Genomic DNA, 230,686 nt, shown 5'->3' with positions numbered 1-230,686 from the left:
AGGACGGCGAGTGCTTCTTGGTAGGAATTCGACCACCCTCTGCCCAGCGCGAGTACGAGAGGGCCGAGCGCGGACGCGCCGATGACGACCGAATGCACCGCTCCACGCAGCGTGCCGAGATGCCCGAGTCCGAAGCCGTCACCGAAGGCCACTCCTTTCAACGTGCGAACGCCACCGGTGCAGGCGCCGAGCGCCAGGCCGTAAGCGACGGCCGTCCAGCCCGGACGTACCCATCCGGCGGTGAGTGTGGTGAGAGCGAGCGCCGCCATCATGGCGATGACGAGTGCACGGTCGCCGATGTGATCGGCCGACCAGCCCACAAGAAGACTGGCGAGCAGTCCGGCGACCAGTTGCGGGACGAAGTTCGCGGCCGCCTCGGTCACGCTCAGGCCACGTTCCCCCAGCAGGGAAACCTGATGAAACATCAGTGCCGTCGTGATCAGGCTGCATACGCCTCCACCGCTGACGACGACCCAGAACACGGGCGTCCGGCTCGCGTCCCGCAACGTCCAATCGGCAAGGGTCCCGTGCTCGCCTGCCGGCGTTCCGGAGCCGGCGTCGTCCCCCGACCCGGGGTCGGCCGGCCTCACGTTCGTTGCGGCCTCCCCGTCGGAGCGCACGCGCCGCGGAAGCACGAACAGCGCCACCGGCACGGTGATCGCGAGAACGGCCCACCCTTGCAGCTGCAGGACGGTGCGCCAGCCGAGGTCACCGACCAGTTGCTCGAGGGCCAACGGCGCCAGCGAGATCGCAGCGGTGCCGATCGCCGAGACGATGCCGGTCGCCAGCCCTTTGTGCCGCTGCATGTAGATGGCAACCACGGTGGTCGCCACGAGGCTCAGCGCTGCCTGCCCACCGATGCGAATGCCGACGAAGGCCGAGGTCAGGCCGATGAACTCGGTGACGGTACCGGCCGCGAGCAGAGTCGCACCGAAGCAGAGACCGATGGCCGCCATGACGCGGCGTGGTCCGAAGCGATCCAGCAGCTTGCCCAGCAGCGGAACCACCAGTGCACCGGCCAGCGAGCCGATCGAGTAGGCCAGGGCCACCGACGAGCGGGACACGTTGAGCGATGTGCTCAGCGGCTCGACGAACAGTGCGATGGCTGCGGTCTGCCCCGGAGCGGTCATGGCCAGCGCCATCGAGGCAGAGCCGACCACCCGTGTCCGGTAGCCGGCCGAACCCCGGAACCCGTTCCTCGCGTGCACCGATGGGGACGGATTGACGCCGATCGACACGAGACCTCCCGCGCGTGGTGGTGGGCGGTCAGGTCAGGGCTTGAAGAACGAGGAGTCGTGGGTCTCGCCGAGCGCTGCGCGTCCGATCGTGGCGAGCACGTGATCGTCGTTGTCGTGGCGTGCGTAGAAGGTGAGATCGCGCAGGATCCGTTCCACAGGGCTGGGACGAACCAGGCTGCGCGCCCCACAGGCGCGCACGCAGTGGTCGACCGTTTCCAGCGCGAGGTGTTCGACCAGGTGGCGGGCGCTGTTCCCGGCGCGCTGTGCTCCGGCGCGTTGACCGCTGTCCCAGAGCTGTGCGACGTGGGCAAGCCACAGGTGCGAGGTTTCGATGTTGACCTTCATGGAACCGGCGCGTTGCTGGACGTAGGGGTCTGCGGTCTTGTTCTGGCGGGCGAGATATTCGAGCGCGTAATCGAAGGCGCCTTCGGCCGCACCGAGGAAGCTGGCCGCGTAGTGCGGGGTGAAGGCGCTCTGCCAGCCCTGGTGCAGGTAGGCGCCGGGGGTTCCGATGAGGTTCTCCTCAGGCAGGAACGTCTGGCCGAACTCGACTACGTGACTTGCCGTGGCACGCATGCCGATCGGGTCCCACCACGACTCGTCGACGGTGACGGTGGGATCGGAGAGGTCACATGCCAGTAGGAGCAGCCCCTCGGGCGGAGCATCCGCGTGCCTGGCACCCCCGGGACCCGCGGTGTTGACCAGCAGGAGGGCCCAGTCCGCGCCGGTCGCGCTCGTCGCGAACGCCTTGGTCCCGTCCAGCACCCATCCGCCCTCGACGGCGGTGATGCTCGTGCCGAACCGTGTACCTTCACCGGGCTTTCGCGCTTGCGGTTCGCCGCTCCACGCCACCCACTTCTGGCCCCGGTGGACCACACCGTCGAACCAGCGTTCCTGCTGTTGTTCGGAAGCCAGTGCGTGGAGAAGCACGAGCGAATTGGTATGTCCCTCCCAGCATCGGCCCAGCGAGAGGTCGGCCTTGGCCAGCTCCTTGGTCATCAGCCACAACGTGAGCGTGTCACCGTTCAACGGGCCGAGCCCCAGGCCCCCGTGCTCGCCGGGGATGGTCGCGGCGTTCAGGCCGGCGGCTGCCAGGTCGTCGAAGTCCTTGGCGGGAAAGGTGCCCGTCCGGTCGTGTTCGTCCGCGCGCTTGGCACACTCTGTGGCGACGTCGCCGACCTGTTCGAGCAGTTCGTGGCTGTGCGGACCGAGGCTCTGCAGCCACGTCGCTTCCGAGATTGCGAGGTCCACGTGTGGTCCTTCCTTCTCCGGCTTCCAGGGAGTCACGTTCGGGGAGCCAGTGGTGTCGGGGAGGGCAGGTCGCGCCGCGCGATACGCGCTGCGCGCAGCAGCGCGCGGGTCTGTTCGGTGGGGAGGTGTTGACCGGTCATGAAGTGGAACTGGCAACCGGCGTCGGCGAGCAGCACGTCCCACCCGTCGACGACGGCCAGTCCGCGATCCCGGGCAGCGGCGACGACCGCCGTCTCCTCCGAGGTGTAGACCATGTCGACGACGACCGCGTCGTCGGGAAGTTCGAGCCGAAACGGCACGTCGTCGGTCACCGGTGTCGCGTGCACGAGCACCGAATACCTGTCCGCCCGGAACACGTCGAGCGGTGTGAAGTCGAAGCCGAGCGCTTCGGCGACGGCCCGGCCGCGGTGGGGATCACGGTTGACGAGAACCGGGTCGGCGCCGCACGCGGCGAGCGCGAGTGCGGCGGCGCGTCCGGCACCGCCGCAACCGACCACGGCGGCCTTGCGGCCGGATACGGGTATGTCGAAACCGTCCAACGCCCGGCTGATCGCGGGGCTGTTGGACGTGTCGGCACACCAGGCGTTTCCTCGCCGGACGAGCGAGTTCGCCGCCCCCGATCTCAGTGCCGTGTGACTGGTCGTTCGCGCCGTGGTGAGTGCTGCCTCCTTGTGCGGCGAAACAACGGTGGCGGCCCGCAGGGGAAAGCCGATCTCCGCGAGTCCTGATTCGGCGACGTCGCTCCAGAAAGAGGCGAAATCCTCGACCTGGAACGGTACGTACAGCGCCGGGATGTCGAGCGCGCGATAGCCGGCGTTGTGCACGCGTGGCGACACCGATCTCAGGACCGAACGACCGATAATGCCGTAGACGGCCTGCAGGGGAGGAAGGCACGGAAACCCGTAGTCCGCCACGAGCCGGTCAACGGTGGGTACGTCGGGACTGCTGTCGCTCAGGTTGCCGAAGGCGACGGGCGCGCCGAGTCGGGGAGCCAGCAGGCGACTCCAGACACCGGCGGATCCGGTCGCGAACGCTGTGACATCCGATCGCCCGATGTCGTGGAGAAAACGCAGCGGTGCCAACGCCTGTTCGGCCCGCGACACGTCGGTCGTGAGTAGATAGAGGCAGGCGCCGACGGTCGCCATACGGTCGAAGCGCTCGTGCAGCACGGAGTGTTCTGCGGTGGTTCCGTGCCAGGAGATGCGACGCTGTGGCCCCGGAATGCGGTTCAGGATGTCCGGGGCCAGGTCGTGCTCGGCTTCCAGGTCGACCACGTCGTAGTACTCGGCCGCGGCGAGCAGGCGGGCGTGCCGCTCCTCGGTCGAGCCGTCGAACTCGCCGCCGTGGTCCCGGCTGCGAAGGCAGTACACCAACCGACCGCCGGTACGGTCCCGCAGGCGGGCTGTGGCCACGTCACCGACGAGGTCGGCTCGAATCTCGACCAGATCGGCCCGGTGTCGTAGCGCGTCCGACTCGACGTCCTCCTGAGACAGCGGCTCGGTGACAACCGCGTTGACCGCAGCACTGGTCCATGGCGGTTCTGAACTTTCGGTGCGTAGCAACGTCGCCTCCCGTTTGCGAACAGCGGAATCGGTCAGGCGTGCCGGCCGGCACGATGCGGCGTCCCACGCGTTTCTGCGGAAAAGCGACCACCGAAATACGTGGAATCGTCGACGCCGGCCGTGTCGAATCGTGCGAGGGCTGTCGGTGTCAGGTTCTCGTTCGCCGTCGCTTCACAATGTTGATGAGGGCGTCGAGGACGATGAACCCGATCAGGGTGACGCCGAGGACGGGCATGGCCCAGGCCAGGATTGCGCTGGTGATCACCAATGCGAGCAGTTCCGCCTTCGAGAGACTGCGCCAGACCGGCGGTGGGTTGGGCGGCCACAACGCATGGCGTGGGCGTCGGTTCCACCACATCCGATAGGCGAGGACGATCAGCACCAGGGTGCCGAGGGCCAGCAGCGAGACGACGACCTGATTGACGATGCCGAACAGCGTGCCGTCGTGTGCTTGGACGCCGAAGACGTTGAGCTTGGCCAGAAGCGGGTAGTCGTCGAACGTGACGCGTTCGATCACCTGGCCGGTGTAGGGATCGACCGCGATGCTGTCCTTCTGGATCGGCCAGCCCGCACTGGTCTCCGCGACTTGCCACACTGCGCCCGGTTCGGCGGGCGCAGTGAACGTCAGCTCTCCGCGCATGCCTTCGGCATCGGCGGCCTCGACTACGTGATCGATGCCGATCTGCTCTTCGCCCGGCGATACGGGAACTTTCTCGGTTGTGAGTTCCGGTGCGGTGGAGTCGAAGGTCTCGAGCAGTTGGTCCACACGGTCGCCCACGTAGTTCGACTGCGAGAAACCTGTGACAGCGAGCGCGACGAGCCCGAGGCTGAGGAGCAGTCCCAGCGAGCCGTGCACGCTCCGCAGTCGGGCGTATTTCGACGCCGGCCGGCGCGACCGGGTGAACAGGCCGCGCGATCCGTGGGAACGTCGCTGTGCGACCCACAGCGCGAGCCCGCAGGCCACGATCACCGGGAGCCAGGTGGTCGCGAATTCGGAGTACAGCCGGCCCGGAGGGCCGAGGTGCAGATTGCCGTGGGAATGTCGTAACCACGCCTGTGCCGGCGGGCGATCCTTGACCGTGATGAGCTCGCCTTGCACGCGGTTGGTGTGTGGGTTCACGTAGACGGTGAGGTCTTCGTCAGCGAACTCGTCGACGTCCGGTAGTCCGGGCTTCGACAGGACGATCCCGGTGGTGCGGTCCTCGTCGGTAGGTGGGATGACCGCCTTGACCGTCCCCTCCGGATTGGCTGCCACGGCCGCGGCGACCTGGTCCGACACGGGCCGGGGCGATCCGGTGTCGGTGTCGACGAACAGTTCTTGCTCGTGCAGTGTGTCGACGATTTGCGGGGTGAACGCGTTGGCCAGTCCGGTAAGGCACATGATGGCCAGGAACGGCGCAACCGCGAAACCGGCCAGGAAATGTACCCGCCGCGCGAGGAGCCCCAGTCCTGAACGCGGCTTCGCGGTGTTCGGGACATCGTGGGAAACGGCGTCCGAGGCGAGCGACGGTTCCTCGCGCGACTCCGATGACCCGTCCGTGGTGGGCTTTTCCATGGGACTCCCAAGGCAAGTGACACAGGGCGGAACGACTCACAATGTGTCGGCTGTTCCTGGAACTGCGACATCAATTATGAGCCCGTATCTTCGTTGCTCATCTTCTACCGAGAATATGTTGATCCACTACTGCGGTGGTATCAATGTTCGGGTGACCAAAGGTTTTTCCGTTGTGACGGCCGGGAGGATTTGTTCAACGGGCGGGCTTTGTGCGGTGACCTGAAGGCCCGTGTGCTCGCTGGAACGGCAGATACAGGTAAATTGTAACCACGGTTAGTTATCATTTGCGCCGAGTCTTCTTTTTGCTGCTCGGACGTGATAATCGGGCGTGACACGGAGTGAAGCGGGGTGGCCGTCACCGTCGGGTGTGATGCGGCGGTCTTCGTGCTCGAGTGGGTCTCGCCCGGACGACGTGGAAATGGTCATCGATGACGGTTGCGGTCTTATCCGGCGCCCGGTGTGCCGTCCGCGATGCGGGCGAGGTAGTCCCGCAGGAAACCGTGACAGTGGTCCGCCGAGCCTGTAGTCAGACCTCGTTCGGCGGGGCCGGCAGGTCGATACCCAGGTGGGCGGGGAGCTCGTCCAGCCAGGCGAGGGCGGCGCGTTCGTAGCCGATGCCGAGTTCGAGGGTGGCGCGCCGCCCGCCGCCGTGCGGTGAATCGTCCGCGGCGAGCTCGCCGCGGAGGCGTTCGTACTGTTCGAGTCGTTCGGTGTGCCGGCGCCGCTGGTCCTCGATCAGCTCGGCGAAGCGGCCGGGTGGGATGTCCGCAGCGAAGGCGACCGTCAACAGGAACGGCACCCGCACGTTCTCGTCCTTGGGGGTGCTCGCGACCCATTCCAGGTATGCGTCCCGTCCCGCATCGGTGATGCGGTATCGCCGCCGCCCGCGCACCTCCTCCTTCGTCGACTCGGAGAGCCCCTCGCGTTCCAGCGCTGCGAGTTCCCGATAGGCCTGACTGTGCTGGATCGTCCAGAAATTGCCGACCCGATTCCGGGCCTCCTCCACGAGCTCCCAGCCCGTCATCGGTTTCTCCGAGAGGAGGCCGAGCAGGGCCCCCGCCGTCGCGCTCACTGCCACGTGCACTCCCTGATTGCGAACCGTGATCATCGTGGCATGTCCCGCAACCGGGAGGTCGGGAGCGCGGCGTGGCTGAACGGCACCGAGACCATCTCCACCGCGCCCGGCCCGGTTCCGTTCGCGTGCACGCGCACTCGCGAGGTGCCGGTCGCCACGAGGATCGAGAAGACGACGTCCGGCAGCTGCGCGGCAACGAACTGTCCGCCGAGCGAGAGCTCGGGACGGCCTGCCTTCGCGGCGAAGGCGGGGCCGAAGTGTCCGGTGAACATGCGCTCAGTCAGCGGGCGCGGGGTCCGCCGGGATGCGGCGCCGGATCAGGTGCAGCGCGACGCTGCCGGCGACCGGCACAACGATCGCGGTGGCGGTGATGGCGAGCGTGCCGAGCCCGGAGCGCATCACCGGGACGATCAAGAACCCGGTGACCAGTGCGATCAGGTTGAAGCCGATATGGGACAGCACGGCTCCGTGGTACCCGAGGCGCGCGGCTCTCTCGGCCAGGACGGCGCGGACGATCATGACGACCCCGAGCGCGGCGAGCGCGGAGAAGATCGCCGTGGTCGCGGGCGCGCGTTCGGTCCAGCGGAGGGCGATGGCGACGGGGAGCAGGGCCGTCATGATCACGATGCTCACGGTGTGCGCGCGCAGCAGCGGGGTGAGACGGAGGGCGGCGATGCCGAGGCCGAGGGCGGCGATCGCAGCGGCCGCGTGGATGAGGACGAGGACGGTGTGCCACATGGCGACCCCCATCGATGGAGTGTCTTCACCGTGGCACCAATCACTGTTACATGTCAATATGTCATGTTGCAGCTTGGTCGCCAACGGCCCTCGGTGGCGACCGGGCGGCTGATCGCGGCGTCGCCGGGCGCTGTGTCCGTTCCCATTGCGGCTCTTCAGCCAGGTCACGCCGCGGGTTGGAACAGTTCGACGAGGTTGCCGGACGGATCCTCGAGCAGGATCTGCCGGCCGCCAGGGCCGGTGACGATGTCGTTACGGAAGCTGAGGCCGACGGCGCGCAGCCGGTCGACCTCGGCCGTGATGTCGTCGACGATGAGGTGGATCCGGTTCCAGCCGCCGGGGCCCGGTACGGCACCGTCCGGCATCGCCCGGCCCGCCGAGCTGGTCGGGCCGCTGAGCAGGAGCCGCAGGTTGCCGCGGGTGACGTCGGCGAACGCCGGTGCGAATGTGCTCCGGACGGTGAAGCCGAGACGGCCGGTATAGAAGGCAACGGCGTTTTCGACGTCGTCGACCAGGTAGCGAACGCTGATCAGGTTGTGCGGGATCTCGGACATTGCTGTCGCTCCTCCGTCCTTTCCCATGTGCGGTCACGTTTCGCCCGTTGGCGGGTTCTTCCTTATGAGCCCGGGCAAGGGGAAGGTGTGACAGATGGAGCGCAGCGAGTGGCTCGCCGAGCGGTTCGAGGAGCATCGACCGCGGCTGCGCGCGGTGGCCTACCGGATGCTCGGATCCCTGGCCGAGGCCGAGGACGCCGTACAGGACGCCTGGCTGCGGCTCAGCCGCGCCGAGACCGATGACATCGACAACCTCGGCGGCTGGCTCACCACTGTCGTCGGCCGCGAATGCCTCCATGTACTGCGGTCACGTCGCCGCCGGCGCGAAGACCTCGTGGCCCCCGTGGGTACACCGCTGCCCGATCCCGTCGTCTTCGCCGCCGATGAGGACGCCGATCCGGAGCGGGAGGCGCTGATCGCCGACTCGGTGAGCCTCGCGTTACTGGTGGTGCTCGACTCGCTCGGTCCGGCGGAGCGGCTGGCGTTCGTGCTGCACGACATGTTCGACCTGCCTTTCGACGAGATCGCTCCGCTGGTGGGCCGCACTCCCGTGGCAGCCCGGCAGCTCGCGAGCCGCGCCCGTCGGCGGGTGCACGGCAGCGAGCCTCCCATCGCCGGCTCGGACCACATCCGACAGCGGGAGATCGTCGACGCCTTCTACGCCGCTGCGAACTCGGGGGACTTCTCGGCACTCGTGGCGGTTCTCGACCCCGACGTCGTGTTCCGCGCCGACTACGGATCCGGTAGGGCGCCTGCGGTGTATCGGGGAGCGGCGACCGTCGCCAAGCAGGCACGACGGGCCCGCGGCGCCGACCTGCACCGGGTGCTGGTCAACAGCCTTCCCGGCGTCGTCACCTCCCGCCGCGGCCGACCCGTGTCGATCATGGCGTTCACGGTCGTCGAGGGCAGGATCGTCGAGATAGACGGCATTCGTGACCCCGACCGGGTGCAGCGCTTGGCCGGCCACCTCGTCCGGCCGGGCCGATGACTCGGCCCGGCCGGTCCTCGTCACTGCACCTCAGGTCCAATGTGGTGGTTCCGGCTGCCCGGCCCCGACGGTGGTCACCGGTCAGACCGATGTCGGTTCCGGTGCCGTCGTCTCGGGTTTCGGCGAGGCCTGTTCGTCCGCACGGGCCTTGAAGGCCCGCAGGCGCAGGCTGTTGGACACGACGAACACCGAGGACAACGCCATCGCGGCCCCCGCCAGCATCGGGTTGAGCAGGCCGGTTGCGGCCACCGGGATCAGGGCGGTGTTGTAGGCGAAGGCCCAGAACAGGTTGCCCCTGATGGTGCCCAGCGTGCGCCGGGACAGGCGGATCGCGTCGGCGGCCGCTCGCAGATCGCCGCGGACGAGCGTCAGGTCGGAAGCCTCGATGGCGACGTCGGTGCCGGTGCCCATCGACAGGCCCAGGTCGGCCTGGGCCAGGGCGGCCGCGTCGTTGACGCCGTCGCCGACCATCGCGACCTTCTTGCCCTGCTGCTGCAGCCGCTTGACCTGGTCGACCTTGTCGGCCGGCATGACCTCGGCGATCACGTTCCCGGGGGCGATGCCCACCTCGGCTGCCACCGCCGCGGCGACCGTCGTGTTGTCGCCGGTGAGCAGGATCGGGGTGAGCCCCAGGTCCTGCAGTTGCCGGATCGCCCTGGCCGAGGACGGTTTGATCGCGTCGGCCACGACGAGTACGCCGCGGGCCTTGCCGTCCCAGCCCACGGCCACGGCGGTGCGGCCCTGGGCGGCGGCGTCGGCCATGGCCGTTTCGAGCGCAGGGGGCAGGTGCTGCGACCAGTCGGCCAACAGCTTCGGCCGTCCGACGAGGACGGTGCGGCTGCCGTTGTCGTCCACAATGCCCTGAACGCCGAGACCTTCCACGTTGGCGAAGTCCGCCACAGTGGGAAGATCGCCCATCCGCGCGGTGGCGCCCTTCGCGATGGCCTGGGCGATCGGGTGCTCGGAGGCCTCCTCCAACGCTCCTGCCAGCCGCAGCACCTCGTCGGGGTCCTCGCCCTCGGTCGTGATCACGTCGAGCAGCGTCATCTGCCCGGTGGTGACGGTGCCGGTCTTGTCCAGCACGACGGTGTCGACCGTGCGGGTGGTCTCCAGCACCTCCGGGCCCTTGATCAGGATGCCCAGCTGCGCACCGCGGCCGGTGCCGACCATCAGCGCGGTCGGGGTGGCCAGGCCGAGTGCGCAGGGGCACGCGACGATCAGCACGGCGACCGCTGCGGTGAACGCGGCGGCCAGGGCGCCGCCGGAACCCACCCAGAAGCCGAAGGTTGCGAACGCCACGGCGATGACGATGGGCACGAAGATGCCGGAGATGCGGTCGGCGAGGCGCTGCGCCTTGGCCTTGCCGGTCTGGGCGTCCTCGACCATCTTGGCCATCTGCGCCAGCTGCGTATCGCTGCCCACTCGGGTGGCCTCGACGACGAGCTTTCCACCGGCGTTGACGGTGGCGCCCACGACGGCGTCACCGGGGCCGACCTCGACGGGTACAGACTCGCCGGTGACCATCGAGGCATCCACCGCCGAGCTGCCCTCGACGACACGGCCGTCGGTGGCGATCTTCTCGCCGGGTCGCACCACGAAGTGCTCACCCACGGCAAGCCGGTCGATGCCGATCCGCTCCTCACGCCCGCCTCGCAGCACCGAGACCTCTTTGGCGCCCAGCTCCAGCAGTGCGCGCAGCGCGGCCCCGGACCGCCGCTTGGCGCGTGCCTCGAAGTACCGGCCGAGGAGGATGAAGGTGACCACTCCGGCGCCGACTTCGAGGTAGATGTTGCTCGCCCCGTCGGCGTGCCCCTGGGCGAGGGTCAACTCGAACGCGTGGGTCACGCCGCGATCGCCGGCGGTGCCGAAGAACAGGGCATACAGCGACCACAACAGGGCGGCGCTCGTGCCCATCGAGATGAGCGTGTCCATGGTCGCGGTGGCGTGTTTGAGGTTCTGCCAGGCCGCCCTGTGGAACGGGAATCCCGCCCACACGATCACCGGTGCGGCCAGGGTCAGCGAAGCGAAGCCCCAGAAGTCGAACTGCAGTGCCGGGAACATCGCCATCGCGACCACCGGGACGGTCAACACCGCTGCGATGATCACCCGGTTACGCAGCGCGCGGACCGGAGCGTCCTCGCTCGCGGCCACATCGCCGGTGCCGTCGCCGGTGTCGCCGGTGACCGGCTCGGGCAGTCGGGCGCTGTATCCGGCCTGCTCCACAGCGTCGACCAGCGCGGACTGCTCCACGCTGTCGTCGTAGGTGACCTTGGCCTTCTCGGTGGCGTAGTTGACGGTCGCGGTGACGCCGTCGAGCTTGTTGAGTTTGCGTTCGATCCGGTTCGCGCACGAGGCGCAGGTCATGCCGCTGATCGCCAGTTCGACACTGCTCGTGTCGGCCGGGGCCGCTGTTTCACTCGCCGTGGTCATGGCTGTTGCCCTCCTCGTTCCCGTTCGTGCCCGATCCGCCGCGGGCTTCGACGCCGAAACCGGCGGTGTGCACCCGCCCGTCGACCTCGAAGTCCGTCGGACCGGATGTCGCCGCGTGATCGCCACCGCGGCCCGAGTGCTTGTCGTTGCTCGTGTCGCGGCCGTCCTCGTGCCTGTTCGTTTCAACGGTCGTCGGCCCGACAGGTCCGACGAGTTGGCCGATGCCGAATGCGCCGAACAGTGCCGCGGCCAGGATCGCGACATATCCGAGCAGTCTTCCCGCGGTGTTCATCGTCTGCTCCGTCCTCGAGTCGGCACCGTCAGTCGCCGATCCGGTAGCCGGCTTCTTCGACCGCGGCACGGATGTCGGCCGGGTCCACCGGTCCGTCGCCGGTCACCGTCACCAGGCCGGATTCGAGTGCGACCTGGACGTCGGCCACCCCCGCGACCTCGCTGACTTCCTCGGTCACGCTCATGGCGCAGTGGTCGCAGGTCATGCCGGTCACGGTGTAGGTGCTGGTGGTCATGTTCGGGCTCCTTTGTTGATTACACCCTATACCCCTAGGGGGTATAGGAAGGACAGATGTCCGGGTTCGGCGTGTTCCAGGGGTGGAACGCACGTGGGTTGCTCTGCCGTCGATTTCACCGGCAGCGGGTGACCCTGGCGATTACCCTACGGGGGTATACCGCAGAGATGCAAGTACCTCATGGGGGTATCGTTTCCGGATGTCGGGCGCACGGATCGCTCGGCGGGCTGCACGGGTGTGGTTCTGGACACGTGTGCGCACCGGGCGTGATACTCCATGCGTGTCCGCTGTCGTCGATCGTCGCCGGTATGCCCGTCTCAGTACGGCTGAGGTGGGGCAGCGGGACGCGTTCGCCTACTGGCGGGAAATGATCTGCGCGACCTTCGTGCGGTTGGCCGCCGAGCCCGTCCAGAGCGGGCGGTTCAGCGGCTCGATCGAACACGTTCCGGTCGGGGACGTCGAGTTGTCGACCGTGGTGGCGGGTGGCCAGCACGTCTGCCGTACGCCCGGTCTCATCTCGGCCGACACCGAGGCGTACCTGCTGGCCAGCATCCAGGTCGAAGGGCGCGGAAGGGTCGAACAGGACGGGCGGATCGCGGAGCTGGCCGAGGGCGAGATGGCGTTCTACGACAGCACTCGGCCCTACACGCTGCACTTCGACGATCCGTTTCACCAGCTGGTCGTGCAGGTCCCGAAGCACGAGCTGTGGCTGCGCGACACGCGCGGGTTGACCGGACGGACTCTCAGCACTGGCACTCCCGGTGCGGTCGTGTCCGCCTTCTTTCGCTCGTTGTCCGAAACGGTGGCCACCTCGCCGGACGGGGGCACGGGGCTGGTGCCTCACGCGATCGGTCTGTTGTCGGCGGCGGCGACGTACGCGGGTGGATCGGCGCCGCCACGGGAAGCGGCCGAGGCGGTGACGCGCCAACGTGTGCTCGACGTCCTGCGGCGCAACCTGTTCGATCCGCAGCTCGACGCAGATGCCGTCGCGAAGGCCTGCAACGTGTCGCGCCGTACGCTGTACCGCATCCTCGACGACGAGGGCGTGGCCACACGACTCCGGCGGATGCGCATAGAGCGGGCACAGGAGCTGCTCGCGGCTGACCGGGACCGGCCGATCGGGTCGGTGGCGGCGGCTTGCGGTTTCGAAACGGAATCCGGGTTCTATCGGGCCTTCCGCGCCGCCACGGGGCAGACACCTGCCGAGTACCGACGCCGATGCGGCACAGCCGGTCAGTGACAGCGGCACGTTCGGTCAGCCACGCGACGCCCCCTCCGCGCATCGTGACAGCCAGCGCGCTGTCCGACGATGTTCAGGGAGGCAGACATGCAGGGCGAAGTTCGTGTTGCTGCGGTTCAGGCCGAGCCGGCCTGGCTCGATCTCGACGCAGGGGTCGATCAGGCGATCGATCTGATCGGCCGGGCCGCCGGTGGCGGGGCTCAACTCGTCGCGTTCGGCGAGACCTTCATTCCCGGCTACCCGTGGTGGATCTGGCTGGACTCCCCGGCCGCCGGCATGGCCTACGTTCCGCGGTACGCGCAGAACTCGATGACCCGCGACGGCGTGGAAATGCAGCGGATCGCCGACGCCGCCGCCCGCCACGGTGTACACGTCGTGCTCGGTTTCAGTGAACGTGCGGCCGGCAGCTTGTACATGGCACAGGCCTTCATCTCCGACACCGGCGAGCTGATCTCCGTGCGGCGCAAGCTCAAGCCCACCCACGTCGAGCGAACCGTATTCGGCGAGGGTGACGGCAGCGACCTGCAAGTGCACGACACACCGCTGGGGCGGCTCGGCGGACTCAACTGCTGGGAACATCTGCAGCCGCTCACGAAGTACGCGATGTACAGCATGGACGAGCAGATCCACGTGGGCGCCTGGCCGAGCTTCTCGATCTACCGCGGTGCGGCACGCGCCCTGTCACCCGAGGTGAACACCGCAGCGAGCCTGATGTACGCGGTCGAGGGGCAGACTTTCGTCGTCGCGCCGACCGCGGTCATCGGCGCGGCCGCCCACCGAGCTGTTCTGCGACACCGAAGCCAAGAGACAGTTGTTGCAGCTCGGCGGCGGGTTCGCACGCATTTACGGCCCGGAGGGATCTTCACTGGCCGAACCGCTCCGGGAGGACGAGGAAGGCATCCTGTACGCCGACCTCGACCCGGCACTGATCGCGATCGCCAAGTCGGCGGCGGACCCGGTCGGGCACTACTCGCGGCCGGACGTGCTGCGGCTGCTGGTGAATCGCAACCCGGCTCGGCGAGTGGTGGAGACTCCGGCGCCGATCGCACGTGAACCCGAGGTCGAGGAGTTCCCGCCGGTGACGGCGCCGGAATGACGTTGAATCATCCGTCCGGATTGCACCACGGTAATCCATATTGGACACAACTGTGTCAACGGTGCAGCGACCACCACGGTGCAGCGACCACCACGGGGCAGCGACCACACGGGGCAGTGGAACAGATCGAGCGGTCCGTTTCGGACGGTGCAGCCAAGTGATGCATCGATCTCGTATAGGTGCGTTGTTTCCTTTGCCTGCCCGGTGTCATCAGTGTTCCGGGAGCGGACGTTCGTAACGTTGTCGACGTCCGGGGGAGTGGCACCGGGAACTTCTCCGCGTGACAGCGCGGGACTCGGTTCGCGGCCACTCGTGCCTGAGCGGGTCCGGTTCCCGGGCAGCGCGCCGCCCGGGAACCGGTGTGTCAGCCGTGGGTGATCGTGTAGACGCCGAGTTGCGGGTCGCCCGTGGGTGTGAGGGTCAGTCCGTGGGCGGCGACCTCGGCGCGGAGACCGGTTTCGTCGACGAGATGCCACGCGTAGCTGACGGTCCGTTCGTCGATCGCGGTGTCGCCGTCGAGCGTGCGGTAGGTCATGAACCACGTGAGCGTGCCGTCCCCGGTGGGTTCGGCCTTCGCGCGTCCCTCGTAGGTCAGCCGCCCGACCTGTGCCGTCGCCGCGACGGACTCGGGCACCGGCATCGGCTCGGCGGGCGGCTGCAGGTTGACGATCGCGATCCCGCCGCGGTCGAGGCGCCCTGCCAGCAGTGACCACAGCCGGTCGCGCCCGGCCTCGTCGAAGTGGCCGAGCACGTTCATCGCGATGAGCACCGAGAACCCGGCCGGCAGTTCGACGTCGGGAAACGCGGCCGGCAACACGGTGACGCGCCGGCGCAGCCGCTCGTCACCGTGGACGCGTGCCAGCAGTGCGGAACGCAACCCCGCAGAGGGTTCGACGGCGACGACGTCAGCGCCGGGCAGGGTCTCGGCGAGCAGTAGCGTGCCGTGCCCGCTGCCCGCGCCCAGGTCGACCGCTGTCGGGGCGGTTCGGGATGAGAGTACGTCGGTGAGTACAGGTCGCAACGCCGTCCAGAACGGAGCGATGAGCAGGTCGATGAACTCGGCGGATTCGGAGTACTCGTCGGTCATGCGACTCCTTCGGGAGTGGCGGACTCCACCAGCGGATCGTGGTGGAGGGCTGGTCGGTCGGAGTCATGGTCGAAACCCCCATCTCCTCGGCGGCTCGCTCCGAACCTACCTAATAGTAATGATAATCATTTCCATAAGATCCGGACATATGTGCATTCGACGTTCGAGTCATTGCCCTCGGGCGGCGTGAGCCGGAGTTCCGGACTGTCTTCGGGTCGTGGACATGGTGGAGGGCGGACGTGTCCTGTTAGTCAAGGATGCGATTAGTCAGAAAATTGACTATGGTGCCTCGGACGGACCCGACCGGGGAGGACATGCGATGGCCTTGCGGCATGCGGTGCTGACGGCACTGCTGGACGGCGAACACAGTGGGTATCAGCTGGCCAAATCGTTCGACGTCGGTATGGCCAACTTCTGGCACGCGCTGCCGCAGCAGCTCTACGCGGAGCTGGCGAAGCTGGAAGCCGACGGCCTGGTGGCGGGCCGTGAGGTCGTCCAGGAAGCGCGGCCGAACAAGCGACTGTTCACGGTCACCGACGCGGGCCTGGCCGAACTGCGCCGGTTCGCCCGCACCCCGTCGAAACCGTCGTTCATCCGCGACGACCTGCTCGTCAAGGTCGCGGCCGCGGACGCGGTCGACGCCGCGGAGCTGATCGCCCAGCTCGACGAACGCGCCGCGATCGCCGGGGCGAAGGTCGAACTCTTCGACAAGCTCATGCGCAAGATGCGGGGCGAGCTCGGCGAAGCCGAATACCTGGCACACGGCGCGCAGGTCGGCCCCTACCTGACCTTGCTGCGGGGGCGGCGATTCGAGAGCGAGAACCGCGAGTGGTGCACCGAGGCGGCCTCGGTGTTGCGAGCGAGGGCAGGCGCCGATGTCACGCGGTGAGGGCAACCGGCAGGCAGTCGGCTACCGACGGTTCGTCGCCCTCGGTGACAGCCAGACCGAGGGCCTCAACGACGGCGACGAGCTGCACGGTTTCCGGGGCTGGGCCGATCTGCTCGCCGACCGGCTCGCCGCTTCCGACCCGGAGCTGCGCTACGCCAATCTGGCCGTGCGTGGCCGCCGCGCCCACGAGGTGCGCGCCGGCCAGCTGTCCGCCGCGCTGGCGTTGTCCCCCGACCTCGCCACCGTCATGGCCGGCGTCAACGATCTGATCCGCCCGCGGTTCGACGCCGAAGCGGTCTGCGGTCACATCGAGCACCTCATCGGAGCGCTCGCGGGCGCCGGGGCCACCGTCGTGACCTTCGCCTACCCCGACCCGGGGCGGCGGATGACCGCCGGGCGGCTGCTCACCGCCCGCACCCGGGAGTTCAACGCGCGCATCCGTGACACCGCCCTGCGACACGGCGCGGTGGTCGTCGACCTCTCCGCACATCCCGTCACATCGGATCCCCGGCTGTGGAGCAGCGATCGCCTGCACCTCAACACGCTCGGTCACACGCGGCTGGCCGCCGCGGTCGCCCACGCCCTCGCGCTCCCGGGCAGCGGCACCACATGGACCCGTCCCCTCGAACCCCGGCCCACACCGGCCGTATGGCGCCGCGCCGGAACCGAACTCCGGTGGGCGGCGGATTTCGTGGGGCCCTGGCTCGTGCGCCGCGTCCGCGGTCGCTCGTCCGGTGACGGCAGGCAGGCGAAACGTCCCGCGCTAACCCCGGTCGACCGCAGCGCGGACGTCGCGGGGAACGCCGGCACCGACACCGGCTGACGCCGCAGGCGAACCGGGAGCGCTCCCGGAACGGTGCCGTTCGCGTTTCCAGGGACGAACCGGCCCACGCGCCGGACCCGGCATCGGTCGAGGTGTCCACAACGAACCCGAAAGTGATCCCGCATGAACGCCTTTCCGAACCTGCTCGCACCGCTCGATCTCGGTTTCACCCGGCTGCCCAACCGGGTGATCATGGGGTCGATGCACGTCGGTCTCGAGGACCGGGCGAAGCACATCGACGAGCTCGCCGAGTTCTACGCCGAACGTGCCCGCGGCGGCGTCGGGCTGATCGTGACCGGCGGGTTCGCGCCGAACCGCACCGGATGGCTCTACCCGGCTGCGGCGAAGATGAGCACGCGGGCGGAGGCGCGGCGACACCAGGCTGTCACCGCCGGCGTGCACGAGGCGGGCGGCAAGATCGCGCTGCAGCTGCTGCACGCCGGGCGGTACGCGTACCACCCGCTGTCGGTCTCGGCGTCAGCGGTGAAGGCGCCGATCAACCCGTTCCGGCCGCGCGCCCTCACCGACCGCGGCGTGCACGCACAGATCGCCGCGTTCGCCCGCTCGGCCGCGCTGGCCCGCGAAGCCGGATACGACGGTGTCGAGATCATGGGCTCGGAGGGCTACCTCATCAACCAGTTCCTCGCCCCGCGCACCAACAGGCGCCGTGACCGCTGGGGCGGGTCGGCCGAGAACCGGCGCCGGCTCGCGGTCGAGATCGTGCGCCAGGCCCGCCGCGCCGCGGGCGACGACTTCGTGATCGTCTACCGACTGTCCATGATGGACCTGGTCGAGGACGGGCAGAGCTGGCAGGAGGTCGTCGACCTCGCGAAGGCCGTCGAGCAGGCGGGGGCCACGATCATCAACACCGGTATCGGATGGCACGAGGCGCGCGTTCCCACGATCGTGACGTCCGTGCCGCGTGCCGCCTTCACCGATGTCACCGGCAAGCTCCGGAAGCACGTGTCGATTCCGGTCGCCGCGTCCAACCGGATCAACATGCCGCAGGTCGCCGAGGAGGTGCTCACCCGAGGCGAGGCCGACATGGTCGCCATGGCGCGCCCCTTCCTGGCCGACCCGTCGTGGGTGGCCAAGGCGGAAGGCGACAGGAGCGACGAGATCAACACGTGCATCGGGTGCAACCAGGCCTGCCTCGATCACACGTTCTCCCTCAAGCGGGCGTCGTGCCTGGTGAACCCGCGTGCGGGGAACGAGACCACGCTCCGCCTGCTGCCGAGCAGGACGGCGAAGCGGATCGCCGTGGTCGGTGCGGGACCCGCCGGACTGTCCGCGGCCGTCGGGCTGGCCACCCGCGGCCACGAGGTCGACCTGTTCGAAGCCGAGGACGAGATCGGGGGCCAGTTCGCGATCGCCCGGCGCATTCCGGGCAAGGAGGAGTTCTCCGAGACCATCCGTTACTACCGGCGGCAGCTCGCACTCACCGGCGTCACGCTGCACCTCGGCACGAAGGCCGACGCCGCGGAGCTGCGCGACCGGGGTTTCGACGACGTCGTCATCGCCACCGGCGTGACACCGCGAATCCCGGACATTCCCGGGATCGACCACCCGTCGGTGCTGTCGTACGCCGACCTGGTTCGCCGAGGAGCCCCTGTGGGCGACCGCGTGGCCGTGATCGGAGCGGGCGGTATCGGCGTCGACGTCAGCGAGTTCCTGACCCACCGCGAATCCCCGACGCTCGACCTGGACGCGTGGCGGGCCGAATGGGGTGTGACCGACCCCGAGACCGGGCGAGGCGGCCTCGCCCCGCCCGCTCCGCACCCGGCGCCGCGGCACGTGGTTCTCATGCAGCGCAAGACCTCCCGCATCGGACGCGGACTCGGCAAGACCACCGGCTGGGTCCACCGGGCCTCGCTCAGGGCCAAGGACGTCGAGCAACTCACCGGAGTCAACTACGAGCGGATCGACGACGCCGGCGTGCACATCTCGTACGGGCCGAAGCGCGAACGGCCCACGGTCGTCGCCGTCGACAACGTGGTGATCTGCGCGGGCCAGGAACCCGTGCGGGACCTCGCCGACGAGCTGCGCGGGTGCGGGGTGAGCACGCACGTGATCGGCGGTGCCGACGTCGCGGCGGAACTCGACGCCAAACGCGCGATCGACCAGGGAACACGCCTCGCCGCGACACTCTGACCCCTGAGCCCCGACACTCTGCCTCCGAAACCCCGAGCTCGATACACCGAGCTCGACACTCCGGCTGTGCCACGCCGACCCCGACACTCCGGCTGTGTCGCGCCGGCTGTGTCGCGCCGAGCGCGGCGCGAGAACGGGCACGGGCCGCCGAGCGCGGTCGTGACCGTGGTGCCGGTGCCCGCCGGAGGCCGGCCTGATGTCACCGCCTGAGTGCCGGCCAGCGTGCTCGCCGACGTGCCGACAGCCGACCCGGCCCGTCGTGGAAGTCGACCGGGGCCGGCGTCGTCGTCGTTCCCGCGGCCCCGGTCGACGGCCTCATTCCTGGTGCGGAGCCTTGTACGCCTTCGCCTCCTCGGACTCGAACAGCTGCTTGATGTACGTCATGCCGCCGTCGACGGAGGCGTCCGGTTTCGCCACGTAGACCTCCCTGGTCGCGGGCGCGCCCGGGGTCGAGAAGTCGAGCTTCGCGACGAGGTCACCGGTGTCGGCCGAGGTCGTCTCCCGCAGCGCGTCGTGCACTCCGGAGCGGGTCAGATCCCCGTTCTCGCAGGCCCTCTCCAGCACGGCGCCCCACACCTCGGCGACCGCGTAGCCGTAGGGGACACCCGCGTTCGGTGGTTCGGTGTAGCCCGCGGCGTCGAACTTCTGCGCGACGTCCTTCATCTTCGGGATGTCCGCCGAGAACGGCACGCTGCTCGCGACGACGTGGAGATCGTCCAGTGCGTCGGCCGCGGGACTGTTGTGCAGCAGCGGATCGAACGTCGGGTTGTTGCCGAGGATCGGCACGTTCAGCCCGAGCGCCTTGTTCGCCGCGGCGACCGAACCGGTCTGCGTCGGCGTCGTGGTCAACGTGATGGCCTTGACGCCCTGGCCCCGCAGGCCGGTGACGACGTTGGTCAGGTCGTTGTCGCTGGAGGTGATCTTGACTTCCCGCAGGTTCAGGTCGTGCTGCTCGGCGTAGTACCGCGCGCCCCGCAGCCCGTTGGCGCCGTACTCGCCGTCGATGTAGATGTGACCGATGGTGTCGCCGTCGGAGAGCATTCCCTCCTCCTGCAGATACGACAGTCCGTTGATCATCTCGACGTCGTAGGTCGTACCCACGACCATCAGGTACGGATTGCTCAGCAGCTCCGACGACCACGACGTCGGCGTGGTCGTCATCTCGTCGGCCTCCAGGTCGTCACTCAGCGCGGCAGTGACCGGCGAACCGACGAGCTGCACCAGCCCGAGCACCTTCGGCTCGATCTGCGGGTACAGGGTCTTGGCGGTGTCGGCCTTGTATCCGTGGTCCACGATCTCCAGTTTCAGATCGCGCCCGCAGATGCCGCCGTCGGCGTTGACGTCCTCCACCCACAACTCGTTGCCGTGCGTGATGCCGGTCGACAGCGCCTTGAACGGGCCGGTCTGGTCCGTCATCACCCCGAGCGTGATCTCGGAGTCGGTGACGCCGACATCCGTCTGCACACCGCCCGCCCCTTCGGTGCCGCCGTCGGAACCACCGCCCTTGGTGCCGCACGCGGTCAGCACGAGCGCCGAAGCGCACGCGATCGCCAGTGTTCGTCTCATGTCGGATCCTTTCCACGGCGCGTGAGTCCCGTGATTCGGCGGCCGATCGCCGCCAGGCCCCCCGGCTCGAAGAGCACGACGAGGACGATCGCCGCGCCGTACACGAAAGAGCTGATCAGGATGGGTGTGAAGGCGTTCTCGCCGGTGCTCGTGAACCAGCCGAGATCCGTGGAGTACAGCGCCAGCACCTGGGGAAGGCCGTTGACCAGGACCGCTCCGACGAGCGCTCCCGAGACCGACCCGAGCCCGCCGATGATGATCATCGCCAGGTAGGCGATGGACACGTTGATGCCGTAGGTGCCGAACTCGCTCTCGTCGGGTTTGAGAATGTCGAACCACAGCACGGTCATCACGCCCGCCAGGCCGGCGTACGCCGACGACACCGCGAACACCCCGGCCTTCACTCCGGGAACGCTGATGCCCATGGCCGCCGCGGCCGCCTCGTTGTCGCGCACGGCTCGCCACGCCCTGCCGATGCGGCCGCTGACCGCGCCGCGGGCGAGGAGGAACGCCACCACGACGAGCGCCAGGAACAGGTACCAGACGCGTTCGGTCTCCCGGATGGGAACGCCCAGGATCTCCAGCTCGCCTTCGTTGGAGAACGGGAATCCGAACAGTTCGAACGCCGCGGGTGGCCGCCCGGTCGACGTGCCGCCGGTCAGCGACTCCGCCGACTGTCCCAGGTAGAGCCCGAGAAACACGAGCGCGAGCGAGGCGACGCCGAGATAGATACCGCGCAGCCGCGCCGCAACGGGCGCGAATGCCAGTCCCAGCACGGCGGTGACCGCGACGGCGCCGACGAGCGCGAGCAGCGGGTCGAGGCCGAAACCGACCAGTTCGGGATCATCGGCGGGCCCCGACAGCACGGTGTACGACGTGGCGCCGGCGAGGAGGAAGAAGGCGTGCGCCAGTGACAGCTGACCCGCCTGCCCGGTCAGCAGCGTCAGGCCCATCGCGCCGACGGCGCCGACCATCATGTACTGCCCGGCCTTGAGCCATTGCGCCTCCAGATACAACGGGAGGGCGAGCAGCACGACGAACAGGGCCAGCCACAGCGCGAGTCGGATCCACCAGCCGAGATCCCGGCGCGGCTTCGGTGACGGCGGGGTGACCGGGGTGTCGAGAGTGTCGGTGCGTTCAGACACGGGTCGTCTCCTTCGTCCCGAACAGCCCCGACGGCCGGACGACCAGGACCACCAGCATCACGAGGAACACCGCGCTCTTGGCGAAGGCGAACGAGACGTACTCGGTGGACAGTGCGTCGACCAGGCCGACGATGAGCCCGCCGACCACCGCTCCCGCCGTGGAGTCGAGTCCGCCGATGATCGCGGCGGGGAACGCGGCGAGGGCGATCGAATGCGTCCCCCTGGACAGTCCCGCACCCGAGAAGTCCTGAGTTGCGATGAACAGCACCGCTACGCCCGCCAACAGGCCCGCGACCAGCCACGCCGAGGAGGTGACGATCCAACTGCGGACCCCGGAGAGCGCCGCGGCCTCCTTGTTCTCCGCCTGTGCCCGCATCGCGATACCCCAGTTCGAGTACCGGAAGGCGAGGAAGAACAGGGTGATCAGCACCGTCGCCACGACGATCGCCACCAGGTGGGTGCGGAACATCGTGACGTCGCCGACCTGGATCGGCTGGGCGTCCCACGCGTCGCCGATGAACGGCAGCGAGACACCGAGCCTGCGCACGATCTCCTCGGTGATGATCACGTCCACGCCGATGGTCAACAACGCCAGGCTGAATGGAGAGGCCAGTTTGGACCGTGACAACAGCAGGCGTTCGACGAGCAACGCGAGCAGCCCGGCCGACAGGACCCCGACGACCGCTGCGCCGGCCCACCCGAGCGTCTCGCGGGTGGCGACGACGAGATAGCCGCCGAACAGCACGAGCGACCCGTGCGCGAAGTTGACGACCTCGGTGGCCTTGAAGATGATCACGAAGCCCAGCGCGAGCAGCGCGAAGACCGCACCCTTGCCGAGACCGTTGACGACCAGCTGTACGAACGTGTCCACTACCCGGCCTCCGTACCGTCGCTGCTGTCGGTGCCCAAGTACGCGCGCACGACCTCGGGGTCGGACTGCACGTCGGCGGGCGGCCCGTCGGCGATCACGCGCCCGAAGTCGAGGACCGTCACGCGGTCGGCGATACCCATCACCAGGCCCATGTCGTGCTCGACGAGCAGGATCGAGATGTCGAGTTCCTCGCGGATCTCGCGGATCGTGTCGGCCAGCTCGGCGGTCTCCGCGGCGTTCATGCCGGCCGCGGGTTCGTCGAGCAGGAGCAGCGCGGGCTCGACGGCCAGCGCCCTGGCGATGTCCACGCGTTTCACAGCGCCGTAGGGCAGGGCCGCCGCGGGCGTGTGCAGTGCCGCACCGAGGCCGAGGAAGTCGCAGATCTCGGCCGCCCGCTCGGTGTGCCTGCGCTCCTGCTTGCGCACCCACGGCAACTGCAGGCCGCACGCCAGGAAACCGCCGCGGGTCAGCGCGTACCTGCCGAGCATGACGTTGTCGAGCACCGTCGATTGTGGAGAGAGAGCGGCGTTCTGGAACGCTCTGCCGATGCCGCGTTTCGCCAGCCGGTTCGGCCGGATGCCGGTGATGTCGTGCTCCCCGAACCGCACCCGGCCCTGGCCCGCGCGGTACAGGCCGCTGATGACGTTGAAACAGCTCGACTTTCCCGCGCCGTTCGGCCCGATGAGCGCGTGCAGCGAGCCGGGGCGGACGGCGAACGAGACGGAGTCGAGGGCACGCAACCCGCCGAATCGCAACGTCACGTCCTCGACCGCGAGTTCGGCCCCGCTCATCCCGACCACCTCGACAGTCCGCGCTTGGCCGCACGCTGCTCGTGTGCCGCTTCCACCTGACGTTCGGCCTCGGCCTCGGATTCGGCGTGGCCCCCGAGATAGAGCCGCTGCACGTCCTCGCTCTCGGCCAGCTCACGGGCCGGTGCCGCGAGCGCGAGCGTGCCGACCTCGAGCACCGCCGCGTGGTCGGCCACCCCGAGCGCCATGACCGCGTTCTGCTCGACCAGCACCACCGCGGTGCCCTGCTCGTGGATATCCCGGATGATCGCCGAGATCCGCTCGACGATCTTGGGGGCCAGGCCCAGTGACGGTTCGTCGAGCAGCAGCAGTCGCGGACTCGACATGAGCGCTCTGCCGATGGCGAGCATCTGCTGCTCGCCGCCGGACAGCAGGCCCGCGCGCTGGCCGGCGCGGTCGGTGAGCACGGGGAAGAGCTCGTGCACGCGCCGGCTCGCCGCGGCGCGTTCCGTGGGCGAACGCGCGCCGATACCACCGGCGCGCAGGTTCTCCGCCACGCTCATCCGCGCGAAGATCTGGCGCCCCTCGGGGACACCGACGATGCCCTGTCGCACGATCGCGGCCGGATCGAGCTTGTCGAGCCGCTTGCCGTCGTAGTGGATCTCGCCCCCGACGACGGAACCGCGGTGCAGGCCCAGCGTGCCCGAGATGGCTCGCAGCAGTGTCGACTTTCCCGCACCGTTGCTGCCGAGCACCGCCAGCACGCCGTCGTCGGGAACGTCCAGGTCGATGCCGTGCAGCGCGGAGACGGAACGCCCGTAGCGCACCCGCAGGTTCCGTACGGTCAGCACGATCGCTCCCTGGTCCGGGGATTGCTGTGCACGCCACTCCTCTCGTCGAGTGACTGGCGTCACTACCAGTGACGCGTAATCCTGCGACCCCGGGAGGGAGGCGCATACCTCCACGTGGAGAGCCAGTGCACAACGAACCGGACACGAAGCCGGCAACGGCCGGTGTCAGAGCAGCCCGGCCTCGCTCGCCTTGCCGATCGCCTCGACCCGGTTGCGTGCGCCGAGCTTGTGCAGCGCCGACTGCAGATACGTCTTGACGGTGTTGCGAGTCAGCCCCGTCACGTTGGCGATCTCCGGATTGGTGCGCCCCTGGGCGGCGAGGCGCAGCACCTCGTACTCGCGGCGGGTCAGGCCGCTGCGGGCGAGAGCGTCGGAACGCTGTCCCGCGTCGGGCATGATCCGCGGATCGATGACCCGTTCGCCGCGCAGCACCCGGCGCAACGCGGCGACCAGGTCCGTACCCGCGACGTCCTTGAGCAGCCCGCCGTGTGCACCCGCCTCCAGTGCGGCGACGACGCCCTGGTGATCGCCGTGCGCGGTGAACACCACGACCCGCACTCCCGGATGGGCGGCGCGCAGTCCGGCCACGACCTCGGGCGCGAGCATGTCCGGCAGCCGCAGGTCGAGCAGCACCAGGTCCGGCCGCAGCTCGGCAACCCGCTCGATGGCGGCATGTCCCGATTCGGCGGCACCGGCGATCGTCAACGCCGGGTCGGTGCGCAACAGCAGCGTGACGCCGTCGCGCACCACCGGGTGGTCGTCGACGACGAGCACGGTGGCGGTCACGGCGCTGCGCCTTCGACGTCGGGGATCCAGGCGCGCAACGTGCAGCCGCCGTCGTCGTCGCGCACGAGGCTGACGTTGCCGCCGACCCGCACGGCCCGCTGCGCCAGCGACCGCACGCCGAGTCCCGTACTCACCTCCGGGCTCTCGTGGGTGCCGCCGTCGTCGTGGATGCTGACGCCGTCGTCGGCGACCACCACCTGGATGCCGCCGTCGCTCGGCCCGAGGCTCACCACCACCGAGTAGGCGCGCGCGTGCTTCTCGACGTTCAGCAGACCCTCCCGGACCACGTGGACGAGCAGCGACGTGCGCTCGGCGTCGATCGGCGGAACGGGCGCGAGCTGCACGAACCGCGCCGGCACCCCCGTGCGGGCCTCGAACGACCGTGCGTGCTCGGCCAGTTCCACCGGCAACGCCCGCTCCGGCGTGGTCTCGGCCAGCGCGAGCAGGGACTCGCGCAGGGCGCTCGAGGCCGCCGACACGTCCTCCTCCAGTCGCCGCAGCCGATGGTCCAGCACGGGATTGTCCCGGATGGCCTCGTGCAGATCACGCACCTGCGCACCGATGGAGAACAGCAGTGCGCCCACGGAGTCGTGCAGTGCACTGCGCATCCGCTGCCGTTCCCCTGCGATGGCGTCGGATCGGCACGCCTCGGCCGCGTCGGCGAGGCGCAGTGCGTTGGCGGCCCGCCCAGCGATGCCCTCCAGGGCCGTCACGGCGTCGTCCCCGAAATCGGCGGGCCTGCGCATGGCCGCGTAGGCGACGGCGACCGTCTGCTCGAGGCCGCCGCGCGAGCCGAGGACCGGCACGGCGACCATCGCGCCCAGGCCCTCGCCCCGCACCTGGGCGTCGAACTGGTGCGTGATCGTGGGCGACTGGACGTAATCGGTGACGCGGACGGGTTGGCCGAGCGCGAGGACCCGGCCGCCGATGCCCTGGCCGATCGGCACCGAGAGATTACGCAACTGGTCGGTGCGGTTTCCCGAAAGCCAGCGGATCACCGCCTCGTCCGGGCTTTCGAGATCGGCGACGAACCCGGAATCGGTGCCGAGGGTGTCCCGGATGAGCTGTGCCGTTCCGTTCAACGCCACCACTCGGTCCAACACCGTCAGCAGGTCATCGCGCTGGCGCAACAGTCCGCCGAGTAGTTCGCCGTGCTCGGCGGCCCGTTCGGTTGCGCGCCGTTTTTCGGCCGACATTCCGACACTATAAGCCCGAGGTGTCGGAATTCCTACGAAAACCTGAAGCGCGTGAGCGATTTCCGAAAATGATTAACCGCTTACGTGTGGTTGGAAGTATTATTCACCGAAATTGGTCGCTTGTGCTAAACAAAGAAATCGTCGGCGGTGTCGGGTATGCCGCTTCCGCTCGTCCGTCCACACGGGTCCCGCGCGACGGCGGGGGTCTCGTCCGGCGGGCGGCGTACTCACTCCGCGGCGAGTGCGGTGCCCGCGAGGGCGAGTGGGTGCGGGAGTGGTGGGCGCGGGACCCGGGTGTCCGTCGGCCGGTCCGGTACACGGGCAGGGCACCGTCGCCGACGGGCGTCCCGGTTCCGATCACGGTAACTTGCCGGGCATGCACGAGATGACACGCGACGAATGGTGGCACTTCGCGAGCGAAGGTACGCGCACGGGCAAGGTCGGTGTGGTGCGCGCCGACGGCTCGCCGCACGTCACCCCGGTCTGGTTCGTCCTCCACGAAGACGATGCCGGTGACGAGATCGTGTTCAACACCGGTGCCGACACGGTGAAGGGACGCGCGCTGCGCCGCGACCCGCGGTTGTCGGTGACGGTCGACGACCAGGCTCCGCCGTACTCGTACGTGCACGTCACCGCCGAGGCGAGGCTGTCCGACGACCTCGACGAGATGCTGCCGTGGGCGACGACGATCGGCGGTCGATACATGGGGGAGGAGAAGGCGGAGGCCTTCGGAAAGCGCAACGCTGTCCCCGGCGAACTGCTCGTCCGAGCCCGCATCACGAAGGTCGTCGCCCACGCCGACCTGGCCAGCTGACCACACCGTCCGAATCCGTCCGGGGGCGAGGCGCTGTGCCCTCGGCTCCACCGGCGTTCACTTCGACCGCGAGGACCGTGCCGGTTCGCGCCGAGCGGTGTCCCGATCGTGGTCATCGGAGCCGGCTTCCTCATCGGCGTCGCCGTCGTCGGGCTCGGCGTCGAACTCGTCCTCGTCCTGGGCCTCCGCGTCCCGGTGCTGCTCCTCGTCGAGTGCCTCTTCGTGGGTCCTGACGACCTCCTCGTCCCGGATCTCGCCGCGCCAGCCCTCGGCCTCGTCCTGGTCGAGGATGGTGCGCGTCATCATGTGGCGCTTGATGTGCTTGAAGTCCGAGCGCACACGTCGCCCCTGCGCGCGCCAGAGGTTCGCCGTCTTCTCGAAGAAACCCTGTGGGTGGTACTCGAGGACGAGCAGGATGCGCGTCATCGTCGGCGCGAGCTCGTGGAACGTCACGGCGCCGTCGACGTAGCCCTTCGCGCCGGTCGACTTCCACACGATCCGCTCGTCGGGAATCTGCTCCACGATGGTGGATTCCCAGTCCCGGTGGGAGAAGAAGATCTGGGTCCGCCACTGGATCTTCTCGTCGGACTCCTGCTCGACCTTCTCCACTTTCCTGGTGAAGCTGGGGTAGTCCTCGAACGTGGTCCACTGGTTGTAGGCGACGCGAAGCGGGAGCCCCACGTCGAACTCCTCCACGATGTTGACGACCTTCACGTTGCCGGTCCCTCCGCTGCCACCGCTTCCCACGGCTCGTTCGACCTTGTCCTTCGCCCCGCTGATCCCGCCGTTCAGCGCGGCCTTGAGCGGGGACTTTCCTTCTGCTAGATCTTTCGCACCGGTGAGTGCCGCGGTCAGCCCGGAACCCCCGTTGTCGGCGACCCGGGTCAATCGGTCGGTGAGGTCGGAGATGCGGCCGGTGATCGAGCCGACCGCCCGCGAGACCAGCGCTTCGAGCAGGTCCTGCCCGGCCTCCTTGAGCTGCTCCAGCGGCAGTTCATCCGCCAGCCCGCCGGCGGGTCCTCGCTCGTGCTGTTCGGTGTCACTCATCGCCGCCGCCAGAGCTGCGCCCACCGGACGACGAACTGCGGGACGACGAACTGCGGGACGGGGAGCTACGGGACGGGGACCCGCCGGACGAGGACCCGCCGGACGAGGACCCGCGGGACGACGAGCCGCGGGACGACGAGGAGGTGGTCTTCGGCTTCTTCGGGGACGCTCCGCGACCACCCGACGGCGCACGCGGAGCGTTCGGCTTGCTAGGTGTGCTGGCGCGTGCGGACGATTTCTTCGACTCGGCTAGAGCGTCGTCGTGCTGCCCGCTTCCGCCGTCGCTGTCTTCGCCACTGTCGTCGTCGGCGGCTTGTTCCTGATCGCCTTCCGCCTCGGCCGATCCGGCGTCGTCCGTTTCGCGCGACGAATCGGTTCGCGGGGAACGGATATCGGCGGCGCGCTCGGACAGATTGTCGCTCAGCGAATCCATCGTGTTGCTCGCGGCGGCGACGGCGGCCGTCCTCGCCGCGTCGACGAGACGGTCGCGCAGCGCACTGAACTCACCGGTCCCGGCCGGGGAAGCCATCGCGTTGCCCGCTTTGGTCAGCAGCTCCCCGCGGTCTCCCATGCGCCTGCCGGCAAGAACACCGCCCGCCATGAGTGCCAGTTTCATCCGGCGAGTCCGTCCGAGGGTGTAGCCGATCGCCATCGCGGCGGCGACCCGAGGTCCCTGCTTCATCTCGGCCTCCTGCTGGTGAAGGCGCCATTGCCCATCGAGACCCGAGGGCCGCGCCTGCGGGCGGTTTCCGCTCCGCCTCCCGGGTCAGACTTACCCCCGGGCACGGACTGTCACACCACGACACGGGGATCGGCCGAGCGCAGCCGGTGCCGAGCGGCCGCAGGCGTTTCAGGCGGGTGCGCGAAGCCGAACCTAGGAACGAGAAACCGGGAGCGCGGAGTCGAGGGTTTCCCGCTGGATGTCCCGGCGACCGGGCCGGACCGAAGCGTCGACGCTTCCGTCGGTGGTGGCAGTGAGGGGTGGACGATGGCCGACAGCGACGAGCGATCACAACAGGACCACGTCGACGCCGAGGAGACCGGCTCCGGCGCAGAGCAGCGGCAACCCGTCGCGGCACGGGCAGGAGGGACGGCACAGCCCGACGTCCACCTCGACGTCCCGGTGGTGAAGGTCGAAGAGATCAGCCTGGAGGTGGAGAACCTCCGTGCGAGGGTGTCGCTGCAGGCCGAGGTGCTCGATCTGCTCAAGCTCAACGTCGGCGTCGACGCCGAGCTCGGCCGGGTGGCGCTGCAGATCAAGGGGGTCGAGGCCCAGGCTCTGCTCGACGTCCGCCTGGACAACGTCGCGGGCATCCTCGACCGGGTTCTGACGACGATCGACCGCAACCCCCAGATCCTCGAGCAACTGACGAAGGGCCTCGGCAGGGCCGTGGAGGAGGTCGGCGAGGGCGCAGGTTCGGCGGTGGAGGAGATCGGCGAGGGCGCCGGAGGTGCGGTCGAGCAGGTCGGCGAGGGTGCCGGGTCAGCGGTCAAAGAGGTGGGCGCGGGCGCGGGCGGCGCCGTGGAGCGCGTCGACGAAGGCGCCGGTGAAGCCGCCGAGAAGGTGGGCGCGGGCGCGGGTGATGCGGCCCGAGCGGTCGGCGAAGGTGCCGGAGGTGCCGTCGAGAACGTCGGTGAAGGTGCCGGCGAGACCGTCGAACAGCTGGGGCGCGGTGCGCACGAGCTCGTCGACGACAACGACGGCGGCGGCGACGACGGCGAAGACGAAGACGACAACGGCGAAGACGGCGATCGAAACGTCGACGACGGGGACGACGGGGAGAAGGAGCGTGGTCGGGAGTCCCGTAAGCGACGTGACGAGGAGGAGCCCGGGCGACGCACCCGAGGTGGTGGTCGGGACTCGTCGTCGCGGTCCCGTCGGCAGCGCGATCGATCGGCAGGAAGGACATCGCGCCGGTGACGGCCGAGGGCGAGGCCGACGTGTCGATCAGGAGCACCGTGCGGGCCGAGGAGATCACTTTTCTCGAGGTGCCCGAAACTCGTGTCGAGTTCAGCGGCGACACCGACGACCGGACGTCGGCCTCCGGCAGCAGGCGGGTCCGTCTGCCGGATCCGGTGCGTGCGGGTGTGACCTACCGCGACATCGGGATCGACCACTGGATCACGGCGAACCCGGATGTCGATACGTTGGGCTGACCGCTCGTCGGGCGACGCCGTGGTGGCGCAACATGCTCTCCGACAGGGGTCATTGCCCACGCCGACCTGGCCGACTGAACGCCGCGCCCCGGCCCGGGTGTGATCCACGGGCCGGGGCGCGGGTCCGGAGCCGACCGGTCACGCCGAACGCTCGAGAGTCCTCGCGGCGCTGGTCCCCGGGGCGAGCTCGAGCCGGCGCAGCAGCTGGGCGTTGAGGGCCACGACGACGGTCGAGACGGACATCAGGATCGCACCGACACTCATCGGCAGCAGGAATCCGACGGGCGCGAGCACGCCCGCGGCCAGCGGGACCGACACCAGGTTGTACCCGGCGGCCCACCACAGGTTCTGCTTCATCTTCCGGAAGGTCGCCCGGGACAGTTCGATGACCGACAGCACCGAACGCGGATCGGAACTCGCGAGGATCACGCCCGCCGAGCCGATCGCGACATCGGTACCCGCGCCGATGGCGATGCCCACGTCCGCTTGGGCGAGGGCGGGAGCGTCGTTGACGCCGTCCCCGACCATGGCGACCCGGTAGTTCTCGTCCTGGAGCTGTGCGACCTTGGCGGCCTTGTCCTCGGGCCGGACGCCGGCGAACACCCGGTCGATGCCGAGTTCCGCCGCGACCGTGTCCGCCACGGCCTGTGCGTCACCGGTGATCATCACGACCTCGGCGCCCGCGGCGTGCAGGGCGTCGACGGCCTCGCGCGATTCGGGCCTGATCTCGTCGGCGAGCCGCAGCGCACCGATGACCTCGCCGTCGGAGAGGACGTGGAGGATGATCGCGCCTTCACCGCGCCACCGGTCGGCGACGCCCATTTCCTCGGCTCCGCGCTGGTCGAGCAGGTGCGGGCCGCCGACCTCGATCACGGAGCCGCCCACGGTCGCCTTCACGCCGACCGCCGGCGACGACGAGAAGTCCGACGCCGCGGGAATGCTCAGTTCCCGTGCGCGGGCGGCGCCCACCACGGCCCGGGCCAGCGGGTGCTCACTGTCGGCCTCGGCAGCGGCTGCCAGGGCCAGCACGTCGCCGGCGTCACGGTCGCCGGCCGGTTCGACGGCGGTGACGGCGGGCTCGCCCTTGGTCAGGGTTCCGGTCTTGTCGAACAGCACCGCGTCGACGGTGCGCATCGACTCGAGTGCCAGCCGGTCCTTGACCAGCACCCCGCCGCGGGCGGCACGTTCGGTCGCGATGGAGACGACCAGCGGGATCGCCAGCCCCAGGGCGTGCGGGCAGGCGATGACCAGCACGGTGATCGTGCGGACCACGGCGTCGTCGGGCAGTCCGGTCAGTGACCAGACGGTCGCCGTGATCGCGGCCGCGCCGAGGGCGAACCAGAACAGCCAGGCGGCGGCCGTGTCGGCGATGCGCTGCGCACGGGACGAGGAGGCCTGCGCGTCGGCGACGAGCTTCCGGATGCCCGCCAACGCCGTGTCGTCGCCGGTCGCCGTGACCTCGACGCGTACCCCGGAATCGGTGGCGACGGTGCCGGCCACGACCTGGTCGCCGGTTCCGCGCCGTACGGGCTTGGACTCGCCGGTGACCATCGATTCGTCCATCGAGGCGGAGCCGTCGACGATTGTGCCGTCCGCCGGGACCGACGATCCGGGGCGAACGACGACGACGTCCCCTACGGCCAGTTCGGCGGGAGCGACCGTCACCACCTGGTCGCCCTCGACCTTCTCGGCCTCGTCGGGCAGCAGTGCCGCCAGCGAGTCGAGCGCCGAGGTGGTCTGGGCCAGCGAGCGCATCTCGAGCCAGTGCCCCAGCAGCATGATGACCACCAGGAGCGCGAGCTCCCACCAGAAGTTCAGTTCGTGGTCGAGGATTCGCAGGCTGGCGCCCCAGGAGGCGATGAAGGCGACCGTGATGGCCAGGGCGATGAGCAGCATCATCCCGGGGCTGCGGGTGCGGATCTCGGACAGGCCGCCCGTGAGGAACGGCCGCCCACCCCACAAGTAGACGACGGTGCCCAGCACCGGCGATACCCACCAGACCCATGCGGCGCCGGGCAGCTGGTAGCCGATGAGCTCGGCGAACATGTCGTTGAACCCGACCACGGGGACGGCCAGCGCGAGCATGATCCAGAACAGCCGCCGGAACTGCCCCACATGGTCTCCGTGACCGGCGTGGCCGCCGTGCCCTTCGTGGCCGCCGTGATCGCCGTGGCCGCCGTGATCGGCGTTGTCGCCATGGCCGGAGTGGCCGGCGTGATCGCCGTGGTTCTGGACGGCCGGGCTCTCGTCGTGCGCTTCGTCGTGGGACCGATGGCCTGTGTGCGGGCCGGCTTCGTGGTGGTGCCCGTGACCGGGCGCCTCGGGCGACCGGGTCGAAGGATCGTGGCTCATGGTCATCGCTTTCGTTCGGCGTCCTCGTCGAGAGTGCGGCGAGGGCGGAGGTTTCGCAGTGCTCGCGTCCGGACTGTCGTCGCGGGACGTGGCTGCCGGTGCTCAACGGATACGGTATACCCCTAGGGGGTAGTTGTCCAGCGGTCGTGCAGGCTCGTCGATCACCGCAGCGTGACCGTGGGAGAATCGCGGCCGTCACGCCCGAATCCGCCGGCGAGGCTCGGTACCTCGCAACCGCGTCGCGACGCCGGCAGACCGTTCGTCGAGGATCACGCCATGGCTCACCCTGCGTCGCGGCGGCGGAACCCGGTCATCGCCGCCGTCTCGGTCCTGATCGCCGGACTCGCACTCGCCGGTTGTTCCGGCTCGGAGCCGGATTCCGCACCGCCGGCCGACACCCGCAGCGCGGCCGGCGGTGGTCTGCTTGCCGAACACGAGCTGGCCGGCCTCGACACCCCCGAGGTCATCGAACGGCTGGACCGGATGCACGTCGACGACCGCCCGTCCGACCTGCTCGCATCCGTGCAGCCCGACGCACTCGTCCTCAGCGACGAGCGGCAACGCGAGGTCGAGCTGCCCATGCCCGACGACGAGGTCTACGTCTCGGTCGCGCCCTACCGGACGCAGACCCACGACTGCCACTTCCACAGCCTGACCACGTGCGAGGGCGAGCTCGGTAACGCGCCGGTCCGGGTCGTGCTCACCGGTCCCGGTGGCGACGTCCTCGTCGACGAGAACCGGGAGACCTTCGACAACGGCTTCGTCGGCCTGTGGGTGCCACGGGACATCGAGGCGAAGCTGACGATCGAGCACGAGGGCCGGACCGGGACCGCACGCATCGCGACGCGCAGCGGCGACGACCCGACCTGCATCACGGACCTGCGGCTGACCTGAGCATGTCCGGGCCGTCCGAGGTCCGGGGCCGGCCGTCGGGGCTGCGGGGCGTCAGCTCGTCGCGAGCTCGGCCCCCACGGGGACGGTGAGCGTGTCGCCGAGATAGCCGTCGACGTCGCCCGCCCCGAGTGCGTGCACCGCCCAGCTGCGCCGCTCGTGGTCGATGACGTGCAGCTCCCACACGCACGCGAACAGTTGCGGGTCGGCAGGCACGAAACCGTCCTCGCCGTCGCGGAGGAGGCGCTGGCAGAGGATGTCGCCGTCCCACCAGTGCACCAGCAGCCAGACGGCGTCCTCGCCGCGGTGGACGATCACGAACCCGCAGTCGCCTGCGGCCGCGGTGGCGGGCAGGACGGTGCTCGCGGTGTCGACGGCCGACTTCAGGAGCTCGTCGTCGGTCGGGTTCCCGTCGGCGCTGATGGTGTAGACCTTGAGCTGCCGGCCGTCGACCTCCCGCAGGCCGTGGAAGTCGGTGCGGCGGAGTGGCAGCGACGGCACGTGGAGTTCCTTTCGTGTGACAGCCGGACGGGGCGAGCCTATCGGCCGATGGGGCGGGGTCGTTCACGTCGCGGTGGGACCGCGCGGAGCTGCTCCCTCCGGCGGGCTCGCGGATCCTGGGTGAGTACCGGGACCGCTGCCGTCCACCGGGCCGGCAGCGGGGGAGCGGAGCCGTAGCAGTGCGGTGGCTGCAGCGGCCGCGGCGGCGAGGACGGCCGCGACGAGCAGCGCAGGTCCGTAGCCCCGGGTCAGCAACGGTGCCACCCCCAGCGGTCCGAGTACCTGTCCGAGGCTGTAGCCCGCGGTCAGCAGCGCCGTGGCCCGCGGAACGCCCAGGTGGGCACCGGTCGCGAGCGTCAGAGTGGTGACGCCCATGAACGTGCCGCCGAACAACACCGCCGACACCAGTGCCGCCGCGATGCCGCCGAACAGTGCCGGCAGTGCCATCCCCACCGCCTGGAGCAGCAGGGCAGCGATCAGCAGGCTCGGGCGCGAGAAGCGGTGCGCCGCCGCGGCCCAGAGCACACACGACGGTGCGGCCGCCAGTCCGACCAGTACCCAGGCTCCGTTGCCCAGCCACGCAGGGCCGGTGCGGGACAACGCCGCGACCAGGAACGTGCCCGCGATGATGTAACCGGCGCCTTCGAGGGAGTAGCCGACCAGCAGCGCCGCGAACCGCCTGCGGCCGCTCCCGCCCCCGGCGCGGGTATCCGGTGACACCGCGGGCGCCTGAGGCGCGGGCAGCCGCCACGCCACCGCGGCGAGCGCCGTGGTCAACGTCGCCGCGACCCACCACGCCAGTTGCCAGCCGCCGACCGCGTCGACGGCGAGCACGCACAGGCCGGACACCGCGATTCCCGCGCCGACGCCGCAGTACACCCATCCCGTCAGGTGCTGCGCGTGACTGCGCAGCCGCTGCAGTGTGGCGTTCGACGCGATCACGAAGATCAGTGCGCTGGCGACGCCGGCCACCGCGCGCATCGCCAGCCAGGCCACCGTGTCGGTCGTGACCGCCATTCCGGCCAGCGTTGCCGCCAGTAGCACCAGGCACGTCCGCAAAGCCGGTATCGACCGCGCGAGCCGCGGCAATACGATGGCCGCGACCGCACCGGCCAGGTACCCCACGTAGTTCGCGGTGGCCAGCGCGTTGCCGGTCTGCGCGCTCATGCCGGCCTGCGCCTGCATCAGCGGCAGGATCGGAGTGAACACGAACCGGCCGATGCCCATCGCCGCCGCCAGCGCGAACGCACCCTGCACCACCATCTGCCAGGCCGGGCGGCACTGCTCGCCGCTGCGTTCCGGGCGGGTGTTCACCGCTCCCACCGATCCGTACCTCCGGTGTCGACGTGCCGCCGCGAGCCTGCGACGCGGCCTGCCGGGCAGCCCAGCCAGGCGCGGTCTCCACGCTAGGTACTCCGGGGTGCCGGAGTGAAATGCTCGTTGCGGTGGGTCTATGTTCCCCAGGCATGGATGTAGAGCTGCGGCATCTGCGGGCGTTCGTCGCCGTCGTCCACCACCGCTCGTACACCCGCGCTGCCGCCGAACTGAGCGTCACCCAACCTGTCCTGTCCCGTACCGTTCAGCAGCTGGAGGCGATCCTGCAGGTGCGGCTACTGGAGCGCAGTACCCGCCATGTCCGTGTGACGAGCGTGGGGCAGCAGTTCCTCGGTCACGCCGAACGGATTCTCGGTGAGCTCGGGCAGGCCCTCTCGGCGGTCGGGGCCCAGCGGACCCTGCGGCTCGGATTCAGCTGGCTGCTTCCCGATCCGTGGGCCCAGAACACCGCCGCCGCGTTCGAGAACGCGACCGGTGCCACCGTCACCGTGATGCGGCGCGACGATCCGGTGGCTGCGCTGCACCGGGCCGACGTCGACGTGGCGTTCGTGCGCGGCGATCCCGACCTCGGCGGGGCGGCGGAGGTGCACCTGTTCGACGAGGACCGCGTCGCCGTCGTGTCCACCCGGTCCAGCCTGGCGGATCGGCAGCGGCTCGACTGGGAGGAGATCCCGACGTGGCCGCTGGTCGTCAACACCGTGTCCGGCACCACCGGGGACTGGTCGTGGCCGGACGGCGAGCGCTCCGTCGAGATCGTGACCTGCACCAACTACGACGAATGGCTCGAAACCGTCGCCGCGGACCGCGGCATCGGCGTCGTTCCGGTCGTGGCGGCACGCCGCAGCAACCACTCCGGTGTCCGCTTCATCCCGCTGACCGGAGCGCCGCCGGTGCCGGTCCGCCTGGCGTACGTGCCCGCCACGGCCGGTGCGCTGATCCGCCACTTCGTCGACGCCGCCACCGGCGCCGCGTAGTGGCCACCCTCTCGGGCTCCGGTCAGCGCGGGGCGCGGGCCAGGTAGACGGTGCTGCTCGCCTCGCGGCGCAGCAGAGGATTGTCGAAGGTCACGACCTCGGCGGTGACGCCGGTGAACTGCTCACCGAGCGTCGCGGTGAACTCGTCGTCGGGCCGGTCGTCGGACCAGAGTGCGAACACGCCGCCTGGCCGCAGCCGATCGCGCAGCGCAGCGAGTCCCTCGGGAAGGTAGAAACCGGTATGGCTCTCGTGCAGCACGTGCCGCGGTGAGTGGTCGATGTCGACGACGACGGCGTCGAACCGGCGGCCCGGTTCCTGCGGATCGAGCCCCTGTTCGGAGGCGACCATCGCGAAGAAGTCGCCGTGGACGAACCGGCACCGTGGATCGGCGGCCAACGTCCCGCCTGCCGGGAGCAGTGCGCGTTCGTGCCAGTCGATCACCGGCGCCAGTGCTTCGACGACCACCAGCGAGCGCACCCGATCGTCGTCCAGCACCGCGGCGGCCGTGCAGCCGAGGCCGAGCCCGCCCACGGCCACGTCGAGATCCGTTCCGTCCAACCGGGACACGGCGCGTCGGCCCAGTTCCGTCTCCGACACGGTGAACAGGCTGGACATGAGGAACTCGTCGTTGAGCTTGATCTCGTGCACCTCGCGGTCGAGCGCGGGGTCCCGGCGCACCCGTAGCGACAGTTCGCCCATCGGCGTCTGCTGCCAGTCGAGTTCCTGAAAACGCATGGTCACGTGCTCACCTTCGGTTGCGGGGCGTCGGGTGCCATTCGCGCGTTCCCGACACGACCATGCTCGTTCACCCCGGCGGCCGGCGACTGCCGGGGTGAACGGACCCGGCTCAGTGCCCGCCGGTCAGACTGCCCGCCAGCGTGGCGTGGCGTTTCTCGCTGTCGTCGTTCATGCCGGTGATCGTGACGGTGGTGCCGCGCGCCTCGTACTTCGTCGTGATCGCGTCGAGCGAGGCGACGGTCGAGGCGTCCCAGACGTGGGCGTCCGAGAGGTCGATGACGACGTTCGACGGATCGTTCGCGTAGTCGAACTGGAACACCAGGTCGTTGCTGGAGGCGAAGAACAGCTGCCCCGTCACGTGGTAGATCTTGGTCGTGCCCTCGGGGTCGAGCACGCTGTCCACCGACACCAGGTGCGCGACCCGGCGGGCGAACAGCACCATCGCCACGAGCACCCCGACGACCACGCCGATGGCGAGGTTGTGGGTCGCGACGGTCACGGCGACGGTCGCCACCATGACCGTGGTCTCGCTCTTCGGCATCCGCACGAGCGTCTTCGGGTGGATGCTGTGCCAGTCGAACGTGCCGACCGACACCATGATCATGACCCCGACCAGGGCCGCCATCGGGATGAGCCCGACGATCTGGCCGAGCGCGACCACGAGGATCAGCAGGAACACGCCCGCCAGGAACGTCGAGGCGCGGGTGCGCGCACCCGACTTCACGTTGATCATCGTCTGGCCGATCATGGCGCAGCCGCCCATGCCGCCGAAGAAGCCGGTGACGATGTTGGCGATGCCCTGGCCCCACGACTCACGGGTCTTGTCGGAGTGTGTGTCGGTGATGTCGTCGACGAGCTTGGCCGTCATCAGCGACTCCATGAGCCCGACGAGAGCCATGGCGAAGGCGTAGGGCGCGATGATGGTGAGCGTCTCGAGTGTGAACGGCACCGCGGGGACGCCGAGGATCGGCAGGCTGTTCGGCAGCTCACCCTGATCGCCGACGGTGGGTACCGCGATGCCGGCGGTCACGGTGAACACCGTGAGCACGACGATCGCCACCAGTGGCGCGGGGACGGCCTTCGTGAGCTTGGGCAGGCCGACCATGATCGCCAGGCCGACGGCGAGTAGCGGGTAGACCAGCCACGGCACGTCGATGAGATACGGCAGCTGCGCGGTGAAGATGAGGATCGCGAGCGCGTTGACGAAACCGACCATGACGCTGCGCGGCAGGAACCGCATGAGCCGCGCGACCCCGGCTCCGGCCAGCAGCACCTGCAGCAGCCCGCCCAGGACGACGGCCGCGAACAGGTACTCGACGCCGTACTCGCGTGCCAGCGGTGCGACCACGAGCGCGATCGCGCCGGTGGCGGCCGAGATCATCGCGGGCCTGCCGCCGGTGAACGCGATCGCGACCGCCATGGTGAACGAGGCGAACAGGCCGACGCGGGGGTCGACTCCCGCGATGATCGAGAAGGACACGGCTTCGGGGATCAGGGCCAGGGCGACGACCAGACCGGAGAGTGCCTCGGTGCGCAGAATGCGCGGCGACAGCCAGGCCGGGCGACCGAGTTTCGGGCGCAGGGCAGCAGGAAGTGACATCAGCTTCTTTCGGGAAAGGCGTGCGGAGGCCGAGAGGAAAGAGGGGAGCCGCGTCGACGGGGCTCGCACCGAACACGCAAGACTCTACCGTTACGTAAGGGAAGTGTCGGGCGGGATGTGACCCAGGCCGCTGTGATCTGGGTCGGTACCCGTTGCCGGCCGCCCGGTGGCGTGTCTCGTGGGTTCGTCCGTGGTGGGGGACGCCGCTCTCGCGGTGACGTGGTCGCCTGCGCCGGCAGGGTGGCGGGCGGTTACGGTCGGGATCTGGTCGAGGAAAGGGATGCGTCGTGGCCGAGCACATGCAGATCGGCGAGGTGGCCGAGCGTACGGGGCTATCGCTGCGCACCATCCGTTACTACGAAGAGGTCGGCCTCGTCGTGCCCAGCGCACGCAGTCAGGGCGGTTTCCGGCTGTATCAGGAACCTGACGTGGACCGCCTGTTGCTGATCATGCGGATGAAGCCGCTCGGTTTCCAGCTGGACGAGATGCGCGAGCTGCTCGCCGTCCTCGACGCCGATGCTGGGGAGCAGGTGCCGGACCCGGAGTCGCGGCTGCGCGAGTTCGCCGGGATCGCCGAACGGCGGTGCGCCGAGCTGCGGTCCCGGCTCCGCAATGCCGAGGAGTTCGCCGGAATGCTCCGCGCGCGGCTGGACGAACTGGCCCGCCCCGGTTCGTAGTCTGCCGCCGTACCGCCGTGACGGAGAGGGTGGAGCCGGCTGTCGGGGCTCGGGCCGCCGGGCTCGCCCGGCGGGATTCAGTTCACCGGTGAGCGGCGTTCGAGGAAGACCGTGTCGTGCCACCGGCCGTCGCGCCGGGCGATGCGTTCACGCACGCCCACGGTGCGGTAGCCGGCCGCGTGGTGCAGGGCGATGCTCGCACGGTTCTGCGTGAAGATCGACGTCTGCAGGGTCCACAGTCCGGCCTCGTCGGCCTCCATGACCTGCTTGTACAGCAACGCCTTGCCGATTCCGCGGCCGCGGTGGTCCTCGCCGATGTAGACGGACGTCTCCGCCACACCGGCGTAGCACTCCCGCGCCGACACCGCCGTCGCGGCGGTCCAGCCGACGACCTCGCCGTCGAGTTCGGCGACCCACCGGTGGTCCGGCAGCCACGTGGCGTCGAGGTGTGCCACGTCCGGAACGGTCGTTTCGAACGTCGCGATGCCGGAGGCGATGCCTTCGCCGTAGATCCGCTGCACCGCCGGCCAGTCCTCGTCGCGCAGCGCTCGGACGGTGACGTCGGCGGGCAGGTCCTCGGGGCAGCACGGCCTCGGCCCGAGCGCGCCCATCACGGCGTCCGCGGCATGGGGCAGTCCGCTGCAGCAGGCCTCGTTGACGGTGACGACCGTGCTCGTGCCTTCTTTGTGTGTCTCGACGAAACCGACGTCGGCGAGTTTGCGCACGTGGAACGAGCACGTCGACTGGCTCGTCCCGAGCAGCTCGGTGAGCGCCCCGACGGTGATGCCCTTCGGGCTCGTGGCGACCGCGTGCAGGAGGCGCACCCGTACCGGTTCCGCGAGGCACGAGAACCACTCCGCGTACGTGCTGGCGTCCGCGGTGGGCAGGACCTGGGCTTGGCGCAGCGCGATCGGCATGCCGCCAGTGTATCGACGTCTGTCGATGGTTGCTTTCATCGACCGTCGTCGATACTCTCGCCACCAGTTGATCGATGTATATCGATGAAAAGTGGAACGGCGAGATGGAAGCCCGAAACGAGGAAAGGCGTCGGTGATGATGGGTTCGGCGAAGGACGAGGCTCCGGTTGTCGTGGTGGGCGCGGGCCCGGTCGGGCTGGCGGCCGCCGCGGAGCTGCTGCACCGGGGAATTGAGCCGCTCGTTCTCGAGCGTGGACGGCAGGCGGGCGCGGCCGTGGCCGAGTGGGGTCATGTGCGACTGTTCTCCCGGTGGGCCGAGGTCGTCGCACCGTCGGCGCGGCGACTGCTCGAGGCGCGCGGATGGCGCCGCCCGGACGACGACGCGTACCCGACCGGTGCGCAGTGGGCCGCCGACTACCTGCGTCCGCTGGCTGCGGCGCTGGGCGGCCGCGTGCGGTTCGGCGCCGAGGTCGCCGGTGTCGCACGGCGGGGCCGGGATCGCCTGGTGGACGCAGGCCGCGACACCGAGCCGCTCACCGTCCACGTCCGGACCTCCAGCGGCGAGGAGCGGATCACCGCCCGGGCGCTGATCGACGCGTCCGGAACCTGGCACACGCCCAATCCGCTGGGGGGTGACGGCCTGCCCGCGGCCGGTGAACGCGACGCGGCCGAGCGGATCACCCACCACCTGCCGGACCTGAGCGGCGCGGAGCTGCGGGCCCGTTATGCGGGGCGGCACGTGGTCGTGGCGGGCAGCGGCCACTCGGCACTCACCGCGCTGATCATGTTCGACGAGCTCGCGGCCGAACGGCCGGACACCCGCATCACGTGGCTGCTGCGCCGCGGGCGGCTCGGCGACACGTTCGGCGGCGGCGCCGCCGACCAGCTGCCCGCGCGAGGTGCCCTGGGCGACCGCGCGCGGGCGGCCGTGGATGCGGGGCGCATCGCCGTCGAGACGGGCTTTCGCACCGACGTCGTCGAACGCGACGGCCGCGGCAGGCTGAAGCTGGCCACTGTGGACGGACGTAGCGTCGCCGACGCCGACGAGGTGGTCGCGCTCACCGGGTTCCGGCCCGACCTGTCGTGGCTGTCCGAGATGCGACTCGAGCTGGACCCCGCGCTGCAGGCTCCCGTACGACTGGCACCGCTGATCGATCCGAACGTCCACTCGTGCGGCACCGTCTACCCGCACGGCGCGGCCGAACTCGCCCACCCGGAACCGGACGTGTACCTGGCCGGGATGAAGAGCTACGGCCGGGCGCCGACGTTCCTCGCCATGACGGGCTACGAACAGGTCCGCAGCATCGCCGCCGAATTGGCGGGCGACACCGAATCCGCCCGCCGCGTCGAGCTCACCCTTCCCGAAACCGGCGTGTGCGGCGGTTCGGGCCTCTTCGACCAGCAGGCCGCCGACGGGCACGCGGGGCGGCAGGAGACCGCCGAGGACTCCGGTTGCTGCGGCGCGCCCGCCGGAACCGCGGCCGACACCGCGCTGCCGGCACCGTCGGGCCCCGCGCCGCGGTGAGCTCCGAGTCACCGAACCGACCCGGACCGCGGCGGCCTGCCGACAGCGACCGTCACCGGCAGGCCGCCGCTCCGGCATCCACGCAGGAAAGGAACGTGTCGTGAACGACGTCGATGCTCTGGTGATCGGCGGCGGGCAGTCCGGACTGGCCGCCGCTCGGGCGCTGCGCCGCGCCGGTCGGGTCCCAGTGATCCTCGAATCCGGGCCGGAACCGGTAGGGTCGTGGCCGTCCTATTACGACAGTCTCGTGCTGTTCTCCCCGGCCCGCTACAGCGCGCTGCCGGAGGTCGCCTTCCCCGGCGACCCGGACCACTATCCGCACCGAGACGAGGTCGTCGACTACCTGCGTGGTTACGCCAAGGGCCTCGACGTCGACATCCGGGTCGGACACAGAGCCGAACAGGTGCATCGGCAGGGAACGCGGTTCCACGTCGACCTCCACAACGGCGAGTCGATGACCGCGCCCCTCGTGGTCGCCGCCACGGGCGCGTTCGGCCGTCCCCACCGCCCCGAACTGCCGGGCTTGGATTCCTTCACCGGGAGCGTCCTGCACGCCTCCGATTACCGTGAACCCACCGCGTTCGACGGCACTCGGGTCGTTGTCGTGGGAGCGGCGAACTCCGCCGTGCAGATCGCCGTGGAACTCGCCGGCCACGCCAGGGTGAGTCTCGCGACCCGGCGCCCGGTGACGTTCGCACCGCAGCTCATCGCAGGACGGGACGTGCACTTCTGGTCCGTGGCCAGCGGGTTCGACCACTTGCCGATCGGTCACCTCGTGCGCAATCCGCCGCCGATGCCGGTCAACGACGACGGCCACTACCGGCGCGTCATCGACGAAGGAAACCCGGATCGGCGGCCGATGTTCACTGCCGTCGACGGCCGTCGGATCACCTGGGCGGACGGCACGCGGGAACGCGTCGACACGATCATTCTGGCGACCGGGTACCGCCCCGAGCTGTCCTACCTGGAGCCGCTCGGTGCGCTCGACGGCGACGGAACGCCGAGACAGCGACGCGGGGTGTCGACGACACATCCGGGGCTGGGGTACGTCGGGCTGGAATGGCAGCGCAGTTTCGCGTCGGCGACGCTACGCGGGGTCGGCCGCGACGCCCGCTACGTCACCCGCAGACTGCTTCGTGGGTGACCGTTCCGGGCTGCCCCGCATGTCCCCGCCGCAGGACACGGCTGCACGGGGGTACGGCTGCGGGTCACGCCACGCGCAGGCGTTCGGTGATGTCGGCGACGGCCGGCTTCGCGGTGCGGCTCGCGCCGATCAGGGTCGCCGACGCCGGGCCTGTCCAGTCGCCGTAGCCGAGCAGGTACAGCCGCGGTTCGTCGACCGACCGGGTGCCGATCGTCTTCGGCACCCCGCCCGGCAGCGGCAGCTCCAATGGTTCGAGGTGATCGAGCGCGGGGCGGAACCCGGTGCACCAGACGATCACGTCGCACGGCTGCTCGGTGCCGTCATCCCAGGCCACGCCGTCCCAGGCCACGCCGTCGCGGGTGAGCCGGTCGAACATCGGCCGGGCACGGCACACACCGCGGTCGCGAGCCTCGAGGACAGGCGGAACCATCGCGATGTCACCGAGCGCCGAGACACTCTCGGCGTCCGTGCCGGCTCGGCGGGCGGCATCCCGACGGGTCGCGACGTCGAACAGCACGCGGCCGTCCACGTCGTCGGGCATGAACCGCGGCTCCCTGCGCGTGACCCAGGTCGTTGTCGCGACCGTCGAGACCTCAGCCAGGATCTGCGCCGCCGAATTGCCGCCTCCCACGACCACGACGCGGCGGCCGCGGAACCGCTCCGGTGAGCGGTAGTCGACGGTGTGCAGCTGCTCACCCACGAACTCGACGGCACCCGGGTAGTGGGGCAGTATCGGCGAGTCCCAGGTTCCGGTCGCACTGATGACGAATGAGGCGTGCCAGATGCCGTGGTCGGTGTCGACGGCCAGCCGCGCGCCCGCGTCATGGACGCCGCGCACCCGCACGGGGCGCCGAACGGGCAGGTCGTAGCGCCGCTCGTAGTCCTGCAGGTATCCGGCGACGTGAGTTGCGGTGGGGAAGGGCTCGCCTTCCTGGCGGGGCATCCACCAGCCGGGCAACGGGTTGTGCTCGGCAGGGGAGAACAGCCGCAGCGAGTCCCAGCCGCGGCGCCACGCGCCGCCGGGCTCGTCCTGCGCGTCGAGGACGACGAACCGCAGCCCGGCCCTGCGCAAGAAATACCCTGCCGCGAGCCCGGCCTGACCGCCGCCGACCACGACCACGTCCACGGTCCCGGTCACGCCTCACCCTCCCCGGTCGCCGTCCCTGTTCGCCGCGCAGCCCGGTTGCCCCGTCGCTTGGACGATGGGCCGCTCCGCCGTCGTGCTGTCGGCCTCCCGACGGTGCGGGGCGTCAAGCCGTCGGCACGAGCTCGGCCAGCAGCGCCCGCACCCGCCGGTCGATGTCGTCGCGAATCGGCCGCACGTCGTCGACTCCTCTGCCCGCGGGGTCGTCCAGCTGCCAGTCCAGGTAGCGCTTACCGGGGAACACCGGGCAGGCATCGCCGCAGCCCATCGTGATCACCACGTCGGCCGCCTGCACCGCCTCGGTGGTCAACGGTTTGGGGAAATCCTTGCTCAGATCCAGCCCGAGCTCACCCATCACCTCGCTCACGGCCGGGTTGATCGACTCGGCGGGTGCCGATCCCGCGGAACGGACGGTCACCCGGCCCGCGGCGTGGTGGTCGAGCAGCGCGGCGGCCATCTGCGAACGGCCCGCGTTGTGCACGCAGACGAACAGCACCTCGGGGATGTCGGACACGGGGTTCTCCTTCCGGTTGCGGCGGATCACCGCGGAGTGGATCGGTGCGGGTCGGACTGCTGCCGGTCGGGGGACGGGAAGAAGCGGCGCCGGAGTGCCAGTGAGACGTACACGAGCGCCACCAGCACCGGCACCTCGATGAGCGGGCCGACGACCCCGGCGAGCGCCTGGCCGCTGGCGGCGCCGAAGGTCGCGATGGCCACCGCGATCGCCAACTCGAAGTTGTTGCCCGCCGCGGTGAAGGCGAGTGTCGTCGTGCGTTCGTAATTCAGGCCGACGGCCTTGCCGAGCGCGTAGGAACCCGCCCACATCACGGCGAAGTAGATCAGCAGGGGCAGCGCGATGCGGACCACGTCGAGCGGGTTGCCGGTGATCCGCTCGCCCTGCAATGCGAACAGCAGCACGATGGTGAACAGCAGGCCGTAGAGCGCCAGCGGTCCGATACGCGGCAGGAACCGCGACTCGTACCAGGCGCGGCCCTTCGCGCGTTCGCCGAACCGCCGCGTGAGATAGCCGGCGAGCAGCGGAATGCCGAGGAATATCAGCACGTTCACCACGATCTGCCACGCCGACACGTCGAGGTCCGACGTGGGCAGGCCCAGCCAGCCCGGCAGCAGTTCGAGATAGAACCAGCCGAGCGCGCCGAACGCGAAGACCTGGAACACCGAGTTCAGCGCCACCAGGACCGCCGCGGCCTCGCGATCGCCGCAGGCCAGGTCGTTCCAGATGATCACCATGGCGATGCAGCGCGCCAGCCCTACGATGATCAGGCCGGTGCGGTACTCGGGCAGGTCCGGCAGCAGCAGCCACGCCAGCGCGAACATGACGGCAGGTCCGAGGACCCAGTTGAGCACCAGCGACGGCCACAGCAGCCGGTGGTCGCGCGTGACGGTGTCGAGCCGGTCGTAGCGGACCTTCGCGAGCACCGGGTACATCATCACCAGCAGGCCGAGCGCGATCGGCACCGAGATGCCGCCGACGGAGATCGCCTCGAGTGTCGTGTCCAGCCCGGGGATCCATCTGCCTGCGAGCAGCCCCACCACCATCGCCGCCGCGATCCACAGTGGCAGGAACCTGTCCAGTGTGGACAGCTTGCCGACGACGCCGCGGTCGTCGGCCGTTGCTTCGGTGTCGACGGTCATGCGGTGACCTCCGTCTCGGCCGACGTGTCGGCGGGGTTTCCAGCGGGCCGGAGCACGGCCGACAGCCGGGCGAGGACGTCCGGGGCCGCGCGGTAGTACACCCAGGTCGCGCGCCGTTCGCTCGTCACGAGCCCGGCCTCGCGCAGAACCTTGAGATGGTGCGAGATCGTCGGCCCGGTGAGGTCGAACGTCCCGGTCAGATCGCACACGCACGCCTCGCCGCCCGCGTGCGAGGCAATGAGCGAGAGCAGTCGGAGGCGCACCGGGTCGGCGAGGGCCTTGAAAGCCTGTGCCAGTTCGGTGGCCTGGTCCTGTGACAACGGGTCGCCGGCCAGCGACGTCTCGCAGGGCTCGGACGTCGCCGTCGCGGACATCGTGGGCGTCACGGACATTGCCGGAGTCGGGGACTGCGGCGGCGTCTCGGGATGCGGTCGCGCCCCGGCGTTCCGGTCGGACACCGGCGGCTGTTTCGACATTCGTCTATCTTGATGTCCGTCGATACAGTCGTCAACCGGCCGTGAGCGGCGCCTCATCCGGGGTTCGTGTCGTTCCCACCCGTCGCCCGGCCGCCGCCCCTCAAGGGCGCGCTACCGCGCGACTGTTCCCACCCGTCGCCCGGCCACCGCCCCCCAAGGACGCGCTACCGCGCGACTGTGCTCTCGGGGGTCGGCATGTGCAGGTTCTCAGGCCTGAAGGGTCAGGCTGTCGCCGAGGGCGGCGTAGGTCGCGTCGATGCTGTCGATCAGGTCGGCGCGCGTTGTGGCGGCCTGCCCGTGCTCCGGCTCGGCCGCGGGGCGGAACGCCGTTTCCCGGTTCGCGCGGACCCAGCGGCGTGCGGCGGTGCGCCACGCCGCCATGGCGATCTCCGACAGTAGCCGGATCCGAACGTCCGAGGTCGCGGTGCCGTCGAGGCGGTCGCCGAGCTGCTCGGCGATACGTTCCTGGGTTAGCAGCGAGGCCAGGTCGCTGTGGTCGCGCAGCTGTGGTGTGCGCGCGATCAGTCCCCGGGTGGCGAGGAACCGGCGCTCCCACTCGGTGTCCATGCTCCGGACGGCCGCCGTCAGGCACGCGTGCAGCACGTCCAGTACCGGCCCCGTCAGCGACGCGTTCGCGAGCTCGTCGAGGTAGGTGTCCCACAGCTCGTGCTCCGCGGCCGTCGCCACCGCTTCCTTCGACTCGAAGTAGCGGAAGAAGGTGCGCTTCGACACCTCGACCGTGTCGACGAGCTCGTCGAGTGTCACAGCGTCGAAGCCGCGTTCGAGGAACAGGTGCAGTGCCGCTTCGCTCAGGGCGTGCCGGGTGCGGCGCTTCTTGCGCTCCCGCAGCGGCAGCGGCCGGTCGTCGTGGGTGTTCGTCTCGCTCACGGTCCGCACGATATCGCCACTGGGGCACCTCTGACATCTCGTGTAGTCTGTCACCCATAAGCAAATGCCACTGAGTGGCGAATCTGAGTGGTAAATCTGGGGAGGGATGGTTGTGCCCGTTCGTCAGCGCAGTGCTTTGATCGTGCTGCTGCTCGCCTCGACCCTGACCGTGATGGCCGGTGCCGCGGTCATGCCGGTGCTGGAGCTGATCCGGTCGGACCTGGACATCGACGGCGTGCTGGCGGGATTCGTCATCACGGCGCACGGCGTCGTGATCGCCGCGGCGGGTCCGCTGGTCGGCCGGCTCATCGACCGCTACGGGGTGCGGCGCCCGCTCGTCGCCGGACTGATCGTCTACGGCATCGGCGGGAGCGCCGGCCTGATCACGACGGACTACCCGACGCTGCTCGCCAGCCGGGTCGTACTCGGACTGGGTGCCGCCGTGGTGTTCACCGGTACGACCGTCGCACTGTTGTCGCTCTACCGCGGGAGTGAACGTGACCGTGTGATGGGCTGGCGCTCCACTGCGACCACGATCGGCGGTCTGGTGTGGCCGTTGTTGGCCGGCGCATTGGGTGGGGTGTCGTGGCACGGAGCGTTCGCCGTGTACTTCGTCGGCGTGCCGCTCGGGATCGCCGCCATTCGATTCCTGCCCGACGACGCCGACCGGGACGGTGGCGCCGAGCGCGCCGGCGGCGCGGTGCGGCTGCTGCGCCGGTATCCGTCCCTGCTCGGGTGGTACGGGTTGATGCTGCTGATGGGGCTGGCGATGTATTCGACGGCGGTGTTCCTGCCGACGCGGCTTGCCGGAATCGGTGTGCACAGCCCGCTTCTGGTGTCGCTGTTCATGGTCGCCTCGTCGCTCGTGGCCGCGGTCTCCGGGTTGCTGTACGCCCGCATCCGGGGCCGTGCCGGGCTCGGCGCATTGCTGCGGTTCTCGCTCGCGTGCTGGACGGTGGGGTTCGTGCTGCTCGCCGTGACCGGCGTGTACCCGCTCGTGCTGGTTGCCGGTGCGGTGTTCGGTCTCGGCAACGGGCTCCTGTTGCCGGTCCTGACGGTGCTCATCGGTGACACGCCGAGTGTGCACGACCGTGGCACGGCCACATCGCTGTCGGGCACCGCGATGTTCGTGGGCCAGTTCGCCTCGCCACTGGTGTTCGGCCCGCTCATCGAGGCCACGAGCGTGGCCACCGGGTTCGCCGTGGCGGCGGTGTTGTGCGGAGCCGCCTTCGTCGTCCTCGCGGCGACGCCCATCCGAACCCCGCGCAACGAGTCCGATCCGGAATCCGAGGTCGATGGCGAACCCGGGTCCGATGCGGAGTCCGAGTCCGAGCCGGGATCTCGTCCGGAGCGAGCGGGCCGACCCGGGTGACACATCCGTGGTCTCGCCGTTGCCGCGGCCCGGCTCGGAAGGTCCAGAGCGGATCATCCGTGGCCGGGTCGTGCGACGACGGGGGCGTGCGTCAGTCGCCGCGGTGTTTCGGGAGGAACGCCGCGACGGCGAGTGCGGTGAGCGCCGCCAGTGCGCCGACGGCCAGCACGATCCGGAATCCGGCTTCGGAGGGCACTGACACGCCACCGACACTGATCGTCAGCCCGGCCAGCACCGCCCCGGTGATCGCGCTCGAGGAGGACGTGCCGACCGAACGCATCAGCGTGTTGAGGCTGTTCGCGGACGCCGTCTGCGACACCGGAACGGCCGCCATGATCAGAGCCGGCATGGCCCCGTAGGCCAGGCCGATGCCGGCACCGATGATGCTCGTGAAGAGCATGAGCTGCCAGATCTGGCCCATCAGTACGGTCCCGAGGCCGTAGCCGCATGCGACGACGACCGCGCCGGTCATCAGGGTGACCTTCGGTCCCGCGGCCGCGGAGATCCGGGCGGACACCGGCGACATCGCCATCATGATCAGGCCGTTCGGTGCCATGACCAGCCCCGTGACGAGAATCGTCTGCCCGAGGCCGTGCCCGGTGGCCGCCGGTGCCTGCAGCAGCTGCGGGACGACGAGCGACATCGCGAACATGGCGAATCCGAACACCGCCGAGGCGAGGTTGGTGAGCAGCACCTGGCGGCGCGCGTTCGTCCGCAGATCGACCAGTGGAGCCGGGGAACGCAGTTCCCATCTGCCCCAGATCACCAGGACGACGACTGCCGCGCAGGCCAGTCCGAGCGTCGGTCCGCTGGTCCAGCCCCAGTCGGCCCCCTTCGAGATCGCCAGCAGCAGGCACAGGAGCGCGACGGACAGTCCGATCGCGCCGGGCAGGTCGAAACGGCCGCCGGTCCGTACCGGCGACCCCGGTACCACGGTCGCGATCAGTACTCCGGACGCCAGGCCGAGTCCGGCGGTGACCCAGAACATCACGTGCCAGTCGGCCTGTTCGATGAGCAGGGCGGAGGCCGGCAGTCCCAGCGCACCGCCGACGCCGAGTGAGCCGCTCATCAGCGCCGTTCCGGAGCCGAGACGATCGCGGGGGAGGACGTCGCGCATGATGCTGATCCCCAGCGGGATCACACCGGCCGCGAAGCCCTGGAGTGCCCTGCCGATCACCATCATCGGCAGGTTTCCGGCGAGGGCGCAGCACACGGACCCCGTCACCTGGAGGCCGATGCTCAGCAGCAGCATGCGGCGTTTGCCGTACATGTCGCCGAGTCGGCCGACGGTCGGGGTCGCGACCGCGCCCGCGAGCAGTGTTGCGGTGACGGCCCACGCCGTGTCGGCCGCCGAGGCGCCCAGTAGTGCCGGAAGCGTCGGTACCAGCGGCACGACCACCGTCTGCATGAGCGAGACGATGATGCCGCTGAATGCCAGCACCATCACGACCGTGTGCGGCCGCGCGGGTGCGCGGCGCGTCTCGCCGGCTGGTGGTGGTGCCGTCACGGTCGTGGACATGGGGAACTCCTCGGTCGGTGCTGTGCCGTGCGTGGCGGCTGCGGCCACCGGATCACCGCGGTCGGCGTGTGCCGTTCCGGTGCTTACGGTACGCAAAATCAGTCGCGTGACTTAATTTAACATTCGGATGTTGTCGCGCCGGAAGGCCCGGACGTGTGACGCGTAAGCTGCGGCGAACCCGGCGGGAGGTGTTGAGTCGTGATGACCGGTAACGGAGTGGAACGCACGTCGCGGGCCGCCGCGACGCGGCAGCTGATCATCGAGGCGGCCGAGCGGTTGTTCGCCGAACGCGGCGTGACCGCCGTGTCGAACCGGCAGGTCAGCGAAGCGGCCGGGCAGGGCAACAACACGGCCGTCGGCTACCACTTCGGCGGCAAGGCCGACCTGGTTCGCGCAATCGTGCGCCACCGGTACGAACGGGTCGAGCACCTGCGTGAGGAGATGCTGGAGCAGGTCCGCGGGTCCCGGGAAGTCCGCGACTGGGTGTCCTGCCTGGTCCTGCCCATGACCCGGCACCTCGCGGCATCGGGGTCGCCGACCTGGTTCGCCCGGTTCGCGGCACAGGCAGCCACCGAGCCCGCGTTCGCCGCGATGATCACCGAGGAGGCGCTGAACTCACCGGTGCTGAACGAGGTCCGGGCCGGCTTGGACGCCTGTCTGCCCGAACTGCCGCGGAGCGTGCGGCAGCAGCGCGCGGAGATGGCGCGCACCCTCATGGTGCACACCGTCGCGGACCGTGAGCGTGCGCTCGCCGACGGCACGGAACCGTCGGCCGAGTCGTGGGACGAGGCCGCCCACGGGCTGATCGACGCGCTGACCGGGATGTGGACCGCTCCGGTGACACCGCTGCACTGAAGCCGCTGCGCTGACACCGCGCACCGACACCGCTGTGCTGGCGCCGCTGTGCTGGCGGCCGACCGACACCGCTGCGCTGACAGCGCGCACCGACACCGCTGTGCTGGCGGCCGACCGGTGGTCGCCGGGGTCTCCGCGTATCGACGCCGCGCGCGGCGGTCACAGCCAATCGCGATGGCGGGCGTACCTCGCCGCGTCGTGCCGGGTGCGCGTCTGGGTCTTCTGCATCGTCGTGGACAGATAGTTGCGGACGGTGCCTTCGGCGAGGTGCAGCTGCGCCGCGATGTCGGCCACCGAGTAGCCCTCGCTCGTCGCGCGCAGCACGTCGGCCTCCCTGTCGGTGAGTGGGCAGTCGTCGACGACGGCGAGCGCGGAGACGTCCGGGTCGATCCAGCGCTTTCCGCCGTGGAGCGTCGCGATCACCGACGCGATGTGCGCCGGTTCGGCCGATTTGCTGACGAACCCCTGTACACCGAGCTTGAGTGCCTTCCGCAGCACGCCGGGCCTCGCGTGCCGGGTGAGCATGAGGATCACCTGTTCCGGCAGCGCGTCGCGGATCCGGGTGACCGCGCCCAGGCCGTCGAGTCCGGGCATCTCCAGGTCGATGACGAGTACGTCCGGCCGGTGCCGCAGTGTCTCCCGCACGGCGGACTCGCCGTCCTCGGCCTCGGTGAGCACGGTGACGTCGCCCTCCATCGGCAGCAGCGCGGCCATGGCCTTCCGTAGCAGCGCCTCGTCGTCGGCCAGTACCACGGTGGTCACGCCGGTTCCTCCTCGCCGATCTCGGTTCCCGTCACGGGTGCGGCGGCACCGAACTCCGCCGCGGTGACGAACCGGCCGCCCTGCTGCTGCACAGTCAGTGCCCCGCCCGCGTCGGAGATGCGGTCGGTGAGCGTCGCGAGTCCACTCAGGACGGGCCGGGTGTCCTGCGCGCCGTCGTTGACGATGGTGATGCCCGATGCCGACAACGTGATGCGGACCCGTTCGGCCTGTGCGTGGCGGAGGATGTTCGTCGTGGTCTCGCGCAGTACCTGGCCGAGCAGTTCGCTCTGGCCCGGAGCGGGATCATCGCGGCGGTCGATGTCGATGCCGATTCCCGCCGCCTCGAACAGGTTCTTCGCGTTCTCCAGTTCCGCCCTCAGGTTCAGGCGGCGTTGGGCGTAGGCGAGTTCCTTGGTGCGGGTGATCGTCTCACCCACCAGATCGTGGATCTCCTGCAATTCGTCCTCCGCGCGCTTCGGGTCGGTGGCCACGAGCCTGCGTGCGAGCGCCGCCTTGAGCTTGACGACGTGCAGGGTGTGGCCCTGGATGTCGTGCAGGTCGCTGGCGAAGCGCATGCGTTCTCCGGCGACGGCGAGTTCCGCCTCCCGGTACCGCGCCCGTTCGAGGTCCGTCACGACGTCGTAGAAGCGCTTGTTGGGAAACTCGGCCAGGGAAGCCAGCAGCAGCAGGCCACCGGGGATGGCGACGTCGGCCAGGAGGGTTCCCGCCGCGCCGCCGGTGGTCACGAGCAGGCGCAGGGCCCCGATCGCCGCACCGCCGACGGTGAGAGCCACCGTCGCGGCGATACGCCGGCGCGGCAGCCGCGACACGACGAACGGCCCCACGACGAGGAGTGGGAAGAACGCTGTGCGCATGTCCGAGGCCAGCGCACCGTAGAGCCACACGCCCGCCGTCAGCGCGAGGCACGGCACGGCGACCCGGAGGATGCCCCCGTGGGCCCAGTGCACGAACGCGTACCCCGCCGTCGCGACACCCACGGCGAGTACGGTCCGGTCGAGCCACGTGTCGGTGTCGACGATGATGAGCAGGATGCCGATACCCAAGACCGGTGGCATCAACACGGTGAGGTTGATCTTGCGCAGCCGGGTCTGTGCGTCGGACTGGTCGTCGGTGGTCGTCACGGGTCCTCGTCGGCCGGGAGCGGGCAGATCCGTTCCCAGCATTCCGTGCCGGGCGTGCGGCCGCCAGTGACACCACGTCATGGGTGCGTACTGGGAAATGTCATGCCGAGGTCGTGACGCCGCGACACTGCCCTAGCGGCGCCCCACGGCGTGGAATCGACGTCATGAACAGCACAGACGACACACCGGTCATCGACGTCGAGAGGCTCAACCTCGTCTACGGCGAGTTCCACGCGGTCAAGGACCTCACCTTCCAGGTACGGCGCGGCGAGTTCTACGCGCTGCTCGGCACCAACGGTGCGGGCAAGACCTCGACGTTGGAGGTCATCGAGGGGCACCGGCCACCGGCCTCGGGCACCGTGCGCGTGTTCGGCGACAGCCCGCGCGACAGGGGTTCCGTGCGTCCGCGCATGGGCATCATGCTGCAGGAGAGCGGGTTCTCCCCGGATCTCACGGTCGCGGAGTCGGTCCGGATCATCGGCGCGCTGACCCGGCGCGCCGACGACGTCGACCGCGTCGTGGACCTGGTCGGGCTCACCTCGAAGGCACGCACCAAGGTCTCTCAGCTCTCCGGTGGTGAGAAGCGCAGGCTCGACTTCGCCACCGCCGTGTACGGCACGCCCGAGCTGATCGTGCTCGACGAGCCGACCACCGGTCTGGACATCCAGTCCCGCGACGAGCTCTGGGACGCCGTCGACCGGCTGCGCGAGGGCGGCACCACGGTCGTGCTCACCACGCATTACCTCGAGGAAGCGCAGCAGCGGGCCGACCGGATCGGCCTGATGCACCAGGGGGTGTTCCACAGGGAAGGCACGGTCGCCGAGCTGACGGGCGCGTTGCCGGGTGTGATCAGCTTCGGTCTGCCGTCCCGCCCACTCGCCGGGGTCCCGGCGTTGCCGCTGCACGTGGAGCGACAGGGCGACGGGACGTTCCGTGTCGAGACCCACCGCGTCCAGAAGGATCTGTACACGCTGCTCGGCTGGGCCGAGGACCACGGCGTCGATCTCATCGGACTCGAAGCGGGCCCCACCCGTCTCGACGACGTCTTCCGCGCCATCAACTGAGCCGACTTTCTCACCCGGCTCCGCCACCTGCTCGTCCGGCTTCGCGACCTTCTCATCGAGGGAGTACATCCATGCTCGCCATCGCCTACGGCGAACTCGTCCAGCTCTTCCGCAACCGGCTCGTACTGCTGACCAGCTTCATCATGCCGATCGCCATCAGCGCGTTCTTCGTCTACCGCCACGAGATCTTCGCCGACATGGGCAGTCTCGGCTACATCGCCGCGATCGTGGTGTTCACCGTAGGAGCGTTCGGCCTCTACACCAGTGCGGTGACGACGCTCGCCTCCCGCAGGCAGAACCTGTTCCTCAAGCGGCTCCGGTCGACGGCGATCGGGGACAGCGGAATCCTCGGCGGCCTGTTGCTGCCGGTGACCGCGCTCGCGGCCGTCCAGGTGACCGGGATCCTCATCGTCTTCGGCGTCGTCGCGGGCGGACCGGCGGACGTCGTCCTGCTCGCCGTGGGGGTCGTCGCGACACTCGCCATGCTGGTGGGATTCGCCCTGGCGACGGCGGGTCTGACGAACTCGCCCGAACACGCGCAGGTCACGACGTTGCCCGTGGCGATCGGCGTCATCGTCGTGGCGAGTTGGATCGGTCTCACCGGCACCGAGGACCTGGAGTTGGTGAAACGGTTGGTGCCCGGCGGCGCGGCCACCGAACTGGTACTGAACGCCTGGAACGGCGGGGTGGAGCTGTCGCAGTCGCTGATCCTGCTCGCCCCGACCTTCGCCTGGGTGTTCGTTGCGGCCAACCTGGCGGCGAAGCTGTTCCGCTGGGAACCGCGCCGCTGACGGCGATCCGTGTGGTCCCGCTGCGTACGCACCGCCGCCGACGTCGCATCCCCAACACCCGGACGTGCAACACGGGCTCGTGGGTGCGGTCGCGCGGCAGCGCGTCGATCAGGGGCGGTGGTCGGGCCCCAGGGGGCAACCCGGGCTCGTGGGTTCAGGAGCCGTCGCGCTCCGCATCGCGCAGCGTGTCCCGGAGGGCGGTGTGGGCCTTGAGCAGGGTTCCCGCTGTCGGCAGGGAACCCTGGTCCGGCCAGGCCTCGGGATCCCAGACCTTCGACCGGCCGAAAGCTCGTCCACAGTGGACGAAAAGTTCGGAGACCGTGACGACCACCGCCAGTTCCGGCGGCGATCCCTTCAGCGCGAGCCGGTCGAGCAGCTCGCCGTCACGGACGATCGTGGCCGTGCCGTTGATGCGCAGGGCGTGGTCGATGCCCGGGACGAGGAACAGCATCGCCACGCGCGGATTCCGGAGGATGTTGAGCATGCTGTCGACACGGCGGTTCCCCTGCCGATCGGCGAACGCGACGGTGCGCTCGTCCAGCACGATCACACTGCCGTCCTCGTCGCCGCGCGGGGACACGTCAACGCTGCCGTCGTCGGCCGCCGATGCCAGCATCAGCAGCGGGGCGGCTTCGAGGAACCTCCGGGACTCGTCGTCGATGGCCGGCGCCGCCTTGTCGGCGATCAGCGGCACCGGCTCGTCGACCACTTCGCGCAGCTCGGTCTCCGACCTCACGACCGCACCGGAAGCCACACCCGACACCGCCGCGGACCCGGCTCCGGTGGGAGGAATCGCCGCCGCGACATCGAGGGCGGCTTCGGCGGGGGTATCGGCAGGGGTATCGGCTGGGGCCGCAGCTACCGAGTCGGCCGCGGCGGTGCCGGCTGCAGTGCCTGCGAGGTTCGCGGAGCCGTGGTGTCTGCCGATCGGCACGATGAGCGGGGTGGCCGACACCGGATCGTCGATCACCCGGCTCGGCAGTGCGAAGACGTCCCGCACGAGCTCCTCGGTGACCACCTCCCGCGGCGCGCCTTCGGCGACCAGCCTGCCCTCGGACAGCACGACGAGGTGGTCGGCGTATCGGCACGCGAGGTTCAGGTCGTGCAGCACGGCCACGATCGTCGTGGCCTCGGTGCGGTTCAGGTCCGCGAGCAGGTCGAGCACCTCGACCTGGTGGGTGAGGTCGAGGAAGGTCGTCGGCTCGTCGAGCAGCAGCACACCGGTGCGCTGCGCGAGAGCCATGGCGATCCACACGCGCTGGCGCTGCCCGCCGGAGAGTTCGTCGACCGAACGGTCGGCGAGGTCGAGTGTGCCCGTCGCGCGCATCGCGTCGGCGACGGCCTGTTCGTCGGCATCGTTCCACCGGCCGAACCAGCCCTGGTGCGGCGAGCGGCCGCGGCCGACGAGGTCGGTGACGGTGATGCCCTCCGGCGCGGACGGCGACTGCGGCAGGATCCCCAGCTGCTGGGCGACCTCACGGCTCGACAGCGAGTGGATGCTCTTGCCGTCGAGACAGGCGGCGCCGGCGGTCGGCCGCAGCAGTCGTGCCATGCCGCGTAACAGGGTCGACTTGCCGCAGGCGTTGGGGCCCACGATGACCGTGATCCTTCCCGGCGGGATGTCCAGCGACAGCTCGTCGACGACTCTGCGGTCGCCGTAGCCGAGGCTGATCCGCTCGGTGTGCACGGCCGGCCGCCGGGATTCTCCGGGCGCGGGCGCGGGCGCGGGCGCGGGCGCCGGTGCCGGTGCCGCGGCGACGGTGTCTGCTGCTGCGGATTCGCCTGCCATGCTTCTCCTCCGTCACTCGCCGCGTCCGGCGCGATTGCTTTTCGCGAGCAGCCACAACAGGTACGGCGCGCCGACCGCGCCGGTCACGACGCCGACGGGGAACTGCTGATCGCCGAACAGGTGTTGGGCCACGAAGTCCGAGCTCAAGGTCACGAGTGCACCCACAAGGGCAGCGGGCACGGTGCCGGGGCGAGCTCCGCCGAGCAGGCGTGACGCGATCGGCCCCGACAGGAACGCCACGAACGCGACCGGTCCCGCCGCTGCGGTGCCGACCCCGATCAGTCCCGTCGCTACCAGCAGCAGCGCCAGTCGGGTGCGTTCGACGGGCAGGCCGAGTCCGCGCGCCGAGTCGTCGCCGAGTTGCAGTCGCGGCAGCGCCCGCGCGAGCAGCAGGGCCGTGGGCACGAGCACCACCAGGCAGCCCAGCAGCGCTGCGACCTCGTCCCACGAACTGTCGTACAGGCTGCCGGTGCGCCACAGCAGCGCCTGCTGCGCGTCGGTCATGTCGGCGCGTGTCATGAGGAACGACACCGCCGACAGCAGCGCCGCGTTGACGCCGATGCCGATCAGCACGAGCCGGTAACCGCTGATGCCGCGTTGCCAGGCGAGCGCGTAGATCAGCGCCGACGCGGCGACGGCGCCGGTGAACGCACCTGCGGACACGGCGAACCCGCTCGCGCCGAACGCGACGATGGCCAGTACGGCCGCGGCGCTGGCGCCGGCCGAGATGCCGAGTACGTCGGGACTGGCCAGCGGATTGCGGAGCAGTCGCTGGAACAGCGAGCCCGCCAGTCCGAACGCGACACCCACGAGAAGGCCGGTCACCGCACGCGGCAGGCGCAGGTCGAACAGCACGTAGTCGATCCGCGGCTGGAGCTCACCGACCTGCTGGCCGACGAGCCTGGCCAGCAGGTCCGGGATGCCGATGCGGAAGTCGCCGACGGCGAGTGCGGCCAGCAGCACCGCGGTGACGGCGACCGCGAGGCCTGCCGTCACGACGATCGCCCGCGAGCGTTCCCTGCGGCGGGCACGCGAGACGCGGGCCACGTCGCTGGACGTCGCCCTGTTGGCCGGCGGGGCCGGTGCGGTCGCGGGGGTCGAGGGGGTCACAGCCGGGCCAACTTCCGCCGTCGCACCAGCACCACGAGCACGGGTGCGCCGAGCAGTGCCGTCACGACCCCCGCCTGCACCTCGCCGGGCCGTGCGACGACCCGGCCGAGCACGTCGGCCAGCACCAGCAGGACCGGTCCGATCAGCATCGACAGCGGCAGGATCCGCCGGTAGTCGGGACCGGCCACCATGCGCGCGAGATGCGGCACCGCGAGCCCGAGGAACGTGATCGGGCCGGCGAGGGCGGTCGCGGCACCGGCGAGCACGACGACCGCGAGACCGCACCACACGCGGTCGGTCGTCGTGTTCTGCCCGAACGACCGCGCGACGTCGTCCCCGAGCGACAGTCCGTTGAGGACCTTGCCGAGCAGCAGCGCACCGACGATCCCGGCCGCGAGGAAGGGCAGCGCCTGCTCGACGATCTCCGGATCGCGGCCCGCGAGCGTGCCCACCTGCCAGAACCGGAACCGGTCGTGTGTCGCGGGATCGGTCAGCAGGACGGCACTCTGCAGCGAGCTCAGCGCCGCGGTCAGGGCCGCACCCGTGAGGGCCAGTTTCAACGGGGACGCGCCGCCCCGGCCGAGCGAGCCGATGACGTAGACCACCGCCGAGGCGGTTGCGGCACCCGCGAATCCGAACCACACGTATCCGGTCAGGCTGGTCACGCCGAACACCGCGATGCCCACGACCACGAACAGTGCGGCGCCCGCGTTGACGCCGAAGATGCCGGGGTCGGCCAGCGGATTGCGGGTGACGCCCTGGATGAGCGTGCCGGCCAGTCCGAGTGCCGCGCCGACGAGCAGACCCGTCAGTGTCCGGGGCACACGGCGTTCGGTGACGATCAGGTGGTCGACCTGGCCGGGATCGAACGCCGTGAGCGCGTCGAACACGGTGGTCACCGGGATGTCCTTCGTCCCGACCGCCAGGCTGAGGACAGCCGCCACCGCCAGGCAGGCGCCGATACCGAGTGGTTTCCGCACAGTCGCCGGCAGCGGTCAGCCGAGCGTGTCCGCGAGCAGCGGCACGACCTCGTCGAGGGCCCAGGACAGGCCGACCACCGAGTTGCTGGAGAACGCCAGCGAGATGTCCTGGTCGCTCAGTACGAGGTCGTTGCCCTTCTCGACCGACGGAATCGCCCGGTACAGCGGGTCGCCGGTGACGTCCTCGGGGTCGGCGCCGATGAGGAACACCGCGGTCAGGTCGGCGTCGAGCAGATCGAGGCGTTCGTCGGAGATGGGGACGCTGAACCCGCGGCCGCCGGGCTGGCGTTCGATACGCGGCGAGTTGACGAAGCCGAGCCGTTGCATGAACTCGACCCGGCCGTCGCCGTCGAGGTAGGCGCCCCACTCGTCGGGCAGCCGCGAGGCCAGCACCATCTCCGTGCCCTTGAACTCGGGGTGCTCGCCGGCGACGCGGTCGAACTTGGCGTTCAGGTCCTTCCGCAGCTGCTCGGCCTCGTCCTGCCTGCCGAGCGCCTTGCCGATCATGTCGAGCTGCTGCTGCCACGTCGTGAGGTAGTCGTCGGCTCCTTCGGGCAGGCTGACGACGGGCACGCCGATCTCGGTGAGCCGGTCGTGCCGTGCGCGTTCACCGCTGGAACGCGTGTCGAGGATGAGGTCGGGGTTCAGTCCTGCGACCTGCTCCATGTTCACTTCGAGCGTGCCCAGCTTCGCCGGTGGCCGGTCGTACTCCTGCTGCGACCACGGGCCGAGACCGTCGTCGCCGACCTCGAGCCAGTCCGCCGTGCCGACCGGTTGCACACCGAGTGCCATCGCGACCTCGGCATCGGTCCACCCGAGCGCCACGACGCGCTGCGGCGGCTCGTCGATGGTCACGTCACCGAACTTCGTGGGGATCGTGACGGGGAACTGCGAGTCGTCGGCCTCCGGATTGAGCTGCCCCTCGCCGCCGTCGGCACGGCCGTCGGCACCGGTCGTGGTGCAGCCGGTCAGGGCCACGAGCACACCCGCGAGGAACACGGCGAACAGGGTTCGCAGGGGCCGAGCGGCACGACTCATGGGTACGCCCTTTCGAGGGAGGCCGGTAAACTGTGCCTACCCTAACTACGAGCGTGTGCTCTCGGAACTCCTGGTGACGTGGGCCGGGTCACGCGGACTGCGTCCCGTGGCGCCGCTGCGCCCCAAGGGCACCTTCGGGGCGCAGCGGCGCCCCAATTGTTCCCTTCACGTCTCTTCCCACTGCTGGTCGCGAACTCGACCTCAGGAGTGGTCGTGCGGGGCGTCTCCCGGTGCAGTACATCGATAAGAGGGGAGGATTCGTGGCTCCCGCCCGTCTCCCACCGCCACCCAGACGGACGCGCTCCGCGCGGCAATGCTCGATCAATGCCCCGCAGGTGCCCCTGGGCAGCCCGACCGGGGCGGTGCCGGCTCGCTTCGGGGGTGAGCCGGCACCGCCCGCGATCACTCGGCCGGAGCCAGGTAATCGGCGACCGCCTTCGACGCGAGCAACGGCTCCGCGCTCCGCTTGCCCCGGTGGGCGACGTAGTTGGCGACCATCCCCCTCCCGCCGAACGGCGCGTTGCCGTTGTCGGTGTGCAGCAGGGTGGTGTTGACGCAGACCTCGTGCCGCTTCTGCAGGAGCTCAACGGTCTCCGGCAGATCGCCGTAGACCATCGCCCCCATGGCCCGTTCCTCGAAGAACGGCGACGCCAGGAACCCGTGCAGTTCGTCCTGTGTGGAGTAGCGCAACACGTTGAAGATCGGCGCGAACAGTTCCTCGCAGTTCGGTTTGCCGCCGATGTCGCGCAGCAGCACGGTCGGCTGCAGCTCACGGGTGGCGAGCTCGGCGTGCCCGCCGTGGACGATGTCGCCCGCGTGGCGGTGCAGGTGGTCGAGCGCGAATCCGAAAGCCTGCTCGTAGTGCATCGGGCCGTAGTCGGCGTGCGGATCGGCGTTGGTGCCGAAGACGAGGTCGTCGAGCCGCTTGGTGAGCAGCTCGAGGAACCGCTCGGAGACGGACTCGTGCACGAACAGCACGTCCGGCCCGAAGCAGTCCTGCCCCGAGTTCAGCAGGCGGATCTCGACGGCGTCGGTGACCGCCCTGTCGACGTCGGCGTTCTCACCGACGATGAACGGGTTGATGCCCTGGCCGAAGTAGACGAACAGCTGCTCGTCGCCGAGCTTCGAACGGATCTTCTCGGCGTTGGCGTAGGTACCCGTGAAGATCACCAGATCGGCCTCGGTGACGGGGCCCTCCACGAAGTCCCGCTGCGTGCTGGCCGACAGCTGGAGCGGGAGCCCGTGGTGGGGTTCGAGCAGCTCGTGCAGCCGGATCAGCTGCTTGTTGATGTGACTGGACGGGCGGAACACCACTCGCTCGCTGTAGAGCGCGGGCACCAGCAGGTACAGCACGTACGAGTAGAGCGGGATGTTCGACGGCATGAACACCGCGGTGGAGCCGATCCGCGGCGGCCGATATGTCGACACCTCCTCGAAGGCGCCGCTCAGCGTCTCGATCGCGGTGTCCAGTTCGCCTTCGGCGGTCTTGTGGTTGGACACCTCGGTCAGGATCGCGAGAATCTCCTCGCGGTGAGTCCTGAGGTAGTTCTCGACCGCGCGCAGCGCCGGTGCACGGTCGGCCAGCGGCACCCCGGTGTCGGTGCCGTCCTCACGGGCGAGCGCGACCGGGGAGTTCGACGCGGCGGTGTTGTCCGAGGCTTTCTCCACGGTCGTACGGAGCTGGTTCATGTCTACCTTTCCGTTTCTGTTGCGAGGGAAGGCGGGAACGACGACGACTTTGTTGGGGCGTTCGTGGACGGCGAGCCGGTCGTTGAAGAGTCGCCGCCACATCCGCGGGTCGCGGCGCGAGTCGTCGGCGACGGCGAACACGAGCTGGCAACCGCGCCGGGTGTCCTCGAAGGGGACGACCTCGACCGGCGCTCCGCAGGCTTCGGCCTTGCGTGCCAGCGCCTCGGGATACAGCGTGTGCCCGTGCCGGTGCACCGCACCTTTTCGGCCCAGCACGGCGACGTTGCCGCGCTCGTCGAGATAGCCGACGTCACCGGTGCGGTAGGCCGACCTGTCCACGTGGCGCAACGTGCCGTCGTCGGCCAGCAGCGCGGTCATGAAATCGGGGGTCCGCACCAGCAGCTCGCCGACCTCGCCGGGCGGCAACGACGTGCCGTCCTCGCCGAGGATGTCGATCTCGATGCCGTCCAACGGTTTGCCGAGCAGCGTCGGATCGTCCACACCGGCCAGCGCGATGTTGCCCGCCTCGCTGGATCCGTAGCCGTCCAGCAGCGGGGCGCCGATGACGTCGCGGAACTCGGTGGCGAGCGTGATCCCCAACGGCGCACCGCCGACACACCACATGCGCACCGAGGCCAGCGCCTCCGGTGCCACGGGTTTGCGTTCGAGCATGCGCAGGATGCTGTGGTAGGTCGACGGTGCTCCGTCCACGACCGTCACGTTCAGCCCTTCGACGGCTTCGAGCGCCCGGTCGAGCCGGGTGGGTGGAACGACGATCAGGCAGGCGTCGGCGAACCACCAGAGGAGAACCAGCGAGAGCCCGTACTGGTGCGAGAACGGCAGGAGCGGCAGCAGCACGTCGTCAGCGGTGTAGCCCATCCGCCGCTGCGAACGGTGGATGTTCGCCAGCACGCTGCCGCCCGACCTGACCACGCCGGTCGGACTGCCCGTCGTGCCCGACGACCAGACGATCAGCGCGTCCTGCCGGGCACTCCACGAGGCGAGGTCGATGTGCAGCGCGGATTCGGGGGCCGCGTCGTCCTCGGCTGTCAGTTCGCGCAGGCCGAACGTTCGGACCGGCTCGACCGGCCGGGCCGACGCCGCGTCGTCGCAGAGAAGCCACGTCGCCGAAGCTTTCGTGAGCGCACTGTTGCGGGCCTGGTCGGTCAACTGGTCGTCGAGCAGCATGATGCTGGCGTCGAGGTGCATCAGGGTGAGCAGCGCGATGACGAGGTCGGGGGAGTTGGCGCCGGAGAGCCCGACCCGGTCGCCTGCGCGGAATCCCTGTTCGCGCAGGCGCCGCGTCATCGCTGCGCCTCGCCGTTCGATGTCGGCCACGGTCAGCACGCCGGTGGGGGTGATGATTCTCGGTTTGGTGGAGTCCATGGTTGCTCCTGGGTGGAGGCGGCCGCTGCACTCGGGCATGCGGCTTGCGTCGGTGCGCCCGCCCGATGCCGGACGGGCGGCCGGGTCAGCGAGCCGGGGCGGCATCGGCGGAGTACTCCCGCAGCAGGTGGTCGATGAACTTCGGGTCGGTCCCGATCAGCGACAGGTGCTTGCGCAGGATGTTGACGCTCATTTCGCGGAAGTCGACGGCGATGCCCTCGAACTCGTTGTCCAGCCGGAGCGCCAGCGGCACGGCCTTCTCCAGCACCTCGTTGATCTGGTCGCCGTAGCCCTCGTTGACGCCCGTGCGCAGGGCGTGCAGGCCGAATCCGACGTGCCGGGACTCGTCGCGGCACATCGCCGTGAAGGCGGTCTTGATCCCGTTGAACAGGTCGATGTCGCGCAGCGCGTGGACGAGCACGCGCTGTCCCACGAGTGCCAGTACTCCCTCGGTGATGAGGTGGAACAGCGTCACGGCCTGCAGCCACTGGCCGTAGTTCATCGGACGTTCGTGCAGTCCCCGTACGATGTCCGATTCGAGCATGCTGAGCTCGGCGTGTGCGGGCGTGCTGAGGTTCCAGGCTTCGGTGAGCATGGCCCGCGGGTTCTCGCTCATGCCCATGACTTCCTCACCGAGGCGGAAAACCGCCCGGGTGTGGCGCGTCTCGTCGGCGATCTGTGTCCCGAGGAAGAGGGAGTACTCCTCGTCGGGCGAACCGGTGAGGATCGGGCCGAGCATGTCGAGGCCCGTGTACTCGCCGATGATGAACGTGGCGATGGCGTTCTCGATCATCGTGCGCACCCCTTGGGGTACGCGCGGGTCGGCGAGCATCTCGTGGTCCATACCGAGGGAGATGTCCTCGGCCGACCACTGCTGGCGTTCCCACCTTTGGTACAGCTCAACGGGTTTTGGCTTGCGGCCGGCCACCAGATCGGCGTGCCGCAGGACGTCCGAGGACGGCAGCGCGGCCAGGTCGCCGAGCCGTGCTTCGTCCACGAGCAGAGTGCTCCAGCGGTTCAAGTCAGTCCTCCAGTGTGGAAGGCGAGCGGTGTCGGACGTCGACGACGCGTGAGAACGGGCCGCCGGACGGACGAACGGGTCGTGGCCGGACGCGCTCGAAGAAGAACTGGAGACGATGCCGTGTCGCCTTCCATCGCGGGGAGCGCGACGAAAGGCCGATGTGAACCGAACGTGATTGAAGGTAGTACCGCTTTAACTCGGCCGTGTGAACGTTCGTCGAGAAGTTTGCAGTAGGGAATCCTCGGTGCTACCGACTGTGTCGGCGAGTGGATGTCGAGGCGCCGGGGCACCCGTCAGCTCGCGGCGCCCGTTAAGGCGCTGTGAGCTGAGCGTGCGACCGATCCGAGCGCAGCCATCCGAAAGTCGGTGGTGTCCTGCGATTCGGTTGACACCCGCGTGCGGTCGCGGCAACCTCGCCGGCATCGCACTGATTTGCGGGCAGCACAGGCTGCCTCGCGAGGGGGCTGCGTGCGGCCATCGCTCGAATTCGAACCGGGACCATTGCCCGATGTGGACCGAACGCGCACAGCTGGGGAGCTTCGAGGTGCGCGGCAGGGCGAACACCTCAGACAACGAGACAATTTGTCGTAGCAATCTTCGGCGAAGCCGGAGAAGAACCTCATAAGGCACGACCGTGAAGTGTGACCGGTGTTTTTCCGGCGCATTCCTCGTCGTGTCATCAGGTCGTGCAATCAGGTGGTCAGTCCTTGTAGAGACGACACAGCACCGGAAATGGTGTACGAAACGACGCGAGGTGACCGGCATGGGGGTTTTCCGATGGTAAGAAAAATGTGCGTTCTCCGGTTTCCCGGTGAGAACGACTATCAGCTGGTCGAGTCGTGGTTGCGGCCGCTCTCGCCGACCAGCGCGCTGACGGGCGACACCCACGAGGTGGTGACCGCGGAGGCGGTGCGCGAGCTCAACGAGAGCGGCAAGGTGCGGTATCTGATGGTCGTGACCGACGACGGGGCTCCGGTCGGCGTCGTGAACTACCGGACGTCGGGTACGGCGGGGTCCTATGTGATCGGGGGTGCCATCGGTGACCCCGAGAAATGGAACGGCGGGGCGGGTGCGGATGCACTGGGGCAACTCGTCGATTTCCTTTTTCACGAACTCAACGCGCACCGGGTGGAGTTCAGCACGGCCTCCTACAACAAGCACACCCTGGCGATCCTCACCAAAGGTGGCTTCGTCCTCGAAGGTGTGCTGCGCGACTACTACTTCATGGACGGCATGTACCACGACCGCACCGTGTGGTCGATCCTGCGCGACGAGTTCTACGAGGGCGCCGCAGCACACGCCGATCAGTTCCCGGTCGAGGACCTCGTGCCGGAGAAGGACAAGCGACAGGCGCAGGAGGCGCTCGCGAAGTACCTCGCCTCGGACCCGCCGACCTCGCTGACCAGCTTCGGCGACCGCATCGCCCGCGTGCGGCCGTACTGATTCCGGCAGGAGGACGTCCGATGAATCCGCTCGCGCAGCTCTACACGCTCGCAGATCCCGTGTTCTTCGAGGATCCGGCCCGATGGCGGCCGGACGACGCGGCTTTTCCGCTGGCCACGCAGGCCCCTCCGGAGGGGTGGAAGCGGGGTGGTTCCGACGGCTGGGTGTCGCTGCGACCGGAGTCCGTCCGGCTGCCGCCGCAGGGATGGAAGATCCACATCAGCGCGACGCCGGCCAACGCCGAGGAGGCGGTCCGGGTGGCCGCCGACTACTGCTTCCGCAACGGCATCACGTTCAAATTCCTCGGCGGCAGCAACCTGGTCAGGGCCTTCGGCCTCAAGTACGCGCCCAGAGCGGCGAGCGGCAAGGTCGTCACGCTCTACCCGGTCGACGATCACCAACTGACGACGTGTCTCGAAGACCTGGACGCCGAACTCGCAGGGAACACCGGCCCGTACATCCTCAGCGACCTGCGGTTCTGCAGTGGGCCGCTCTACGTCCGCTACGGCGGTTTCGCGAAACGCTTCTGCGTGACCGACGAGGGCGAGCGGGTACTGGCGATCGAGCGGCCGGACGGAACACTCGTACCCGACGAGCGGAAGCCGGTGTTCACGGTTCCGGACTGGGTGTCGGTGCCCGACGTGCTCCGGCCGAGTCTGGAACGGCGCAACGCGACCGGCGCCACCCTGGATTACCGCGTCGTCGAGGCGCTGCACTTCTCCAACGGCGGCGGGGTGTATGTGGCCAGGCGTAACACCGACGACACGGAGATCGTGCTCAAGGAGGCGCGCCCGCACGCGGGCCTGAGCGACGCCGACACCGATGCCGTCGGCCGGATGGACCACGAGATCTGGGCGTTGCGGCGGCTCGCCGGTATCGACGGCATTCCCGCGGTCCACGAGGTGACCACCGTGTGGGAGCACCAGTTCGTGGCGATGGACCGGGTGCCCGGCATGACGCTGCAGCAATGGCTCGCGCGGCACTATCCGTTGATCGGCGCGGCAGGCGGGGAGGCCGAACGTGCCGCCTACGTGCAGCGGGCCGAGCGCATTCACGCCAACGTGAAACGCCTGATCGAACGGATCCACGAACGCGGCGTCGTGTTCGCCGATCTCCATCCCGCCAACATCATCGTCGACGAGAACGACGAGGTGGGGCTCGTCGACTTCGAGGCGGCGTTCGAGGCGGGCGCGGGCCGGACGCAGCACATGGGGCACGCAGGCTTCACGTCGGCCACGGCCCTCGACGAGGACATCGACCGCAACGCGCTCGCGATCCTCCGGCTGTGGTTCTACCTGCCGCTGACGAGCGTGCTCGCGATCGCGCCCGACAAGCTGGACGCGCTGGTCGAGGTCGCCGCGGAGCTGTTCGACCTGCCGGCCGATTTCGCGACATCGATCACCGCCGCGGCGAAACGCGCCCCGGCGTCGCCGGCCTCGCCGGTGTCCGCGTTGCCGCGGGGCACGCCGGAGCCCGCCGACCGTCGTTGGCGCGACTCCGTCGCCGCCGCGATCACGGTCAGCGCGGAACCGGACCGGACCGACCGGCTCTTTCCCGGCGACACCGAGCAGTTCGTCACGGGCGGTGCCGGCTTCGCCCACGGTGCGGCCGGCGTCCTGTGGTCGCTGCAGGTGACGGGCTACGACGTCGACGAGGAACATCGGCGCTGGCTGCTCGAACGTGCCGACGAACCCGTGGCGGCGCCGGGGTTCCTGGACGGGGCGCACGGGATCGCGTACGTGCTCGACGAGTTCGGTCACCGGGACGCGGCGGCCGCGCTGATCGACCGTTCGGCCGAGGCAGTCGACCAGATGCGTGATGTGAGCTACATGAGCGGCCTGGCCGGGGTGGGGCTGCACTTGCTTCACCTGCACGGGAAGTATGGCTCGACCGGAAGCGGCCGCAGCGGCGACCGGCTGTCCGACGCCCTCCGCATCGCGCTGCGGCTGGAGGAGGCGGTGGCCGACGGGCGGGCACACGGCGTCGACAGGCCACCGGGCCGGCTCGGCCGTGCGGCGGATTCGGGAACCCACGGCGGTCTGATCCGAGGCTGGTCCGGACCCGCGCTGTTCTTTCTGCGGCTGTTCGAGGCGACCGGTGACAAAGGCTGGCTGGACACGGCGATCGCGGCGGTGCATCGGGATCTGCGGCTGTGCGTCGCCGACGAGGCCGGCAGCTGGCAGGTCGACGGCGGATTCCGGCGCCTGCCGTATCTGGACGTCGGTTCGGCGGGAATCGCCGTCGTAGTGGACGAGATTCTCCGGCACGTCGACGACGACGAACTCGAAGCTGCGGTGGCACCGCTCGTCTCGAGCTGTCACAGCGACTTCGTCATGGACGCAAATCTCTTTCACGGACGCGCCGGACTTATGGGCGTAAATGCTCGACTCGACCGCGGTCGTCCGGGTACAATTGATTCCAGGCAGACGGAAAGCCACCTCGAACGTTTGAGTTGGCACGCGCTTGCCTATCGTGGACATGTTTCTTTTCCCGGTGACGGATGTTCCCGCTTGTCCATGGATTTCGCAACTGGTAATGCGGGCGTCTTGGTTGCCGCGGCTTCCGTGGTGGATGAGAGTGTTCCGCTTCTTCCCTTCCTGTCCGTATGAGCATCGGGCCACCAGTGGGTTCGATGATTCGCGCGGCTGGGAAATATCAGAAAGGTGATTAGCATGGCTGTTCTGGACCTTCAGGCTCTGGAGACCTCGGCCGCGGAGGCGCAGCTTCCGGGTAGCACCGTCAGCAACAACTGCTGACGAATTTCTCCAGTAGATCCGCCCGCACTGGGCGGGAAACTTGTCGGAAATACTAGAAAGGTGATTAGCATGGCTGTTCTGGACCTTCAGGCTCTGGAGACCTCGGCTGCCGAGGCGCAGCTTCCGGGTAGCACCGTCAGCAACAACTGCTGACGAGCTTCTCCAGTGGTGCACTTCGACGCGAAGTGCTCTGTGGGAAGTAGGCATCGACACGGTGACCGGTGTTGCCGATCTGTGCTCGCACGGCCCGGAGAATCCACTGCCGCTTGCGCAGCCTCCGGCCGGACGCACAGCTCGGCCCGTATCGACCGTGACTGATGTCGCCGTTGCCGGGGAGGCCTCGACCTCCCCGGCAACGGGTCCTTTCCGGTGTGGACACCCGGCCGATGCGGGCGTCCACACCGGACCCTTGTGCCCGTGCGGGTGGTGGAAGTCGGAGGAGTGGCTTGACTCAGGCGACCTCGTCGTCGGGCGGCTCGGCTCGTACGGGCCGACACCGACCGGCGGACGGGCGACGGCCGGTCTCCCACATCCTCGCGGACTTCTCCGTCACCGGCCACCGTATCGACGCCAGGGGAGCGCGCAGGGGTGTCGAGTACGGCGGCCGGCACCGCACACCACATCGGCGCGGCGGGTACATCGCGATGCAGATCGCCTTCGCGATCAACCTGGCGGGCAACGCCATCGGCGCCGCCGGGTTCCCGATCTTCGTGCTCGACAGCACCGGCGACCTCGCGCTCACCGGATGGATCGTCACGGTGTCGATGGTCGGCTCGATCATCACGGGCGTCGTCGCCGGTCCGCTCATCGACCGCGCGGGGCTACGCGTCTCCTGGATCTTCTCCATCGTCGTCGGGACCACCCTGACCGCACTCACGTACGTGCTGTTCGTCTCAGGCGTGCTCGCTCCCTGGCTGCTGCTCGGTATCTCGTTCCTGCGCAACTCGGCCGACGAACCCGGGCGGGTCGCCACGTTCGGGCTGCTCCCGACCCTGGCCAAACAGGCCGGTCACTCGCTCGAGAGCGCCAACGCCACGCTACGGTCGATGAACGCCCTCGCGACGATCTTCGGTCCCATGGTCGCCGGTGGCATCGTCGCGGCGTTCGGCAGCCCGTGGGTGCTCGTCGTCGACGCGGCAGCGGGCGGCCTCGCGGCGGTGATCGTCATCGTCTTCCTGGCGGTTCCGGGAAGCGCGGCGGCGGAGAAGGGACGAACCGCCGCCGATCTGCGCACTTATCGGCAGCAGTTCGTCGTGGCCGTGCGGTTCTTCCGCTACGACAAACTGCTGTTGTCGCTGATCATCACGACCACGATCCTGGCGACCCTCGACAGCGCCGTGGGAACCATCGGGCTGACCGGCTACGCCTCGGACATCCTCGACGATGCGGCGTGGTACGGCGGTCTGGTCAGCGCCTTCGGCATCGGTTCGCTCATCGGGACGATCACCTACGGTGTCATCGGCGCACGGCTGCCGCGACGAGCCACGTATTTGGCGGCATATCTCGGTTTCGCGGCCATGCTGTTGCTGCTGACCGTCCAGGTTCACGTCGCGGCGGCGCTGGCCATCATGGTCGTCGGCGGTATTATGATCAGCCCGATCGACCTGTTGTACCTGCAAGTCCTGCAGGAACGCGTACCCGAGCGCATCTTCGGCTCGGTGACGAGCATCGTCACGACGATCGTGTCCGGTCCGGGCCCGGTCGGTGTCGCGATGCTCACCTGGCTTCTCGGAGCGGCGGGTACGCGAACCACGTTCGTGGTAATTGGATGTTGCTATCTGCTGATAGCCGTCGTGCTGTTCTTCGTCCGACCGTTGCACCGGCTGAAACGGCCACGGTTCGACGACGCACAGCCGACACAGCCGATCATGATCGGAACACTGACACGATAGATTGCCGCGTACAGGGCGGTCATCGAACGTTAATGGAGGATGTATGAGTGCCAACGTGAAGTCGTTGTTCATCGGTGCGGGAATGCTGATCGTGGGCCTGGTGCTCAGGTTCACCACCGAAGGCGTCGAGACGCCGGTGGTCACATTGACGAAGGTCGGCCTCGTGCTGGCCATTCTCGGCGCCGCCGAGCTGGTCATCACCGGTGCGTGGATGCTGTTCGGCTCCAAGGACAAAGACAAGGAGAAGGATCAGGTCGAGGGCCACTGACGCGGCCGGCCGCGGCCGTGCGAATCGGACACATCGAGCATCGGTAGGGCCGTAAGTATGGGACTCGACCCCGAATTGCCGGGCAGGAACGCCACTTGGGCGTTCCTGCCGGACCGCATCGAGATCGCCTATTCCAGCAGCAGCGGGATTCCGCGGTTGTTGCGGCGTATCGGACAGCGGTCGGTGCCGCTCGCGGCGATCGCGCGGGCCGCAGTCATGCATGGCGACGGTGCTCCGGTGTTGTCCCTGCGCCTGCATCCGGGAGCGGACCCGTACACCGAGGTCGCCGCGGGACAGCTCGCCGAGGACTCGGAGCTGTACCGCCTCGAACTCGACCGTGGCCAGTCCGACCTGGCGGAGTACTACGCCGAGCACATCCGGCTGCTGACCGAGCAGCACGCCACCACGTGGTCCGAATCGGACGGATTCCTGCTCGGTGCGGAGCCGCCGCCGCTGCATCTGCGGTGCTTCGACGCCGATGCCCATCTCGACGCCGACAACCTGCACCTGCGGTGGAACGCCGATGCGACACCGGAGAAGCGCGCCGGTGGCGACCGCACGTATCCGCTGGCGGATCTGCGGGATGTCGAGTGGGTGCGGCCGGGTGCGTTCAGCGGACAGCTGTCGGTACGGGTGAAGGGTGAATCCGGGGACCGGCCGCCCGCGGAGGAGGATCCCACGACCGTTCTTTTCGGTTTGGGTTGTGGCACCGTCGCCGACTCTCTACCATTCGGTGCATCACTTCTTGCCGGCATGCGGCGCCATGCGGCGCCCGCGTCGTCCGGAGCGTTGAGCGGCGGTCGGAGGACCGCTCTCGATGCCGGACCGCAGGAATCCCGCCTGGCGACATCGGTCGACGAGATCGCGAACGCCATTCGTGAGCTGGGATCGCTCAAGGAATCCGGTCTGCTCGACGACGCCGAGTTCCAGCGCAAGAAGCAGGAGTTACTGGACCGGTTGTGACCGGAGCGCGCCTCCGGAAACGACTATTACTGGAGGCTGTGTCGGTGTCCGACGCGATGTACTTTCCGGGACTCGTCCCGACGAAATTCTCGGCCGTCGAGACGTTTTTGCGTGAGAACGAGTTCGCGCAGAAACGCATCCGGGTAGCCGACGAGGTGGTCGGCTACTCGGTTCTCGAGGCCTACGAGAAGGCCGACGTCTACGACTGGGAAGTGTTCGAGGTCGGCTTCATGGCGCTGACCCTCGCGCTGGCGGACTGGACGACCGCCAATCTCGGACTCCGGCCGGTGGTGTCGGGCGGGCAGAGTTTCGGTGCGCTCGCCGCGGCCGTCCACACCGGCTCGTTGTCCTATGAGGACGTCCTCACGCTGGTCCAGCGGAGCACCAAGGTCGAGGTCGACTACTTCGAGTCGCAACCGGAACCGCTCGGGTGCTTCTTCTTCTACCGCATGGATTCGGCTGCGGTGGACGATCTCGTCGCCGAGTTCCGGGCAGCGGGCCGCGACGTGGAGGTGTCGATCTATCTGGACAACACGGTGCACGCCGTGTCCGGTCCGATCGCCGACCTGGAAGTGCTGCGCGAGCGCGTGCGCGAGGAAGGCGGGTTCCCGTTCTACCTCATGAACCGCTCGGAACACTGCTCGTCCGTCGGGCCGCTGCGAGCCCGGCTGGAGGAGGAGGTCTACCGCCACTACGCCTGGCAGGCGCCGACCGTGCCGATGCTCTCCGACGTCACCGGTGAGCTGCTTACCGACGGACACGCCGTCATGACCGATCTCCTCGACGGCTGGGTGACACCGGTCCGCTGGTCGACGGTGGTCGACGGGATGCGCTCCAGCGGTGCCCGCCGCGTCGTCATCGTCGGCCCCCGGAACATGTTCGCGCGGATCACCAACAACGTGATGCCGACCGCGGTGGTGACCCCCAAGGTCGCCGACGACTTCGCGACCGACGGCTTCACGATGCCGGCACCGCTGGAGGTGACGGCATGACCGGCCGGACGGGTTCGCGATCCGCGACGTACGACGGTGCCTGGCACGCGATCGTCGACTTCCTCCGCACCGCGGGAGTCGACGTGATGACCGGCCTGCCGTCCGACGATCTCGCACTCCTCGACGCGTTGGACTCGGATTCGCCGCGGCTGGTCGTGTGCCGGGACCAGCGCAACGCGGCGTTCATGGCGACCGGGTACGCGCTGCAGGCAGGGTCGCCGGGAGTGTGCGTGGTCGGCAAGGGTCCGGCCGCGACCAACGTGATGACCGGGGTGCTCGAGGCCAAGTTCAGTGGAGCGCCGCTGCTCGTGATCGGCACCGGCACCGCGACCGACCGGCGGAGCGGCACCGCGTTCCAGGAGCTGGACCAGATGTCGGTGCTCGATCCCGTGGTCGCCTGGTCGGAACGGGTCGACAGCGCGGCCCGCTTGGTGCCGGCCCTCGAGCAGGCGTGGCGCCGCGCGCAAGGCCCGCCGAGTGGCCCGGTGTACCTGGAACTGCCCGAACAGCTGCTGACCGAGCAGATCACCCGCGGCCGGCCGTGGCAGACCGACATCGAACCGGTCGGCGGGGTGCGATTCGACGACCGCAGCCCGGTGGTGGAGGCCGTGCGTCGCGCGCGGCGGCCGATCCTGCTGGTCGGTGGCGGAACGCGGCACCGCAATGCCGACGGTGTCGTGGAGCGGTTCGCCGCCGGTCTGGGCGCAGCGGTGTTCAGCACCGCGTCCGGGCGCGGATGCTTCGACGAGGACGACGAGCGTTTCCTCGGTCTGTCCGGCCTGTACCTGCGGCCGGCGGCGGCACAGTTGTGGCGGGACGCCGACCTCGTGGTGACGCTGGGCAGCAGGTTGGAGGAGACGGCGACCTTCGGCTGGCCGGACGTCGCGGACATGCCCCCGGTCGTCCAGGTCAATGTCGACGTCGCCGGCTTCTCGGCCGAATGGGACGGACATCGGGTGCTGGGCGACGTCGGCGACGTCCTGCGGGAGTGGATCCCCGTACTCGAGGGTGCCGAACGGGACGAGGCGTGGCAGGAGCGGATCGCCGAGGCCCGTCGCCGACTGCGCTCGGACGCGGTGGTCCCTGCCGACGGGGAGCCCGCGCCGGGAACGGTGCGGGTCGCTCGGCTGCTGTCGGCTGTGGACAGTGTCGTCCCGCGTGATCGCATTCTCGTGCAGGAGAACGGACTGCAGGACATGTGGTCCTACATCTATCCGTACTACGCGTGCGCGGCCGAGGGCGGCTCGATCGTGCCGTCCGAGCAGACGAGCCTCGGCTTCGGCGCCGCGGGCTCGGGCGGCGTGTTCCTGGCAGCGCAGGGAAAGCCGGTCGTCGCGTTCGTCGGTGACGGCGCTTTCGCGATGGTGCGAGGCGACCTGGCGACCTTCGCGAAGGAACGTCTGGGCGTGCTGTTCGTGGTAATCTGCAACGGCGGATACGGCTGGTTGCAGTCGCAATTGGGCGGGCACAGGCGCGCCGGTGAGCGGTTCTCGTTCATCGCACCCGGCGCTGCCGACGCACCCGGTGACGTCGCGCGGAACTTCGCAGAGGAACGCGACGTCCACCAGGTCGCCGTCACCGACGAGGCCGCGCTCGACGCGGCGTTGACGAAGGCATACGAACGAACCGCAGCCGGTACGGTTTCCGTTGTCCATGTCGCGGTGGATCTGAGCGACGCTCCTCCGGGCATCTCCGACATCGAAGGTGACTTCACAGCACCGGATCCCGCCTGAACCGGCACCGAGGAACGAAGGGCACCGCGATGCTTGAGGAAATTCGGAAACTTCGCCGGCGAGTGGTCGTCACCGGACACGGGGCGGTCACGCCGCTCGCACCGGACGTCGAAGGGACATGGTCGGCGATGCTCGCCGGCCGGTCGGGGGTGCGCCGGGTGCAGTCGCTGGAGGTCGACGACCTGCAGTCGCAGATCGCTGGCGAGGTGCGGGACTTCGATCCGGACGCCTACATCGCCCGTAACGTCAGCAGGCGGATGGACCTGTATGCGCAGTATGCGCTGTGCGCGGCGATCCAGGCTGTGGAGTCGTCGAAGCTGACGATCGACGCGCGGTTGGCGCCGCGTGCCGGGGTGCTGATGGGCAGTGGCTACGGTGCCAACCTGTACAACCAGAGTCTGCCGGACATTCTGCGGGAGAAGGGTCCTCGCCGTATCAGTCCGTTCGCGCAGGTGGCCGGTGCGATCGACAACCCGGTGGGCGAGATCAGCATGCAGTTCGGCGTGAAAGGGCCGACCCGGGCGCTGAGCACCGCGTGTGCGACCGGCAGCGACTCGGTGGGCGAGGCGGCGCGGTGGATCCAGCTCGGCGTCGTCGACGCGGCGATCGCGGGCGGTGCGGACAACTGCATCACGCGCATCGATCTCGCGGCCAGCGGCAACGCGAAGGCGCTGTCGACCCGTAACGACGCTCCGGAGCGGGCCTCCCGCCCGTTCGACGAGGAGCGCGACGGTTTCGTGATGAGTGCGGGTGCGGGCGCGGTCGTGCTGGAAGAGGCCGAACACGCGATGCGACGGGGCGCGCACATTCTGGGCGAGGTGGTCGGATACGCGTCGACGTCGGACGCCCACCACTGGACGGCTCCGCATCCCGAGGCGGAAGGCGCGAAGGCCGCGATGCGGGGCGCGCTCGAGGATGCCGGTATCGCACCGGCCGATGTGGACTACATCAACGCGCACGGCACGAGCACGCCGGTGGGAGACGAACGAGAGGTCGCCGCGATCCGCGAGGTCTACGGCGAGCACGCGCCGCGTATCCCGGTGAGCTCGACGAAATCCATGACCGGACACATGATCGGCGCGAGCGGTGCGGTCGAGCTGATCGCCTGCATGCTGGCGATGCGGGACGGCGTGGTGCCGCCGACGATCAACTGCGAGCATCCGCTGGACGAGGAGATGAACTTCGTGCCGACCACGCCGCAGCATCGCGACACACGGATCGCGATGAGCAACTCGTTCGGCTTCGGCGGCCGGAACGCGGTGCTCGTCGTGCGGCGCTGGGAGGCCGAGGGCGCATGAACGCGGACACGGGATTGCTGGCGGGCAAGCGGATTCTGATCACCGGTGTGATCACCGAGACCTCGATCGCGTATCAGGTCGCGCGGGTCGCGCAGGAGCAGGGCGCGCAGGTCGTGCTGACCGGCTACGGCCGGGTCTCGCTCGTGGAACGGATCGCCACGCGGCTGCCGCAGCCCGCGCCGGTCGTCGAGCTGGACGTCACGGACCCGGCCGATCTCGCCGCGTTGCCCGGCAGGGTGCGTGAGCACGTCGACGGCCTCGACGGAGTGGTCCACTCGGTCGCTTTCGCCCCGGAAGCCTGTTTCGGCGACTTCCTGGCGGCGGAATGGAGCGACGTCGCACCGAGCCTGCACGTCTCGGCCTATTCGATGAAGGCCCTCGCCGTGGCGGTGCTGCCGCTGCTGTCGCGGGGGAGTTCCGTCGTGGGAATGGACTTCGACGCCAGGGTGGCGTGGCCGGACTACGACTGGATGGGCGTGGCGAAGGCCGCGCTGGAGTCGGTGACCAGGTACCTGGCACGGGAACTCGGACCCTCGGGAGTGCGGGTCAACCTGGTGGCCTCGGGGCCGTTGCGGACCATGGCGGCGAAGTCGATCCCCGGGTTCGCCGAGCTCGACACCGACTGGGACCGTAAGGCCCCGCTCGGCTGGGACGCCGTCGACGGCACCGGCGTGGCGAAGTCGGTGTGTGCGGTCCTGTCCGATTGGCTGCCGACCACGACCGGCTCGATGGTGTGGGCCGACGGGGGCGTGCACGCGGTCGGCAGTTGAGACACGGTGCGGCGCGCCCGGCGCGCCGACTGTCACGCGCCGCTGACCAGGGCGGATGCCCGTCCGGGTGAGAGCGCGTAAGTCATTCTTGATTCATTCAAGATTTTGCGGCAGACTGGCCGCCGTGCCTACGACCACGGATCTCGAACAGCTGCTGCGCGGGGCCTCCCTGCGTGTCACCCGTCCGCGGGTCGCAGTGCTGTCCGTGGTGCACGAACATCCCCACGCCGACACCGATTCCATCATCGGCCACGTGCGTGAGGAACTCGGTGAGGTCTCCCATCAGGCTGTCTACGACGTGCTGCGCGCGTTGACGGCTTCCGGACTCGTCCGGCGTATTCAGCCCATGGGGTCCGTCGCGCGTTACGAGACGCGCGTCGGGGACAACCATCACCACGTCGTGTGCCGCTCCTGCGGCCAGATCGCCGACATCGACTGTGCTGTCGGCGAGGCTCCGTGCCTGGAGGCCTCTGACGACCACGGCTTCACCATCGACGAGGCCGAGATCATCTATTGGGGCGTGTGCCCCGGGTGTTCCGCAGTTAGTTCCTGATCAACGCAGATCCACCTGAAGGGATTTCCATTGTCCGAGAGCAACGAAGCGGCCGCGGGCGGCTGCCCGGTCGCGCACGGTGGCGGGCTGCCGCACCCGACGCAGGCCGCCAGCAACCCGGTGTGGTGGCCGAACCGGCTCAACCTGAAGATCCTGGCGAAGAACCAGCCGGCCTCCGACCCGATGGGCCAGGACTTCGACTACGCCGAGGAATTCGCCTCCCTCGACCTGTCGGCGGTCAAGAAGGACATCGCCGACGTCCTCACCGATTCGCAGGACTGGTGGCCGGCCGACTTCGGCAACTACGGACCGCTGATGATCCGCATGGCCTGGCACAGCGCCGGGACCTACCGGGTCAGCGACGGCCGTGGCGGTGCCGGTGGCGGTCAGCAGCGCTTCGCCCCGCTCAACAGCTGGCCGGACAACGTCAGCCTCGACAAGGCCCGCCGCCTGCTGTGGCCGGTCAAGAAGAAGTACGGCAAGCAGATCTCGTGGGCCGACCTGATGATCCTCACGGGTAACGTCGCGCTCGAGACGATGGGCCTGAAGACGTTCGGCTTCGCGGGTGGCCGCGAGGACACGTGGGAGCCGGAGGACGACGTCTACTGGGGCTCCGAGACCACGTGGCTCGGCAGCGACAAGCGCATCTCCGGTGGCGAGGAGAACCGCGAGCTGGAGCAGCCGCTCGGCGCCACGCACATGGGTCTGATCTACGTCAACCCGGAGGGCCCTGAGGGCAAGCCGGACCCGGTCGCCGCCGCCCGCGACATCCGCGAGACGTTCGGCCGCATGGCGATGAACGACGAGGAGACCGTCGCCCTCATCGCCGGTGGTCACACGTTCGGCAAGACCCACGGTGCCGCCCCCGACTCGAACAACGGCCCCGACCCCGAGGCCGCGCCGCTCGAGCTGCAGGGCCTCGGCTGGAAGAACAGCTACGGCACCGGCAAGGGCCGCGACGCCATCACCAGCGGTCTCGAGGTCACCTGGAGCCCGACGCCGACCCAGTGGAGCGGCTGGTTCTTCCACAACCTCTTCGCCTACGAGTGGGAGGTCTACGAAGGCCCGGGCGGCGGCTGGCAGTGGCGCCCCAAGAACGGCATGGCCAACAACACGGTGCCCGACCCGGAGAGCGGTGAGCTCAACCGCCAGCCGAGCATGCTCACCACGGACCTGGCGCTGAAGGTCGACCCGATCTACGAGCCGATCTCCCGCCGGTTCATGGAGGACCCGAACCAGTTCGCCGACGCCTTCGCCCGCGCGTGGTTCAAGCTGACCCACCGCGACATGGGCCCGAAGGACCGCTACGTCGGCCCGGAGGTCCCTGCGGAGGACCTGCTCTGGCAGGACCCGATCCCGAAGCCGGAGTACGTCCCGAGCGAGGCCGACGTCGCCGAGCTCAAGGGCAAGATCGCCGAAACCGGCCTTTCGGTGTCGGAACTGGTCTCCACCGCGTGGGCGGCCGCGTCGACGTTCCGCGGCAGCGACAAGCGCGGCGGTGCGAACGGTGGCCGGATCCGCCTCGAGCCGCAGGTCAACTTCGAGGCCAACGAGCCGGAGAAGCTCAAGCCGGTGCTGAAGAAGCTGGAGGAGGTCCAGACCTCGTTCGACAAGCCGGTGTCGCTGGCCGACGTCGTGGTGCTGGCCGGTGTCGTGGGCGTCGAGAAGGCCGCCAAGGCCGCGGGCGTCGACATCACCGTGCCGTTCACGCCGGGCCGCGGTGACGCCACGGCCGAGCAGACCGACGTCGAGTCGTTCTCGTACCTGGAGCCCCGCAACGACGGGTTCCGTAACTACTTCGGCAAGGGCAACGCCCTGCCCGCCGAGTACGCGCTGATCGACAGGGCGAACCTGCTCACGCTGACCGCGCCGGAGATGACGGTGCTGCTCGGCGGACTGCGGGTGCTGGGTGCCAACTACCAGGGCTCCAGCAACGGCGTGTTCACCTCGAAGCCGGAGGCGCTGACCAACGACTTCTTCGTGAACCTGCTCGACATGGACACCGAGTGGGAGCCGACCACCGACGCCTCCGAGGAGTTCGTCGGCAAGGACCGCGCCACCGGCGAGGCCAAGTGGACCGCCAGCCGTGTGGACCTCGTGTTCGGCTCGAACTCCGAGCTGCGCGCGGTGGCCGAGGTGTACGCCGCCGACGACGCGAAGGAGAAGTTCGTCAAGGACTTCGTCGCGGCGTGGGACAAGGTCATGAACCTCGACCGGTTCGACGTGGAGGCCTGATTCCGGCCTGAGTAACAGGAAACGGCCCGCCGCCGGGATTCCCGGTGGCGGGCCGTTTCGCGTCGTGGCTCGCTGTCGGGGTCAGCCGTCGCCGGTGCCCTGCTCGTGTTCCTGGTACTCGGCGCGCCGCCGGCTCTCCCGATAACCGTAGGCTGCTTGCCGCACGGCGTGATCGGTCTCCAGGCTCGACCCCAGCGCGCCCGCGATCCCGCCGAGCGTCGTGAACGCCCACGCCACGGCGAGATACGTACCGATATCGGTTTCGCTGCCGAGCATGCTCGTCAGCAGTGACGCCGGCAGGATCAGCCACGCCAGCACGAAATTGACGACGAACAGGATCGTCAGCAGCACGACCACGCCGATGATCAACGTCAGCAGTGTCGAGGCGTTGTACAACCGCGCCAGTTGCGGATCCGAGCGCGTGTCGCCGCGTTTCTCCCACAGGCTGTGCGCCGCGATCAGCCATGTCACGAGCGCCGCGATCGCCGTCGCCGTCGTCAGCACCTTGAACCCGATGTTCAGCTGATCGCCGACCATCCAGATCGTGCTCGACGACAGTCCGAACGCACTCGTCGCCACCGCGGCCGCCAGCGCCCGCGACAGGCCGAACACGAGGCGCCACGGCCGGTTGGTTCGCACCATGCCCGTCAGCAGCCGCAGCCTGCCGCGTCGGCCCGGCGTCACGTACCGCACGTCGAGGTGACTGCCCTCCGTTTCGACCGCTTTGCGGCGAATGGGTGCGAGCACCCCGATCGCCCGGCTGCTGAGGCCGTGCCGCCGCTGCTCCCGCACCTGTCCCGGTTCGTCCCGCCCGTGATCGTCGCGGAGCTCGTCGAGCACCTGTCGGATCACCTGGTGGACCCTCCTGCGGGTCTGCAGGCCGCCCATGCCCGGGACCGACACGACCGCGACCCCGCGATCGTGATCGATGTCCGCGACGACGGGGCCCTCCTCCGACCGCACCGGAAGGTCGGTGATGCAGATGGCGTAGGTCCATCCGCGCGAGTCGCATTTGTGTGCGGTTTGGTCGAGGATCTCCGCGGTGCCCTTGAGCGTGGCCGTCACCGGATCGGCGTCCACCTCGAAGCGCCATTCGCCGTCCAGTTCCTCCGGCAGCGACTCGGCCAGGTAAGCGGCGATCGTCTCCGGCATGTCCGGATCCGCGATCAGGCCGAGCACGGTGACCCGCTCCGGGGAGTGGTCGTCGGCCTCGGAGTGGGTGTCATCGCTGGATCGAGACGGCACTGGTTTTCCTGCTTTCACGGTCGGTGTCGAAGCGGCGCTGGGGCATACCACTCGCGCGGCCGATCGTAAACCGATGGGACCAGCCGGTCCGGCGATCGAGCGGCCTGCCGCGGCGGCCGATATCCACCATGACAGTTGATCATCGAGCCCGCGCGCCGGACCGGCGCAGGCGGGCGCCGACGAGGAGGAGTGAACGTGACGAGACGATCGGTGCGGGCGGCCGCGACCCTGGCGTGTGCGGTCGCGATGGGCGGCCTGACCGCGGGAACGGCAGCTGCCGCAGTACCCGGAGCCGCCTCACCCGGAGCAGGTACGGGCGAGGAACCCGCGCTCGTGCACGCGAACGCCGTCAACGAGTGTCGGCTCAACGTGCGCACCGGTCCGGACCTGAGCGCATCGGCGTTGACCACGCTGACCTGCGACAACTACACGACGTGCAGCAACGCGGGCGGGGCCGAACCCTGCGGGCCGTACGTGACCGGCGGCACCTACAGCTGCGTCGGAGCCGACGGCACCCAGGTCACGGACAACCGGTGGGCACAGGTGGCCTACCGCGCTCCCGAGGCGGCCTATGTGGCCGTGGCGTGCGCGGAGTTCCGAGAGGTGTAACCGCCGCAGGTGAGGACGGGCGAGCCTGAACCCGCGGTCGTGGCCGTGGGTTCAGGCGGCTGCGGCGAAATCGTCGTTGATCGACACGACCAGCCTGCCTGCCGCGGCGAGCAGCGACGCGGCGATGCCCGCCCGGTAGCCGGACTTGCAGTGCACCCACACCTCGCCCGCGGGGACCTCGTCCATCCGCTCCAGCAGCTCGTGCAGCGGAATGTGCACGGCATCGTCGATATGCCCTTCGTCCCATTCGGACCGGCGCCGCACGTCCAGCACGTTCACCCGCCGGTGGTGGCGGACCTGGGCCAGGTCGGCGAAGCACGCGGTCTCGAACGAACGCAGCTCATTGCCGAACGCCCATTCCCGCACGTTGCCGGTCGCGGCGGCCTCGAGCCGGTCGATCCCGATGCGGACGAGTTCCCGCTGGGCCTCGGCGATCTGCTCGGGCGTCTCGCCGAGCAGCGTCAGCGGCGTGCCCCACGGCAACAGCCAGCCCAGATAGGTCGCGAACGCGCCGTCGATGCCGAAGTTGAGGGTGCCCGCGACGTGCCCTGCGGCGAACGCCGTCCGCGTGCGGAGGTCGACGACCCACTCGCCGGCGTCGATGCGGCGCCGCAGCTCGGATGCGTCGGCGCGGTGCGGGGGAGTCAGGTCGGGTTCGGACGGGCCCGCCAGGTTGGCGGGCTCCATGTGCGCGTAGTAGGCCGGATACACGTCCAGTCCGGCGAGCAGTGTCTCCACGTAGGAGCGCTCGTCGACGGTGAGAGCCGGGTTGACGCGCTTCTCGTGCCCGATCGTCGATGCGTCGCCGGACGTCGGGGTGGCGGAGCAGAAACTGCCGAAACCGTGGGTCGGCAGGACCTGCGTGTCGTCGGGCAACTCGGCCGCCAGCCGGTGGGCCGAGGCGTGCTGGGCGTGTGCGAGGTCCTCGGTGTGCTCCGGTCCGAGCAGGTCCGGCCGCCCGGTCGAACCGAACAGCAGCGAGCCGCCCGTGAACACCACCGGACGGTCCCCGTCACGGGTCGCGGCGTAGGACAGGTGCGTGAACGTGTGCCCCGGCGTGGCCAGTGCCCGCACCCGCATCGAGCCGACCTCGACGACGTCGCCGTCCGAGATCGGCGTGCGCTCGAAGGACACCGGGTCGTCGGCGTTGACGTGGTAGGAGGCGCCGGTCAGTCGTGCCAGGGCCAGTCCACCCGTCACGTAGTCGTTGTGGATGTGGGTCTCGAACACGGCCGCCAGGCGGACACCGCGGTCCTCCAGCAACGCGAGCACCCGGTCGATGTCCCGCTGCGGATCGACCGCGAACGCCACCTGCCCGTCGTGCACGAGGTAACTGCGATCGCCCAGCGACGGCGTGTCGATGGTCAGAATCTCCATCTGCGGTGTGCCCTCCCGGTCACTTACTGACAGCGCGCCGGCGGTGCCGGGCCCCTGCCACGAACGGTAGCAGCGGACGACCGCGTTTTCCGTTGTGCCGCTGTGAAATAAGGGCGCTGTGAAATAAGGGCGCTGTGAAGTATGAGATGCCGTGAAATAAGGGCGCTGTGAAATAAGGGCGCCGTGAAGTAGGGATGCTGTGGAGTAGGGCCCTGCGAGGTAGGGGCGCCGTCGAACGGGGCACTCGAAGTAACGCTGCCGTCGAACAGGGGCGCCGTCGAGCAGGGGCGCCGTCGAACGGTGCGCGAGAACAGTCGCGCGGATGCGTTACGGCGCCAGCACGCAGGGCAGCCGCGGTGTAGAGGTTCGCCGCGGCCGTTGCGGCGCCCCGATGCCGGGGCGCCGCCGGCTGCGGCGAACGGGTTCCGGGTCGCTCAGGCGACCGGGGTGCGTGCGACGAGCAGGATCGACTGCCCGAACGGCACGCGCACGTTCTTCTCGATCGTCTTCGTGACGGGCACGACGTAGCGGTCGTACATCGACACCAGCTTCGGGTTCGGCGATCCCGTGCCGCCCTTGCGGACCGCGGCCCACCAGGCGAACGCACCCAGGAAGTTGACTGGCTTGGCCACCTCGGGCGACAGCCCGGCGCGCCGCGCGGCGGCGGTCAGCGTGCGCGGGGTGTAGCGGCGGTAGTGGCCGACCAGGCGGTCGAACTCGCCGTACAACTGCTGGTATCCGGGCACGAACATGATGACCTTGCCGCCCGGCGTCACCGACTTGGACAGGCTGCGCAGCGCCCCGGCGTCGTCCTCGATGTGTTCGAGCACGTTGATCGCCAGCAGCGTCTCGACCGGGTCGGTGAGACGGCCGTTGCCGTCGCCGTCGAACTGCTGCACCTCGACGTCGTTGCGGTCGGCGAAGCGTGACTTCATCTGCTGCACGGCTTCCGGGTCGACGTCGGTGACGACGTAGCGCTCGGCGTCGTGATAGCCCGAGACGAACTCGCCGTCGCCTGCGCCGATCTCGAGCACGGAGCGTCCGGCGTACGGCCGGATCAGTTCGCGCTGGTACTCGAGGTAATTGGGCTTGGCGTTGTCGCCTTCGAGGCTGCGGCCCGTCGCCGCGGCGAAGGCGCCGTGGCCCTCCTGGGCCGACCCATCCTGTTCAGCGGCCTGCAGTGTCACACGTTCCCCTTCCGGTTTGCCGGACCCCGGGGGTGGGTTTGTGCTGGTGTTGGAGGTGGAGCGCCGCCAGGAGCGGCGTGCTCGTGCACCCTCAGCGCAGCCGACCCCAGTGCCTGGGCTTGCTTGTCCGTTGCCACTTCGGGTTCCCCACGGTAGGGCATTTTAGTTATCGAACATCACCCAGGTTGATATGTATATGTTATGAATACCTTAACACTTCCCATTGTGGTCGATGACACAGCGCACAGCTTGTGCAGGAGGTGAAGGCGTGTGACTTATGCATGCAGTTATGCATAACGAGGCGGGCGGTCCTGGACATTCCGCACCGGTCGACGGAACGGCACGAAACCGTCACTCTTCGGGCTGCACATCGGGTGGTGTGGACAGGCACGGCGAACGGGCGCGGTGATGCGAACGGGCACTGCGACCGGGCACTGCGACCGGGCACTGCGAACGGGCACTGCGAACGGACTGTGAAGGGGGCGTGACCGGGCGCAGTGGACGGTGGTGCCGGGTCGAGGGGTTGGAACCGGCTTCGGCGCACGGTGAACGGGCCCGTCCTGCCGGAGTGCTGTGTCGGGTGGCGCTGTGTGGTCGGGTGGCGCTGTGTGCCGGGGTGTCGTGCTTGAGCGTTGTGGCGGAGTCCTGTGTCCGAGTCTTGTGACCGGGCGCCGTCTTGTGCCAGGGCTCAGTCTTGTGCCAGGGCGCAGTCTTGCGACCGCCACTGTGTTCCCGGACGCCGTTGTGTTCCCGGAGGCCGTTGTGTTCCCGGGGCGTGACTGCGTTCCCGGGACGTGGGTGTCGAGGCTGTCATGGGGCGGAGCGGGGCTTCCGTGAAGCCGGGCTCGTCTCACGGGTCGGGGGTGCCGGGACGCCGGTCACGGGGCGCAGGTCCGCGGTCGTGTGGCCGGGCCTGCGGGAGGTTCGGGTTCGGGGGTGCGGGGAGCGCGGGTCGATCGGGGCGAGTTGGGCGGGTGTCGGGCGATGCCGGGGGACCACCGCCCGACACCCGCCGGTGTCACGCCGCCTGTGGCGTGGAATCCGCACGCCGGCGACGTGCGAGCTCACGGCGTTCCTCCTGGGTGAGGCCGCCGAAGACGCCGTAGTCGAGACCGTTCTCCAGTGCGTAGGAGAGGCAGCGGTCACGGACGGGGCAGCGCGCGCAGACCGCCTTGGCCTGCGCGGCCTGCTGGGAGCCAGGGCCCATGTCGGATACGGGGAAGAACAGTTCCGGGTCCTCGTCGCGGCAGGCGGCGTTGTGCACCCACTCGAGGCCCTGCGGTCGGTCGAACGTTTCCATGGTGCGGGCGCCCTCCTTTCGCGGCGCGGTTCGGGGTAGGGGTCGAACTCGAATCGTGTGTTCGCCGATTCGTGTCGGCCACCGGTGCGTGTCCGTGACGGCCGCCGCCGGGGCCACCGGAGATTGCCGCGGTTCGCGATCGGGGCACGCGACTGCCCGCGGGCCGTTTTCCGGCGTGGTCGGGGATGAATGCACGAGAACGGGCGAACATCTCGTCCAACGGCTGCGGGGACGAACTTTGTTCCACGTTCAACGTCTTCTCCGGAGCGATGTCCGTCACGTGCCGCGTGCGCCACATTCGCTTCCTGCGTTCGTGCGCCGGGTGCATTTCCGGAACGGGCGCACTCGCGGCCCCGGCGGTGGCCGGTGGTGGCGCATACTGAGCGATGTGGACTGGGTACTGCACGTCGATCTCGATCAGTTCATTGCTGCTGTGGAGATCGCGCGTCATCCGGAGTTGCAGGGCGAACCCGTCGTCGTCGGCGGCAAGGGCGACCCTGCACAGCGCGGTGTCGTAGCGACGGCGTCGTACGAGGCGCGCGCGTTCGGCGTGCACTCCGGAATGCCGTTGCGCACGGCACAGCGGAAATGTCCCGATGCGATATTCCTGCCCTCCGACTCGCCGGCCTACGAAGAGGTCTCGGAACGCGTCATGGCGGCATTGCGGGAACTGCCGGTCGTCGTGGAGGTGGCCGGCTGGGACGAGGCGTTTCTCGGGGCCGACACCGATGATCCCGAAGGTCTCGCGCAGCGCGTCCGCGACATTGTGAGAGAGCGCTGCGGTTTGGAGTCGTCGGTCGGGATCGGCGACAACAAACTGCGCGCGAAGACCGCGACCGGATTCGCCAAGCCGGGCGGAATCCACCGCCTCACGCAGGAGGACTGGTTGCCCGTGATGGCCCACCGGCCCCCGGACGCGCTGTGGGGTATCGGCAGCCGCACGATGGGTAAGCTCGCCGAACTCGGCATCACGACGGTCGGCGAGCTGGCCGCCGCCGATCGCGACCGGCTGGCGGCCAGGTTCGGGCCGACCATGGGCCCGTTCTTCCGCGTGCTGGCCCACGGCTGGGGTGACCGTGAGGTCACCGCCACGCCCTACGTGGCGAAGTCGCGCAGCCGGGAGACGACGTTCCAGGAGAACCTCACCGACCGCGACGCCGCCGATGCGGCCGTGCGCGAGCTCGCGCGGCGTGTCGCCGACGACGTGACCGCCGAGGGACGGCCCGTCGCGCGCGTGGCCGTGAAGGTGCGGTTCGCGCCGTTCCTGACCCGGACCCGCAGCACGACGCTTCCCGAGCCGCTCGACCCGGCTACCGAGGGCGAACGGCCGGGCGAGGAGGAGCCGCGGCGATCGGAGGCGGAGTCACCCGAGCCGCGGGAGTCACCCAGGTCTCCGCAGCCGGAACAGCCTCCGGGACCGGAGTCGCTGGGGGAACCGGAGCCGCCGGGGGTGCCCGAGCTGCGTGCGAAGCCGGAGCGCACCACGGTCGGTGACGAGCTCGAACGCGCCGCGCTGGCCGTGCTGGACCGGTTCGAGTTCGACCGTCCGGTGCGGCTGCTGGGGGTCCGTGCCGAGTTCGTCGAGCCCCCTGCGGCCGGCCGCGAGGAATGAGCTGAGTCACATCTCGGCCGCCGTGACGGCTCTGGGCCCGGTGGGTTCCCCGGAATGTCCGACCGTGCGGATATCCTGCAGTACGGTGCCTTCCCGCCGGGTTCGGTGAACCGGCCCGGTGCCGACGACCCGCACGAGGCGGCCTGCCCGTGGGTGCGCGGAAGCCGCCATCGCATCACGAGACCGGGAGAGACGACCCTGTGACTGCTTCGGCCGAGACCCTGTACGGGGCCGACGATCTGACCCACCTCGAGGGACTGGAAGCGGTACGGAAGCGGCCCGGCATGTACATCGGGTCCACCGACAGCCGCGGCGTGAACCACCTGTTCGCCGAGATCGTCGACAACTGCACCGACGAAGGCGTGGCGGGCCATGCCGACCGCGTCGTCGTCACGCTGCACGCCGACGGCAGTGTCGAGGTGGACGACAACGGCCGCGGCATCCCCACCGACAACCACGCCAAGTCGGGGATCTCGGGCGTCGAGCTGGTGCTGACCCGGCTGCACGCCGGCGGCAAGTTCGGCGGCTCCGGTTACAAGGCTTCGGGTGGTCTCCACGGGGTGGGCGCCTCGGCGGTCAACGCCCTGTCGCTGCGGTTCGACGTCCAGGTGCGACGGGCGGGCAAGGTCCACGAGATGTCCTTCGCGCGCGGCGTCGCGGGCGTGTTCGACGGCGCGGGCCCGAAGGCGAAGTTCACGCCGCAGTCGGGGTTGCGCGTCGCGCGGAAGATGAAGCGCGGTGAGGCCACCGGCACGACGATCCGCTACTGGTACGACGCGCGGTACTTCGAACAGGGAGCCGCGCTCGACGTCGAGCACGTGCGCACCAAGCTGCAGCACACCGCGTTCCTCGTGCCCGGTGTCACCTACGTGCTGCGGACGGCCACCGACGGTGAGGTCGGCACGATCGAGGAAGAGACGTTCCACTACCCGAACGGTCTCGTCGACATGGTCGAGTACCTCGCGCCGACCGGCGACCGCGCGGTGTCCGGAACGATCACGATCGCCGGCGAGGGCACCTACAAGGAGAACGCCGCCGACGAGAACGGCGTCATGCAATCCAATGTGGAGCGCCACGCCGAGGTGGACGTGGCGCTGCGCTGGGGGACCGGCTACGAGCGAACCATCGAGTGCTTCACCAACACCATCCGCAACGTGCACGGCGGTACGCACCGGAAGGGCTTCGACCGGGCGCTGACGAAGTCGCTGCAGGAGGCGATCTCGCGTACCCGGGGGCTGCTCAAGCCGAAGGAGGACCCGCCCACCCTCGACGACATCACCGAGGGCATGACCGCCGTGGTCCACGTGCGCATCCCCGAGCCGCAGTTCACGTCGCAGACCAAGGACGAACTGTCGACCGCGGGCATCACCAAGGTGGTCCAGGGCATCGTGGACAAGGAGATCCGCGCCTGGACCGACAACCGCAGGACCAAGTCCGAGGCCAAGACGGTGCTGCAGAAGATCGTCGACGCCTCCCGGGTACGGATAGCCCAGAAGCAGCAGAAGGACGCCGCGCGGCGCAAGACGGCGCTCGAGGGTGCCGCCATGCCGCCCAAGCTGGTCGACTGCCGTGCGACGGGCATCGCGCGCAGCGAGCTGTTCCTCGTGGAGGGCGACAGCGCCCTCGGCAGTGCTCGCAGCGCCCGCGTGTCCGAATACCAGGCGTTGCTGCCGTTGCGAGGGAAGATCCTCAACGTGCAGAAGGCCGGTCTCGGCGATGCGCTGAAGAACGCCGAGATCTCGAACATCGTGCAGGTCCTCGGTGCGGGAACCGGGCGGACGTTCGACATGTCGGCGATGCGCTACGGCCGCGTGATCATCATGGCGGACGCGGATGTGGACGGTTCGCACATCCGCACCCTGCTGATCACGCTGTTCGCCCGCTACATGCGGCCCGTCGTCGACGAGGGCAGGCTCTACGCCGCGATGCCGCCGCTGCACAAGGTCGTCACCAAGGGCAAGAGCGAGGAGACGCACTACACCTTCACCGAGCGGGAGATGCAGGAGAAGGTGGCGGAACTCGAGGCGAAGGGCAAGACGATCAAGAAGCCCGTGCCCCGCTTCAAGGGCCTCGGGGAGATGGACGCCGACGAGCTGTGGGATACGACGATGAACCCCGCGACCCGCGCCGTCCGCCGCATCACCCTCGACGACGCCGAGGCCGCCGAGGCGGCGCTCGAACTGCTCATGGGCGAAAAGGTCGAACCGCGCCGCAACTGGCTCGTCTCGTCGTCCGAACGCGTCGACCAGGCCGCGATCGACATCTGACGGCGCCGCCGCGCCCGTACCCGCAGCCAGTATCCCAGCGCCCGATATCCCAGCACCGATATCCCAGCGCCAGCGCACGAACTAGGAGCCGGACACCACGATGGCACGCCGTAAGAATCCGACCACCCGCGTCGATCCGGCCGCGTTCGACCAGGCCGGCGCCCAGGTCTACGACAACTCGCTGACCGCCGAGATCGAGGATTCGTACCTGGAGTACGCCTACTCGGTCATCCATTCCAGGGCCCTGCCCGACGCACGCGACGGTCTGAAGCCGGTACACCGCCGGATCCTGTTCTCGATGAACGAGAACGGTTACCGGCCCAGCCACGCGTACGTGAAGTCCTCGCGTGTGGTCGGCGACGTGATGGGCCGGTACCACCCGCACGGCGACGTCGCGATCTACGACGCGATGGTGCGCCTGGCGCAGGACTTCTCGATGAACGTTCCGCTGGTCGACGGGCACGGTAACTTCGGAAGCCCGGACGACGGACCGGCCGCGTCGCGATACACCGAGGCCCGCATGTCGCCCGAGGCGATGCTGCTCGTCGGCGAGCTGGGCGAAGAGACGGTCGACATGCGGCCGAACTACGACGGCGAACTGCTCGAACCGTCCGTGCTGCCGGCGTCGTTCCCGAATCTGCTCGTCAACGGCACGTCCGGCATCGCGGTCGGCATGGCGACGAACATGATCCCGCACAATCTCAGCGAGGTCATCGACGCCGCCCGCTGGCTGATCAACCACCCGAACGCCTCGCTCGACAAGCTGATGGAGTTCGTGCCGGGGCCCGACCTGCCCACCGGCGGGCAGGTGCTCGGCCTGGACCAGGTGCGCAAGGCCTACGAGACGGGCCGCGGCGTCGTGCGGATGCGCGCGACCGTGGAGACCGGCCCGGTCGAGGGCAGCAGGCGGCAGGGCATCACCGTCACGGAGCTGCCGTACGGCGTCGGCCCGGAGAAGGTCATCGAGCGCATCACCGACGAGGTCAACAAGACCAAGCGGCTCACCGGAATCGCCGACGTCAAGGACCTCACCGATCGCGAGAACGGCACGCGGCTGGTCATCGAGTGCAAGGTCGGCGTCAACCCGCAGGCCCTGCTCGCCGACCTGTACCGGCTGACCCCGCTGGAGCAGTCGTTCGGCATCAACAACCTCGTGCTCGTCGACGGCAAGCCGCAGACGCTCGGCCTCAAACCGCTGCTCGAGGTGTTCCTGCAGCACCGCTACGACGTCGTCACACGCCGCACGCGCTACCGCAGGCGCAAGCGGGAAGAACGGCTGCATCTGGTCGAAGGTCTGCTGAAGGCGCTCGTCGACATCGACAAGGTGATCAGGCTCATCCGGCAGAGCGAGAACGCGCAGGCCGCCAAGGAGGGCCTGATGAAGCGGTTCGAGCTCACCGAGATCCAGGCCACGTACATTTTGGACACTCCGCTGCGGCGGCTCACCAAGTACGACAAGCTCGACCTGGAGCAGGAGGACGCGAAGCTGCGCGAGGAGATCGCGGAGCTGTCGAAGATCCTGGACGACGACAAGGAACTCAAGAAGGTCGTCTCGGCCGAGCTGGCGAAGATCGCCAAGGACTTCCCGACCGAACGGCGCAGCGCGCTGATCGACGGTGACCTCAAGGAGGTGCTGGCCGCGTCCAAGCCGGCCGGGCCGCTGGAGGTCGCCGACGACCCGTGTCACGTGGTGCTGTCGGCCACCGGGCTCGTCGCCCGTACCGCGGCCGAATCGGAGGAGGCGCAGGAAAGCCGTCGCCGCAACGGCCGCGTCAAACACGACGCGGTGCAGGCGGTCGCCGCCACCACCGCTCGTGGCCAGGTGATTCTGGTGACGAGCGCGGGGCGGGCGTTCAAGGTGGACGTGCTGCCGCTGCCCGTGCTGCCGGAGCAGAGCGGCACGGTGTCGCTGCGCGGCGGCATGTCGGCGAAGGAGCTCGTGCCGTTGGCGAAGGGGGAGCGGATCGTCGGGCTCGCGCCGGTCGGTGATCACGTCGGTGACTCGCCCGGGTTGGCGCTCGGCACGAAGGCGGGCGTGGTCAAGGTGTGCGCACCCGACTGGCCCGTGCGGTCGGAGGAGTTCGAGGTCATCAACCTCAAGGAAGACGACGAGGTCGTCGGCGCCGCGTGGCTGGCCGACGGCGAGGAGGAGCTGGCGTTCGTGACGTCGGCGGCGTCGCTGCTGCGGTACTCGGCCTCGCTGGTGCGGCCGCAGGGGTTGAAGAGCGGCGGCATGGCGGGCGTGAAGCTGTCCGGGGATGCCGAGGTGGTGTTCTTCGGCGCGGTGCGCACGGACGACGACGATCACGGCGAACCACTGGTCGTCACGACCACGGGCGAGACCGTCAAGGTGACACCCTTCGCCGAGTACCCGGCCAAGGGCCGGGCGACGGCGGGGGTGCGTGCGCACCGGCTGCTCAAGGGCGAGGACGCGGTCCGCGTGGCGTGGATCGGACCGAGGCCCGCGGGCAGCTCACGGAAGGGCGACGCGGTGGAACTGCCCGAGGTCGACGACCGCCGCGACGGTTCCGGCGCCGCGCACCCCGGACCGGAGGTCATCGGTCACCGCATCGAACGCGACTGACCCGGGGCCGCAGGAGGCGTCGTCGCGGGGAGGGATACGAGGTCGAGACACCGGCGTTGCGCCGGCTGCTGGACGAGCGTTCCGACGAGCGCATGGTCTCCAGCACGCTGCTGGCGGTCGAGACCAGGCGAGCGGCGATCCGTCAGGGTGGGGTGCCGTGCCTCGCGCAGATCTCGCCTTGGAGAGGGTGGGGCTTCCGGTCACATCGCCCGGCTGAGCGCCGAACACGCGCGGTCTCGAACTCAGCCGGGCCAGGCCGAGAGGGTGCGGTCGCTCTCGAATCGGCGGCGCTCGCCGGTGAGCGGGTCGGTGAACTCGAGGACCTTCGCGAGCAGCTGCAGCGGGTTGCGGAAGTCGTCGAGCGCGGTCTCGTAGGTCACGGGGTAGAACGAGTCGCCCACGATGGGCACGCCGAGTGAGGCCAGGTGCACCCGCAGCTGGTGCGTGCGGCCCGTTGCAGGCACGAGCCGGTAGCGTCCCAGGCCGTCGCGGGCCTCGACGAGTTCGACGTAGGTCTCCGCGTTCGGCTCGCCCGGCACCTCCTCGGCGGTGACGACCTCACGGCGCTTGACGATCCGGCTGCGCACCGTGCGCGGCAGCGCGAGCTGCGGGTCGTGCGGGGCGATCGCCTCGTACTCCTTGTGGACGGTGCGGTCGCGGAAAAGGTTCTGGTACGGGCCGCGCAGTTCGCGCCGCACGGTGAACATCAGCAGCCCGGCGGTCACCCGGTCGAGCCGGTGTACGGGGCTCAATTCGGGCAGGCCGAGCTCGTCGCGCAAGCGCACCAGCGCGGTCTGCATGACGTGTTTGCCGCGGGGGATCGTCGCGAGGAAGTGCGGCTTGTCGGCCACGACGAGGTCGTCGTCGCGGTGGACGATGCCGATGTCGAACGGCACCGGAACCTCGTCGGGCAGGTCGCGGTGGAACCACACGAAATCGCCGGGGACGTACGGGGTGTCCTCGGTGACCGGGCCGGCGGTCGTGACGAACCTGCCCGCGGCGAGCATGTCGTCGATGTAGGCGGGCTCCAGTCGGTGCAGGCGCTGCACCAGGTGGTCGCGCACGGTCGCCCACGTCCCGTCGACGGGCAGCCGCAGCCGCGCGGCGTCGAGTCCGTTGCGTTGCGGCAGCGGTGAGACGGGACGTTTCATGTCTCCAGGGTACCGGCGGCGTAGGGTGCCGATCGTGGAACGGATCAGCGATGCCGGGCCGCCCAGTGGTTGGCGGCGGGCACTGGCGCGGGCACCGATCGTGCTGTACCGGCGGGGATTCGGCGGGCTGTTGGGCCGACGGCTCATGTACCTGGTCCACACCGGCAGGCGGAGCGGGCGTCGGCGTGAGGTGGTGCTCGAGGTCGTGACCCGCGACGCCGGTTCGATCACGGCGTGCTCGGGATTCGGGACGAAAGCCGCCTGGTATCGCAACGTCCTCGAGAACCCGTCAGTAAAAATCCAAAATGGACGGTTGTACACCTCGGCTACGGCGGTTCCGCTGGACGTCCACACGGGCGTCGAGCTGATGTCCGAGTACGCGGGCAAGTATCCGAAGCTCGCTACCCGGCTGGCGCGCGTCATGGGCTATCGCGTCGACGGCGGCGACGACGACTTCCGCGCGCTCGGCCGCGAGGTCAGGTTCGTCCGCTTCGACCACACCGCCTGACGGGGCCGTCGCAGGCGGCTCGTCGAGCACCACCCGCGGTGGTCTCGGGTGAGCCTGCTCGTAGCGGCGGCCGCCACGCGTCGCCGGTCTGAAGGGCCACGTGGAACGCCCGGCACGTCCGCCGAGAGGCGGCGTGCCGGGCGTTCTCCTCGTCCGGGGTCCGCAGGCGAGGGGGAGGTGCGCGGTCCCCGGGGGCTGTCGGCCCTCGTTCCCTCGTCTGAGAGCACGATACGACCGCGAACCCCGCCGGGCCATCGGCTGTGCGGACGATGTCGTACCCGCGAGTGTCCGAGCCCGCCGTCCGCCCTCGTCGCCGCGGTTCCCGCCGTGGTTCCTGCCCCGACCCGGTGCGGGCGGAGGGATTAGCGCCGCCCGGCGACGGGTAGTCGGCGCAGGACGCGGACGAGACGACCGAGGGGGTTCGCCATGCTGAGTCGTCGTGAACGTGAGGAACTCGAGCGCATCGGCGGCAAGCTGCAAGACGACGATCCCGAGCTGGCGCGCGCGTTCGGCCGTGGCGGGCCGCCGCGCCGTTGGGCGGGTGGCCGGGTGCTGCGCCGCGGCCTCGACATGTTCGCGGGCGTGCTGATCGTGCTCGGCCTGGTGACGCTGAACTTCGGCCTGGTGCTGCTGGCGGCGATCGTGCTGGTCGTCGCGGCTTTCGCGCACGTGCAGGGCTGGGGCGGCGCGACGAACCCGGCGGACCAGGATGACGATGAGGCCTAGCCTCGCCCTGGTACCCGGCCGCGCCGGGCGTAGCCGGTGAATCCGGCTACGCCTGCCAGGTCTCGCCGGTGATGCGCTCGTAGGCCTCGACGTAACGGGCGCGGGTCGCGGCGACGACGTCGGCGGGAACCTCCGGCCCCGGCGGGGTCTTGTCCCAACCCGTCGAGGTCGCCCAGTCGCGCACGAACTGCTTGTCGAACGCGTGCTGCGGCTGCCCGGGCCGCCACTCGTCGGCGGGCCAGAATCGGGACGAATCCGACGTCAGGACCTCGTCGCCGAGCGTCAGCACACCGTCGGCGTCCCAGCCGAACTCGACCTTGGTGTCGGCGACGATGATGCCCTGTTCGGCCGCGTGCTCGGCACCCGCGCGGTACAGCCCCAGGGTCAGTTCGCGCAGCCGCTCCGCCGTGTCGCCGCCTTCCTGCGCGACGACGTCGTCGAACGTGATCGCCTCGTCGTGGCCCGCGTCGGCCTTCGTCGTCGGCGTGAAGATCGGCTCCGGCAGCTTGCTGCCCTCGACGAGCCCGTCCGGCAGCGACACCCCCGATACGGTGCCCCGCTCGCGGTACTCCTTCAGACCCGACCCGGACAGGTATCCGCGGGCGATGCACTCGACCTTGACCATCGTCAGCGGCTTGCACCGCAGCGCGCGGCCCGCGAACTCGTCCGGGACGGCCGTCGCCGACAGCACATGGTTCGGTACCAGATCCGCGAACCGCTCGAACCACCAGCGCGACAGCTGGGTCAGCAGCGCACCCTTGTCGGGGATCGGGGTCGGCAGCGTCACGTCGTAGACCGAGATCCGGTCGGAGGCGACCAGCAGGATGTCGCCGTCGTCGTCGTACAGATCCCTGACTTTGCCCGCGTGGATGTGCTTCACGCGCCTCATCGTACGGCCGGGTTGTTGCGGCGCCCCGTGGGTAGCCCCGTGACGGCCGACAGGAGTCGAAGACGGGAGACGTGATGGCGGAAACGGTCGGTGACCAGGTGTTGCGGCGGCTGCGGGAGTGGGACGTCGAGCAGGTGTTCGGCTACCCCGGTGACGGGATCAACGGCATCGTGGCCGCGTTCGGCGAGGCAGGCAACCGGCCGCGGTTCGTGCAGTCGCGCCACGAGGAGATGTCCGCCTTCGCGGCCGTCGGCTACGCCAAGTTCAGTGGCAACGTGGGCGTGTGCCTGGCCACGTCCGGGCCCGGTGCCATCCACCTGCTCAACGGGCTCTACGACGCCAAGCTCGACCACGTGCCGGTCGTCGCGATCGTCGGGCAGACGGCGCGGACCGCGATGGGTGGCAGCTACCAGCAGGAGGTGGATCTGCAGGCGCTGCTGGCGGACGTCGCGTCGGCCTACCTGGTGGAGGTCAACACCGCGGAACAGCTGCCGAACGCGCTCGACCGCGCCTTGCGCACCGCATGGGGCCAGCGCACCGTCACGGCTGTCATCATGCCGAACGACCTGCAGGAACAGACCTACAGCCCGCCGCAGCACGAGTTCAAACACGTGCCGTCGGCACCGCCGAGCACCCCGCGATCCGTCGTCCTGCCCCCGGAGGACGAGATCGCCCGCGCCGCCGAGGTCCTCAACTCCGGTGAGCGGGTGGCGATCCTCGTCGGCCAGGGCGCGCGCAACGCCGCGCACGAGGTGAGCCAGGTGGCCGAACTGACGGGCGCAGGCGTGGCGAAAGCGCTGCTCGGTAAGGACGTGCTCTCCGACGAACTGCCGTACGTCACCGGATCGATCGGACTGCTCGGGACGCGGCCGACCTACGAGCTGATGCGTGACTGCGACACGCTGCTGATCGTCGGTTCGAACATGCCCTACAGCCAGTTCCTGCCCGAGTTCGGCCAGGCAAGGGCCGTGCAGATCGACGTGGACGCCGGTGTGCTCGGGATGCGCTACCCGACCGAGGTGAACCTCGCAGGCGAGGCGAAGGCCACCCTGCGGGCGCTGCTGCCGCAGCTGCGGCGCAAGAACGCGGCGTCGTGGCGTTCCGGTATCGAATCGAGCGTGTCCGAGTGGTGGGACACCATGCGGCAGCAGGCCATGCTGAGCGCCGAACCGGTGAACCCGCAGCGCGTGGTGCACGAGCTGTCGGTGCGCCTGCCCGAGGACGCGATCATCACGGCCGACTCGGGATCGTCGACCAACTGGTTCGCGCGCAACCTGCGCATCCGCGGGCGGATGCGGGCGTCGCTGTCCGGCACGCTCGCCACGATGGGTGCGGGCGTGCCGTACGCGATCGGGGCGAAGTTCGCCCACCCGGACCGGCCCGTCGTCGCACTCGTCGGCGACGGCGCCATGCAGATGAACGGCCTCGCGGAACTGCTGACCATCGCGCGGTACCGCGAGCTGTGGGACGACCAGCGGCTCGTCGTCTGCGTGTTCCACAACGACGATCTGAACCAGGTCACGTGGGAACTGCGGGCGATGGGCGGAGCCCCGAAATTCGAGGAGTCGCAGACCCTGCCGGACATGTCGTACGCGGCGTTCGCGGCCGCGCTCGGGTTCGACACCGTCTCCGTGGACGATCCGGAGCAGCTCGGCCCGGCCTGGGAGCGGGTGCTCGGCGGCCGAGGCCCTGCGCTGCTCGACGTGCGGTGCGATCCCGAAGTGCCGCCGATCCCACCGCACGCCACGCTCGAACAGATGACCTCGACCGCCGAGGCACTCGCCAAGGGCGATCCCAACACGTGGCACGTCCTGATGCAGGGTGCGAAGACGAAACTGCAGGAGTTCCTCCCCGGCCGCTGACCGCATGTCCTGCACTCAGGCACGCGTGTCCTGCACTCGGCACCGCGTGTTCTGCACCCGGGCACGCGTGTTCTGCGCCCAGGCGTCGCCCGGCCACCACCCCTCAGGGACGCCCTACCGCGCGACTGCATTTTCGCGCGTGTTCTGCACCCCGGGCGACCGACGCGACCGTGCGGCGTCGGTCGCCCGGCGGTGCTCACAGGTCGGTGCCGGCCTCGACCATCTGCATGGACCCGGTGATGTACCTGCCCGTGTCGGACACCAGGTGCAGCACCTGGTCGGTGACGTCCTCCGGTTGCAGTGCGACGACGGGCAGCGCGTTGAGGTCCTGGGCCGCCGCCTCGAAGTCGGCACGCGTCGGATTCTCGACATCGGGTGCGAACAACCGATACAGCGACTCGTGCAGGATCATGTCCGTCGCGACGGCAGTGGGATGCACGGTGTTGACGCGGATGTTGTGCGGCGCCAGCTCCTTGGCCATGACCTTCATCAACATGATCAGCCCGGCTTTGGACGAGGCGTAGTGTGCCGTGTTCGCGTTGGCCTGGACGCCGGCGACCGAACTCGTGATGACTACGGCCCCGCCGCGGCCGGCGTCGATGATGTGCGGCACCGACGCCTTGAGCGTCTTCCACACACCCGTCAGGTTGATGTCGATCGTGTCCTGCCATGCCTCGTCGGTCATCTCGAGGGACGGCCCGTGACCGAAGATCCCGGCATTGGCCAGGACGATGTCGAGCCGGCCGAACCGGTCGACTCCGGCGTCGACCGCGGCGGCGAGTGCCTGCGAATCACGGACGTCGGCGTCCCGCGCGACGATCCGCCGCCCGGTTCGTTCGACGAGCCGCACCGTCTCGTCGAGATCGTCCGCCGTGGCGAGGGAGTAGGGGATGCTGTCGACCTTTTTCGTCGTGTCGATCGCGATGATGTCGGCGCCTTCCTCGGCGAGGGCCACCGCGTGGCTTCGGCCCTGACCGCGTGCTGCACCGGTGATGAACGCGACCTTGTCGTCGAACCTGCCCATGGTCATCTCCGTGTCGTCGTTGACTCCGGTGGCGCCCTGGACGGGACGTTATGGCACGGGGTGCCGAAGGTCCAGGGTCGGGCGTCGACAACAGCCATACGGTGCAGTCGGTCGGTGCGCTGCGGAGATGCGGCCGTACGGAGTAACGGGACGGTCCGGCGTCAGTCTCGTCACCGGATTCCGTGCCCCGGCGCCGGGGCACGCACACGGCACCCGGAGTCCGCAACACGGGCCCCGGAGTCCGCAACCTCGGGTCAGCCGATCGTGAACTCCCTCGTCACGCCGGTGATCGGCGAGATACGGCCGAGGGCGTTCTTGGCATCCCCGCGGTAGCGGATCCGGTAGGTGCCTGCCGCATCCGCCGGCGGCTCCCACGTGATCGTGACCTGGGACGCCGACAGGCCACGGCGTTTCCAGTGCAGCCTGGTCGACCAGTCGCCGTCGTCGGCGACCGTCCGCCACGCGTGGCCGTCCCAGCGCTGCACCTCGAGGTACGTTCCCCCGCGGTGCAGGTCGTTGCTCGGGTGGGCACCGGCGAACGCCGCCGACACCTGCTCGCCCGAGGAGTAGACCTCGGCGGGCTGGCTCAGTACGTCGCCGAATCGTTTCCCGACCGGCGGCGTGTCGAGCACGACGCCGGGCTGAAGCCGGAACTGTTTGCCCGACAGATCCTCGGGTTTGTCGCCGGAGGGCACCTCGCGGCCGTCGCGCATCGCCGTCGCGAGGCCGTGCGCTGTCTGCTGCATCGCGGGCAGCTGCCACCTGCCGAACAGGGTGCTGCCGCCCTCGTAGTGCTGGACGTCGTACTCCTCCGGCGTGGTCAGGTAGTGGAAGTAGGAGTTGGCGTAGCCCGCGACGAGCACGTTCCGCAGATCCGCACCCACGGCCTCGGCGACCGTCCGCCGCAGCCGCAGGCCCGCCGTGATGGTGACCTCGCCCGGCACACCGATGAGGTACAGCTCGCCGACGCGTACCAGCTGCACCGGCACGATCTCCTGCACCCACGGGTAGACCTTGTTCATCGCACCGACCGGGGCGAACACGCCCTTCGGTGCCTGGCATTCCTTCAGCTCCGGCGACGCGCGGTAGAGCACGGAGTCGGAAACCCTGTCCCACAGCGGATTCTCCCCCTCGTCGAATCCGGGGAAGGCCGGACCGTCCTCCACGCTGCCCGCCGCCATGGCCGCGCCGACCGCCGGTGAGCAGGTGCGATGTGTCCGGCCGTCACCGGTGAACTCGGGTCGAACCTCCACATCGGACAGGTTGATGTGGACGAGCCGCGAATCGACCCCGCCCGCGAGGTTCGCGCCCTTCGCGGTCAGCTGCCGCTTCGCGGCACGGTACTGCTTCTCGCCGTTGGCGGTCGTGCGGCCGAAGTCCTCGGGCGTGGTCGGCGGGGTCAGGTCGAGATTGGGCGTCAGATCACCCGCGTTGGTCTGGGCGAACGCCGAGACGAACTCCGGTGCCGGCTCGCCGCGGTAGTCGACGTCGGTGTCCTGCCGTTCCCAGCGGTAGGCGGCGTAGCCCTTGTTGTCGGAACTGACGAGACGGTTGTCGCCCGACATGCTCGTCGCGTGGACCGGGAACCAGTTGATCGCCCCGACGGGTCTGCCGTCGCGTTCGATCCGCAGCAACGAGGTCTGCGGATCGACGGCGTCGGGGAAATGGGCCTTGTCGCCGTCGGGGTTGCGGTCGAACGCCGTACGGGAACGGTTGGCGCTCGCGTCGGTGAGCTCGTCGTGGGTGAGCGTCAGTGACGCGGGTGCGAGGTCGGCATGGGCACGCTCGGCCGATTCGACGATCCCGGACGTGACCGCCTCGAACGTCTTCCGGTGGAATCCCAGGGTGGTGAGGTTGTACAGCAGGTGGTGCGAATGGCCGCCGGGGGCGGCGTGCGAGTGCGTGGCGGTCAGCATGACGTTGCGCTCGGTGTAGGTGTCGCCGTAGCGCTCCGCCAGCCTGCGCAGCACTTCCTGGCGCACGCTGTTGAAGATCATCGGCGCGTCGACCACGATCAGCAGTACGCGCTCGTTCGTCTCCCGGTCGGCGATGACGAACGCACGCGAGCGCTGCCGGTTGTGCAGGCCGGCCGCCTGCTGGTCGATGCGGCCGTAGCCCATCAGGCCGACTTCGGCGATCTCGCCCGTCGCGTCGGCGACGCCGCGTCCCACGAGATACGGCTCGGCTGCGTGCACGGCATCCTCTCCCTCGGGCGACCTCGCACCGGCGGGCGCGGTGAGTAGCGACGCGCCGAGGAGCAACGTCGTGACCAGGACCAACGCGCGTTTCGGCATTCGTTCCACCCACCCACCGACAAAACATGAATGAGTTTCGAATTTTCGGGGTTGGGGTGCCGCGGCGCAAGGGTGCAGTCGACGAGAACCGGCCACGACCGGGTGAGAATCGGCCGGCATCACCCGAGTGGCGGCACCCGAACGGCGTCCGGGACCGCATTCGTGGCAGTCCGGTGCGCTGCAGGTTCGGAACAGTTGAGCCTCGAGGTTCGTGGCACTCGAGGGTCGAGAGACGCTGAGCCTCGAGAGACGTCGAGGATCGAGAGACACTGAGGATCGCGGAACAACGAGACTCAAGAAGTGTCGAGCCTCGAGGAACGCCGAGCCTCGAGGAGTGTCGGAGGTTCGAGGTGTTCGAGTCTCGGCGTCCGAGATCCGGTGGCCGGTTCGGTTACGCTACGCCGTGGCCGAACGGGTCACGTCTCAGTGCCGATGGAGATGGTCCAACAGCAGTGCGGTCAGCTGTTCCGGGGCCTCCTCGGGTACCCAGTGTGTGACGTCCTCGAGCATCTGGAACTCGTACGGCCCGCTGACCCACTGTTCGGTCGCCAGAGCCGCCGTCGAGCCGAACGCGACATCCTCGGTACTCCAGACGTAGAGCGTCGGCACCGCGATCGCCTCGATCGCAGCTTTCGGACTGCCCGCCCGGTACCAGTTCAGCGCCGCCGTCAGGGCACCCGGTTCGGACAACCGCGCGAGGTAGTCGTCCACCCGGCCGCGCGGAACCTTCCACTCGAACATGCGGCGCAGCGGCTCGCCGCCGTCGGCGAGCATGCGTTTCTCGGTGTCCGAGTTCCGCCAGTCACGCATGTACTGCGAGCGCATCGCCTGGTCCTCGTCGGTGCGGAGCGCATCGCCCAGCGCGCGGGGATGCGGCGTGGACACCGCGGTGAGCGAGCGCAACCGGTCGGGGTGGCGGTCGGCGGTCCACCACGCGACGGCGCCGCCCCAGTCGTGGCCCACCAGGTCGAACCGTGACCAGCCGAGCGCGCCGGCCATCGCGACGACGTCATCGACCAGGTGGTCCATCTCGTAGTCGGCGACGTCGGCCGGTCGCACGCCGGGCGAGTAACCGCGCTGGTCGGGCGCCACGGCGCGATATCCCTCGTCGCCGAGACGCGCGACCTGGTGTTCCCATTCCACGGCGGCTTCGGGGAATCCGTGCAGCAGCAACACCGGACGGCCGTCGTGCGGGCCCGCGGCGATCGCGTCGAAGTCGCCTGCGGACGTGGGGATGCTGAGGTGCTCGATCACGCTCGCACGGTAGCGGACACCACCGACATCGCGATCACTCCATCGCGGCGGGCTCGCGCACGGTCCGCCGACCGGACCGGACGCACGGTTCACACGCCCCAGTCGGGGCGGAGCGGCATCGACGCGTCGCCGTGCTCGCCGACCGCCACGCCCAGCACCTGTTGCAGCTCCAGCCGGTGCCGTTCGAACGACAGGCGCGAGGCGGCCATGTACAGCGCCCACACCCGGGCGCGCTGCACACCGGACTCGGCGACCGCCTCGTCCCAGTGGGCGTCGAGGTTGCGGCACCACGCGGCGAGGGTGCGGCCGTAGTGCTCCCGCAGATTCTCGGCGTGGCGCACCTCGAACCCGTTGTCCTGCATCTCCGACACGATCGTGCCGACGCCCTCGAGTTCGCCGTCGGGGAAGACGTAGCGGTCGATGAACGGCCCCGTGCGATGGGAGTCGTAGGTGTGGGGCCGCACGATGCAGTGGTTGAGCAATCTTCCGCCGGGGCGCAGTTTCGACCGCAGGAACCGGAAGTACGACGGCAGTGCCCGCGCGCCGATGTGCTCGGTCAGCCCGATCGACGACACCGCGTCGAAGCCGCTCTCGGCGACGTCGCGATAGTCCAGGTGCCGCACCTCGGCACGGCCGGCCAGGCCCCGTGCGGCGAGGTCCCGCTGTGCCCACTCGGCCTGCTGCCGCGACAGCGTCACCCCGAGTGCGGTCACGCCGTAGTGCTCGACGGCGTGGGCGACCATGCCGCCCCAGCCGCAGCCGACGTCGAGCAACCGCATTCCCGGCCGCAGCCCGAGTTTGCGGCACACGAGGTCGAACTTGTGGAACTGCGCCTCCTCCAGCGTCGAGGCCGGATCGGGGTAACAGGCGCAGGTGTAGGCCATCGACGGGCCGAGCACCAGTTCGTAGAACCGATTGGACACGTCGTAGTGCCGCGCGATCGCCTCGCTGTCGCGCGTCTTCGAATGCCGCAGCCCGTGCAGCACGCGCCGCGGCCGTGACGGTGCCTCCTCGACCGGGATCGGCACCGGCCGCAGCAGCTCGCGTGCGTACCCGGTCAGTGCCCGTGCGAGCCACGCCTTGTCGGCCATACTCGGCGACACGTCGTCGATCGCCCGCAGCACCGCGTACACATCGCCGGCCACGTCGAGTCTGCCCGTGACGTACGCGCGCGCCAGCCCCAGCTCGTTCGGAGCGGTCAGCACGTAGCTCAGCGCCCCGGGAGTGCGGATGTGGATGCGCGGCGCCGCATCCGGATCACCGACCACGGTGCCGTCGTAGGCGGTCACCGTCACCGGCGGGTCGTCGCCGAGCAGCCGCGTCAACAGCGCGCTCAGCGGCGGTCTGCCACCGGCGCCGGACGCGCCGCCGTGGTGCCGCGGACGCGCGGACGTGGGCGTCGCCGAGAGGGGACGTGTCGCCGCCATGGTGTCATCACCTCGCTTGCACGCACTTCGCGTAGAGGTCGAGCAGTCGCCCACCGGGGTCGTACCGCTGCTTGACGGCCCGATACGCCGGTCCGTTGTAGAGCTGCCAGAACGTGTCGGGGTCGTAGAAACTCTCCGAGTACAGCGACTTGCGCCCGCCGAGTGCCGTGACGACCTCTTCGATACGCCGGTTGTGGGTGCTCTGCGATTCGCCGGGCGCGAGCGGGACCGTGCCCCAGAACCCGAAGTTGACGTACAGCTCGTCGGGGTCCAGTTCGTACAGCGGCCAGCGCCGGGAGTCCCGCTGGCGAAGCGGGCAGATCCAGATCGGACTGATCGGGATCTCCCGGTGCAGGAAGGAGAGGAACTTCCCGGCCCTGCCAATCGGCACCTCGACGTCCTGCATCACCGATTCGCGTTCCGGCCTGCCGAGCAGACGCGAGGCGCGAGCGAGCCAGCCGTGCCTGCGCTCGGCGTCGACCACCTTCCAGTACACATCGGACCGAAGCAGCCGAGGGCCGGCGAGCAGCCGCACGAGCCGGTTCTGTGCGCCCAGCGCGCGGGAGCACCAGAACCAGTCGGTGTCCCAGCGCCACAGGTAGTCACGCACCGGCAGGTGGTCGACGGGGCGTTCGCGGATCGAGCGGTAGTAGATATCGAGCCACGTGTAGTCGCTGACCCGGTCCGGTTCGCCCTCCAGTGACCCGAGCGTCAGATACAGCTCGCCGGGCGCGAAGACGGTGCCGTCGACGAAGTCCGCCTCGTGCTCACGGCAGGCGCGGGCGAGGCGGTCGAAGAACCGGCCGGAATCGGAGAAGCGGACGTGGTCGAGCCGGACGTAGGGGCGCACCGGTGCCAGCTCGATACGCAGCCGGAGCGCGTAGCCGAGCGTGCCGTAGGAGTTCGGGAACGCGAAGAACAGATCGCTGTGCTCGCCGTCGGGAGTGGCGGTGACGATGTCGCCGTCCCCGGTCAGGATGTCCATCTCCAGCACCGACTCGTGGGGCATTCCGGCGCGGAACGACGACGATTCGATTCCCAGGCCCGTGACCGCGCCCCCGAGTGTGATCGTCTTCAGCTGCGGCACCACGAGAGGCATCAGGCCGTGCGGCAGCGTGGCGTCGACGAGCTGCTCGTAGGTGACCATGCCTTCGACCTCGGCAGTCCGTGCCACCGGGTCGACCGACAGCACATGGTCGAACGACGACACGTCGAGCCCCGCATCCGCCGGAGTGCGCGGGCGGAAGAGGTTCGACGTGCGTTTGGCCAGCCGCACCGGTGCGTCCGGGGGCAGCGCCGCCAGGTCTTCGCGCAGAGCTGTCACACGCCGGGAGTACCCGCTGTGAGCGGACTGCTCGGCGTTTCCGGACCCGGTCGGATCGGCGGCACCGCTGGAGCGCATACCCCGATCATGGCCCCGAACGTCGTGGCCTGCCAGTTCGAGTCATGCACTCGGAGGAACGAGGGAGGCCACCGCGACACACGAAACTCGGGTCACGGGCCGCGCGTCGGTGGGCGTGGCCGTGCAGGACACGCGGTGCTGAGTGCAGAACACGGCGGCGCGAGTGCAGGACACGCGGTGCTGGGTGCAGGACACGCGCGTCGGTGGGGTGGCGCGTGCTCGGGCGCGGCCGGTCAGGCGGGCTTGCGGGCCACGCCGCCGATCACCCGCGACTCCGACGGCACGCGCGCGAACAGGGTGTCCTCGCCGGGGCGCCACGCGGGCGCGTAGACCAGGCCCGGGTCGACGAGTTCGAAGTCGCCGAAGAACCGGGCGAACTCGTCCGACGTGCGCAACTGCCCGGGATTCGTCGTGTTCTCGTAGTAGTCGACGAGGTCGTCGAGGGCCTTGCGCTCGGATTCGCTCGCCGGGTTCTCGTTGGTCATCTGCGACAGCACGAGCAGCGATCCGGGAGGGAGCTGGTTGCGGTAGAACTCGAGCAGTCGGTCGGGGTTCGCCTCGTCCTTGAGGAAGTGCAGCACGGCGTTGACCAGCATCACGACGGGTTCGTCGCGGTCGATCAGGCCGGTGGCCATGACGCGCGACCACAGTTCGTCGGGCTTCATCACGTCGGCGGCGATCGCGACGTGCCGGTCGGTGTCGGCGGTGTCGGCCAACAGCATCTCCGAATGGGTCAGCGCGATCGGCTCGTTGTCGGTGTACACGACGCGGGTGTCGCACTGCGGCCGCGCCTCGTCGGCGACCTCGTGGACGTTGCCCACGGTCGGCAGACCCGAACCCAGGTCGACGAACTGGCGCATGCCCGCCTCGGCGGCGCACCAGCGGACCGTGCGGCCGAGGAACTGCCTGCTGGTGCGGCAGTACTCGCCGAGCTGCGGGATGCGCTCCCGTGCCTTCTCGGCGAAGGCGCGGTCGATGGCGTAGTTCGTCTCGCCGCCGATGAAGTAGTCGTAGATCCGGGCCGCGGACGGCTTGTCCAGGCTCTCGTTGATCGCGCGCAACGCGTCGTCGGGTTCTGCGCTCACTGTGCCTCCACGCTCACTGTCTCCACGTTCACTGTGTCTCCACGTTCAGTGCGTTGCCTCCACGCTCACCGTGCTCCACCGCCGTGTCACCACGTCGCGCCGGGTGTCCGGGACGGACGGCACTTCCCTCGCGAGGGTGATCGTCGCATCCGCCGCAACTACTCGTGTCACCCGACAGGGCCACACCGCGCTGCACCGCGTCGGTCCGCTCTGCTAGTGTGCTGCGGAAGCGATGCCCGGCAGCGCGCGTCACGGGGACGCGCGCAGTGGTGCCGGGGTGATGCCCCGGGGTGATGCCTTGGTGGCGCCCGGGCAGCAGGGCAGCAGGGCAGCAGGGCAACTGGGCTGCAGAGCTGCTGGGCTGCAGGGCATGGGCAGAAGGAATTTGGGGGCCGGATGATCCGCCGTGACCGGGAATTGCTCGTCCACCTCTCCGCGGTGAACACGCGGCTCGGCGAGGCGGTCGTCGAGCTGTGTACCCACCAGGACGGTGGCGAACTGCCCGCCGAGGGGCTGCGTGCACTCGGCGACAACCTGCAGCACGTGGCCACACGCCTGCTCACCCGCGCCGCGGAACTCGAAGGGGCCGCTGCGACAGCGGCACTGGATCAGGACCCGTGACCCGACCAGGTGCGCACGGCCGAGGCCAGGTGGTCGGCCCACGCCTCGAGGAGTCGCAGCCCGTCGGCGGCCGAGGCGCCCGCAGGGTCGCCGAGCACACCGTTCGCGCTCACCGCGCCGACGCCGCCCTCCCGCAGCGCGTCCAGCAGTTCCGGCAGCGGTGCGGTGGCACCGGCCGCCGCGACGTGGAGGCGCACGTCGTCCGGCCGCAGGTGCAGCATCGCCGACGTCTCGGTGCGGCCAGCGTGGCTGTCGTCGGCCGGTCCCGACGGTGCCCACGCGAGGACGTGCCGTCCCTCCTCACGCAACAGCCGCACCGCCGCCCGCAGCGCCTCGGTGTTGCCGCCGTGGCCGTTGACGAACACGACGCCGCGGAACCCGTCGGCCGAGCGGCCCAGCTCGACGAGCAGGTGCTCGAGTGCCGGCGTGCCGATCGACAGCGTGCCGGGAAACCCCGCGTGCTCGCCGCTCGCGCCGTAGGGCACCGCCGGCGCGACGACGACGTCCGGTACCCGTGCGGCGAGCCTGCGGGCCAGGTCCGCGGCGATGGTCGTGTCGGTGTCCAGCGGTAGGTGCGGCCCGTGCTGTTCGGTCGCGCCGAGGGGTACGGCCAGTACCGACTCGCCGACCTCGGGCCAGGCCGACCGGCCCAGTTCGGCGCCGGCGTCGTGGTCCGGGTCATGTCGGGAACCGGAGCCGGAGCCGGAGCCGGAGCCGGAGTCCGTCACCGGCCTCGGCCCTGGGCGAACGGCCGCTCGGTGAACTGCGGCAACAGGGGAGTGGCCGTGCGGTGCCGCACGCATCCGGTCCACACTCCGGCGCCGTAGGCCACGTCGTCGGCGATGCGCAGGGCCAGCCGTCCCGGCGAGCCGGTTTGCGCGGCGAACGGCAGGTACGCCGCCGCGAGCAGTCGACGACCGCGCCGGGTCGGCAGCAGCAGCGGCCACCACACGCGCCGGGACGCGGCGGCCAGCAGCCTGCCCGCACCCAGCTGGCCGCGGGCGGCGAGCCGGACCACTTCCGAGTTCGGTACGTCGCGGGTGGACGTCGACAGTCTCCGTGCCAGCAGCGCGGTCGCGCCCGCGGCCACGGCCGTAGCGGACAGCGGACGTCCCACGGCCACCAGCGCCCAGGCCGCCGTCGTGACCGCGGACACCCGCGCCGGGGCGAGCCGTTCGGGATGCCGCTGCGACAGTGGGGCCGCCGACGTGCCGTAGTCGAACCGTTGCCGCAGCCACGAGCGCACCGTCGGACGCGGTTCGTGCCGCACCACCGAGGCGGGCTCGTACCGCACCGCGCCGATGTCGAGGAGCCGCCACACGAGGTCGACGTCCTCGCCGTAGCGCAGCTGTTCGTCGAAGCCGCCCGCGGCGGTCAGGGCTCCGCGGCGGACCACGAGCGCCGCCGTCGGCACGTAGCTGACCTTGCTCATCGGGCGGACCGGGGCGGGCCGCGCGCCGAGGTCCAAACTGGACTGTTCGAGTTCGTATCGTGCGAGCAGGCTGTCACCGGGCGAGCTGCGCACGCGGGGCGCGACCGCCACCACCGACGGGTCGCCGAAGTGGGGAAGCAGCGCGTCGAGCCACCCCGGGTCGGGCACGGTGTCGGCGTCGAGGAAAGCCACGAACTCGGTGGCCGCCCTGCCGCTGCCCGAGTTGCGGGCCGCCGCCGGGCCGCGCGGGGTCTCGTGACGCACGTCGGCGTCCGGTACGGGTTCGGCCGAGCCGTCGTCGACGACGACGTGCCCGCCGCACTCGGCCGTCGCCTCGCGCAGCCGCCGGACGCGCGTCGCGTCGTCCTTCACCGGGACGACCACGGTGACATCGGACGGTGACGGCCCCGCCGGCGGCCTCGGGTGCAGAATGCCGGCGTCGACGAGCTTGCGCGCCAGTCGCAGCTGGCCGGGCGATTCGGTGAGCGGTTCACCGGCGGTCCACCCGTCCAGCATCCGCGTACCCGCCGAACCGAGCCGGACCAGGCGCAGCGGTGAGCCGCCGATCACGACGGCGCCGGTGCGGCGGGCGGCGACGTCCAGGGTGAACCGCGTGCCCGGCTTCACGGCCGGAACCCGCCGTCGGCGTGCACGACGGTTCCCGTGATCGCCGAGGACTCCGGCGAACACAGGAACGCCACGACTGCGGCGACCTCGTCAGGGTCGAGGAGCCGCTGGTGGAGCTGGTGGTTCGCGAACTCGTCCATACTCTCGAGATCGTAGAGGCGAGCCGTCGCGTCGAGGAGGTCGGTGCGGGTCGAACCGGGCGAGACGGCCGTTGCGCACACGCCCGTGCCGCGCAGGTCCGCGGCCAGGCCTTTGATCAGCCCGACGACGGCGTGCTTGGCCGCGTTGTAACCGGCCAGGTGCCACAGGCCGTGGTGCGCCGCCGACGACGCGAGCGCGACGAACCGTCCGTTCGGTGACCGCAGCAGTGCGGGCACGGCCGCCCTCGCCAGGTTCGCCACGCCGGTCACGCCCGTGTCGAACAGCGCCGACCATTCGGTGTCGGTCGTCTCCCACAGCGGCGTGCCGCCCGCCATCACGGCGGCGCACCCCACCGCGGCGTCGAGGCCGCCGAACTCGGCCTCCGCCGTGGCGACTGCCGAGCGCAGTGCGTCGGCGTCGCGCACGTCCGCGACCACGTCGGTGACGGCACCCGGGAATTCGCCGGCCACAGTGGACAGCTGTTCCCGGGTGCCGAGCGGGTAGGTGACCTCGGGCAGTGCATCGGGGTCGTCATCGGGCGCCGTGGCCACGTCGACCGCGACGACCCGCCAGCCCGCCGAGGCGAGCCGGTGGACCACCGCGGCGCCGATCCCGCGCGCCGCCCCTGTCACCAGCGCAACCGCCACGCCGGGTCACATACCCCGGGTGAAGCCGTCCGGCACGACCACGTCGCTGGGCTCCAGGTCGTGCACCGACTTCTTGCCGAGTCCGTACAGCGTGCTGTCGATGCCCTGGCGGAGGATCTCCAGCACGTTGTGCACGCCGCGTTCGCCGCCCGCGGCCAGGCCCCACAGGTAGGCACGGCCGATCAGCACGGCGTTCGCACCCAGAGCGAGGGCCTTGACGACGTCGCTACCGCGCCGAATGCCGCCGTCCAGCAGCACCTCGATCTGTCCGCCGACGGCGCCGGCGACGCCGGGAAGGGTACGGATCGCGGCGGGTGTCGAGTCGAGGTTGTTGCCGCCGTGGTTGGACACCGAGATCGCGCTCGCCCCGATGTCGACGGCGCGTTTCGCATCCTCGGGCCGGTAGACGCCCTTGATGACGAACGGGCCGTCCCACTGGCTGCGCAGCCAGGCCAGATCGTCCCAGGACGGGGGAGGAGTGCCCATCCACTCGCCGTAGGCTCCGAAGAACGGCGGACCCTTCTGGCCCTGCGGCACGATGTTCGGGGTGGTCAGATCCGGCAGCGAGCCCGAGCGCAGGTACGTGGCGAGCCAGCCCGGCCGCGTGAGCACCTGCGGAGCGAACTTCACGGCCGTCTTCAGGTCGACCTTCTCGGGAATGGGCGGCGAGCCCCAGTCGCGGGCGGTCGCGAACACCCAGTCCAACGTGACGATCAGCGCCTTCGCGCCCGCCCGCTTGGCACGCTCCATACGCGCGAGCATGTCGTCGCGGCTGCCCTGCCAGTACACCTGGAAGTGCGTGTTGTCGTTGACCGCGGCGACCTCTTCGATCGGCTTGGAGGCGAACGAGCTCAGCCCGATCGCCGTACCCGACTGGGCCGCGCCCTTGGCGACCGCCACCTCACCGTCCGGGTGCACCGCCTGCACGCCCGTGGGCGAGACGATCACCGGGAGCGAGATGTCGGTCCCGAGTACCCTCGTCGCCTGCTCCCGCTCGGGCGGAAGGTCGGCGATCCGCGGTCGCAGGCCGAGTTCGGCGAACGACGCCGTGTTGTCGGCCAGGGTTCCGCCTGCCTCCGACCCTGCGTGCAGGGCCAGGAACACCGGTTTCGGCAGCCGCTTGCGGGCGCGCTCGCGCGCCTCGGCGACCGTTTCGAACCAGTCCTTCGTGCTCGCCATCAGCGCACCTCCTTCGGGGCCGGCATGCCGGCGAGTGGACTGGTGTCACAGGCACGGTCCGGCAGGCGTTCCGGTTCGGGCGGGCCCCAGCCGATCGCGACCGGCACACCCGCCTGCTTCTTCTTGCCGGGGCGGGAGTGATCCTTGTCCGGCGTCGGTTTCGGCGCGCCCGCTCCCACGAGTTCGAGGGCACGCTCGCCGTTGCCCTTGACGCACTCGGGGTCGGGGCCGTCCAGGGGCAGTCCGGTGAAGAACTTCGCCGCCATGCAGCCGCCCTGGCACGTGTCGAACGCCGAACACGAACTGCACGCCCCGCCGGTCTGCGGTTCGCGCAGGCGTGCGAACAGGTCGGACTCGCGCCACACGGACGTGAATCCACCCTCGTCACGCACGTTGCCCGCGAGGAACTCGTCGTGGATGGCGAACGGGCAGGCGTAGACGTCGCCGATCGGATCGATCAGGCACACCACGCGCCCGGCACCGCACAGGTTGAGCCCGGGCAGCGGCGTCGAGCCCAGCGCGTTGAGGTGGAAGAACGAGTCACCGGTGAGCACGTCCTCGCCGTGGGCGACGAGCCAGTCGTACAGTTCGAGCTGCTGCTCGGGCAGCGGGTGCAGCTCGTCCCACGTGTCCGCGCCGCGCCCGGACGGCCGCAGCCGGGTGATCCGCAGCTGGGCGTCGAACTCGTCGGCGATGCGCTTGAACTCGTCGAGCTGGCCGATGTTGTGGCGGGTCATGACCACGCTGATCTTGAACCCGGTGAAACCGGCGTCGCGCAGGTTGCGCATCGCGGTCATGGTCGTGTCGAACGAGCCGTCACCGCGGACCGGGTCGTTGACCTCGGGAGTGGCGCCGTCGAGTGACAGCTGCACGTCCACGTAGTCGGATTCGGCCAGCCACCGCGCGCGTTCCGGCGTGATCCGCACCCCGTTGGTGGAGAACTTCACGCCGACCTGGTGGTCGACGGCGTACTCGACGATCTCCCAGAAATCCGAACGGATCGTCGGCTCGCCGCCGCCGATGTTGATGTAGAACACCTGCAGCCGCTGCAGGTCGTCGATGACGGCCTTGCATTCCTCTGTGGACAGTTCCCGAGGATCGCGGCGGCCGGAGGAGGACAGGCAGTGCACGCACGAGAGATTGCAGGCGTAGGTCAGTTCCCACGTCAGGCAGATCGGTGCGTCGAGCCCGTGCTGGAAATGCTCGACGAGTTTCATCTAGTCACCTCTGACTTCGATCGTTCCCGCGGAGGCGAGCCCCGCGAGGGCGTCGAGGTACTGGTCGTGTTGGCCGTCGGGTACCTCGGCCGACCGCAGTGCCGCGTGTGCGTCCGGCGTCTTTTCCAGCGCGTGCACGACGTCGACGAGCAGCCGGGTCTTCAGGAAGGAGAGCTTCCGCGTGGTGAAGTCGTAGACGAGCGCCCCGAACGGTTCCGGCCGCAGAGCGACACTCGGGGAGAGTCGATACGGCCGGTCCGGGGCGAATGCCTCAGTAGACACCGCACATTCCGTCGATGGAGACCTCCTCGACGAGCAGGTCTTCCTCGATGTCCGCCTCGGCGGTGGTGACCGTGTGGTTCTCGGACATGGCACGCTACCTTTCACGTCGTTGTGTGTGACAGCACACCCGACATTAATGACACCGGGTGTCAAATGGAAGGGGGTCAGGTGAGTACCGCGGCAAATTCGCCCGGACGGCCAGGTCGGCGCCCTTCGACCAGTCAGGTCGAACTCGAGAAGGTCGCGTTCCGGCTGTTCGACCGGAACGGCTTCGACGCCACCACCGTCGACGACATCGCGAAGGCCGCGGGCATCGGCAGGCGCACGTTCTTCCGGTACTTCGACTCGAAGAACGACGTCGTGTGGGGCGCGTTCACCGACCAGCTCGAATACATGCGCGAACGGTTCGCGGCCCGTCCGCCGGCCGAACCCGTCATGGAATCACTGCGCGCGGTGGTCGTCGACTTCAACCGGGTGGAGGCCGGCGAGACGGACCGGCACCGCAGGCGGCTCCAGCTGATCCTGCGCGTGCCCGCACTCCAGGCGCACTCCACGCTGCGGTACGCCGACTGGCGCGCGGTGGTCGCCGAATTCGCCGCTCACCGGACCGGAGTGCACCCGGGCGACCTGCGACCGCAGGCGATCGCCCACGCCGCACTCGGCACTGCGCTCGCCGCCTACGAGCACTGGCTCGGCGACCCCGGCAGTGACCTGGCCACCGTGCTCGACACCGCGTTCGCCGAGCTGGCACGCGGTTTCGGAGAGGAGTCCCGATGCAGTTGACCGAGACGTTCGACTGGCGTGGCCGTGCCGTCCGCTGGGCCTCGCGCGGTAGCGGCCCGCCCGTCGTGTTCTGCCACGGCACGCCGTGGTCGTCTCGGTTGTGGGAACCCTTCGCCGATGCCCTGTCGGCCGAGTTCACCGTCTACCTGTGGGACATGCCGGGCTACGGGGCGTCGTCGAAACTCCCCGAACACGCCGTGTCGCTCGACGTCCAGGGCGAGCTGCTCGCCGAGCTGCTCGAGCACTGGAACCTCGACCGGCCCCACCTGGTCGCCCATGACTACGGCGGCGCCGTGTCCCTGCGGGCACACCTGTTGCACGGCTGCGCCTACGCCTCCCTGGCGCTCGTCGACGTCGTCGCGCTGGCCCCCTGGGGATCGGAGTTCTTCCGGCAGGTGCGCGAGACCCCGGACGCGTTCACGACACTCACCCCGGACATCCACGAAAGCCTCGTACGCACCTACATCAGCGGGGCGAGCCACCGCGGACTGCGCGAAGCCGATCTCGCCGCGCTCGTCGCACCGTGGCTCGGCGAGGTCGGGCAGCGGGCGTTCTACCGGCAGATGGCCGAAGCCGACCAGGCCTACACCGACGCGGTGCAGCCCCGGTACGGCGAACTCGACCTGCCCGTGCTCGTCGTCTGGGGCCGCGAGGACACGTGGATCCCGGTCGACCGTGCCCACCGGCTCGCCGCGACCATCCCGGGCGCAGAACTGGAGCTCATCGACGACGCGGGCCACCTGATCCAACTCGACCAGCCCGCGCGGCTGGCCACTCGGCTGCACCGGTGGCTCACCGCGCAGGCGTCCAACAGGGGAACGTGACGCTCGCGGGCGCCGCCGGATCCGGCCGAGGCCGGATCCGCGACATATCGGTCGAACGGTCACGATTTCCTCCGTTCACCCAGTAGCAGCGGCAAGATCGTCTCGATGTCGGCAGCCGGTCCTGTTGTACGAACAGGCTGACCGCATGGCCGTACAACGCACTCCCCGGACCCGTCCCCGTAGCCCCCGACTCCGCGTGCTGCTGGCCGCGCTCACCGGTGCGGTCCTGCTGGCCCAGCCCGGCCTCGCCGCGGCGGGCAACCCCGCGCCGGAAGCCGCCCGGCCCGGCGGCCCTGCGCACGCCGAGCCGAAGCCTGGCGACCCGGGCACGACCACCTTCGACGTCTTCAGCGACATCCAGGGTCACATCGACGACTGGGACGCGGTGCTCACCGACGCCGAGCGGGCCGCACCCGGATCCGCCGCCACGGTGATCAACGGCGACATCGTCGACCGCGGCTACGCCGACGAGTACGCCGAGGTTCGAGAGGTCATGGACGCGCACGATCGCAACCAGCCGTTGCTGACCTCGTTCGGCAACCACGAGGCGTACGCGCCCGCCTGGTGCGACCAGCAGACGTTGTGCCAACCGAGCTGGCCCAACGGCTTCGTTCCCGAGGACCTCTACGGCACCTACTTCGACTTCGCCGGAACCGACAAGGTCTACGGCGAACGCGTCGTGAACGGTGTCCCGCTGATCGGCATCGGCCCGGACGAGCTGATGTGGTGGGAGGACCCGAACCTCGACGATCACGTCCACATCGGTTCGGAGCAGCTGGAGTGGTTCCGGGACCGGGTGGAAACCCACGGCCGCACCGGCAAGCCGTTCTTCGTCTTCACGCACTATCCGCTGTCGGACACCGTGACCCAGTCGGACGGTGACGCTGGCCGCTACCACCTGATGGAAGAAGAGATCCGCGAGATCCTCGGCGACTATCCGCAGGCCGTGCTCTTCTCCTCCCACACCCACGCCGACATCGGCCGGAACTGGTGGGCCTCGCGGGTCCGCGTCCCCGGTGGTCACCCGGACGGCTTCACGGCTGTGGACACCGGTGCGGTGCTGAACCGGCAGTACATCCAGGTCACGACAGGCCCTGCCGGTGCCGTCGTCCGCGCGCGCGATGCGCGGGGCGGCAGCGTGATCAATCAGTTGACCGTGCCGAAGGCCGACCGGGGAGTCGGGCGCACGACACTCACGCTGGACACGCCGGTCGAGGCCGCGGCCCCGGGACGGTCAGTGGACGTCACGGCGACGGTGGCCCGGCTCGGCAACGGCGCCATCGGCGGCGCGACCATCGAACTCGACCTGCCGGACGGTTGGGCGACCGACGCGGACACGACGCGCTCCGTCGGTCCCGTCAAGCCGGGACAGCGGGAGCGGCTGACCTGGACGCTGCGGGCGCCGAACGCCTTCGCGGACGAGGCGATCGGTGTCGTCGCACGTGACCGGGCCGGCCGGGAGATCGCCAGGGCCTCCCGGAACGTGGCGGTCGCCGCGGCCCCGAGTGGCGAGACACGCCTCTCCGATCTGCCGCTGCTCGCCGAGACCAACACCCACGGCCCCGTCGAACGTGACCGCACCAACGGCGGCCCGGCACCGGCCGACCGCGGAGCGATCACGATCGACGGCACGACCTACGAGCACGGAATCGGCATGCTCGCCCCTGCCTCGGCGACGTTCTACTCGGGCGGCCGGTGTTCGCGGCTGACCGCGCTGGCCGGGCTGGACGACAACATCCCGCAGGGATCGCAGCGGAGGCCGTACCCGGACGGCGACGCCGGGGACGTCGTGTTCGTCGTCCAGGCCGACGGCACGGAGATCTACCGCAGCGGCGTGGTCCGGCAGGGAGACCCGGCGGTGGCGGTCGATGCGGCGATCGACGGTGCCGACACCGTGCGGCTGATCGCCGAGGACGCCGACGGCACCTCGACCGGGGACTACGCCGACTGGGGTGACGCGACTCTGACCTGCGCAGGCTGAGTCGCGACCGGCCGAGCTACGCCGGCCCGAGCCGGAACGCGCGGCCCACCACGAGGGATCGGTGATCCGGCCCGGTTGTCCCTGCTGTGACAGCAGCGACGGAAACCGGGCCGGACCGCCCGGTACCGGCGGTTCACCGCGTAGGTCGTCACTCGGGGGGTGTGAGCTCGACGATCTCCGCCGACACCTGACCACCGGGCGTGCGATAGGTGATCGTGTCGCCCTTCGCATGACCGGCGATGGCGCGGCCGAGCGGGCTGTCGGCGGTCAGGCTGGACAGCTCGTCGTCCGCCTCAGCCGTGAACCCGACCACGAACAGATCCTCGGTGTCCCCGTCCTCGAACTTCAGCGTCACCCGCGTGCCCGACGGCAACAGCCCCTCGTTCTGCTCGGCGGTCGGGCCGCCGTGCAGCAGATCCGTGATCTCGGCGATCCGCCGGTCGAGCTTCGACACCGACTCGGCGCGCTCCAGCAGGTCCGCCTGATCGGCACTGTCGCCCAGCGGATCCTCGCCCAGCCGTGGAGCCAGGGACTCGCGCTGCTGCCGTAGCGCATCCAGTTCCTGCTGGAGGCGCTCACGGGTCTTGGCGCTCAAGCCTCCGGTCGACGTCATCCGGTCCTCCCTCACGTGATCCGACGACGTTCGCGCCGCGATCTACGACATTGTCGACGTTGTGTGCTCACCTCGCCACGTGTTACCCGGCACGGGCCGTGTTCACCGAGGTCACGTGAGGGAGAACCGAATGAACGGCCGGGCCTGTCAGCCGCTGTAACCGGCCTTGCGGAGGGCGTCGGCCACAGCGCCACCCGCCGCGGCCTGCTTGCCGCCGCCCTGCCGATTCTGCCGGCCGCCCTGGTTACCGCCCTGCTTGCCGCCCTGGCGTCCGCCGCGGTCACCGCGGTCACCGCCGCCGCGCGGTTTGCCACCCCGGGGCTTGCCACCGTCCTGCTCACCGGGCGTGATCTCGTCGTCGAGGCGGAGGGTCAGTGAGATGCGCTTGCGGTCGGCGTCCACGGCGAGCACCTTCACGGTCACCACGTCGCCCGGCTTGACGACCTCGCGCGGATCGCTGACGAAGTTGTGCGACATGGCCGACACGTGCACCAGGCCGTCCTGGTGCACGCCGACGTCGACGAACGCGCCGAACGCGGCCACGTTCGTGACGACACCCTCCAGGCGCATCCCCGGGTCGAGGTCCGACAGCTTCTCCACACCGTCGGCGAACGTCGCGGTCGTGAACTCCGGACGCGGGTCCCGGCCGGGCTTCTCGAGCTCGGACAGGATGTCGGTGACGGTCGGCAGGCCGAACGTGTCGTCGACGAACCGTTCGGCCTTGACCCCGCCGAGCGCCCGCGTGTTGCCGATGAGCTCGCGGATGCCCGTGCCGGTCTCGTCGAGGATGCGCCGCACCACCGGATAGGCCTCGGGGTGCACGGCCGAGGCGTCGAGCGGGTCGTCGCCGCCGGGAATGCGCAGGAAGCCCGCGCACTGCTCGAACGCCTTCGGCCCGAGCCGCGCCACGTCCTTGAGCCCGTCCCGCGTGCGGAACGGTCCGGTCGCGTCGCGGTGCGAGACGATGTTCTCCGCCAGCGACGTGCCGATGCCCGACACCCGGGCGAGCAGCGGCACCGACGCGGTGTTGAGGTCCACGCCGACCGCGTTCACACAGTCCTCGACGACCGCGTCCAGCGACCGGGACAGCTTCGACTCCGACAGGTCGTGCTGGTACTGGCCGACGCCGATGGACTTCGGGTCGATCTTCACGAGCTCGGCGAGCGGATCCTGCAGGCGCCGCGCGATCGAGACGGCGCCGCGCAACGACACGTCCAGGTCCGGCAGCTCCCGCGCGGCGTAGGCCGAGGCCGAGTACACCGAGGCACCCGACTCGGACACCATGATCTTGGTGAGTCCGAGCTCCGGCTTCGCCTTCACCAGGTCGGCCGCGAGCTTGTCGGTCTCCCGGGAGGCCGTGCCGTTGCCGATCGCGATGAGGTCGGCGCCGTGCTCGCGAGCCAGTTTCTCCAGCGTCGCCATTGCCTCGTCCCAGCGAGCCTGCGGCTTGTGCGGGTAGATCGTGTCGGTCGCGACGACCTTGCCGGTGGAGTCGACGACGGCGACCTTCACGCCCGTGCGGTAGCCGGGGTCGAGGCCGATCGTGGCGCGCGTACCCGCCGGGGCGGCGAGCAGCAGGTCACGCAGGTTCGTGGCGAACACCCGCACGGCCTCGTCCTCGGCGTTCTGCCGCAACCGCATACGCAGGTCGATGCCCAGGTGCAGCAGGATCTTGGTGCGCCATGCCCAGCGCACCGTGTCCGACAGCCACTTGTCGGCCGGCTTGCCCCGGTCGTCGATGCCGAAACGTTCGGCGATCCGCACCTCGTAGTCGGTCGGGCCGGTCCGGGGCGCCTCGTCCGGGTTCGCGGGCTGCTCCGGCTCGGTCGACAGGTCGAGGATCTCCTCCTTCTCCCCGCGCAACAGCGCCAGCACCCGGTGGGAGGGCAGCTTCGTCAGCGGCTCGGCGAAGTCGAAGTAGTCGGCGAACTTGGCGCCCTCGGTCTCCTTGCCTTCCCGGACCTTCGAGGTCATCCAGCCCCGGTTCCACATGCGCTCGCGCAGTTCGCCGATCAGGTCGGCGTCCTCGGCGAACCGTTCCACGAGGATGGCCTTCGCCCCGTCCAGCGCGGCCTGGGCGTCCGCGACGCCCTTCTCCGCGTCGACGAAGGCCTCGGCGGCCGCCTGCGGCTCGGTCGTCGGATCACCCAGCAACTCGTCGGCGAGCGGTTCGAGACCCGCTTCCCGCGCGATCTGGGCCTTGGTGCGGCGCTTCGGCTTGTACGGCAGGTAGATGTCTTCGAGGCGGGCCTTCGTCTCGGCCGCCATGATGCTCGCTCTGAGCTCGTCGTCGAGCTTGCCCTGGGAGTCGATCGACTCGAGGACGGCCGTCCGGCGCTCTTCGAGTTCCCGTAGGTAGCGCAGGCGTTCCTCGAGGGTGCGCAACTGCGTGTCGTCGAGGGTGCCGGTCACCTCCTTGCGGTACCGGGCGATGAACGGCACGGTCGCACCACCGTCGAGCAGCTCGACCGTCGCCTGGACCTGACCGGGGCGGACGCCGAGCTCGTCGGCGATCTTCTGGGGAATGGACACCGTCTGAACCACGCAGGGCATTGTGCCCTGCCGGTCCGGCCGGATTCGGGGGAGGATCTCCCCATGGCCGAACATGACGTGAAACCTCGCAGCCGCGAGGTGACCGATGGGATGGAACGTGCGGCCGCTCGCGGGATGCTCCGAGCGGTCGGCATGGACGACGAGGACTTCGCGAAGCCGCAGATCGGGATCGCGTCGTCGTGGAACGAGATCACCCCGTGCAACCTGTCCCTGGACCGGCTGGCCGAGGCGAGCAAACAGGGTGTGCACGGCGGCGGAGGGTTCCCGATGGAGTTCGGCACCATCTCGGTGTCGGACGGTATCTCGATGGGCCACGAGGGGATGCACTTCTCGCTCGTGTCGCGAGAGGTCATCGCCGACTCGGTGGAGACGGTGATGGAGGCCGAACGCCTCGACGGGGCCGTGCTGCTCGCCGGGTGTGACAAGAGCCTGCCCGGGATGCTCATGGCCGCTGCGCGCCTCGACGTGGCGTCGGTGTTCCTCTACGCGGGCTCGATCCTGCCCGGCAGTGTCGACGGCCGCGAGGTGACGATCATCGACGCGTTCGAGGCAGTGGGTGCCTGTGCGCGCGGGCTGATCACTCGGGAGGAGGTCGACAAGGTCGAACGTGCCATCTGCCCCGGTGAGGGTGCGTGCGGCGGCATGTACACGGCGAACACGATGGCGTGTGCCGCCGAGGCACTGGGCATGTCGCTGCCGGGCTCGGCCAGTCCGCCCTCGGTGGACCGCCGCCGCGACCGGTTCGCCAGGGCCGGCGGTGAGGCCGTCGTCGGGCTGCTGGCGAAGGGCATCACCGCTCGCGACATCCTCACCCGCGAGGCGTTCGAGAACGCGATCGCGGTGGTCATGGCACTCGGCGGGTCGACGAACGCGGTGCTGCACCTGCTGGCCATCGCGAGCGAGGCCGAGGTGGAACTGACCCTCGACGACTTCTCCCGGATCGGTGACCGGGTGCCGCACCTGGCCGACGTGAAACCGTTCGGGCGGCACGTGATGACCGCTGTCGACCGGGTCGGCGGCGTGCCCGTCGTGATGAAGGCGCTGCTCGACGCGGGTCTGCTGCACGGCGACTGTCTCACGGTCACCGGCAAGACAGTGGCCGAGAACCTCGCCGAGCTGGCGCCGCCCGAACTGGACGGCGACGTGATCCGCAAGCTCAACGAACCCATCCACCCGACGGGCGGGCTGACGATCCTGCACGGCAGCCTCGCTCCCGAGGGCGCGGTCGTGAAGAGTGCGGGCTTCGACTCGGCCCGGTTCGAGGGCACGGCGAGGGTGTTCGACGGCGAACAGGCCGCCATGGACGCACTCGGCTCGTTGCAGCCCGGCGATGTCGTGGTGATCCGCGGCGAGGGCCCGCGCGGCGGGCCCGGGATGCGCGAGATGCTCGCGGTGACCGGTGCGATCAAGGGCGCGGGGCTCGGCAAGGACGTGCTGCTGCTCACCGACGGCCGGTTCTCGGGCGGCACCACCGGCCTGTGCATCGGGCACGTGGCACCGGAGGCCGCGCACGGCGGGCCCATCGCGTTCGTCCGGGACGGTGACCCGATCACCCTCGACATGGAGCGGCGCGTACTCGATGTCGGCGTGAGCGACGAGGAACTGGCGAGTAGGGCGGAGGGCTGGGAGATGCCCCCGGTGCCGCGCAGGACCGGCGTGCTCGCCAAGTACGCGAAAACGGTGGGCACGGCGGCGAAGGGAGCCGTCTGCTCCTGAGGCCTCCCGAGCCCGAGCCGGAGCCGGAGCCCGAGCCCGCGGGCTCTGCCATCGCGGCCGCGGTGGCTCCGTCGAGGCTCGGAGCCGGTGCGGTGGCCGCCTCCGCACCGGCACTGGGCCGCAGGCCCGCCCGTGTGCGGCGAACGTGCCGGGCACCGTGGGTGCATGACGGGCCAGGCCTGTCATGCACCCACGGGCGAGGACGTCACCTGTCTTCCAGGTCGCCCTCGATCCGGAGGTAGACCTCCTGCATGGCCGACATCAGTTCCGGGTCCGGCTCGGCCCACAGGCCTCGATCGGCCGCCTCGTTCAGCCGCTCGATGATGCCGCGCAGCGCCCACGGATTGGCCTGTGCCAGGAAGTCCTGGTTCTCCTTGTCGAGCACGTACGACTCGGTGAGCTTCTCGTACATCCAGTCGTCGACCACGCCGGCTGTGGCGTCGTAGCCGAACAGGTAGTCCACCGTCGCGGCCTGCTCGAACGCGCCCTTGTAGCCGTGCCGCCGCATCGCCGCCAACCAGCGGGGGTTGACGACGCGGGCACGGAACACCCGGGTCGTCTCCTCGGACAGCGACCGGGTGCGGACCGCGTCCGGACTGGTGCTGTCCCCGATGTACGAGCGTGGCGCACTGCCGGTCAGTGCGCGTACCGCGGCGATCATCCCGCCGTGGTACTGGAAGTAGTCGTCCGAGTCGGCGATGTCGTGTTCGCGGGTGTCGGTGTTCTTGGCAGCCACCGCGATCCGCCGGTACGAACTCTCCATGTCCTGGCGCGCTTCGGCGCCGTCCAGACCGCGGCCGTAGGCGTAGCCGCCCCACACGGCGTAGACCTCCGCCAGGTCGGAGTCGTCACGCCAGTTGCCCGAATCGATCAGCGGCAGCAGACCGGCACCGTACGAACCCGGCTTCGAGCCGAAGATCCGGGTCGTGGCACGGCGTTCATCGCCGTGGTCGGCCACGTCCGCGCGCACGTGGGCGCGGACGAAGTTCTGCGTCTCCGGCTCGTCCAGCGTCGCCACGAGGCGGACCGCGTCGTCGAGCAGGTTCACCACGTGCGGGAACGCGTCGCGGAAGAACCCGCTGATGCGCACCGTGACGTCGATCCGCGGCCTGCCCAGCTCGTCGAGCGGGATCGGCTCGATACCCGTGACCCGGCGCGAGGCCTCGTCCCATACCGGCCGGACACCCAGCAGCGCGAGCACCTCGGCGGCGTCGTCGCCGGAGGTGCGCATCGCCGACGTACCCCACACCGACAGCCCCACCGAGCGGGGGAACTCGTCGTCGTTGTCGGCCCGGTAGCGCTTCAGCAGGGAATCGGCGAGCGATTGGCCCGTCTCCCACGCCAGTCTGCTCGGGATCGCCTTCGGGTCGACGGTGTAGAAGTTGCGACCGGTCGGCAGCACGTTGATCAGCCCGCGCAGCGGTGAGCCGCTCGGACCCGCCGGGATGTACCCGCCGTCGAGCGCGTGCAGGATCGCGTCGAGTTCGCCGCTCGTGCCCGCGAGTCGCGGCACGACCTCATCGGCCGCGAACCGCAACACCGAGGCCACGTCCGCCCGCACGTCCGTGTCCACGGCGGCGCAGACCTCGTCGACGGCGCCGGGCGACCAGTCGCGCTGCTCCATCGCGTCGACCAGTTCGTGAGCGGTGGCCTCGATGCGGTCCACATCGGACTTCGGTGCGTCCTCGCTGAGCCCGAGTGCGGTACGCAGTCCCGGCACCGCGGCCTGGGTGCCGCCCCACATCTGATTCGCCCGCAGCATCGCCAGCACGAGGTTGACGCGCGCCTCGCCCGCCGGAGCCTCACCGAGGATGTGCAGCCCGTCGCGGATCTGCGCGTCCTTGACCTCGCACAACCAGCCGTCGACGTGCAGCAGCATGTCGTCGAACTCCGCGTCGTGCGGCCGCTCCTCGAGACCGAGGTCGTGGTCGAGCTTGGCCGCCTGCATCAGCGTCCAGATCTGCTGCCGGATCGCGGGCAGTTTGGCCGGGTCCATCGCCGAGATGTTGGCGTGCTCGTCGAGAAGCTGTTCCAGCTTGGCGATGTCGCCGTAGCTCTCGGCGCGCGCCATCGGCGGTACGAGGTGGTCGATGATCGTGGCGTGCGCCCTGCGCTTCGCCTGTGCGCCCTCACCGGGGTCGTTGATGAGGAAGGGGTAGATCATCGGCAGGTTGCCGAGGACGGCGTCCGGTGCGCACGCCGAGGACAACCCGGCGGTCTTACCGGGCAGCCACTCCAGCGAACCGTGTTTGCCCAGGTGCACCACCGCGTGGGCGCCGAATTCCTCCTCCAGCCAGCGGTAGGTGGCCAGATAGTGGTGGCTCGGCGGCAGATCCGGATTGTGGTAGATCGCGACCGGGTTCTCGCCGAAGCCGCGCGGTGGCTGGATCATCAGAATGACGTTGCCCGCCTGCAGCGACGCCAGCACGATGTCGCCGTCCTCGCCACCGTCGACGTAGAGCTCGCCCGGAGGCGGGCCCCAGTGCTCGATCATCCCCTCGCGCAGTTGCTGCGGCAGCTGGTCGAACCACTCCCGGTAGCGCGCGGCGGGCACTCGGATCGGGTTGCCCGCGAGTTGCTCCTCGGTGAGCCACTCCGGGTCCTGGCCGCCGGCCTCGATCAGCGCGTGGATCAGTGCGTCGCCGTCGGGCTGATCCGTACCGGTCGGATCGACGCCCGGGAACGCGTCCGGTCCCAGATCGTATCCCTGGGTGCGCATCCGGCGGAGCAGTTCGACGGCCGAGGCGGGTGTGTCCAGCCCGACCGCGTTGCCGACGCGCGAGTGCTTCGTCGGGTACGCCGACAGCATGAGCGCGATCTTGCGGTCGGCGGCGGGTGTGTGGCGAAGGCGGGCGTGTGCCAGCGCGATGCGAGCGACCCGCGACGCGCGTTCGGCGTCCGGCACGTAGTGGGGCAGACCGTCCTCGTCTAGTTCCTTGAACGAGAACGGCACGGTGATGAGCCTGCCGTCGAACTCCGGTACGGCCATCTGGTTGCCCGCGTCCATGGGGGACAGGCCCTCGTCGTTGTCGAGCCACGTGTCCCGATCGCTGGTCAGGCACATCGCCTGCAACGTCGGGACGTCGAGCGCGGCGAGTTCGGCCACGTCCCACGACTCGTCGTCGCCGCCGGCGCCCGCATCGGACGGCCGGGTGCCGCCTGCGGCCAGTACGGTCACCAGCAGCGCATCGGCGCGCTCGAGCTCGGCCATCATCTCCGGTTCGCGCGAACGCAGCGACGCGCAGTATATCGGCAGCGGCCGCCCGCCGGCGGCCTCGACCTGATCGGCCAGCGTGTGCACGAACGCGGTGTTGCCGGACAGGTGGTGCGCGCGGTAGTAGAGGATCGCGACGACGGGACCGTCGGCCGGGCCGCTCGAGGTCCGCGGCAGCACGCCCCACGAGGGCTGTTCGGCGGGAGGTTCGAACCCGTCGCCGGTCAGCAGCAGCGTGTCGGACAGAAAACGGTGCAGCTGCGCCAGGTTCTCCGGTCCGCCGTGGGCGAGATACGTGTGCGCCTGGGTCGCGGTGCCGACGGGGACCGTCGACAGGGCCATCAGCTCCGCGTCCGGCGCCTGTTCGCCGCCGAGCACCACCACGTGCGCACCGCTCTCGCGCACGATGCGGAGTCCCTCGGCCCACGTGCGCTCGGTGCCGAGGATGCGCACGACGACGATCGGCGCGCCGTCGAGCAGCCCTGGCAGCTCCTCGAGATCGAGGCGGGCGGGGTTGGCAAGGCGATAGTCGGCGCCGCTCGAGCGCGCACTCAACAGGTCGGTGTCCGACGTGGACAGCAGCAAGATCACAGGTGGTTCCTCCTCGGCCGCCAACTCTCCGGGGGCAGCCGTGGCGAGTCAAGGTGACGTATTGCTCCGCAGTGCGCTGACCTGGGGGAGACGGCACGAAGGGTCCCTTCGTGCCACCCTGATCGGCGCACGCGGCTTTCGTTGGCAGCGCGCCGTTTCCCGCGCGGGGCCCCGCGGAGCCGGGACCAGCAGCGGCGTGGCCACCATGACCGCGAGCACAGCCGCCCCCGCCGTGGTGCTCCCGCCCCCCGCTGGGACCTGTCTCCTCCGCGCCCGAGCCACACGGGGCTGGCGCGGGCGGGACGGCTGCCTAGAGTGGGTCCATGGCCACGACCCCACCCGCCGCAGGCGGACCCGGCGGCGATCGCTGCGGTACCCGGCGCCCCGATGCCGAGCGCCCCGATGCCGAGCGCCCCGGTGCCGTCCGGCTGCGTGCGGACGCGTGCCCCGGGGTGCTCGCGACACACGACGCCGCCGACGGTCCGCTCGCACGGGTCCGGCTGCCCGGCGGCGGGCTGTCACCGGCGCAGGCACAGGCGGTCGCGGCCTGCGCCACGGAGCTCGGTGACGGCGCGGTGCACCTCACCTCCCGCGGGAATCTGCAGCTGCGCGCGGTCAGTGACGTCGACGCCCTCGTCGGCAGGTTCGCCGAGGCGGAGCTGCTGCCGTCGCCCGGCCACGAGCGCATCCGCAACATCCTGGGCTCGCCGCTGTCCGGCCTCGCTCGTCGGCGGGTGCCCGAGACCTCCGAGTCCGGTGGGGCCGGTGGCGCAGGGGACGCCGAACCGGGGAGGATCGCCGACGTCCGCCCGCTCGTGCGCGAACTCGACGCGGTGGTGTGCGCCACACCCGAACTGACGGGGCTGCCCGGCCGGTTCCTGTTCGCCCTCGACGACGGCGGTGGTGACGTCGCGGCCGATGCGGACCTGTGCTGGCGCGCGACGGCGGCCGACACCGGTGCCGTGCTCGTGGCGGGTACCGACACGGGGCTGCGCGTGCCGGCGTCCCGTGCTGCGGCGGCGATGGTCGCGGGTGCGCAGGCCTTCGACGAGATCCGTGCCACGGCCTGGCGGATCCACGAGATCGACCCGTCACCCGTGGTGGCTGCGCTGCGCCCGTACGCGAGCGCCGACACCGAGCCCGTGCCGCAGCGGTTCGCCCCTCCTGCGCCGGTCGGCCCCGTCCCGGGGGTCCACGCCGTCGTCGCCGCACCGCGGTTCGGCCAGCTGTCCGCGGACACGCTGCGTCAGCTGGCCGGCCGCGCCGGTGACGGCCGCGCGCTCACCGTCACGCCGTGGCGCACCGTCGTGGTGCACGACACGTCACCCGGCGACCTCGCGGTGTTCCCGGACCTCGTCGTCGACCCGGCCGATCCGCTACTCGGGGTGAGTGCGTGTATCGGGGCGCCGCGGTGCGCGAAATCGCACGCCGACGTGCGCGCCGACGCGCTGGCACTCGCCCCCGACGGGATCAGCGCCCACTTCGCAGGGTGTTCGCGGCGGTGCGGGAGACCGGGCGGATCTCACATCGACGTGGTCGCCGCGGAGGGCGGCTATCACGTCGGGGGTACGTTCGTCGGGCTCGACCGGGTCGCCGAGGCCCTGTCCGCGTCGAGCCGGTGACGATCTCGCCGGGGCGCGTGACCATCCGACCGCACGACACGGAAGGACAGCAGTGATCGACTACATCCGCGACGGAGCGGAGATCTACCGCCACTCGTTCGCGACGATCCGGGAGGAGGCCGATCTCGCCGTGTTGCCGGACGACGTCGCAGGCGTGGCGGTGCGCATGATCCACACGTGTGGCATGCCGGATCTCGTCGATGACCTGGCCTACAGCCTGGACTTCGTGGAGGCAGGGCGTCGGGCGCTCGAAGCGGGCGCGCCGATCCTGTGCGACGCCAACATGATCGCCAGCGGGATCACCCGCAAGCGGTTGCCCGCCGACAACGAGGTCATCTGCACCCTGTCCGACGACCGGGTCCCGCGGCTGGCCGAACAGCTCAACAACACACGCTCGGCGGCCGCGCTCGAACTGTGGCGGGACCGCCTGCCCGGCTCGGTCGTCGCGATCGGCAACGCGCCCACCGCCCTGTTCCGCCTGCTCGAACTGATCAACGAGGGAGTCGGCAAGCCCGCGGCGATCATCGGTGTTCCGGTCGGGTTCGTGGGCGCCGTCGAGTCGAAGGACCTGCTGATCACGCGTGGTCCGGCGCCCTATCTGGCCGTGCGCGGGCGGCGTGGCGGCAGCGCGATGGCCGTGGCCGCGGTCAACGCGCTGGCCACGAAGGAGGAGATCCTGTGAGCTCCGGAACCGGCGTGCTGTACGGCGTGGGGCTCGGGCCCGGTGACCCGGAACTGGTGACGGTCAAGGCCGCGCGGCTGATCTCCGAGGCCGACGTCATCGCCTACCACTGCGCCCGGCACGGCAGGAGCATCGCGCGGTCGGTCGCCGAGCCGTACCTGCGTGACGGCCAGCTCGAAGAGCGGCTCATGTACCCCGTCACCACGGAGACCACCAACCACCCCGGCGGCTACGAGGGTGCGATCGCCGAGTTCTACGAGCTCGCCGCGAAGCGCCTGGCCGAGCACCTCGACGAGGGCCGCAACGTCGTCCTGCTGTGCGAGGGCGACCCGTTCTTTTACGGCTCCTACATGTACATGCACGAGCGCCTCGCCGACCGCTACGAGGCCCACGTCGTTCCCGGCGTGACGTCGGTCAGCGGCGCGTCCGCCGAACTCGGCCGTCCGCTGGTGCAGCGTGACGAGGTGCTCACCCTGCTGCCCGGCACGCTGCCGGCCCCGGAACTCGCCCGCAGGCTGGCCGACACCGAGGCCGCCGCGGTGCTCAAGCTCGGGCGGACGTTCGGTGCCGTGCACGAGGCGCTGAGCGAGGCCGACCGGCTCGAGGAGGCGTACTACGTCGAGCGTGCGAGCTGGCAGGTGCAGCGGGTCGAACCGCTCACCGACGTCGACCCCGAGACGGTGCCGTACTTCTCGCTGGCCGTGGTGCCGAGCCCCGCGTACGCCTCCCGCAAGGCGGGCGCGGACGAGGCACCGGCACCGGAGGGCGACCGTGCCCGTGGGGACGTCGTGGTCGTCGGTCTCGGCCCGGCAGGCCCGGAGTGGCTGACCCCCGAGGCCGACGAGGCGCTGCGGGAGGCCGAACATCTCGTGGGCTACGGCCCGTACGTGGCGAAGGTGCCGCAGCGGGCAGGGCAGCAGCGGCACGCGTCGGGCAACCGCGTGGAGGCCGACCGGGCCCGCGAGGCGTTGCAGCTGGCCGCGGGTGGTGCGCGGGTCGCCGTCGTGTCATCGGGTGATCCCGGCGTGTTCGCCATGGCCTCGGCTGTGCTCGAGCAGGCGGAGACGTCCGAGTTCGCCGAGGTCGCGGTGCGGGTCGTGCCCGGGGTGACCGCGGCGCACGCGGCCGCTTCCCGGGTGGGCGCCCCGCTGGGCCACGACTTCGCGACGGTGTCGCTCTCGGACCGGCTCAAGCCGTGGGACGTCATCGAACGCCGCCTCGACGCCGCCGGGCAGGCGGACCTCGTCGTCGCGCTGTACAACCCGGCCTCACGCAGCCGCACGACACAGCTGGCGGCCGCGCGCGACGTGCTGTTGCGGCATCGGGCGGCCGACACGCCGGTCGTGATCGCCCGTGACGTCGGCGGCGCCGAGGAGTCGGTGCGCGTGGAGACGCTGGGCGGATTCGACCCCGCCGAGGTCGACATGCGGTGCGTCCTCATCGTCGGTTCGTCCCGCACGCGGGTGCGGACCCAGCCCGACGGCACCCCTCTCGTCTGGACTCCGCGTAGTTACGACTGACCCCCGGCAGGGACCGATGTCCGACACTCCAGACCCCGTGGACGGCCTGCGTGCACTCATGGGCAGGCCGTCTCGCCGGTTCTTCACGGCCGAGCCGGTGCCGCGCGAGGACGTCGAGCGCATGGTGGACCTCGCGCGGCGAACCGGTTCGGCGCGCAACCGGCAGCCGTGGCGGTTCGTCGCGGTCACCGCTGCCGACGTGCGCAGGCAGCTCGCCGGATGCGGTGCGTACGCGGGTCACCTCGCGGGCGCACCGTTGGTCATCGTGCTCCTGACCTGCGATAACGGGTTCCGCGACACGCCCTTCGACCTGGGCCGGGTCGCTCAGTCGCTCACCCTGGCGGCGTCCGTACTGGGCTACGACACGTGCCTGGCCACGTTCTACCCCGATGACAACGTCCACGCCGCGGACCGCCTGCTGGGGATCGACGGCCCGTGGCACGCCGAGCACGCGATGTCCGTGGGCCGCGCTGCGAGACCTGTGGACGGCGCGGCGGGCAACGCCGCGTCGGGAGGCTCGGCGGTGCCGACGGGGAGACATCCCGTCTCCGAGCTGTTGACCTGGCACGAGTGAGCCGCCGGGGCGCTGCGCAACCGTGATCCGCCCGGCAGCGGCGTGCCGGTCTCAGCAACGGCGCAGGTCTCAGCGGCGGCGCAGATCTCAGCAACGACGCGCCGGTCGGTGGTGGCGGGCCGCGACCGTGACGGTCACTGCGTCGCGGCCCGCCACCGCTCAGCGGCTCTTGGAGTTGCCGTCGGGCTGCTGCGGGCCCGGCCCGGGGGACTGCCAGCCCCACATTGTCCGTTCACCCGTCTCGACCGCCGGTTCCGTTCCCTGGCGGTACGGCCTGACCTCGTACAGCGATCCCCACGCCTGGCTGGGCTTGCCCTTGACGTAGCTCGGCACCTCGGGGTCGTCGGCGACCTCTTCGAGGTTGCCGATCGGCCCGCCGCCCTGGCTGCTGGCGATGTTCGACTCGTGGGCCAACGGCTCGGCGACGATCCGGTACTCGGGCATCTCGTAGATGCCGTTGCGGATCTGCATCGGCCTCAGGCAGGGGTAGACGAACGAGGCGGGCCAGTCGATGTACACCGGTTCGTCGCCGACGCGTTCGGTCAGCGTGGTGAACGTGGGCACGCGCGGGGCGGTCACGGCGACCCAGCCGTCCTCGGTGAGGTCGTCGTCGCCCGCGGCGACCCGCACGGCGGTGGCACCGTCCGGCGCCTTGTCGAGGCTCAGCCGCAGGTCCTTCCACTCGTCCTGACCGTCGCCGGTATCCAGCAGCTTCTCGGTGCCGACGACCTCGAAGCCTTGCGGCGTGGGCTTGCCGAATTCCAGCTCGATCTGCGTCGCCTTGCCGCCCGGCGCGTAGGCCGACAGCGCGACCTGGTCACCGTCGGCGCGGTCGCCGAGCCCGAACCAGTCCGTTCGCAGCTGTCCGGTCGGGTTCGCCTGCTCGTTGTAACTGCTCCACATCGGCACCGTTTCCGGGGTGAACCCGTGCGGCGGCTCGGCCAGCGCGTCGCCGTCGCTGATCGGTTCGGTGTGGAAGCCCTCCTGCACGGGACCGTTCGCCCGCTGCGGTTCCGGCAGATCCCCCGGCCGGTTCTGGTCGGGCTGCTCCTGCGGCGGGGCGGTGCGCTGCTGTCCCTGTGGCAACCGCTGGAGCATGCTCGACACCGGGTCCCGCTCGACCATCACGTAGTCGCCGAGGCCGCAGCTCGAGCCCAGCACGTGCTCGACGTTCGCCTTGCCGAACGAGTAGGTGTCCCGCTGTGCGTGGATCGCCTTGGCCATGGACCCGACCTCGGCGGTCACGAACAGCCCGCTGACCACGACGAACGCCAGCGATCCACGGAACAGCATCCGGCGTTGCGACGGTTGCGGCGCCTCCGGCCGTCCCGAGCGGATGTTCTCGACGAACGCGTACAGCGCGAACAGGGCGGCCCCGGCCAGCAGCACCGTGGCGATCTTGATGCCGAACAGCTGGGGCGGCATGTTCCACCACGGCACACCGAGGCGCGAGATGAACCAGTAGGCGTTCGGGCCGGTCAGCGCCAGCGCGGAGACGCCGAGCAGTCCCACCACGAACAGGGCCTGGTTGCGCCGCGATCGCAGCACCGACGCGCTGACCGCCAGTGCCGTCAGCGCGGCCATCGCCGCGCCCACGGCGGCGAAGGCGCCGAAGTGGTGCGTGAACTTGGTCGGTGTCAGCGCCATGAGCAGGAAGAACACCGCCGTGGTGCCGATGAGGCGACGGCTCGGTCCGAGCGCGGCACCCTTGATCCGGCTGCGCCGGAGCAGCACCGCCAGGCACGCCGCGGTGCACAGCAGGAGCAGCAACACGGGGAAGCGGCGGGTCGCCGAGCCGTCCGCGGAATCGGCGAACAGCAGCTCGTAGCGGTTCAGCTCCTGGAACCACGACAGGTTCGGCCCGACCGCGGTCCGCAGTCGCGTGCCCTCCATGACCGTCGCGAACGTCTGGTCGGCGAACACGACGACCAGCACCAGCAGCCCGGTGCCCGCGATCGGCGCCAGCACCGGGCGCCACCCGTTGTCGCGGGCGCGCTGGCGCAGCAATTGGAACAGGGGTTTCGCCGCGACCAGGAAAGGCGCCACGGCGATGAGGCCCGTGGGCGTGGCGGCCAGGGTCAGCGCGGCGGCGAGCAGGCCGAGGCAGACGGGCAGCAGCCTGCGGGTGACCAGTGCGCGTTCGACGGCGCAGATCGCGAGCAGCGAGCCGAGCGCGGCGACGGGCTCGGGGCGGGTGCCGGTGTTGTAGGTCATCCACCAGACCAGGAACACCGTCGCCGCGGCCCACCCGGCGGCGCGACTGGACCGGACCGCCTTGCCGAGGCGCGGCATCACCTCGCGGCTGATGAGCAGCCAGCTGAGCACACCGAGCAGGAAGGACGGCAGTCTGATCCATGGCGCGACCGTGCTGACGTGCGCCATCAGCTCATAGACGTGGTAGAACCAGCCGAACGGCGCCTCCGCGACGCCGAACCAGCGGTGGTAGTTCGTGAGGTATCCGGCGTCCTCGGCCACGCGGGCCATCGACAGGATGTAGCCGTCGTCGGCGGTGACCGGGCCGATGAACACCCAGATTCCGAGCATGCCGATGACGACTGCGTCGCGCCCCGTCAGCCGCCACCAGCCGACCGGTGCCCAGCGGGGGGCGCGGCGGGCGAAGCCGCGGTCGAGCCGGTTCACCACGAACAGGCACGCCAGCAGTGCCACCACGGCCACGGCGCCCACGACGGTCTTCAACACCGTCGGTGTCGACTGGTAGCGGGTGTCGGGCGTGATCGACACGCCGAGCCCGTCGGTCGGGTCCTGCCCGGCCTCGAGCGACGAGTAGATGCCGACCACCCGCGGGCGCACGTCGCCGTCCTCGGAGTACACCGGCGTGTCGTTGACCGACATGCTCGTGTGCTCGGCGGTCGACGAGACCGAGATGGTGCAGTCGCCCGGTGGGAGCTGCTGGCGCGCGACCTGCTCGCCGCGGCTGAACGCGATGAGCGTGTTGTCGTTCACCCGCAGCTGCATGCCCGAGCCGTCCTCGAGGCGCTCCGGCGGGACGGTCGACAGCAGGTTCGTCTCACCCGCGGTCCGGTCGTCGAGCGACCTGGCCGCGGCGCACGGGACGTCGGCCGTCAGCTCCTGGGCCCAGTATCCGGCGAGCGGCGCGTTGACCTGTTCGGTGTTACCGCCCGCAGGCCAGGTGATCCGTGCGGTGTCCTGGACCACAGGCAGGAACGGGTAGGCCACGGCGCATATGGCGGCGACGAGCCCCAGGATCGTCGCGAGCCACTTCTTCTGCGTGTTCGCGCGAGGGCCCCGTGATCCGGCGGACGCGCCGGAATGTTCCGGCTGTGTGCCGGAATTGTCCGTCGAAGTCGAGTTCGCTGGCGGCATCGGACGTCACGCTAGCGGCAGCGCACCGCCGCTCCGCCCGCGGGGCTATCGCTTCGTGCGGTCGACAACCCAGCGCACGGCGGATTTCACATCGGCCGAATGGGGCATATCGGGCCGCGCTGGACGGCGTACGACGATCACCGGAATACTCGCGTCCCGTGCCGCGTGCAGCTTTGCCGCGGTCATGTCGCCGCCGCTGTCCTTCGTGACGAGCACGTCGATGCGGTGCCTGCGGAGCAGTTCGGCCTCGTCGGCCACGCGGTACGGGCCGCGCGACAGTGTCACCTCGAGCCGCGCGGGCAGCGGCCCGTCCGCCTCGTCCGGCGGGTCGACGCAGCGCGCGAGCAGCCACATGTCGAGACCGGCGAACTCGGCGAGTCCCTGCCTGCCGGTGGTGAGCAGCGCCCTGGTGCCCAGCCGGGGCAGCAGCCGTGCCGCGTCGGCGAGGGTGTCGGCCCAGTGCCAGTCGTCGCAGTCGCCGGGCTGCCAGCCGGGCCGTTCGAGCCGGAGCACGGGTACGCCGGCCGAGGCGGTCGCCGTGGCTGCCGACGCGGAGATCCGCCGCGCGAACGGGTGCGTCGCGTCGACGACGGCACCGATGTCGTGGTCGGCCAGCCACCGTGCGAGACCGTCGGGGCCGCCGAAACCACCCACTCGGATGTCCCCCTGAGGGAGGCGCGGCTTCGCCACCCGGCCGGCGAGGGACGATGTCACCGGGACCTCGCGGGCGACGAGTTCGGCGGCGAGCGCGCGAGCCTCGGAGGTGCCGCCGAGGATCAGCACCCGTGGAGCGATACTTCCCATGACCGGACAGTCTGACCGAGCCCTCCGCCCGGCCGGGCGAATGTGTGACGTAAGCGAGCGCGTGACGGAGTGATTGTGTGACCGAGCTCCGGTACGGCTGGACGACGGGCGCCTGCGCGACCGCAGCGACGACGGCCGCCTACACCGCGCTGCTGACGGGCGTGTTCCCCGACCCGGTCGAGGTCCGGCTGCCGAGGGACCGGCGGCCGTCGTTCGCGCTGGCCACCGAGCGCCTCGCCGACGGCGAGGCGAGCGCCGGGGTGATCAAGGACGCGGGCGACGATCCTGACGTCACGCACGGTGCGCTGGTGATCGCCACCGTGCTGCCGGGCAGGGCGGGCAGTGGGGTCACCTTCCGTGCGGGCGCGGGCGTCGGCACGGTGACGCTGCCCGGCCTGCCGCTGGACGTCGGTGAAGCCGCGATCAATCCCGTGCCGCGGCGGTTGATGACCGAGGCCGTGCAGCGGTTGGCCGCCGAGCACGGCGGCAGCGGTGATGTCGTCGTCGAGATCGGTATCGACGGCGGTGAGGAGATGGCCCGGCACACGTGGAACCCGCGGCTCGGCATCGTCGGGGGCCTGTCGGTGCTCGGCACGACCGGTGTGGTGGTGCCGTACTCGTGCTCGGCGTGGATCGACAGCATCCGGCGCGGGATCGACGTCGCGCGGGCGCTGGGACTCGAGCACGTCGCGGGCGCGGTCGGCTCGACGTCGGAGCGTGTCGCGAAGGAGCTGTACGACCTGCCGGACGAGGCGCTGCTCGACATGGGTGATTTCGCGGGCGCGGTGCTGAAGTACCTGCGCCGGAATCCGGTGCCGCGGCTGACCCTCTCCGGCGGGTTCGCGAAGCTGTCGAAACTGGCTGCGGGACATCTGGACCTGCATTCGAAACGGTCACAGGTGGATCTGGGCCTGCTGGCCGGCATCGCCGAGGACGCGGGCCGGGGCGAGGTGGCGGCCGCCATCGGCGGGGCGAACACAGCGCTGCACGCGCTGGAACTCGCGCGGGAAGCGGGCCTGGAGCTGGGCGACCTCGTCGCGGAACGCGCCCGGCAGCAGGCTGTCGAGGTGCTCGGCGACGCGCCGGTCCACGTCGACGTCGTGGCCATCGACCGCGCGGGCACCGTCGTCGGCAGGGCAGGCTGACCGCGCCCGTGCCGGCGGGGTCGATGCCGGCACGGGCGCGTGCGGGCGTGTCAGCAGTGGCTCAGCAGCAACTCGACGTAGTTCGTGTTGGCCACGCGGTAGTTGAAGCTCTCGCGCGAGCCGAAGCCCGTCGTGCGTGCGACCCCCGTGCCGTCGCCGGTGTCGACGCAGACGTCGGTGCTGTCCGGCCGGGTGTCCTCGACCCAGCCGAAGAAGTTGACACCGCCGTCGGCGCACACGAGCTCCCAGTGGGCCCGGCCGCCGGGGATCGTGGGATCGGAGACCGAGGGGCAGAAGCCACTGACGTGATAGCCGTCGTCGCCGGCCGGAGCCGACTGCGCCGTGCCGGCGTGGGCGGTGGTCGTCATGGTGCCGGCGAGCGCGAGAGCGCCGAGCGCTGCGGCGGCGTGGCGGGTGATCGGGCGCATGCGTTCCTTTCCCTCTGCGGTTTCTGACGCGGCGAGTGTGCGGCGACGGCATGGTCCGCCGGTGGTTCTCGGGTGGCACCGGGTGGTCGGGCGGTGGTTCGAACCGTGCGGGGTCGTGCTTCCGCTCGGTTCCCGCAGGGGACCACTGTCGGCGCACGGAGCTGCGTGGCCGGGCTCCGGTGGCAGCACCGGAAAACGAGTCGACGCGCCACGGCGCACGCACGTACGTTGTCCCGCGTGGGTACAGGTGCTTTCTTCGCAGCGTTCTTCGTGAGGCTGCGCCGCGCATAGCGGCGGCCTCGGCGTATCGCGCGACTCCTCCGTGCGCCGGCCGTCCTCGGCAGGTCCTGCCGGGCGGCCCGTTTCGTGCTGCCCGGGTCACCCCACGGCACCCGGAGAGAACACCCGTGTCTCGTCACAGCGGCCGGCATGAGCTCGGCCAGAACTTCCTCACCGACCGGGCGACGATCGCCCGCATCGTCGACCTCGTCGCCCGCACCGACGGCCCGATCGTCGAGATCGGCCCCGGAGCGGGCGCCGTCACGCTTCCGCTCGAAACGCTCGGCAGGCCGATCACCGCCGTCGAGCTCGACGGGCGCCTCGCCGCCGAGCTCCGGAACACGGTGGGGCGCAGGCGGCCCGCCGACCGGCGACGGGCCGATCGGTTTCCAGCCGGACAGCGGCCCACCGGACAGCAGCCCGCCGCACAGCGTGATTCCGGGCAGCGTGATTCCGGACGGCGTGACTCCGGACGGCCCGATGCCGCACAGCACGATGTCGGACAGCGTGACTCCGGACGGCGCGGGGAGGCGCCGCGTACCCGCGTCGTCCAGGCTGATTTCGGCAGCTTCGCCCTGCCCCGCACGCCGCACGTGATCGTCGGCAACCTTCCCTTCCACCGCACCACCGGCATGCTGCGCAGGGTGCTGGCCGCCGACCACTGGACCGACGCCGTGCTACTCGTCCAGTGGGAGGTGGCGCGCCGCCGCGCGGGCGTCGGCGGGGCCACGATGATGACGGCCCAGTGGTGGCCGTGGTTCGAGTTCGGTCTCGACCGGCGGGTTCCCGCCGCGGCGTTCACCCCGCGTCCCGACGTCGACGGCGGCCTGCTGACGATCACCCGCCGCGCGCATCCGCTCCTACCCGCCTCCGAACGCCGCGGTTACGCCGAGCTGGTCCACGCCGTGTTCACCGGACCGGGTCGCGGTATCCAGGAGATCCTGACGCGCCGGTTCGGCCATCGCACCGCGGTGAGCCGGTGGCTCGCCGACAACGGCGTACCTGCCACGGCCCTGCCTCGCGCGCTCACCGCGCCGCAGTGGGCAGCGCTGCACGCGCTGGCAGCGGAGTTGTCGGCGCGGCCGTCCGGCGGCGGGCGACGATCCGGCGGGCGCACTCGCCCGCGGCGCCGATGACCGTGGCCATGGCGATCCCGGCGAGCAGTGACAGCACCGGGTCGCCGCGGGTGACCGGTGCGATCAGCAGTCCCATGCTCGTCATGTATCCGCACCACACGGCGGAACTGAGGAGCGTGGCCGGGACGAAGCGGGTCACCGGAATCCGCACGCGGCCGGCCGCGGCGACGCTGACCAGGCGCCCTCCCGGCAGGAACCGCACCGCCACCAGCGTCAGTATCGGCCTCCGGTGCAGCTGTCTGCGCACCCAGGTGTCGTCGCGCCTGCCGCGCAGGAACCGGTGGGACGACCGGCCCAGTGTGTACAGCAGGGCGTCACCGGCGAGTGACCCCACGAAGGCCGCCGCTGCGAGCGCCGCGACCCTGCCGGCGTCGCCTGCCGCCGCGACCGAGGACAGCAGCACCGGTTCGCTGGGCAGGAACGGCAGCGGACCGTCGGCCAGCACGGCGAGTGCCAGCAACGGCAGGAGCCAGGTGCTGCCCAACAGATCGCCCGTCATGCACTCCAGGGTCCCGGCCGGTGGCGGGTCGGTCAGTGGGGCTGGCCCCCGTGTTCGCAGTAGGGATCACCGGGTGCGTGGCGTTCGCGGCCCGCCGAGTAGAGGAAGCTGTCGGGGAAGTTCTCGGCAGCGAGGACCTTGCCTACGAAGATCATCGCCGCGCGGTTCAGTCCTGCCTCGCGCACCTGGACCGCGATGTCACCGAGGGTCCCGCGCAGCACCGTTTCACCCGGCTGGGTCGCCTTCGCGACCACGGCGGCGGGGCAACCGGGCCCGTAGTGCGGCAGCAGCTCGTCGACCACCTGCTCGACGCGGTTGACCGCCAGGTGCAGGGCCAGGGTCGCCCCGGACGCGCCCAGCGTCGCCAGTTCCTCACCCTCGGGCATCGATGTGGACCGGGCCTGCGCACGGGTGAGGATGAGGCTCTGCCCGACGGTCGGCACCGTCAGCTCGCGGCCCAGCACGGCGGCGGCCGCGGAGAAGGCGGGCACTCCCGGGGTGACGTCGTAGGGCACGCCCGCCGCGTCGAGCCTGCGCATCTGCTCGGCGACCGCGCTGTAGACGGCGGGATCACCGGAACACAGCCGCGCGACGTCGTGACCCGACTCGTGCGCGGCGACCAGTTCGCCGATGATGTCGTCGAGTGTCAGGTCGGCGGTGTCGACCAGGGTGGCGCCGTCAGGACAGTGGGCGAGCAGGTCGGTCGGCGTGAGGCTGCCCGGGTAGAGGCAGACGCCGCAGCTCGCGAGCAGCTGCTGCCCGCGGACGGTGATCAGGTCGGCGGCACCCGGTCCGGCGCCGATGAAATGGACGGTCACGGCTTCCTCACACTCCATTGCGTTACAGCGCGGGCGGGGCTCCACCCGGTCAGGCCGCCCAGCGGTGCGGCGCGTTCGACGGAGATCCTGGTCAGTTCGCCGCCGCGGTCGGCGTACCGGGCCGCCAGTGCCTGTTCGGCCTCGAGCGTCACGCCGTGGGCCACCAGTCTGCCGCCGGAGCGGAGGGCATCCCAGCAGGCGGTCAGCACGCCGACGCCCGCGACACCGCCGCCGACGAACACCGCGTCGGGGGTGTCCAGACCGGCGAGGGCGTCCGGGGCGCTGCCGGTGACGACCTCGATGTCCGGGACACCCAGGCCGGCTGCGTTACGGGCGATGCGCTCGGCCCGTTCGGGGCGGGATTCCACGGCCACGGCCCGGTTGGCGGGGTGCGCGCGGCACCATTCGACCGCGACGCTGCCCGCACCGGCGCCGACGTCCCACAGCAGTTCCCCGGGCGTCGGGGCGAGCCGGGCGAGTGCGCTGGCCCGTAGGTCGCGCTTGGTGAGCTGGCCGTCGTGGTCGAACGCCTCGTCGGGCAGTCCCGCCAGCAGCGAGTACGCCGCTCCGGCGCAGGTGATCGCGACGACGTTGAGCGGCGCGCCGGGTGGGTGCGGCCAGTCGCGTGCGGTGCCGTCGAGGCGGCGTTCCTCGGCCGAGCCCAGGTTCTCCAGGACGGTCAGGGTGCTGTCCCCGAAGCCGTGATCGGCCAGGAGGGCGGCAAGGGTCGCCGGGGTGTCGGCGCCGGAACTGAGCACGAGCAACCGCCTGCCGGGAGCCAGCGCGCGGAGCACCTTGCGGGCGTCCCGGCCGACGGCGCTGACGACGTCGGTCTCCTCGGCGGTCCAGCCCAGCCGCGCGCGGGCGAGGGTGACCGACGACACCGCGGGGACGATCCGCACGGCGTCGGCGCCGAGCCTGCGGATCAACGTGCCGCCGATGCCCGACAGCAGCGGATCCCCGCTGGCGAGCACGCCGACGCGCCGCCCGGCCAGTTCCGCGAGGACGTCGTCGAGCGCGGGCAGCAGCGGACTGGGCCACGGCCGTTTCTCGTACGGGCCGTCGGGGACCAGGTCCAGCTGCCGGGGCCCGCCGAGCAGCACGTCGCACGTCTCGAGCTCCGCGCGGGAAGCCGGTGGCAGTGCCTGCCAGCCGTCCGCGCCGATACCCACCACGGTGATTGTCACGTCTGGTCACGGTAGTTGTGTTGCGGCGAACACCCGAGGGCGGTGGAACATGTGCGATGATGCCCACCGAAGCGGTCGCCGTGGAACCCGGTGCGAATCCGGGACGGTCCCGCCACTGTGACCGGCCGGAAGGCCGGGAAGTCAGAGCTTCGGTGGCCGCGGAGTGCTTGCGTGGTGTGAAACCCGGTGGGCGTGGAAACCCGCCGTCGAGCAAGGGAGTCTGCATGCGGCCGTACCCGTTCACGGCAGTCGTCGGAATGGGCGAACTGCGCCTGGCGCTCCTGCTGTGCACCATCTCACCCTCGATCGGCGGGGTGCTGGTGCGCGGGGAGAAGGGCACGGCGAAATCCACCATGGTGCGCGCTCTCGCGGGGCTGCTGCCCGATGTGGACGTCGTCGACGGGTGCCGGTTCTCGTGCGACCCGGCGGCACCCGACCCCTCGTGCCCGGACGGTCCACACCGGACGGTCTCCTCGTCCCAGCGGCCCGCGCGGCTGGTGGAACTGCCCGTCGGCGCCGCCGAGGAGCGGGTCGTCGGTTCGCTCGACCTGGAACGTGCGCTGCGCGACGGTGTCACCGACTTCCAGCCCGGCCTACTGGCGGGCGCGCACCGCGGGATGCTCTACGTCGACGAGGTCAACCTGCTGCACGACCACCTGGTCGACACGCTGCTCGACGCGGCGGCGATGGGCCGGGTGACCGTCGAACGGGAGGGCGCGTCCGTGTCGCACGCGGCGCGGTTCGTCCTCATCGGAACGATGAACCCCGAGGAAGGCGAACTGCGGCCGCAGCTGCTGGACCGGTTCGGGCTGACCGTCGAGGTCTCCTCGAGCAGGGACGCCGCCGAGCGGGTCGAGGTCGTACGACGGCGGCTCGCCTACGAATCCGATCCGGACGCCTTCGCTGCGGGGTATGCCGACGAGGACGCCGCGCTGGCCGCCGAGATCGCCGCGGCGCGCAAACTGTTGCCGTCGGTGGAGCTGACCGACGATGCGCTGCTGCAGATCGCCGAGGTGTGCGCCGCGTTCGAGGTCGACGGCATGCGGGCCGACATCGTCACGGCTCGCACCGCCGCGGCGCACGCGGCCTGGTGCGGCCGCACGGATGTGTCCACAGAGGACATCCGCGTCGCGGCGCGGCTGGCCCTGCCGCACCGCCGCAGGCGCAACCCGTTCGACGCGCCCGGTATCGACTCCGAACAGCTGGAACAGGCCCTGCAGGACGCCCAGCCACCGGAGGACGACCCCGACCCCGACCCCGACGGCGACGGCTCTGACGACGGCGGTGACGGCGGTCCGGAGGGCCCTGACGACGGTGGCCCTGAGGACGGCCCCGATGACGACGGCCCCGATGGCGACGGCCCAGGAGGGGGCGCGCCAGGACCGCGACAGGACAACGAGGACGCGGGACAAGTCGACGGAAACCCGCATCAGGGTGACCGGAAACCGCGATCCGGCGATACGGACACAGGGAGCGAGGACGGCGCGGCACCGCGTACGGAGCAGCGGGCCGGGACGGACACCCCGTACCGCGCGAAGCTGTTCACCATCGACGGCACCGGTGCGGGATCGGACGGCAGGCGTTCCCGCGCGGAAGGGGAGCGGGGCCGGATCGTCGGCGTCCGCCCCGACGGCACGCGCAGCGGATCGCCGCACCTCGTCGCCACGTTGCGCGCTGCGGCCCGGCACCGGCCGCGGCGCGGCCCGCGCGCCGACGGTGCCGGCCCGGTCGTGCTGCCCCGTGACCTGCGGTTCGCCCGGCGGGAGGGCAAGGAGGGCAACCTCGTCCTGTTGTGCGTCGACGCGTCCGGCTCGATGGGGTCGAAGGCCCGCATCCGTGAGGTGAAGACCGCCGTCCTGTCGCTGCTGCTGGACGCCTACCAGCGGCGTGACAAGGTCGGGCTGGTCACGTTCCGCGCGTCCGAGGCCGCGGTGGCGTTGCCGCCGACCAGCAGTGTCGACGTCGCCGCCGCGCGGCTGGAGCAGCTGCCGACCGGTGGGCGCACCCCGCTCGCCGAAGGGCTGACCCGCGCCGCCGAGGTGCTGCGGGTCGAGGCGCTACGCGACGGCGATCGCCGGCCGCTGCTGGTGGTGGTGACCGACGGGCGGGCGACGAGCGGGCCCGAGGCGCTCGAGCGGGCGCACACCGCCGCGGACGGTCTGGCACGCACCGGAGTATCCACTGTGGTCATGGACTGTGAGACCGGCCGCATGCGGCTCGGCCTGGCGAAGACCCTCGCAGGCAGGCTCGGCGCGGAGCACGTGGCCGTCGGGGACGTGGCTGCGGAGAAGCTGACCGACGAGGTGAAACGGAGGGCGGCCTGATGCCGCAGGGAAAGCCGGCCGTGGTGCCGGACGACGGACTGACGACGCGGCAGCGGCGGAACCGGCCCATCGTGGCCGTCCACACGGGACCGATGAAGGGCAAGTCCACGGCGGCGTTCGGCATGGCGCTGCGGGCGTGGAACCAGGGCTGGAACATCGGTGTGTTCCAGTTCGTCAAGTCGGCCAAATGGCGGGTGGGCGAGGAGAACGCGCTGCGCACGCTCGGTGAGACCGGCCAGGGCGGGCCCGTCGAGTGGCACAAGATGGGCGAGGGCTGGAGCTGGTCCCGTAAGAAGGGCACCGACGAGGATCACGCCGAGAACGCCCGCGAGGGTTGGGCGGAGATCAAGCGCAGGCTCGCCGAGGAGACGCACGACTTCTACGTGCTCGACGAGTTCACCTACCCGCTGCACTGGGGCTGGGTCGACGTCGACGACGTGGTGGAGACGCTGCGCACCCGGCCCGGCCGGCAGCACGTGGTGATCACCGGCCGCAACGCCCCGCAGCCACTCGTGGAGGCGGCCGACCTGGTCGCCGAGATGTCGAAGGTCACGCACCCGATGGACGCCGGGCAAAAGGGTCAGCGGGGCATCGAGTGGTAGCCCGCGTCGTCATCGCCGCGCCCGGTTCGGGGCACGGCAAGACGACCGTCGCCACCGGGTTGATGGCGGCGCTCCGTTCCCGCGGCACCGCGGTGTCCGGGCACAAGGTCGGCCCCGATTTCATCGACCCGAGTTATCACGCCATGGCCACCGGGCGGCCCGCGCGCAATCTGGACCCGTTCCTGCAGGGGGAGCACCGGGTCGTGCCGCTGCTGCAGCACGGGTCGAGCGGAGCCGACGTCGCGGTGATCGAAGGCGTGATGGGCCTGTTCGACGGTGCGCTCGGCACCGACGGCTACGCCTCGACGGCGCACGTCGCGCGGCTGGTCGACGCGCCGGTGGTACTGGTGGTCGATGCCAGCGCGGCGAGCCGGAGCGTCGCGGCGTTGGTGCTGGGGTTCGCACGTTACGACCCGGACATCGAGCTCGCGGGCGTGATCCTCAACAAGCTCGGGTCGCAGCGGCACGAGGACGAGATCCGCGGGGCACTCGCGCCGACGGGCATCCCCGTGCTGGGTGCGCTGCGGCGCAGCGACGACATCCACGCACCGAGCAGGCACCTCGGACTCGTCCCCGCGGGGGAACGGGAGACCGACGCGCGGGAACTGCTGCCGAAGCTGGCCGACTGGATCGCGGGCGGAGTCGACCTCGACGCCGTGGTGCGGGTCGCGCGCGGAGCGCGGCGGTTGACGGAGGCGCCGTGGTCGCCGGGTCCGGTCCACAGTGGACCACGTGCCGTGGTGGCAGCCGCGGCGGGTGAGGCGTTCACGTTCCGGTACACCGAGACTGTCGAACTGCTCGCAACCCACGGCGTCGACGTCGTGGACTTCGACCCGTTGCGGGACGAGGAGCTGCCGCCCGAGTGCGCCGGCATGTACTTCGGTGGCGGGTTCCCCGAGGCACACCTCGAGCAGCTGTCGGCGAACGAGCCGTTGCGTACCGCGATCGGTGACGCTGTCGCGGACGGCATGCCTGCGGTCGCCGAATGTGCGGGCCTGCTGTACCTGTGCCGGGAGCTGGACGGGCTGCCGATGGTCGGCGCGCTCGACGCGACGGCCCGCATGACCCGGCGGGGAGCCCTCGGTTACCGGACGGCGACCGCGGCGTGCGACAACGTCCTCGCCGCCGACGGCGACACGGCGCGTGGGCACGAGTTTCATCGCACCGTCGTCGAACCGCGGGCGGGCGCGACGGCCGCGTGGCGCTGGAACGGCGAGCCAGAAGGGTTCGCGACCCCGACCCTGCACGCGTCCTACCTGCACGTCCACTGGGCGGGACATCCCGAGCTGGCACGCGCCTTCGCGGGCGCGGTGCATCGGAGGGCAGGCCGATGAGCAGCGGCGATCGCACCGAAAGCGAGAACGATGCCCGCGACATCGACCTGTGGCATCACGGCGACCGTGAGGTCGGTGACGGACTGGTCGACCTCGCGGTGAACGTTCGTGTGCCGCAGCCGCCGGAGTGGCTGCTGGCCGAACTGCGCGACAGTCTGTCGGCTGTCGCCGCCTATCCCGACGTGGCCGGTGCCACCGAGGCGATCGCGGCCCGGCACGGCCGCCGCCCCGAGGACGTGCTGCCGACCGCGGGCGGCGCCGAGGCGTTCACGCTGCTGGCACGGGCGTGGCCGGTGCGCAGGCCGGTCGTCGTGCATCCGCAGTTCACCGAGCCGGAGGCGGCGCTGCTCGCCGCGGGACACGACGTGACGCGCGTCGAGCTGCCCGAGTCCGGCGGGTTCGCGCTCGAGGGCGACCCGGTGCCCGCCGACGCCGATCTGGTGTTCGTGGGCAACCCGACGAACCCCACGTCGGTGCTGCATCCCGCGTCGTCGATTCGCGCGCTGGCTCGGCCAGGCAGGCTGGTCGTGGTCGACGAGGCGTTCCTCGACGCGGTGCCCGGTGAGCCCGAGAGCCTGGCAGCAGCGCGGATCCCGGGGATCGCCGTGGTGCGCAGCCTGACGAAGACGTGGGGCATCGCCGGGCTGCGCGCGGGATACGTCCTCGCCGAGCCCGCCGTCGTCGAGCGACTGCGCGGGCTGCAGCCGCCGTGGTCGGTGTCGACCCCTGCGGCCGTGGCGATGGCGGCGTGCAGCAGGCCCGGCGCCGTTGCCGAGGCGGAGGCGCTGGCCCGCGAGGCCGAGGCCGACCGCGACCGGCTGGTCGCCCGGCTGCGGGACCTCGGCGTCCACGTGGCCGGCACGCCGCGGGCACCGTTCGTGCTGGTGCGCGTGCCGGACGGCGAGAAGATCCGCCTGGCGCTGCGCGAGGCGGGTTACGCCGTGCGGCGCGCGGACACGTTCCCCGGGCTCGGACCGGACTGGCTGCGCATCGCCGTACGCTCCGACATGAACGGCTTCCTCGACGCGTTGGCCGCCCTGCTCTGACCCGCGTGTTCTGCACCCAGCACCGCGTGTTCTGCACCCAGACGCGCGTGTTCTGCGCCCGCCCGTCGCCCGACCACCACCCCCAGCGTCGCGCTGCACGCGCGACTGCTGCGTCCTCCCGCGTGTTCCGCACCCAGACGCGTCGTCGGCCCCCGCACCCGCGAGGGCGCTGCCGCGCGACTGCGCCCACCCGTCGACCCGGCTACCACTCCTCAACGCCGCGCTGCTCCTCAACGCCGCGCTGCCGCGCGACGGCGTGGTCGGGTGCGCCGCGTCCGGGCGGCGCGGTCACCGGACGAGGGCGAGCTGCCGGGACTGGGCGACCAGCACGCCGGCCGAGTCCCAGATCTCGAAGTCTTCCTCGTGGTAGCCGCCGGACAGGTGCCTGGTGAACGCGCGGCAGGCGAGCCATCCCGGCGCGGGCCTGGCGCGCATGTGGACGGTCAGCTCGATCGTCGACGACCCGCCGACACCCAGGTCCAGCACGACCGGCGCCGCTGCGTCGACGAGCATGGCGAGGGCCGTCGTGTCGGCCGCGCGCCCGTCGGCGAACCGCAGCCAGAACTCGGAGACGGGATTTCGCGACGGTGTGCCGTACCAGAAGCCGGGAACCCGGTCGAGCCGGTAGTCGACGCGTGCGGCGAGGGTGACGCCGGGCTGCTCGCTCAGCGTCAACGGATCCGTGCAGCTGTCAGGGTCGGCCAGCGCGGGAGCGGTGTTGTCGAACGCGGCTGTGTTGTGGGGAGCGGCTGTGTCGTGGGAGGTAACCGTGTCGCCGTGCGCGGCCGTGCCGTTCGGCGCTGCCGGGTCCGGCATCCCGCCGAGATCGGCGTAGGTCGCCTGCGCGAGTACGACCGCACCGTCCTGCTGGGACAGCCGGGCACTGCCGGTCGCCGTCCTGCGGCCCTGTTTCACCACCTCGGTGGTGATCTCGGCCGGACCGGGTGTGCCGGGTCGCAGGAAGTGCGCCGACACCGCCAGCGGATCGGGCAGCGCTATCTGATCGCCGAGCGCCCGCACGCACAGTGCCAGCAGGTATCCGCCGTTGGCCACACCCTCGCGTATCACCCAGCGGTCCGAGACGGTCGTGGAGTAGTGGCCGTTCCCGGACGGGGTGACGGCGGTGTCGGTGTCGAACTCGGACGATGCGGTCGTGGTCATCGGTGCCCCTTTTCCGTCGTTGGCACCGATCATGCTGCCGGTCCAGGATGCGTGTCGATGACCTCCGAGGTAATGGTCCGGTGGCCGGGAGTCGCGTGCGGTCGCGGAGCCACCACGACTCCGGAGACGCGGCCGATCGCTGGAACGTGCTGTAGCCGGTGCGGTCATGGCACCACGGCGAGCCGGCGGGACCGGCCGGCGACGGGCCTACCGGGTGATCAGGGTGACGCTGTAGCGACGATCCACACGATCCATCCCAGCCAGCCGACGGGGCCGACGAAGTCGACGGGGCCGAGTCTGCCGGAGCCGTCGCCTGCGCCCGGCACCGGAAGTCAGCCGCGGACGTGGCGGACGTTGACGACGACCGCGATCAGGCGAAAAACCGATTCCGCCCAGTCTGGCCTGAACGATGATGTTCACGTCGCCTGCTGGGGGAGTGTGTCCCAGGACGGCCCGTCGGGATCAGATGCTCAGCACCAGCAGTGTGGCGGTCAGCGCGATCTCGACGCAGCCGCCCAGGACGTCGCCGGTGACCCCACCCAGTCTGCGTACGCACCGCAGGAGCACAGCGCCCGCCGCGCACCAGCCGGCCAGCGAGGCGACCGGGCCCTGCCACCACGCGACGGCCGGGTCGAACCCCGCCAGCACGGACAGCGCCGCTACCGTCAGCGCGACGGTAGCGGCGACCGGTACCGGTACCGCTCCGGCCACGGCGGCGCCCAGGCCCTCCGGCCGCGCCGACGGCACGAACCGCGTGCAGCACAGCGGCAGCACCACGCGGCTCGCGACCACGGCCACGACGAGGCCCGTGACACCGGCACCCGCCGCCACCACCCCGGCGAGGGCGCCGGTCTGGACGAGCAGGACCAGCACCAGCGTGGCGACGCCCGTCGGTCCGGCGTCGCCGCGGCGCATGATGTCGAGGGCGCGGTCGCGGTCGTAGGACGCGCTCAGGCCGTCGGCCGTGTCGGCCAGGCCGTCGAGATGCAGTCCGCGGGTCGCCAGTGCCACCGTGGCGAGCGCCAGTGCCGCCACGGCGAGTGCGGGTAGGCCGAGCAACCCGCCCAGCCAGACGACCACGCCGGCCCCCGCGGCGAGCGCCAGTCCCGCGAGCGGTGCCGTCGCCATGGCGATGCCGGCGACGCGGCGGTCGACCGTCCGGGGTGCGGGTACCGGCAACGCCGTCAGCGTGCCGAACGCCATGCGCAGGCCGTCGCCCGCTGCGTGCCCTGGTGCCGAACCTCCGCCGGAACCGGGAGCGATCCCACCCGCCTGGTCGTGCTCAGCCAAGGTCGGCCAGCCGTCCCATGCCCGCGAGCACGGCGCGGGCGTTGCGCAGCACGGGCACCGCCTGTACGGCGCCACTGCCCTCACCGAGCCGCAACCCCAGGTCGAGGATTGGTTCCAGACCGAGCGCCTTGAGGGCAAACGCTTGCGCCGGCTCGGTGGACCGGTGTCCGGCGACCCACCACTGTTCGGCACCCGGCGCGATCTCGCGCGCCACGACCGCCGCCGCGCACGGGAACACGCCGTCCAGCACGACCGGCACCCTCCGCTCGGCGGCCCGCACGAGAAAGCCGGCGGTCGCCGCCGCGCACGCGCTGCCCAGCGAGGTCAGCGCGGCGAAGGGGTCGTCGGCGGTGGCACGGGAAAGGGCCTGCTCGAGGACGGCGACCTTGCGGGCGCGGCCGTCGTCGTCGATGCCCGTGCCCGTGCCGACCACGTCGTCGGCGGGCAAGCCCAGCACCGAGGCCACGAGCGCCGCGGCGATCGTCGTGTTGCCGATGCCCATGTCACCCGGGATAAGCAGATCCGCCCCGTCGTCGATCTCGGCGTCGGCGACCGCGGCGCCCGCATCGAACGCCTGCCGAGCCTGGCCGGGTTCGAGCGCGTCGGCCACGTCGATGGCTCCCGACCCCCGCCGCACCTTGTGCCGCCGCACCTGTTCGGGCACGTCGTCCAGCGGGTCGTCGACCGCCAGGTCCAGCACGCGCACACGCGCGCCCACCTCGCGAGCCAGGACGTTCACGCCGGACTCACCGGCCAGGAACACGCGCACCATCGCCGCCGTCAGGTGTCGCGGATACGCCGACACCGCCCCGGACGCCGACACCCCGTGGTCGCCCGCGAACACCACGACGCGCACCTCGTCCAGCGGGCGCGGCGGCACCTGGCCGTGGGCGGCGCACAGCCACGCGGCCAGCTGTTCGAGCCTGCCGAGCGCGCCGACGGGTTTGACCAGGCCGTCGAGCTGCTGCAGCGCCTCGTCGCGGGCACGGTCGTCGAGTGGGGGGATCTGCACGGTGTTCTCCTATTCCAGCGTCAGCACGCGACCGGCGACGATCAGCCGGACGGCGTCGGAATGCGTGGCCACGGCGGTGTTCAGGGCCCCGAGTACGTCACGGAAGATGCGTCCCGACGCCGATGCGGGCACGACGCCGCTGCCGACCTCGTTGCTCACCGCGATCGCGGGCACGGTGGCCTGCCGCCACGCGTCGGCGAACGCACCGAGCCGTTCGTCCACGCGTTGCTGCCAGCCCTCGCTCTGCTCCCACGCACCGGACTCGTCGAGCACGCGCGTCAACCACGTGCCGAGGCAGTCGATGAGCACCGGGGAGTCGGCCTCGCGCAGTGCGGCCGTGACGTCGCCCGTCTCCACCGTGGCCCAGTGCACAGGCCTGCGTGCGCGATGCGCGGCCACGCGGGCGCTCCACTCGGGGTCGTCGTCGCTCGGCGGCTTGCCCGCGGCGATGTAGGTCACCGCGGGATACCGGTCGGCGAGCTGTTCGGCGTAGCGGGACTTGCCCGAACGGACACCGCCGAGCACGAGCGTCTTACCGCCGTCGGCGTCATTGGCCCGGGTCACCGGTTCCCGGTGGCCGCGGAGCGCCGAGGCCGCGGCTTCGAGGCGGCTCGCCGCGAACTCGGCGAGGCGCCTCTTCGCATCGTTCGTCATGCAGGGCATTCTGGACCACTCGATAGGGTGAGCGCTGTGGTCCGTGTTCAAGCTGTCACCGCCGCCGGAATCGTCGCCGGGTACGCGGTCGATGTCGTCGCAGGCGACCCCCGCCGGGGACACCCGGTCGCACTGTTCGGCACCGCCGCGGCCGCGCTCGAACGGCGCATGTGGGCCGACTCCCGCGCGCGCGGCGCGGCGTACGCCGGCGTGTGTACAGGGGGAGCGGTGGCCGCAGGTGCACTCGCGGCGGCCGCGACCCGGCGCAGGCCGCTGGCCCGGTTCGCCCTCACGACCGCCGCGACGTGGGCCGTGCTCGGCGGCACCGGACTGGCCCGCGAAGGGGACGTCATGGCAGGGCATCTGCAGGAGGGGGAGCTGCCCGCCGCCCGCGCCCGGCTCGGGCACCTGTGCGGCCGCGACGCCACCGAACTCGACGAGAAGGGCCTGGCCCGCGCCGCGACCGAATCGATCGCCGAGAACACCTCGGACGCGGTCGTCGCGCCCCTCGTGTGGGGCGGAATCGCGGGCCTGCCGGGGCTGCTCGGCTACCGCGCCCTGAACACGCTCGACGCGATGGTCGGGCACCGCTGCGCCCGGTACGAGCGCTTCGGCTGGGCGGCCGCACGGGCCGACGACGTCGCCAACCTCGTCCCGTCGCGGCTGTCGGCGCTCGCCGCCGCCGTCGCCGCGCCCGGAGTCGGCGGGCGTTCCGGCGCCGCCGTGCGGGCCTGGCGCCGGGACGCCCGCCAACACCCGAGCCCGAACGCCGGCCCCGTCGAGGCCGCGTTCGCCGGCGCGCTCGGCGTGCGACTGGGCGGAACCAACGTCTACGGCGGGCGCAGCGAGAACCGCGGCACACTCGGCGACGGGCCGTCGCCGAGCGCCGCCGACCTGGGACGGTCCGTGCGCCTGTCGCGCCTCGTCGGACTGGTGTCGCTGGCCGTCACCGCCGGCGTCGCCGCGGTCCGGCGTCACTGACGCACCGTCACCGCGTGGCCGTCACGGCTGCCGCGTCCCAGCGCCTTCTCGGCGAGCATCGCGAACACCAGCCCGAGTGCGCACCACAGCACCACCTGCGTGCCGAGCGAGGCGAGCCGGAAGTCCCACAGCAGCGAACCGGGGAAGCCGTCCGGCACCTCGTCGACCGCTGGCAGCAGCGCCCCGGCCACGGCCATCACGGTGACGTAGACACCCACACCCAGCAGGCCTCCGCTCGCCGCGCCGGCACGATCTGCGGCCGCCCTGCCCACGGCGACCGCCACCATCGCGGTGACCACCGACAGCGCCAGGAACCCGAAGTAGAGCGCGGTGCGATCCTCGATCGTGCCCGCCTGGCCCACCGCGGGCGGATTGGCCGGGTATTTCAGGAACGGCACCAGCACTGCCACGGCGAACCCGCCCGCGGCCAGCAGCGCCACCGATACGCGCGGCCGCAGCGTGGTCACCCGGCCCTGCACCACGGCGAACGCGATCGCGAACAGCCCGCCCACCGCGACGGCGTACCCGGTCACACCGGTCAACAGGCCGAGGGTGCTCTGCACCCCGCGGCCGACGAGCGCGTCGTCGCCGTGGTCGTGCCCGGGTGCGGCGTCGGACTCCGCCGCGTGGTCGGGAGATTCGGAGTGTTCGTGTGCGGCCGCGTCGCCGGATCCGGCCCGGCCTGGCGACTCGGCGTGGGGCGGGGCGTCGTGGGATACCGCGTCGTGGGATGCAGGGTCGTGGGCTTGCGTGCCGTGCGATTCCTCGAGCGCGATGGCATCGCTGACCGGCGGTTCCCCCACGAGGTAGGCGAACCCGGCCGCGAGCACACCGGCGACGAGGCCCGCGAGCATGCCGCGGACCAGCAACGTCTTCATCATGTGTCCCCTCCCGCCGGTCAGTGGCAGGGGAAGGCCAGCAGGTGCCGGCCGTCGTGGACGAACTCGTGGACCAGACCGTCCGACACCAGCGAGACGGCGCCCGCCTCGGTCGTGACGAACAGCAGCACGAGCAACGCCAGCACAGTGGTGAAGACCGCCCACGGCACGATCTCCCGCAGGGGAATGCGGACGGCAGTGGGGCGGGGGACGGAGACGACGTTCGTCTGCGACATCGCGTGTACCTCCTTGGGCTTGTCGCGGCCCGATCGGAACGGTGGCGATGACGGTGGGTCTGACTACGGGATGTGCTGGACTGAGCACACGCCCGATCACAGTGGCGCGACCGTGCCGGGTTCTCACCGGCTTCCAGCCGCCATCGCATGAGCCGTTCGAGGCTAGGCCCGCCCCGCGCGGAAAGTCAACGCGGTGTGGCCCGGACCGCTCGTCGCGTGTCTTGCGCTCAGAACCGCGTGTCCTGCGCTCACTCGTCGTCCAACCCCACGAGACGCCGAGGCGCGGCTGCGCCCTCCCGCGTGTTTAGGTATCGCTGCTGCCCACCGTCACGGCGTGCATGCCTGTCATGGGCGGCCCACGTCGCCGGTCCGCAACCCGTCCGGACCGGCGACGTCGCGCGCGGTCGGGTCAACCAGGCAGCATGAACTCATTTCGTGCCAGGGCCCGCGACACGATGCGCGTATCGCCCACCTGGCCGTAGAAGCCCTGTCCGAAACGCCCGCCCGACTGGGTCCCGCCGATCGCGAACGGTTTGCCGACCGTCGCGATGCCGCGCGAGTGCTGCGCCGCATTGCGGGCGATCGGTGACCCGTCGACGTGGACCACCGTGTGGCTGCCGTCGTTGACGATCGCGACGTGCGTCCACCGTCCGATCGGGACGGCGTGACTCCAGCACGTCGGGTCGTCGTTGATCGACGTCGGGTACACGACGTACTGCAGGAAGCGTTCACTCGTGACGTTGAGGCTGCACACGGCGTCGTCGGTGGAGTAGCCGCCGTCCTTGCCCGCATCTCCCGCGCGGCCTTCCCAGCTGAGAATGCCCATCCACGCGTGGTCGCCTTCGAACGGCTCGGGCAGGCGGAAGAACGTCTCGATGGTGTAGCCGCGGGTGAACGTCGCCGTGTTGACCGGTGCGCCGGAACGGGTGTGCAGCACGGCGCCCCTGTCGGGGTTCTTGCCGCCGTCGAACCGGACACTGGCGTGAGCGGGTGCGCCGGCATGGTGGTCGGCCGACCACGTCAGCACCTCGGCCGGGCCGTCGTGGAGGCGCTGGGCGACGAGGTCGTTGCCGTTGCCGGACAGGTCACGGGCGACCGCGCCGCCCGCCACCGGTGCGCCGTCGTCGCCCGTGCCGGCGAAGCCTTCGTCGTCGAACCGCCAGTACGCCGCCGTGCCCGCGACGAGTACCTCCGAGGCCGGGCGCGACGGCGGGTTCGGGGGCGGGGCGAACCCTGCGAACCGCTCGGTGAACGGGATCTCGATGCTGAACCGGTCCGCCTCGCCCGTCAGCTCCGCCGTTTCGGCCTCCAACGGCGTGGGGTTCTTCTTGGTCAGCAACCACGGCGAGAATGTCTCGACGTCGATGCACCCGCGGGCGAGGTCGAATGCGTACGTTCGCAGCATGCCCGCACCGCCGTAGTAGCGGTCCTGGTAGTTCGTGATGTGCACGTGGACGGGATTTCCCGCGTCGTTGGTCAACGTCGCGCGCCCGCACGGCCAGTAGTGCCCGCCCAGTGCGAGGAAGATCTGATCGTTGCCGCGGATCAGCCCGTCCCACAGGTGCCGGCCGTGATCGGACAGCGTGGCGTCGCCGGATTCATCGGCCCACACGATGTCGTGCGTGGTGAGGACGGTCGGCAGCTTCGGATGCCGGTCCAGCACACGTTGTGCCCACCGGATCCCCGCGTCGGAGACGCGCCAGTCGAGCGCGAGCACCAGCCAGCTGCGGCCACCGGCGTCGAAGGTGTGGAAGCTGTTGTAGCCGTCAGGCGACGAGCCCCCGTACGACCGCGAACGTGCGAACCGTCCGGGGCCGAACGTGCGCAGATACGGCGTGTCGCCGCGCTGGTCGTCGCCCGACACGTCGTGGTTTCCCGCCAGCACGCTGTAGGGCAGCCGGCCGTCGACGCCGGTGCGGAAGACCGTGTCGGCGACCTGCATCTCGGCCTTGGTGCCGTGCTCGGTCAGATCGCCGAGCTGGGCGAGAAACGCGATGTTGCGATTGCGCCGCTCCCGCACCGCCCAGCGCAGGCTTTCGCGCACCGGTTCGTGGTCCGAACCACCCTCGTCGATGAGGTACTGGATGTCGGGCAGGACGGCGAACGTGAAGCTCGCGCCGTCAGGGGAGGCCTGGCTGTGCGGGGCGGCCTGCGCCGGTGCCGCGTTGACAGCACCGGACGTCGCCACGACCGCGGGGGTGACGGCGGCGGCGGACAGGACGGAACGTCGGGATACTCCGGAAGGGGACATGCGCCGCAGTCTCGTCGCCGCCGTTGGCCGCCGAGTGGCACGGATGTTGAGCCATGCTGAACATTTGCGCGTCCACTGTGGCCGAATCGAGACCTGCGACGCCGGGTGCGTGCTGCGACACAGGGATGCGGGGACCGATGCAGCACGAAAGCACCGCCGCGCGCCAGCGTGACGGGTGGGAGCATCTGGGGGGCCCGGAGTCCGCAACACGGTCCCCGGAATCGACAACACGGGCACGGAGAGCGCACCTCGCGTGCACGAACGCAGGGCACGCGGTGCCGGATGCAGGACACGCGGTGCTGAATGCAGGACACGCGCGGGGTGGGCCGGAGGGCCGGCCCACCCCGCGCGTGTGGTTGTCGAACGCTGTGGGGTTGTTACGAGATGGGACGGTCCGTCGGCGCGATCGGCGCCGGGAGCATGTCCCGGTCGGTGAGGTACGCGTCGACGCCCGCGGCCGCCGACCGGCCCTCTGCGATCGCCCACACGATCAGCGACTGCCCACGGCCCATGTCGCCGGCCACGAACACGTTGTCCAGGCTCGTCTTGAACTCCGAGTCCCGCGCCACGTTGCCGCGCTCGTCCAGCTCGACGCCCAGGTCCTCGATCAGACCCTGCTTCTCAGGCCCGACGAAGCCCATCGCCAGCAGAACCAGCTGTGCGGGCAGCTCCTGCTCCGTGCCCTCGACCGGTTCGAACCCGCCGCTCTCGCCGCGCTGCACCTCGACGATCCGGAGCGCCTGCAGGTTGCCGTCGGCGTCGGCGACGAACTCCTGCGTGTTCACCGAGTACAGCCTCTCGCCGCCCTCCTCGTGGGCCGAGGAGACGCGGTAGATCATCGGGTACGTCGGCCACGGGTGCGCCTCCGAGCGCGACTCCGGCGGCTTCGGCATGATCTCCAGCTGCGTCACCGAGTTCGCACCCTGCCGGTGGGCCGTGCCAACACAGTCGGCGCCGGTGTCGCCGCCGCCGATCACCACGACGTCCTTGCCCGCCGCGTCGATCGGCGAGGCGCCGAGCTCGCCGCTCGCCACCTTGTTCGCGGGCGGCAGGTACTCCATCGCCTGGTAGACACCCGTGGCCTCACGGCCGGGAGCGGGCAGGTCGCGCCATGCCGTCGCCCCGCCTGCCAGCACCACCGCGTCGTACTGCGACCGCAGCTCGTCGGCCGTGACGTCCACGCCGACGTTCACGTTGGTGCGGAACTCCGTGCCCTCCGCGCGCATCTGGTCGAGACGCCGGTCGAGACGGTGCTTCTCCATCTTGAACTCGGGGATGCCGTACCGCAGCAGTCCGCCGATCGCGTCGGCCCGCTCGAGTACGACCACGTCGTGCCCGGCGCGCGTCAGCTGCTGGGCGGCAGCCAGGCCCGACGGACCCGAGCCGACGACCGCGACCTTCTTGCCCGTCTTCGTCGTCGGCGGCTGCGGCGTGACCCAGCCTTCCTCCCAGGCGCGGTCGATGATCGAGATCTCGACGCGCTTGATCGTCACCGGGTCGTCGTTGATGCCCAGCACGCACGCCGTCTCGCACGGCGCCGGGCACAGCGTGCCCGTGAACTCCGGGAAGTTGTTCGTGGCGTGCAGCCGCTCGATCGCGTCGGCCCAGTCGTCGCGCCACGTCAGCGTGTTCCACTCCGGAATCAGGTTGCCCAGCGGGCAGCCCTGGTGACAGAACGGGATGCCGCAGTCCATGCAGCGGCCCGCCTGGTCCTTGAGCTTGGTGCGCTCGAAGTCCTCGTAGACCTCACGCCAGTCCTTGATCCGGATGTCGACGGGACGAGACTTCGGCGTCTCCCGCTTCGTGTTCAGAAAACCCTTGGGGTCAGCCATGAGCCGCCTCCTGTGTCTTGTGGGACACCCACGCCCGGTCGGGGCTCATGGCTGCCGCTTCGTAAACTCCGCGATTGTCAGCCATGAGCCGCCTCCATGATCGCCTCGTTCACGTCCCTGCCGTCGCGCTCGGCCTGAGCGCGGGCCTGCAGGACACGCTTGTAGTCCTTCGGCATGACCTTCGTGATCCGCGGCAGTGCGGACTCCCAATCGGTGAGCAGCGCGTGCGCCACGGCCGACCCGGTCTCGGTGTAGTGCTTCTCGACGGCTTCGAGCAGGACCTCGACGTCCTCCTCGTCGAGTCCTTCCAGGTCGACCATCTCACCGTTGACGCGGATCGGGTCGAGATCGAGCACGTAGGCAACGCCGCCGGACATGCCCGCCGCGAAGTTGCGGCCCGTCTTCCCGAGCACGACCACGCGCCCGCCCGTCATGTACTCGCAGCCGTGGTCGCCGACACCCTCGACGACGGCCAGCGCGCCGGAGTTGCGCACGCAGAACCGCTCACCGACCTTGCCGCGCAGGAACAGCTCGCCGCCCGTGGCGCCGTAGCCGATCACGTTGCCGGCGATGATGTGGTTCTCGGCCACGACCGGTGAGTCGTGCGGTGGCCGCACCGTGATGCGCCCGCCCGACAGGCCCTTGCCGACGTAGTCGTTGCCGTCACCGAGCAGCCGCAGTGTGATGCCCTTCGGCACGAACGCACCGAACGCCTGACCGGCCGTGCCGGTGAACGTGATGTCGATCGTGTCGTCGGGCAGGCCCTCGCCGCCCCACTGCTTCGTCAACTCGTGGCCGAGCATCGTGCCGACCGTGCGGTTGACGTTGCGCACCGGCAGGTCGAGCGTCACGCGGTCGCCGGACCGCAGCGCGCCCTCTGCCAGCTGGATCAGTGTGTTGTCGAGCGCGGAGTCGAGACCGTGGTTCTGCTCGACGACCTGGTGCCGGGCGGCACCCGGCTCGATCTCCGGCACCTCGAAGATCGGCGACAGGTCGAGGCCTTCGGCCTTCCAGTGGTCGACAGCGTCGCGGGTGTCGAGCAGCTCCGCGTGCCCGACGGCCTCGGCGATCGACCGGAAGCCCAGCGCCGCCAGGTACTCGCGCACCTCCTGGGCGATGAACTCGAAGAAGTTCACCACGTAGTCGGCCTTGCCGCTGAACTTCTCCCGCAGCGCGGGGTTCTGCGTGGCCACGCCGACCGGGCAGGTGTCCAGGTGGCAGACGCGCATCATGATGCAGCCCGACACCACCAGCGGTGCGGTCGCGAAGCCGAACTCCTCGGCACCCAGCAGGGCGGCGATGAGCACGTCACGGCCGGTCTTGAGCTGGCCGTCGGTCTGCACCACGATCCGGTCGCGCAGCCGGTTCGACAGCAGCGTCTGCTGCGTCTCGGCCAGGCCCAGCTCCCACGGCCCGCCGGCGTGCTTGATCGACGACAGCGGGGACGCGCCGGTGCCGCCGTCGTGACCGGAGATCAGCACGACGTCGGCGTGCGCCTTCGACACACCCGCGGCGACCGTGCCGACGCCGACCTCGGACACGAGCTTCACGTGGATGCGCGCGGCCGGGTTGGCGTTCTTCAGGTCGTGGATCAGCTGCTTGAGGTCCTCGATCGAGTAGATGTCGTGGTGCGGCGGCGGGGAGATGAGCCCGACCCCCGGCGTCGAGTGCCGGGTCTTGCCGATCCACGGGTACACCTTGCCGCCGGGCAGCTGGCCGCCCTCGCCGGGCTTGGCGCCCTGCGCCATCTTGATCTGGATGTCGTCGGCGTTGACCAGGTACTCGCTCGTCACGCCGAACCGTCCACTCGCGACCTGCTTGATCGCGCTGCGGCGCTCCGGGTCGTACAGGCGCTCGGGGTCCTCGCCGCCCTCACCGGTGTTGGACTTGCCCTGCAGCCGGTTCATGGCGATCGCGAGGGTCTCGTGCGCCTCGGCCGAGATCGACCCGTACGAGATCGCGCCCGTCGCGAACCGCTTCACGATCTCCGAGACCGGTTCGACCTCCTCGATCGGCACCGGCGGGCGCTCGCCCTCCTTGAACTTGAACAGCCCGCGCAGCGTCATCAGCTGCTCGGCCTGCTCGTCCACGGCCTGGGTGTACTCCTTGAAGATCTCGTACTTGCCCGACCGCGTGGAGTGCTGCAGTTTGAACACCGTCTGCGGGTTGAACAGGTGCGGTTCGCCCTCGCGGCGCCACTGGTAGTCGCCGCCGGTGGCGAGTTCGCGGTGGTTCGGCCGCACGTCGTCGGCGGGGAAGGCGCGCCGGTGCCGCTCGGTGACCTCGCGGGCCAGCACGTCGAACCCGACGCCGCCGAGCCGCGACGTGGTGCCGGTGAAGCACGTGTCGACGACCTCGGAGCCGAGACCGATCGCCTCGAAGATCTGCGCGCCGGTGTACGAGGCCACCGTGGACACACCGATCTTCGACATCGTCTTGCGGACGCCCTTGCCGAGTGCCTTGATGAGGTTGCTGGTCGCGTCCTTGGCGGTGACGCCGGGAACGCGGCCCTGTTCGGCGAGCTCCTCGACGGTGGCCATCGCCAGGTACGGGTTCACCGCCGCGGCGCCGTAACCGATGAGCAGCGCGATGTGGTGCACCTCGCGGGCGTCGCCGGACTCGACGATCAGCCCGACCTGGGTGCGGCTCTTCTCGCGCACCAGGTGGTGGTGCACCGCGCCGGTCAGCAGCAGCGACGGGATCGCCGCGTGGCCTGCGTCCACGCCGCGGTCCGACAGCACGATCAACCGCGCACCGTCGGCGATCGCCTCGGACACCTCAGCGCGGATCTCGTCCAGCCTGTGCTGCAGTGCCTCGCCGCCGCCGGCGACCTCGTAGGTGCCGTGCACCGTGTGCGACGAGAACTCGGGCAGGTTGCCGTCGTCGTTGGCGTGAACCAGCTTCGCCAGGTCGTCGTTGTCCAGCACCGGGAACGGCAGCACGATCTTGCGTGCGTGTTCGGGGCCGGCTTCGAGCAGGTTCGGCTCCGAACCGAGCTGCGTGCCCAGCGCCGTGACGAGCTCCTCGCGGATCGCGTCCAGCGGCGGGTTCGTCACCTGGGCGAACAGCTGCGTGAAGTAGTCGAAGATCGGGCGCTGGCCGCTCGAGAGCGGCGCCACCGGGGAGTCGTTACCCATCGACCCGATCGGCTCGGCACCCGAGCGCGCCATCGGCTCGAGCAGCACGTCCAGCTCCTCGGCCGTGTAACCGAACGCCTGCTGCCTGCGCACGAGCGAGGCGTGCGTGGGCACCTCACGCTCGCGCTCGGGCAGGTCGTCGAGCTTCAGCCGGCCCGCCTCGAGCCACTCGGCGTACGGGTTCTCGGCCGCGAGCTGGCCCTTGACCTCCTCGTCGTCGATGATCCGGCCCTCGGCCGTGTCGACGAGGAACATGCGGCCCGGTTCGAGCCTGCCCTTGCGCACGATCGACGCCTGGTCCAGCTCGAGCACGCCCGCTTCACTGGCCAGTACGACGAGACCGCCGTCGGTGATCCAGTACCGCGCGGGCCGCAGCCCGTTGCGGTCGAGCACGGCGCCGATCTGCGTGCCGTCGGTGAACGACACCAGGGCAGGGCCGTCCCACGGCTCCATCATCGTGGCGTGGAACTCGTAGAACGCGCGGCGCGCCGGGTCCATCTCGGCGTGGTTCTCCCACGCCTCCGGGATCATCATCAGCACCGCGTGCGGCAGTGACCGGCCGCCCAGATGCAGCATCTCGAGCACCTCGTCGAACGAGGCCGAGTCGCTTGCGCCGCGCGTGATCACCGGGTAGATCCGGCGCAGCGGTCCGGGGATGAGGTCGGTGTCGAGCTGGGACTCGCGGGCGTCCATCCAGTTGCGGTTGCCCTTGAGCGTGTTGATCTCGCCGTTGTGCGCCACATAGCGGTACGGGTGTGCCAACGGCCACGACGGGAAGGTGTTCGTGGAGAACCGCGAGTGCACGAGGCCGATCGCGCTCACGACACGCTCGTCGGTCAGGTCCGGGAAGAACTTCGGGACCTGCGGCTCGGTGAGCATGCCCTTGTAGACGATCGTGCGCGCCGACAGGCTCGGGAAGTACACGCCGGACTCTTCGAGCTGGTGCTCCGCGCGCTTGCGCACGACGAAGGCGGCCCGTTCCAGTTCGAGGCCGGTCAGGGTGTGGTCCCCGTCGCGCTGCGAGCCGAGGAACACCTGCGCGAAGTACGGCATCGCCTCGCGGGCGCTCGGGCCGACGTGCTCGGCCTGGACCGGCAGGTCGCGCCAGCCGAGCACGCGGAGGTGCTCCTCGGCTGCGATGCGCTCGATGGCCGACATCGCCTTGTCGCGTGCGGCCTCGTCGGTCGGCAGGAACGCGGTGCCTGCGGCGTACGTGCCGGGTTCGGGCAGTTCGAAGTCGGTGACCTCGCGGAAGAACGCGTCCGGGATCTGGATCAGGATGCCTGCGCCATCGCCGGTTTCGGTTTCGGCGCCGCGCGCGCCACGGTGTTCGAGGTTGCTCAGGGCGACCAGGGCTTGGCGGACGATCTCGTGGTCGGGACGGCCGGACAGGTCGGCGACGAAAGCGACGCCACAGGCGTCGTGCTCGTACTGCTCGTCGTAGAGACCGGTGTTCGGCTTACGCGGGGCGTGGCGGGTCACGGCTTGCCGCCCTCCTTGGCTCGGCACAGCCAGGCCGCGCTGCCAGCCGGCCGGGGCGTTCCGGTCGGCTAACGGTGCGGCCTGGTGGTGCGATGGTCAGTAGGGGACTCGTCGATGGCGTCCCGTCCACCTTCCGGCGGCGGGCATGGCACCGAAGCGTCGACCACACGCCGTTGTGTGGATCCTGGTTGGCTCTCCGATGAGCCGGGCGCGCAGTCCGTGGTGGCGAACGGCGCTGGTGCGCAGACACGCGCCGTACACAGGCAGGGTTCGCCTGCCAGCGTGCGGCGCGCGCTGAACATACCGGGGTTAGCCGGTCTTATGACAGTAATGTGAAATCGCCGTTATAGGGACTTCTCAGTGAGCGCTCGTGGGATACAACACTGCGGGATTGACGGCCGGGAAGTCAACTGGTCGATTCCGCAACTTCTGCTGTGACCTGCGACGACGATGGTGATTTCGGCAGGTGCGGACCACGATCACGCCGACTCGGGGCCGAAGGTCGCCGTGACATCCCCGAGACCGTCCATGTGGGCCACGATCGTCTCGCCTGGATGCACGAAGAAGGCCTGCGTCATCGTTCCCGGCAGCACCACGTGTCCCGGTTCGAGCGAAATGCCCAGCGGCCCGATCGTGTTGGCCAGCCACACGAGGGCGTTGAGCGGTGAACCCAGCACAGCACCGCCCGTGCCGGTGGCCAGCAGCTCGCCCGAGCGCTGCAGGGTGCAGCCCATCAGCCGCAGGTCGACGGCCGACAGCGGAGTCGGCTTCGTGCCGAGCACCACACCTCCGGACGAGGCGTTGTCGGCCACCGTGTCGATGATGGAGATGCGCCAGTCCCGGATACGGGAGTCGACGATCTCCAGCGCGGGCAGCACGAACTCGACCGCCCTCGCCGCGTCGGCCACCGTGACGCCCGGTCCCGTCAGTTCCCTGCCGAGGACGAACGCCACCTCGGGCTCGATGCGAGGCTGCAGGAACGGCGCCGTGATCGGCTGGTGCTCGAGGTGGAACATGCCACTCGTGAGATGGCCGAAGTCGGGCTGGTCGACCCCCATCTGCTGCTGCATCGCAGGCGAGGACAGGCCGACCTTGTGGCCCTTGACGATCTCGCCGGCCTCGACCCAGCCGCGGACCTGTTCCTGCTGGATCCGGTACGCGTCGGTGATCGTCAGATCCGGTCGCTCCTCCACGATCGGATCGATGGGGGTGCCGGTCTCGTAGGCCTGCCGCAGGCGTTTCGCGAGGTCTCCGACGGTGGCGGCGTCGATGGCGTTCATGGGCTCACATTCCGGGTCGGGGGCGGCTGCCGGCAAGCCGGTCGTTCCGATCACAGGGACGACCGGCCACGACGGGAGTGCAGGGCGCGGTCGAGGATCTCGGCCAGGTGCAGTGCGCGCCGTGACGTGAGGTCGGCGATCTGGGTACGGCAGCTGAAGCCGTCGGCGAGCACGAGCGTGTCGTCGGACGCGGCTTCGACCTCGGGGACGAGCGCCCGCTCGGCGGCGGCGACGGAGACGTCGTAGTGGCCGCGCTCCATCCCGAAGTTGCCGGCCAGTCCGCAGCAGCCGGAGTCGAGCGTGCGGCAGGAGATCCCGGCCCCGGCCAGCACCCGCTGGTCGGCGGCGTTGCCCGCAACGGCGTGCTGGTGGCAGTGCTGCTGCGTGATGGCAGGCACGGGCCCGTCGGGGTCGAGCTCGGGGAAGTCAACGTCGGGTGCGTACCGCTCGAGGAACTCGGCCAGTGTGAGGGCGTTGATCCCGTCGCCGGTGCCGCCGTCGATCTCGGCGGGCTCGAACAGGTCGTGGATGTCGTGGCGCAGCACGGCCAGGCAGCTCGGTTCCAGCGCGACGATCGGCGTGCCCGCAGCGATCTCCGGGCCGAGGATCTTCAGCGTCCTCCGCAGCACGGTGCGGGCGACACCGAGCTGCCCGGTGGAGATCCACGTCAGACCACAGCAGACCGATGCACGCGGCAGCACGACGTCGAAACCCGCGTGGTCGAGTACGCGAGCGGCGGCGAGGCCGATGTCGGGGGAGAAGTGGTCGGTGAACGTGTCGGGCCACAGCACCACCCGCGGGCGGGTGAAGGTGGCCGGCACGGATTCCGCGCGGGTGCGCAGGCGTTTGCGCAGCGTGCGACGGGCGAAGCGGGGCAGCGACCGTTGCGGTGCGATGCCGCCGAGCCGGGTCAGTGCCCGCGACAGGCGCCGTGAGCCGAGCACCGCGTTGGCCGCCCAAGGCGCCACCGAGGCGAGGCGCGACCACAGGGGCAGGAACCCGAGCGAGTAGTGCGCCGCGGGCCGGACCCGGCGCCGGTAGTGCTGGTGCAGGAACTCCGCCTTGTACGAAGCCATGTCCACATTGACCGGACAGTCGGACAGGCATCCCTTGCACGCCAGGCAGAGGTCGAGCGCATCGCGCACCTCGGCCGATCGCCAGCCGTCGGGAATCGTGTCGCCGCGCATCATCTCCGACAGCAACCTGGCGCGCCCGCGCGTGGAGTGCTCCTCGCGGCCCGTGGCCATGTAGCTCGGGCACATCACGCCGGTGGAGGTGTCGATGCATTTGCCGACGCCGACGCAGCGGCGCGCCGCGACGGCGAGACTGCCGCCGTCGTGCGGGTACTTCAGCGTGAGCGGCAGCTCGCGCACCGGACCGTCGAACCGCAGGTCGGCGTCCATCGGGCGCGGGCGCACCAGCACGCCGGGGTTCAGCAGGTCGCCGGGATCCCAGATCGCCTTGAACGCCTCGAACAGGCGCAGGATCTCCGGCGAGTACATGCGCGGCAGCAGTTCCGCACGGGCCTGCCCGTCCCCGTGCTCACCGGACAGCGAACCCCCGTGCGCGACGACGAGGTCGCCCGCGTCCTCCATGAACGAGCGGAACCGCGCGCGCCCTGCGTCGTCGGTGAGCGTGAAGTCGATGCGCACGTGGACACAGCCCTCGCCGAAATGCCCGTAGGGAATGCCGCGCAGCCCGTGGTCCGCGAGCAGCCGCCGGAACTCGCGCAGGTAGGCGCCGAGCCGCTCCGGCGGCACCGCGGCGTCCTCCCAGCCCGGCCACGCCTCGGCGCTGCCCTCCGGCGTCGGGATGCGCGTCGCGATCCCCGACGCGGCCTCGCGGATCGACCACAGCTGCTTCTGATCGGCCGGATCGTCGGCGATCGACGTCGTCGCGCCCGTCTCCGCGGTCAGCGTGGCCGCGACCCGCTCGGCCCGCGCTCGCGCGTCCGGGAGGTCGTCCCCGCCGATCTCGACGAACAGCCACCCGCCGCCCTCGGGCAGCCGGTCGAGCGCGGCGGGCCTGCGGCCACGCACCAGCAGGGCGTCGATCATGTCCGAGCCCATGCCCTCCAGCGTGAGGGGTTCCAGCGGCAGGGCGTGCGGCACGGCGTCGGCGGCGGCCACGTCGTCGGCGTATCCGGCGACGAGCAGTACACGCACGGCAGGTGCGGGAACCAGGCGCACCGTCGCCTCGGTGAGCAGCGCGCAGGTGCCCTCGCTGCCGACGAGCGCGCGGGCGACGTCGAAGCCGTTCTCGGGCAGCAGCCGGTCCAGCGCGTAGCCCGACACGCGGCGGGGCAGCGCCGGGAAACCCTGTCGGATCGTGGCCAGGTTGTCGTCGACGAGTGCCCGCAGCGCCCGCGTGTGGGCGTTGTCGGGTGCCTCGCCGGGGCCGAACGTCATCGGCGTGCCGTCGGCGGCCAGTACGTCCAGCGCGACGACGTTGTGCGTCGTGCGGCCCCAGGCCACCGAGTGCGAACCGCACGAGTCGTTGCCGATCATGCCGCCGAGCGTGCAGCGGCTGTGCGTCGACGGGTCCGGCCCGAACGTGAGCCCGTACCGGGCCGCTTCGGTGCGCAGCGCGTCGAGCACGACACCGGGCTGCACCCGCGCCGTCCGCGCCTCGGGGTCGATGTCGAGGATGCGGTTCATGTATCGCGTGTGGTCGAGGACGACGCCCTCGCCGACGGCCTGCCCCGCGATGCTCGTGCCCGCCCCGCGTGCGGTGATCGGGACGCCGAGTTCCCGGCACACTCGCAACGCGGCGCGCACGTCGTCGGCGTCGCGCGGGAACACCACGGCGCGTGGTACGTGCCGGTAGTTCGACGCGTCCATGCTGAACACGGCGCGCGCGGTCGGATCGGCCTCGACGTCGCCGGTCACCGCGGCGCGGAGCCGGGCGGCGAGCCACTCGGCGTCGGCCCGTGCCGTGCCGGGCTGCGGCGCGTCGGGCCGGGGCGGGTCGGTGGGCGTTACGGCGGCTTCGTTGACGGGATCGCTCACGGCGCCCACCGTAGGCGCCGCGGGCCTACCAATTCTCGAGCGACTCGGTGAGAACCGCTTCGACGTCCTCCTCACGCACCGTGCGGGGTGCCACGGCCAGCAGTCGCTGCTGCTGCATCGTGCCCTCCACGAGCGCGCCGATGTCGGAGCGGCCGTAGCCGACGCCGGACAGGCCGTTGGGGATGCCGATGTCCCGCATCAGCGAGGTCAGCGCCGCGGGCAGCCGCTGGCGGTCGTCGGCGGTGGCCTGCTGTGCGCGCGGATCGAGGATGTCGGCCGCGCGCAGGTGTTTGCCCGGGTCGGTGGGGAAGGTGAAGCGGAACGCGGCCGGTGCCGTCAGCGACACGGACTCGCCGTGCGGTACGAGTGCGGCGTCCTGCGGATAGTTGGCCGGCCGGTACTCGCGCACCCGGCCCGCGATCGGATACGCGCACGCGTGCGGCACGTGCACGCCGGCGTTGCCGAAGCCCATGCCCGCGAACGTCGCGGCGAGCATCATGTCGGTGCGGGCCTCGAGGTCACCACCGTTGAGGACGGCCTTGCGGAACGAGCGCGCCAGCAGCTGCAGCGCCTGCTCGGTCCAGGCGTCGGAGATGGGGTTCGAGCCGTTGTAGGCCACCCGCGTCTCCGGCGTGTGCCTGGGGAACGAGTGGAACGGGCGCGCGGTGTACGACTCGAGGGCGTGGCACAGCACGTCCATCCCGCTGGCCGCAGTCACCTCCGGCGGCATCGACAGCGTCAGCAGCGGGTCGATCACGGCGAGGTTCGGCCGCAGGTGGGAGTGGCTGATACCGGACTTGACCTGCAGATCGAGGAAGTCCATGACGCACACGGGCGTCGTCTCCGATCCGGTGCCCGCCGTGGTCGGAACCGCGACGAGCGGCTTCAGCGGCCCCTCGGGTGCCTTGCCCTGTCCGATCGGCTTGTTGACGTAGTCGTAGAGGTCGGCCGGGTAGGTCGTGAAGAGGTTGACCGCCTTGGCCGTGTCGATGGCCGAACCGCCGCCGACGCCGATGAAACCGTCCCACGTGGACTCGCTCGCGAAGTCGATCGCGTCGCGGATGCTCCGGTCGGTCGGCTCGACGTGCACGCGGTCGTAGATCTCGACGGTGAGCCCGCCCGCCTTCGCCGCGTCGGCGACGCGCTGCGGCACGCCGGTGGCGGCGACGTCCGGGTCGGTGACGATCAGCACGCGCCGGGCGCCCAGCTGCGCGAGGTCCCAGCCGATCTCGTCCACGGCGCCCGCACCGAACTTCAGCGGCGTCGCACCCCAGGTGAAGACGGTCTCGTTCAGGTACTGGGTTTTCGGCGAGCTGGGTGTCATCGGCGAGCTCCAGGTTCGTCGCGCGGCAGTCGGCAGCCGCGTCGCGCTCCGTTGCGGACGGATCCGAGCCTCGCACCCCGGTGCCCACTGATCAACCACTGAGTCGGCGTCCGCCGGTCGAGTGAAGGAGCCGGGTGCCGGTTCAGGTCGGCAGGAACCACCGGCGTGCCAGCGACGGCAGCGTCGGGGTGTCCGGGGCGGGTAGCAGCTGCAGGTACGACGACAGGTTCGAGTACCGGTGCAGCACGGTGTACGCCAGCAGGCGGCGTGCCAGGTCCTCGTCGAGCTCGGCCGCGTCGTAGCCGTACCCGAGCAGCAGCTCCCGCAGCAGGCCCGTGTCGCCCGCGGTGAGGAACACGCCGACGGCCGAGAACTCGTACTCCGGCGCGCCCCGCATCGCGGGTTCGAAGTCGAGCAGTCCCGTGGGAACGAATGTGTCGGGGTCGACGAACACGTGCTCCGGCATGACCTCGGTGTGCAGCAACACCGGGTCCGGGTCGCCCAGGTCGACGTCGTCGAGGAACTCCGGTATCTGCGCGCGCCAGTCCTCGGCAAGGCCGAGCCCGGACTGGTGGGCCATCACCTCGCTGCGGCGGCCGGACAGGAACCGCGACCAGTCGGCGGGCCACAGGTCCGGCGGCGGGACGGCGTGGAGCTGCGCCAGCAGCCCGCCGAGGCGGCGCATCAGGCGTACGCGGTCCGATGTGGACATGGCAGGCCATGCCGTCGGGAGATCCACGCCCGGAAGTCGCCGCATGAGGACGTAGCGCCACTCGTCGAGCTCTCCCTCGCCCTCGACGCGGGGAGTCGCGACGTCGAGTGTCCCGTCCAGCGCCGTGAGAGCCGCCAGTTCGGTCAGCGCCTCGTCGACGTCGTCGGCCGGGTAGGCCTTGAGTACGAGCGCGTCGCCGACCGCGAAGACGGGCAGCGAACCGGTGGGGAACGGCTGCACCGGAAGATCGGCGAGGCCTTCGCGGGCGCACGCCGCCGCGACGGGGAAGGTGTCCACCCGCGCAGGCTACGACGGCACATGCGGCCGTACGAGCGATTTCGGTGATTCAGGTGCCCGCCGCGGCCGGTTCGCGGCCGAGGGAGCTCGACGCTGGACCTCCAGCGCGCTCGAGGTTGCATCGTTGCCGGCATGACGACGACCGCGCCGGAGCCGCAGAGCCCGGACCCCGCACACCAGGGCTCCCCGCATCCGCCGTCGCCGCATCCGGACTCCCCGGAGCTGCGGCCAGGACGGACACGACCTCGGCGCCGGAGCGTGCTCTGGAGTCCCGAACGCCGGACAACCACCGCAGGCGTGCTGCTGCTCGTCACGCTGATGGCGTTCGAGAACCTCGGCGTGGCCACCGCGATGCCGACGATGGTCGCCGACCTCGACGGCGGGACGCTGTACTCGTGGCCGTTCACGACGTTCCTGGTCGCCAGCGTGGTGGCGACGGTGCTGTCCGGGCGCGTGTGCGACCGGCGCGGTCCGGTTCCCTCGCTGCTCGGCGGGCCGGTGGTGTTCCTGGTGGGCCTGCTGGCGGCCGGGTTCGCACCGAACATGGCCGTGCTGCTGGCCGGGCGCTTCCTGCAGGGCCTCGGGACGGGAACCGTGCTGGTCGCCACGTCGCTGCTGATCGCGCTCGTGTTCACCGATGCCGAACGCCCGGTGATCTACGCGGCCAACGCGGCCGCGTGGGTGCTGCCCGCCGTGATCGGGCCGTCCGTGGCGGGGTTGGTGACCGACACCGTCGGGTGGCGGTGGGTGTTCCACGGACTGGTCCCGCTCGTGCTCGTGGGTCTTGCCCTACTGGTGCCGGTGGTGCGCAGTGTCGCCGGTTACCGTCCGCCGCCGCGCAGCCGTGCGGCGAGCGTGCCCGCCGCCGTCGCGGCCGCCGTGGGGGTTGCCGCGCTGACCTGGGCGTCCCAGCACCCGTCCGGGTTCGCGCTCGCCTACGGTGCGGCGGGACTGGCCGCGGTCGGGCTCGCGTTGCGCAGGCTGCTGCCCGCCGGGACGGTCACCGGCAGGGGCGGACTGGGTGGACTGGTGCGGTCGCGGGCGTTGCTGGCGGGCACGTTCGCCGGCATGGAGGCGTTCCTGCCCCTGACGATGACCGGGGTGCACGGCTACGGCCCCGCCCTGGCCGGGTTGCCGCTGACCGTCACGGCGCTGAGCTGGTCGCTGGGATCGGCCCTGCAGGGGCGGTTCCCGCACTGGGACCGCGACCGGCTGGTGCGGGCGGGGTTCGCCCTGGTCGGGGCCGGGGTGGCGATGTTCGGCTGCGTCGCGCTGCCGGGATGCCCCGGATGGGTGGCGTTCGCGGCGGCGATCGTCGGCGGGGCGGGAATGGGCATGGCGTACCCGTCGGTGCAGGTCCTGATGTTGCGGCGCGCCGACGAGTCGGAACGCGGCTTCGCCAGCTCGGCCATGCAGCTCGGTGACTGGGTGACATCGGCGCTGGTCATCGGCTTCGGCGGGGTGCTGCTCGGCGCGCTCGGCTCCGCGGCCGCCCCCGGCACGCCGATCGTGGTGCTCGCCGCGTCGCTGACGGTGCTGGCGGCCGTCGGCGGTGCGCTGGCCGGTGCGCGGCGGGAGGGCGAGCGCTCGTGAGCGACGCCGCAGCGTTCGCCGTGAGGGCCCGACTACCCTGGAATGGCGATGACCTACCTCGACCATGCGGCGACCACCCCCATGTTGCCGGACGCCATTGCGGCGATGAGTGACGCGATGTCCACCGTGGGCAACGCGTCATCGCTGCATTCCTCGGGCCGCCGTGCACGCCGCGTCGCCGAGGAGGCCAGGGAAGTCGTGGCCGAGGCGCTCGACGCCAGGCCGTCCGAGGTGATCTTCACCGGTGGTGGGACGGAGAGCGACAATCTCGCCGTCAAAGGCACCTTCTGGGCGCGCAGGGACGCCGACCCCGCGCGCCGGCGGATCCTGGTCAGTGCCGTCGAGCACCACGCCGTGCTCGACGCCGTCCATTGGTTGGCCGATCACGAGGGCGCCGAGCTGACGTGGCTCGAGGTCGACGACCACGGGCGCGTGCGTCCGGAGATGCTGCGGGCCGCGTTCGAGCAGGGCCACTCCGACATCGCCCTCGCCACCGTGATGTGGGCGAACAACGAGGTCGGCACCGTCAACCCGATCGCCGAGCTCGCGGCCGTCTGCGCCGAGTACGACGTGCCGCTGCACACGGACGCGGTGCAGGCCGTCGGAGGCGTGGAGGTCGGCTTCGCCGCCTCGGGGACCCAGGCACTGACCCTGACCGGTCACAAGATCGGCGGGCCGTACGGCGTCGGCGCGCTGTTGCTGGACCGGTCGACCCCGGCCGTCCCGCTGCTGCACGGTGGCGGCCAGGAGCGTGAGGTGCGGTCCGGCACGCTCGACGTGCCCGGCATCCACGCCTTCGCCACGGCGGTGCGGGTCGCCGTCGAACACCGCCGGGAGGTCGCCGAGCGCACCGTCAAGCTCCGCGACGAACTGATCACCGCCGTGCGCTCGGCGGTGCCGGACGCCGTGCTGAACGGTCTGCCCGCCGATTCGGCCGATCGGCTGCCGGGCATCGCGCACTTCACGTTCCCCGGTTGCGCGGGCGACAGCCTGCTGATGCTGTTGGACGCGAAGGGCATCGAGTGTTCCACCGGCTCGGCGTGCACCGCCGGCGTGGCCGAACCGAGCCACGTGCTCACCGCGATGGGCGCCGACGCCTCGGCGGCCCGCGGTTCGCTGCGGTTCTCGCTGGGTCACACATCCACCCAGGACGACGTCGACGCGCTGGCGCGGGAGCTGCGTGGAGCGGTCGACAGGGCACGCCAGGCGGGCCTCGCCGGCATGCGCAAGCAGAAGCAGGAGGCATGAGCCGATGCGCGTACTGGCCGCGATGAGCGGGGGCGTGGACTCGGCGGTGGCGGCGGCGCGTGCCGTCGAGGCCGGGCACGACGTGACGGGTGTGCACCTGGCGCTGTCGGCCAAACCCGGCACGCTCCGCACGGGCGCGCGAGGATGCTGCACCATCGAGGACTCGCGGGACGCCCGCCGCGCCGCCGACATCCTCGGCATCCCGTTCTACGTCTGGGACTTCGCCGAGCGGTTCACCGAGGAGGTCGTGGAGACCTTCGTCGGCGAGTACGCCGCAGGGCGCACCCCCAATCCGTGCGTCACCTGCAACGAGAAGATCAAGTTCGAGGCGCTGCTGGAGAAGGCGATCGCGCTGGGCTTCGACGCGGTGTGCACCGGGCACTACGCCCGGCTGTCCGTTGTGGATGGCGTGCCGGAGCTGCGCCGCAGCGCCGACGACCACAAGGACCAGTCGTACGTGCTGGCCTCGCTGACACCGGAGCAGCTGCGGCACGCGATGTTCCCGCTCGGCTCCTCGCGCAAGCCCGACGTGCGTGAGGAGGCCGCCGAGCGAGGACTGGCCGTCGCCGAAAAACCGGACAGCCATGACATCTGCTTCATCCCCGACGGTGACACGAAGAAGTTCCTCGAGAACCGCCTCGGCGAGCGCCCCGGTGACCTCGTTGACGCCGAGACCGGTGCCGTGCTGGGCAGGCACACCGGTGTGCACGGCTTCACGGTCGGCCAGCGCAAGGGCCTCGGCATCGACGCGCCCGCGGCCGACGGCAAGCCGCGGTACGTGCTGTCGTTGGAGCCGGTGTCCGGAACGGTGAAGGTCGGTTCGTCGCAGGAACTGTCCGTGTCGACGATCGACGCCGACCGTGCGATCTGGCCGTCCGAGCAGCCGCTGACCGGCCCGACCGAATGCGTCGTGCAGGTGCGCGCGCACGGCGGCATGGCTCCCGCCGTGGCCGAGGTCGACTCCGACGGGGACGCGGTGCGGATGTCACTGCGGGAACCGCTGACCGGCGTCGCCCCGGGGCAGGTCGCGGTTCTCTACAGCCCCGATGCCGAGGCGGGCGACGTCGTCCTCGGCAGCGCGAAGATCTCCGCCACGGCGTAATCCCCGGGGATCGTGTCCTGGACACGCGGTGCTGAGCGCAGGACACGTGGTGCTGAGTGCAGGACACGCGGCTGTTGAACGGCTCATGCAGCTGGGGGAGGATCGCGGCGACGACGCAGGTCGAACGCGTCGCGATCACGGAGGAGTTCAATGTCGAACGCAGGGCCCGCCGCCGCGAACACTGCCGCCGCGAACACCACTGCAGTGAACGGTGTCGCGGCGAGCGGTATCCGTTCCAGCACGATCGCCGACATCCCACGGCGCAGCGCTTCGCGGACGCCCCACCGCGTGGCGATCCGGTTCGCCGACCGCACGTGGACCTACGCCGAGTTGGACGCCGCCGTCACGCGCGTCGCCGCGCACCTGCTCTCGCTGGGCCTGAACCACGGTGACCGCGTCGCCGCGTACGGCAAGAACTCCGACGCCTTCCTCATCGGATTCCTCGCCTGCGCCCGCGCGGGACTGGTGCACGTGCCCGTCAACTACAACCTCACCGGTGACGAGCTCGCCTACCTGATCACCCAGTCCGGCAGCCGGATGGTGCTGACCGATCCGGCGCTGCGCGCCAACCTCGACGCCCTCGACCTCGACGTCGAACGCATCGTGGCGCTGCGCGACGCCGACGACTCGCTGTTGGCCGTCGCGAGCACCGGAGACGTTCCGGACTCCGGGGCCCAACTCGGCACCAAGGTCGCCGACACCGATCTCGCCCAGTTGCTCTACACCTCCGGGACGACGTCGCGGCCCAAGGGCGCGATGATGACGCACCGCGCGCTCGTGCACGAGTACCTCTCGTGCATCGTCGATCTCGACCTTTCCGCCGACGACGAACCGCTGCACGTCATGCCGCTGTACCACTCGGCGCAGATGCACGTGTTCCTCATGCCCTGGCTGGCGGTGGGCGCGTCCAACACGATCGTCGAGACACCCGACCCCGCCGACATCCTGCGCCGGATGGCCGAGGACCGGCACGGGGCGTTCTTCGCCGCGCCGACGCTGTGGGTCGCGCTGGCCAACCACGCGGACTTCGGCACGCGCGACCTGTCGGCGCTGCGCAAGGCCTACTACGGTGCCTCGATCATGCCCGGCCCGATCCTGCAGCGCCTTCGCGAGAAGCTACCGGAGCTCGGGTTCTACAACTGTTTCGGTCAGTCGGAGATCGGCCCACTCGCCACCGTGTTGCGCCCCGAGGACCACGACACGCGTCCCGAGTCCGCGGGCCGTCCCGTGTTGTTCGTCGAGGCGCGGGTCGTCGACGCCGAGGGAGGCGACGTCCCGCCCGGTGGCGAGGGCGAGATCGTCTACCGGTCCCCGCAGTTGTGCCTCGGCTACTGGGACAAGCCGGAGGAGACCGACGAGGTCTTCGGCGGCGGTGGGGGTGCCCCCGCCAATGGGGGCGTAGCCGGTGGGGGAGGGGGTGCCCCCGCCGATCAGGGCGTAGCCGGTGGGGGAGGAGGCGTTCCCGCCGATGAGGGCGGGGGATGGTTCCACTCGGGTGACCTGGTGCGGGTGGACGAGGAGGGCTACATCTTCGTCGTCGACCGCATCAAGGACGTCATCAACACCGGCGGTGTCATGGTGGCCTCGCGTGAGGTCGAGGACGCGCTGTACACGCACCCGTCGGTTGGCGAAGTGGCCGTGGTGGGCCTTCCCGACGAGAAGTGGATCGAGGCCGTCACCGCGGTCGTGGTTCCCAAGGACGACGGCCGGCCCGACGAGGACGAGCTGACGCAGTGGGTCAAGGACCGGTTGTCGGCGTTCAAGGTGCCCAAGCAGGTGCATTTCGTCGACGATCTGCCGCGCAACGCGTCCGGCAAGATCCTCAAACGGGAACTCCGCGACCGCTTCAGCGGATAGGCGCAGGGACGAGGGCCAGCAGCGTCTCGGCGAGACGTGCGGCCACGTCGCCGGCGCCGGTGCCGGAAGTGGTGTCGGCGAGCACGATGCGGTGGAGGGTGATCTCGGCGGTCTGCACCAACAGCGCCGCCGTGTGATCCGCCTGCTCCTGCTCACCGACACCGCCACCGTCACCGCCACCGCCACCGTCACCGTCACCGCCACCGTCACCGTCACCGTCACCGTCACCGCCACCGACACCGACACCGACACCGACACCGACGGGGGCGACTCCGCAGCGGCGCACGTGCCGGGCGAGGGCGGTCGTGGTCTCGGCGCGGGAGTGCGTGCAGGCTTGCCACGCCCTCGGGCACGCGTGGAGCCAGGTCGTACAGCACGGTGTGCAGCCGCGGCCGGTCGGCGTGCAGCGCCGCCAGCGTCGCCGTGAGCGCCCGGACGGTGTCCTCCCAGCCCGGTCGGGAGTCGTCGAGTTCGGAGAACGTGACGTGCAGGCCGGCGGCCGCGTCCTTGATATGCCGTTCGGCCAGCGCGCCCAGCAAGGCGACCTTGTTGGGGAAGTACTGATACAGCGTGCCGATGGAGAACCCGGCGCGTTCGGCGATGCGATTGGTGGTCGCCGCCATGCCTTCGCGCTCGAAAACCTGAGCAGCCGCTTCGAGTACGGCGTCGACCGTGAACCGGGATCGCTGCTGGCGTGGGCGTTTTCTGGGTGTGTCCATGGCGGTCCCAACGCGAGTTGTCCCGCACCGCGAGCGGGGGCTGGGATGGGTGTATGCACGAAGCCTACCGTCGTTTCCTGCCCTCCGAACTGCGCGCGGAGCCGCCGCCGCGCCGCGAGTCGACGTGGTGGCGTTGGCGCGGGGCGGACGTCCACGTGGAGCGGGTCGGCGATCCGGACGCGCCGGTGAGGGCGGTCGCCTTCCACGGTGCGGGCGGGCACGCCGCGCTGATGTGGCCGTACGCGGCGCTCGCGGCCCGGCGCGGGGTTCACGTCGTGGTCCCGGACCTGCCCGGGTACGGCGACACCCGCGTGCCCGACCGGTCGGCGGTCCGCTATGCCGATTGGATCGAGGTGGCCTGCGCATTGACGTCCGCCGAACGGGAAACGCACGACGGTCCACTGTGGCTGATCGGCGCCAGCATGGGCGGGATGGTCGCGTACGAGGCCGCCACGCGCACGTGTGGTGTGGACCGGCTGATCGTTACGTGCCTGCTCGACCCGCGGGATGCCGAGGCGCGCAGGGCCGCGGCCCGCCATCCCTGGCTGGGCGCGGCTGCGGGGCCACTGTTGCGGGTCTCCGCGGGGCCGCTGGCCGGTGCCGCAGTGCCGCTGCGGTGGCTCACCAACATGCGCGGCATCGCCAACGACCCTGAGCTGGTCGACGTCGTGCTGGCGGACCGGCGGGGCGGCGGCAACCGGATGCCGCTCGGTTTCTTCCGGAGCTTCTTCGAGTCGGCGCCCGCCGTCGAACCGGAAGTGGCGACGGGGCCGCACGTGGTGCTGGCCCACCCCGCCGACGACCGCTGGACGCCCGCGGCGCTGAGCCTGCGGTTCTTCGACCGGATCGCCGCGTCGAAGGAGTACGTGCCGCTCGAGGCGGCCGGTCACTTCCCGGTCGAGTCGCCGGGTGCCGAGCGGCTCGCGGAGCTGCTGACTCCGCACTGATCCGTTGTGACGGCGGCCCCGCGGTGACACGCCGGGTGCCCGGGACACGCCGTCGGGCCGATGGGAAACAATCGGGACCGTGGAACAGCGAGTGTGGCCTAGCGGCGTGGCGACGGGGATCGGATCGATGCCGGGCACGGACATCGCCGAGGCGGCGGCGATCGTGTTCGGGGAACTGCCCGACCTTCCCCATGTACCGGAACTTCCCGACCGCGGGGTGGGCGCCGACCTGCTGGGGCGGACCGCGGGCATGCTCGTGGACATCGCGGTGGACGTCGTGCCGACGGCGTACCGGATCGCCGCTCGTCCCGGGCGGCACCACCGGCGGGCGGTCGATCTGCGGCGCTGGGACATCGACGCGGTCACCGAGGCCGCCCAGCATGCGGGTGCCACGCCGTGGGCGGTGAAGACGCAGGTCGCCGGGCCGTGGACGACCGCAGCCGGTATCGAGCTCGCCCGCGGGCGCCGGGTGCTGACCGACCACGGGGCGACGCACGACGTCGTCGAGTCCCTGCTCGAAGGGATCGCCGCGCACGTGGCCGAGCTGTCACAGCGGACCGGTGCGGGCGTCGTCGTGCAGTTCGACGAGCCGACGCTGCCGGACGTGCTGGCCGGTGCACTGCCGACGCCGTCCGGTTACGGCACGGTCGACGCGGTCCCCGAACCCGAGGCGCGCGAACTGCTGCACCACGTCATCTCGCGCACGGCCGAGATCACCGGCAACCCGGTCGTCGTGCACTGCTGCGCGCGCAGGCCTCCGGTGGCGCTGTTGCGCGCCGCGGGTGCGCACGCCATCGCCCTCGACGCGACGTTGCTCGACGGCGCCCCGGGCAGTCTGCTCGACGAGCTCGGCGAGACGTGGGACGCGGGCGTGCAGTTGGGGCTCGGGCTGATCCCCGCCGAGCCACCCGCCGTGTGGCCGGATCTGTCCCGTGTGGCACGGCCTGCGCTCGATCTGGTCGACCGGCTCGGGTTCAACCGGTCGATCCTGGCCGAGCGTGCGCTCGTGACCCCGACGTGCGGGCTCGCCGGTGCGACGGGAGGCTGGCTGCGCCGCGCGTTGGCGCTGACCCGCGATCTGGGCAGGGCATTCGTCGAACCGCCGGAACGGTGGTAGGAGGGGCAGATCATGGGGTGGTTCCGCAGGAAGCGATCCGGCGAGGCGAACGGCCGGCGCTCGGGTGAGGACGGTGCGCGTGGCGGCGGCCCGCGCGGTGGGGACGATGTGGTCGGGGAGGCGCCCGATCCGCGGACGCCGTGGCCCGACCAGCCGGTGCCGGACGATCCGCACGCCGCGGCGGCGGAGTTCTGGTCGACGTGGGCCGAGTTGTTGCCGCACCTGAGCGCGGCGCTGGGGGAGGGCGACACCGAGCGGGCCGAGAATCTGCTCGTCGAACCGGTGGCGGCCGTGCACCCCGGTCTGCAGTTCAGCGTGGATCGTGGCAGCCGCGCGATCTACGCGCTCGTGGTCAGCAGCAGGGAGGACCCCGAGCTGCGGCCCTACACCGACGCGTGGCGGCAGGCCGCGCCGCCGGAGGACGCGATCTGGGAGTTCCACGACTCGGTGCCGCCCGTGCCCGATCCGGCCGGTGTGGCCGTGAACTTCGCGGGCCAGCGGTTCGACCTCGGCGACGTGCGCGTCGTGGCGCAGGTCGACGACGACGCCGGCCTCGTCGACGTCGCGGTGCACCATCCGCTGCTCGCCGAGGTCGACGAGTTCTCTCGGACGACGATGACGTTCCTGCCGCTCGATGTGACCCTCGGCGAACGGCTCGCGGCCCAGCGCCTGCGGCGGGTCGAGACCGCCGTCGCCGAACCGGACAACGCGATCACCCTCGGCGAGTTCCGCGATCTGGTGCGCGAACTCGCCGGCCTGCCCGCCGGCGACGGCGGCGGTGCCTCTGACGGAAACGCGGGTGAGGGCGGCGGTGCCGCTGATGACGGAACTGCACCCGGCGACGGACTCGCAAGTGGCGAGACCGCGGGCGACGGGGACGCGGGGAACGGGAATATGGGCGACGACGGCCCGAGCGCGGAGAGCGACGGCGGGGAGACCGGCCGATAGCCGATCACGGAGCCGATCCCGGCCCGCTGCTGGTCCGCCGTGGCCCGGGGAGCACGCGGTCACCTCCAGCCGTGGTGCACAGGTCCGGATCGGACACGGGGAGCACCGGCATCCACCGGCGGCGCTTCGACGGCCGGAGCGGTTCGTCCGGGCCGGAGTGGGTCGGCGGAATGTCGGGCACGGTGACTACTCTCGGACGGTGTGAGCACTGAGGACCTGTCGGGCGGCCACGTGGCCGAGGACATCAAGGACGTGCCCGCCGACGTGCGTGAGGAGCACGCGGCGCTGACCGAAGAGGTCAAGGGCCACCAGTTCCGCTACTACGTGCTGGACTCGCCGACCATCTCGGACGGTGAGTTCGACACGATGCTGCGCCGCCTCGAAGAGCTGGAACGCGACTATCCGGGACTGGCGACACCGGATTCGCCCACGCAGAAGGTGGGCGGGACGTTCTCGACCGAGTTCGTCGCCCACGACCACCTCGAGCGCATGCTCAGCCTCGACAACGCGTTCGATGTCGACGAGCTGCGCGCGTGGGTCGACCGGGTGGAGAAGGAGATCGGCGGCCGCGCCCGGTACCTGTGCGAGCTCAAGATCGACGGGCTGGCGGTGAACCTGCTCTACGAGAACGGCAAACTCACCCGGGCGCTCACCCGCGGTGACGGGCGCACCGGCGAGGACGTCACGCTCAACGTGCGCACCATGCAGGACGTACCCGACCAGCTGACCGGCACCGACGAGTTCCCCGTGCCAGGGCTGGTCGAGGTGCGCGGCGAGATCTATTTCCGCGTCGAGGAGTTCGCCGAGCTCAACGCCGGCCTCGTCGACGCGGGCAAGCCGCCGTTCGCCAACCCCCGCAACGCCGCCGCCGGTTCGCTGCGGCAGAAGGACCCGAAGGTCACCCGCACGCGCCCGCTGCGGCTCATCTGCCACGGTCTCGGCAAACGACAGGGTTTCGAGCCCGCCCGCCAGTCCGAGTCGTACGAGGCACTGGCCGCGTGGGGCCTGCCCGTGTCGAGCCACAGCACGACGATCGACGACGTCGAAGCGCTCGTGCGGCACATCGAGTACTGGGGCGGCCACCGGCACGACGCCGAGCACGAGATCGACGGCGTGGTCGTGAAGGTCGACGACGTCGCACAGCAGCGCAGGCTGGGGGCCACGGCGCGCGCACCGCGCTGGGCGATCGCCTACAAGTATCCGCCGGAGGAGGCGACGACGCGGCTGCAGGACATCCGCGTCAACGTCGGCCGCACCGGCCGGGTGACGCCGTACGCGGTGATGGAACCGGTGAAGGTCGCCGGGTCGACCGTCGCGATGGCGACCCTGCACAACCGTGAGGAGGTCGAACGCAAGGGCGTCCTCATCGGCGACCGCGTGGTGATCCGCAAAGCGGGCGACGTGATCCCCGAGGTGCTCGGCCCCGTGGTCGACGTGCGCACCGGCGACGAGCGGGCATTCGTCATGCCCGACCACTGCCCGGAGTGCGGCACCGAGCTGGCTTACCAGAAGGAGGGCGACGTCGACATCCGTTGCCCCAACGCGCGTACCTGCCCGGCGCAGCTGCGGGAGCGGCTGTTCCACCTGGCGGGCCGCGGCGCGTTCGACATCGAGGTGCTCGGCTACGAGGCGGCGGCCGCGTTGCTGGAGTCGGGTGTGCTGACCGACGAGGGGGACGTGTTCTCCCTCGATGAGGACAAGCTGAGCCGGGTCGACCTGTTCGTCACCAAGTCGGGTGAGTTGTCGGCGAACGGCGCGCGCTTGCTGGCGAACCTCGACGCCGCCAAGGATCGTCCACTGTGGAAGGTCCTGGTCGGGTTGTCGATCCGGCACGTCGGGCCGACCGCGGCGCAGGCGCTTGCCCGCGAGTTCGGCTCCATCGAGGCCATCGACGCGGCGACCGAGGAGGAGATCGCCGACGTCGACGGCGTGGGCCCGACCATCGCGGCGGCCGTGCGTGAATGGTTCGCCGTCGACTGGCACCGCGAGATCGTCGACAAGTGGCGCGCCGCGGGGGTGCGCATGGAGGACGAACGCGACACGTCGATCCCGCGCAACCTCGAGGGGCTGTCGATCGTCGTCACCGGGTCGCTGGAGAACTACTCCCGCGACGAGGCGAAGGAAGCGATCATGGCCCGCGGCGGCAAGGCGGCCGGGTCGGTGTCGAAGAAGACGGCGTTCGTCGTCGTCGGTGACGCACCGGGCTCGAAGTACGACAAGGCTCTGCAGCTCAAGGTGCCGGTGCTCGACGACAACGGCCTGACCGTGCTGCTGCAGCAGGGTCCCGACGCCGCACGTGAGATCGCGGAGGTCGCCGCCGATGAGTGAGATTCTGGTGCCTGGTGGCGGCGCGATGGACGGCTATCCTGTCCTCATGGATGAGGCCACAGCACGCTCGCGGAGTCTGCGGGCGATGCTCCGGCTCCGCAGTGACGACGTGCTGGCGGTCGCGAGCCGGTACGGCGCCTCGAACCCTCGCGTGTTCGGTTCGGTGGCCAGGGGGGACGCGGGCCCGAACAGCGACATCGACATCATCGTCGACCTCGGCCCCGGTGCGGGGAACCCGCTGTTGGCCGTCGCGGGGATCAGCGACGAACTGGGCGAACTCCTGGGGGTTCGGGTCGACGTCGTCTGCGACGAACTCCTCCGGGATCGCATCTCGGATACCGCGCACGCGGAGGCCGTGGCGCTGTGAGCCGGACGGATGCCGAACGCCTCGGGGACGTGCTCACAGCGTTGGAACGGTGCGTGAGATTCCGTGCGCACTCGGAATCCGACGATTCCACGGTGTCGGACATGGCGCTCGATGCGATTCTCCGGAATCTCGCCGTCGCGGGTGAAGCTGTGCGGGAATTGCCGGACGAGGTTCGCACCCAGTTCACGTCGACGTCGTGGCACAGCATCGCCGGTTTGCGCAATATCGTGATCCACGAGTATTTCCGGATCGGCAATAAGATCATCTTCGATGTGGTCGACAACCACGTGGGGCGTCTCGTCGACGAGATTCGCAGCCGACTGTCCGGCACCGGTGAGACGGAGGTCGCCGCCGATGAGTGAGATTCGGGTGCGGATCGCGGAGCCCGAGGAATACGCGGCCATCGGCGAGTTGACGGTCGAGGCGTACACGGCGGGCGGGCATCTCGCCGACGACGTCGGGTACGACGCGGCGCTGCGGGACGTCGCGGGCCGCGCGGCGACCGCCGACGTGCTGGTCGCGACCGGCGGCGACGGCGCGGTGCTCGGATCGGTGACGGTGGTCGAAGCCGGCACCCCGAAGGCCGAGGTGGCGCGGGCCGGTGAGTTGGAGTTCCGGATGCTCGCCGTGTCGCCGGACGCCCAGGGCAGGGGAGTGGGCGAGGCGCTCACCAGGGCCGTCGTCGACATCGCCCGGGTGCGGCGCATCAGCCGGGTCGTGCTGTCCAGCCGCGACCGCATGACCACGGCCCATCGGCTCTACGAACGCCTCGGCTTCACCCGCACCCCCGAACGGGACTGGGCCCCGCACCCGGAGGTTCCGCTCCTGGCCTTCGGGATGGACGTCTGAGCCGTCGGCGTAACGGCCCGGTCGACCCGCTCTGCCGATCGGCGCGGCCGTGCACCAGTGCCGATCGACGTGGTCGCGAGGTCCGGACCGCGCCGGTCCGGACCTCGGGCCGCCGCGGTGGGCGGGCCCCTGCGCTTCAGCTGCGAATCCGGGTGAGCAGCCGTCCGACGCCGTAGATCGCCCCGGCCGCGGCGATGCCGGCCAGCACGGTGCCCGGAACGCCGACGTGTTCGAGGAACCAGTCGACCACGTGACGGCTCCGGGAATCCGGGTCGGCCAGCACGATCAACGAGAACACGCCGGCCAGGACGATCACGCCCGCCAGCACCCATCGCGCTCGGCGCTGCCCGAGACCGAGCCGTTCGACCACCACCCGGCCCGCGTTCACGATCCGCCGTGCCCGCAGGATGTGGAAGCCGCCGAGCAGCAGCACCAGCCGCAGCACCTGCAGCGGCCCGATCACGAACACCACCGCAGGCACCGCGGCGGCCACGACGAGCAACTGCCAGCGGTACCGGCGCAGCCACCGCCGCACGCTGCCTTCGAGCCACAGCAGTACCACCGACTCGCCGACGAGCACCGACACCGAGGCCCAGTTCAGCACCGTCCCGATCGCCGCGGCGGTCCCGCCGGCACGGGTGAGGAAGACCGCCGGGATCGATGCGAGCGCCGCGATGAGGACCGGAATGGTCAGTTTCCGTTCGAACTCGTCGGCCCGGTCGGACTGCTCGTCCCCGGTCGGCGCCTGCCCGGGCGGTTCGCGGCCCGTCTCGTCCGCGGCGCCGTCGTGCTCCGGCGTCCCGCCGGCCGGGGCTGCGTCCTCCGTTCCCGCGTCCTCCGTCCGGGCGGATTCTGTTCCGGCGTCGTCCGTTCCCGTGTCTCCCACGCCCGTGTCTCCCATGGCCGCGTGCCCGGACGCCGTGTCCCCCGGACTCGCCTCGTCCCCCGGGTTCCCGTCGCCAGCGGCCCCGCCGGCGCCGCCACCCGGGGTGCCGGGACCCGTGGCCCCGGCGCGCGCCTCGGTGGCACCGGGGGTGTCCCCGGCGCCGTCGCGGTGAGGCGGGTCGGGGCGGGGCGAAACGGGCACGGCGGGCTCAGCGACCTCGGATACTCAGCGGGTTCGGCGGCTGGTCCCGGCGCGGCTCAGCCGTCCAGGACCACCGCGACAATACCGGCAAGATGCGCGAGTCGGGCGACTTCGGCGGCACGGAACATCGGCCCGCCCGGCCTGCCGATGAGCAGCACCAGATCAGGCTTGCCGAGCGGGGTGGCCGCCAGCTCGGTGCCCAGCTCACGCCAGGTGTCGGGCACCCACGGCGCCTCCCCGTCGAGCACGGTGGCGCGTTCCAACGGCAGCCACGGCACGTCCCCGATACGGGTCTCCGGGGCCGCGCCGGAGGCCGCGAGCCGATGCACCCCGCCGGAGGTGTGCTGCACGACCACCGACCAGCCCGCATGCATGATCCGGGGCACCCCGCCTGCCAGCACCGTCAGCCCGTGGGCGGGCTGCTCGGCGATCTCCTCGACCAGTTCGAGTTCACTGTGGGTGTCGAGCACGCCCGCGTAGGGGCGGACGGCGTCCACCTCGACGCCGTCGACGCTCTCGGCCGCGGTGATCAGCGCATCCGGCAGCCGGTCCGACGGCAGGTCCACCACCAGGTCGTCGATGGCGGTGCCGCCCGAGCGCTCGACGACATCGACGCTGAGGATGTCGGCACCGGCCGTGCCGAGGGCGGTGGCGATCGCGCCGAGGATGCCCGGAGTGTCCGGCAGCTGCACACGGATCAGGAACGACACCGCGGTCTCCCTTCAAGCAGGTGCGAGAACCGGATGCGCGCCCCACCGGCCATCGGCGGGGTGCGGGAGCATCGCGGCCGTCTCGTCACGTCGTGTCACGTCGTGGCCGGGCGCCTCCCTCGACGGCCGTCGACGGCTGCGGAGGGCCTGCGCCGACCGGTGATTGTTGCAGAACACGCGTTGCGAATATAGGCACCGCCACGCGCACCGCGCGGCCGCCGCGGCAATCCCCGCCCGGCCGCACCGGTCCGGCGCGGCGGCCATAGACTTCGCGGGAGAAGACAGACCTCCGCAGGCGCTCGGCGGTCCTGCGGTCCGAGCACACCCCATCGGAGTCAGCTGCGTGTCGAACATTTCCCGCGACGAGGTCGCGCACCTCGCGAAACTGGCCAGGATGGCCGTCACCGAGGAGGAGCTGGACACTTTCGCCGGCCAGCTCGACCAGATCCTGGACGCGGTGGCCAAGGTCGGCGAGGTGGCGGGCGACGACATCCCGCCCACGTCGCACGCCGTGCCGCTGACCAACGTCTTCCGTACCGACGAGGTCCGTCCGGGGCTGTCCCAGGACGAGGCACTGGCCGGAGCGCCCGCCGCCGAAGAGGGACGGTTCCGCGTCCCGCGCATCCTGGGGGAGGAACAGTGAGCGACCTGACCAGGCTCACCGCGGCTGAGCTCGCGGACAAGATCCACGCCGGCGAGGTGTCGGCCGCCGAGACGACGCAGGCCCATCTCGACCGCATCGCCGCGGTCGACGGTGACGTGCACGCGTTTCTGCACGTCGACGCCGAGGGCGCCCTCGAGGCCGCCCGCGCGGTCGACGCCGACATCGCGGCGGGCACCGCACCCGCCAGCCCGCTGGCCGGTGTGCCGCTGGCACTCAAGGACGTGCTGACCACCCGCGGCGTGCCCACCACCTGCGGTTCGAGGACGCTCGAAGGTTGGCTGCCGCCGTACGACGCGACCGTCACCCGCCGGCTGCGCGAGGCCGGTGTGCCGATCGTCGGCAAGACCAACATGGACGAGTTCGCGATGGGCTCGTCGACCGAGAACTCGGCCTACGGCCCGACCCGCAACCCGTGGGACCTCGACCGCATCCCCGGCGGTTCCGGCGGCGGTTCGTCGGCCTCGCTGGCCGCTTACGAGGCGCCGCTGGCCATCGGCACGGACACCGGCGGTTCGATCCGTCAGCCCGCCGCCGTCACGGCCACCGTCGGCGTGAAGCCCACCTACGGAGGCGTGTCCCGCTACGGCCTCGTGGCGTTCTCGTCGTCGCTCGACCAGGCGGGCCCCTGCGGCCGGACGGTGCTCGACGCGGCGCTGCTGCACGAGGTCATCGCCGGGCACGACCCGATGGACGCCACGTCCATCGACGCGCCGGTGCCGGCCGTGGTCGACGCCGCCCGTGAGGGAGCCCGCGGCGACCTGAGCGGCGTCAAGATCGGCGTCGTCCGCGAGCTGTCCGGCGAGGGCTACCAGGGCGGCGTGCTCCGCTCGTTCGAAGCGGCCGTGGCGCAGCTGAAGGAACTGGGCGCCGAGGTCGTCGAGGTCTCGTGCCCGAACTTCACCTACGCGCTGCCCGCCTACTACCTGATCGCGCCGAGCGAGTGCTCGTCGAACCTCGCTCGGTTCGACGCCATGCGCTATGGACTGCGCGTCGCCGACGACGGGAACCACAGTGCCGAAGAGGTCATGTCGCTGACCCGCGAGGAAGGTTTCGGCGCCGAGGTCAAGCGCCGGGTCATGCTCGGCACCTACGCGCTCTCGTCCGGGTACTACGACGCCTACTACGGTTCGGCCCAGAAGGTGCGCACGCTCATCACGCGCGACTTCGCCGCCGCGTTCGAGCAGGTCGACGTGCTGGTGTCGCCCACGACGCCGGTCACGCCGTTCAAGCTCGGCGAGAAGGTCGACGACCCGCTCGCGATGTACCTCAACGACATCTGCTCGATCCCCGCCAACCTGGCGGGCAACGCGGCCATGAGTGTCCCCAGTGGACTGTCCGACGAGGACGGTCTGCCGGTCGGGCTGCAGATCATGGCGCCCGCCCTCGCCGATGACCGCCTCTACCGCGTCGGCGCCGCCTACGAAACCGCGCGCGGCCCGGTGCTCGACAAGCTGGGTGAACTGGAGGCCGCCAAGTGACCACCGCCGAACTCATGGACTACGCCGAGGTCATCGAACGGTACGACCCGGTGCTCGGCCTCGAAGTGCACGTCGAGCTGTCCACCAACACGAAGATGTTCTGCGGCTGCCCCAACTCCTTCGGTGGCGACCCGAACACGCACGTGTGCCCCGTGTGCCTCGGCATGCCCGGTGCGCTGCCCGTCGTCAACGGCACCGCCGTGGAGTCGGCCATCCGCATCGGCCTCGCGCTGAACTGCGACATCGCGGAGTGGTGCCGGTTCGCCAGGAAGAACTACTTCTACCCGGACATGCCGAAGAACTTCCAGACCTCGCAGTACGACGAGCCGATCGCCTTCGACGGCCACCTCGACGTCGTGCTCGACGACGGCGAGGTCGTGCGCGTCGACATCGAACGCGCGCACATGGAGGAGGACACCGGCAAGTCGCTGCACGTCGGCGGCGCCACGGGCCGGATCCACGGGGCCGAGCACTCGCTGCTGGACTACAACCGCGCCGGCGTGCCCCTCATCGAGATCGTCACCAAGCCGATCACCGGCATGGGGGAGCGCGCGCCCGAGGTCGCCCGCGCGTACGTCACCGCGCTCCGCGACCTGCTGCGGGCCATGGACGTCTCCGACGTCCGTATGGACCAGGGTTCGCTGCGCTGCGACGCCAACGTGTCGCTCATGGCCAAGGGCGCGGGCGAGTTCGGTACCCGCACCGAGACCAAGAACGTCAACTCGCTGCGCAGCGTCGAGCGCGCCGTGCGGTACGAGATGACGCGGCACGCCGCGATCCTGGCCGACGGCGGCTCCATCAAGCAGGAGACCCGGCACTTCCAGGAGGCCGACGGCACCACCGCCGCGGGCCGCACCAAGGAGACCGCCGAGGACTACCGGTACTTCCCGGAACCCGACCTCGTGCCGATCGCGCCGACGCGGGAGTGGGTCGAGCAGCTGCGCGCCACCATCCCGGAGCTGCCGTGGCAGCGCCGCAAGCGCATCCAGGAGGACTGGAACCTCACCGACGAGGAGCTCCGCGACCTCGTTAACACCGGGGCCATCGAACTCGTGGCCGCCACCGTCGACGCGGGCGCCGACCAAGCCGACGCCCGCAGCTGGTGGGTCCAGTACCTCAACCAGCAGGCCACGTCGCGGGAAACCGAGCTCGCCGACCTCGTCATCACGCCCGCGCAGGTCGCGCGCGTCATCGAGCTCGTCGGCTCGGGGGAGCTCACGAACAAGCTCGCCCGCCAGGTCGTCGACGGCGTCCTCGACGGTGACGGCGACCCCGACCAGGTCATCGAGAAGCGCGGGCTGAAGGTCGTCTCGGACGACTCCGCGCTCCTCGCCGCCGTCGACGAGGCCCTCGCCGCCCAGCCCGACGTCGCCGACAAGATCCGCGGGGGCAAGGTGCAGGCGGCAGGAGCGATCGTCGGTGCCGTCATGAAGGCGACCAAGGGGCAGGCGGACGCCGCCCGCGTGCGGGAACTGATTCTGGAGCGCGTCGGGGCCTGACCGGCCCGACGTGGGCCGACCGCACGGGCCGAGCCGGTGCGGTCGGTGAGAAGTGCGACGGAGGTGAAGGTGGCGGTCGTGTTCCAGGGTTCCGGACCATGAGCGCCACCGACCGCTCCGGTTACACGTTCCGCCGCGCCCGGCGTGACGGCGCCGGCAACTGCGACGGTAATGGCAACCGCGACGGCAGCGGCAGTGGCGACTGCGACGTCCGTGCGAACGGCGACGTCGCTGCCATCGCCGCCGTCGACGACTCCTTCACGACCGACTCGATCTTCCGGGTGAGCATCTCCGAGAGCGGGTTCGCTCTCACCGAGGTGTCGTTGGCATCGCCGCTGACCAAACAGTTCCCCGCCGGACCGGACGACGAGGACGACGAGGACGACGAGGACGACGCCGAAGGCGGTGCCGACTCCCACCGGCACGCCACGTTCGTCGCGGCCGACCCCGACGGCGCGGTCGTGGGGTTCGTCTCGGTCGCGTACGCGCGCTGGAATCGGCGTCTCAGCGTGTGTGACCTCGCGATCGCTCCCGCTCACCGTGGCCGTGGTGTGGGCACGGGACTGATGGCGTGCGCCGACGAGTTCGCTCGCGACTGCGGTGCGCGACACGTGTGGCTGGAGGTCACGAACGTCAACGCGCCGGCGATCCACGCCTATCGCCGGATGGGGTTGGCCTTCTGCGGGCTCGACGCCTCGCTGTACGAGGGGACGGCATCGGCGGGTGAGTACGCCCTGTACATGAGCAAACCTGTGGCCGGATCGAGTGTCGGCGACGATCGATAGGAGTGGTCCTGTGACTGCGCGGCCTTCGTGGCGTGAGATCGGTGGGCTCGCGGCGGCGGTGCTCGCCGTCGTCTCGCTGCTGCTGCCGTGGACCGTGCTGTCCGCCGACGACCCCGCGGTGCGGTCGGCGCTCGCCGAACTGCCCGCCGAGGACGTCACCCGATCCGTGTGGCGGGCGACCTTCTTCGGCTGGTTCCCGCCCCTGCTCGTCGCGGCCCTCGGTGCCACCGTCGCCGCCGTCGGGCGGATCAACACCGCCCGCATGGGTGGCCTTCCGCAGCTGTGGCTCATCGGCGCCTGCCTGGCGCTGCTGGCCGCGGTGCTCGGCTGGCTGCTCGCGGACTGGCAGTTCGGCAGTGAGGAACGGGCCGTGCTCGAGGCGGGCGGCGTGACCGTCGAAGCGGGCATCGGCCGGTACCTCGGTGCGCTCGCCGCCGTCGCGAGTGTCGTCTTCGCCGCGCTCGACACCCGGGCGCTCCACACCGAAACGCGCCGCAACCGCTGACAAACGCCCGGGTCAGTCGCGGCCCGAACCACCCGAAGGCTGGCGCACGATCAACACCACCCGGTCGTCGCTCGAACCCGGGTCGCCGCCGTCCTTGTTGACCGTGCCCGCCACCGAGACGTTCTCCGACACCTGCGACAGCGCTCCCAGCCTGCCGTAGCTCGGTCCGTTGTCGCCGTCCATCGTGACCTGCGGTTCGCCGCCCACGGAGCCGTCCTGTGTCAGCGGCAGGTTCTGCACGTTCTCGTCTCGGGAGGTCGCCACCGCCACCGAATCCGTCCAGTCGGCGCAGCCGGTGACGCCCGGTTTGCCCGGCCAGGTCCAGGCCGGTGCCCCCAGTTCGGCCGCGCCGCCGGACCCGCTGCCACCGTCCGGCACTGAGAACAGCGCATCCTTGTCGGCGCCGCGGTCGGTCACCCAGGTGCGGGACCCGTCCGGGGTCTGGCACAGGCCGCCCGGTGCGGTCAGCCCGGATGCGAGGACCGGCGAACCGCTCGTCGGATTGCCCTGAGCCGGAGCGCCCGACGGGTCGATCCGCAGCACCTTGCCGGACAGCGTGCCCGCGCGGTCCGACTTCCCTGCGTCGCCGGCGTTGCCGGTGGCCACCAGCAGCGAACCGTCGGCCGCAGCCAGCAGGGCGCCCGCGTTGCCGGTCCGTCCCTTCGGAATTCCCGTCAGCACCGGTTTCGGCTGCTGGCCGCGCGCGAACCGCACGACCCGGTTGTCCTCCGGCGTCGTGACGTAGGCGTAGACGAGGCGGTCCTCGGAGTACGTCGGCGACAGTGCCAGGCCGGTGAGCCCCCCGTCGCCGGCGGCGTCCACGTCGAGCGTCGCGAACTCGTTCTTCGTGCCGTTGCTGTCGACCAGCATCACCCGGCCGCTGCTGCGCTCACCGGCCAGCGCGCTGATGACCTGGCCGCCCCCCGGCAACGGGGCCACCGCCGACACCGTGTCCAGGCAGGTGGCGATCACGGCGCGGTCGAAGTCCTTGCAGCCCTGGGGTGGCGGTACCTTCGTCGACTCCTCCTGCGGAGCGCTCGGCACGTCGGGCGCCTCGACCTCGGGCAGGTCGGGCTGCGGCCCGCGCTCCGGTGACAGTTCCGGCGCCGCCGACCACCGCTGCCCGGCGGCGTCGTCCTCGAAATCGGCGCACCCGGACAGCACGAGCAGGCCGCTGACCGCCAGGACCAGCGGCACCGACCACCGTCGCTGCCCGATGCGCACGGTTTCCGAGAGTAGGCGCCGTGTCGTGAGCCGTGAGTAAGCGGGTCGCGGGTTCCGGCGCGCGAACGGACCGAGAAGATGGGGTCATGGCGATCACGGTTCTGGTTCCCGACGACGACGGTATGACGGCGCTGACCGGTATCGACGGTGTGCAGCCTGTCAGATACGAACCCGGGCAGCCCCTTCCCGAGGAAGCTGTCGACGCGGAGGTGCTCGTGCCCGGCTTCGGCGTCACCGAGAAGGTGTTGTCCGAACTGCCGAAACTGCGGTTGATCCAGCTGCGCAGCGCGGGCGCCGAGGAGTGGATCGACGTCGTGCCGCCCGGGGTGTTGCTGTCGACGTGCCGCGGAGCCCACGGCGGCAGCACCGCCGAATGGGCGGTGGCCACGCTGCTGTCGCTGTATCGCGAGCTGCCGGACTTCCAGGCCGCGCACGCCGAGGGCGTGTGGCGGCCGCACGGCACCGACACGCTGCAGGGCAAGCGGGCCGTGATCGTCGGGGCGGGCGACGTCGGCAGGCAGCTCGAACGCAGGCTGGTCCCGTTCGACGTGCGCGTCACCATGGTCGGGATGACCGCGCGCGACGGCGTGCACGGCGTTGACGAGCTGCCGTCGCTGCTGGGGCAGGCCGACATCGTGGCGCTGCTCGTGCCGCTCACGTCGAAGACGCGCGGCATGGTCGACGCCGGTTTCCTCGCCGCGATGCCCGACGGGGCCGTACTCGTCAACGCCGCCAGGGGACCGGTCCTCGACACCGACGCACTCCTTGACGAGCTGACGGCGCGGCGACTGCGCGCGATCCTCGACGTCACCGAACCCGAACCGCTGCCGGCAGGTCACCCCTTGTGGACCGCACCCAACGTGATGATCACGCCGCACACCGGTGGGTTCGTCGACGGGCGGCTCGCACGCTCGTACGCCATCGTCGCGCGGGAGCTGGAACGGTATGCCGGTGGGGAATTGCCGGAGAACCTGGTCCACGGCGAGTATTGAGCGGGGGATCGCCGCCCGCTCGGGTGCTGCCGCGATGCCCCTACCTCGTGCTGCCGCCGACCGCGCCGGTCGGCGAGAACGGCCTTGCGCGTCGCGGCCTGCTGTTGCCGACCCCGCTGATGTCTCACCGGCCGCAAACACACTCCTGGTCGCGCTCCATGACGGCGGGTGAGAAACCGTAGCCGTCGGCGGTCGATAGACCGTGGAAGTCGCGACGGCCTGCGCCGGGTGGCCGCGGAGGTGTTTCTCCTCGACCGGCCCGGCTACCGATTCGGCGCCGGCGAGTTCTGGCCTGACTGGTCAACAACGCGTATCGTGGCGGCGTGCCACGGCCCCGGGAGTTCGACGAGGAGTGTGTCGTCGCGGCGATCCGCGAGGTCTTTTGGGACAAGGGCTACGCGGCGACGTCGGTGGACGATCTCATGCGGGCCAGCGGATTGGGCAAGGGCAGCCTGTACGGAGCTTTCGGCGACAAGCACAGGCTGTTCCTACGGGTGCTGCGGGAATACAACGACACCAACGACCGGGTGCTCCGCGAGCGGCTGGCTTCCGCGTCGCGGGCCGTCCATTTCGTGCGGGAGTTCGTACACGGTCCGAGTCGTGACTCCACCGGGGCATCCGCCCAGCGAGGGTGTCTGCTGGCGAACAGCACCGCCGAGCTCGCGACGAGCATGCCGGACGTAGCGGCCGAGGCCCGGCGCAGCTATGACGCCACCGCCGAGATTCTGACGGAGGCGATCGAGCGGGCTCGGCGCGAAGGCGACGTGGATCCCGGCGTGGATGCCGACCAGGTCGCCTATGCGGTTCTGGCCGCCCAGCTCGGAGTGGTCGCGCTCGGACGGACAGGTATGGGCGTCGGGGCTCTGGCCTCGGTCGCCGAATCCGCCCTGACTCGGCTGCTGCCTTCGCCGGGACACGAGTAGGCCGCCAACCACGGTTCACGGCACCGACGCCCAGGGCTTCCGATTCGGGGTTCGAGCGGTCGGACGCAGCCGTGCGCGATTCGCGGCTCGATCGAACCACGGCATCGAACCACGGCATCGAACCACGGCATCGAACCACGGCGTAGGCCGGTGCGGGCGAGGCTTTCCCACGCCGGCCTGCCCAGGGCGGCTCACCGAGAATCCACCCTGGGCAGGCATGCTTCGACGGAATCACAACGCCCCTGAGGGCGGAGGGCGTCAGATCTGCGCGGCGCCGCCGTCGACGGCGAGTTCGGATCCGTTGACGTAGCTCGACGCGTTCGAAGCCAGGAAGGTGGCGGCGGCAGCGATCTCCTCAGGTGTGCCGAGCCGGCCGAGAGGGGTGGCTTCCTCGGACTGTTCCCGAACTTCCGCGGGTACGAGATCGAGCAGGCCCGGGGTCGGCACCGTACCCGGCGAGAGCACGTTCACCCGGAAGCCGTACTGCCGCGCACTGTGGGCCCAGCCGCGAGCCAGATTACGCACCGCGGCCTTCGTCGCAGCGTAGATCTCGAGCCCGTAGGGAGGGCGGGTCGCGGCGCTCGAACCCGTCAAGATGATGGATGCCCCTGGGCGAAGCAGCGGCAATGCCTTTTGGACGGTGAAGACGGTTCCCTTGACGTTGGTGGCGAACATGGCGTCGAACTGTTCCTCGGTGACCTCACCGAATGCGGTTTGGATGCCGATACCGGCATTGGCGACCACGACGTCGACGTGCCCGACCTGCGCACGGACGGTCTCGTAGAGAGCGTCGAGATCGGCTGGCGCGGCGGAATCGCAGACCACAGCGGTCGCGTTCGCCCCCAGCTCGACGATTGCCTCGTCGAGTGTCTCCTTGCGACGGCCGGTGATGAACACCTTCGCACCCTCATCACGGAACGCCCGTGCGATCGCGAGCCCGATGCCGCTGCTGCCGCCGGTGATCACTGCGACCTTGTCCGTCAGGACGGCCACGCCGCCCACCTCCTCGAGTTATTGACTGAACCGTCCACAACGATGCCCGATATGGACCGTCCGGTCAATAATGGTGAGGCGAGTCTCCCCGGCCACATGGAGAGTGGTCGGTTGGTGGGCGCTCAGCCCGCGGCTGTGTGCTCGGCCGGCGGGATGCGCCGCGGGCCGTCGACGGGAACGCCGGTTGTCGCAATGTGCTCAGGGTTGTCGTGCTCAGGGCTGTCGTGCTCAGGGTTGTCGAACCTGACGTCGGAACGTCGACCGCAGCGCTCGTTCTCGAAGCTGGTACCGGTCGAGATGAGCGCTGGGCCGTCGGGGTGGTTCGGACGAAGCGTCGACCAATGTCGGTTGTTCGCGTGCTCGGTGCGCTGCTTGCCTTCCTGTCGATCATCGATCCGGCAGAGAGGACCTCCCGATGGACCCGGCAGCAGCCGAGCCCGCCCGACCGTCCCACGCCTCCACGCCAGCACATCCGACACACCACCGGTCGACACGGCACCGGTCGACACGGCAACATCCTTCGGCGCAGCGCCCGTCGACGCGATCTTCCGCCCCGCAGCCGGCTGTCCGTCGTTCGTCCCCGCCGCGCCGTCGGCGGTTCGGGCGGTCGCTGCGGGCGGTGAAGACTCTCGCCGTCACGGGCCTGCTCCTCGTGGCACCCATGGCCGGGGTGGCCCATGCCGACCCGCCCACCGCGCTGCCCGCGAGCCACGCCGAGGCCGACGGCCGGTGGCAGCCCGCGTTCGACTACGACACCGACGGCTGCTATCCGACCCCCGCGGTCGGTCCCGACGGCACGCTGAACGAGGGGCTCAACAACTCGGGCGCCCTCAACGGCAACTGCCGCGACGCCTCCGATTTGGACAACACCAACGCCTACTCGCGGTCCAGGTGCGACGGTGACTGGTGCGCCTACCTGTACGACCTGTACTTCGAGAAGGACCAGGCCGTGCCCGGGCTCGACGCGTTCGGCCACCGCCACGACATCGAGCACGTCGTCGTCTGGGTACGTGGCGGCGACAGCGCCGAGTACGTGTCGGTCTCCGCGCACGGTGACTACTCGACCCATTCCGCGTCCGAGGTGAAGTGGGAGGGCACGCACCCGAAGGTCGTCTACCACAAGGACGGCCCCGGTACCCACTGCTTCCGGCTCGCCTCCACCGGTGACGAACCGCCCGAGAACCATTACGGCACCTGGCAGTACCCGGACCTGGTGAGCTGGGACCACTTCCCCGGTGACATCCGAGACACCCTCACCTCCGCCGACTTCGGCAGCGCGAGCCTGGCGATCTCCGACGGCGCGTTCGCAACCAACCTCGAGAAGGCCAAACCCCGAGACATTGCGTTCGACCCGCACGCGTGACGGGACGTCACCATCGCGACACCGGGTGTGCCGTGGCGTTCACCCGGTCGTCGCGCTGATGCTCTACTCTGCGCGGCTATGAGCACACCCGACAACTTCGACTCCCCGACGACGAAGTTCGACTCCGGCACATACGACGACTCCGGTTTCAACCAGCCGGGGAACGACAGCATGCTCGCCGATGTCGAGGAAACCACTCCCGAACCCGACCGCTGGCACGCCGGACTGGACATCGGCCTGCTCGTGCTGCGGCTGGGGCTCGCCATGGTGATGGGCGCGCACGGTCTGCAGAAGCTGTTCGGCTTGTTCGACGGCCCCGGCATCGGCGGCTTCGCGGACGCGCTGTCCGGCATGGGCTACACGGGTCAGACGACGCTGCTGTCCTGGATCACCGCTCTGGCGGAGACAGGCGGCGCACTGCTGCTGGCGATCGGCCTGTTCACGCCGCTGGGCGCGGCCGCGATCCTCGGCGTCACGATCAACATCGTCATCACGAAGTTCCAGGGCGGCGCCGGTTACTTCGAGACCGAGCTCGAACTCCTGCTCGGGGTCGCGGCACTGACCCTGTTGTTCACCGGCGCAGGCCGGATCGCCGTCGACAAGAACACGCCGTGGCGCCGCAAGCCCGGTGCGTTCGGCCTGTTCGGACTGCTCCTCGCCGTGGCCGCATCCATTGTGGTCATCGTGATGTTCCGCTGAGCCACGCCGCCACCGTCCTGCCCGGGCCGGGCGGACGCGTCGGTGATCGGCCTCGCCGCGCGTGATTCCACGCTGGCGCCCTGGCCGATCGGCGAGCCGCGCGCCGGTCCCGTGCACCCGTGGAACGCAAAAAACGGCGCCGCGCCCTCCGTGAGGGTGCGGCGCCGTTCGTCTGTTGTGGATCTCGTCTGTTGTGGATCACGCGTTGAGGTCGCGCACCGCTCCGCGGTCGGCCGAGGTCGCCATCTTGGCGTAGGCCCGCAGCGCGGTGGTCACCGGACGCTGCCGCTCGGCCGGCTGCCACGGCCGCTCGCTCGCGTCCATCTTGGCCCGTCGCTCGGCCAGGACCTCGTCGTCGACGAGCAGCTCGAGGGAGCGCTCGTGGACGTCGATGCGGATCGGGTCGCCGTCCTCGACCAGGCCGATCATGCCGCCGTCGGCGGCCTCGGGGGAGATGTGGCCGACCGAGATGCCCGACGAGCCGCCCGAGAAGCGCCCGTCGGTGATCAGCGCGCATACCTTGCCGAGACCCGCGCCCTTGAGGAACGCGGTCGGGTGCAGCATCTCCTGCATGCCGGGGCCACCGGACGGCCCTTCGTAGCGGACGACGATCACGTCGCCGGGCTGCACCTGCTTGCCGAGGATCGCCGAGACGGCCTCCTCCTGACTCTCCACGACCCGGGCGGGGCCTTCGAAGTGCCACAGCTCCTCGTCGATACCCGCGGACTTGATGACCGCGCCGTTCTCGGCCAGGTTGCCGCGCAGCACGGCCAGGCCGCCGTCGACGGTGTAGGCGTGCTCGACGTCGCGGATGCAGCCGCCCGCGGCGTCGGTGTCCAACGACGACCACCGGTTCTCGGTCGAGAAGGCCTGTGTGGTGCGCACCCCGCCCGGTGCGGCGTGGAATAGTTCGACGGCCTCGTCGGACGGCGACTCGGCGCGGATATCCCATGTGGACAACCACTGTTCCATCGACGGCGAGTGCACCGACGCGACGCCGGTGTTGAGCAGTCCGCCGCGGTACAGCTCGCCGAGGATGGCGGGGATTCCGCCTGCCCGGTGCACGTCCTCCATGTGGTAGTCCGAGTTGGGTGCCACTTTGGACAGGCAGGGCACCGACCGGCCGATCCGGTCGATGTCGCCGATCGTGAAGTCGATCTCGCCCTCCTCGGCGGCGGCGAGGACGTGCAGCACCGTGTTCGTCGAGCCGCCCATCGCCATGTCGAGCGCCATGGCGTTCTCGAACGCCTCCTTCGACGCGATGCTGCGGGGCAGGGCGGATTCGTCGTCCTCGCCGTACCAGCGCTTGGCCAGTTCGACGACGGTGCGGCCCGCGTTCTCGAACAGGGCGCGGCGTGCGGCGTGCGTGGCGAGCGTCGAACCGTTGCCCGGCAGCGACAGTCCGAGCGCCTCGGTGAGGCAGTTCATCGAGTTCGCGGTGAACATGCCCGAACACGAGCCGCAGGTCGGGCAGGCGGACCGCTCGACCTCGGACAGCCCCTCCTCGTCGACCGCGTCGTTCGCCGATGCCGAGATCGTCGTGATCAGATCGCTGGACGGGTGTGCGACGCCGTCCACGACGACCGCCTTGCCGGCCTCCATCGGACCGCCGGAGACGAACACCGTCGGCACGTTCAGGCGCATCGCGGCGTTGAGCATCCCGGGCGTGATCTTGTCGCAGTTGGAGATGCACACGAGCGCATCGGCCTGGTGCGCGTTGACCATGTACTCCACGGAGTCGGAGATGATCTCGCGCGAGGGCAGCGAGTAGAGCATGCCCGAGTGGCCCATGGCGATGCCGTCGTCGACGGCGATCGTGTGGAATTCGCGCGCGACACCGCCCGCCTCGCCGACCGCCTTCGCGACGATCTCGCCGAGATCCTTGAGGTGGACGTGGCCGGGGACGAACTGCGTGTACGAGTTGGCGATCGCGACGATCGGCTTGCCGAAGTCGTTGTCGGTCATCCCGGTCGCTCGCCACAGGGAACGCGCCCCGGCGGCGTTGCGGCCGTGGGTGGTGGTACGGGAACGCAGAGCAGGCATGGCGCCCAGGCTACGCCCGTGGTCTCACGCCGTGGACAGGTGTCGGCCCGACATGCGCAGATCGCAGAAACGGTGTGTCCGGCATGTGGGAGCGGGACCCGACGCGGTGCCGGTGGAACGAGGTGCCGGTGGAACGAGGTGCCGGTGGAACGCGGTGCTGCTGGAACGTGACGTGGTGCCGGTGAGCGTGCCAGGAGTGCATGCCCGCTCGACGGCGGCGCCATCCGCACCAGGTGAGAACCCCGGCCGCCACGGCGACGCCGCACGGGCTCCGGGCCCGCATTGGACGAGCGATGCGGCCACGACGGCCAGTGGCGGCGCCTGAGTCGTCGTCAGGACGTGGCCGCCGGGCGCCCGGCCGTGTCGTCGCCGGCGGTCACGGCACGCTCGGTGTCGTCGGCGCCGGCGTCGTTCGTCGAGTTCTCGTCCGCCGAGGCGGCCTCGCTCGTCAGCGCGCCGGACGGGTCGGGGATGCGGCCGTCGGACAGCAACGACAGCACCGGCACGTGATGCAGGCGGACGTAGGGGAGCGGGACGGGCGTGCCGTCGGTCAGCACCGCACGGATCGCGGCCTTCTCCGTGATCGACAGGCCCGAGAGTTCGTCCCAGCGCATCGAGCGGCTGCTCGTCAGGGTGCGGACGGTCAGCCCCTCCGCGGTCGCCGTCGTGCGGACGCGCACCACCCAGAGCACGACGGCCACGGGGATCAGATACAGCAGCTGCAGTCCGGGCGCGCTGAAAGCGATCGGGGTGACACCGAACAACAGGATCGGGACGGTCAGCAGGGACGCCGCCGGGACACGGAACACCGCGCGGCGCTGTTTGCGCACGACCTGTTCGTCGCGGGCCTGCTGCTCGCCGAGCGGGGCTCCGGACTGCTGCGGGGCTCCGGACTGCTGCGCGGCTCCGGACTGCTGCTGCGGGTCACCTGATTCGTCTGCCACACCTCGATGGTGCCACCGCCGGATGACCTCACGATATTCCGGGCTGCAGCTGCGCAGGGTCAACGGTGTCGGCAGAGGACTCCGGAGGGGCAGGACGACCCGGCAGGACGACCCGGCAGGACGAGCCCGTCCGGGCGGGCCGGCAGGACGGGGCGGCAGAGCAGGAGCGGCTGGGCCGCCCGCGCGGGTCTGTGGGCGACTGCGGCGGTGGTGTTCCCGTCGTGGTGCTGCCGGACGGCGTCCGTCCGGTTGCCCCGGGTGTCCGCTGATTGGATCAGCGTTCCAGTATTCGGAATCACTATCCCGCAGAGTTGACACTCGCATCGTGATCGGACTACCGTCACCGCTGTGACACCGCAGACGATTCTCGTACTTCCCAAGCGCGTTGACGCCGAGAGCGACGCTTAGGAAGCCGCCTCTGCATCAACGCGCGACCCTCGTACGGCCACCCCGGTCGGCGGGGGTTTTTTGATGTCGGGGTTGTGCTGTCACGGAACCGATCGGGTGACACCGGGTGAGGTCACGACGACTCACCGCCGCACGACGACCACCGTGGAGATCACCATCGCGGCGATCGCCGAACGGCGACCACCACGGCGGCAACCATCACAAACAGGCACAAGAACAACAGGCACAAGAACAACAGGCACAAGAACAACAGGCACAAGAACAACAGGCACAAGAACAACAGGCACAAGAACAACAGGCACAAGAACAACAGGCACAAGAACAACCCCGCCCACGACAGGAATCACCACAACAGGCACAGACGACCGGCACACGACAACTCGACCCGAGAACCGACCCGAGAAGCCGACGAGCCAGCAGGATCGACTCAGCACGCTCGAGAGCACCAGGACACGAGGCAGAAATCGATGACTAGCGCGACCTCGCGATCGGAATCCGGCTCGGCCGGAGACACCGGAGCCACGGACGCCTCCGAGGCGTCCCGCAAGTCCTCCCAGCCGAACGGACCCCGTCCGAAGCCCACCCCGCCCGCGGGCACGCCCGTCCGCGTCACCGGCGCCCAGTCGCTCGTACGGGCGCTCGAGGCGGTCGGCTCCGAGGTCGTCTTCGGCATTCCGGGTGGCACGATTCTGCCCGCCTACGACCCGCTTCTCGACTCGACGAAGGTTCGCCACGTGCTCGTGCGGCACGAACAGGCCGCAGGCCACGCCGCAACGGGGTACGCCCAGGCCACCGGCAAGGTCGGCGTGTGCATGGCGACCTCCGGTCCCGGCGCCACCAACCTGGTCACCCCGCTGGCCGACGCCAACATGGACTCGGTGCCGCTGGTGGCGATCACCGGGCAGCAGACGCGCGCACTCATCGGCACGGACGCGTTCCAGGAAGCCGACATCTGCGGCATCACGATGCCGATCACCAAGCACAACTTCCTCGTCACCGACCCGGCCGACATCCCGCGGGTCATCGCGGAGGCGTTCCATCTCGCCGCCACGGGCCGTCCCGGACCGGTGCTGGTCGACATCCCCAAGGACGTGCTGCAGGAGACGACATCGTTCGCGTGGCCGCCGGAGATGACGCTGCCCGGCTACCGGCCCACCCTGCGCCCGCACGGCAAGCAGGTGCGTGAGGCGGCGCGGTTGATCTCGCAGTCGCGCAGGCCGGTGCTGTACGTCGGCGGCGGCGTGCTCAAGGCCGAGGCGTCGGAGGAGCTGGCCGAGCTGGCCGAGCTGACCGGTATCCCCGTCGCGACGACACTGATGGCGCGCGGCGCGTTCCCCGATTCGCACGACCACCACGTGGGCATGCCCGGCATGCACGGCAGCGTGTCCGCCGTCGCCGCCATGCAGCGTGCGGATCTGCTGTTGGCGCTCGGCGCGCGGTTCGACGACCGGGTCACCGGCAGGCTCGACTCGTTCGCGCCCGAGGCCACCGTCGTGCACGCCGACATCGATCCGGCCGAGATCTCCAAGAACCGCAAGGCCGACGTGCCGATCGTGGGCGACTGCAAGGAGATCCTCCGTGAGCTCATCGAAGCCGTGAAGTTCGAGCACGACCGCGGTGACCGTCCCGACCTGACCGCATGGTGGACGCAGATCAACTCGTGGCGTGACACGTTCCCCGCCGGGTACGAGTGGCCCGACGACGGCGCGCTCGCGCCGCAGTACGTCATCGAGCGCATCGGCGCGCTCGTCGGGCCGGACGCCTACTACGCGGCGGGCGTCGGCCAGCACCAGATGTGGGCGGCGCAGTTCATCAAGTACGACAACCCGCGCAGCTGGATCAACTCGGGCGGGCTCGGCACGATGGGCTTCGCCGTGCCCGCGGCGATGGGCGCGCAGTTCGCGCACCCCGGGGCCCAGGTGTGGGCCATCGACGGCGACGGCTGCTTCCAGATGACCAACCAGGAACTGGCCACCTGTGCGCTCGAAGGGGCTCCGATCAAGGTCGCCGTGATCAACAACGGCAACCTGGGCATGGTGCGGCAGTGGCAGAATCTCTTCTACGCCGAGCGCTACTCCAACACCGACCTCGGCACGCACAAGCACCGCATCCCGGACTTCGCGCTCCTCGCCGAGTCGCTCGGCTGTGCGGGCCTGCGGTGTGAGACGGCCGACGAGGTAGACGACGTCATCAAGCAGGCGATGGCGATCGACGACCGCCCTGTCGTGATCGACTTCGTCGTCGGCAAGGATGCTCAGGTGTGGCCGATGGTCGGCCCCGGCGCCAGCAACGACGAGGTGATGGCGGCCCGCGGCATCCGGCCGCTGTTCGACGACGACGATGTCGCCGACGGACCCGCATCCGGTGGGGTCGTCGCCGACAGGGCCGTCACCGACGTGCGAGGGGAGCAGTAAGACTGATGAGCATGCACACGCTGAGCGTCCTGGTGGAGAACGTCCCCGGCGTGCTCGCCCGTGTCTCCGGACTGTTCTCCCGCCGGGGTTTCAACATCGAGTCCCTCGCCGTCGGGCCCACGGAGAACCCCGAGGTGTCCCGGATGACGATCGTCGTCGCCGTCGAGGAGCAACCCCTCGAACAGGTGACCAAGCAGCTCAACAAGCTCGTGAACGTCATCAAGATCGTGGAACTCGACCCGGACAGCTCCGTGCAGCGCGACCTGCTGCTGGTGAAGGTGCGGGCCGATGCCACCGTGCGCAGTCAGGTCCTCGAAACCGTGGAGATGTTCCGCGCGAAGGTGGTCGACGTCTCGCCGGAGGCGGTCACCGTCGAGGCCACCGGCACGCACGACAAACTGAACGCGCTCATGCGCATGCTGGAACCGTACGGTGTGCGCGAGCTCGTGAAATCCGGCATGGTCGCGCTCGGCCGGGGTGCCCGGTCGATCACCGCGAACTCAACCCGATAGAACCTGCGGCCACCGAGCGCCGCCGAGCCCGCGCGTCAGCCGGAAGCTGCGTCGCGGGCACATCACGCGATGGGAAAGGAAGTACCGCCCCTCATGTCAGTCGAAATCTTCTACGACGACGACGCCGATCTCAGCATCATCCAGGGCCGTAAGGTCGCCGTCATCGGGTACGGCAGTCAGGGCCACGCGCACGCGCTGAGCCTGCGCGACTCCGGCGTCGACGTCCGCATCGGCCTGGCCGAGGGTTCGAAGTCGCGCCCCAAGGCCGAGGAGGAGGGCCTGCAGGTCGGCACGGTGTCCGAGGTCTCCGCGTGGGCCGACGTGATCATGATCCTCGCGCCCGACACGAAGCAGCGCGAGATCTACACCGCCGACATCGAGCCGAACCTCAAGGCGGGCGACGCGCTCTTCTTCGGCCACGGCTTCAACATCCGGTACGACCTCATCAAGCCGCCGGCGAACGTGGACGTCGCGATGGTGGCCCCTAAGGGCCCGGGGCACCTGGTGCGCAGGCAGTTCGTCGACGGCAAGGGCGTGCCGTGCCTGATCGCCGTCGAGCAGGACCCGAGCGGTGGCGGCCAGGCCCTCGCGCTGTCGTACGCGGCCGCGATCGGCGGTGCGCGCGCCGGCGTCATCAAGACGACGTTCACCGAGGAGACCGAGACCGACCTGTTCGGTGAGCAGTCGGTCCTCTGCGGCGGCGCGTCGGCGCTCGTGCAGACCGGCTTCGAGGTGCTGACCGAGGCGGGCTACGCCCCGGAGATCGCCTACTTCGAGGTGTTGCACGAGCTCAAGCTGATCGTCGACCTCATGTACGAGGGCGGCATCGCGCGCATGCGCTACTCGATCTCCGACACCGCCGAGTACGGCGACCTCACCCGCGGTCCGCGGGTGATCACGCCTGAGGTGAAGGAAAACATGAAGGCCGTGCTGGCGGAGATCCAGGACGGCACCTTCGCCCGGGAGTGGGTCGGCGAGGACGAGGCGAACCGGCCGAACTTCACCAAGCTGCGCGAGGCCGGCGAGCAGCACCCGATCGAGGAGACCGGCAAGAAGCTGCGCGACCTGATGTCGTGGGTCGACCGCCCGATCACCGAGACGGCCTGATTCATTCGATAGGTCCGTTTTCCGCCGCAGACCCCCAGGACGTGATTCCGCGTCTTGGGGGTTTGTGCTGCTCAGGGCTACCGTGCGGGGTAATGACCGACGGCGTTGACCCTGGCACGCCCTCGGCCGGGGGCCCGGGTGGGACCGCCGGCCCGGGCCGTGCCCAGCAGGCGAAGCAGGATGTGTCGGCCGCGCTGGACCTGGGGTCCGCCGCGTGGACGCGGCTGCGGGACGAGGCGGGCATCGCGCGCGGTCCGGTCGAGTACGCGTTCGTGCGCCACACCGACGGCGTGACGTACGTCGTCCTGCGGTCCGTTCCCGGCGGCGAAGGGCACTCCGGCGAAGGGCACTCCGGCGACGGGAACGCGGGCGACGGGCACGGTGGCGGCGGGAACGCGGGCGACGGGCACGGCGGCGGCGGGCACCACGGCGCGGGGCAGCACGGCGACCGGCACGGTGGCGGCATGGGGCACGACGGTGGCGGACAGGACGGCAGGAGGGCGGCCGGAGACGGGCACGCCTCCCACGGGCAGGCCGTGCTCGTGTTCACCCCGTCGGAATGGGATGCGTTCCTCGCGGGGGTGCGCGACGGCGAGTTCGACCGCCCACCGGAGTGATCGGCGCCGAACCCCCGTGCGCCGCGGCCGAAACCGGTGGGTACGTCGAACGGTCCGCTGCACAGCTCGCCTCGCCGACCCGCTCGTCTCGCCCGATCCGGCCGCGCTGTCCGACCCGGTCGCGCCGTCCGACCCGGGCGGCGCGGAAGTTTCGCACCGCCTTCTGCGAGACGGTGACCGGCCCCGTTACGGCCGTGCGACCGACGCCGCGGCCTTCCGCTCCCGCGTCTCGGAACGATCACGGTGACGACGCGGTGAGACAACGGAGAAAGCCCGGATCGCACGAGCTTCGGGTCGTCGAATTCGAGTGGCCGACTCGCTCCGCGCCGATTCGAGCGACGGGATCCCGCATGGTGACCTGACGAACGAAGTTCTCGTTCGGCCGTCGTGACCAGGGACAACGCGGAGAGAATTGTCCTCGATGGCGCTGATTTGCCGTCCGAGCATTGCGTCTGCGTTAACTCGGGCGGATAGACTCCTTCCGATCGAGGGCACAGTGACGTGACCTCGACCACGTCGACGATCGCCCCGGCTGGCGAGCAGCACCGGGCAGGTCCGTCGGCGAGTGCGGGGCAGGCGCAGGTCGTGACACGCAGTCCGCAGCGGAGCCGAGGCGCACCGCCCGCCGCTCCGGCCTGCGGTACGTGACACCGCGAGAGCGGGCGTGCCTGCCGCACAAGACCAGTGAGTCGAGCTACGGAAAGGCGCAACGTGACCACTTCCACCAAGCCCGTCGTCCTCCTCGCCGAGAAGCTCGCTCCCTCCGCGGTGAGCGTCTTCGGAGACGAGGTCGAGATCCGGCACGTGGACGGAACGGACCGGCCGGCACTGCTCGAGGCGGTGAAGACCGCCGACGCGCTGCTCGTACGGTCCGCGACGCAGGTCGACGCCGAGGTGCTCGACGCCACCAGCTCACTGAAGGTGGTCGCCCGCGCCGGTGTCGGTCTCGACAACGTCGACGTGCCCGCTGCCACCCAGCACGGTGTGCTCGTGGTGAACGCGCCGACGTCGAACATCGTCTCCGCAGCCGAGCACGCCATCGCGCTGCTGCTGTCGGTGCTGCGCCGTGTTCCCGCCGCCGACCAGAGCCTGCAGGGCGGCGAATGGAAGCGCAGCTCCTACACCGGTGTCGAGCTGAACGGCAAGACCGTCGGTGTCGTCGGCTTCGGCAAGATCGGCCAGCTCGTGTCGCAGCGCCTCGGCGCGTTCGACACGAAGCTGCTGGCCTATGACCCGTACGCCTCGGCGGCGCGTGCCAAGCAGTTCGGCGTCGAACTCGTCACCCTCGACGAGCTGCTCGAGCGTGCCGACATCGTCACCGTCCACCTGCCGAAGACGCCCGAGACCAAGGGCCTGATCGACGCGAAGGCGCTGGCGAAGACCAAGAAGGGCGTCATCGTCGTCAACGCCGCGCGTGGCGGCCTGATCGACGAGGACGCGCTGGCAGGCGCCGTGTCGGACGGCCACGTGGGCGGCGCGGGCATCGACGTGTTCGAGTCGGAGCCGGTCACCGAGAGCCCGCTGTTCGGCCTGCCCAACGTCGTGGTCACGCCGCACCTCGGCGCGTCGACGGGGGAGGCGCAGGACCGTGCGGGCACCGACGTCGCCAAGTCCACGCTGCTGGCGCTGCGCGGCGAGTTCGTGCCGGACGCGGTGAACGTCGCGGGCGGTGCGGTCACCGACGAGGTGCGCCCGTACCTGCCGCTGGCGCAGAAGCTCGGCACCGTGCTGTCGGCGTTCAGCGCGAAGGCGCCGCAGTCGGTGTCGGTCGTCGCCTCCGGCGAACTGTCCGGTGAGGACGTCAGCGTGCTGCAGCTGGCGGCGCTGCGGGGCGTGTTCGCGGGCGTCGTCGAGTCGCAGGTGACGTTCGTGAACGCGCCGCGGCTGGCCGAGGAACTGGGCGTGCAGGTGTCGGTCAGCACGGAGCCGGAGAGCCAGAGCTACCGCAGCCAGCTGACGGTGCGCGCGGTGCAGGACGACGGCACGGCGCACACGGTGTCGGGCTCGGTCACCGGCAAGGACGAGGTGCAGAAGCTGATCGAGATCGACGGCAGGCACTTCGACATCCGGGCCGAGGGCAACATGCTCCTCATGGAGTACCCCGACAAGCCGGGCATCATGGGCCGGGTCGGCACCGTGCTGGGCGAGGCCGGCGTCAACATCGACGCCGCGCAGATCAGCCAGACCACCGACCGTTCCGACTCGGTGATGCTGCTGCGGGTGGACCGCCCCGTCGACCCGGCACTGCTCGACCCGATCGGCGCCGCCGTGTCGGCGCGCAAGATCCGGTCGATCTCGTTCCTGTGACCACGGTCGTCGGACACCAGGTACAAACCATCACATTCAGGTAAAACGCTACGAACGGCGCTATTGGGTGACGCCCCCAGTGGTGTTGGCTGGCTGACCATCGATTGTCAACCTCCCGACCCATTGGGGGCGCCCCCATATGAACCGCTGGCGAGCACGTCTGCTCGCGATCTGTTCGACCGTCCTGCTGGCCGTCACGTTCGCGGCAGGCGGGGCGTCGGCGCAGGACGCAGCGCGTATCGAACCCTTGCCGACCGCCTCGGCAGACGACCTCGACCCGGGTCGCGCCGATGGCGGCATTTCCCCGCCGTTGGCCGAATCGCAGGGCCGCACCGCGGCCTTCGTCGAGGTGAAGAAGCGGTCCGCGGTCGACGCGTTCAACGACGAGAAGGGCAAGGGCACGAACGCCGCCGCGAAGGCGGCGAAACGTGCCAGGTCCGCCGCGCTGGGCGCCGTCGACACGGTCGTCGGCAATCTCAGGGCCTCCGACGGCAGCACGACGGTGCTGGCACGCACGGCCAACGCGATCGCCGGTGCGGTCGTCGCGGCCGACGCGGAGCGCCTGCGTGAGCTGGCCGGCCGCGACGACGTCGTGTCCGTGAAGCCGATCGTGCCGAAGAAGCACCAGAACGCCGGTGCCGATCAGCTGACCAAGGCCATCAACGTCTGGCAGCAGACCGGCCACTACGGCGAGGGCGTCAAGGTCGGTGTCATCGACAGCGGTATCGACTACACGCACGCCACGTTCGGCGGGCCGGGGACGAAGGACGCCTACGAATCGGTCGACCCGACGAAGGAGGCCCCGGAGCTGTTCCCGTCGGCGAAGGTCGCGGGCGGCACGGACCTCGTCGGCGACGACTACGACGCGTCGGGCGAGAACGGCTCGGAGACCCCGAAGCCGGACCCGAACCCGTTGCCGTGCATGGATCACGGCACGCACGTGGCCGGTACCGCGGCGGGCTACGGCGTCGAGGCCGACGGATCGACATTCAGCGGTGACTACTCGAAGCTCGACGGCGACGCGCTGATGGACATGAAGGTCGCGCCGGGCAGCGCACCGAAGGCCGAGCTGTACGACATCAAGGTGTTCGGCTGCGCCGGCTCGACGGCCGTCATGGCGGAGGCGATGGACTGGACGCTCGACCCGAACGGCGATGGTGACTTCTCCGACAAGCTCGACGTCGTCAACATGTCGGTCGGCAGTGATTACGGCGCGCCGGACGATCCGGAGGCCGACTTCGTGCGCAAGCTCGTCGCCAACGACGTGCTGCCGGTGATGTCGGCGGGCAACGGCGGCGACCTGTACGACATCGGCGGCAGCCCCGGCAACACGCCCGAGGGCCTGGGCGTGGCGAGCATTCGTGACTCCTACGTGTTGCGCGACGCCGTCGAGGTGGCTGCACCGTCCGATGTGGCCGGAAAGGTCGCAGGCCAGTTCAGCCTCCACTACGCCGATTACGACTCGCTCGACATCACGAAGCCGGTCGTGGCGCTCTCCGGCGACAACGCCGACGGTTGCGCGGAGTTCTCCGAGTCCGACGCGGCCGCGGTGAAGGACAAGATCGCCTGGCTCGAGTGGGACGACAACGACGAGACGCGGCAGTGCGGTTCGGGCGCCCGCGCGGACCATGCCACGGCGGCCGGTGCCGCCGGCGTCGTGTTCACCTCCGGGGTGCAGAACTTCGGCGCGGCCATCGCGGGCAACGAGGACGTTCCGGTCTTCCAGTTGACCGGTGAGGCCACGGAGAACCTGCGTCCTGCCCTCGACGCGGGCACCCTCGAGGTCACCATGACCGGTGATGGCCGCACGTCGCTTCCCACCGAGGACGAGTCCATCGAGGACACCCCGAGTTCGTTCACCTCGCGCGGGGTGCGCGGCCCCGCGGTCAAACCGGACCTGGCATCGCCCGGCGACACGATCGCCTCGGCCCTGATGGGTGGCGGGGACGCCGCCACGGTCATGTCGGGCACGTCGATGGCCTCGCCGCATGCGGCGGGCATCACGGCGCTGGTGTGGGAGGCCAACCCGGATTGGAACGCCACCGAGGTCAAGAACTCGGTCATGAACACCGCGGCCCACGAGGTGACCTCCGAGGGCACCGTCGTCGGGCCGCAGCGGGTCGGTGCGGGCCGTGTCGACGCGCGGGCCGCGATCGACAACGACGTCATGGCCTACTCGCTGCACGACCGCAAGGCCGTCAGTGTGTCGTTCGGCGTGCTGGAGGTTAGCCAACCGACCGTGAAGCGCGAGGTGGTCCGTATCGTCAACAAGGGTGACGAGACCAAGCGGTACTCGCTGCGCTATGCGGCCTCGTCCACCGTCCCGGGGGTGAGCTACGAACTCTCGTCCGAGTCGGTGACCGTGCCGGCCCGCGGCAGCGCCGACGTGGCCGTGAAGCTGCGGATCGACCCGGCGGCGATGCGCAAGACGATCGATCCGACACTGGAGCGCAACCAGCTCGACGTGCCGCGGCAGTTCGTCGCCGAGGCCGCGGGGCGCATGGTGCTCGAGCCCCAGGGCCAGGGTGCGACGCTGCGGCTCCCGGTGCACGCAGCGCCGAAGCCGGTGGCGAAACTGCACCACTCCCGGAACATCGCCTTCCGGGGCGGGTCCGACACCGCGGACGTGCGGGTACTGGGTCGCGGCCTGGACCAGGGTTCCGGCAGTGAGGCCTACCGGTCGTTGATGAGCATCATGGAGCTGCACGCCCGGTCGCCGAAGCTGCCGCCCTGCCTCGGCGAGCAGACGAGCGGCTGTGCGGTCAACGAGACCGCCGAGGGCGGCGACCTGCGCCACGTCGGTGCCACGTCGGTGGGCGAGGGCGACGGTGCGATGCTCGCGTTCGGACTGTCCACATGGGGCAACTGGTCGAGTCTCGGCGGGCACACGATCCCGTACGTCCACACCGACACCGACGGCGACGGTGAGGCCGACTACGAGACGTACGCCATGCCGATGCCGTCCACTGACGTACTTGTCGCCCAGACCGTTCGGTTGTCCGACGGTTCCACTGTGGACCTGCAGCCGGTCAACGGGCAGTTCGGTGACGTCGACACCAACACGTTCGACAGCAACGTCGCGGTGCTGCCGGTGTCGCTGGGTGCGCTGGGGATCGACCCGTCGGACGACTCGCACGAGATCAGCTACACGGTCGGCGTCTCCGGCTTCTACGGCGACCCGGAGACGGGCGATGTGGACAGGATCGACGAGCCGATCGCATTTGATCCGCTGAACCCGGCCTACACCGTCGCGGGCGCCGACGGTGCCGCTGCGCTGTCGTACGTGGCCGGTCGCGGTGACCGGTTCACGGTGACGCGCAACCCGGACTCGGCGGACTCGGCCGAGGGACTGCTGGTGCTGAACCACCACAACGCCTCCGGCAGGCGCGCCTCGGCGGTCGGCATCCACGAGCTCGACCACCGGCCGGTGTCGACCAACGACGGCTGAGCGGGCGAGGCGGGCTCGCTGCGGGTCATGCCGATCGCGTGACCAGGTGTGCCCGGGACCCTCGCGCGGGGTCCCGGGCACACCTGTGAGACCACCGGACGGGGGACCCGCGACGGTGGCGCATGGGCCGTTGGGGTGGTCGCGGGTCGACAGTTCGTCGACGCCCGGTAACCTGCCGTCGCTGGCTTTGGATGCGAATGGGGTACCCGCGGTCGATGGGACCCGGTCTGACGGAGGTGTGTGGATGCGGCTCGCTGTGATCCCGGGTGATGGGATCGGGCCCGAAGTGGTCTCCGAAGCGATCAAGGTCCTCGGGGAGGTCGTCCCGAACGCCGAGACGACCAGCTACGACCTCGGTGCGTCCCGCTGGCACTCGACGGGTGAACTGCTGCCCGAGTCGGTGCTGGGCGAACTCGCCGAGCACGACGCGATCCTGCTGGGCGCGGTCGGCGATCCGAGTGTGCCGAGCGGCATTCTCGAGCGCGGCCTGCTGCTGCGGCTTCGGTTCGAGCTCGATCACCACGTCAATCTCCGCCCCGGCCGTCTGTACCCCGGCGTGCAGGGCCCGTTGGGGGACCCGGGCGAGATCGACATGATCGTCGTCCGTGAGGGCACCGAGGGCCCGTACGCCGGCAACGGCGGTCTGCTCCGCAAGGACACCGAGCACGAGATCGCGACGGAGGTCAGCCTGAACACGGCCTTCGGCATCCGCCGGGTCGTGTCGGACGCCTTCCGCCGGGCGAACGAGCGCCCGCGCAAGCACCTCACGCTCGTGCACAAGACCAACGTGCTGGAGTACTCCGGGTCGTTGTGGTCGCGGATCGTGGAAGAGGTCTCGCTCGAGTACCCCGAGGTGTCGGTGGCGTACTCGCACGTGGACGCGGCCACGATCCACATGGTCACCGACCCGAGCCGGTTCGACGTGATCGTCACCGACAACCTCTTCGGCGACATCATCACCGACCTGGCGGCCGCCGTGACCGGCGGTATCGGCCTCGCGGCCAGCGGCAACCTCGACATCTCGGGCCGTAACCCGAGCATGTTCGAGCCGGTGCACGGCAGCGCGCCCGACATCGCCGGGCAGAACGTGGCCGACCCGACCGCCACGGTGCTGTCGGTGTCGCTGCTGCTCGACCACCTCGGCGAGAAGGAAGCCGCCCGCCGCATCGAGGCGTCGGTCGCCTTCGACCTCGCGACGCGCGACCAGGCCTCGCCGGGGACGACGACGGCGATCGGTGACCGTCTCGCGGCGCTGGTGTCGTCCAACGCGGCGCCGCGTCCGGCGCTCTGAGCAGCGCCACCGAGACCTGACAGGCGCCCCGGCCGTAACGGCCGGGGCGCCTGTCGCATGTTCGGGCCCGCCTGCGGCCTATCGCCTGCGGTATCCGCCGCCACGACGGGACGGTCGACGAGAGGGACTCGGAGTGGCCGGAAACGCGGCCAGAGCTGCCGTGACGCTGTGGCCGACGTGAAATGGGGGACGGCGTGAAATGGGGGACGGCTACGAGTCCGGGATGTGGGAGCGGAGACCAGTGGTTGGACTCGCTCGCATGTGGTGTGGCATGATTCGGCCCATGGACACGTTTCGCGTGATCATTATTGGCAGGCGCGCCGGGTAAGTGCCCCGTAGGAGCACCCGGCGCGCAGACCTCTCGCATCCACCGCGGGGGGTCTTTTTTGTGGCCGCTTCCGGTCGCGCGTCATCGCCCGCCGCCCGCCGGCCATCCCACAGTTGTTCGCACACCGCGACGAGGAGACGAACCCGTGACCCGCACGGAACCCGCAGGCACCCCGCTCGGCGACGATTTCCACCTGTACGACACGACGCTGCGCGACGGTGCGCAGCGCGAGGGCATTTCGTACTCGGTCGCCGACAAGCTCGCCGTGGCACGGCACCTCGACGAGCTGGGCGTCGGGTTCATCGAGGGCGGCTGGCCCGGCGCGATGCCGAAGGACACCGAGTTCTTCGCTCGTGCCGCGGCGGGGGAACTGCAGCTCAAGCACGCCGCGCTCGTCGCGTTCGGATCGACTCGGCGTTCCGGTGTGGCTGCCGGTGACGACCCGCAGGTCCGCGCACTGCTGGATTCGCAGGCGCCGGTCGTCACGCTCGTGGCCAAATCGGACGTCCGGCACATCGAGCGTGCGTTGCGAGTGGACGTCGACGAGGCGTGCGCGATGGTCGCCGACACGGTCGAGTTCCTGACCGGCGAGGGCAGGCGGGTGTTCCTCGACGCGGAGCACTTCTTCGACGGCTACGCCTACGATCCGGACACCGCCCTGCGCGTGCTGGACGCCGCGGGATCGGCCGGCGCCGACGTCGTCGTCCTGTGTGACACCAACGGGGGACAGTTGCCGCTGGGGCTGGCCGACACGGTGCGCGAGGTGCGCGAGCGCACCGGGCTGCGCATCGGCATCCACTGTCAGGACGACACCTCGTGCGCCGTGGCCAACAGCATCGCCGCGGTGCAGGCGGGCGCGACCCACGTGCAGTGCACCGCCAACGGTTACGGCGAACGGGCGGGCAACGCCGACCTGTTCGCCGTCACCGGCAACCTCGTGGCCAAGCTCGGCATGGACGTCCTGCCTTCCGGGGGAGCGGCCGAGCTGACCCGCGTCTCCCACGCATTGGCAGAGATCGCGAACATCGCACCCGACACCCACCAGGCCTACGTCGGGTCGTCGGCCTTCGCTCACAAGGCGGGGCTGCACGCGAGCGCGATCAAAGTGGACCCGTTGCTGTACAACCACATCGACCCCGCGCTGGTCGGCAACGACATGCGCGTGCTCGTCACGGAGATGGCGGGCAAGGCGAGCCTCGAGCTCAAGGGGCAGGAACTCGGTGTGGACCTCGCGGGCAATCCCCGTGCACTCAGCAACACGGTCCACAAGGTGAAGGACCTCGAGGCGGGCGGCTGGTCGTTCGAAGCGGCCGACGCCTCGCTGGAACTGCTGATGCGGCGGGAGATCGCGGGCTCGGACGGACAGGAACCCGTGGGCCCACCGTTCGAGCTCGAGTCGTACCGCGTGGTGCTCGACCACCGCACCGACGGCGAGATCGTGTCCGAGGCGACGGTGAAGGTCCACGTCGCGGGGGAGCGGGTCATCGCGACGGCCGAGGGCAACGGCCCCGTAAACGCGCTCGACGCCGCCCTGCGCAAGGCGCTGCAACCGCATCTGGCGTGGTTGGACGAGATGTCGCTGTCCGACTACAAGGTGCGCATCCTGGTCAACCGCCAGGGCACCGGTGCGGTCACCCGCGTGCTCGTCGAATCGTCCGACCGCGAACGCGAATGGACGACCGTCGGTGTGCACGAGAACATCGTCGAAGCCAGCTGGCTGGCGCTGTGCGACGCGCTCGCCCACAAGGCGATGCGGGTGACCCCCGACCGGTCGTCCTGACCCGGAGCCGCCTGCTGGCGCGCCCTTGTCCCCAGGGGCACGTTGGTCGCATCCAATGCAGTCGTGAGGCCGCGTGTCGACGAGGGTGGTGGCCGGGAGACGGGTGGGCGCAGAACACGCGGGGCCCGCCCGTCACCCACCGCCGCCCAAACGGAGACGCTCCGCGCCACTGTTTAAGCCCACCCGTCGCCCACCACCACCCAACACGAGGCGCTCCGCGCCGCAGGTAGGATTCCAGCGTGCGTTTGGCTCGGATTGCTCACCCGGAAGGAGTCGCCTTCGTCTCGGTGGACGGAGACGGCGACAGCGACGACACGATGGTCTCGGAGATCGCCGACCATCCGTTCGGTAAGCCGAACTACACCGGCAGGAAGTGGCCGCTGGCCGACACCCGCCTGCTCTCGCCGATCCTGCCGACGAAGGTGATCGCCGTCGGCCGCAACTACGCCGATCACGCCCGGGAGATGGGCAACGAGGTCCCGGCCGAGCCGATGATCTTCCTCAAGCCGTCGACGACCGTCATCGGGCCGAACGCGCCCATCCGCAGGCCGAAGCAGTCCGAGCAGGTCGACTTCGAGGGCGAACTCGCCGTCATCATCGGCCAGCCCGTGAAGAACGTCCCCGCGGCGCAGGCGGCGCAGGCCGTGCTCGGCTACACGGTCGCCAACGACGTCAGCGCCCGCGACTTCCAGCGCTCGGACGGGCAGTGGGGCCGCGCCAAGGGATTCGACACGTTCTGCCCGATCGGACCGTGGATCGAGACCGCGCTCGACCCGGCCGACCTGGCCATCCGCACCACGGTCGACGGCGAGACCAAACAGGACTCGCGCACCTCGGAGCTCGTCCACAAGATCCCCGAGCTGATCGAGTTCGTCTCGTCGGTGATGACGTTGCTGCCGGGCGACACGATCCTCACCGGAACTCCCGCCGGTGTCGGCCCCATCGTCGCCGGTCAGGAGGTGTCGGTGACCATCGACGGGATCGGCACCCTGACCAATCCCGTCGAGGACGCCTGATTCACGGCCTTCTGCGGGCGAACTCCGGCGCCTGCTCGGGCCGGAGCCCGATACCGACGAGGTAGGCGGGCACGAGCGACAGTGCCGGAACCCTGCGCAGCAGCCGCTGGACGGGTTTCGGCGGGCCCAGCCGCCTGCCTTCCACGACCGGAGCGGCCACCATCCGGTGCATCAGCCGTTGCAGCGTCTGCACCGCCGCCGTCGGCAGCAGCCTGCGCTTGCGCACTGCGGCCAGGTCGGCGGCCGTCGGCGTGCCACGCCGCAGCGGCCCGGCCAGCAGTCTCGCGGCGGCCACCGCGTCCTGCACGGCCAGATTGATGCCGACCCCGCCGATCGGTGACATCGCGTGCGCGGCGTCACCGATGCACAGCAGCCCCTCCGTGTGCCACCGGGGCAGCCGGTTGAGCCGCACGTCGAGGTGTTTGACGTCGTCCATCGACGTCAGGTCGCCGACCCGGTGCGAGAGGTGCGGCAGGACCTCCGCGATGTCGCGTCGGAACGCTTCGACGCCGCGCCTGCGCAGGTCGCCGTCGGTGCCTTTGCGGCCGAGGTAGGCGAGCTGGTGGAAGCCCTCGCGCGGGATGTCGAGGACGAACCGGCCGCTGCGCATCGTGGGCGACAGCGCGGCGGTCGTGTCGTCGGGATCGCGGCCGAGCCGGAACCACCAGACGTCGAAGGGCACCGGCCATTCCTTCGGCGTCAGCCCGACCTCGCGCCGGGCGAACGACCAGCGGCCGTCGGCGGCCACGGTCAGGTCGGCGCGCAGCTCTCCCTCACCGTCCTGCCCGCGGTAGCGCACGCCCACGACCCGGCCCTCCTGCCGGAGGAGTCCGGTGACCTCCGTGTTCATGCGCAGGGTGAACGTCGGTTCGTCGGCACCGGCCTTCGCGAGCAGGTTCAGCAGGTCCCACTGCGGCGTGAGCGCGATGTACGGGTGTCGCGTCCAGCGGGCCAGCCTGCGCAGATCGCCCACCACCACCGACGTGCCGTCCGCGGCGGGGAAGGCGATCTCGTGCAGTCGGGTCTGCGGCAGGGTCGCGAACTCCTCGCCGAGTCCGAGTTCGTCGAGCAGCGTCTGCGTCGACGGGTGCACGGTGTCGCCGCGGAAGTCGCGAAGGAAATCGCCGTGCTTCTCCAGCACCGTCACCTCGATGCCCGCCCGGGCGAGCAGCAGTCCGAGCACCATGCCGGCGGGCCCGCCACCGGCGATGACGCAGTTCGTCCGTGCGGTCATCACGACCACCTCGTTTCCTCGTCGACGTTCGCTCACCGGAGCTCGCCCTTCCGGGGTCGCCCGCGGGGTCCGCTCCCGGCTCCGCTCGTGGCCGTCGCTGCCGGCCATCGCTCCCGGTCATCGCTCCCGGTCATTGCCCCCGGTCTTTTATTCAACGATCGTTGAATAGTTTCAGCATGCGCTCGCGGGCGGCCGAAGTCAACAGCGCTACGCTGGGTGGGCTATGACTGAGAACAAGCCTGCCGCCGTTCGTGCTCGCTTCTGCCCGTCGCCCACCGGTACGCCCCACGTGGGCCTGATCCGCACCGCGCTGTTCAACTGGGCGTTCGCCCGGCACAACGGCGGAAAGCTCGTGTTCCGCATCGAGGACACCGACGCCTCGCGCGACAGCGAGGAGTCGTACACGGCGCTGCTCGACGCCCTGCAGTGGCTCGGGATCGACTGGGACGAGGGTCCCGGTGTCGGCGGCGAGTACGGCCCGTACCGGCAGAGCGAACGCGCCGACATCTACCGCGACGTCGCCGCCAAGCTCCTCGAGGCGGGCGAGCTGTACGAGGCGTTCTCCACCGGCGAGGAGGCCGCGCAACGGCGCAAGGACGCCGGGCAGGACCCGCAGCTCGGCTACGACAACTACGACCGCGACCTCACCGAGGAGCAGAAGCAGGCCTTCCGCGCCGAGGGTCGCGAACCGGTGTTGCGCCTGCGGATGCCGGACGAGGACCTGTCCTGGAACGACCTCGTGCGCGGCGAGATCGAGTTCAAGGCGGGCACCATCCCCGACCCGGTGCTGGTGCGCGGCAACGGAGCGCCGCTCTACACGCTGACCAACCCCGTCGACGACGCGCTGATGCGCATCACCCACGTGCTGCGCGGCGAGGACCTGCTCCCGTCGACGCCGAGGCAGATCGCGCTGTACCGGGCGCTGCAGCGGGTGGGCGTCGCCGAGTTCGTCCCCGAGTTCGGCCACATGCCGTACGTCATGGGCGAGGGCAACAAGAAACTGTCCAAACGAGACCCGCAGTCGAACCTGTTCAACTACCGGGACCGTGGTTTCATCCCCGAGGGGCTGCTGAACTACCTGGCGCTGCTCGGCTGGTCGATCGCCGACGACCGCGACATCTTCACCGTCGACGAGCTCATCGAGGCGTTCGAGATCACCAAGGTCAGCGCCAACCCCGCACGGTTCGACCTCAAGAAGGCCGAGTCGATCAACGGCAACCACGTGCGAACGCTGAGCCACGACGATTTCGTCGCGCGCGTCACGCCGTACCTCGTCGACGCGGGCGTGCTGCCGGCGCAGGCGCCGGAGGACCAGCAGGCGAAGCTCGCCGCGATCGCACCGCTCGTGCAGGAACGTGTCGCGGTGCTGTCCGAGGCGTGCGATCTGCTGCGGTTCCTGTTCGTCGACGAGGCCGAGTTCGCCCCCGAGGAGGCAGCCGCCACGAAGGCGCTCGGCCCGGACTCCGAACCGGCGCTGCGTGCGGCCATCGAGGCCCTGGAGGGACTCTCGACGTGGGCCGCGGCCGACATCGAGCAGGCGCTCAAGGATGCGCTCGTGGAAGGGCTGGGGCTCAAGCCGCGCAAGGCTTTCACGCCCGTGCGCGTCGCTGTGACCGGACGCACGGTGTCACCACCGCTCTACGAATCGATGGAATTGCTCGGCCGTGACGTGTCACTCGGACGGCTGCGCCGGGCGTTGCCGGGCAACTGAGCGTAGGCGAGCTGGACCGAAACAGACTCGGCCATATCACCTCGTCAGCAGAGTCGGTCCGGCGCAAAAACCCCTAGCCTCGCGTGAGTGGCTTTTGCGCTTGGCTCCCCGACAGCTCCGCATTCCGTCGCCGACGCCGATCGCGACGACGTCGACGTCTGGGCACCGCCCGAACTCCGGGCCGTGTGCCTGGACATCGACGACACGCTGATCGACTTCACGGCGACGGGCAAGCGCACGCTCGCCACCCTGACCGGACGCGCCGACATCTGGGACGAATGGGAACGCGTCACCGACGAGCACGTCGCACGCGTCGTCGCGGGTGAACTCGACTACGCCGACATGCATGCGCGCCGCAGCCATGCGTTCCTGCGCGGACTCGGCATGGACGTCGACCTCGCCGACGCGGCAGTGTTCGAAACCCGTCGCAAAGCGCTGCTGAACCGCTCCTGGCGGCTCTTCGACGACGTCGTGCCGTGTCTCGAATGGCTCGCCGCCGCGGGCGTGCAACTGGCCGCCGTGACGAACGCCTCCGGCGCCCATCAACGCGACAAACTCGCCGCACTCGGTCTGGCCCGGTTCTTCGACCACGTCGCCATCGCGGGCGAACTCGGTGTCGCCAAGCCCGATCCCGCGATGTTCCAGTCCGTGTGCCTCCAGCTCGGGTGCGACCCCCGCGAAGCCGTGCACCTCGGGGACAAACTCACCACCGACGCCATCGGCGCGCGTGACGCCGGTCTCACCGGAATCTGGCTCCATCGAGACCCCGACGGGGCGGCCGGAAGTGGGGCAGAGGTCTCCGCCGACACCGACGACGCCGTCCGCGGTGCAGCACCCGCCGACGTCCCCGTCCTCACCACGCTCGCCGCACTGCCCGAGCTGTTGGTGTCCGAGTTCGTCCGCGTCGGCGTCCCGGCGCCCCGCTGACGGCCACTCAGGCCGCAATACCTGCGGCAATGGGCCCGCCGCCGCCGAAACGGGCCCCGGCTGCAAGCGGCCACAGAGCGTGGTCTATGCTTTCTTCAACAACGCGATACGGACCGGGTAGGAACCTGGCGAACGGCAGTCCGCCGGCCGACTTGGACGAAGTATCCGTTGGGGTATGGTGTAATCGGCAGCACGACTGATTCTGGTTCAGTTAGTCTAGGTTCGAGTCCTGGTACCCCAGCTGAGAAGCGAACAAGCCGCTCTGGTAAGTTCTCTTCCAACATAAAAGAACATGCCCCCGTCGTCTAGCGGCCTAGGACGCCGGCCTCTCACGCCGGTAGCGTGGGTTCGAATCCCATCGGGGGTACAAGAAAAACGGAAAAGCCCTATCTGCGGAAAGCGCAGATAGGGCTTTTCTCGTTGTGTCTTGTGGGGGCGCAGCCCCCACGCCCCGAGCCCGGCGGGCTTCGCCCCCGGACCCCCTGCCTGTGGTTGCTCGGCGTTCGTGTGTTGCGTGGGGTGGGTGGGTCCGGCCGTGCTCGCTGCGCTCGCCGGCCTCGCCGGCCTGGGTGGGGAGGGGCGTCGACCTCGCTGCGCGTGGGTCGACGGTTCGCTGGCGCTCACCGCGATGCTGTGGGTGCGAGTGTGGAGTGATGGTTCGCCGTTGCTCGCTGGCGCTCGCTCGGCTTCTCGGGGTGAGGGTAAGGCGTGGGCCGTTGTCTCGGCGCCCTTGCTCGCTGCGCTCGCTCGGCTGGTGCCGGTTTCGGGGCGTGGGGCGGTTTCAGGCGTGTCCTTCGCCGCGGGTTTCTTGGCGTGGGCGGTCGTCATGGCGCCGTTGCTCGCCGGCGCTCGCTCGGCCGGTGCGGGTTTCGGGGGAGTGTGGGGCCGGGGGCTCCGTTGCGCTGAGTCGTGCTCGGGGAGCGGCGCTGGCGAAAGCCGGGCGCGGCCTCGGGGTTGAGGAGTCAGAGGCGTTCCTGGAGGCCTTCCGCCGCGTCGAGGAGATCGCTGGCCCACCGGGCGCCGGGCTTGCGGCCGATCCGGTCCACCGGACCCGACACCGACACCGCCGCCACGACGGCACCCGACGAATCCCGCACCGGCGCCGAGACGCTCGCCACCCCGGGCTCCCGCTCGGCGACACTCTGCGCCCAGCCGCGACGCCGAACCTCCAGCAGCGTCCGCTCCCCGAACACCGCATCCGAGAGAATCGCCTGCTGCGTATGGGCATCCGCCCACGCCGTCAGCACCTTCGCCCCGGATCCGGCCGTCATCGGCAGCCGCGAGCCCACCGGCACCGTGTCGCGCAGCCCGCTCGGCGGTTCCGCCGATGCCACGCACACCCGCTGCACCCCGTCGCGGCGGTACACCTGCACGCTCTCGCCCGTCATGTCCCGCAATTTGGGCAACACGACCGCCGCCGCGTCCAGTAGCGGATCCGCCGTTCCTCCGGACAGTTCCGCCAGGGCCGCCCCGGGACGCCAGCGGCCGTCGGGTCCGCGCCGCAGTAGCCGATGCACCTCGAGTCCCACTGCCAAGCGGTGGGCCGTCGCCCGCGGCAACCCTGTCTCGGCGCACAACTCTGCCAAGCCGCACGGCTGCTGCGCCGCCGCCTGCAAGACGGCGATGGCTTTGTCCAAGACACCGATACCGCTCTGCTGAGCCTCAGAGTTATGCTGTCCCACACAGCGATACTACAATCCCGAAGTCTGGGACGTCCACCATTTGGGACGGTTCGGGCGATCACAGTCCGGCCGGCCACCACATTTCCCAATGACGGCGGTCCCAGCGACCACAGTTCCCAGCGACATTCATGGAGGAGCCCTGATGGCGGAGAAACGGGGCCGCACACTCGCCGAAAAGGTGTGGGACGAGCACACGGTACGCCGCGGCGAAGGCGCCGAGCCCGACGTGCTTTTCATCGACCTGCATCTGGTGCACGAGGTCACCAGCCCACAGGCGTTCGACGGCCTTCGTCTCGCCGGCCGTCAGGTGCGCAGGCCCGACCTGACGATCGCCACCGAGGACCACAACGTACCCACGGTGGACATCGAACTGCCGATCGCCGACCCGGTGTCCAAGACCCAGGTCGACACCCTGCGCAAGAACTGCGAGGAGTTCGGCGTCCGGCTGCACCCCATGGGTGACGCCGAACAAGGCATCGTCCACGTGATCGGCCCGCAGCTCGGCCTGACCCAGCCCGGCATGACCGTGGTGTGCGGCGACAGTCACACGTCGACCCACGGAGCCTTCGGTGCGATGGCCTTCGGTATCGGCACTTCGGAGGTCGAACACGTCCTCGCGACGCAGACGCTGCCGCTGCGGCCCTTCAAGACGATGGCGATCAACGTCGAAGGCACGCTGCGGCCCGGCGTCACGGCCAAGGACATCATCCTCGCGGTCATCGCGAAGATCGGCACCGGCGGTGGTCAGGGCTACGTGCTCGAGTACCGCGGCAGCGCCATCGAATCGCTGTCGATGGAAGCCCGCATGACGATCTGCAACATGTCCATCGAGGCGGGCGCCCGCGCGGGCATGATCGCGCCCGACGAGACCACCTTCGAATACCTCAAGGGGCGCCCGCACGCCCCGCAGGGCGAGCAGTGGGACGAGGCCGTCGCCGCGTGGCGTGGCCTGCGCACCGACGCCGACGCCGAGTTCGACGCCGAGGTCACCATCGACGCCGACACGTTGACCCCGTTCGTGACCTGGGGCACGAACCCGGGCCAGGGGCTTCCGCTGGGCGAGAAGGTGCCGGACCCGGAGCAGCTGGGCGACGAGAGCGCCAAGTTCGCCGCCGAGAAGGCCCTGTCCTATATGGATCTCGAGCCGGGAACGCCGCTGCGGGAGATCGCGGTGGACACGGTGTTCCTCGGCTCCTGCACCAACGGCCGGATCGAGGACCTGCGTGCCGCCGCGGACGTGCTGCGGGGCAAGAAGGTCGCCGACAGTGTGCGCATGCTGGTGGTCCCCGGCTCGATGCGCGTGCGGAAGACGGCCGAGGAAGAGGGCCTCGACAAGGTATTCATCGACGCGGGGGCCGAATGGCGCCAGGCGGGCTGCTCGATGTGCCTGGGCATGAACCCGGATCAGCTCAAGCCGGGCGAGCGCAGCGCCTCGACCTCCAACCGCAACTTCGAAGGCAGGCAGGGTAAGGGCGGCCGGACGCACCTCGTCTCGCCGCTCGTGGCGGCGGCCACAGCCGTGCGCGGCACGCTGTCGTCCCCGGAAGACCTCTGACTCACCCCCGCTTCACACCGATCGCATAGACGACCGATCGCTCAGGCAGGAGACCCTGATGGAACCGATCACCGAGCACACCGGCATCGGCGTGCCGCTGCGCAGGTCCAACGTGGACACCGACCAGATCATCCCCGCCGTCTACCTCAAGCGTGTGAGCCGCACCGGCTTCGAGGACGGCCTGTTCGCCGCCTGGCGCGGTGACGAGGACTTCATCCTCAACGTCGAGCCGTTCGACCGGGGCACCGTGCTCGTCGCCGGGCCCGATTTCGGCACCGGCTCCTCGCGGGAGCACGCCGTGTGGGCGCTGATGAACTACGGCTTCCGCGTCGTCATCTCGTCCCGCTTCGCCGACATCTTCCGCGGCAATGCGGGCAAGCAGGGCCTCGTGGCCGCGCAGTGCTCGCCCGACGACGTCGAACTGCTGTGGAAGATCCTCGAGAACGAGCCCGGCACCACGGTCACTGTGGACCTTGCGGAGAAGACCGTGCGGGCCAAGGACTTCAGTGCCCCCTTCGAGATCGACGACTACACGCGCTGGCGGCTGATGGAGGGACTCGACGACATCGCCCTCACACTGCGCCACGCCGACGACATCGCCGAGTTCGAACGCACCCGGCCGGCCCACAAGCCCGTGACGCTTCCGGCCGCGCAGCCGGAGTAGGCAGCCCGCCTCCCTGGAGAACCTCGAAGATTCCCTGTTCAGCAAGGGAATCCGGCCCGGCCCACCGGCCGGCATCCGACACCAGACGGCCAGCCCGAGAACCGGGGTCGATCGCCGCTCATCGGCGGCGATCGCCCATCCGGTAAGGGAAAAATCCGCGTGCCGTTTGGAAATTGTGCTGCGTAGGTAATACCGTGTGCGCATGTCGGCCGGTGTGGCCGGGTAACACGTAGTTCTTCATGGAGGACTGGAATGGCCAACAAGGCCCAACTCATCGAGGCGCTCGGCGAGCGCCTGGGCGACAAGAAGGTCGCCACGCAGGCCGTCGACAATCTCGTCGACATCATCATTCGGACGGTCAACAAGGGCGAAAAGGTGAACATCACCGGTTTCGGTGTGTTCGAGAAGCGCGCCCGCGCCGCCCGCACCGCGCGGAACCCGCGTACCGGCGAGACCGTCCGCGTGAAGAAGACCAACGTCCCGGCCTTCCGCGCGGGCACCACGTTCAAGGATGTGGTGAGCGGCACGAAGAAGCTGCCGAAGGCCACGAAGGCCAAGCCGGTGTCCGGTACCACCGCGCGTGGCACCACCGCCCGTGCCACGACCTCCACGGCCTCGTCCACGCGCAGCACGACCACCCGTTCGCGCGCGACGACGGCGACCCGTGCCACGGCCACGAAGTCGGCTCCGAAGACCGCGACCAAGTCGACGGCTTCGAAGACGGCGTCGAAGTCGACGGCGACGAAGGCCGCCCCGAAGACGGCTGCCAAGTCCACGGCGTCGAAGTCGACCGCGAGCAAGGCGACGGCCGCGAAGTCCACCGCGGCGAAGTCCACGGCCGCCAAGTCGACGGCTTCGAAGTCCACCGCCGCCAAGTCCACCGCGGCGAAGTCCACGGCCAAGAGCACCACCAAGGCCGCTCCGAAGACGGCGTCGAAGTCGACGGCGACGAAGGCCGCCCCGAAGACGGCCGCGAAGTCCACGGCGTCGAAGTCGACCACGAAGGCCGCTCCGAAGACGGCTACCAAGACGACCAAGGCGGCAGCCACGCCGGCGAAGACCACTGCCAAGGCGTCGACGACGAAGAAGACGGCCGCCAAGAAGAAGTGAGCCGGCCTGCCGGTTCACGTGGCGCCGGCCGCGCCGCGCGCAGACGGGCCCCGCACCACATCAGCGGTGCGGGGCCCGTCGCTGCTCACGGCCCGGCCGCAACGCTGCGACCGCGGTGCCGCCGGAGACGGCCTGGGACCGCGGTGAGCCGGTTCCCGGCGGGATCGGGCAGCGGTACCCATTTTCCGGCGGCGAGTGGTTCTCAGGCGCTAGTGGTTGCTAGACGGCGAGTGGCGCGGCCAGCGCGTTCGACAGATAGCCGGCTGCGACGAGACGTCCGACACGGTCGAACGTGAGCTGCCACACCGAACCCTTCTTCGCCGCGACACCGTCCGGTTTGGTCCGGGGCAACGCCACACCGCCGCGGTCGGCGAGCGTGGCGACCACGTGCGGGATCACTCCGCCCTGGCTGCACACGACCGGAGTCCCACCTTCGACCGCGATCTCCACGATGCGCTGCACCGCCCGCCCGGGATCGGCCGCGAAGTTGCGCTCCGAGAGTGCGTCGTCGTGCGCCACCTCGGTGCCGAGGTCCTCGGCGACACCCTTGACGGTCTGCACACAGCGCAGCAGGGGAGCGGACAAGACCCGGTCGGGGGCGAACGTGGCCAGAATCGGTTGCAGGGCTCGCGCCTGACGTTCCCCCGCATCGCTCAGCGGCCGCAGGTCGTCGTCGCCGGTCCACGTCTCGCGTTTGCCCGCCTTGGCGTGCCGCACGAGCAGCATCGACGTGACCTGCTGGGGCAGGGCGGCGAACCGCTCGACCACGTCGCTGTCCGAATCGTAGGTCAACAGCTGGGCCGCGTCGTCCGGTGCGGCCCAGCGCAGTTCGTCGACTTCCCCGTTCGCTTCGAATACGCCCTCTCCGGCGCGCGCACTGAAGTAGTCGACCGCTTTCCTGCCGCGCGCGATGCGGTATTCGACACGTTTCAGGAATGCGCCGAGGACGGCGGAGAAGCCCGTTTCCTCCCTGAGTTCCCGCACCGCGGCCACGGGGGCGGTTTCCCCCGGGTCGAGATGTCCTTTCGGTAGTGACCAGTCGTCGTAGCGCGGCCGGTGGACGACCGCGATCTCGACGCCAGGGGCCCCGTCAGCGGCAGGGCGCCAAAGCACCGCCCCAGCAGCGTGGGCGGCGATGTGATCTGCGGCCTCGGTGGTAGTGCTCACCCTGTTGCTCCGTGCTTGCGTAACGTTTCGAGTTGATGGTCGCGGACCTCGGACGAATCGGCAGGGGAGGGGTGCCATTCGCCCGTCGACGCGAGGATCCAGCACCGAGTGTGCGGGTCCATCGTGGAGCTGAGGATCTCGTCCAGCTCCGCGGTCAGCTTCGGGTTGTGAACCTCCACGAGCGCTTCGATGCGGCGGTCGAGGTTGCGGTGCATCATGTCGGCACTGCCGATCCAGTACGACCCGGTGGCGCGGAAGTGGAAGATCCGCGAGTGTTCGAGGAACCGGCCGAGGATCGAGCGCACCGTGATGTTCTCGCTCAACCCGGGTACGCCGGGCTTGAGCGTGCAGATGCCGCGCACGATGACCTCGACGGGCACACCGGCCTGGGACGCGCGGTACAGCCCGTCGACGACCTGTTCGTCGACGAGCGAGTTGCACTTGAGGCGGATGCCGGCCTCGTGGCCCTGCCTGGCGAGCTCGATCTCCCTGGCGACGTGGTCGAGGATGCCGCGCCGGATGCCGTTCGGCGAGGTGAGGATGTTGCGGTATGTCGCCTGGTGCGAATAGCCGGTGAGGACGTTGAACAGATCCGTCAGGTCGGCGCCGATCGCCGGATCCGCGGTGAACAGGCCGAGATCCTCATAGTGGCGCGCGGTCTTCGGGTTGTAGTTGCCCGTGCCGATGTGGCAGTAGCGGCGGATCGTCGACCCTTCCTGCCGCACGACCAGCGCGACCTTGCAGTGCGTCTTGAGTCCGACGAGCCCGTAGACCACGTGCACACCCGAACGTTCGAGGGTGCGCGCCCACGTGATGTTGGCCTGTTCGTCGAAGCGGGCCTTGATCTCGACGAGCGCGACGACCTGTTTGCCCGCCTCGGCGGCGTCGATGAGCGCGTCGACGATCGGCGAGTCACCGGAGGTGCGGTACAGCGTCTGCTTGATCGCCAGCACCTTGTCGTCGGCGGCGGCCTGCTCGATGAACCGCTGCACGCTCGTCGAGAACGAGTCGTACGGGTGGTGCACGAGCACGTCGCCGTCCCGCAGGGTCGAGAACACGCTCTTGGGCGTCTCCCGTTCCCCGAACGACGGTGGCGTGGCGGGGACGAAGGGACGGTCCTTGAGCTCCTGCCGGTCCAGCGACAGCAACTGGGTCAGGCACGACAGGTCCAGCAGCCCGGGAACCTCCACGACGTCCCGCGGGTCGACCTCGAGTTCGCGCAGCAGGAGCTCGAGCATGTGCTCGCTCATGTCCCGCGAGACCTCGAGCCGCACCGGCGGGCCGAACCGACGCTGCGCGAGTTCCCGCTCTAGCGCCTGCAGCAGATCCTCGTCCCGGTCCTCCTCGACCTCGAAGTCGGCGTTGCGGGTGACGCGGAACGCGTGGTGCTCGATGACCTCCATACCGGAGAACAGCTCGCCCAAGTGGGCGGCGATCAACTCCTCCAAGGGCAGGAAGGTGGCGGTGCGGCTGTCACGCTGCGGCTCGGTGCGGACCAACCGGGGGACGTTGTTCGGCACCTTCACCCGCGCGAACCGTTCGGTGCCCTCCTCGGGATCGCGCACCGTGACGGCGAGGTTGAGCGAGAGCCCCGAGATGTACGGGAACGGGTGCGCGGGGTCGACCGCGAGCGGGGTGAGCACCGGGAAGATCTGCTCCCGGAAGTAGCGTGAGAGCCGCTCGTGGTCCGAATCGTCCAAACCGGACCACGACACGATGTGGACGCCCTCCGCCGCCAGCGCGGGGCGTACCTGCTCCTCGAAGGCGGCGTTGTGCCGCCCGACGAGCTCCTGGTTGCGCTTGGCGATGTGGGAGAGCTGCTCCCGCGGCGTCAGCCCGTCCGCACTGCGTACGGACAGGCCGGTCTCGTCCCTGCGTTTCAGGCCCGCCACCCGGACCATGTAGAACTCATCCAAATTGGACGAGAAGATGGCGAGGAACTTCGTCCGTTCCAGCAGCGGCTGGGACTCGTCCTCGGCCAGCGCGAGCACCCGCGCGTTGAAGTCCTGCCACGAGAGCTCGCGGTTGAAGTATCGGTTGTCGGGCAGCTCGTCCGGGCTGCGGTCGACCGCGGTCGCCGCTGGCAGGGCGGCGGGCAGGGCGTGGTTGGTGGCGTCGGCGACGTTCGCTTCCGGCGGCGGCTCGGTGGTCACCCGCCTCGCGTCCGGAGAGCTCGCGGCGGGCGGGGTGCTCTCGTCGTGGGTCACGCACGCATTGTCCACCACCACCCGGCTCGATGGGCAGATCCGGTGGGCAGGTTTAACCCTCCGGACGGTGCGCCGCCGCCGGAACGGCACCCGCCCGTCCCAGCAGCTCGGTGGTGCTCGGGCCGAGGCCGAGCGTGCGGGCGTGGCGCAGGTCCGACGGTGTGTCGACGTCCGAGCGCAGCGACGCCGCCGCAGTGGTGAGGGCGACCGCTCCCGAACGCGCGTGCGCGTGGGCCGAGCCGGGCCCGAAGTCCGGTGCGAGCGGCTCCCCGGGGGCCGACAGCAACAGGGTCGTGCCCGTGCCGTGGCGGTCGGCGGTGAACGCACGGCGGCCGTCGGCCTCGGCGAGTGCCGCAGCGAGATCGGAGCTGCGCAGGGCGGGCAGGTCGGCCTGTAACGCCCCGACCACGCCGCGGTCGCCGCCTGCTCCCGGCGGCCCGGCGGCGACGCCGCACGGGGCGCGGACGAGCGGCTCGGCCGCGCGCAGCGCCGTGTTCAGGTCAGGGGCGCCGCGGTCGTCGACGATCTCGGCGCCCAGCTCGGCCAGCGGGGTGAGCGCATCGACATCGCCTGTGACGACCACCACGCGGTCGACACCGGGAGTGTCGAGGGCTGCCGACACCGTGTCCCTGGCCAGCGCGAGCACCAGCGACGTGTGCACCTCGGCGGCCCGCATCCCGGCACCGTCCGGCGAACCAGGCGAAACGGGCGAGGCGAGCGCTCCGCGGAGCCGGGATTTGCCGACGTGAGGCGGCTTCATCGGCACGAGGAGTGTGACGGTCACATCGGCCATCTTCGCGCATCTCTCGTGGTCCGGCGCCTGTGGGAGGATCGAGCGCCGAAATGTGGAAGTGTGCGAGGAGGAGTCTTGGCGGATCGCGAGAAGGGCGGCTTCTGGGTCGGTGCCGCGGCGGCGTTGTTCTACCCGTTGGCGTACCTGAGCAAGCGGGAGTACCGGAACTTCGAGGGCATTCCCCGTACCGGCCCGGTGCTGCTGGTGATGAACCACGTGTCACACCTGGATCCGGCCGTCGATGCGGTGTTCGTGCACCAGGCCAAGCGGGTGCCGCGGTTCCTGGCCAAGGCGAGCCTCGCGCGCGTCCCGGTCTTCGGCAAGATCATGACCGGCGCCGGCTCGATCCCCGTCGCCCGCGGCACGAGCTCGGCGGGCGACAGCCTCAAGGCGGCGCACCAGGCGCTGGACGAGGGCAAGGTCATCGTGATCTACCCCGAGGGCACGATCACGAAGGACCCGGAGTTCTGGCCGAAGCGCACGCAGACGGGCGTCGCGCGGCTGGCGTTGGCCAACGACGTCCCCGTGATCCCCTGTGCGCGGTGGGGCACGCAGGAGGTCCTCAACGGTTACAGCAAGAAGTTCCGCCCGCTGCCGCGCAAGACCGTGACCCACGTGGTGGGGGAGCCGGTCGACCTGAGCGCCTACCGGGAGAAGGCTCCGACGCCCGACGTGCTGCGCGAGGTCACCGACCTGCTGATGGCGGAGGTGACCACGCTGCTGGCCGACATTCGTGGTGAGGAGCCGCCCGCGAAGGCCGGCCGCGATGCCTGAACGGGCGGAACACCCCGACGCGGCCGAAACACCGTCGCAGCGGCCCGCGGTGCGAACCGTGACGGTGCTCGGCGCCGGATCGTGGGGCACGACGTTCGCGAAGATCCTCGCCGACGCGGGCAGGGACGTCACCATGTGGGCGCGCAGACCCGAGGTGGCGGCAGAGATCACCGAGCAGCACACGAACTCCGGCTACCTGCCGGGCGTGGTACTGCCGGACAACCTCACCGCGACGTCCGACGCCGCCGCGGCACTCGACGGCCCCGACGCCGTCGTGCTCGCCGTGCCCAGTCAGAGTCTGCGCGCGAACCTCGGCCGCTGGCGGGAGTTGCTGCCCTCCGACACGATCCTCGTGAGCCTTGCGAAAGGCGTCGAACTGGGCACGCTCAAGCGCATGAGCGAGGTGATCGGCGAGATCGCCGGCGTCGCCGAGGACTCGGTCGTCGTCGTGGCAGGACCGAACCTGGCGAAGGAGATCGCCGCGGGCCAGCCCGCGGCGGGCGTGTTCGCCTGCGGCGACCACGATCGTGCGGTCGTGGTGCAGGAGGCGGCGTTCACGTCGTACTTCCGGCCGTACACCAACACCGACGTCGTCGGCAGTGAGCTCGCGGGTGCCTGCAAGAACGTCGTCGCGCTCTCGTGCGGCATCGCGGCCGGACTGGGGTTCGGCGCGAACACCGTCGCGACGCTCATCACACGAGGACTGGCCGAAACGGCGCGACTGGGCGCGAAGCTCGGTGCCGACCCGATGACGTTCGCGGGCCTGGCCGGTGTGGGCGACATGGTGGCCACCTGTGCCTCGCCGTTGTCGCGGAACCGCACGTTCGGCGAGCGCATCGGCCGCGGCGAGACGATCGAGCAGGCACAGGAGGCCGTCGGCGGACAGGTCGCCGAGGGCGTCATGTCGTGCCGGTCGATCCGTGACCTGGCCGCCCGTGCCGGTGTCGACATGCCGATCACGGACGCGATGTACCGCGTGTGCCACGAGGGCAACGACCCCGCCACCGTCGGCGCCGAACTCCTCGGACGGGAGCAGAAGCCCGAGCGCATGTGAGCGTCCCTGCACGGGTGTGGGGTGGTTTTCGCGCGAGTGTGGCCGGCGCGACGGGATCGGCGCACCGGCCACACTCGCGCGCCGTGCTCCGCGACGCCGTGCTCCGCGACGCCGTGCTCCGGGGCGTCGTGGTGCCGGGCGGCGCGGTGTCGGACCCCCGTTGTGTCGGGCCCGTTGCGTCGGGCCCGCTGTGTCGTATGCCGCTGTGTCGTACGCCTCGCCGTGACCGTTTTTCGGGCGGTGGTCCTGGTGCAGGTGCTTCTCGCCGGTGCTGTCACGCCCGCGCGGCGGTTTCATTCCGTGGAATCGCCTTGACGCTCCATCACAGGGCTGGTTCTCTTGCGTACGTGCTGACGCAGAACGTATCCGCGCCACGGGGACCGCTCACCGGTCGCCGCGGTACGTGCTGCGCGCCTTGTTGTCGCTGTTGCCGGTGACCTCCGAGTCCGCACCGCAACCGCTTGACGTCTGCTCGACGCTTCCCTTCCGACAGCAAGGATCTCCCGCACGCCCATGTTCGCCGTTCCCGAGAACACCGTCGCCCTGCCCGAATCTCCCGCCCGTGTCGCGCGACACCCCGTGCGTGTCGCCCGCGACTACGCGCTCGACCGTGACCGGTGGCGCACGCTGCTGCGCTACGACCCGGACGAGCGGTTCGCCGCGCTGATCGATCGCACCGACGGCGACGAGGTCTGGCTGCTGAGCTGGTTGCCCGGTCAGTACACCGGCGTGCACGACCACGGCTTCGCCACGGGGGCGTTCACCGTCGTGTCCGGCACGCTCACCGAAACCGTCAGGCGCAGGGCTGCCGGCGAGGACGCGGGAACCGGCGCGGCCGGGCACACGGCCGCCGAGGTGCACACGCTCGGCGAGGGGCAGTCCCGCGTGTTCGGGCCCGGCTACGTGCACGAGGTGCGCAACGACGGCCCGGACCCGGCCATCAGCGTGCATGTCTACCGCGCCGAGGGTCGCACCGTCCGGCCGGTGCACGTCGACCCGCTCGCCGGGTCCGTGTCCGAGCCCGGCTGACGCGCCCCTTCCTCGCGTGCGGTCAGCGTGGGGCGGGGCGTTCGGCGATGTGCGGCGGGACCGGGACGTCGTCCGGGACGTACGCCGCGGCACGGGGTGCGCCGTAGACGGTGCGAACGTCGACCACACCCGCCCACACGTCGTCGCGGTCGACGTCCACGGGCTGTTCGCTCGGATCGCCGTCGCGGAGCTTCACCGACGCCTCGGTCAGGTCGAGGGCGAGCACCGCGACGCCGGCCAGCTCCTTGGCGTCCGGGGTGCGGGCGTAGTCCCACGAACCGGGTGCGAGGTGTTCGCTGATCACGCGCAGGGCGTGCTCTCGTTCGTCGTCGTCGGTGACCGCACGGGAGCTGCCGTGCACGACAGCGGAGCGGTAATTCATCGAGTGGTTGTTCAGCGAGCGCGCGTAGACGATGCCGTCGACAATCGTGACCGTGACGCAGATGTCCACGCCGCGGGCGGCGGTGCGCACGTTGCCGGATCCGGTGGAGCCGTGCAGGTAGAGCGTGTCGCCGTCGCGTCCGTACCCGGTCGGGACACACAGCGGTGAACCGCCGGACACGAGCGCGAGGTGGCAGATCAGTCCGGCGTCGAGCACGGCATGCAGCTCGGTGCGGTCGGTGGCGGCTCGCTGCTGCTTGCGGGTCAGCGTGCTGCGGGCTGTGGCGGACAGTGATGGGGACGTCGGCATGGGCCAACGATCGTCCACGCAGTGGCATGGTGGAATGTCCACAATCAGGCAAGTTCAGGAGTCCACTTTGAAGGAGTCGGTGTGACGCACGCCGAGGCGACGCGCGAAACCGCGTTGCCGGTGACGCTCGACAGGGAATCGCACGTGCCACTGGCCGTGCAGCTGGCCGACGCGCTCCGCGAATCGGCGTCGTCGGGACACCTGCGCGGCGGTGACCGCCTGCCGTCCACGCGCGCGCTGGCGGGCAGGCTCGGTGTCAGCCGCACCGTCACGGCAGCCGCCTACGAACAGCTGCACGCCGAGGGCTGGATCGTCGGCAAACACGGCTCCGGCACGTACGTCACGACCTCGCCACCGAGTGCCCGCCCCGAACACCGTTCCGCTGCCGCGCGCGACGAACTGCCGCCGGGCAGGCTCGCCCTGCTGCCCGGTGTGCCGTGGGCGGAAGGCCTGGACCGGTCGGCGTGGCGGCGTGCGTGGCGGGCGGCGTCCGACACCCCGCCCGCGGTGTACCTGTCGCGGACCGGGTTGGGGGAGTACCGCGAGGTGATCTCCGAACACCTGTTGCGGCACCGCGGGCTCGACGCGGGTACCGAGTCGGTACTGGCCACCGGAGGAACGACGGCCGCGGTGGTCGAACTCGCCGCCGCCGTGCTGGCCCCCGGCGATCTCGTGGCCGTCGAAGAACCGGGGTATCAGCGCGCCGTGCAGACCTTCTCCCGCGCGGGCATGCGCGTGGCGGGGGTGCCGGTGGACGAGGAGGGGCTGCGCACCGACCGCATTCCCCCCGGCGTGCGGGTCGTGTACTGCTCGCCCGCGCACCAGTACCCGATGGGATGCCGGATGAGCGCCTCCCGGCGGGTCGAGCTGGCCGAACTGGCCAGGGAGCGGGATTTCCTCGTCGTGGAGGACGACTACGACGGCGAGCTGCGCTACGACGTCGCCCCGTTGCCGCTGCTGGCTTCGCTCGCGCCCGACGTCGTCGTGCATCTGGGCACCACGAGCAAGATCCTTACCCCGACGTTGGGGGCGGGCTGGATGGTGGCGCCGCCGTCGGTGACGCGGGCCGTGCTCGAACACCGTGAACTGACCGGCACCCGCCCCTCGCCCGCGGGGCAGCACGTGGTCGTCGAACTCGCCCGGCACGGCGATCTGGGCAGGCACCTGCGCAGGCTGCGGCGGGAGCTGTCCGACCGGAGGTCGATCCTCGTCGACGCGTTCGCCACCGCGGGCGTGCCCGTGCTCGGCGACGACGCGGGCGCACATCTCGTGGTGCCGCTGCCGTCTGCCGAGGACGAGCGGGAGCGGATCGCGGCGGGCAAGCGCCGCGGCGTGCTGCTCGACGGCCTCGCCCGGCACTTCGCCACCGCCCCGACGGCACACGGCGTGCTGGTCGGCTACGCCGGGTGTTCGCGGTCCGAGCTCGCCGAATGCGTGCCGACGCTCGTTGACCTGACCCGGATGCGGCACCGGTAGGGTGGCCGGTCATGAGTAGCCGCAAGACGCGCGTGGCCGTGGTGTTCGGCGGCCGCAGCAGTGAGCACACGATTTCCTGCGTGTCCGCAGGCTGCGTGCTGGACAACCTCGACCCGGAACGGTTCGAGGTCGTGCCCGTCGGCATCACCCCGGCGGGTGGTTGGGTACTGGGTACCGACGACCCCAAGGCCCTCGAGATCCGCGGGCGCGAACTGCCGTCGGTCGACGACGGCCGCGCGCTCGTGCTGGCGGGCGATCCGACGAGCAAGAGCGTCGTGAGCCTCGAACCCGGCAGGGAGGCCGAGGTGCTGTCCGAGGTGGACGTCGTGTTCCCCGTGCTGCACGGCGCCTTCGGCGAGGACGGCACCATCCAGGGGCTGCTGGAGATGGCCGACATTCCTTACATCGGTGCGGGCGTACTGGCCAGCGCTGCGGCGATGGACAAGGAGTTCGCGAAGAAGCTGCTCGTCGCCGAGGGGCTGCCCGTCGGTCCGTACGCGACGGTCCGCCGTGGACAGTCCACCCTCGACGACTCCGAGCGTGAACGCCTGGGCCTGCCGGTGTTCGTCAAGCCGGCGCGGGCGGGCTCGTCGGTCGGTATCACGCGCGTGACCGACTGGTCACAGCTTTCCGACGCGATCGCGCTGGCACGCGAGACCGACCCGAAGGTGCTCATCGAGGCGGGGATCACCGGTCGCGAGGTCGAGTGCGGCGTGCTCGAGTTCCCCGACGGCCGCGTCGAGGCGTCGCTGCCCGCGGAGATCCGCGTGCTCGCCGACGACGCCGACGCCTGGTACGACTTCGAGACCAAGTATCTCGGCGAGGACGCCGAACTGGACATCCCCGCCAAACTCGGCGACGACGTGACCGAACGCCTGCGCGCGTGTGCGGTCGAGGCGTTCCGTGCGCTGGACTGCCAGGGACTGGCCCGCGTCGACTTCTTCGTCACCGACGGCGGCGAGCTCGTCATCAACGAGGTCAACACGATGCCGGGGTTCACCACGACGTCCGCCTACCCGAAGATGTGGTCCGTCACGGGCGTCGACTATCCGACGCTGTTGTCCACTTTGGTCGACACGGCGATCGCCCGCGGTACCGGCTTGCGCTGACCCGTTCCGTCGCGGGGCCGTTCCGTCGCGGGGCACCGGTTCGCCGGCCTGCGTGGCCCGGTGTCTCCGGCCGTCGGACAGAGCCGGTGGTCGTCAGCAGGTAGGGCCGGTCGCCGTCAGAACGTGGGTGAGACCTGCTTCATCGTCTCGTCGGCCAGGTCCGAGATGCGTTGCAATGGGCCGGTCCCCGTTCCCTCCGGCACGGTGAGCGCCAGGAAGACGGGCCGGTCGACGACGTACCAGGTGGCACTCGGGCCGGCCTCGTCCGGCACGTGCAGCCACTGCACCCCGTTGATCTGCCGCAGTGTGGACGTGCGCTTCAGTTCCGGCGGCCGGTCCAGGCCGCAGCGCAGCACCACCGGACTGTCCTGGCCCCAGGCCGCGGTCGCGGGTGGTGCGGGCTCGGCGAGCTCGCGTCGCTGCAACTGTTCGCCCGACGACGTCAGCCGGTCAGGAACGGCCTCCAGCATGCGCCGGCACGCGTCGCTGTCGGACTCCGGTGCGGGAATCGACACGAGCGGCAGCGGACCGGCCGGGCCGGTGGCGTCCGCATCGGCCTGCGCACCACCGGCCGGGTCGGTCCCGGTGTCCCGGCCGAACAGGCCGATGGCACCGACACCCGCCGCCAGTGCCACGGCGAGCCCGGCCGCTGCGATGATCAGCTTCCGCGGCGGCGCCCCTGTGTCGGTGGCAGCGGTATCGGCGGCGGACGCGGATGCCTCCGGCGCGGTCCCTGCCGCGCCGGACGAGCCGGTCGTGTCCACGGGGTCGGGCGTATCCGCCTGATTCGCAGTGCCCGCCGAACCGGCCGCGTCCGTCGTGTCGGCCCCGTCTACCGAACCGGCCGCGTCCGCCGAGTCGGCAGAGCCGTTCGTGTCTGCCGAGCCGTTCGTGTCCGTCGTGTCTGCCGGATCGGCGGTCTCGCCGGATCGGCTGTCCCGGTCGGGCGTGTCGGAGCTGTCGGTCATGCGGTCGTATCGGTCCTCGGCGTCGGTCGGTCCCGGCAGGCCCTGCGGCGATTCCCGCCGCGGGCGGAGCCCGTCACTGCGGCAGGTGCACCACCGGGCAGGTCAGGGTGCGGGTGATGCCGTCGACGTTCTGCACGTTGGCGACGACGAGCTGGCCGAGATCGTCGACGTTGTCGGCCTCCGCGCGGACGATGACGTCGTACGGGCCGGTGACGTCCTCGGAGCTGGCCACTCCGGGCAGTTCGGCGATCGCGGCGGCCACCGACGCGGCCTTGCCGACCTCGGTCTGGATGAGGATGTATGCGTGCACCACGGCGCGTCCCTTCGTCCGTTTCGGCCCCCGTGGGCCCAAGATAGGTAACGTCGCTGCAACGTACCGCAGGTGGGGCACCGGAGGTGTTGTGTGGAGGGCAGGGACAGCGGCAGAGACCCGGGCGGCCGAGCGGGTGACGGTGCCGGTGGCACGGTCGCCGACGTCGGCGAGTTCGGGCTGATCCGCGACGTCACCGGCAGGCAGCAGCTGCCGGCGGGCACCGTCATCGGGCCCGGCGACGACGCGGCCGTGGTGGCTGCACCGGACGGGCGTGTGGTGATCAGCACGGACGTTCTCGTGCAGGGGGTGCACTTCCGCCTCGACTGGTCCAGTCCCGAGCAGGTCGGTCACAAGGCGGCTGCGGTGAACCTGGCCGACATCGCCGCGATGGGGGCGACGCCGACGTCACTGGTGGTCGGCTTCGGTTGTCCCGCCGACACCGACGCCGCCGTCGCGACCGGCATCTCCGACGGCTTGACCGCGGAGGCCGCGCGGGTGGGCGCGGGCATCGTGGGCGGCGACGTCGTGCGCGCCGACCAGCTGGTGGTCAGTGTCACCGCGCTCGGTGACCTCGGCGGGCGCGCTCCGGTGACGCGTTCGGGGGCGCGGCCGGGACACATCGTCGCGGTGTGCGGCAGGCTGGGATGGGCGGCCGCCGGTCTCGCCGTACTGGGCCGCGGATTCCGGTCGCCGGTCGGAGTGGTCAACGCACAGCGTGCGCCGGAACCGCCCTACACCGCGGGTCCCGCGGCCGCCGACGCGGGCGCCACGGCGATGATCGACGTCTCCGACGGGCTCCTCGCCGATCTCGGGCATCTCGCCGAGGAATCCGACGTCGGCATCGACATCGCCTCCGAGTCGCTCGAGGTGGACCGCAAGCTCGTCGATGTGGCGAACGCGCTCGGGGCGGATCCGATGCGGTGGGTGCTCACCGGTGGGGAGGATCACGCACTCGTGGCGACGTTCCCGTCGTTCGTCGACCTTCCCCAGGGCTGGCGGCAGATCGGCACGGTGCTGATGCCCGACACCGGCGTCACCGTCGACGGCAAGCCCTACGACGGCGATATCGGCTGGGAACACTGGCGCTGAATCGGGTTACATGGACGGCGTGGACATTCATGTGCTCGCCTTCGACCACCCCGACTCGACCAAACTGATCGACCTCGTGCAGCAGGAGTACGTCAGCCGCTACGGCGACCCCGACGTCACACCCGTCGACCCGGCGGAGTTCGCGCCGCCGCAGGGGATCTTCCTCGTCGGCTACCGCGACGAGGTGCCGGTCGCCTGCGGCGGCTGGCGCGCCCACGCCACCGACGACGGTTCGCTGCGCGCGGGCGACGCCGAGATCAAGCGCATGTTCGTCGTCGACGGTGAGCGAGGCCGTGGTCACGCCCGCGTGATGCTCGCCGCGCTCGAGCGCACCGCCGCCGAGCACGGCTGCGGCCGCATCGTCCTCGAAACCGGGCACAAACAGCCCGAGGCCATCGCGTTGTACCGTTCGTCGGGCTATCACGAGATCGAGAAGTTCGGCGTGTACGCCCAGGACGAGCTCAGCGTCTGCATGGCCAAGGAACTGGAGTAACGCGGATGGCGATCTACGCGCTCGGCGACCTCGAACCGGACATCCATCCCGACGCGTGGGTGCATCCGGACGCGACCCTGATCGGCGACGTGCGCATCGGTGCCGAGGCGTCGATCTGGCCGCAGACCGTGCTGCGCGCCGACAACGACCGCATCGAGGTCGGCGTGCGCTCCAACATCCAGGACGGGTGCATCGTCCACGTCGCCAAGGGGCAGCCGACGATCCTCGGGCCGGGGTCGGCGATCGGGCACAACGTCCACGTCGAAGGCGCGACGATCGGCACGGGTTGTCTGCTCGCGTCCGGCTCCGTGGTCCTCAACGGCACGGTCGTCGAGGACGGTGGCGTGGTCGGCGCGGGCGCCGTGGTGTCGTACCGCGGGCATGTGCCGTCCGGGCACATCGCGCTCGGTGTGCCCGCCAAGACGCGGGAGAACACGTCACTGGGCGCCGACGCGATCGCGCGCATCGTCGACGGTTACGTCGAGCGCGCGAAGCGGTATCGGGCGGAGCTACGCAGGCTCGACTGACTGTCAGGGCGGACTCACCGGCGCGCTAGAGTCCGGGCCGTGACTTCCACGGGTACTTCCGGACATGGGCTGGCCGATGTCGTCGAAACGGGCTGGGCCGAGGCCCTCGAACCGGTGGCGGACACGATCGCCGCGATGGGGGAGTTCCTGCGCGCCGAGATCGCCGCGGGA

General features: G+C 70.3%; 193 protein-coding genes, 2 tRNA genes, 5 pseudogenes and 1 riboswitch (2 of these 201 cut by a window edge). Of the genes and pseudogenes, 99 read left to right on the top strand and 101 right to left on the bottom strand.

What is annotated here, in order from left to right; translation table 11 throughout:
* The 8 genes from FB384_RS02815 to FB384_RS02780 form a co-directional block, all read right to left on the bottom strand.
* Nucleotides 1–1,160: the 5' portion of an MFS transporter gene (locus FB384_RS02815; RefSeq protein WP_183778895.1), read on the bottom strand. It extends 94 nt beyond the left edge of the window; only the first 1,160 of its 1,254 coding nucleotides appear in the window; it begins with the start codon at nucleotides 1,158–1,160; its stop codon lies beyond the left edge, outside the window.
* A gap of 111 nt (nucleotides 1,161–1,271) precedes the next feature.
* Nucleotides 1,272–2,489, bottom strand: a complete 1,218-nt coding sequence (locus FB384_RS02810) for an acyl-CoA dehydrogenase family protein (RefSeq protein ID WP_221212625.1) — start codon at nucleotides 2,487–2,489, stop codon at nucleotides 1,272–1,274.
* Between the two features lie 32 nt (nucleotides 2,490–2,521).
* A complete protein-coding gene (locus FB384_RS02805) occupies nucleotides 2,522–4,051 on the bottom strand; it encodes a bifunctional type I 3-dehydroquinate dehydratase/shikimate dehydrogenase (protein WP_183778893.1) in 1,530 nt (509 codons plus the stop codon).
* A gap of 148 nt (nucleotides 4,052–4,199) precedes the next feature.
* Complete coding sequence (locus tag FB384_RS02800) at nucleotides 4,200–5,606, bottom strand: PepSY-associated TM helix domain-containing protein (RefSeq protein WP_183778890.1); 1,407 nt, start codon at nucleotides 5,604–5,606, stop codon at nucleotides 4,200–4,202.
* 526 nt (nucleotides 5,607–6,132) lie between these two features.
* On the bottom strand, nucleotides 6,133–6,684 hold the full coding sequence (locus FB384_RS02795; RefSeq protein WP_221212624.1) for a PadR family transcriptional regulator: 552 nt from the start codon (nucleotides 6,682–6,684) through the stop codon (nucleotides 6,133–6,135).
* 26 nt (nucleotides 6,685–6,710) lie between these two features.
* Nucleotides 6,711–6,953: a hypothetical protein gene (locus FB384_RS02790; RefSeq protein ID WP_183778886.1), complete on the bottom strand. Its 243-nt coding sequence runs from the start codon at nucleotides 6,951–6,953 to the stop codon at nucleotides 6,711–6,713.
* Between the two features lie 4 nt (nucleotides 6,954–6,957).
* Nucleotides 6,958–7,431, bottom strand: coding sequence for a hypothetical protein (locus FB384_RS02785; RefSeq protein ID WP_183778884.1), 474 nt, complete (start codon nucleotides 7,429–7,431; stop codon nucleotides 6,958–6,960).
* A 152-nt stretch (nucleotides 7,432–7,583) separates the two neighbouring features.
* On the bottom strand, nucleotides 7,584–7,973 hold the full coding sequence (locus tag FB384_RS02780) for a VOC family protein (RefSeq protein WP_183778882.1): 390 nt from the start codon (nucleotides 7,971–7,973) through the stop codon (nucleotides 7,584–7,586).
* A gap of 94 nt (nucleotides 7,974–8,067) precedes the next feature.
* On the opposite strand from FB384_RS02780, the gene FB384_RS02775 reads away from it, so the two are divergent.
* Nucleotides 8,068–8,961, top strand: a complete 894-nt coding sequence (locus tag FB384_RS02775) for a sigma-70 family RNA polymerase sigma factor (RefSeq protein ID WP_183778880.1) — start codon at nucleotides 8,068–8,070, stop codon at nucleotides 8,959–8,961.
* 81 nt (nucleotides 8,962–9,042) lie between these two features.
* On the opposite strand, the gene FB384_RS02770 is transcribed toward FB384_RS02775, so the two are convergent.
* The 3 genes from FB384_RS02770 to FB384_RS02760 are packed head-to-tail and all read right to left on the bottom strand — an operon-like array spanning nucleotide 9,043 to nucleotide 11,918.
* Nucleotides 9,043–11,391, bottom strand: coding sequence for a heavy metal translocating P-type ATPase (locus tag FB384_RS02770; protein ID WP_183778878.1), 2,349 nt, complete (start codon nucleotides 11,389–11,391; stop codon nucleotides 9,043–9,045).
* A complete protein-coding gene (locus tag FB384_RS02765) occupies nucleotides 11,375–11,683 on the bottom strand; it encodes a hypothetical protein (protein ID WP_183778876.1) in 309 nt (102 codons plus the stop codon). The genes FB384_RS02770 and FB384_RS02765 overlap by 17 nt, the downstream gene beginning before the upstream one ends.
* A gap of 28 nt (nucleotides 11,684–11,711) precedes the next feature.
* Nucleotides 11,712–11,918, bottom strand: a complete 207-nt coding sequence (locus FB384_RS02760) for a heavy-metal-associated domain-containing protein (protein WP_183778874.1) — start codon at nucleotides 11,916–11,918, stop codon at nucleotides 11,712–11,714.
* A gap of 280 nt (nucleotides 11,919–12,198) precedes the next feature.
* On the opposite strand from FB384_RS02760, the gene FB384_RS02755 reads away from it, so the two are divergent.
* The gene (locus tag FB384_RS02755) at nucleotides 12,199–13,158 is read left to right on the top strand and encodes an AraC-like ligand-binding domain-containing protein (protein ID WP_183778872.1); all 960 of its coding nucleotides are present in this window, start codon (nucleotides 12,199–12,201) and stop codon (nucleotides 13,156–13,158) included.
* Nucleotides 13,159–13,245: 87 nt separating this feature from the next.
* A complete protein-coding gene (locus FB384_RS02750) occupies nucleotides 13,246–14,211 on the top strand; it encodes a carbon-nitrogen hydrolase family protein (RefSeq protein WP_221212623.1) in 966 nt (321 codons plus the stop codon).
* 407 nt (nucleotides 14,212–14,618) lie between these two features.
* Here the strand turns inward: FB384_RS02750 and FB384_RS02745 are convergent, their stop codons facing one another.
* Entirely contained in the window at nucleotides 14,619–15,341 is a 723-nt protein-coding gene (locus tag FB384_RS02745) for a class I SAM-dependent methyltransferase (protein ID WP_183778870.1), read from the bottom strand.
* A gap of 319 nt (nucleotides 15,342–15,660) precedes the next feature.
* On the opposite strand from FB384_RS02745, the gene FB384_RS02740 reads away from it, so the two are divergent.
* From FB384_RS02740 to FB384_RS02730, 3 genes are all read left to right on the top strand, one after another.
* Entirely contained in the window at nucleotides 15,661–16,230 is a 570-nt protein-coding gene (locus FB384_RS02740; RefSeq protein ID WP_183778868.1) for a PadR family transcriptional regulator, read from the top strand.
* Nucleotides 16,217–17,053: an SGNH/GDSL hydrolase family protein gene (locus tag FB384_RS02735; protein WP_183778866.1), complete on the top strand. Its 837-nt coding sequence runs from the start codon at nucleotides 16,217–16,219 to the stop codon at nucleotides 17,051–17,053. Before FB384_RS02740 ends, FB384_RS02735 begins: the two co-directional genes overlap by 14 nt.
* Nucleotides 17,054–17,176: 123 nt before the next feature.
* Complete coding sequence (locus FB384_RS02730) at nucleotides 17,177–19,204, top strand: NADPH-dependent 2,4-dienoyl-CoA reductase (RefSeq protein WP_183778864.1); 2,028 nt, start codon at nucleotides 17,177–17,179, stop codon at nucleotides 19,202–19,204.
* A 315-nt stretch (nucleotides 19,205–19,519) separates the two neighbouring features.
* Here the strand turns inward: FB384_RS02730 and FB384_RS02725 are convergent, their stop codons facing one another.
* The 7 genes from FB384_RS02725 to FB384_RS02695 all read right to left on the bottom strand — a co-directional run bounded on the left by FB384_RS02725 (nucleotide 19,520) and on the right by FB384_RS02695 (nucleotide 26,368).
* Nucleotides 19,520–20,770, bottom strand: a complete 1,251-nt coding sequence (locus tag FB384_RS02725) for an ABC transporter substrate-binding protein (protein WP_183778862.1) — start codon at nucleotides 20,768–20,770, stop codon at nucleotides 19,520–19,522.
* The gene (locus FB384_RS02720) at nucleotides 20,767–21,915 is read right to left on the bottom strand and encodes a branched-chain amino acid ABC transporter permease (protein WP_183778860.1); all 1,149 of its coding nucleotides are present in this window, start codon (nucleotides 21,913–21,915) and stop codon (nucleotides 20,767–20,769) included. Before FB384_RS02720 ends, FB384_RS02725 begins: the two co-directional genes overlap by 4 nt.
* Nucleotides 21,908–22,786 (bottom strand): branched-chain amino acid ABC transporter permease, encoded by an 879-nt coding sequence (locus tag FB384_RS02715; RefSeq protein WP_183778858.1) that lies wholly within the window; start codon nucleotides 22,784–22,786, stop codon nucleotides 21,908–21,910. The genes FB384_RS02720 and FB384_RS02715 overlap by 8 nt, the downstream gene beginning before the upstream one ends.
* Nucleotides 22,786–23,577: an ABC transporter ATP-binding protein gene (locus FB384_RS02710; RefSeq protein WP_183778856.1), complete on the bottom strand. Its 792-nt coding sequence runs from the start codon at nucleotides 23,575–23,577 to the stop codon at nucleotides 22,786–22,788. The genes FB384_RS02715 and FB384_RS02710 overlap by 1 nt, the downstream gene beginning before the upstream one ends.
* Nucleotides 23,574–24,386, bottom strand: coding sequence for an ABC transporter ATP-binding protein (locus tag FB384_RS02705; protein ID WP_183778854.1), 813 nt, complete (start codon nucleotides 24,384–24,386; stop codon nucleotides 23,574–23,576). The genes FB384_RS02710 and FB384_RS02705 overlap by 4 nt, the downstream gene beginning before the upstream one ends.
* Before the next feature lie 165 nt (nucleotides 24,387–24,551).
* Entirely contained in the window at nucleotides 24,552–25,172 is a 621-nt protein-coding gene (locus tag FB384_RS02700) for a response regulator (RefSeq protein ID WP_183778852.1), read from the bottom strand.
* A complete protein-coding gene (locus tag FB384_RS02695; RefSeq protein ID WP_183778850.1) occupies nucleotides 25,169–26,368 on the bottom strand; it encodes a GAF domain-containing sensor histidine kinase in 1,200 nt (399 codons plus the stop codon). The genes FB384_RS02700 and FB384_RS02695 overlap by 4 nt, the downstream gene beginning before the upstream one ends.
* Before the next feature lie 376 nt (nucleotides 26,369–26,744).
* Here FB384_RS02695 and FB384_RS02690 point away from each other — a divergent pair, with 376 nt between their 5' ends.
* On the top strand, nucleotides 26,745–27,182 hold the full coding sequence (locus FB384_RS02690; protein WP_183778848.1) for a PPOX class F420-dependent oxidoreductase: 438 nt from the start codon (nucleotides 26,745–26,747) through the stop codon (nucleotides 27,180–27,182).
* A gap of 57 nt (nucleotides 27,183–27,239) precedes the next feature.
* On the opposite strand, the gene FB384_RS02685 is transcribed toward FB384_RS02690, so the two are convergent.
* Both FB384_RS02685 and FB384_RS02680 read right to left on the bottom strand, forming a co-directional pair.
* On the bottom strand, nucleotides 27,240–28,229 hold the full coding sequence (locus FB384_RS02685) for an SRPBCC family protein (RefSeq protein ID WP_183778846.1): 990 nt from the start codon (nucleotides 28,227–28,229) through the stop codon (nucleotides 27,240–27,242).
* Nucleotides 28,222–28,911 (bottom strand): hypothetical protein, encoded by a 690-nt coding sequence (locus FB384_RS02680; protein WP_183778843.1) that lies wholly within the window; start codon nucleotides 28,909–28,911, stop codon nucleotides 28,222–28,224. Before FB384_RS02680 ends, FB384_RS02685 begins: the two co-directional genes overlap by 8 nt.
* Nucleotides 28,912–29,217: 306 nt before the next feature.
* Here FB384_RS02680 and FB384_RS02675 point away from each other — a divergent pair, with 306 nt between their 5' ends.
* Both FB384_RS02675 and FB384_RS02670 read left to right on the top strand, forming a co-directional pair.
* On the top strand, nucleotides 29,218–30,150 hold the full coding sequence (locus FB384_RS02675) for a hypothetical protein (RefSeq protein WP_183778841.1): 933 nt from the start codon (nucleotides 29,218–29,220) through the stop codon (nucleotides 30,148–30,150).
* Nucleotides 30,147–30,386, top strand: a complete 240-nt coding sequence (locus FB384_RS02670) for a hypothetical protein (protein WP_183778839.1) — start codon at nucleotides 30,147–30,149, stop codon at nucleotides 30,384–30,386. Before FB384_RS02675 ends, FB384_RS02670 begins: the two co-directional genes overlap by 4 nt.
* A 138-nt stretch (nucleotides 30,387–30,524) precedes the next feature.
* Here the strand turns inward: FB384_RS02670 and FB384_RS02665 are convergent, their stop codons facing one another.
* Complete coding sequence (locus FB384_RS02665; protein WP_183778837.1) at nucleotides 30,525–32,738, bottom strand: heavy metal translocating P-type ATPase; 2,214 nt, start codon at nucleotides 32,736–32,738, stop codon at nucleotides 30,525–30,527.
* Between the two features lie 276 nt (nucleotides 32,739–33,014).
* On the opposite strand from FB384_RS02665, the gene FB384_RS02660 reads away from it, so the two are divergent.
* Complete coding sequence (locus tag FB384_RS02660; protein ID WP_183778833.1) at nucleotides 33,015–33,632, top strand: CueP family metal-binding protein; 618 nt, start codon at nucleotides 33,015–33,017, stop codon at nucleotides 33,630–33,632.
* A gap of 51 nt (nucleotides 33,633–33,683) precedes the next feature.
* On the opposite strand, the gene FB384_RS02655 is transcribed toward FB384_RS02660, so the two are convergent.
* Together FB384_RS02655 and FB384_RS02650 are read right to left on the bottom strand one after the other, a co-directional pair.
* On the bottom strand, nucleotides 33,684–34,130 hold the full coding sequence (locus tag FB384_RS02655; RefSeq protein WP_183778831.1) for a hypothetical protein: 447 nt from the start codon (nucleotides 34,128–34,130) through the stop codon (nucleotides 33,684–33,686).
* A gap of 63 nt (nucleotides 34,131–34,193) precedes the next feature.
* On the bottom strand, nucleotides 34,194–35,453 hold the full coding sequence (locus FB384_RS02650; protein ID WP_323985105.1) for a YbfB/YjiJ family MFS transporter: 1,260 nt from the start codon (nucleotides 35,451–35,453) through the stop codon (nucleotides 34,194–34,196).
* Nucleotides 35,454–35,596: 143 nt separating this feature from the next.
* Here FB384_RS02650 and FB384_RS02645 point away from each other — a divergent pair, with 143 nt between their 5' ends.
* Nucleotides 35,597–36,439, top strand: coding sequence for a LysR family transcriptional regulator (locus FB384_RS02645; protein ID WP_183778829.1), 843 nt, complete (start codon nucleotides 35,597–35,599; stop codon nucleotides 36,437–36,439).
* Between the two features lie 22 nt (nucleotides 36,440–36,461).
* Here the strand turns inward: FB384_RS02645 and FB384_RS02640 are convergent, their stop codons facing one another.
* Both FB384_RS02640 and FB384_RS02635 read right to left on the bottom strand, forming a co-directional pair.
* Complete coding sequence (locus FB384_RS02640; protein WP_221212891.1) at nucleotides 36,462–37,175, bottom strand: polyamine aminopropyltransferase; 714 nt, start codon at nucleotides 37,173–37,175, stop codon at nucleotides 36,462–36,464.
* A gap of 112 nt (nucleotides 37,176–37,287) precedes the next feature.
* Nucleotides 37,288–38,778, bottom strand: coding sequence for a SulP family inorganic anion transporter (locus FB384_RS02635; RefSeq protein ID WP_183778825.1), 1,491 nt, complete (start codon nucleotides 38,776–38,778; stop codon nucleotides 37,288–37,290).
* Between the two features lie 287 nt (nucleotides 38,779–39,065).
* Here FB384_RS02635 and FB384_RS02630 point away from each other — a divergent pair, with 287 nt between their 5' ends.
* Nucleotides 39,066–39,455, top strand: coding sequence for a MerR family transcriptional regulator (locus tag FB384_RS02630; RefSeq protein ID WP_323985104.1), 390 nt, complete (start codon nucleotides 39,066–39,068; stop codon nucleotides 39,453–39,455).
* Between the two features lie 77 nt (nucleotides 39,456–39,532).
* Here FB384_RS02630 and FB384_RS02625 read toward each other — a convergent pair whose 3' ends face one another.
* Complete coding sequence (locus FB384_RS02625) at nucleotides 39,533–40,372, bottom strand: helix-turn-helix domain-containing GNAT family N-acetyltransferase (RefSeq protein WP_228725945.1); 840 nt, start codon at nucleotides 40,370–40,372, stop codon at nucleotides 39,533–39,535.
* Nucleotides 40,373–40,511: 139 nt separating this feature from the next.
* Between FB384_RS02625 and FB384_RS02620 the strand changes: the two genes are divergently transcribed.
* Together FB384_RS02620 and FB384_RS02615 are read left to right on the top strand one after the other, a co-directional pair.
* Nucleotides 40,512–41,897, top strand: coding sequence for an NAD(P)-binding domain-containing protein (locus tag FB384_RS02620; RefSeq protein ID WP_183784846.1), 1,386 nt, complete (start codon nucleotides 40,512–40,514; stop codon nucleotides 41,895–41,897).
* 100 nt (nucleotides 41,898–41,997) lie between these two features.
* Entirely contained in the window at nucleotides 41,998–43,041 is a 1,044-nt protein-coding gene (locus FB384_RS02615; RefSeq protein WP_183778821.1) for a flavin-containing monooxygenase, read from the top strand.
* 64 nt (nucleotides 43,042–43,105) lie between these two features.
* On the opposite strand, the gene FB384_RS02610 is transcribed toward FB384_RS02615, so the two are convergent.
* The 5 genes from FB384_RS02610 to FB384_RS02590 all read right to left on the bottom strand — a co-directional run bounded on the left by FB384_RS02610 (nucleotide 43,106) and on the right by FB384_RS02590 (nucleotide 47,205).
* Nucleotides 43,106–44,179 (bottom strand): ArsO family NAD(P)H-dependent flavin-containing monooxygenase, encoded by a 1,074-nt coding sequence (locus tag FB384_RS02610; RefSeq protein ID WP_183778819.1) that lies wholly within the window; start codon nucleotides 44,177–44,179, stop codon nucleotides 43,106–43,108.
* Between the two features lie 112 nt (nucleotides 44,180–44,291).
* Nucleotides 44,292–44,699: an arsenate reductase ArsC gene (locus FB384_RS02605; protein ID WP_183778817.1), complete on the bottom strand. Its 408-nt coding sequence runs from the start codon at nucleotides 44,697–44,699 to the stop codon at nucleotides 44,292–44,294.
* Between the two features lie 26 nt (nucleotides 44,700–44,725).
* Nucleotides 44,726–45,841, bottom strand: a complete 1,116-nt coding sequence (gene arsB, locus FB384_RS02600; RefSeq protein ID WP_183778815.1) for an ACR3 family arsenite efflux transporter — start codon at nucleotides 45,839–45,841, stop codon at nucleotides 44,726–44,728.
* Entirely contained in the window at nucleotides 45,838–46,215 is a 378-nt protein-coding gene (locus tag FB384_RS02595) for an ArsR/SmtB family transcription factor (protein ID WP_183784844.1), read from the bottom strand. The genes arsB and FB384_RS02595 overlap by 4 nt, the downstream gene beginning before the upstream one ends.
* A 309-nt stretch (nucleotides 46,216–46,524) precedes the next feature.
* Nucleotides 46,525–47,205: a TetR family transcriptional regulator gene (locus FB384_RS02590; RefSeq protein WP_183778813.1), complete on the bottom strand. Its 681-nt coding sequence runs from the start codon at nucleotides 47,203–47,205 to the stop codon at nucleotides 46,525–46,527.
* A 112-nt stretch (nucleotides 47,206–47,317) separates the two neighbouring features.
* On the opposite strand from FB384_RS02590, the gene FB384_RS02585 reads away from it, so the two are divergent.
* Nucleotides 47,318–48,577, top strand: coding sequence for an MFS transporter (locus FB384_RS02585; RefSeq protein WP_183778811.1), 1,260 nt, complete (start codon nucleotides 47,318–47,320; stop codon nucleotides 48,575–48,577).
* 91 nt (nucleotides 48,578–48,668) lie between these two features.
* Here the strand turns inward: FB384_RS02585 and FB384_RS02580 are convergent, their stop codons facing one another.
* Nucleotides 48,669–50,096, bottom strand: a complete 1,428-nt coding sequence (locus FB384_RS02580) for an MFS transporter (RefSeq protein WP_183778808.1) — start codon at nucleotides 50,094–50,096, stop codon at nucleotides 48,669–48,671.
* A 201-nt stretch (nucleotides 50,097–50,297) separates the two neighbouring features.
* Here FB384_RS02580 and FB384_RS02575 point away from each other — a divergent pair, with 201 nt between their 5' ends.
* A complete protein-coding gene (locus FB384_RS02575) occupies nucleotides 50,298–50,951 on the top strand; it encodes a TetR/AcrR family transcriptional regulator (RefSeq protein ID WP_183778806.1) in 654 nt (217 codons plus the stop codon).
* Nucleotides 50,952–51,110: 159 nt separating this feature from the next.
* Here FB384_RS02575 and FB384_RS02570 read toward each other — a convergent pair whose 3' ends face one another.
* Both FB384_RS02570 and FB384_RS02565 read right to left on the bottom strand, forming a co-directional pair.
* Nucleotides 51,111–51,713 carry a response regulator transcription factor gene (locus tag FB384_RS02570; protein WP_183778804.1) on the bottom strand — a complete coding sequence of 201 codons (603 nt, stop codon included), beginning with the start codon at nucleotides 51,711–51,713 and terminating at the stop codon, nucleotides 51,111–51,113.
* Entirely contained in the window at nucleotides 51,710–52,855 is a 1,146-nt protein-coding gene (locus FB384_RS02565; protein ID WP_323985103.1) for a sensor histidine kinase, read from the bottom strand. The genes FB384_RS02570 and FB384_RS02565 overlap by 4 nt, the downstream gene beginning before the upstream one ends.
* 164 nt (nucleotides 52,856–53,019) lie before the next feature.
* On the opposite strand from FB384_RS02565, the gene FB384_RS02560 reads away from it, so the two are divergent.
* A complete protein-coding gene (locus FB384_RS02560; RefSeq protein WP_183778800.1) occupies nucleotides 53,020–53,919 on the top strand; it encodes an ABC transporter ATP-binding protein in 900 nt (299 codons plus the stop codon).
* A 71-nt stretch (nucleotides 53,920–53,990) separates the two neighbouring features.
* Nucleotides 53,991–54,710 (top strand): ABC transporter permease, encoded by a 720-nt coding sequence (locus FB384_RS02555; RefSeq protein ID WP_183778798.1) that lies wholly within the window; start codon nucleotides 53,991–53,993, stop codon nucleotides 54,708–54,710.
* A gap of 154 nt (nucleotides 54,711–54,864) precedes the next feature.
* Here FB384_RS02555 and FB384_RS27435 read toward each other — a convergent pair.
* The 7 genes and pseudogenes from FB384_RS27435 to FB384_RS02525 all read right to left on the bottom strand — a co-directional run.
* Nucleotides 54,865–55,419: pseudogene (locus tag FB384_RS27435) on the bottom strand (MSMEG_1061 family FMN-dependent PPOX-type flavoprotein); the annotation flags it as partial.
* A gap of 204 nt (nucleotides 55,420–55,623) precedes the next feature.
* A pseudogene (locus FB384_RS27430) lies at nucleotides 55,624–56,499 on the bottom strand (ABC transporter ATP-binding protein); the annotation flags it as partial.
* Between the two features lie 12 nt (nucleotides 56,500–56,511).
* The gene (locus FB384_RS02545) at nucleotides 56,512–57,609 is read right to left on the bottom strand and encodes a FecCD family ABC transporter permease (protein WP_323985102.1); all 1,098 of its coding nucleotides are present in this window, start codon (nucleotides 57,607–57,609) and stop codon (nucleotides 56,512–56,514) included.
* Entirely contained in the window at nucleotides 57,606–58,508 is a 903-nt protein-coding gene (locus tag FB384_RS02540; RefSeq protein ID WP_407676058.1) for a FecCD family ABC transporter permease, read from the bottom strand. The genes FB384_RS02545 and FB384_RS02540 overlap by 4 nt, the downstream gene beginning before the upstream one ends.
* A 96-nt stretch (nucleotides 58,509–58,604) precedes the next feature.
* Nucleotides 58,605–59,627, bottom strand: coding sequence for an iron-siderophore ABC transporter substrate-binding protein (locus FB384_RS02535; protein ID WP_183778793.1), 1,023 nt, complete (start codon nucleotides 59,625–59,627; stop codon nucleotides 58,605–58,607).
* Between the two features lie 402 nt (nucleotides 59,628–60,029).
* Complete coding sequence (locus FB384_RS02530; RefSeq protein WP_183778791.1) at nucleotides 60,030–62,702, bottom strand: aldehyde dehydrogenase family protein; 2,673 nt, start codon at nucleotides 62,700–62,702, stop codon at nucleotides 60,030–60,032.
* Between the two features lie 85 nt (nucleotides 62,703–62,787).
* Nucleotides 62,788–63,723, bottom strand: coding sequence for a ribonucleotide-diphosphate reductase subunit beta (locus tag FB384_RS02525; protein WP_183778789.1), 936 nt, complete (start codon nucleotides 63,721–63,723; stop codon nucleotides 62,788–62,790).
* Between the two features lie 789 nt (nucleotides 63,724–64,512).
* Between FB384_RS02525 and FB384_RS02520 the strand changes: the two genes are divergently transcribed.
* The 13 genes from FB384_RS02520 to katG all read left to right on the top strand — a co-directional run bounded on the left by FB384_RS02520 (nucleotide 64,513) and on the right by katG (nucleotide 78,626).
* Nucleotides 64,513–65,166, top strand: a complete 654-nt coding sequence (locus FB384_RS02520; protein ID WP_183778787.1) for a GNAT family N-acetyltransferase — start codon at nucleotides 64,513–64,515, stop codon at nucleotides 65,164–65,166.
* Between the two features lie 20 nt (nucleotides 65,167–65,186).
* Nucleotides 65,187–67,775, top strand: coding sequence for a class III lanthionine synthetase LanKC (gene lanKC / locus FB384_RS02515; RefSeq protein WP_183778785.1), 2,589 nt, complete (start codon nucleotides 65,187–65,189; stop codon nucleotides 67,773–67,775).
* Nucleotides 67,776–67,838: 63 nt separating this feature from the next.
* The gene (locus tag FB384_RS27425; protein ID WP_253854779.1) at nucleotides 67,839–67,922 is read left to right on the top strand and encodes a class III lanthipeptide; all 84 of its coding nucleotides are present in this window, start codon (nucleotides 67,839–67,841) and stop codon (nucleotides 67,920–67,922) included.
* A gap of 69 nt (nucleotides 67,923–67,991) precedes the next feature.
* A complete protein-coding gene (locus tag FB384_RS27420) occupies nucleotides 67,992–68,075 on the top strand; it encodes a class III lanthipeptide (RefSeq protein WP_253854779.1) in 84 nt (27 codons plus the stop codon).
* A gap of 293 nt (nucleotides 68,076–68,368) precedes the next feature.
* Nucleotides 68,369–69,814, top strand: a complete 1,446-nt coding sequence (locus FB384_RS02510) for an MFS transporter (RefSeq protein WP_183778783.1) — start codon at nucleotides 68,369–68,371, stop codon at nucleotides 69,812–69,814.
* Nucleotides 69,815–69,857: 43 nt separating this feature from the next.
* The gene (locus FB384_RS02505; protein WP_183778781.1) at nucleotides 69,858–70,082 is read left to right on the top strand and encodes a DUF5708 family protein; all 225 of its coding nucleotides are present in this window, start codon (nucleotides 69,858–69,860) and stop codon (nucleotides 70,080–70,082) included.
* Nucleotides 70,083–70,139: 57 nt separating this feature from the next.
* Nucleotides 70,140–71,045 carry a DUF4429 domain-containing protein gene (locus FB384_RS02500; RefSeq protein WP_183778779.1) on the top strand — a complete coding sequence of 302 codons (906 nt, stop codon included), beginning with the start codon at nucleotides 70,140–70,142 and terminating at the stop codon, nucleotides 71,043–71,045.
* Nucleotides 71,046–71,089: 44 nt separating this feature from the next.
* A complete protein-coding gene (locus FB384_RS02495; protein WP_221212621.1) occupies nucleotides 71,090–72,037 on the top strand; it encodes a hypothetical protein in 948 nt (315 codons plus the stop codon).
* Complete coding sequence (locus FB384_RS02490) at nucleotides 72,034–73,770, top strand: thiamine pyrophosphate-binding protein (RefSeq protein WP_183778777.1); 1,737 nt, start codon at nucleotides 72,034–72,036, stop codon at nucleotides 73,768–73,770. Before FB384_RS02495 ends, FB384_RS02490 begins: the two co-directional genes overlap by 4 nt.
* Nucleotides 73,771–73,799: 29 nt before the next feature.
* A complete protein-coding gene (gene fabF, locus FB384_RS02485) occupies nucleotides 73,800–75,068 on the top strand; it encodes a beta-ketoacyl-ACP synthase II (protein WP_183778775.1) in 1,269 nt (422 codons plus the stop codon).
* Nucleotides 75,065–75,838: an enoyl-ACP reductase FabI gene (gene fabI, locus FB384_RS02480; RefSeq protein WP_183778773.1), complete on the top strand. Its 774-nt coding sequence runs from the start codon at nucleotides 75,065–75,067 to the stop codon at nucleotides 75,836–75,838. The genes fabF and fabI overlap by 4 nt, the downstream gene beginning before the upstream one ends.
* Nucleotides 75,839–75,962: 124 nt before the next feature.
* Nucleotides 75,963–76,391 carry a Fur family transcriptional regulator gene (locus tag FB384_RS02475; protein ID WP_323985101.1) on the top strand — a complete coding sequence of 143 codons (429 nt, stop codon included), beginning with the start codon at nucleotides 75,963–75,965 and terminating at the stop codon, nucleotides 76,389–76,391.
* A gap of 30 nt (nucleotides 76,392–76,421) precedes the next feature.
* Nucleotides 76,422–78,626, top strand: a complete 2,205-nt coding sequence (gene katG / locus FB384_RS02470; RefSeq protein WP_183778770.1) for a catalase/peroxidase HPI — start codon at nucleotides 76,422–76,424, stop codon at nucleotides 78,624–78,626.
* Nucleotides 78,627–78,707: 81 nt separating this feature from the next.
* On the opposite strand, the gene FB384_RS02465 is transcribed toward katG, so the two are convergent.
* Nucleotides 78,708–79,871, bottom strand: a complete 1,164-nt coding sequence (locus FB384_RS02465) for a hypothetical protein (RefSeq protein ID WP_323985100.1) — start codon at nucleotides 79,869–79,871, stop codon at nucleotides 78,708–78,710.
* Nucleotides 79,872–80,066: 195 nt separating this feature from the next.
* On the opposite strand from FB384_RS02465, the gene FB384_RS26690 reads away from it, so the two are divergent.
* On the top strand, nucleotides 80,067–80,480 hold the full coding sequence (locus FB384_RS26690) for a hypothetical protein (protein ID WP_228725943.1): 414 nt from the start codon (nucleotides 80,067–80,069) through the stop codon (nucleotides 80,478–80,480).
* Nucleotides 80,481–80,531: 51 nt separating this feature from the next.
* Here the strand turns inward: FB384_RS26690 and FB384_RS02455 are convergent, their stop codons facing one another.
* From FB384_RS02455 to FB384_RS02445, 3 genes are all read right to left on the bottom strand, one after another.
* Nucleotides 80,532–81,857 (bottom strand): MBL fold metallo-hydrolase, encoded by a 1,326-nt coding sequence (locus tag FB384_RS02455; protein WP_183778768.1) that lies wholly within the window; start codon nucleotides 81,855–81,857, stop codon nucleotides 80,532–80,534.
* A 434-nt stretch (nucleotides 81,858–82,291) separates the two neighbouring features.
* Nucleotides 82,292–83,044 (bottom strand): class I SAM-dependent methyltransferase, encoded by a 753-nt coding sequence (locus FB384_RS02450; RefSeq protein WP_258937326.1) that lies wholly within the window; start codon nucleotides 83,042–83,044, stop codon nucleotides 82,292–82,294.
* 1,018 nt (nucleotides 83,045–84,062) lie between these two features.
* Nucleotides 84,063–84,344: a WhiB family transcriptional regulator gene (locus tag FB384_RS02445; RefSeq protein ID WP_183778766.1), complete on the bottom strand. Its 282-nt coding sequence runs from the start codon at nucleotides 84,342–84,344 to the stop codon at nucleotides 84,063–84,065.
* A gap of 379 nt (nucleotides 84,345–84,723) precedes the next feature.
* Between FB384_RS02445 and FB384_RS26445 the strand changes: the two are divergent.
* The 3 genes and pseudogenes from FB384_RS26445 to FB384_RS02430 form a co-directional block, all read left to right on the top strand.
* A pseudogene (locus FB384_RS26445) lies at nucleotides 84,724–85,659 on the top strand (DNA polymerase IV); the annotation flags it as partial.
* A gap of 497 nt (nucleotides 85,660–86,156) precedes the next feature.
* Entirely contained in the window at nucleotides 86,157–88,223 is a 2,067-nt protein-coding gene (locus tag FB384_RS02435; RefSeq protein WP_183778762.1) for a DNA gyrase/topoisomerase IV subunit B, read from the top strand.
* Nucleotides 88,224–88,323: 100 nt separating this feature from the next.
* On the top strand, nucleotides 88,324–90,807 hold the full coding sequence (locus FB384_RS02430) for a DNA gyrase/topoisomerase IV subunit A (RefSeq protein WP_183778760.1): 2,484 nt from the start codon (nucleotides 88,324–88,326) through the stop codon (nucleotides 90,805–90,807).
* 242 nt (nucleotides 90,808–91,049) lie between these two features.
* On the opposite strand, the gene FB384_RS02425 is transcribed toward FB384_RS02430, so the two are convergent.
* On the bottom strand, nucleotides 91,050–91,958 hold the full coding sequence (locus tag FB384_RS02425; protein WP_183778758.1) for an RluA family pseudouridine synthase: 909 nt from the start codon (nucleotides 91,956–91,958) through the stop codon (nucleotides 91,050–91,052).
* Between the two features lie 34 nt (nucleotides 91,959–91,992).
* Here FB384_RS02425 and FB384_RS02420 point away from each other — a divergent pair, with 34 nt between their 5' ends.
* Together FB384_RS02420 and FB384_RS02415 are read left to right on the top strand one after the other, a co-directional pair.
* Entirely contained in the window at nucleotides 91,993–92,466 is a 474-nt protein-coding gene (locus tag FB384_RS02420; RefSeq protein WP_323985099.1) for a nitroreductase family deazaflavin-dependent oxidoreductase, read from the top strand.
* Nucleotides 92,467–92,892: 426 nt separating this feature from the next.
* Complete coding sequence (locus tag FB384_RS02415; protein ID WP_183778752.1) at nucleotides 92,893–93,192, top strand: DUF3040 domain-containing protein; 300 nt, start codon at nucleotides 92,893–92,895, stop codon at nucleotides 93,190–93,192.
* A 46-nt stretch (nucleotides 93,193–93,238) separates the two neighbouring features.
* Here the strand turns inward: FB384_RS02415 and FB384_RS02410 are convergent, their stop codons facing one another.
* Complete coding sequence (locus tag FB384_RS02410) at nucleotides 93,239–94,081, bottom strand: phosphoribosylaminoimidazolesuccinocarboxamide synthase (protein WP_183778750.1); 843 nt, start codon at nucleotides 94,079–94,081, stop codon at nucleotides 93,239–93,241.
* 74 nt (nucleotides 94,082–94,155) lie between these two features.
* Here FB384_RS02410 and FB384_RS02405 point away from each other — a divergent pair, with 74 nt between their 5' ends.
* Nucleotides 94,156–95,943, top strand: coding sequence for a thiamine pyrophosphate-requiring protein (locus tag FB384_RS02405; protein WP_183778748.1), 1,788 nt, complete (start codon nucleotides 94,156–94,158; stop codon nucleotides 95,941–95,943).
* 196 nt (nucleotides 95,944–96,139) lie between these two features.
* Here FB384_RS02405 and FB384_RS02400 read toward each other — a convergent pair whose 3' ends face one another.
* From FB384_RS02400 to FB384_RS02375, 6 genes are all read right to left on the bottom strand, one after another.
* On the bottom strand, nucleotides 96,140–96,967 hold the full coding sequence (locus tag FB384_RS02400; RefSeq protein ID WP_183778746.1) for a mycofactocin-coupled SDR family oxidoreductase: 828 nt from the start codon (nucleotides 96,965–96,967) through the stop codon (nucleotides 96,140–96,142).
* Nucleotides 96,968–97,221: 254 nt separating this feature from the next.
* Complete coding sequence (locus FB384_RS02395) at nucleotides 97,222–99,261, bottom strand: neutral/alkaline ceramidase (protein ID WP_183778744.1); 2,040 nt, start codon at nucleotides 99,259–99,261, stop codon at nucleotides 97,222–97,224.
* A 423-nt stretch (nucleotides 99,262–99,684) separates the two neighbouring features.
* Nucleotides 99,685–100,515 (bottom strand): alpha/beta fold hydrolase, encoded by an 831-nt coding sequence (locus tag FB384_RS02390; RefSeq protein ID WP_183778742.1) that lies wholly within the window; start codon nucleotides 100,513–100,515, stop codon nucleotides 99,685–99,687.
* An 89-nt stretch (nucleotides 100,516–100,604) separates the two neighbouring features.
* Nucleotides 100,605–101,942 carry an SAM-dependent methyltransferase gene (locus tag FB384_RS02385; protein ID WP_183778740.1) on the bottom strand — a complete coding sequence of 446 codons (1,338 nt, stop codon included), beginning with the start codon at nucleotides 101,940–101,942 and terminating at the stop codon, nucleotides 100,605–100,607.
* A gap of 7 nt (nucleotides 101,943–101,949) precedes the next feature.
* Nucleotides 101,950–103,344, bottom strand: a complete 1,395-nt coding sequence (locus FB384_RS02380) for an FAD-binding oxidoreductase (protein WP_183778739.1) — start codon at nucleotides 103,342–103,344, stop codon at nucleotides 101,950–101,952.
* 233 nt (nucleotides 103,345–103,577) lie between these two features.
* Complete coding sequence (locus FB384_RS02375) at nucleotides 103,578–104,429, bottom strand: SAM-dependent methyltransferase (RefSeq protein WP_323985098.1); 852 nt, start codon at nucleotides 104,427–104,429, stop codon at nucleotides 103,578–103,580.
* 396 nt (nucleotides 104,430–104,825) lie between these two features.
* On the opposite strand from FB384_RS02375, the gene FB384_RS02370 reads away from it, so the two are divergent.
* Nucleotides 104,826–105,050, top strand: a complete 225-nt coding sequence (locus FB384_RS02370; RefSeq protein ID WP_183778737.1) for a hypothetical protein — start codon at nucleotides 104,826–104,828, stop codon at nucleotides 105,048–105,050.
* Here FB384_RS02370 and mftE read toward each other — a convergent pair.
* The 7 genes from mftE to mftA all read right to left on the bottom strand — a co-directional run bounded on the left by mftE (nucleotide 105,038) and on the right by mftA (nucleotide 110,663).
* Nucleotides 105,038–105,703 carry a mycofactocin biosynthesis peptidyl-dipeptidase MftE gene (mftE, locus tag FB384_RS02365; RefSeq protein WP_228726127.1) on the bottom strand — a complete coding sequence of 222 codons (666 nt, stop codon included), beginning with the start codon at nucleotides 105,701–105,703 and terminating at the stop codon, nucleotides 105,038–105,040. The genes FB384_RS02370 and mftE overlap by 13 nt on opposite strands.
* 71 nt (nucleotides 105,704–105,774) lie before the next feature.
* Nucleotides 105,775–107,109 carry a mycofactocin biosynthesis glycosyltransferase MftF gene (gene mftF, locus FB384_RS02360; RefSeq protein ID WP_183778733.1) on the bottom strand — a complete coding sequence of 445 codons (1,335 nt, stop codon included), beginning with the start codon at nucleotides 107,107–107,109 and terminating at the stop codon, nucleotides 105,775–105,777.
* Complete coding sequence (locus FB384_RS02355) at nucleotides 107,106–107,897, bottom strand: mycofactocin-coupled SDR family oxidoreductase (protein WP_183778731.1); 792 nt, start codon at nucleotides 107,895–107,897, stop codon at nucleotides 107,106–107,108. The genes mftF and FB384_RS02355 overlap by 4 nt, the downstream gene beginning before the upstream one ends.
* A 6-nt stretch (nucleotides 107,898–107,903) precedes the next feature.
* A complete protein-coding gene (mftD, locus tag FB384_RS02350; RefSeq protein WP_183778729.1) occupies nucleotides 107,904–109,076 on the bottom strand; it encodes a pre-mycofactocin synthase MftD in 1,173 nt (390 codons plus the stop codon).
* On the bottom strand, nucleotides 109,076–110,293 hold the full coding sequence (mftC, locus tag FB384_RS02345; RefSeq protein ID WP_183778727.1) for a mycofactocin radical SAM maturase: 1,218 nt from the start codon (nucleotides 110,291–110,293) through the stop codon (nucleotides 109,076–109,078). The genes mftD and mftC overlap by 1 nt, the downstream gene beginning before the upstream one ends.
* Entirely contained in the window at nucleotides 110,294–110,575 is a 282-nt protein-coding gene (gene mftB, locus FB384_RS26685) for a mycofactocin biosynthesis chaperone MftB (protein ID WP_183778725.1), read from the bottom strand. It abuts the gene before it with no gap.
* The gene (gene mftA, locus FB384_RS26680; protein ID WP_183655698.1) at nucleotides 110,565–110,663 is read right to left on the bottom strand and encodes a mycofactocin precursor MftA; all 99 of its coding nucleotides are present in this window, start codon (nucleotides 110,661–110,663) and stop codon (nucleotides 110,565–110,567) included. Before mftA ends, mftB begins: the two co-directional genes overlap by 11 nt.
* A gap of 80 nt (nucleotides 110,664–110,743) precedes the next feature.
* Here mftA and mftR point away from each other — a divergent pair, with 80 nt between their 5' ends.
* The 3 genes from mftR to FB384_RS02320 all read left to right on the top strand — a co-directional run bounded on the left by mftR (nucleotide 110,744) and on the right by FB384_RS02320 (nucleotide 114,163).
* The gene (gene mftR / locus FB384_RS02330) at nucleotides 110,744–111,358 is read left to right on the top strand and encodes a mycofactocin system transcriptional regulator (protein WP_258937336.1); all 615 of its coding nucleotides are present in this window, start codon (nucleotides 110,744–110,746) and stop codon (nucleotides 111,356–111,358) included.
* Nucleotides 111,349–112,182, top strand: a complete 834-nt coding sequence (locus FB384_RS02325) for an alpha/beta fold hydrolase (RefSeq protein ID WP_183778720.1) — start codon at nucleotides 111,349–111,351, stop codon at nucleotides 112,180–112,182. The genes mftR and FB384_RS02325 overlap by 10 nt, the downstream gene beginning before the upstream one ends.
* A 145-nt stretch (nucleotides 112,183–112,327) precedes the next feature.
* Nucleotides 112,328–114,163: an NPCBM/NEW2 domain-containing protein gene (locus FB384_RS02320; protein ID WP_183778718.1), complete on the top strand. Its 1,836-nt coding sequence runs from the start codon at nucleotides 112,328–112,330 to the stop codon at nucleotides 114,161–114,163.
* 148 nt (nucleotides 114,164–114,311) lie between these two features.
* On the opposite strand, the gene FB384_RS02315 is transcribed toward FB384_RS02320, so the two are convergent.
* Both FB384_RS02315 and FB384_RS02310 read right to left on the bottom strand, forming a co-directional pair.
* Complete coding sequence (locus tag FB384_RS02315) at nucleotides 114,312–114,776, bottom strand: GreA/GreB family elongation factor (protein WP_183778716.1); 465 nt, start codon at nucleotides 114,774–114,776, stop codon at nucleotides 114,312–114,314.
* A 147-nt stretch (nucleotides 114,777–114,923) separates the two neighbouring features.
* Nucleotides 114,924–117,329, bottom strand: coding sequence for a Tex family protein (locus tag FB384_RS02310; RefSeq protein ID WP_183784828.1), 2,406 nt, complete (start codon nucleotides 117,327–117,329; stop codon nucleotides 114,924–114,926).
* Nucleotides 117,330–117,371: 42 nt separating this feature from the next.
* Between FB384_RS02310 and ilvD (FB384_RS02305) the strand changes: the two genes are divergently transcribed.
* On the top strand, nucleotides 117,372–119,045 hold the full coding sequence (gene ilvD, locus FB384_RS02305; protein ID WP_183778714.1) for a dihydroxy-acid dehydratase: 1,674 nt from the start codon (nucleotides 117,372–117,374) through the stop codon (nucleotides 119,043–119,045).
* A 205-nt stretch (nucleotides 119,046–119,250) separates the two neighbouring features.
* Here ilvD (FB384_RS02305) and cobN read toward each other — a convergent pair whose 3' ends face one another.
* The gene (gene cobN, locus FB384_RS02300) at nucleotides 119,251–122,850 is read right to left on the bottom strand and encodes a cobaltochelatase subunit CobN (protein ID WP_183778712.1); all 3,600 of its coding nucleotides are present in this window, start codon (nucleotides 122,848–122,850) and stop codon (nucleotides 119,251–119,253) included.
* Between the two features lie 323 nt (nucleotides 122,851–123,173).
* Between cobN and FB384_RS02295 the strand changes: the two genes are divergently transcribed.
* The 4 genes from FB384_RS02295 to FB384_RS02280 are packed head-to-tail and all read left to right on the top strand — an operon-like array spanning nucleotide 123,174 to nucleotide 127,248.
* Complete coding sequence (locus FB384_RS02295; protein WP_183778710.1) at nucleotides 123,174–124,472, top strand: precorrin-3B synthase; 1,299 nt, start codon at nucleotides 123,174–123,176, stop codon at nucleotides 124,470–124,472.
* Nucleotides 124,473–124,524: 52 nt separating this feature from the next.
* Nucleotides 124,525–125,154 (top strand): precorrin-8X methylmutase, encoded by a 630-nt coding sequence (locus FB384_RS02290; RefSeq protein WP_183778707.1) that lies wholly within the window; start codon nucleotides 124,525–124,527, stop codon nucleotides 125,152–125,154.
* Nucleotides 125,151–126,674 (top strand): precorrin-2 C(20)-methyltransferase, encoded by a 1,524-nt coding sequence (locus FB384_RS02285; RefSeq protein ID WP_183778705.1) that lies wholly within the window; start codon nucleotides 125,151–125,153, stop codon nucleotides 126,672–126,674. Before FB384_RS02290 ends, FB384_RS02285 begins: the two co-directional genes overlap by 4 nt.
* A 16-nt stretch (nucleotides 126,675–126,690) precedes the next feature.
* Entirely contained in the window at nucleotides 126,691–127,248 is a 558-nt protein-coding gene (locus FB384_RS02280; protein WP_221212618.1) for a nitroreductase family protein, read from the top strand.
* Nucleotides 127,249–127,407: 159 nt separating this feature from the next.
* Here FB384_RS02280 and FB384_RS02275 read toward each other — a convergent pair whose 3' ends face one another.
* Nucleotides 127,408–130,593 carry an arabinosyltransferase domain-containing protein gene (locus FB384_RS02275; protein ID WP_183778703.1) on the bottom strand — a complete coding sequence of 1,062 codons (3,186 nt, stop codon included), beginning with the start codon at nucleotides 130,591–130,593 and terminating at the stop codon, nucleotides 127,408–127,410.
* Between the two features lie 45 nt (nucleotides 130,594–130,638).
* A complete protein-coding gene (locus FB384_RS02270; RefSeq protein WP_183778701.1) occupies nucleotides 130,639–131,397 on the bottom strand; it encodes a cobalt-precorrin-6A reductase in 759 nt (252 codons plus the stop codon).
* 77 nt (nucleotides 131,398–131,474) lie between these two features.
* On the opposite strand from FB384_RS02270, the gene FB384_RS02265 reads away from it, so the two are divergent.
* Nucleotides 131,475–132,542: a cobalt-precorrin-5B (C(1))-methyltransferase gene (locus tag FB384_RS02265; RefSeq protein ID WP_183778700.1), complete on the top strand. Its 1,068-nt coding sequence runs from the start codon at nucleotides 131,475–131,477 to the stop codon at nucleotides 132,540–132,542.
* Between the two features lie 50 nt (nucleotides 132,543–132,592).
* Here FB384_RS02265 and FB384_RS02260 read toward each other — a convergent pair whose 3' ends face one another.
* A complete protein-coding gene (locus tag FB384_RS02260) occupies nucleotides 132,593–132,970 on the bottom strand; it encodes a hypothetical protein (protein WP_183778698.1) in 378 nt (125 codons plus the stop codon).
* A 407-nt stretch (nucleotides 132,971–133,377) separates the two neighbouring features.
* On the opposite strand from FB384_RS02260, the gene FB384_RS26675 reads away from it, so the two are divergent.
* A complete protein-coding gene (locus tag FB384_RS26675; protein ID WP_407676057.1) occupies nucleotides 133,378–134,385 on the top strand; it encodes a ribosomal RNA small subunit methyltransferase A in 1,008 nt (335 codons plus the stop codon).
* Here the strand turns inward: FB384_RS26675 and FB384_RS02245 are convergent.
* From FB384_RS02245 to cbiE, 3 genes are read right to left on the bottom strand one after another with little or no spacing between them, the layout of a single operon-like run.
* The gene (locus tag FB384_RS02245; protein WP_183778696.1) at nucleotides 134,276–134,884 is read right to left on the bottom strand and encodes a DedA family protein; all 609 of its coding nucleotides are present in this window, start codon (nucleotides 134,882–134,884) and stop codon (nucleotides 134,276–134,278) included. The genes FB384_RS26675 and FB384_RS02245 overlap by 110 nt on opposite strands.
* A 32-nt stretch (nucleotides 134,885–134,916) precedes the next feature.
* Nucleotides 134,917–135,702, bottom strand: coding sequence for a precorrin-4 C(11)-methyltransferase (gene cobM, locus FB384_RS02240; RefSeq protein ID WP_183778694.1), 786 nt, complete (start codon nucleotides 135,700–135,702; stop codon nucleotides 134,917–134,919).
* A complete protein-coding gene (cbiE, locus tag FB384_RS02235) occupies nucleotides 135,699–136,889 on the bottom strand; it encodes a precorrin-6y C5,15-methyltransferase (decarboxylating) subunit CbiE (protein ID WP_258937345.1) in 1,191 nt (396 codons plus the stop codon). Before cbiE ends, cobM begins: the two co-directional genes overlap by 4 nt.
* Before the next feature lie 71 nt (nucleotides 136,890–136,960).
* Nucleotides 136,961–137,049, top strand: a riboswitch (adenosylcobalamin (AdoCbl) riboswitch).
* 64 nt (nucleotides 137,050–137,113) lie between these two features.
* Between cbiE and FB384_RS02230 the strand changes: the two genes are divergently transcribed.
* From FB384_RS02230 to cobC, 4 genes are read left to right on the top strand one after another with little or no spacing between them, the layout of a single operon-like run.
* Nucleotides 137,114–139,213: a putative cobaltochelatase gene (locus tag FB384_RS02230; RefSeq protein ID WP_183778692.1), complete on the top strand. Its 2,100-nt coding sequence runs from the start codon at nucleotides 137,114–137,116 to the stop codon at nucleotides 139,211–139,213.
* Nucleotides 139,213–139,815, top strand: a complete 603-nt coding sequence (gene cobO, locus FB384_RS26670) for a cob(I)yrinic acid a,c-diamide adenosyltransferase (RefSeq protein ID WP_183778690.1) — start codon at nucleotides 139,213–139,215, stop codon at nucleotides 139,813–139,815. The genes FB384_RS02230 and cobO overlap by 1 nt, the downstream gene beginning before the upstream one ends.
* Nucleotides 139,809–141,149 carry a cobyrinate a,c-diamide synthase gene (locus tag FB384_RS02220; protein ID WP_183778688.1) on the top strand — a complete coding sequence of 447 codons (1,341 nt, stop codon included), beginning with the start codon at nucleotides 139,809–139,811 and terminating at the stop codon, nucleotides 141,147–141,149. The genes cobO and FB384_RS02220 overlap by 7 nt, the downstream gene beginning before the upstream one ends.
* Entirely contained in the window at nucleotides 141,146–142,195 is a 1,050-nt protein-coding gene (cobC, locus tag FB384_RS02215) for an Rv2231c family pyridoxal phosphate-dependent protein CobC (RefSeq protein ID WP_183778686.1), read from the top strand. Before FB384_RS02220 ends, cobC begins: the two co-directional genes overlap by 4 nt.
* Before the next feature lie 288 nt (nucleotides 142,196–142,483).
* Here cobC and FB384_RS02210 read toward each other — a convergent pair whose 3' ends face one another.
* The 4 genes from FB384_RS02210 to FB384_RS02195 all read right to left on the bottom strand — a co-directional run bounded on the left by FB384_RS02210 (nucleotide 142,484) and on the right by FB384_RS02195 (nucleotide 146,312).
* Nucleotides 142,484–143,356: a thioesterase family protein gene (locus FB384_RS02210; RefSeq protein ID WP_183778684.1), complete on the bottom strand. Its 873-nt coding sequence runs from the start codon at nucleotides 143,354–143,356 to the stop codon at nucleotides 142,484–142,486.
* Nucleotides 143,357–143,818: 462 nt separating this feature from the next.
* Nucleotides 143,819–144,559: an adenosylcobinamide-GDP ribazoletransferase gene (locus FB384_RS02205; protein ID WP_183784820.1), complete on the bottom strand. Its 741-nt coding sequence runs from the start codon at nucleotides 144,557–144,559 to the stop codon at nucleotides 143,819–143,821.
* 79 nt (nucleotides 144,560–144,638) lie between these two features.
* Complete coding sequence (gene cobT / locus FB384_RS02200) at nucleotides 144,639–145,658, bottom strand: nicotinate-nucleotide--dimethylbenzimidazole phosphoribosyltransferase (protein ID WP_183778682.1); 1,020 nt, start codon at nucleotides 145,656–145,658, stop codon at nucleotides 144,639–144,641.
* Nucleotides 145,659–145,667: 9 nt separating this feature from the next.
* A complete protein-coding gene (locus FB384_RS02195) occupies nucleotides 145,668–146,312 on the bottom strand; it encodes a bifunctional adenosylcobinamide kinase/adenosylcobinamide-phosphate guanylyltransferase (RefSeq protein ID WP_183778680.1) in 645 nt (214 codons plus the stop codon).
* A gap of 36 nt (nucleotides 146,313–146,348) precedes the next feature.
* Between FB384_RS02195 and FB384_RS02190 the strand changes: the two genes are divergently transcribed.
* Nucleotides 146,349–147,293: a cobalamin biosynthesis protein gene (locus FB384_RS02190; protein WP_183778678.1), complete on the top strand. Its 945-nt coding sequence runs from the start codon at nucleotides 146,349–146,351 to the stop codon at nucleotides 147,291–147,293.
* Here the strand turns inward: FB384_RS02190 and FB384_RS02185 are convergent.
* The 9 genes from FB384_RS02185 to FB384_RS02145 form a co-directional block, all read right to left on the bottom strand.
* Complete coding sequence (locus FB384_RS02185; protein ID WP_183778676.1) at nucleotides 147,287–148,174, bottom strand: CbtA family protein; 888 nt, start codon at nucleotides 148,172–148,174, stop codon at nucleotides 147,287–147,289. The genes FB384_RS02190 and FB384_RS02185 overlap by 7 nt on opposite strands.
* A gap of 17 nt (nucleotides 148,175–148,191) precedes the next feature.
* Entirely contained in the window at nucleotides 148,192–148,407 is a 216-nt protein-coding gene (locus tag FB384_RS02180; RefSeq protein WP_183778674.1) for a CbtB domain-containing protein, read from the bottom strand.
* A gap of 409 nt (nucleotides 148,408–148,816) precedes the next feature.
* A complete protein-coding gene (locus FB384_RS02175) occupies nucleotides 148,817–150,658 on the bottom strand; it encodes a LamG-like jellyroll fold domain-containing protein (protein WP_183778658.1) in 1,842 nt (613 codons plus the stop codon).
* Nucleotides 150,659–151,035: 377 nt separating this feature from the next.
* Entirely contained in the window at nucleotides 151,036–152,490 is a 1,455-nt protein-coding gene (locus FB384_RS02170) for a glutamate synthase subunit beta (protein WP_183778656.1), read from the bottom strand.
* Between the two features lie 77 nt (nucleotides 152,491–152,567).
* Nucleotides 152,568–157,109, bottom strand: a complete 4,542-nt coding sequence (gltB, locus tag FB384_RS02165; RefSeq protein WP_183778654.1) for a glutamate synthase large subunit — start codon at nucleotides 157,107–157,109, stop codon at nucleotides 152,568–152,570.
* A gap of 479 nt (nucleotides 157,110–157,588) precedes the next feature.
* Entirely contained in the window at nucleotides 157,589–158,389 is an 801-nt protein-coding gene (locus FB384_RS02160) for a 2-keto-4-pentenoate hydratase (RefSeq protein ID WP_183778652.1), read from the bottom strand.
* A 50-nt stretch (nucleotides 158,390–158,439) separates the two neighbouring features.
* Entirely contained in the window at nucleotides 158,440–161,229 is a 2,790-nt protein-coding gene (locus FB384_RS02155; RefSeq protein ID WP_183784817.1) for an FAD-binding and (Fe-S)-binding domain-containing protein, read from the bottom strand.
* 193 nt (nucleotides 161,230–161,422) lie between these two features.
* Entirely contained in the window at nucleotides 161,423–162,721 is a 1,299-nt protein-coding gene (locus tag FB384_RS02150; protein WP_183778650.1) for a hydroxyacid-oxoacid transhydrogenase, read from the bottom strand.
* Nucleotides 162,722–162,863: 142 nt separating this feature from the next.
* The gene (locus FB384_RS02145; RefSeq protein WP_183778648.1) at nucleotides 162,864–163,730 is read right to left on the bottom strand and encodes a phosphotransferase family protein; all 867 of its coding nucleotides are present in this window, start codon (nucleotides 163,728–163,730) and stop codon (nucleotides 162,864–162,866) included.
* 132 nt (nucleotides 163,731–163,862) lie between these two features.
* Between FB384_RS02145 and FB384_RS02140 the strand changes: the two genes are divergently transcribed.
* From FB384_RS02140 to FB384_RS02125, 4 genes are all read left to right on the top strand, one after another.
* Nucleotides 163,863–165,323 carry an MFS transporter gene (locus FB384_RS02140; protein WP_183778646.1) on the top strand — a complete coding sequence of 487 codons (1,461 nt, stop codon included), beginning with the start codon at nucleotides 163,863–163,865 and terminating at the stop codon, nucleotides 165,321–165,323.
* 48 nt (nucleotides 165,324–165,371) lie between these two features.
* The gene (locus FB384_RS02135; RefSeq protein WP_183778644.1) at nucleotides 165,372–166,571 is read left to right on the top strand and encodes a cysteine desulfurase family protein; all 1,200 of its coding nucleotides are present in this window, start codon (nucleotides 165,372–165,374) and stop codon (nucleotides 166,569–166,571) included.
* Between the two features lie 4 nt (nucleotides 166,572–166,575).
* Nucleotides 166,576–167,673 carry a tRNA 2-thiouridine(34) synthase MnmA gene (mnmA, locus tag FB384_RS02130; RefSeq protein WP_183778642.1) on the top strand — a complete coding sequence of 366 codons (1,098 nt, stop codon included), beginning with the start codon at nucleotides 166,576–166,578 and terminating at the stop codon, nucleotides 167,671–167,673.
* 150 nt (nucleotides 167,674–167,823) lie between these two features.
* On the top strand, nucleotides 167,824–169,530 hold the full coding sequence (locus FB384_RS02125; RefSeq protein ID WP_183778640.1) for an acyl-CoA synthetase: 1,707 nt from the start codon (nucleotides 167,824–167,826) through the stop codon (nucleotides 169,528–169,530).
* Here FB384_RS02125 and FB384_RS02120 read toward each other — a convergent pair.
* Both FB384_RS02120 and FB384_RS02115 read right to left on the bottom strand, forming a co-directional pair.
* A complete protein-coding gene (locus FB384_RS02120; RefSeq protein ID WP_183778638.1) occupies nucleotides 169,520–169,816 on the bottom strand; it encodes a hypothetical protein in 297 nt (98 codons plus the stop codon). The two genes, FB384_RS02125 and FB384_RS02120, sit on opposite strands and share 11 nt — an antisense overlap.
* Complete coding sequence (locus FB384_RS02115) at nucleotides 169,755–170,249, bottom strand: TetR/AcrR family transcriptional regulator (RefSeq protein ID WP_183778636.1); 495 nt, start codon at nucleotides 170,247–170,249, stop codon at nucleotides 169,755–169,757. Before FB384_RS02115 ends, FB384_RS02120 begins: the two co-directional genes overlap by 62 nt.
* Before the next feature lie 53 nt (nucleotides 170,250–170,302).
* Between FB384_RS02115 and FB384_RS02110 the strand changes: the two genes are divergently transcribed.
* From FB384_RS02110 to FB384_RS02080, 7 genes and pseudogenes are all read left to right on the top strand, one after another.
* Entirely contained in the window at nucleotides 170,303–171,196 is an 894-nt protein-coding gene (locus FB384_RS02110) for an alpha/beta hydrolase (protein ID WP_183778634.1), read from the top strand.
* Nucleotides 171,197–171,275: 79 nt separating this feature from the next.
* On the top strand, nucleotides 171,276–172,313 hold the full coding sequence (locus FB384_RS02105; RefSeq protein ID WP_183778632.1) for a uroporphyrinogen decarboxylase/cobalamine-independent methonine synthase family protein: 1,038 nt from the start codon (nucleotides 171,276–171,278) through the stop codon (nucleotides 172,311–172,313).
* Between the two features lie 12 nt (nucleotides 172,314–172,325).
* A pseudogene (locus tag FB384_RS02100) lies at nucleotides 172,326–173,075 on the top strand (hypothetical protein); the annotation flags it as partial.
* Between the two features lie 387 nt (nucleotides 173,076–173,462).
* Entirely contained in the window at nucleotides 173,463–175,589 is a 2,127-nt protein-coding gene (ligA, locus tag FB384_RS02095) for an NAD-dependent DNA ligase LigA (RefSeq protein ID WP_183778630.1), read from the top strand.
* Nucleotides 175,582–175,956: a nucleotidyltransferase family protein gene (locus FB384_RS02090; protein WP_221212615.1), complete on the top strand. Its 375-nt coding sequence runs from the start codon at nucleotides 175,582–175,584 to the stop codon at nucleotides 175,954–175,956. Before ligA ends, FB384_RS02090 begins: the two co-directional genes overlap by 8 nt.
* Nucleotides 175,953–176,318, top strand: a complete 366-nt coding sequence (locus FB384_RS02085) for a HepT-like ribonuclease domain-containing protein (RefSeq protein WP_183778628.1) — start codon at nucleotides 175,953–175,955, stop codon at nucleotides 176,316–176,318. The genes FB384_RS02090 and FB384_RS02085 overlap by 4 nt, the downstream gene beginning before the upstream one ends.
* Entirely contained in the window at nucleotides 176,311–176,805 is a 495-nt protein-coding gene (locus tag FB384_RS02080; RefSeq protein WP_183778626.1) for a GNAT family N-acetyltransferase, read from the top strand. The genes FB384_RS02085 and FB384_RS02080 overlap by 8 nt, the downstream gene beginning before the upstream one ends.
* Nucleotides 176,806–176,941: 136 nt before the next feature.
* Here the strand turns inward: FB384_RS02080 and FB384_RS02075 are convergent, their stop codons facing one another.
* Both FB384_RS02075 and FB384_RS02070 read right to left on the bottom strand, forming a co-directional pair.
* Nucleotides 176,942–177,691, bottom strand: a complete 750-nt coding sequence (locus FB384_RS02075; RefSeq protein ID WP_323985096.1) for a hypothetical protein — start codon at nucleotides 177,689–177,691, stop codon at nucleotides 176,942–176,944.
* 257 nt (nucleotides 177,692–177,948) lie between these two features.
* The gene (locus FB384_RS02070) at nucleotides 177,949–178,602 is read right to left on the bottom strand and encodes an ACT domain-containing protein (protein ID WP_183778623.1); all 654 of its coding nucleotides are present in this window, start codon (nucleotides 178,600–178,602) and stop codon (nucleotides 177,949–177,951) included.
* A 343-nt stretch (nucleotides 178,603–178,945) separates the two neighbouring features.
* Here FB384_RS02070 and gatC point away from each other — a divergent pair, with 343 nt between their 5' ends.
* The 5 genes from gatC (at nucleotide 178,946) to FB384_RS02045 (ending at nucleotide 183,533) form a co-directional block, all read left to right on the top strand.
* Nucleotides 178,946–179,245, top strand: coding sequence for an Asp-tRNA(Asn)/Glu-tRNA(Gln) amidotransferase subunit GatC (gene gatC, locus FB384_RS02065; protein ID WP_183778621.1), 300 nt, complete (start codon nucleotides 178,946–178,948; stop codon nucleotides 179,243–179,245).
* Nucleotides 179,242–180,744 (top strand): Asp-tRNA(Asn)/Glu-tRNA(Gln) amidotransferase subunit GatA, encoded by a 1,503-nt coding sequence (gene gatA / locus FB384_RS02060; RefSeq protein ID WP_183778619.1) that lies wholly within the window; start codon nucleotides 179,242–179,244, stop codon nucleotides 180,742–180,744. The genes gatC and gatA overlap by 4 nt, the downstream gene beginning before the upstream one ends.
* Nucleotides 180,741–182,243 carry an Asp-tRNA(Asn)/Glu-tRNA(Gln) amidotransferase subunit GatB gene (gene gatB / locus FB384_RS02055; RefSeq protein ID WP_258937364.1) on the top strand — a complete coding sequence of 501 codons (1,503 nt, stop codon included), beginning with the start codon at nucleotides 180,741–180,743 and terminating at the stop codon, nucleotides 182,241–182,243. The genes gatA and gatB overlap by 4 nt, the downstream gene beginning before the upstream one ends.
* A 98-nt stretch (nucleotides 182,244–182,341) precedes the next feature.
* Nucleotides 182,342–183,028 (top strand): GNAT family N-acetyltransferase, encoded by a 687-nt coding sequence (locus tag FB384_RS02050; RefSeq protein WP_183778617.1) that lies wholly within the window; start codon nucleotides 182,342–182,344, stop codon nucleotides 183,026–183,028.
* 10 nt (nucleotides 183,029–183,038) lie between these two features.
* Nucleotides 183,039–183,533, top strand: coding sequence for a hypothetical protein (locus tag FB384_RS02045; protein ID WP_183778615.1), 495 nt, complete (start codon nucleotides 183,039–183,041; stop codon nucleotides 183,531–183,533).
* Between the two features lie 12 nt (nucleotides 183,534–183,545).
* On the opposite strand, the gene FB384_RS02040 is transcribed toward FB384_RS02045, so the two are convergent.
* Nucleotides 183,546–184,757 carry a PQQ-dependent sugar dehydrogenase gene (locus FB384_RS02040; protein WP_183778612.1) on the bottom strand — a complete coding sequence of 404 codons (1,212 nt, stop codon included), beginning with the start codon at nucleotides 184,755–184,757 and terminating at the stop codon, nucleotides 183,546–183,548.
* Between the two features lie 86 nt (nucleotides 184,758–184,843).
* Here FB384_RS02040 and FB384_RS02035 point away from each other — a divergent pair, with 86 nt between their 5' ends.
* Together FB384_RS02035 and FB384_RS02030 are read left to right on the top strand one after the other, a co-directional pair.
* Complete coding sequence (locus FB384_RS02035) at nucleotides 184,844–185,749, top strand: 2-hydroxyacid dehydrogenase (RefSeq protein ID WP_183778610.1); 906 nt, start codon at nucleotides 184,844–184,846, stop codon at nucleotides 185,747–185,749.
* 323 nt (nucleotides 185,750–186,072) lie between these two features.
* On the top strand, nucleotides 186,073–186,672 hold the full coding sequence (locus FB384_RS02030) for a TetR/AcrR family transcriptional regulator (RefSeq protein WP_183778607.1): 600 nt from the start codon (nucleotides 186,073–186,075) through the stop codon (nucleotides 186,670–186,672).
* A 258-nt stretch (nucleotides 186,673–186,930) separates the two neighbouring features.
* Here FB384_RS02030 and FB384_RS02025 read toward each other — a convergent pair whose 3' ends face one another.
* Both FB384_RS02025 and FB384_RS02020 read right to left on the bottom strand, forming a co-directional pair.
* Complete coding sequence (locus tag FB384_RS02025; RefSeq protein WP_183778605.1) at nucleotides 186,931–187,665, bottom strand: SDR family NAD(P)-dependent oxidoreductase; 735 nt, start codon at nucleotides 187,663–187,665, stop codon at nucleotides 186,931–186,933.
* 122 nt (nucleotides 187,666–187,787) lie between these two features.
* Nucleotides 187,788–188,174: a hypothetical protein gene (locus FB384_RS02020; protein WP_183778603.1), complete on the bottom strand. Its 387-nt coding sequence runs from the start codon at nucleotides 188,172–188,174 to the stop codon at nucleotides 187,788–187,790.
* 152 nt (nucleotides 188,175–188,326) lie between these two features.
* Between FB384_RS02020 and FB384_RS02015 the strand changes: the two genes are divergently transcribed.
* Nucleotides 188,327–189,028 (top strand): NPP1 family protein, encoded by a 702-nt coding sequence (locus FB384_RS02015; RefSeq protein ID WP_183784809.1) that lies wholly within the window; start codon nucleotides 188,327–188,329, stop codon nucleotides 189,026–189,028.
* A 78-nt stretch (nucleotides 189,029–189,106) separates the two neighbouring features.
* Complete coding sequence (locus FB384_RS02010; RefSeq protein ID WP_183778601.1) at nucleotides 189,107–189,727, top strand: DoxX family protein; 621 nt, start codon at nucleotides 189,107–189,109, stop codon at nucleotides 189,725–189,727.
* 198 nt (nucleotides 189,728–189,925) lie between these two features.
* Here FB384_RS02010 and ilvD (FB384_RS02005) read toward each other — a convergent pair whose 3' ends face one another.
* From ilvD (FB384_RS02005) to FB384_RS01995, 3 genes are all read right to left on the bottom strand, one after another.
* Entirely contained in the window at nucleotides 189,926–191,770 is a 1,845-nt protein-coding gene (gene ilvD, locus FB384_RS02005; protein WP_183778599.1) for a dihydroxy-acid dehydratase, read from the bottom strand.
* A gap of 332 nt (nucleotides 191,771–192,102) precedes the next feature.
* Complete coding sequence (locus tag FB384_RS26435) at nucleotides 192,103–192,714, bottom strand: PH domain-containing protein (protein ID WP_323985095.1); 612 nt, start codon at nucleotides 192,712–192,714, stop codon at nucleotides 192,103–192,105.
* A 530-nt stretch (nucleotides 192,715–193,244) separates the two neighbouring features.
* A complete protein-coding gene (locus tag FB384_RS01995; protein ID WP_183778597.1) occupies nucleotides 193,245–193,472 on the bottom strand; it encodes a hypothetical protein in 228 nt (75 codons plus the stop codon).
* A gap of 117 nt (nucleotides 193,473–193,589) precedes the next feature.
* Between FB384_RS01995 and FB384_RS01990 the strand changes: the two genes are divergently transcribed.
* From FB384_RS01990 to FB384_RS01950, 9 genes and pseudogenes are all read left to right on the top strand, one after another.
* A complete protein-coding gene (locus FB384_RS01990) occupies nucleotides 193,590–195,536 on the top strand; it encodes an acetolactate synthase large subunit (protein WP_183778595.1) in 1,947 nt (648 codons plus the stop codon).
* A gap of 5 nt (nucleotides 195,537–195,541) precedes the next feature.
* On the top strand, nucleotides 195,542–196,048 hold the full coding sequence (ilvN, locus tag FB384_RS01985; RefSeq protein ID WP_183778593.1) for an acetolactate synthase small subunit: 507 nt from the start codon (nucleotides 195,542–195,544) through the stop codon (nucleotides 196,046–196,048).
* A gap of 93 nt (nucleotides 196,049–196,141) precedes the next feature.
* Nucleotides 196,142–197,155: a ketol-acid reductoisomerase gene (gene ilvC / locus FB384_RS01980; protein ID WP_183778591.1), complete on the top strand. Its 1,014-nt coding sequence runs from the start codon at nucleotides 196,142–196,144 to the stop codon at nucleotides 197,153–197,155.
* Nucleotides 197,156–197,688: 533 nt separating this feature from the next.
* Nucleotides 197,689–197,772 (top strand): annotated as a pseudogene (locus FB384_RS26430) (DUF397 domain-containing protein); the annotation flags it as partial.
* A 711-nt stretch (nucleotides 197,773–198,483) separates the two neighbouring features.
* A complete protein-coding gene (serA, locus tag FB384_RS01970) occupies nucleotides 198,484–200,079 on the top strand; it encodes a phosphoglycerate dehydrogenase (protein WP_183778588.1) in 1,596 nt (531 codons plus the stop codon).
* A 139-nt stretch (nucleotides 200,080–200,218) separates the two neighbouring features.
* Nucleotides 200,219–203,527: a S8 family serine peptidase gene (locus FB384_RS01965; protein ID WP_221212613.1), complete on the top strand. Its 3,309-nt coding sequence runs from the start codon at nucleotides 200,219–200,221 to the stop codon at nucleotides 203,525–203,527.
* A gap of 244 nt (nucleotides 203,528–203,771) precedes the next feature.
* Nucleotides 203,772–204,818 (top strand): 3-isopropylmalate dehydrogenase, encoded by a 1,047-nt coding sequence (locus FB384_RS01960; protein WP_183778586.1) that lies wholly within the window; start codon nucleotides 203,772–203,774, stop codon nucleotides 204,816–204,818.
* A gap of 473 nt (nucleotides 204,819–205,291) precedes the next feature.
* Nucleotides 205,292–206,926, top strand: coding sequence for a citramalate synthase (gene cimA, locus FB384_RS01955; protein ID WP_183778584.1), 1,635 nt, complete (start codon nucleotides 205,292–205,294; stop codon nucleotides 206,924–206,926).
* Between the two features lie 239 nt (nucleotides 206,927–207,165).
* On the top strand, nucleotides 207,166–207,942 hold the full coding sequence (locus FB384_RS01950) for a fumarylacetoacetate hydrolase family protein (RefSeq protein ID WP_183778582.1): 777 nt from the start codon (nucleotides 207,166–207,168) through the stop codon (nucleotides 207,940–207,942).
* Between the two features lies 1 nt (nucleotide 207,943).
* On the opposite strand, the gene FB384_RS01945 is transcribed toward FB384_RS01950, so the two are convergent.
* Nucleotides 207,944–209,176 carry an FAD-dependent oxidoreductase gene (locus FB384_RS01945; RefSeq protein ID WP_183778580.1) on the bottom strand — a complete coding sequence of 411 codons (1,233 nt, stop codon included), beginning with the start codon at nucleotides 209,174–209,176 and terminating at the stop codon, nucleotides 207,944–207,946.
* Nucleotides 209,177–209,399: 223 nt separating this feature from the next.
* On the opposite strand from FB384_RS01945, the gene gltX reads away from it, so the two are divergent.
* From gltX to FB384_RS01925, 4 genes are all read left to right on the top strand, one after another.
* Nucleotides 209,400–210,887, top strand: coding sequence for a glutamate--tRNA ligase (gene gltX, locus FB384_RS01940; protein WP_183778578.1), 1,488 nt, complete (start codon nucleotides 209,400–209,402; stop codon nucleotides 210,885–210,887).
* An 87-nt stretch (nucleotides 210,888–210,974) separates the two neighbouring features.
* Nucleotides 210,975–211,814 (top strand): HAD family hydrolase, encoded by an 840-nt coding sequence (locus FB384_RS01935; protein WP_407676056.1) that lies wholly within the window; start codon nucleotides 210,975–210,977, stop codon nucleotides 211,812–211,814.
* 169 nt (nucleotides 211,815–211,983) lie between these two features.
* Nucleotides 211,984–212,055 (top strand) — tRNA-Gln (locus tag FB384_RS01930).
* Nucleotides 212,056–212,108: 53 nt separating this feature from the next.
* Nucleotides 212,109–212,181, top strand: a tRNA-Glu gene (locus FB384_RS01925).
* Between the two features lie 595 nt (nucleotides 212,182–212,776).
* On the opposite strand, the gene FB384_RS01920 is transcribed toward FB384_RS01925, so the two are convergent.
* A complete protein-coding gene (locus FB384_RS01920; RefSeq protein ID WP_183778576.1) occupies nucleotides 212,777–213,496 on the bottom strand; it encodes an IclR family transcriptional regulator in 720 nt (239 codons plus the stop codon).
* A gap of 142 nt (nucleotides 213,497–213,638) precedes the next feature.
* Here FB384_RS01920 and leuC point away from each other — a divergent pair, with 142 nt between their 5' ends.
* The 3 genes from leuC to FB384_RS01905 all read left to right on the top strand — a co-directional run bounded on the left by leuC (nucleotide 213,639) and on the right by FB384_RS01905 (nucleotide 216,825).
* The gene (leuC, locus tag FB384_RS01915; RefSeq protein ID WP_183778574.1) at nucleotides 213,639–215,051 is read left to right on the top strand and encodes a 3-isopropylmalate dehydratase large subunit; all 1,413 of its coding nucleotides are present in this window, start codon (nucleotides 213,639–213,641) and stop codon (nucleotides 215,049–215,051) included.
* 58 nt (nucleotides 215,052–215,109) lie between these two features.
* Entirely contained in the window at nucleotides 215,110–215,715 is a 606-nt protein-coding gene (gene leuD, locus FB384_RS01910) for a 3-isopropylmalate dehydratase small subunit (protein WP_183778572.1), read from the top strand.
* A gap of 252 nt (nucleotides 215,716–215,967) precedes the next feature.
* On the top strand, nucleotides 215,968–216,825 hold the full coding sequence (locus tag FB384_RS01905) for an HU family DNA-binding protein (RefSeq protein WP_183778571.1): 858 nt from the start codon (nucleotides 215,968–215,970) through the stop codon (nucleotides 216,823–216,825).
* A gap of 219 nt (nucleotides 216,826–217,044) precedes the next feature.
* Here the strand turns inward: FB384_RS01905 and FB384_RS01900 are convergent, their stop codons facing one another.
* The 3 genes from FB384_RS01900 to cofC are packed head-to-tail and all read right to left on the bottom strand — an operon-like array spanning nucleotide 217,045 to nucleotide 220,983.
* Nucleotides 217,045–217,992 carry an NUDIX hydrolase gene (locus FB384_RS01900; RefSeq protein WP_323985094.1) on the bottom strand — a complete coding sequence of 316 codons (948 nt, stop codon included), beginning with the start codon at nucleotides 217,990–217,992 and terminating at the stop codon, nucleotides 217,045–217,047.
* Nucleotides 217,989–220,199, bottom strand: a complete 2,211-nt coding sequence (locus FB384_RS01895) for an RNA degradosome polyphosphate kinase (RefSeq protein WP_372497691.1) — start codon at nucleotides 220,197–220,199, stop codon at nucleotides 217,989–217,991. The genes FB384_RS01900 and FB384_RS01895 overlap by 4 nt, the downstream gene beginning before the upstream one ends.
* Before the next feature lie 52 nt (nucleotides 220,200–220,251).
* Entirely contained in the window at nucleotides 220,252–220,983 is a 732-nt protein-coding gene (gene cofC / locus FB384_RS01890) for a 2-phospho-L-lactate guanylyltransferase (RefSeq protein ID WP_183778565.1), read from the bottom strand.
* 84 nt (nucleotides 220,984–221,067) lie between these two features.
* Between cofC and FB384_RS01885 the strand changes: the two genes are divergently transcribed.
* The 3 genes from FB384_RS01885 (at nucleotide 221,068) to FB384_RS01875 (ending at nucleotide 223,849) form a co-directional block, all read left to right on the top strand.
* Entirely contained in the window at nucleotides 221,068–221,766 is a 699-nt protein-coding gene (locus tag FB384_RS01885) for a lysophospholipid acyltransferase family protein (RefSeq protein WP_183778563.1), read from the top strand.
* The gene (locus tag FB384_RS01880; protein ID WP_183778562.1) at nucleotides 221,759–222,820 is read left to right on the top strand and encodes an NAD(P)H-dependent glycerol-3-phosphate dehydrogenase; all 1,062 of its coding nucleotides are present in this window, start codon (nucleotides 221,759–221,761) and stop codon (nucleotides 222,818–222,820) included. The genes FB384_RS01885 and FB384_RS01880 overlap by 8 nt, the downstream gene beginning before the upstream one ends.
* A 513-nt stretch (nucleotides 222,821–223,333) precedes the next feature.
* Complete coding sequence (locus FB384_RS01875) at nucleotides 223,334–223,849, top strand: cysteine dioxygenase (protein WP_183778561.1); 516 nt, start codon at nucleotides 223,334–223,336, stop codon at nucleotides 223,847–223,849.
* Between the two features lie 22 nt (nucleotides 223,850–223,871).
* On the opposite strand, the gene FB384_RS01870 is transcribed toward FB384_RS01875, so the two are convergent.
* Nucleotides 223,872–224,540, bottom strand: coding sequence for a pyridoxamine 5'-phosphate oxidase family protein (locus FB384_RS01870; RefSeq protein WP_183778560.1), 669 nt, complete (start codon nucleotides 224,538–224,540; stop codon nucleotides 223,872–223,874).
* Between the two features lie 81 nt (nucleotides 224,541–224,621).
* Between FB384_RS01870 and pdxR the strand changes: the two genes are divergently transcribed.
* On the top strand, nucleotides 224,622–226,016 hold the full coding sequence (gene pdxR / locus FB384_RS01865; RefSeq protein ID WP_258937379.1) for a MocR-like pyridoxine biosynthesis transcription factor PdxR: 1,395 nt from the start codon (nucleotides 224,622–224,624) through the stop codon (nucleotides 226,014–226,016).
* A gap of 11 nt (nucleotides 226,017–226,027) precedes the next feature.
* The gene (locus tag FB384_RS01860; protein ID WP_183778559.1) at nucleotides 226,028–227,125 is read left to right on the top strand and encodes a D-alanine--D-alanine ligase family protein; all 1,098 of its coding nucleotides are present in this window, start codon (nucleotides 226,028–226,030) and stop codon (nucleotides 227,123–227,125) included.
* A gap of 116 nt (nucleotides 227,126–227,241) precedes the next feature.
* Here FB384_RS01860 and FB384_RS26665 read toward each other — a convergent pair whose 3' ends face one another.
* Both FB384_RS26665 and FB384_RS01850 read right to left on the bottom strand, forming a co-directional pair.
* Nucleotides 227,242–227,781, bottom strand: a complete 540-nt coding sequence (locus FB384_RS26665) for a DUF3515 domain-containing protein (RefSeq protein ID WP_323985281.1) — start codon at nucleotides 227,779–227,781, stop codon at nucleotides 227,242–227,244.
* A gap of 385 nt (nucleotides 227,782–228,166) precedes the next feature.
* Nucleotides 228,167–228,406: an Lrp/AsnC ligand binding domain-containing protein gene (locus FB384_RS01850; RefSeq protein ID WP_183778557.1), complete on the bottom strand. Its 240-nt coding sequence runs from the start codon at nucleotides 228,404–228,406 to the stop codon at nucleotides 228,167–228,169.
* A gap of 90 nt (nucleotides 228,407–228,496) precedes the next feature.
* On the opposite strand from FB384_RS01850, the gene FB384_RS01845 reads away from it, so the two are divergent.
* The 4 genes in view from FB384_RS01845 to FB384_RS01830 are tightly spaced (at most 39 nt apart) and all read left to right on the top strand, a layout consistent with a single transcriptional unit that may run on beyond the window.
* Nucleotides 228,497–229,495 (top strand): thiamine-phosphate kinase, encoded by a 999-nt coding sequence (locus FB384_RS01845; RefSeq protein ID WP_183778555.1) that lies wholly within the window; start codon nucleotides 228,497–228,499, stop codon nucleotides 229,493–229,495.
* Between the two features lie 10 nt (nucleotides 229,496–229,505).
* The gene (locus FB384_RS01840) at nucleotides 229,506–229,988 is read left to right on the top strand and encodes a GNAT family N-acetyltransferase (RefSeq protein ID WP_221212609.1); all 483 of its coding nucleotides are present in this window, start codon (nucleotides 229,506–229,508) and stop codon (nucleotides 229,986–229,988) included.
* 5 nt (nucleotides 229,989–229,993) lie between these two features.
* Entirely contained in the window at nucleotides 229,994–230,515 is a 522-nt protein-coding gene (locus FB384_RS01835) for a gamma carbonic anhydrase family protein (RefSeq protein WP_183778551.1), read from the top strand.
* A gap of 39 nt (nucleotides 230,516–230,554) precedes the next feature.
* Nucleotides 230,555–230,686, top strand: the 5' end (the start) of a protein-coding gene (locus tag FB384_RS01830) for a uracil-DNA glycosylase (protein WP_372497690.1). It continues 561 nt past the right edge of the window; the window shows 132 of its 693 coding nt (coding positions 1–132); its start codon is at nucleotides 230,555–230,557; the stop codon falls past the right edge of the window.

The organism is Prauserella sediminis, assembly GCF_014195435.1.
Taxonomy (GTDB): domain Bacteria; phylum Actinomycetota; class Actinomycetes; order Mycobacteriales; family Pseudonocardiaceae; genus Prauserella; species Prauserella salsuginis.
This window is presented reverse-complemented; position numbering and strand designations above follow the sequence as displayed.

Excerpts from the sequence above, each read along its gene's own strand:
- FB384_RS02800 (WP_183778890.1), bottom strand. The coding sequence starts at position 5,606 with ATGGAAAAGCCCACCACGGACGGGTCATCGGAGTCGCGCGAGGAACCG.
- FB384_RS02790 (WP_183778886.1), bottom strand. The coding sequence starts at position 6,953 with ATGTTCACCGGACACTTCGGCCCCGCCTTCGCCGCGAAGGCAGGCCGT.
- FB384_RS02785 (WP_183778884.1), bottom strand. The coding sequence starts at position 7,431 with ATGGGGGTCGCCATGTGGCACACCGTCCTCGTCCTCATCCACGCGGCC.
- FB384_RS02780 (WP_183778882.1), bottom strand. The coding sequence starts at position 7,973 with ATGTCCGAGATCCCGCACAACCTGATCAGCGTTCGCTACCTGGTCGAC.
- FB384_RS02775 (WP_183778880.1), top strand. The coding sequence starts at position 8,068 with ATGGAGCGCAGCGAGTGGCTCGCCGAGCGGTTCGAGGAGCATCGACCG.
- FB384_RS02770 (WP_183778878.1), bottom strand. The coding sequence starts at position 11,391 with ATGACCACGGCGAGTGAAACAGCGGCCCCGGCCGACACGAGCAGTGTC.
- FB384_RS02765 (WP_183778876.1), bottom strand. The coding sequence starts at position 11,683 with ATGAACACCGCGGGAAGACTGCTCGGATATGTCGCGATCCTGGCCGCG.
- FB384_RS02760 (WP_183778874.1), bottom strand. The coding sequence starts at position 11,918 with ATGACCACCAGCACCTACACCGTGACCGGCATGACCTGCGACCACTGC.
- FB384_RS02750 (WP_221212623.1), top strand. The coding sequence starts at position 13,246 with ATGCAGGGCGAAGTTCGTGTTGCTGCGGTTCAGGCCGAGCCGGCCTGG.
- FB384_RS02745 (WP_183778870.1), bottom strand. The coding sequence starts at position 15,341 with ATGACCGACGAGTACTCCGAATCCGCCGAGTTCATCGACCTGCTCATC.
- FB384_RS02740 (WP_183778868.1), top strand. The coding sequence starts at position 15,661 with ATGGCCTTGCGGCATGCGGTGCTGACGGCACTGCTGGACGGCGAACAC.
- FB384_RS02735 (WP_183778866.1), top strand. The coding sequence starts at position 16,217 with ATGTCACGCGGTGAGGGCAACCGGCAGGCAGTCGGCTACCGACGGTTC.
- FB384_RS02730 (WP_183778864.1), top strand. The coding sequence starts at position 17,177 with ATGAACGCCTTTCCGAACCTGCTCGCACCGCTCGATCTCGGTTTCACC.
- FB384_RS02725 (WP_183778862.1), bottom strand. The coding sequence starts at position 20,770 with ATGAGACGAACACTGGCGATCGCGTGCGCTTCGGCGCTCGTGCTGACC.
- FB384_RS02710 (WP_183778856.1), bottom strand. The coding sequence starts at position 23,577 with ATGAGCGGGGCCGAACTCGCGGTCGAGGACGTGACGTTGCGATTCGGC.
- FB384_RS02695 (WP_183778850.1), bottom strand. The coding sequence starts at position 26,368 with ATGTCGGCCGAAAAACGGCGCGCAACCGAACGGGCCGCCGAGCACGGC.
- FB384_RS02690 (WP_183778848.1), top strand. The coding sequence starts at position 26,745 with ATGCACGAGATGACACGCGACGAATGGTGGCACTTCGCGAGCGAAGGT.
- FB384_RS02685 (WP_183778846.1), bottom strand. The coding sequence starts at position 28,229 with ATGAGTGACACCGAACAGCACGAGCGAGGACCCGCCGGCGGGCTGGCG.
- FB384_RS02680 (WP_183778843.1), bottom strand. The coding sequence starts at position 28,911 with ATGAAGCAGGGACCTCGGGTCGCCGCCGCGATGGCGATCGGCTACACC.
- FB384_RS02675 (WP_183778841.1), top strand. The coding sequence starts at position 29,218 with ATGGCCGACAGCGACGAGCGATCACAACAGGACCACGTCGACGCCGAG.
- FB384_RS02665 (WP_183778837.1), bottom strand. The coding sequence starts at position 32,738 with ATGAGCCACGATCCTTCGACCCGGTCGCCCGAGGCGCCCGGTCACGGG.
- FB384_RS02660 (WP_183778833.1), top strand. The coding sequence starts at position 33,015 with ATGGCTCACCCTGCGTCGCGGCGGCGGAACCCGGTCATCGCCGCCGTC.
- FB384_RS02645 (WP_183778829.1), top strand. The coding sequence starts at position 35,597 with ATGGATGTAGAGCTGCGGCATCTGCGGGCGTTCGTCGCCGTCGTCCAC.
- FB384_RS02640 (WP_221212891.1), bottom strand. The coding sequence starts at position 37,175 with ATGCGTTTTCAGGAACTCGACTGGCAGCAGACGCCGATGGGCGAACTG.
- FB384_RS02635 (WP_183778825.1), bottom strand. The coding sequence starts at position 38,778 with ATGTCACTTCCTGCTGCCCTGCGCCCGAAACTCGGTCGCCCGGCCTGG.
- FB384_RS02625 (WP_228725945.1), bottom strand. The coding sequence starts at position 40,372 with ATGCCGATCGCGCTGCGCCAAGCCCAGGTCCTGCCCACCGCGGACGCC.
- FB384_RS02620 (WP_183784846.1), top strand. The coding sequence starts at position 40,512 with ATGGGTTCGGCGAAGGACGAGGCTCCGGTTGTCGTGGTGGGCGCGGGC.
- arsB (WP_183778815.1), bottom strand. The coding sequence starts at position 45,841 with ATGACCGTCGACACCGAAGCAACGGCCGACGACCGCGGCGTCGTCGGC.
- FB384_RS02595 (WP_183784844.1), bottom strand. The coding sequence starts at position 46,215 with ATGTCCGCGACGGCGACGTCCGAGCCCTGCGAGACGTCGCTGGCCGGC.
- FB384_RS02580 (WP_183778808.1), bottom strand. The coding sequence starts at position 50,096 with ATGTCCACGACCGTGACGGCACCACCACCAGCCGGCGAGACGCGCCGC.
- FB384_RS02575 (WP_183778806.1), top strand. The coding sequence starts at position 50,298 with ATGACCGGTAACGGAGTGGAACGCACGTCGCGGGCCGCCGCGACGCGG.
- FB384_RS02560 (WP_183778800.1), top strand. The coding sequence starts at position 53,020 with ATGAACAGCACAGACGACACACCGGTCATCGACGTCGAGAGGCTCAAC.
- FB384_RS02555 (WP_183778798.1), top strand. The coding sequence starts at position 53,991 with ATGCTCGCCATCGCCTACGGCGAACTCGTCCAGCTCTTCCGCAACCGG.
- FB384_RS02535 (WP_183778793.1), bottom strand. The coding sequence starts at position 59,627 with ATGAGTCGTGCCGCTCGGCCCCTGCGAACCCTGTTCGCCGTGTTCCTC.
- FB384_RS02530 (WP_183778791.1), bottom strand. The coding sequence starts at position 62,702 with ATGGACTCCACCAAACCGAGAATCATCACCCCCACCGGCGTGCTGACC.
- FB384_RS02520 (WP_183778787.1), top strand. The coding sequence starts at position 64,513 with ATGTGCGTTCTCCGGTTTCCCGGTGAGAACGACTATCAGCTGGTCGAG.
- lanKC (WP_183778785.1), top strand. The coding sequence starts at position 65,187 with ATGAATCCGCTCGCGCAGCTCTACACGCTCGCAGATCCCGTGTTCTTC.
- FB384_RS27425 (WP_253854779.1), top strand. The coding sequence starts at position 67,839 with ATGGCTGTTCTGGACCTTCAGGCTCTGGAGACCTCGGCCGCGGAGGCG.
- FB384_RS27420 (WP_253854779.1), top strand. The coding sequence starts at position 67,992 with ATGGCTGTTCTGGACCTTCAGGCTCTGGAGACCTCGGCTGCCGAGGCG.
- FB384_RS02505 (WP_183778781.1), top strand. The coding sequence starts at position 69,858 with ATGAGTGCCAACGTGAAGTCGTTGTTCATCGGTGCGGGAATGCTGATC.
- FB384_RS02500 (WP_183778779.1), top strand. The coding sequence starts at position 70,140 with ATGGGACTCGACCCCGAATTGCCGGGCAGGAACGCCACTTGGGCGTTC.
- FB384_RS02490 (WP_183778777.1), top strand. The coding sequence starts at position 72,034 with ATGACCGGCCGGACGGGTTCGCGATCCGCGACGTACGACGGTGCCTGG.
- fabF (WP_183778775.1), top strand. The coding sequence starts at position 73,800 with ATGCTTGAGGAAATTCGGAAACTTCGCCGGCGAGTGGTCGTCACCGGA.
- fabI (WP_183778773.1), top strand. The coding sequence starts at position 75,065 with ATGAACGCGGACACGGGATTGCTGGCGGGCAAGCGGATTCTGATCACC.
- FB384_RS02455 (WP_183778768.1), bottom strand. The coding sequence starts at position 81,857 with ATGGAGATTCTGACCATCGACACGCCGTCGCTGGGCGATCGCAGTTAC.
- FB384_RS02445 (WP_183778766.1), bottom strand. The coding sequence starts at position 84,344 with ATGGAAACGTTCGACCGACCGCAGGGCCTCGAGTGGGTGCACAACGCC.
- FB384_RS02430 (WP_183778760.1), top strand. The coding sequence starts at position 88,324 with ATGGCACGCCGTAAGAATCCGACCACCCGCGTCGATCCGGCCGCGTTC.
- FB384_RS02425 (WP_183778758.1), bottom strand. The coding sequence starts at position 91,958 with ATGAAACGTCCCGTCTCACCGCTGCCGCAACGCAACGGACTCGACGCC.
- FB384_RS02415 (WP_183778752.1), top strand. The coding sequence starts at position 92,893 with ATGCTGAGTCGTCGTGAACGTGAGGAACTCGAGCGCATCGGCGGCAAG.
- FB384_RS02410 (WP_183778750.1), bottom strand. The coding sequence starts at position 94,081 with ATGAGGCGCGTGAAGCACATCCACGCGGGCAAAGTCAGGGATCTGTAC.
- FB384_RS02405 (WP_183778748.1), top strand. The coding sequence starts at position 94,156 with ATGGCGGAAACGGTCGGTGACCAGGTGTTGCGGCGGCTGCGGGAGTGG.
- FB384_RS02400 (WP_183778746.1), bottom strand. The coding sequence starts at position 96,967 with ATGGGCAGGTTCGACGACAAGGTCGCGTTCATCACCGGTGCAGCACGC.
- FB384_RS02395 (WP_183778744.1), bottom strand. The coding sequence starts at position 99,261 with ATGCCGAAACGCGCGTTGGTCCTGGTCACGACGTTGCTCCTCGGCGCG.
- FB384_RS02385 (WP_183778740.1), bottom strand. The coding sequence starts at position 101,942 with ATGGCGGCGACACGTCCCCTCTCGGCGACGCCCACGTCCGCGCGTCCG.
- FB384_RS02380 (WP_183778739.1), bottom strand. The coding sequence starts at position 103,344 with ATGCGCTCCAGCGGTGCCGCCGATCCGACCGGGTCCGGAAACGCCGAG.
- FB384_RS02370 (WP_183778737.1), top strand. The coding sequence starts at position 104,826 with ATGATCCGCCGTGACCGGGAATTGCTCGTCCACCTCTCCGCGGTGAAC.
- mftD (WP_183778729.1), bottom strand. The coding sequence starts at position 109,076 with ATGGCGAGCACGAAGGACTGGTTCGAAACGGTCGCCGAGGCGCGCGAG.
- mftC (WP_183778727.1), bottom strand. The coding sequence starts at position 110,293 with ATGAAACTCGTCGAGCATTTCCAGCACGGGCTCGACGCACCGATCTGC.
- mftA (WP_183655698.1), bottom strand. The coding sequence starts at position 110,663 with ATGTCCGAGAACCACACGGTCACCACCGCCGAGGCGGACATCGAGGAA.
- FB384_RS02325 (WP_183778720.1), top strand. The coding sequence starts at position 111,349 with ATGCAGTTGACCGAGACGTTCGACTGGCGTGGCCGTGCCGTCCGCTGG.
- FB384_RS02320 (WP_183778718.1), top strand. The coding sequence starts at position 112,328 with ATGGCCGTACAACGCACTCCCCGGACCCGTCCCCGTAGCCCCCGACTC.
- FB384_RS02315 (WP_183778716.1), bottom strand. The coding sequence starts at position 114,776 with ATGACGTCGACCGGAGGCTTGAGCGCCAAGACCCGTGAGCGCCTCCAG.
- FB384_RS02310 (WP_183784828.1), bottom strand. The coding sequence starts at position 117,329 with ATGCCCTGCGTGGTTCAGACGGTGTCCATTCCCCAGAAGATCGCCGAC.
- ilvD (WP_183778714.1), top strand. The coding sequence starts at position 117,372 with ATGGCCGAACATGACGTGAAACCTCGCAGCCGCGAGGTGACCGATGGG.
- FB384_RS02295 (WP_183778710.1), top strand. The coding sequence starts at position 123,174 with ATGGCCACGACCCCACCCGCCGCAGGCGGACCCGGCGGCGATCGCTGC.
- FB384_RS02280 (WP_221212618.1), top strand. The coding sequence starts at position 126,691 with ATGTCCGACACTCCAGACCCCGTGGACGGCCTGCGTGCACTCATGGGC.
- FB384_RS02275 (WP_183778703.1), bottom strand. The coding sequence starts at position 130,593 with ATGCCGCCAGCGAACTCGACTTCGACGGACAATTCCGGCACACAGCCG.
- FB384_RS02270 (WP_183778701.1), bottom strand. The coding sequence starts at position 131,397 with ATGGGAAGTATCGCTCCACGGGTGCTGATCCTCGGCGGCACCTCCGAG.
- FB384_RS02260 (WP_183778698.1), bottom strand. The coding sequence starts at position 132,970 with ATGCGCCCGATCACCCGCCACGCCGCCGCAGCGCTCGGCGCTCTCGCG.
- FB384_RS02245 (WP_183778696.1), bottom strand. The coding sequence starts at position 134,884 with ATGACGGGCGATCTGTTGGGCAGCACCTGGCTCCTGCCGTTGCTGGCA.
- FB384_RS02230 (WP_183778692.1), top strand. The coding sequence starts at position 137,114 with ATGCGGCCGTACCCGTTCACGGCAGTCGTCGGAATGGGCGAACTGCGC.
- cobO (WP_183778690.1), top strand. The coding sequence starts at position 139,213 with ATGCCGCAGGGAAAGCCGGCCGTGGTGCCGGACGACGGACTGACGACG.
- cobC (WP_183778686.1), top strand. The coding sequence starts at position 141,146 with ATGAGCAGCGGCGATCGCACCGAAAGCGAGAACGATGCCCGCGACATC.
- FB384_RS02210 (WP_183778684.1), bottom strand. The coding sequence starts at position 143,356 with ATGACCACGACCGCATCGTCCGAGTTCGACACCGACACCGCCGTCACC.
- FB384_RS02205 (WP_183784820.1), bottom strand. The coding sequence starts at position 144,559 with ATGGCGTTCGGCACGCTGACGGCGTTGCCGGTACCCGCACCCCGGACG.
- FB384_RS02195 (WP_183778680.1), bottom strand. The coding sequence starts at position 146,312 with ATGACGAACGATGCGAAGAGGCGCCTCGCCGAGTTCGCGGCGAGCCGC.
- FB384_RS02185 (WP_183778676.1), bottom strand. The coding sequence starts at position 148,174 with ATGATGAAGACGTTGCTGGTCCGCGGCATGCTCGCGGGCCTCGTCGCC.
- FB384_RS02180 (WP_183778674.1), bottom strand. The coding sequence starts at position 148,407 with ATGTCGCAGACGAACGTCGTCTCCGTCCCCCGCCCCACTGCCGTCCGC.
- FB384_RS02175 (WP_183778658.1), bottom strand. The coding sequence starts at position 150,658 with ATGTCCCCTTCCGGAGTATCCCGACGTTCCGTCCTGTCCGCCGCCGCC.
- FB384_RS02170 (WP_183778656.1), bottom strand. The coding sequence starts at position 152,490 with ATGGCTGACCCCAAGGGTTTTCTGAACACGAAGCGGGAGACGCCGAAG.
- FB384_RS02160 (WP_183778652.1), bottom strand. The coding sequence starts at position 158,389 with ATGAACGCCATCGACGCCGCCACCGTCGGAGACCTCGCGAAACGCCTG.
- FB384_RS02155 (WP_183784817.1), bottom strand. The coding sequence starts at position 161,229 with ATGGACGCGTCGAACTACCGGCACGTACCACGCGCCGTGGTGTTCCCG.
- FB384_RS02150 (WP_183778650.1), bottom strand. The coding sequence starts at position 162,721 with ATGACACCCAGCTCGCCGAAAACCCAGTACCTGAACGAGACCGTCTTC.
- FB384_RS02140 (WP_183778646.1), top strand. The coding sequence starts at position 163,863 with ATGACGACGACCGCGCCGGAGCCGCAGAGCCCGGACCCCGCACACCAG.
- FB384_RS02135 (WP_183778644.1), top strand. The coding sequence starts at position 165,372 with ATGACCTACCTCGACCATGCGGCGACCACCCCCATGTTGCCGGACGCC.
- mnmA (WP_183778642.1), top strand. The coding sequence starts at position 166,576 with ATGCGCGTACTGGCCGCGATGAGCGGGGGCGTGGACTCGGCGGTGGCG.
- FB384_RS02125 (WP_183778640.1), top strand. The coding sequence starts at position 167,824 with ATGTCGAACGCAGGGCCCGCCGCCGCGAACACTGCCGCCGCGAACACC.
- FB384_RS02115 (WP_183778636.1), bottom strand. The coding sequence starts at position 170,249 with ATGGACACACCCAGAAAACGCCCACGCCAGCAGCGATCCCGGTTCACG.
- FB384_RS02110 (WP_183778634.1), top strand. The coding sequence starts at position 170,303 with ATGCACGAAGCCTACCGTCGTTTCCTGCCCTCCGAACTGCGCGCGGAG.
- FB384_RS02090 (WP_221212615.1), top strand. The coding sequence starts at position 175,582 with ATGAGTGAGATTCTGGTGCCTGGTGGCGGCGCGATGGACGGCTATCCT.
- FB384_RS02080 (WP_183778626.1), top strand. The coding sequence starts at position 176,311 with ATGAGTGAGATTCGGGTGCGGATCGCGGAGCCCGAGGAATACGCGGCC.
- FB384_RS02050 (WP_183778617.1), top strand. The coding sequence starts at position 182,342 with ATGAGCGCCACCGACCGCTCCGGTTACACGTTCCGCCGCGCCCGGCGT.
- FB384_RS02035 (WP_183778610.1), top strand. The coding sequence starts at position 184,844 with ATGGCGATCACGGTTCTGGTTCCCGACGACGACGGTATGACGGCGCTG.
- FB384_RS02015 (WP_183784809.1), top strand. The coding sequence starts at position 188,327 with ATGGCCGGGGTGGCCCATGCCGACCCGCCCACCGCGCTGCCCGCGAGC.
- FB384_RS02010 (WP_183778601.1), top strand. The coding sequence starts at position 189,107 with ATGAGCACACCCGACAACTTCGACTCCCCGACGACGAAGTTCGACTCC.
- ilvD (WP_183778599.1), bottom strand. The coding sequence starts at position 191,770 with ATGCCTGCTCTGCGTTCCCGTACCACCACCCACGGCCGCAACGCCGCC.
- FB384_RS01990 (WP_183778595.1), top strand. The coding sequence starts at position 193,590 with ATGACTAGCGCGACCTCGCGATCGGAATCCGGCTCGGCCGGAGACACC.
- ilvN (WP_183778593.1), top strand. The coding sequence starts at position 195,542 with ATGAGCATGCACACGCTGAGCGTCCTGGTGGAGAACGTCCCCGGCGTG.
- ilvC (WP_183778591.1), top strand. The coding sequence starts at position 196,142 with ATGTCAGTCGAAATCTTCTACGACGACGACGCCGATCTCAGCATCATC.
- FB384_RS01965 (WP_221212613.1), top strand. The coding sequence starts at position 200,219 with ATGAACCGCTGGCGAGCACGTCTGCTCGCGATCTGTTCGACCGTCCTG.
- FB384_RS01960 (WP_183778586.1), top strand. The coding sequence starts at position 203,772 with ATGCGGCTCGCTGTGATCCCGGGTGATGGGATCGGGCCCGAAGTGGTC.
- FB384_RS01945 (WP_183778580.1), bottom strand. The coding sequence starts at position 209,176 with ATGACCGCACGGACGAACTGCGTCATCGCCGGTGGCGGGCCCGCCGGC.
- gltX (WP_183778578.1), top strand. The coding sequence starts at position 209,400 with ATGACTGAGAACAAGCCTGCCGCCGTTCGTGCTCGCTTCTGCCCGTCG.
- leuC (WP_183778574.1), top strand. The coding sequence starts at position 213,639 with ATGGCGGAGAAACGGGGCCGCACACTCGCCGAAAAGGTGTGGGACGAG.
- leuD (WP_183778572.1), top strand. The coding sequence starts at position 215,110 with ATGGAACCGATCACCGAGCACACCGGCATCGGCGTGCCGCTGCGCAGG.
- FB384_RS01905 (WP_183778571.1), top strand. The coding sequence starts at position 215,968 with ATGGCCAACAAGGCCCAACTCATCGAGGCGCTCGGCGAGCGCCTGGGC.
- FB384_RS01880 (WP_183778562.1), top strand. The coding sequence starts at position 221,759 with ATGCCTGAACGGGCGGAACACCCCGACGCGGCCGAAACACCGTCGCAG.
- FB384_RS01875 (WP_183778561.1), top strand. The coding sequence starts at position 223,334 with ATGTTCGCCGTTCCCGAGAACACCGTCGCCCTGCCCGAATCTCCCGCC.
- FB384_RS01870 (WP_183778560.1), bottom strand. The coding sequence starts at position 224,540 with ATGCCGACGTCCCCATCACTGTCCGCCACAGCCCGCAGCACGCTGACC.
- FB384_RS01860 (WP_183778559.1), top strand. The coding sequence starts at position 226,028 with ATGAGTAGCCGCAAGACGCGCGTGGCCGTGGTGTTCGGCGGCCGCAGC.
- FB384_RS01840 (WP_221212609.1), top strand. The coding sequence starts at position 229,506 with ATGGACGGCGTGGACATTCATGTGCTCGCCTTCGACCACCCCGACTCG.
- FB384_RS01835 (WP_183778551.1), top strand. The coding sequence starts at position 229,994 with ATGGCGATCTACGCGCTCGGCGACCTCGAACCGGACATCCATCCCGAC.